Genomic DNA, 227,735 nt, shown 5'->3' with positions numbered 1-227,735 from the left:
CGAACCGGTGCAGCGGTCCGGTCGGCACCATCCCCATCGGGGTGACCAGCGGCGGCAGGTCGTGCCGGACCGCTCCGCGCCGGGCCGCCCGCAGCGCGCCGACCGCCAGTGCGGGGCCGGAGACGGCACCGAGCAGCAACCACTGCACGGCGCTCCCGGGCATCCGGGCGGCGACCAGCGCCAGCGACCCCGCACCCCACGCCGTACCGACGACGGCCGGCAGGATCGACCGGACGGCCAGCAGCCTGCGCCCCGGCAGGCCGAGCAGCCGGGCCAGTGCGGGCAGGTCACGGTCTCGGCGGGCGTTGTCGGTCACCGCACCCACCGCGAGAAGTCCGGACAGCAGCCAGGCTCCGGCCAGCAGCGGCCCGGGGCCGGTGACGCCGGCCAGCAGGGCGGGCGGCAGCGCGGCGACCACGACCAGGGCCAGTCGATCCGGCGACCGCCGCAGCGTCAGGACGTCGTGCGCGAGTACGGCGAGCCGGGCCGGCAACCGGGGTAGGCCGGTACGTCGCGGTGACCGCCGGGCCCATCGGCGTTCCTCGGTGACCCGGGCGGCGGTCCCGAGGTCGAGCGTGACGACACCGGAGGACAGGGTTCCGGCGAAGGCACCGCCGGGGGCGAGACCGGCCAGTCGTACCCGGTCGAGTCGGACCAGCGCGAGGCCGGCGACTGCGGCGGCCAGCACCCCGGCGGTGGCCAGCCGGGCGGGCGACGTGCCGTCGGCCACCGCCTGCGGCCAGGACCACGGCCCGAGCCAGCCCCCGACGACGATCCGGGCCGGCAGGTCGACGACGGTCAGTGCCGCCGCGGCCGCGCCGAGCAACAGGGCGGACCGGTCCAGCACCGCCGCCGACCCCTCGGTGAGGGTCTGTGCCAGGGTGGCGAGCCCACCGACGAAGAGACCGGCGATCCCGCCGGCCAGGACGACGAGCAGGCCCATCGGCGCGACCAGGGCCCAGGCCACGAACGCGCCGTGCAGCAGTCCAAGGACCGTGGCCAGGCCGAGCACCACTCCCGCGGTCGGCCAGAGCAGGCCGCGCCGGCTCGTCGGGCTGGAGAAGAGCCAGGACAGTCGAGCCGGTGCGGCGGCCAGCGGCCCGAACCGGGCGGCCCCGCCGAGGGCGGCGGCGTACCAGAGCAGCCCGAGCGCCAGTAGCGTGCCCGGCGTCGGCCGGACCGGCGGGCCGTCGGCGAGTGCCGTGGACATCCGGGGCAGGCTGCCGGCCAGGATCCCCCCGGCGACCAGCAGGGCCAGCAGCAGCATGTACGCCCGCTCGGCGTAGCCGCCGACGCGGGCCCGGCCGCGGGACCGCAGATAGCCGCGGGCCGGCCCGGCGGGGCTCGCGCCGGTGGGCCCGGGCCTAACCATGCCAGTCCGGTACGTCCAGCGGCTGCGCCCCGGCCGCGGCGATCAGCGTGGGGTCGTGGCTGGCCAGCACGACGGCTCCGGCCCGGCCGGCGTACTCGCGCAGCAGGGCGCCGACGGCCGTGCGACCGGCCTCGTCGAGGTGGCGTTCCGGCTCGTCGAGCAGCAGCAGCCGGCTGGGGCGGGCCAGTGCCAGGGCCAGGGCGAGCCGCTGCCGCTGTCCGCTGGAGAGCCGCCCCGGCAGCACGGAGGCGAACCGGGTGACACCGAGCCGGGCGGCCAGCGCAGCCGCCTCGAACCAGCCGGCCGGCACGGGCCGGTTGACGAGTTGGACGAACTCCAGGTGTTCTCCGGCGGTCAGGTTCGGATACCAGGCGGCGGTGTCCAGCAGGCTCGCCACCGTACGCCGGAACGCCGGGGACCGCTCGTCGACCGGTGCGCCCTGCACGAGGATCCGGCCGCCCAGTGGTCGGAGCAGTCCGGCGAGGCAGCGCAGCAGAGTGGATTTGCCGACGCCGTTCGGCCCGGTGACCGCGAAGACGTCTCCGGCGTCCACGGCCAGCCGCAGCCCCCGGATCAGTACGCGGTCGCGGTAGCCGACGTCCAGCCCCTCGGTCCGCAGGATCATCCTGTGCTCCCCGTTTCCTCGCTCGCGGCCCGCCGCAGAGTACCGCCATCAGTCTCTAGGTTGCTGCGCCATCTAGATGACTGTGCTAGCTTCTTCGCCGTGGATCAGGAACGCCGTGGCCAATGGCTACGCGGAGTGCTTGACCTGTGCGTACTCGCCCTGCTGCAACGCCGGGAGTCGTACGGGTACGAGCTGGCCCAGTCGCTGGACGCGACCGGTATCGGCCCGATCCAGGGCGGGACCCTCTACCCGGTGCTGCTGCGCCTGCAACGCACCGGCCTGGTCGCCGCGCAGTGGCGGGAAGGGGCCTCCGGGCCGGCGCGCAAGTACTACCAGATCACCCCGACCGGCAGCGAGACGCTACGCCGGACCGCCGTCGACTGGGACGCCTTCGCCAGCGGGGTGGGGACGGTCCTGCGGGAGGTGCAGACACGATGAATCACGACGGATGGCTTCACGCGCTCACCGGTGAACTGCACCGGCGCGGCCTCGATCCGGACCTGTCCCGGCACGTGGTCGCCGAGGCGGCGGCACACCTGCGGGACAGCGGCGAGGCGCCGTTGCGGGTCTTCGGTACGCCCGAGACGTACGCGGCGGCGGTCGCCGAGAGCGTCGGAGTGCCCCGGCCACAGTTCGGTACGGCCTGGTCGCACGCGTCCGCCGGGGCCGCCGAGAGCGCCGGTACGGGTCGGGCTCTCGGAACGGCCCGGCCACGCCAGCCCTCGCCCGGACCGGTCCGACTGGACGTACGCGGCATCAGCAAGCGCTACCGCCGTCGGCCGGTGCTGACCGGCGTGGACCTGACCGTCCGGGCCGGTGAGATCGCCGCGGTGGTGGGCGCGAACGGCGCCGGGAAGAGCACCTTCCTGCGGATCTGCGCCGGCCTGATCAGCCCGGACCAGGGGCAGGTACGGGTGCACGGAAGCCTCGGCTACTGCCCACAGTCCGGTGGCACCAACGACTACCTCTATCCGGACGAGCACTTCGTGCTGGTCGGGGCGGGACGCGGGCTGCCCCGCGCCACGGCTCGGGCGGCCGGCCGGGAACACGCGGCGGCGCTGGACTGGGATCCCGCCGGTCGTACCCAGGCCCGGCACCTCTCCGGCGGCACCCGGCAGAAGCTCAACCTGGTGATGGCCGCCCTCGGCGAGCCGGACGTGCTGCTGCTGGACGAGCCGTACCAGGGTTTCGACCGGGGCACCTATCTGGACTTCTGGCAGCAGCTCTGGCGGTGGCGTTCGGCCGGCAAGGCGATAGTCGTGGTGACCCACCTGCTCAACCAACTCGACCGGGTCGACAACGTACTCGACCTGACCCCGACCCGGGAGATGTCGGCATGACCAAGATCCTCACGGTGGCGGAGCTGGCCCTGCGGGAGATCCTGCGCCGCCGCTCCGTACTCGTGATTCTGACCCTGTTGCCGCTGGCCTTCTACTTCAGTCGGCGCGGGGACCATCTCGGCCAGTCGATCCGGTTCGTCTGCCTCGGCATCGGCTGGGCGCTGAGCACCGCCGCCCTGTTCGCTGGCAGCGCCGCCCGGGGCATCGAGCCGCGTCTGCGGTTGTCCGGCTACCGGCCCCACCATCTGCATCTCGGCCGGTTGGTCGCGCTCTGGACGGTCGGCGTGGGCCTCTCGGTGCCGTACTTCGCGCTGATCCGGTTCGACCAGCACGACGTCCGGTACGGCGCCATCGCGCTGATCATGGCGCTGACCGTCGCCGTCGCCGCGCCGTTCGGGCTGGCACTGAGCGCCGTACTGCCCCGCGAACTCGAAGGCACCCTGGTGCTGCTGACCGTGGTCGGACTACAGATGATCATGGACCCGGCGGGCACCGCGTCCCGACTCCTCCCGTTCTGGTTCAGCCGGGAGATCGGCACCTACGCGATCGACCACACCGACGACGGATACCTGACCCGGGGACTGGTACACGGCATCGTGCTGACCCTCGCCCTCACCGCCCTGGTGGCGGTGGCCTCCGGCATCCGCCTGCGCCAGCGCTCCCACCTGAGGTTCATGTAAGGAAGGGCCCCTTCTTATCGTTTTTTGTAGAAGAAGGGGCCCTTCCTAACACCCCTAGCCGGGGTCGTAGAGTCATTCGGGTGATTCCACTGGAGGCGACCGCGGTGAGGTACGCGCGGTGGATCACGCCCGATCTGCCGCTCTACGGCAACGACCACGAGCGCGCCGACTTCGCTCCCTGACCGGCCTGGCACTCCTCCGCCACTGGCCCGTCCATCCCACCCCTCGGGAGCGATCCGTCATGTCGTCGACCGTCGACACCTCCGCACTCGTCGTCCTGAAAACCCCACAGACCGCCCGGGTACTGGCGGCCAGCCTGCTCGGGCGGATTCCGCTCGGCGCGGCACCGCTGGCCCTGCTGGTCTTCGCCCGGGAGACCATGACGCTGACCATGGCCGGGCTGCTGGTCGGCGCGTACACCGCCGGAATGGCGGTCGGTCAGCCCATGCTGGCCCGCCTCGCCGACCGGTGGCGCCAGCCGCCGGTGCTGTGGATCGCCGTCGCCGTCTCCACCGCCGGGTTCGCGCTGGTCGCCGCGCCGCTGGCCGGTCCGCTGACCGTCTTCGCCGCCATGCTGGCCGGGATCGGTGCGCCGCCGTTCGAGGCCTGTCTCCGGGTGCTGTGGCGGGACCTGCTGCCCGAGCGCCAGGTCCACACGGCGTACACATTGGACACCACGACCCAGGAGATCATCTTCGTGGCCGGGCCGGTGCTCACCCTCGGCGCCGTCGCCCTGCTCGGCCCGGCCGGCGGCCTGGCCGCCGCCGCGCTGTGCCAGGCCGTCGGCACGGCCTGGTTCGGCACCGCGCCAGCTGTCCGCCGGTGGCGCGGTGTTCCGGCGGTACGGCACTGGGCCGGTCCGCTCCGCGCCGGTCCCCTGCGGGTGATCCTCGGCGCGCTGGTGCTGATCGGCGCGGGGGTCGGCAGCGTGGCGGTGGCCACGACCGGCTACGCCGAGGCGTCCGGCGGGCGGTCCTGGGCCGGCTGGCTGCTGGCCGCCCAGGCGGTCGGGGCGCTGACCGGCGGCCTGCTCTACGTCCGGTCCCGCACGCTGCGTCAGCACGGCACCCTGCCCCGCGCGGCCGCGGTGCTGGCAATCGGCTACCTACCGCTGCTGCTGACCCCGGACCCGCCGACGATGCTGGTGCTGATGGCGATCAGCGGGCTGGCCCTGCCGCCGCTGCTGACCATCACGTTCGTCGGCATCGACGGTGTCGCACCGAGTGGTACCGCCGCCGAGGCGTTCGCCTGGGCGGCCACCGCCTTCTCGGTGGGCAGCGCGCTCGGCGCGGCGCTCACCGGTCCCCTGCTGGACGGGACCGGCAGCGTCACCGCCGGATTCGTGATCGCGCCCGGTGCGATCGGGCTGGCCTACGGCATCCTCGCGCTGGCCGGCCGCCGTCCAAAGTAGGCGCCCGACGTAGGCAACCGGCTCCGGCACCAGGTCATTCGAGCGCCATGGCCAGCCGGTCGACGCTGAGCGCGCTGATCAGCAGCCGTTCCTTCCGGTTGCCGATCAGCCGTCGGGTCCAGTCGACGAAACCACCGTCACCGAACTCGACCCGCTCCCCGTGCAGCACCACGGAAATCTTGAAGCACCATCCGGTGTAGTAGCCCCGCCCGCCGGACCGGTCCGGATCGTCCCGCACCACCACCCTCGGCCGGTCGGCCAGGGCGGCCCGGGCCGCCTCGGCGATCGGGGCCGCCGCCGGGTCCAGCACGGTCTGCGCGACCTCGATCGTGGAGAATCCGGCGGCCTCCAACGCCGCGCAGAGGATGCCCAACTGCTCGCCGCAGTGCCGTCGCTCGAACGCCAGGCTGCCGGTGTCCCGGCCGGCGGTGACCAACGCGAGGAGGCTGAAGTGGGCGAACCGGCCGGGACCGGCGAACCGCTGCGCCCGGATCACCCGTTGCAACGTCGCCAGCCGGACCGTCGGCGCGGACCGACCGTCCCGGGCCAGCAACTCCCGTCGCCGGACCGCCGCCTCCAGCGCCAGCCCGTTGGTCGGATCGGCCGCCACCTCGCTGCCCCGGACCGTGGCGAGGACATTGTTCTGGTTCACCCCGGCGACGGCGGAGTGGGTGCCCAGCGGCGCGACCGGGGCCAGGGCCAGCAACTCGTACGCCTCCGGGATCGCCGACAGCAGCAGGTCCTCGGCCCGGCGCAGTCGGCGGAACCCGGCCTGGGCCGGCGCGACGAACCGGTCCTCCGTGTACCGGCGCAGCACGTCGGCCGGGGTCAGGAAGCCGGCCCGGGTCCGGAACGCGGCCAGCAGCAGCGTGACCAGATCCGAGCCGGACAGCCGTACGCCCAGAGTGTTGAGGATTTCGGCGCCGCCGGCCTGGCGCAGTACCCGGGCCAGAGCCGCACCCTCGACCATCTCAGGATCCGCCATCGCATATCGCTATCACGGCGGATCGCCGTCCACCACCCGCATTCCCGCCCCGGATCTCCGGGGCCGGGTTCAGCCGGGCCGAAGATGGTCCCGGCCCCGACCGAACGCGTCGGTACGGCCCCACCGCCCCGGGATGTCGATCAGCTCGATCCGGCCCAGTTCCTCCGGAATCGCCGGATCGATCGTCAGGTGCTCCTGGTGCGGTCGCAGGCCGAGCAGGCTACGCAGCAGCACCAACGGCGTCCCGGCGGACGAGCAGTACGGGCTGCACGCCCGGGGGTACTGCACCGGGTACCTGGTCCGGGCCCGGTCGTAGCCGGCGAACGCCTCCGGTAGCCGGCCACCGAAGTATCCCGACGCCTCGATCATCCTCGTCGCGAGCCGGGCCGCGTGCTCCTCGAAGCCGTACCGGCGCAGCCCCAGGGCGATGATCGAGTTGTCGAACGGCCAGATCGCCCCGGTGTGGTAGCCGATCGGGTTGTACCGGGCGTGGTCGCGGCTCAGCGTGCGTACCCCCCAGCCGGAGAACAGCCGGTCCCCGAGCAGATGCTCGGCCACCCGCTCGGCGTGGGACTCGTCCACGATGCCGCTCCACAGCAGATGCCCCATGTTCGAGGCGAGCGCGTCGACCTGGCCGCCCTCGGCGTCGAGCGCGAGCGCGTAGAACTCGCCGTCGTCGATCCAGAAGTCCCGGTTGAACCGGACCCGGAGGTCGGCGGCCTCCTGCTGCAACCGGTCCGCGTACACCGGGTCGTTCCAGAACGTCCGGGCCAGCCGGGCGCCACGCATCCTCGCGTCGTAGGCGTAACCCTGCAACTCACAGGTGGCCCGGGGGTTCCCGGGCAGCCGACCGTCGGCGTACGAGATCGCGTCCGAGGAGTCCTTCCAGCCCTGGTTGTCCAGCCCGCCCGAGCTGCGCCGCTCGTACCAGAGGTAGCCGTCCCCCACCAGGTCGCCGTACGTGTCCAGCCAGGCGAGCGCGGAACGGGCCTCGTACTCCAGCATCCGCACCGTGGCGGCATCCCCGGTCCACCGCTCGTACTCGTCGAGCAGGATCACGAACAGTGGGGTCGTGTCCGCCGCGCCGTAGTACGTCGTGTGCGGCCGTTCCTCGAACGCACCCAGCTCGCCGTAGCGGACCTCGTGCAGGATCTTGCCGGGCTCCTCGTCCCGGAAGTCGTCGATCCGGCCCCCCTGGAGCAGGGAGAGCACCCACAACGCGCTGCGCGCGATCTCCGGGAGGAACGGCACCGTCTGGAGTCCGGTGATCAGGCTGTGCCGCCCGAACAGCGTCATGTACCAGGGCAGCCCGGTCGCCGTCAGCTTCGCCTGGCTGGTCAGCCCGACGTACTGCAACGCGGCGAGGTCGATCAGGCTTCGCTCGTACGAGTCCTCCAGCGCCTCCGAGTCGCAGGTGAGCCGGGGTGCCCGGGCCAGCCACTCACCCAGCTCCCGCCGCTTCTCGGGCCGGTTCTGGTTGTAGCCGCGCAGGTTCTCCCGGACGTCGCGACCGCCCGCACCACGGACGACGCCGATCGCCTGGAGCGTGGTGGACCACTGGCCGTGCGCACCGAGTTCGATCCGGAAGGTGAGCCCGCCCTCGTCCACGTCGGCGGGCTCGCTGGAGGAGACGATGGTCTCGGCCACGTGCCGGTTCCGCTGGTAGCAGAGCCGCAGCCGGCCGCCCTCGACCGTCGTCACCGCTCGACCCCGCCTCGGCCGGGCCTCCCGGGCGTCGAACACGTCGGCGAAATCGCAGTCGATCTCCATCCGGAGCGTCAGCACCACCGACTCGTCTCGGTGGTTGAGTACGGTCAGCCGCTCCTCGAACGAGCCGCCGAGGGACCGGTGCCGGATCACGGACGTCTTCGCGTCCACGTAGTGGGTCGGCTCGCCGGGCACCAGGAAGAACCGCGACTCGAAGTACTGCAGGTCGTCGATGGAGAGTGCGTGCAGCCGCTCGCCGTCGATGGTGAGCACCCACTTGGACAGCAGGCGGGTGTCCCAGGCGAAGAGTCCGGCGGGATAGTCCGGCGACGGGTCGACGTCGCCGCGCGAGTCGCTGAGCATGAACGTGTTGCCGTCCAGGATGCTCACCATCTGCTTCACGGTCGGGACTCCCGATCTCCGGGCCGGACCCGGTTGTCGGGACGGACCCGGCTGGCGGGACGCAATCGGTCGTCGGGACGGACCCGGCTGGCGGGACGCAATCGGTCGTCGGGACGGATCCGGCCCTGGAGTTCATCGCGGCGGCGGAGTCGTTCCCGGACCCGGACGCGTGGATCGCGGGTGCCCGGCGGTGAGGGAAAGGCCCGCCGGAACATCAACAGCAACGGCAGGTTCCCCTGCACGGTCACGTCGTTGCGGTTGTAGGCCGCGACCACCTGCGCCTCGCCGATCGCCAACCGGTCGAACAACTCCTGCGTGGTGGCCACCACGCAGTCCGCCTGCCGGTTCTCGTGTGACACCAGGACGTTGCCGCGGTTGACCGAGACGAACCAGTGGTTCACCCCGCCGTCCACTCCCTTCAGGTCGAACCGGATGGTGCCTCTGGCCTTGACCGGAAGGAGGTCCGGTCCGCGCTCTTCGAGGCTGGAGAAGAACTCGGCCGTCGGATCCGCCATCGGGTCGTCCTCCGTTCCACTGCTATGCCGGCTGTTCCGGTCGGGATCACTTGCGCCGCTGGTTCGTCCAGCGATGTTTGGTTCGTCCAGCCACGTTTGGCTCGCCCAGCGACGTTGGTCCGCCCGCGACTCCGGATCGGCGCTACTAGTCCGTCCACCGCCGAACCGAGCCGGTGTGCTCGGCCCGGCCCCGGCCGAAGGCGTCGATCAGGCCCCACCGGCCGGGGATGTCCAGCAGTTCCATCCGGCCCATCCCCACCGGCATCGCCGGATCGACGACCAGATGCTCACCGTGCGGCTCCAGACCGAGCAGCGTCCGGATCAGCAGCATCGGGGTTCCGGTCGACCACGCCTGCGGGCTACAGGCCGTCGGGTACTGGACCGGGTACTTCGTCAACGCCCGGTCGTAGCCGGCGAACGCCTCCGGCAGCCGCCCGCCGAAGTACCGTCCCGCGTCGATCATCGCCTCGGCGATCCGTCCGGCCTCCTGCCGGAATCCGTACCGACGCAGCCCCCAGGCGATCAGCGAGTTGTCGAACGGCCAGACCGTGCCGACGTGGTAGCCGATCGGGTTGTAGCGGCCCTCCCCCTGGGCCAGGGTGCGTACCCCCCAGCCGGAGAAGAGCCGCGGTCCGAGCAGGTGCTCGGCCACCTTCGCCGCCTTGTCGTCGTCGACGATGCCGCTCCAGAGCAGGTGCCCCATGTTCGACGAGAGCGCGTCGACCTGGCCGCCCTCGGTGTCCAGGGCCAGCGCGTAGTACTCGCCGTCGGCCACCCAGAAATCCCGGTTGAACCGCTCCTTCAGCCCCGCCGCCTCCCGCTCCAACTGCTCGGCGTAGATCGGATCGTGCCACGCCAGTCGGGCCAGCCGGGCACCGCGCATCTTCGCGTCGTACGCGTAGCCCTGTAGCTCGCAGGTTGCCCGGGGGTACGACGGCAGCCGTCCGTCGGAGTACGAGATGGCGTCCCAGGAGTCCTTCCAGCACTGGTTCTCCAGGCCGTTGCGCAGGTTCCGCCGTTCGAACCAGACGTACCCGTTGCCCAGCAGGTCCCCGTACCGGTCGATCCAGGCCAGCGCGGCCCGTGCCTCGTGCTCCAGGTCGGCGACCAGTCCGACGTCCCCGGTCCAGCGCTCGTACTCGTCGAGCAGGATCACGAACAGCGCGGTGGAGTCGGCGGAGCCGTAGTACGGCGAGTGGGGCTGTTCCTCGAACGCCGTGGACTCGCCGTACCGGACCTCGTGCATGATCTTCCCCGGTTCACGGTCCCGGAAGTCGTCCAAAGTCACCCCCTGGCTCATCGCCAGATACCGCAGGGTCGGTCCGGTGAGTTCCGGGGTGAACGGCAGGGACTGCAGGCAGGTGATCAGGCTGTCCCGGCCGAACAGGGTCATGAACCAGGGCAGACCGGCGGCCGGTAGCCGGTCCAGGGTGGCCAGCGGCGAGTACCGCAACGCCGCCAGGTCGATCAGGCTGCGCTCGTACGTCTCGGTCAGCGGCTCGTTGTCGCTGGTGAGCTTCGGCGCGCGGGCCATCCAGTCGTTCAGGTCCTGGCGCATCTCCTCGCTCGTCCGGCTCCGGTGGCGCTGGATACTGAGCCGGATGTCCCGGCCACCGGCGCCCTCCACCAGGGTTTCCACCCGTAGCTTGGTCTCCCACTGCTGGTGCGCGTCGATCCGCAGTGCGAAGGTCAGCCCGGTCTCGTCGTACTGGGCCGGCGCGGTGGAGGTGATGATCGATTCGCGGCGGAAGGTCTCCCGCTGGTAGCAGAGCCGCAGCCGCCCCTCCTCCACCATCGCGGTGGTGGTACCCACCTTCTCCTTCACGTCCTTGATCTCGAACAGGTCGGCGAAGTCGCTCTCCACGTTCAGCCGGACCATCACCTCGACCTGCTTGTCCTCGTGGTTGAGGATGGTCAGCTCCTCCAGGAAGCTGCCGCCTACGGTGCGGTGCCGGATGATCGAGAGCTTCGCGTCGATGTAGTGCGTCGGCTCGCCCGGTACGAGGAAGAACTGTGACTCGAAGTACTGGAGGTCGTCGACGGACAGGGCGTTCAGCCGTTCCCCGTTGACGGTCAGCTCCCACTTCGAGAGGAACCGGGTGTCGAACGAGAACAGCCCGGTCGGAAAGGTCGGCGACGGGTCGATGTCTCCCCGGCTGTCGCTGACCACGAAGGTGTTTCCGTCGAGGATGCTGACCAGAGGCTTCATCGCCGCTCCCGTTCCCGCGCCCAGTGCCGGGGCTCGTGCGCGCCGGGCGGCCCCGGGACCAGGTGGTTCAGGTAGCTGTACAAGGTCAGCTTTCCCTCCACGGTGAGCCGGTTGCGCAGCAGCGAGGCGAACGGGTTCGCCCTGCCGCTGGCGATCTCGTTGAAGACGTCACGGGCGGTCCTGACCGTGCAGTCCCCCGCCCGGTCGGTCTGGGTCGCGCTGACACTCCCCGCGCTCAGCACCAGGAGCCAGGTCTCGATCTCGCGACCCTGCTCCAACTCGAACCGCACCGTTCCGCGGATCTTGCCCAGCAGCGGGTCCGGTGGACGGTGGTTGAGCCCCTCGAAGAACTCGGTGGTCGGATCCATTACCCCGCCCTCCCTCCCGCCGGCCCGGTCGGGCCTGGTCCTGCTGTCCGGAGCGTCCCTCACCACCAGGGGTCCGGGCCTCACCCTCGGCGGGTGAAACTGGCCGGATCGCGCCACGGGCGCGGTGGGGCGAGTGACGCGACAGGCCCGGGAACGCCGACGGCGTCGCCCGGGCCCGGGACCGAGTCAGTTGTTGGGTTCGTCGGCGCTGATGTCGGCGAGTACGGACTGCGGCTCCCGCTCCACCGCGAGGTCACCCAACGACACCAAACCGATCAACCTGCCGTCTTCGACCACCGGCAATCGCCGTACGCCGTACGTCCGCATCAGGTCGGCCGCCGCCACCGCGTCGTCGTACTGCGTCACGGTGACCACGTCCTGAGTGAGGATCTGGTTGAGGGTGGCGGTGGACCCGTCCATCTCCTCGGCCACCCCACGGACGGTGATGTCGCGGTCTGTGACGATTCCGATCACGCTGTCCCCATTGGTGACGATCACGTCGCCGATGGCGCTGTCCCGCATCACCCGAGCGGCGGCGGTGAGCGTATCGCCGCCGTCCATGGTCACCAGACGGGTCGTCATGAACTCTCCGACGGTCGTCATCCTGCTCCCCTCTCCTGTCGGCCGCCGCCGTCTACCCGGCTGACCTCGGGATAACCCGAACGAGAGGTGGTGACCGTCCGTGGGGCGCGCGGACTCAGTGTCGGGGTGGTGCCCCGTACAGCCGGTCGACCGGGAGCCGCAGCACCAGCCGGCGGTCGGCGACCATCGCCCGGCGGTAGTCGTCCCAGTCCGGGTGCTCGCCCTGGACCGCCCGGTAGACCTCGATGAGTTCCTCCACCGCCGCATCCTGGAGATCCTCGGCGGTGGGACCGAGGTCGGCGGTGCCCTCCGCGACCGCGTACGCCCAGCCGTCGGCGGTGCTGACCTGGAAGCTGGCCCGTGGGTCGCGGCGCAGGTTGGCGGTCTTCGCCCGACCGTCGGTGATGGATACCCGGATCAGCTGGCGGTCCGGATCGAAGGTGTAGTTGACGTTGGACAGTTGCGGCCGTCCGTCCCGCTTGATCGTCGCCAGGACGCCGAGCGATCCGTCGCGGATGATGCCGAGCAGCGCCTGTTCCGTCCGGTCGTCCACCATCTCCACCCTCCTGTGCGCGGTCGCCCCAACCTACTCCTGATCGGTCGTAGGGGGTGCCTGTTCCTGATCGGCAGCAGGGGATGCCGGCCTCCGGTCGGCAAGATCGGCGAGTACCCGTTCGGCCAGTTCGCAGAGGGTGACGATCTCGGCGGGGCGCAGTGCGCTGAACCAGTCCGCGACCGCCGCGTGATCGCCGTCGTTCCGGTTCCGCCAGTACTCCCCGTTCGCCTCGGTGGCGACGAGTCGACGGCGGCGCCGGTCGGCCGGATCGGCCTCCACTTGGAGCAGGCCCTTGCGGGTGAGCGCGGCGACGAGTTGGGCGACGTTCTGGTGGGTGCTGCCCAGTACGGCGGCGGCCTCGGTCAGGCTCGGTCGGCCGAGCGCGAGGACGGCGGTGAGCAGCGCGGCCTGTTGGGTGGTGAGCCCGTCGGGGCGGAGCCGCTCGTCCATCAGGTAGCGCAACCGCTGGCCGAGCAGCAGCACGAGCCGGAACGCCCGGACCTGCGGCTCCAGATCCGCGCTGTCGGCTCCGACGTCGAACAGGGGCTTCCCCGACGGTGACATGGGCAATATATTACTCAGGCAGAGAAGCCCAATATATTGCAGAATCGGGGGACGCCAGGATGATCTGCCTGCTTCCGCACTGTGCCTACCTGTCCCAGACCTCCCGGATGGTGGAGATCCACCGGGCGCTCACCGCCCGGGGCGTACCGGTCCGGGTGGCCACCCACGGCGGTACGCACGAACGCGTGCTCGCCCAGGCCGGAGTGGCGTACGACGTGATCGGTCCACCGATGACAGCCGAACGCTGTGCCCGCTTCGTACGCGAACAGCCCAGCTCCGGACCGGTGTGGCAGAGCGCGTACAGCGACGGGGAACTCCGGGCCTACGTCCGGGCCGAGGTCGACTACTTCCGGAAACACCGGATCTCGGTCGCGGTCACCGGCTTCACCCTCAGCACCGTGCTCTCCACCCGGGCGGCCGGGATCCGGCTGGTCACCGAGCACTCCGCCAGCTGGGTACCGCCGGTCTTCGAACGCGGCCTGCTCCCGGTCCCGACCCGGCCGGTCGTGCCGGCCCTCCGGTTCCTGCCCGGCCCGATCGTCCGGCGGCTGCTGAACGCCGCCCCGCCCCGGGTCAACTTCTACTGCTCCGGATTCAACCGGATCGCCGCCGAACGGGGCCTACCGCCGGTGCCGAGCCTCGCCGCGCTGCTACTCGGCGACCTCACCCTGGTCACCGAGGCGCCCGAGGTACTCGGCGTGCCGGCGGCGGAGATCGCCGACTGGTCGCCGGCGGGCCGCCGGGGCTACCGGCCGGAGACCCGGCTGCGCTGCACCGGCCCCCTCTTCGCCCACCTCGACATCCCGGTGCCGCCCCGGGTGGACCAGTTCCTGAACCGACCCGGGCCGGTGGTCTACCTGGCCATCACCTCCAGCCCGGCCGACCTGGTCCGCGCGGTGGTCCGCGCCCTCGTCGCACTGGACGCCCGGGTGCTGGTCGCCGCGACCGTGCACGACCTCGGCGACCTCGAGGGCCCCCGGGTCATGGTCGGCGGTGTACTGCCCAGCCACCTGATCATGCCCCGGGTCGATCTCGCGATCACCGCGGGTGGGCAGGGCAGCGTGCAGACCGCGATGGCCGGTGGCACCCCGCTGCTCGGCCTGCCGCTCCAACTCGAACAGGAACTCAACATCTCCCTGGTCGAGCGACTCGGCGCGGCACGCCGAGTCGCCCTCCGGCACGCCGGAACCGCCGAACTCGCCGACACCGCCCGCGCGATGCTGGCCGACCAGCGGTACCGCCGGGCCGCGGAACGGATCCGGGACCGCTACGCCGGCATCGACGGCCCGGCCAACGCCGCCGAGGCCATCGTCGAGTACGCCGAACAGCGCTGAGTACGCCGAACAGCGCTGAGTCCTTCGAACAACGCTGAGTCCCCGAACAGCGCTGAGTCCCCCGAACCGCGTCCCCCGATGAACCCGGCGGCACCACCGGACGGCGAACCCGACTAGCGCCGAAGCTCGCCAGCGACCAGTTCGGCGATCTGTACGGCGTTCAGCGCCGCCCCCTTGCGGAGATTGTCGTTGGAGCAGAAGAACGCCAGCCCGCGTTCCACCGTCTCGTCGGTGCGGATCCGGCCGACGTACGTCGGGTCCTGGCCGGCCGCCAGCAGCGGGGTCGGTACGTCCGCCAGCGCCACCCCCGGCGCCCCGGCCAACAGCTCACGGGCCCGTTCCGGGCTGACCGGCCGGGCGAACCTGGCGTTGACCTGCAACGAGTGGCCGGTGAACACCGGCACCCGGACACAGGTCCCGGACACCCGCAGGTCGGGGATCTCCAGGATCTTCCGGCTCTCGTTGCGGAGCTTCTGCTCCTCGTCGGTCTCTCCCGAGCCGTCGTCGACGATCGACCCGGCCAGCGGAAGCACGTTGAAGGCGATCGGTTCGGCGTACACCCGGGGGGCGGGGAACTCCACCGCCCGGCCGTCGAAGGCCAGCGCGCTGGCACCGTCGGCCACCTTGCGGACCTGCTCGTCCAGCTCGGCCACCCCGGCCAGGCCGGATCCGGACACCGCCTGATAGGTCGTCACCACCATGCCGACCAGCCCGGCCTCGGCGTGCAGCGGTCGCAGCACCGGCATCGCGGCCATCGTGGTGCAGTTGGGGTTGGCGATGATGCCCCGGGGTCGCGCGGCCGCGGCGTGCGGGTTGACCTCGGCGACGACCAGCGGCACCTCGGGATCCATCCGCCAGGCCGACGAGTTGTCGATCACCACGGCGCCGGCCTCGGCGACCCGGGGGGCGAGTTCCTTACTCGTGCCCTTTCCGGCCGAGAAGAGCGCGATGTCCAGGTCGCCGTAGTCGGCGGTCTCGGCGTCCTCCACCACGATCTCGCCGTTCCGCCACGGCAGCGTCCGACCCGCCGAGCGTGCCGAGGCGAACAGCCGGAGCCGCTCGACCGGAAACTGGCGTTCGGCAAGTATCTGCCGCATCACGCCACCGACCTGGCCGGTGGCCCCCACAATGCCGATCCTCATACCCGCGAGGCTACCCAGCCCGCCGGTCGGTCCGGCAACGAGATTCCCAGGCAGCGGTCAGGCCGAGCCGGTCGCGACGCCGACCGCGTCGACGACCTGGCCGAGGCCGCTGGCGGTCAACTCGTCCCGGATCACCGCCGCGTCGCCCTCGACCACCAGGGTCAGGCCCTGCGGATGCAGATGCGCGGCGGCCGCCGCCGACACCTCCGGCTCGGCGGCGGACAACAACTGCTCCCGCAACGTGGCGTGGTAGTCGTCCGGCAGGTCGTGCACCACCAGCGTGGTCAGGGCGGTGGCGATGGCCCGGGGAGTCTGCAACTCCACCGAGAGCTGGCCGGCCCGCCAGGCACGGGCGACCGCCAGCTCCGCCTCGGTCACCCCGCCGTCCCGGGTACGGGTGATCTCGCCGACCGCGTCCACCAGGGCCGGCGCGGTCACCGCGGTCTGCACCCCGGAGCTGACCACGAACCGCCCGAACCGCCGGGAGTGACCGAACTCCGACCTGATCCCGTACGTGTAGCCGCGTACCTCCCGGATCAGGTGGTTCAGCCGCGACGTGAACGCGCCGCCCAGAACCGTGGCGGCGAGCGTCATCGGTACGTAGTCGGGATGCGCCCGGTGCGGCGCTACGTGCCCGAGCCGCAGGGTGGACTGCACCGAGCCGGGCCGGTCGACCAGGATGATCCGCCGCTCGCCGGGTGCCTCCACGGCGAGGACGCCGCCCGCCGGCTCGACCACCCCGGAGGTGCCGGCAAACGCCGTCGTACCGAGCACGTCGAGGTCGATCCGGTCGAGGTCACCGACGACGAGCAGGGTGCCCGGTCGGGTCAGCCAGTCGGCCTGGAACCCGGTCACGTCGTCCACGGTGACCGCGGCGACCGACTCGGGATCGCCGTCCATCGGCCGACCGACCCGCTGATCGGCCCCGAACAGGTCGGCGCGGAGCGCCGCGTCGGCTCGTGGTCCCGGGTTGGCCCAGTACATCCGCAGCGCGGTGACCTCGTCGTCGCGTACCCGGGTGACGTCGGCCGGGTCGAGCCGTGGGGTCCGGACGGCCTCCGCCAGCAACTCCACCGCGGCCGGCAGCCGGTCGACGGTGACCTGCACGCTGACCTGGAACACGTCCCAGTCGGTGGAGATGCTGAGTTCGGTACCCAGCCCTTCCAGCGCCAGCGCGTAGGCCGTGGAGTCGCGTCGGGTCGTCCCCTCCTCCAGCGCCTTCGCCACCACACCGGACAGCCCCTCCCGGCCGACCGGCTCCCGGCCGGCGCCCGCTTCGAGCAGCAGCACCGCGACGGCGAGGTTCTGCCCGGGCAGGTGGGCGGCGACCACGTTCCCGCCGGCAACGGCCCGCCGGACGACCGGTGGGAAGGCGTACGGCCGGGCGATCCCGGTCGTCGGCCGCTCCGTGACCAGGACCGGACTTCCGTCGCGCTGCTCGCTCACGCCGTCACCTCTTTCTCCGGCAGGTAGGTCAGGGTCACCCGGTCCTCGGGGCGGAGCAGGTCGGCGGCCAACTGGGTCACCTGGTCGGCGGTGACCGCGAGCCAGCCCGGCAGCCGCTCTCCGGCCCGGCCCGGATCGCCGAGCTGGGTGGCGTGCCGGCCGAGTATGTCGGCCCGGTTGTCCACCGCGGCGAGCTGCCGCCACCAGCCGGTGGTGAGCAGGGCCCGGGCCCGGTCCAGCTCGGCGTCGGTCACTCCGTCGGCCACCTCGTCCAGCACCTCGGCCAGTCCCGCCTCCAACTGCTCGGCGGTGACGCCGTCCCGGGCGGTGGCGGTGATGATCAGCGGGGCGGGCCCGTACGCCAGGTCGACCCCGAACGCGCTGACGCTGTCCGGCTGGGCGAGCCGCGCGCCGTCGGCGAGCCGTTGGTAGAGCCGGCTTCCCCGCCCGCTGCCCAGCATCGTGGCGAGTACGGTCACCGTGTCGAAGCCGGAGCCGCCGAACGGATGGGTCCGGTGGGCCAGGTAGACCCTCGGCGCCGGTACGTCGGCGGTCACCGTCTCCCGGGCCGGTACGCCGGTCGCCGGCACCACCAGTCCGTCGGGTGCCGCCGGAATGTCCGGCCGGGGCGCCATACCGCCGAAGTACCGTTCGGCCAGCGCGAAGACCTCGCCGGGCGAGGCGTCCCCGACCACCGTGAGCACCGCGTTGTTCGGCGCGTAGTAGGTGGTGTGGAACGCCCGGAAGGTGGCCAGGTCGGCGGCGTTCAGATCGGCCATCGAACCGATGGTCGAGTGGTGGTACGGATGCCCCGGTGGATAGAGCAGCGGTAGCAGTCGGAGCCAGGCGTCGCCGTACGGGACGTTCTCGTACCGCTGGCGCCGCTCGTTCTTCACCACCTCGCGCTGGTTGTCCAGCGTCTCCTGGGTCAGCGCCGGCACCAGGCCGCCCATCCGGTCCGCCTCCAGCCACATGGCGAGGGCCAGGTGCTCGGACGGCAGCGTCTCGAAGTAGTTGGTCCGGTCCGGGTTGGTGGAGGCGTTCAGCGAACCGCCGGATCCCTGGACCAACTGCATGTGCTCGGTCTTCGCCACGTTGACCGAGCCCTCGAACATCAGGTGCTCGAACAGGTGGGCGAACCCCGTCTGGCCGTCGGGTTCGTGCCGCGAGCCGACGTCGTACCACAGGTTGACCGCGACGACAGGGGCACTGCGGTCCTCGCTGACCACCACGCGCAGGCCGTTGTCCAGCCGGGTGGTCTCGATCGGCCAGGGATAACCGGTCTCGGGCATGGCCACGACGCTATCCGATCGACCGTCCTCGCCGGGGGCAACCCCGCCGGTCGTGGCGCCAGTTGTCGCCCCAGGTGTGCCGATCACATCGACCGTCGTCCGGATCGGCAGGTCGACCGTCGTCCGGATCGGCCGGTGGCCCGCGTCCAGATCGGCCGGTGTTCGGGGGATTCGACACAGTGGCCGGTGTCAGATCCGCGATCACGACGCCACAGAGGCTATCCACACCCCCACCCGGGCGCATATCGTTCGCCAGACCCCCGCAATTGATCAATGGTTTGCCTGGGTGACAGACACGCGCCCGCGCGATCGGCGGGCGCGCACGAGCAGTCCCAAGGAGACAGAGTTGACCATTTCCTCGTTACCCGCCGCCGGTGGCGGCCGGGTGGCGCCGCGCCGCCGCCTGGCCGCCCTCGCGGTCGCCGCGCTGGCGGCCGGCGTACTGCCGGTGCTGACCACCCCCACACCCGTCGCCGCCGCGCCGCAACCCGGCAACTACTGGGAGAAGCTCGGCGAGGGCCCGGCCGCGGCCAGGGCCGGCGGTCCCACCGACATCCAGGCCAGCCGGTACACCGGTTACACCCTCGACCGGTCCGGCCTGGCCTCGGCGCTGGACCGGGCACCGCAGGAACGGAGCGCGGCGGCCACCACCGGCGCGCTCGTCGTGTCGCTGCCCACTCCGGACGGCGAATTCCAGCGCTTCGAGCTGGTGGACTCGCCGGTGATGGCACCCGGCCTCGCCGCCCGGCACCCGGAGATCCAGACGTACGCCGGTAAGGGACTGGACGATCCGACCGCGACGGTCCGGGCCGACCTCACCCCGCTCGGCTTCCACGCCTCGGTCCGCTCCGAACACGGCAACTGGTACGTCGACCCGTACAGCCGGCAGGACCAGAGCCGGTACGCCAGCTACTACGTCAAGGACACGGTCAACCCGGATCCCGCGTTCGCCGAGCGGGAGGACGTCGCCGGCGCCGCCGAAGAACTCGCCGACGATGTCGGCTCCGCCCCGTCCACCACGGCCGGCGGGGACGTCCAGCTGCGGACGTACCGGCTCGCCCTGGTGACCGACCCGTCCTACGCCACCTACTTCGGGCAGGAGTTCGTCACCGCGGCCAAGGTGACGCTGGTGAACCGGGTCACGCAGATCTACGAGGACGAGACGGCGATCCGGCTGGTCCTGGTCGACCAGACCGAGAAGACCAACCTCAACACCTCGGCCGAGGCCATCGGGGCGAACGGACCCTGCGGTGCCGCCCCCTGCTTCACGGCGGCGCAGATCGCCACCTGCGGCAGCGGCACGCTGAGCCGGAACCAGATCGTGCTGGGCCAGCTCGTCGGTGCCGGCAACTACGACGTCGGGCACATCGGCCTCGGCGTCAACGGCGGCGGGATCGCCGGCCTGGGCGTCGTCGGCGGGGCCAACAAGGCGCGCGGCTGCACCGGCCTGCCGACTCCGGTCGGTGACTTCTTCGCCGTCGACTACGTGTCGCACGAGATCGGGCACCAGTTCGCCGGCAACCACACCTTCAACGGCACCCAGTGGAACTGCTCCGGTGGCAACCGCAGCGCCGCCAACTCGTACGAGCCGGGCAGTGGTTCGTCGATCATGGCGTACGCCGGGATCTGCCAGCAGGACAACCTGCAACCGCACAGCGACCCGTACTGGTCGCAGCGCAGCTACACCGAGATCACCAGCTACATCACGTCGAGCCGTCCCGCGATCAACGAGGTGCAGAACGTCTCGCTGCGCGACTTCGACACCAACGGCGACTCGTTCACGATCAGCTACGCGGGCGGCGAGTCCGCGCCGATCGTCCGGGGCGCCAACTACAGCACGGCCGGGATCAGGGCCGCCATCGAGGCGATCCCGGGCTGGCCGGCCGGCGCGACGGTCGGGGTAACCGGATTCGGTGGCGCGGCGCTGGACGACACCGGTTTCCAGGTCACCTTCGCAGGCGGACCGGTCGCGGCCACCAACGTCGCGTCGCTCGCCGTCACCGGAGCCACGGGCGCGTCCGGCTTCGTCGGCGAGACGGCCAAGGGCGGCGCGGTGGACAACGGTGGCTGGAAGGTCGAGGAGACCGCCAACCACGCCCCGGTGGTCACCGTTCCGGCCGCGTACACCATCCCGGTCCGTACGCCGTTCGCGCTGACCGGCAGCGCCACCGACGCCGACGGCGACACGGTGACGTACCTGTGGGAGCAGAACGACCGGGGTGCCGCCGCCGGGACCGCGCTGGTCAGCAACACCAAGCCCAACGGACCGCTGTTCCGCCAGTTCGGTACGGCGGCGATCGTCAGCCCGACCGACACTCTGGAGTACCACTCCCCCGGGCTGAACGCGGTGACCACCAACCCGACCCGGGTCTTCCCGGACCTGGCGCAGATCGCGGTGAACAACACCAACGCCAAGACCGGCACCTGCCCGGCCGCGCCGCCGGTCCCGCCCACCGGCGGAGCCAGCAACGTGCCGCCGGAGACCGTCGACTGCTACTCGGAGTTCCTGCCCACCGCCGACTGGGTCGGCCTCGCCGGTGACCGGACCCTGCACTTCCGGCTCACCGCCCGGGACGCGCGCCCGGGTGGTGGCGGCGTCGGCAGCGCCGACACGGCGCTCACTCTCGCCCCGACCGCAGGCCCGTTCCTGGTCACCTCGCAGAGTTCCGGCGAGACCGTCACCGGCGGCACCGCGCTGCCGGTGAGCTGGGACGTGGCCGGCACCGACGCCGCACCGATCGGCGTCACCGAGGTGAAGATCTCGCTCTCCGTCGACGGCGGGAAAACCTTCCCGCACGTCCTGGCGGAGCGGACCGCCAACGACGGCACCGAGACGCTGACCCTGCCGAACGTCGGCGCGAAGGCGGCCCGGATCAAGGTGGAGGCGGTCGGCAACGTCTTCTTCGACCTGAACGACGCCGACTTCGCGCTCCGGGCCACCCCGGAGGTCACCCTCGACCCGCCGGCCCAGGTCGTGACGGTCCAGTACAGCGACCCCGTGCTGCCGGAGGTCCGGGTCCGGGTGACCGACCCGGACGGCACTGCGGCGGGGCTCAGCGCCACCGCCACCGGACTCCCCACCGGCCTGCTGCTCCGCGGCGGCAAGAGCCCGGACGAACCGGACACGATCCCCGGCACGGCCGTCTGGAGCATCGTCGGGAACAACCGGGCAACCCCCGGCGACTATCCGGTCACGGTGACGGTCTCCGACGCGGACGGCCTGACCGGAACCGTCTCGTTCCTGGTCCGGGTCGTTCCGGAGCAGGCCGAGGTGACGTACACCGGAGACAGCCTGGGTTCCGGCCGTGCTGCCGCCGGCACCTCGGTGCTGCTCCAGGCCACCCTCCGGGAGATCTCGCCGTACACCGGGGCGGAGCCGTGGCCGGGTGACGTCGGCACCGCGACGGTGACCTTCACGGCCGGTGGCCGCACGCTCTGCACGGACGTGCCGGCCCCGCTCGGCACGCCCGACTTCGCGGCCGTGGCGAGCTGTACGGCGACCCTGCCGACCGGCGGCCACGACGTCACCGTCAGCCTCGGCGGCAACTACGCGGGCAGCACCTCGGCCCGGGTCGAGGTGGCCCGCCCGGACACCCGGGTCGTGCTCGGCGGCGGCTCGGTGACCCCGACCCGGTCCGCCGGGGCGTACCCGGCCGACCCCAGGTCCCGGGTCGACCTCACGCTGCTGCTGGCGCAGACCAGGATCGGTGGCTCCGGGACGACGACGCTGTCCTTCAGGTCCGAGGGCCGGAAGTACGAGATCCGCGGCGTCGGCCTCGACTCGTTCGGCGTACGGTCCAGCGGCGGCACCGACAAGCTGGACCTTCGCACCCGCGCCGGTCTGTACGACGTCACCGATCCCCGCCGCCCGGTGACCGTGGCCACCAACCTCACCCTCCGGCTCACCGCCACCGACCGAGGCGGCCTACTCAACTCCAAGGACACCCTCGCAGTCACCCTCACTCAGGATGATCGACTCCTCTTCTCGTCCGACTGGACGGGCCTGAAGACCCAGGAACTCAACCTCACCACCGGCACCATCCTCATCCTCTGAAAAGTAAGGAAGGGCCCCTTCTTATCGTTTTCTGTAGAAGAAGGGGCCCTTCTTAACACCCCTCCCCCCGCCCGAGGCGCGATCGGGTATCGTTCTCGACGTGGTGCGCTCGTATCGATGGTTTAGTCAGCCGGCTCGGAGCCGGTGACTCAGCCATGACCTGAGGTCACCAGATCCAGCAGAGCCGGCTGAGCAGGGACATCGTCCCTGCTTTTTCCATCTGAGCAGCCGGCTCGGCTCCCGGGCGCCGGCCCCGGGTCGCGGCCGGCAGGAAGAGCGTCGAAATGACCACCACCGGTATGGGCCGGGTCAGCGACCAGCGGATCGACCGGGTCGTGCCACTCACCACCCCGGCGCTGCTCCATCACGAGCTGCCGTTGAACGAACCGATGGCCACGACGGTGCTCGACGGCCGACGATCGGTCGCCCGGGTACTGGACCGGGAGGACGACCGACTCCTCGTCGTCGTCGGCCCCTGCTCTGTCCATGATCCGGCGGCGGCGCTCGAGTACGCCGAGCGGCTGCGTGTGGCGGCGGCCACTCACGCCAAGGACCTGCTGGTGGTGATGCGGGTCTACTTCGAGAAGCCCCGCTCGACCGTCGGCTGGAAGGGTCTGATCAACGACCCTGGGCTGGACGGTTCGGGTGACGTGAACGCCGGGCTGCGGGCCGCCCGCGCGCTGCTGCTGGACGTGCTGCGGCTCGGGCTGCCGGTCGGCTGCGAGTTCCTGGACCCGATCACCCCGCAGTACATCGCCGACACGGTCGCCTGGGGTGCCATCGGCGCCCGTACGGTCGAGAGCCAGGTGCACCGCCAGCTCTCGTCCGGCCTCTCCATGCCGATCGGGATGAAGAACCGCCCGGACGGCAGCGTGGGCACGGCGGTCGACGCGATCCGGGCCTCCGGGGTGCCGCACGTGTTCCCCGGTATCGACTTCTCCGGGGCGCCGGCCATCATGCACACCCGGGGCAACGCGGACTGCCACCTGGTGCTCCGCGGCGGCCGGGGCGAACCCAACTACGACGCCGACTCGGTGGCGGCGTCGCTGGCCCTGCTCCGGGCGGCCAAGCTGCCCGAGCGGCTGGTGATCGACGCGAGCCACGACAACAGCGGCAAGGACCACCGCCGCCAGCCGGTGGTCGCCACCGAGGTCGGCCGGCAACTGGCGGACGGCCAGCGGGGCATCGTCGGGGTGATGCTGGAGTCGTTCCTGGTGCCCGGCCGGCAGGACCTCGACCCGACCCGACCCCTGGTGTACGGGCAGTCGGTCACCGACGCCTGCCTCGGCTGGCCGGAGACGGAGCAGGTGCTGGCGGACCTGGCCACTGCGGTCCAGGCCCGACGGGTGGCGACGGCGGCCGGTACGGCACTGGGCTGAGCGCCACTCTCCTCATCCGGCAGGGCGGACCTTTCGTCCAGGGCGGAACTTCGTCATCCGGCAGGAACTTCGTCATCCGGCAGGGCGGCACGGGAGCGGCACGGGAGCGGCACGGCAACGGCTGGCGACGGAAGGCGGCGGGGCGACGGTAATCGACTGCCGTCCCGCCCGCCGGTTCCGGATGACGCCGCCCGCCGGTCCGGATGACCGGCTCGGTGAGCTGGCGGGGCTGGTGGGGCTCGTGGGCGGGCGTCGAGTGTGACGTAACAGTCATCTGGATATCGGGCCGCGACGCAACCAGGCGGTCGTGCGCCGCGTCTGGATCAATAGGGTAAAAGACGCGCGTACGGTTGTGCTCGCGCCCGCCGCCCGCCGCGACCTGTCCGCCCCACCCTGAGGTTAGAACTGATCATGCCGAAGTCCCGTCCTGCTCGCCTGATCAAGGCCGCCACGCTGCTCACCTGTGCCCTGCTCGCCGGAGTGGTGGTCGCCGGGGCGGCCTTCCCGGCGGTGGCCATGTCCGGGCTGGCGGCCAAGGCGGGGGCAGATTCGTTCCAGGACCTGCCCACCGAACTCACGGTGCCGCAGGTACCGGAGGCGAGCCAGGTGTACGCGGCCGACAACAAGACGCTGATGGCGACGTTCTACGACGAGAACCGTCAGGACGTACCGCTCGCGGACATCTCGCCGGCGATGCGGAAGGCGATGGTGGCGGCCGAGGACCACGCGTTCTACCGGCACAACGGGGTGGATCTCAAGGGCTTCATGCGGGCGCTGGTCTCCAACTTCACCGGCAACTCCCGGCAGGGCGCCTCGACCCTCACCATGCAGCTGGTCCGGATGTCGATCACCTACGGGGCGACGGATCCGAACCAGGTGGTGGCGGCGAGCGAGGACACCAACGGGCGGAAGCTGCGCGAGATGCGCCTCGCGGCGTCGCTGGAGAACAAGCTCAGCAAGGACCAGATCCTGGAGCGCTACCTGAACATGGCGCCGTTCGGTCACGGCACCTACGGGGTGGCCGCGGCGAGTCGCTTCTACTTCGGCAAGGACCCCCGGAACCTGACCGTGCCGGAGGCCGCGATGATCGCCGGTCTGGTCAAGTCGCCGAGTTACTACGACGCGCTGGACAGCAAGGGTCCGGGGTTCGGCCTGACGTTGGACCGCCGCAACTGGGTGATCGGGCAGATGCAGGAGACCGGCGCGATCACCGCCGAGGAGAAGGCAGCGGCGGTGGCCACACCGCTCAAGGTCGTGGGCAAGCGGCCGACCAACGGCTGCACCAGCGCGGTGCACAACGACTGGGGCTTCTTCTGCGACTTCTTCTACCGCTGGTGGATGGACCAGCCGGCGTTCGGCGCCACGTCGTACGACCGGGAGCGGCGACTCAAGGGCGGCGGCTACCGGATCGTCACCACCCTCACCCCGAGCGTCCAGCAGGCGGCGCACAAGAACGTGGAGCAGTACCTGCCGACCGGGAAGAAGAACGCCCTGATGGTGGCCGCCGTCGAGCCCGGAACCGGACGGGTGCGCGCACTGGCCGCGAACCGGACGTTCGGGCTGGACGATCCGGCCCATCCGAAGAACCCGATCTCCAGTAACCCGAAGCAGGCGGACGCCGGGATGCGGGCGACCTATCCGCGTACCACCAACCCGCTGCTCACCGGTGGCGGCGACATCACCGGCTACCAGGCCGGCTCCACGTTCAAGATGTTCACGATGGTCGCCGCGCTGGAGCAGGGCTACCCGCTCAGCTACACGATCAACGCCCCGCAGCGGTACCAGTCGAAGTACACCGCGGAGGCCGGTACCGAGTCGGCCTGCGCCGGCACCGAACAGTGGTGCCCGAGCAACGACAACACCTCGATGGCTGGCCTGCACGACATGTGGAGCGGGTTCGGCCGGTCGGTGAACACCTACTTCGTGCCGCTGGAGGAACGGGTCGGCGCGGCCAAGGTCGTCGACGCCGCCGAGCGGCTCGGCATCCGGTTCCGGTCCGAGAACGACGCGAACACCGCTAAGAACCCGGCGGCTGCCGACCGATGGGGCTCGTTCACCCTCGGCGTCTCGGCGACGACCCCGCTCGACCTGGCCAACGCGTACGCCACGCTGGCGGCGGACGGCAAGCACTGCGAACCGATCCCCGTGCAGGAGGTCCGCGACCACGACGGCAAGGTGCTCGACGACGTGGTCAAGCCGAAGTGCGACCGGGCGGTGGAGCCCGAGGTCGCCAGGGCGGCGATCGACGCGGCGCGGTGCCCGGTCGGCGACCAGTCCGCGTACGGCAAGTGCCGTGGGGCCACGGAGTCGGACGCGTTCCGGGTGATCGACCACCCGGTGGCGGGCAAGACCGGCACGACGGACAGCGACCGGACGGCGTCGCTGGCCGTCACCACCACCTCGCTCTCGGTCGCCGGGATCATGGCCAACCCCGACTGGCCGGAGACCACCGCGAACATGGACCACGACCTCGTCAACCCCGCCGTCTACGAGACCCTGGCGGACGCGATGAAGTCGAAGCCGAAGCAGGACTTCCCGAAGCCGAGCGAGGCGCTGGTGTACGGCCAGCAGCGGTCGATCCCGTCGGTGACCTGCAAGTCCGTCGACGACGCCAGCGCCATCCTCCGGAACGCCGACTTCAAGGTCGAGGTCGACGCGAACCGGGTCGCCTCGAACTGCCCGACCGGTACGGTCGCCCGGACCGATCCGGATGGCAGGACCGTCGTGGGCGGTGTGGTGATGCTCCGGATCAGCAGCGGCCAGTCCTCCACCGGAACCACGAACAACGGACCGCCGTCGATCGGGGACGTCACCTCGGGACAGTCGGGAAGACGTCGCTGACGATCGGATCGGGCCCGCGTCGGATCGCTACGAGTCCGGCGCGGGCCGCTGTCCGCTCCGGTGCCGGGAGAACGGCCGCGGAAAGTTGTGCGCCGCCCATGGCTGAGCCATGGGCGGCGCGGGCGTCGGTGTGCAGGTCGCCTCTCGGCGAGTGGCACGACGCGGCTCCAGCCGAACGGTATTCCGCGAAGGCAATTGGGTGAGGCCCGGGGACACTGGACACACCGACAGTCGTTTCAACCTCGGACCCCGGTCCGGTGTTCCGGCCGCCGTCGTGACGCACATCACCCGGCCGGTCCGGAAACGGTGACGTCGAACCGGACACCGGTCCGGACATGGCGACGCCGGACCGCACGGCACACCGGGCGCCCTAGGTCGAACCGGACGGCAGGCCGGAGCACGCCGTGTTTGGCCGATTCGGCACCGGGTAGCCGATCGCCGTGAGCGATGCCCGTGACGACCAGGCCAGCCCGGAACTCGACGCGCTGCTCGACGACCTCTACTTCGGCCAGGAGCGGGTCACCCAGGCGGAGATCCAACGTCGGGCGGTAGCCGCAGAGGTGCCCGCCGAACTCTTGACCCGGATCACCGCGCTGCCACAGGGCGAGTACGCGGTGGACGAGGTCGCCGAGTTGCTCGGCGGCACGGCCGGTTGACCGCGAGACGGTGGGGAGGACCCATGACCGAGGACGACGAACGGGACCGGCCCAGGCTGGCGCCCCTCGGCCAGGCACCCGGGGACACCGAGCCGGAGGACGAGCCGAACTTCGCGGCCGAGCACGACAAGACGGCGGTGGCCGAGGACATCATCACGGGTACCGACACCGACCGGGAGCCGGAGTCCCCCCGGGGCTGGTCCGGCATGCAGCGCTGAACCCGGTAACCGGCCCGGACACCATCGGCCGACTACGGCTTGGCGGCGGCCCGTTGCGCGACGGCGTACCCCATCTGGAGGAAGTCCGACGCGGCCACGGCGGTGAACGCGGTCGCCACCAACCGGGTCAGCCGGGGAGCCAGCACGAGCCCGCCGGTCAACCCGGTGGCGATCCAGACAGCCAGACAGAACGGACAACTGAGCAGCTCACCGACGGCGTGTCGGGTGGAACTGCCCTGGTCGCGTACCTGTTCCATCACCTCGCCGCTGCCGATCGGCCGGTCGTACTGGGTGAACGGCGCCCGGAGCGGGCTGGTCACCGCGTCCTTGGAGAGGAGCCGGCTGAGCTTGTGGGTGGCGATCGACAGCAGCACGACGTCGGAGGCGGACGGTTTGTCCGGTGCCCGGCGCCCGGTCGTCTTCGCCGCCACCGCCAGGGCCGTCGCCACCCCCGCATAGGTGCCCATCGCCGCCAGGTAGCCACCGAGCGGCCGATGCTCGTCCGGCGCGTACGCCTGTCGAAGTCGCGCGACCCTGTCCCGTACCTTCATTCCGCCTCGCTCCGCCGCCGTCCACTGGTCCCGTTCCGTCGTCCCCGCCGATGCGCGGGGTTCCGCTTCCGCCTGCCGGGCGTCGCCTCCCGTCCGTGCCGCTCTGACGGCTCTTGCCGCTCCTGCTCGTACCCGGCTCAGCTCGCGCTGAGGTTGTCCGCGACCTCGCGGGCGAGGCTCGCCAACGACTCGTCGGCGATCTCGGGCAGCCGCCGGTCGGGCGGGTCCGCCTCCAGTTCCAGCCGTACGGTGGCGCCGCCGGCGTCGATCGCCGACACCTGCAACCGGGCCGACCAGTTGGGGCTGCCGGCGGTGCGCCACCGGGCCCGCAACTCGGCGGCGATCAGCTCCGCACCCTGGCCACCGTTCCGGTGCAGTGGCGCCGGTAGCCAGGCCGAGACCCGGTTCGGGTCGGTGGCGGTGTTGAACACCACCTCCGGCGGGGCGGAGATGCCCCGCTCGGCCCGGGCCATCACCAGTCGCCGTCCCGCAGCCGACTCGGGTCGACCTCCCGGCCCGGGTGCCGGGTGAGGTACTCGGTCTCAAGATCGGCGGTGCGCCGCAGGTGGTTGCCGAGTGCGGAGTCGGCGGCGTGCCGGAGCGTGTCCAGCCGGGTCCGGTGCAGGCTGTGCATCTCCCGGAGCAGGTCCTCGTCGCTCAGTTCGACCGGATCGATCCCGAGGACTTCGTCCTCGGCGACCGCGAAGTCGGCCGCGGTGCCGCCGTGCCGGACCGGATCACCGTCCCACTGTCCGACCCGCTGTTCGGGGCTGGCGTCGATTGGCACTCCGACACCGGCCGGGGAGAACTCGTCGTGGCGTACTGATTCGTTCATCGTCGCCCCCGATATCTCGTTTGGGTTGACGACTAGACGGTTGCCCAAACCCCGTACCGCCAAACCCCGGCGGGGAGCGCGACACTACGACGCCGCGTCGGAGATCCGCCGGGGGCTGACGGTACGCTCGTGGGCATGAAACGGCTGTGCACACCGACGTGGATCGTGCGTCACGTGCTCACCGTCGTACTCGTCGCCGGCTTTCTCGCGCTCGGCTGGTGGCAGACCAGCCGGGCGCTCGCGGGCAACGCACTGAGCTGGGCGTACGCCTTCGAGTGGCCGATCTTCGCCGGATTCACCATTTTCCTCTGGGTGCGCGAGGCCCGGTACACGCTGCGCGGTGGACCGGCACCGATCACCGAGCCGGATCCGTCGACGGACCGGCCGACCACCCCGGGGGTACGCCGACCGGTGCGCTCGGCCCGCCCACGGCTGGCGGCGGCGCAGGCCGGGGACGACCCCGCACTGACCGAGTACAACAACTACCTGGCGTGGCTGAACGCCAATCCGGGCGCTCGGCCCGCCGACTATCCCGGCTCGGCCGGCAGTAGGAAGGATTGAACGTGGGCGCAGCCCTGACCCGATACCGTGTGGTCGCCAACATCGTCGGTGCCGTGTTGATCGTGCTCGTCGTGGTGGGCATGCCGCTCAAGTACATCTGGCACAACCCGGTCATCGTCGAGACGATCGGCCCGGCGCACGGCTTCCTCTACATGGTCTTCCTGCTGACCGCGTTCGACCTGGGTCGCCGGGCACACTGGCCGCTGAGTCGGATGGTGCTGGTCATGCTGGCCGGAACGGTCCCGTTCGTCTCGTTCTACGCCGAGCGGATGGTCACCCGCCAGGTACGGCAGCCGGACCCCCAGCCGGTAGCCGGCTGACCCCGAGTTCCGAGCGCACGACGCCCGAGTTCCGGGCCGTACGACGCCCGAGATCGGGACGGCCGATAAATCTCCCGCGATTCGCCACGGACCCGGAACCGTGGTAGGGGACGTTCACCGGGTGAACGTCCCCCAATTGCAGCAGGTCGCGGCGGGTTGTCAGCGGGGGCGGAGCGTGTCGACAAATGACCGCCAGGCCGCGGCGTTGAAGGTCACGAACTGTTCTGGGTTGACCGAGTCACGGACGGCCACGCCAGCTCGGACCTGAGCCATCTCGACACAATGCTGCGATTCGCATCGAGTGCTCTTCCGCCAGATGAGCTCGGCGGAACCAGTCTGCGACATGCGCCCTCCTCGGCACTTATTCTCTCTGCGGCAGGTGCCGCGACAACGCCAAGAGGCTACCCGTCGACCCACATTCCGCACAGCCCGAAAAACCGGGAATTATGGTGTTCCGTTGTTAATGGACACATCCCGTGATCACGCCGTCGCCGGAAGCGGTGCCGCTGGTGGATCATCCTCGGTCCGTGTAGCCTGCACGAAGTTCTGGCAATCCGGCAGGTGGCCGGTAGCCAGGTGGCTTGTTGGCGGGATCAGAATCAGCCGAATTGACCCCTCGCGCGGGCGCTGCGGCGCCGTTTGAAGGGAGCGTTCCGGATGACCAGCGCGTACGGCCCCACCGTGGGCCGCCGCAAACTCCGCTCGGCGATCCGGCAGGCCCGTGAGGCTTCCGGGCTCACCCAGGAGCAGGTCGCCGTCGCAATGGACTGGTCGCTCTCCAAGTTGATTCGAATCGAGGCGGGATACGTCTCCATTTCCACCAACGACGTCAAGGCATTGCTCAATCATTATCAGGTGAGCGATCCGAAACGGATCGAGGAGCTCGTACAGCTTGCCCGGGTGTCCCGGCAGCGCACCTGGTGGTCGAAATATCGGGAGACGATTCGGCCCGCCTACTACTCGTACATCGGGCTGGAGGCGGAGGCGTCGGAACTGTACTTCTACCAGTCGGTCGGCATGCCCGGTCTATTCCAGACGGAGGCGTACGCGCAGGCGGTCCTGCGGGCGGTCATTCCGAAGCTGGAGGATTCGGCCGAAGTGCAGACCTCGGTCGCACTTCGTTTACGGCGCCAACGGGAAGTGCTCAACCGCGCTGATTCGCCGGGCATAGTCGTGGTGCTCGACGAGGCGGCGCTGCATCGGCAGACCGGTGGTCCGGCGGTCATCCGGGAGCAACTTCTGCACCTGGTGGCCCTGGCCGACTCGGGCCAGATCACCGTCCAGGTGCTGCCGTTCACCTCCACCGTCTACACCCCGCTCGGGCAGTTCGTGATCCTGCGCTTCGCCCGGGGGGAGGACGCCGACGTCGTCTACCTGGAGAGCACCGGGCTGGAGGACGTCATCGACGATTCGGAGGCGGTGACCGCCCACCTGCGGACCTTCACCGGCCTGCGGGAGGCCGCGTTGACCCCGACCGAGTCGCTCCGGCGGATCTCGGAGATCGCCGCCTCCCTCGCCTGACCATCGCCCCGACCGCCGCCTGGGACGGCCGGTCCGGCAGCGACAGCGCCGCCACCGGACCGGATCGGATCGGCCTAGGACATCGGCTCGTACGGGGTGTCCGAGGCCGGCGGATAGGCCAGTCCCCCCAGCCGGGCCGCCTCCCGGGCCCGGATCAACGCACGGGTCACCTGACCGAACTGCCGCTCGTGGTCGGAACTGAACAGCAGGACCATGGACCCCTTGTACCGCCCCCACAGCTCGTACGCCGGGGGCCGCCACCGGTGCCCGACCACCGCGAGGCCCACCGGCACGAACGCCGCGAGGCCGAGCCCCGCGTACGTGGCAGCGGGCAGCCGGTAGAGGTCGCCGGTGTAGCCCAGGGCGATCCCGATGCCGATCAGCACCGCCGCCGTGACCGCCACCGCACGCAGCGTCAGCCGGTCGTGCGGCCCCCGAGCCGTGTTCAACTGGGTCAGTTCGGCGATGGTGAAGCGCCGACCGGCGACGATGAACGCCTCACTGGTGACCCGGACGCCGGGTTGCCGATACAGATCGACCGGAGGACGCGCTCGGGCCGCTTCGGATACCTCGAATGACACATCTGGCAGGTGGACGGTGGGGCGAGTAGGCTCCATTCTTGCCTCCAACGGCTCCTGAGGCGGGCTGTCGTGGAAGGTTCGTAGAGACCGGCATCTGGTGGCAGCCGGATGCCGGTCGTCTTGCACACGGTCTCGGCGTGCTGATCGCTCGCGACTACGGCCCGTTCGTTTGCACGCGGCCTCGCCCCCCTGTTGGCAACTACGCCCCGTTTCCTGCGTCGCTCCCCCCGGGAGCCTTCCGGCTCTGCACCCATTGTGCGAAGCGCATGCCAGCAAGTGGAAGGGGCGCAGACAGCCACCTGGCAGATTTCCAGGCGGCAGCTAGACCATTGACGGGCTTCTGTCCGGTCTCATGGCGGTTTGCCCACTGTCGACTCAGGCAGCTATCCGCCAAGACCGACCAAAGGGGCGAAGCGCCAGACATGATCTCGATCATGCCCATCCGGTCAGCGAAGATCACGCTTCGATCCATCCTCGACACACGCTGTGATCTCGACATTAGGGCTATCGCTCGCTACTGACGCACATCGCCCCCCGGCCACTGTCGGTAATCCCCGCTCCGGGCTACGTTGAATCCGCCGGCTTGGTCGTCAGTCATCCCCTCCGGGTGGCGCCGGTCGGTGTCGTCGTGGGCTGCGCGGTACGCGGCGGCGTTACGAAAGAAGGGCTCTGCACACGTTGTCTTCGGTGCGGATCCTGCTGCGGACCCTCGTCGTGGCCGGCCTCTCGGCGGCGCTCGTCGCCCCGATGTCGGCGGCTCGGGCCGAGCCTTCGGCCAGCGAACTCACGCAGCAGATCAACAAGGCCTCGACCGAGTTGGAAAAGGTCGTCGAGTCGTACAACAAGCTCAACGAGGAGATCAAAGACAGCAAGGCCGCCGTCGCCACCCTCAGTGCCCGGCTCGGGCCGCTGGAACAGCAGGCAGGGCAGGCCCGCGCGGAGGCGGCCGAACTCGCCAGCCGGGCGTACAAGACCGGTGGTGGGTTGACCGCGGCGAACGTGCTGCTCGGCCGGGGCGACAGCAGCAGTCTGGTCAACCGGCTCAGCGCACTCGAACAGTTGGCCCGCGATCGTGATCGGCAGATCGCCGGGTTCGACGCGACACAGCGTCAGTACCTCGACGAAAAGGCCCGACTCGACGCCACGCTGGCCCGGCAGACCGCCCAGGCGAAGCAGGTGGCCGCCGGAAAGAAGCGGATCGAGGGCGAACTGGCCAAGCTCTACCAGATGCGCCGTGCGGCGTACGGCTCGGAGACCTCGACGGGCAGCAAGTACAGCGGCAACATCCCGGCAGTGTCCGGAAAGGCCGGTGTCGCCGTCCGGTACGCGTACAACGCGATCGGCAAGCCGTACGTGTACGCGGCCGAGGGACCGAACGGTTACGACTGCTCCGGCCTCACCCTGGCCGCGTGGGCAGCAGCCGGCAAGTCACTGCCACACAACGCCGCCATGCAGTGGGACAAGGTCGCGCACATCAGCCGGGGTTCGCTGAAACCCGGCGACCTCGTCTTCTACCGGAGCCTCGGCCATGTCGGCCTCTTCGTGGGTGGTGGCAAGATAATCCACGCCTCACGGGCCGGCGAACCCGTCAAGATTGTCAGTGTGGACGTGATGACCCCGTACGGGTACGGCCGGGTCCGCTAGTCGCCCAGCCTGGCCTACCGGGTCGTCGCGCCGACACCCGCCCCTCGCCCGCCGGACCACTCGGTCCGGCGGGCGAGTGCGTTGGCCACCAGGACGTCCAGCAGTTCCGGATAGTCCAACCCGGCGACCTGCCAGATCCGTGGGTACTGCGAGACCGGGGTGAAGCCCGGAAACGTGTTGATCTCGTTGAGCACCGGCGTCACGCCGTCCCGGAGGAAGAAGTCGATCCGGGCCAGCCCGGCACAGCCGAGCGCCCGGAACGCCCGTACCGCGAGATCGGCCAACTCGGCCGCGACGGCCCGGTCCAGCCGGGCCGGGATCTCGAAGACCGTGTCGGGATCGTCGTACTTGGCGTCGAAGTCGAAAAACGAGCGTTCACCGGCGACCTTGATCTCCAGCGGCGGGCCGACGCTGAGCCGGCCGTCGGGATGTTCGAGCACCGCCAGGTCGATCTCCCGGCCGGGCACCGCCTCCTCGACCAGCACCTTCGGGTCGCTCGCCCGAGCCCACTCCAGCGCGGCCGGCAGGTCCTCCCAGCGCGTCACCCGGGTGACGCCGAGGCTGGAGCCGGCCCGCGCGGGCTTCACGAACACCGGCAGGCCCAGCCGGTGCAGATCCGCCTCGGCCGGTACGCCGTCCGGGTCGGTCGGCCGCGACACCACGGCGTCGGCCACCGGTACGCCCTCGGCGGCGAGCAGCTTCTTGGTGAACTCCTTGTCCATCCCGGCGGCACTGGCCAGTACGCCGTTGCCGACGTACGGCACGCCGGTCAGTTCCAGTACGGACTGGAGCGTCCCGTCCTCGCCGTACGGGCCGTGCAGGGTCGGAAAGATCACGTCCACCGTACGGAGCCGGTCCACCGCCTCGAAGACACTGACCGGCGCGTCGGTGCCGAAGACCCACTGCCCCGTCCTGGTGATGAGAACCGGCTCCGGCCGGTAGCGGGCCGGATCCAGGTTCGCCAGCACGCTCGACGCGGACCGGCGGGACACCTGGTGCTCGCCGCTGCGACCGCCGGAGATCACCGCCACCCTGATCGGTGAATCAGACATTTACCCGCTCCCGTCCGCTGTGCCGCTCGGATCGCACCGGCAGGTACCGCCGGGCCACCCGGGCGCCGATGCCGGTGAAGATCTCGTGGGGGTTCGTTCCGGCCCACCGCGCCCAGTCGGCGACGGTCGGCTCGCCCCGGTCACCGCAGCCGAACAGCAGCACCTCGTCGCCGGTCCGTACCGGCAGGTCACCGACGTCGACGACGATCTGGTCCATGGTCACCCGACCGGCGACCGGGCACCGCCGACCGCCGATCCAGACCTCCGCCTGCCCCGCGGTGGCCCGGGGAATCCCGTCGGCGTACCCGATCGGCACCAGCGCCAGCGTGGTCCGGGTGGCGGCCGTGTAGTCATGGCCGTAGGAGATTCCGGTGCCGGCCGGCACCTGCTTGGTCAGGATGACCCGGGACCGTAGGGTCATCGCCGGCCGGAGTCCGGCGACGCGGTCCGGCAGCGGCTCCGACCCGTACAGGGCGATGCCGACCCGGACCAGGTCGAAGTGCGTCTGGGGCAGGCCGACCAGCCCGGCCGAGTTCGCCAGGTGCACCACGTCGGGGCTCAGCCCGGCGGCCCGGGCCGACGCCAGCGCCCGGCCGAACCGTCGCAGCGCGGCCGTGTCCCGAGGATCGCCGGCCAGTTCCCCGCCGGCCAGGTGGGACCAGATGCCCCGGACCCGGATCCGCCCGGCGGCCTCGAAGCGCCGGGCCAGGTGTACCAGCTCGGGCCAGTCATCGTCGGTCGCGCCGTTGCGGGACAGCCCGGTGTCCACCTTGAGGTGTACGTCGGCCCGCGCTCCGGCCCGGCCGGCCCCGGTGGCGATCCCCCGCAGATGTCCGGTGGAGGCCGCCGAGAGGTCGATCCCGGCCGCGACGACCGGCGCGAAGTCCTCGTCCTCGGCGTGCAGCCAGCTCAGTACCGGCGCGCTGATCCCGGCGGCGCGCAGCGCCAGCGCCTCGGTCCGGGAGGTCACTCCCAGCCAACGGGCCCCTGCGGTCAGCGCGGTACGCGCCACCGGCAGGAACCCGTGCCCGAACGCGTCCGCCTTGACCACCGCCAGCAGATCCGCGCCGGTCAAACCGCTGAGTACCCGGATGTTGTGCGCGACCGCATCAAGATCGACAACCGCCTCGGCCAACGGCGGCGGGTCCGTTCCTCCCCCGAGATCGATCACGTTGGGTGAGCCTAGAAGGAACCTGTGCGGATTCCGTGAAGCTGGGGTGCGGGAACGATGGAACCACCGGGAACGGCTAACCTGCCGGGATGACCCCGTCGGAGTCCAGGGAACTGGCCGCTGTGGTGCTCGACCGCCTCACCCCACGGTTGCCCGAGGTGGCCGCGTCGGACGACGCGGCACCGGGTACGCCGATCCGGCGGCTCTACGAGCTGGTGGCGGACCGGCTGCTTACGCTCGGCGAACAGGACGCGCTGGCCGAACTGGTCCGGAACCCCCGGAACGACTCACTGGTGAGACGCCTGCTCGCCACCGCGGCGACCGAGGACCCGAGGTACGCCGAGGAACTGTCCGCCGCGCTCGGGGTGCTGCCCGCCGGGACCCCGGTGACCGCTCCGGCCGCCGAAGTGACCCCGCCGACCGCCGCACCGTCGCCACCGACCGCCGCCCCGCAGAGTCCCGACGCGGCGCCGTCGCGGGCCGGCGAGGCCGCTCGGGCCGGTGCCGACCGGTCGGACGGCAGACGGCCGCGCCGGTACGGCCCCTGGGTCGGGGTCGCCGCGGTGGTCGTCCTCCTGCTGCTCGGCGCCATCGTCGCCTGGACCGTCGTCGACGGCCTGGACGGTGCCGGCGGGCTGACCGCCGACTCCGGTTGCGAGGAGTACCGGCAGGCGCCACCGGAGGAGCGGGTGGCGGCGATCCGGCAGATCGGGCTGGCCAAGGGGATCTCCGGGGTGGACAGCCCGCTGGTGATGACGGCGGTGGACCAGCTCTGCGAGACCCAGCCGTCGGCGAAACTGGGCGATCTGGTCGCCCGGTTCGACGGCTGAGCCTCGACTCGCGCAGAGCCCCGTGCCACCGTCCCGCCAGCGGCAGGACGGGCCGGTTCAGGTGACGTCGCGGCGCATCGGTACGGCGATCGCGAGCACCGCGGCGACAGCGGCGTAGCCGGTGAGCAGCAGCCCTCCGCCCACCGGTGACATCAGTTGGACCGGTGTGGTGCCGAGTCCCTCGGCCGCCGCGTCGACGACGTAACTGAATCCGGTCAGCGAGGCGGTCGCTCCGGCGGGCAGGAACGGGTAGAGCCGACTCACTCCGGGGATGATCGCCAGCAGCGGTTCGAGCAGGTAGAAGTAGCCGCCGACCACGGCGAGCGCCGCCACCTGGTTACGGATCAACGCACCGATCCCGACACCGATCAGGGTGTACACCGCCATGTTGACGGCCAGCCTGGCGAACAGTTCCAGGATCAGCCCGGTCGACAGGCCGGGAGTGATGCCCTGGGCCGCCGCACCGAGGAAGAACGCCACCGCGCCGGATCCGGTGAGCGCCAGGCCGTACACCACGCCAGCGAGGCCGTAGGTGACCAGTTTCGACAGCAGCACCTGCCAGCGCCGGGGCGCGAACAGGAAGGTGAAGTTGATCGTCCGGTGCCGGTACTCGGCGGTGACCGCCAGCGTGCCGAGCACCGCCGGGATGAACATGGTGTACCCGACCATGCCGAGGATGGCCCGTACCCCGGCCTCGGTGTCGAGTCCCGGCATGGGCGGATCGAAGTTCTCCGGGCCGAGCAGGGTCAGCAGGCCGATCAGGCCGCCCCCGCACGCCACGGCGATCAACAACGCCACCGGCCAGAGCCGGGCGGTCAGCAGCCGACGGAACTCGGCCCTGATCAAGCGGATCATCGCGCACCCTCCGTACGGTCGGCGGTCGGCCTGTCAGCGGTCGGCCTGTCGGTGGTGAGCCGGAGGAAGAGTTGTTCCAGACTCGCGGCCTCGCCGACCAGTTCGGTGAGCCGACCGGCGATCACCTTCCGGCCGTCCCGGATCACCACAACGTCGTCCACGATCTGCTGTACCTCGCTGAGCACGTGACTGGAGATGAGGATGGTGCGCCCCTGTCGGGCCAGTTCCCGCAGGAAGTCACGCAGCCAGGCGATGCCCTCCGGGTCGAGACCGTTGCCCGGCTCGTCGAGCAGCAGCACCCGGGGATCGCCGAGCAGCGCGGTGGCGAGATTGAGTCGCTGGCGCATCCCGGTCGAGAACGTCCTCGTCCTGCGGTGCGCCACGCGGCTCAGGTCGAGCAGCTGGAGCACCTGCTCGACCCGGCCGTCCGGATAGCCACCCATGGCGGCGTACGTCCGCAGGTGGTTCCGGGCCGTGTGGCCGGGGTGGAAGGCGGAGGCGTCGAAGACGGCGCCGACCGTACCGGAGGGCCGGGCAAGGTCACGATAGCGCCGGCCGCCGATCCTCGCGCTGCCCGAGGTCGGGGTGACCAGCCCGAGGATCATCCGCATCGTGGTCGTCTTGCCCGCCCCGTTGGGCCCGAGAAAGCCGGTGATGGCACCCGGCCGGATGGTGAAGCTCAGATCCTGGACGGCGGTGACCGTGTCGAACCGCTTGGTCAGGTGGGACACCTCGATCGACAACCGCTCGCCGGTCATGCCCGCTCTCCCGCCTTCGGTCCCGACCCGGTGTCGCTCTGCCCGGTCGCGCCGATGCTCTGCGCGATGACCCGGGCCAGGCCCGCCGCATCGGGGGTCGAGAAGACGACCTCGTCGAACCTGCCGTCCACGGCGGCGCGGTCCAGCCGCAGGTGCAGTCCGGGAACGCCGCGCCGGGCGTACACCAACTGGCGGGGGCGGGCCAGCAGACCCCAGACACCGATCTTGGCAATCCCGCTGACCACGTACCCCCGGCGCGGGCCACGGGCCAGTCGCAGCGGTCGGTCCGCGTACGCGACCTGGCGCACGGACCGCAACGGCACGGTCAGCGCCCGACGGCCGAGCCAGAGCCGTTCCATGCCCTGGAAGTCGAAGGTCAGTGCCTCGTTGGAGATCCTCATCGTTGCCATCAGCTTCCCTACGTCCGCCTCGGTGGTGCGCGGTCGCGCTCCCCGACGTCCCGCGTCCGGGTCGCGAATCCGCGCCCGGCCATCTGTTCTATAAGTTGTATAGCAGATGGCCGAACCGATGGCGAGCCGATCAAGCGCCAGCTTGCCGAATCAGCCCCATCTGTTCTATAACTTGTGGAACAGGCGGAGGAGCGGCCGACGTGATAATCGAGGTGGACCCGAACAGCGAGGTCCCGATCTACCAGCAGCTTCGGGATCGCGTGGTGGAGGCGATCGCCACCGGAGTGCTACGCGAGGGCAGTCCGCTGCCCTCCACCCGTGCCCTGGCCACCGACTTCGGCATCAACTTCCACACCGTCAACAAGGGCTACGACCTGCTACGCCAACAGCGACTGCTCCGGATCAACCGCAAGTCCGGCGCGGTCGTGCTTCGGGACGGCAACTCGGGACCACCGGCTCCGGAGTTCGTCGAGGAGTGGACCGGCCGGGCCACGACACTGCTCGCCGAGGCCACCGCCCACGGCCTGAGCCGGGAAGAAGTGCTCGACATCTGCCGCAAGGTCCTCGAGACGTTCGGCGAGAGGCAGGAGGACTCGTGATGGTGGCAGCCGCTGGACCGATCATGGGTCTGCTGATGGTCGCCGTCTCCGCCTGGGTGATGCCCTCGATCCAGCGACCGACGTTGCCGTTCGGCGTTCGGGTGCCCGCCCAGCGGGCCGGAGACGCCGCGATCCTCGGACGGACCCGCGCCTTCCGGGCCCAGATCACGGTGAGCGGACTGCTCGGCCTGCTCGCCGCTCTCGTCCTCGCCACCACCGTGGGCACCGGCGACGAAACCACCGTGGCGCTCGTCAGCTCCGCACCGACGGGGGCGCTGCTGCTCCTGATCGCGGCGTTCTACCTGCGGGCCCGCCGGGCGATCCTGCGGGTGAAGGCCGACGACGGCTGGTACAGCGGCGTCGCCCAGCGGGTCGCCGTGGACACCTCGCTGCGTACCGGACCCGAACGGCTGCCCTGGAGGTGGGCGGTGCCGGCCATGCTGACCCCACTCGTCACGCTCGCCGTCGGAATCGCCCTCTACCCGGACATGCCGGCGAAGGTGCCGATGCGGACGAACGGATCGACCGTGGAGGCGTGGCAGGCGAAGTCGCCGTGGGTGATCGCGCTACCGGTCGGGATCGAACTCTTCACCACGGCGCTGCTGATCGGTCTGCTCGCCTGGTCGTTCCGGTCCCGGGCCGAGCTGGAACCCTCGGCGCCGAAGCGGTCGGCGACACAGCACCGGCTCTTCCTCCGCCGCATCTCCCGCGCCCTGCTGGTGCTGGCCGCCTGCATGAACGCCACGGTCCTGTTCGCCGTGGTGCCGGCCTGGCAGGGCCGGGTGCCGGGGCCCTGGGCGACCGCCGGCCTGATCCTGTTCTCCCTGCTCGGCGCGGCCTACGTGGTCGTCGTGTCGGTGCGTACCGGCCAGGGTGGCAGCCGGATCGCGGCCGACCGGGACCAGACGGCGGAACGGCCGGGCACCGCGCACACCGACGACGACCGGCACTGGCGGGTCGCCGGCTTCTGCTACGTCAACCGCGACGACCCGGCGATCCTGGTCCAGAAGCGCGTCGGCATCGGCTGGACGCTGAACCTCGGTAACCCCCGGAGCATCGCCATCGTGGCGGGCGTGTTGGCCCTGGTGGCCGTCGGCGCGGTCCTCTCCCCCTGACGGCGCCGGCATCCGGCCGGTCAGATCCGCTGCCGGGCATCGGGTCCGAGGTCCGCGAGAAAGGTCGCCCAGGCGTTCGGGACGAACCGGAGCACGGCCCCGGCCTCGTCCTTCGAGTCGCGTACCCCGACTCCGGAGGCGAGCCGGGCCACCTCGACGCAGTTGCCTCCCTCGCCACCGGAGTGACTGCTCTTCCGCCAGATCGGCGCACTTTCTTCCGGCAACATCCCGCCCGGTCCCTCACTTCCAGGAGGCCGCCGTCTCTCTGAGCAGCCGCGCCGATTCTTTCCGCGACAACGCTGCCGCAACCAGGTGGTCGAAAGCAAGCGCGAAGGAGGCGATCTGGGCCGGCTCGTCGATGTAGAGCGCGCCGGTGCGGTGTTCGGTGTACACCAGCCCCGGGTCGGTGGGCTCGGTGAAGCCGAGCAGCACGAACGGCCGCCCGAAAGCCGTGTACGCCGGGCTGGTGAACCGCACCACCCGCAGCTCGACGTTCGACCGCTCGGCCAGCGTCGCGAGGTAGCCGAGTTGCTCCCGCATCGTGCTGCCATCACCGACCCGGCAACGCAGCACGGCCTCGCCGAGGACCACCCGCAGGCGTACCGGGCCGTGTTCGGTGAGCCGGCGTTGCCGGGCCAGCCGGAGTTCGACCTGCCGGGTCAGTTCCTCGGCCGGGGCGAGCGGCTGGGTGGCCCGGATCAACGCGGCGGCGTACGCCTCCGTCTGCAACAGGCCCGGCACCAGATGGGTCTCGGCGGTACGGATCTCGGTCGCCTCGGACTCCAGTCCGACGTAGACCTCGAACCAGTCCGGAATCGCACCACCGTAGGTGACCCACCAGCCGCGCTGGGTCGACTGCTTGGCCAGCGTCGCCAGCACCTCGCGGGTGCGCTCGTCGGCCACGCCGTAGATGTCGAGCAACCCGAGCACGTCCCGGGGTTGGGTCGAGTGCTTGCCAGCCTCGATCCGGGAGATCTTGGCATCGGAGCACTTCATCCGCTGCGCCACCTGGAGGAGGGTGAGCTGCTCCCGCTCCCGCAGCCGGCGCAGCTCGATGCCGAGCCGGCGACGCCGGGCGGTCGGACTGATCGGCACAGAACCCTCCCCAGGGCCGCTCGCGCACGGGTGAACCCGTGCCACCGGGTCGACGGTCCCGGCGACCGGCCCACCATAGCCAGCGTCACCGCAGGAGGAGCCAGCGGAAGACGGTAGTGGCCGGCGTCCCCGTTCGGGGGGCGCCGGCCACTACCGGGTCGATCAGAAAGCTCGTGGCCCCCTACGCCCCTTCCAAGGGGGGCAGGAGGCCACGAGGCGCGGCTGTCAGGCTGCCGCCAGTCCTTCGGCTCGGGCGAGCTCACGCAGCCGGCCCAGGGCCTGGATCTCCAACTGTCGGATCCGCTCCCGGGAGAGCGAGAACCGGGACGCCACCTCGGTCAGCGAGTGCTCCCGACCGTCCTCCAGGCCGTACCGGGCCCGCATGATCCCGGCCGACCGGTCGTCGAGGTGGTTGAGCAGCCCCTCGATGCGCTGCCGCTCCAGGCCGGTCAGCACGATCTCCTCGGGCGACGGCGCGTCGCTGTCGGCAACCAGGTCGCCGAGCTTGGTGTCCCCGTCGTCCCCGACCGGGGTGTCCAGCGACACCGTGTCCTGCGACCAGCGGACCAGTTCGTGGACCCGCTCCACCGGTACGCCCAACGCCGCCGCGATCTGCTCCGGCTCCGGGTCGGAACCCAGTTCCCGGGTGAGCTGGCGGGCCACGTTGCGCATCCGGTTGACGTCTTCGACCAGGTGCACCGGCAGCCGTACGGTCCGCTCCTGCTGGGCGATCGCCCGGCTGATCGCCTGCCGGATCCACCAGGTGGCGTACGTCGAGAACTTGTAGCCGCGCTCGTAGTCGAACTTCTCGACCGCCCGGACCAGGCCGGTGTTGCCCTCCTGGATCAGGTCGAGCATCGGCATGCCGGACCGGACGTACCGGCGGGCGATCGATACCACCAGCCGGAGGTTCGCCCGGATGAACAGGTCCTTGGCCCGCTCGCCCTCGACCACCAGCCGCTCAAGCTCCGCGTGGCTGACGCCCACCGGCAGCTTGTCCTCGTCGATGAGATGTTCGGCGTAGAGGCCTGCCTCGATGGCTTTGGAGAGGTCGACCTCCGCGGCGGCGTCGAGCAGCGGCGTGCGGGAGATCTCGTGCAGGTATACGCCGACCAGGTCGCGCTCCTCGGCGACCTCGTCGGTTCGCATCACGATCTTCTTCTCCACGTTCCCCACGGTCCCCTCGTCGTTCCTCCCGGTGGCCCGGGTTCCTGCTCTTGCCATCCCCACGTTCATCAGCCCTCCCCGTAACTTCCGCTGTGCGCCGCGGTGCTGACACCTACACAACAGTTGAGACGCGTTGGGGATTCCATCTCGTGGGTCGAAAGTGTCACGAATGCCTGAGTAGTTGCTGAAAGCACGATCGACGTTTGCTGTCAGTCGTCCGTATCGGGGCGTCTGCGAGCCGGCGGCGCCGCAGCTACTGGGCCTGCGTCGGCTGTCCACCGGCTATCGCACCATCACGACAGAACGACACACAGCGATCCAGGTCACTGGGTTGCTGCGATTCTCGTCACGCTGCGATACACGCACGACACGCCGAGTCGGTTCATCCCGTCGCCACTTGCGGGATACCCCGTCCGCCTGGGTAACAATCCGCAGCCGACATAAAGTCCCCGCACCCGGAAAGGGCGAAACGATCTCCGTCGGGACGCTCCGGACGGGTGTTGGCGGCAGTGGCCGAACCTGAGCCGGCTCTCAGCTGGCGAGCAGCGCGATCGCGCCCCGGACCTGGTTGGCCGAGCGGTCCAGCGCCGCCCTGGCGTCCGCGACGGCCGCACCGGACAGCAACGACACCAGGGCTGCCTTCAGGTCGCCGTCGGCCTCGGTCAACGCCCGCTGGGCGACGTCCTCGGCGCAACCGGTCGCTTCCATCAGAATCGAGATCATTCGGCCCCGCAACTTCGCATTGGTGGCCACCATGTCGATCATCAGGTTTGAGTAGACCCGCCCGAGCCGCACCATCACGGCCGTGGAAAACCCGTTGAGCACCAGTTTCTGGGCCGTCGCGGCCTTCATCCGCGTGGAGCCGGTAACCACCTCGGGTCCGGTGTCCACCCCGATGAAGACGGTGACCGACCGGCCCGCCGCGGCGTCCGGATCGGCGCAGAACAGCACGGTATCCGCGCCCACGTCGGTTGCGGCTCGGAGCGCGCCCAGCACGTACGGCGTCCGCCCGCTGGCGGCCAGTCCGACCACCAGGTCCCCGGCCCGTACGCACTCGCGTGCCTCCGCGGCACCGCCGGCCTCGTCGTCCTCGGCGTCCTCGACGGCCCGCCACATCGCCTCCGGCCCACCGGCGATGTGGGCGCAGAACCAGCGGTCCGGCGCGTTGAAGGTGGGGGCCAGTTCGGCGGCGTCGAGCACGCCCAGTCGTCCCGAGGTGCCCGCGCCGAAGTAGTGCACCCGACCTCCGGCGCGCAACGCCGTCACCGCCAACTCGACCGCGACGGCGATCTCGTCGAGCACCGTGGCGACGGCGGCGGGAACCCGTCGGTCATCGTCGTTGATCGCCTTCAGGACGTCCCGGGTGGACATTAGGTCCAGGTCCGAACTGCGCGGGTTACGCCGCTCGGTCGGCGAACTGACCCGTACCACGGCACGCGTGCCCTGGTCACGGCCGCCCGGATAGCCGGTCGCCGGCACCGGCTGCTGGCCTGCGTCGTCCGGCCGGTAGGCCGGCTCGGCACCCGGGTAAGGCGACCCCGCGTCGACATCCGGACGCGGGGTGGCGGGTGGCGCACCGGGCTCGACCCGTCCGGCCGTCATGTCCGCCCCCCACCGCGTCGACAACCGCCGAGCCACTCGTTCATGCCCCCGCCCCACTCCGCCTGCTCATGCACCCGTGGCTCCGCTCGGCCACCGCTTGCGGCATCGCCGCGCCGAGCCGGCCGGTCCGCCCGCTCATTCCCCTGCTCCGCTCCGTCCGGTCATGACCGCCGCCCCTTGACCCGGTGCGGCTGCACCGCCTCGGCGGTGACTTCGAGTGCCTTCTTCGCCCTGGCCCGGTTGCGGGCCGCGACCCCGACGAAGAGGCAGTCGACCACCGTCAACTGGGCGAGGCGGCTGGCCATCGCCCCGGACCGGTACGTCGTCTCCCGGGCCGCCGTGGTGAGCACGAAGTCCGCGACCTCGGTGATCGGGGAACGTGGGAAGTTGGTCAGCGCGACCGTGGTCGCCCCGCGCGCCCGCGCCTGCTCCAGCACCTCCACGGCGTCCAGCGTCGTGCCGGTGTGCGAGATGCCCACCGCGACGTCGCCCTTGCCGAGCAGGGCGGCCGAGGTCAGCGCGACGTGCACGTCCGGGAAGTAGAACGCGGTCCGGCCGATCCGGTGGAGTTTCTGCTGGAAGTCGGAGGCGACGAAGCCACTCGCCGCGGCACCGTAGATGTCGATCCGGCTGGCTCCGTTGATCGCCTCGACCACCTGCTCGCAGACGGCGGGGTCGAGCTGCTCGGCCGTCTCCTCGACCGCGCGCGCGTCGCTGAACGCGATGGTCGCGATGATCTGTGCCAGGTCGGCGCCGGGCGGGATGTCACCGCCGACGACCCGGGCGTCCGGTGGCTCGACCCGGCGGGCGGCCTCGGCCGCGAGCCGGATACGCAGTTGGGGGTAGCCGTCCATGCCGACCGAACGGCAGAACCGGATGACGGTGGCCTCGGACGTCTCGGCCGCCGTCGCCAGATCGGTGATCGTACGGCGAGCGGCATCGGCGGGATCCGCCACGACGAGTCTCGCCACCCGTTGTTCGGCGGGCGACAACGACGGCAGCAGGCCGCTGATATGGACAATCAGCCCAGCCGTCTCGTGACTCGCAGAAACCTTCGCAGTCTTCACCACGGATGAAACTTACTTTCACGGAGGCGGGAGCGTCAACCGTGACGCGCTACACCTGCGAAAGTACGCCCAACCGGTGGGATATTGCGGCCGGTCAGCCCAGCCAAGCGTGTCATTCCCGCGACACGTTCGTCTCGGCGGGGACGCCGAGACGCCGGACCGGACGGCGAGCGGGTGAATCGTCATCCATCGATAGGTCTGCCCAAGCCGACTCTACCACCGTCACCCACTGTCCCGAGCCGGTCACCCGGCGCCCCGCGACGTCAGGCCCGGCCACCCCGCGAAGCGCTGACCGTCCACGTTGGCCCCGGCGGAGGCACCCGTCGCGGCTGCCTCCGGCACGGCGGGTGGCGTTGCCGCCCGGCGGAGCCGCCGGTGCCGATAGCGTGTGAGCCATGGCGGATCGCAGTGTGCTCATCACCGGCGGCCTCGGCGGCCTGGGCGGCGCGGTGACCGCCGCGTTCGTCGCCGCCGGCTGGCGGGTGGTCCTACCCGTCCGGCCCGGCGGTGCCGACCTCGGCTCGACGTCCGGCGGGACGCCGGCCGGCGACGCGGTGCTCCGGGTGGCGGCGGATATCACCGATCCGGAGCAGGTGGCCAGGGTGGTCGACGTCGCCGGGCAGGACGCCGACGCCCCGCTGCGGGCCGTGGTCAACCTGGCCGGCGGGTACGCGGCCGGCGGCCGGGTACACGAGACCCCGGTCGCCGACTTCGAGAACATGCTCGCCGTCAATCTGCGCCCGACGTACCTGGTCACCCGGAACGCGTTGCCGTACCTGGTCGAGGCGGACGGCGGTGCGGTGGTCTGCGTCTCGTCCCGGGCGGCACTCGCGCCGTTCCCGGGTGCCGCCGGCTACGTCACGGCAAAGGCGGCGGTCCTCGCCTTCGCCTCGGCGGTCGCCGTCGAGTACCGGCAGTCGGGGGTCCGGTGCAACACGGTCGTTCCGAGCGTCATCGACACGCCGGCCAACCGGGCGGCACAGCCCAACGCGGATCACTCGCGTTGGGTGGCACCGGCGGAGATTGCCGCGGTGGTCCGCTTTCTGGCCAGCGACGAGTCGGCGCCGACGAGCGGCGCGACCATACCGGTGTACGGGCGGGCCTGACCGTCACCGCGTCTCGTGTCCGGGCCTCGGCCCGCTCGGACGAGCCGGTGACCGGGTCCGGGGTGCCGACCGGGTCCGGAGTGCCGACCGGGTCCGGGGTGCCGACCGGGTCCGACGGGCCCGCCTGGTCCTGCTGGGGCGGGCCGGCGGGGTCGCTCTGGGCCTCGTCCGGCCGGCCGGAGGTGGGACACCGGGCCGGCGCCGGAACCGGCGGGGTGCCCCCGGACGGGATCCAGTCCCGCAATCCGGCCTGGATCGCCCGGGTGACCTCGTCCGGGCTGCGGTTGGCGTCGACGACCACGAACCCGGCGAACTCCGGCAACGAGCGGTACGCCGCCACCCCGGCGGCCAGGAAGTCGATGTTCTCGTGGTCGGTGCCCCGGGCCTCGATCCGCCGGTACGCCTCACCCGGCTCCACCGCGAGCAGAAACGTGACATCTGGCGGAGGAAAGAGCCGGTAGAGCACCCGGGCCAGCCCTTCCCAGCGCCGCCCGCCGCCGTGCGCCCGGATGCTGGCGTACTGGCAGACGGCGTACCGGTCCATCACGGCGACCCGCGAACGCAGCCGGGAGCGGAGCAGGGCCCGCGCGATGGCCAGCCAGCGCAGCGCCGACTCGGCGAAGAGCATCCCGTCGCGTCCCAACAGCCGCTGCGCGTCCCGTCGGCCCAGCTTGCGCGCCAACCGGCTGAACCAGCGTCGCCCGCCGGCATTCTGCCAGTACGTGGCCGGCACGCCGGCCGAGGTCAGCGCGTCCGCCAACCGGTGCGCCTGAGTGGTCTTGCCCGAACCGTCGATCCCGACCAGGGCCACGGACCGCAGCCGTCCCCCGCCATGCCGCTCCTGCAGAGTTGGGGCCACGCTCAGCAACGGTACCTGGCGGGCGCAGCCCTCCGGCCCGACAAAGCCGTCCGCACGCCCCTTTCCGCCGCGATGCCGAGCCTTTCGCCCAGGTCAGACCGTCGAGCGGGAACGGCCAGGATGTCCGGTTCCGCCCCGTGCCCCCACCTCCGGGCCCCGGCCAGGTGTGAACGAACGAAGTGCCGGGTACCGGTAAATCTCCACCCCACCGACCAGATGCCCGATAACCACCGACACGGGAGACCCGATGGATCACCGAGGCGACGAGACCCTCCTTGCCACCCTCAAACGGGTCGCCGCCGTCCTCAAGCAGTCCGAGATTCCGTTCGCGCTGGGCGGCAGCTTCGCCGTCTACGCCCACGGCGGCCACTCCAGCGACCACGACGTGGACTTCCTCATCCGGGAGCAGGACACCGAGCGCGCCCTGGAGGCGTTGGTCGAGGCCGGCTTCACCGCCGAGCGCCCGCCGGAGGACTGGCTCGTCAAGGTCTGGGACCACGACCGGTTGGTGGACCTGATCCACCGGCCGATCGAGACGCCGGTGACCGACGAGACCTTCCGGGACACGGTTGTCCGGCCGGTCGACGCCATCCACATGCCGGTGCTCTCCGCCACCCACCTGATGGTGCACAAGCTGCTGAGCTTCTCGCAGCACTACTGCGACTTCGCCCGGGGGCTGCCACTCGCCCGGTCGCTGCGCGAGCAGATCGACTGGGACCGGGTACGCAAGGAGACGGCGCACTCCCCCTATGCCGAGGCCTTCCTGGTGCTGCTCGACCGGCTCGACGTCGTGCCCTACGGCCCGGCCGGCGCGGAGAAGGAGGTAACGACCATGACGACGGCGAGTGCGGCGAGGAGGCAAGATGGCCAGGCGTGATGCCGAGGCGGGCGCCGAGCCGCCGGACGACTATCTGGAGGCGGCGATCCAGCGCCTGCTCACCGAGAACACCGAGATCGCCGAGCAGGGCATCACGGTGACCCGCCGGGACCATTCGGTGGTGCTCTGCGGCGAGGTGGAGAGCGCACAACGACGCGAGGAGATCCTCCGGTTGGTCCTGGAGCGCTTCCCGCAGGTGCCGGTGACGGTCGACATCGGACTGATCCGTACCCAGGCACCGACCGAGGTGGAGGAGTTGCGGTGAGGGAGGCGACATGGTGATCCGGATCGCGGCGGTCGGCGACGTCCACCTGGACCAGGATGTGGTCGGGCGATTCCGGCCGGCCCTGGAACAGCTGCCGGACAGCGCCGACGTGCTGCTGCTGGCCGGTGACCTGACCCGGCACGGTACCGAGTCCGAGGCCCGGTGCGTGGCGACCGAGTTCGGTGGCCTGGGTGTGCCGGTGGTGGCGGTGCTGGGCAACCACGACTATCACTGCGACGAGGTGCCGGCGGTGATCCGGGTCCTGGAGGACGCCGGGATCCTGGTGCTGGAGGGTACGAACGTGGTGCTGGACTGCACCGGCGTACGGCTGGGAATCGCCGGTGCGAAGGGATTCGGCGGGGGCTTCGCCGGACGCTGCGCCAGCGAGTTCGGCGAGCCGGAGATGAAGGATTTCGTCCGGACCACCAGCGCCATCTCCGAACAGCTCGGCGTGGCGCTACGGGAGATGGACTGTGACGTGCGGGTCGCGCTGACCCACTACGCGCCGGTGCCGGACACCCTGGCCGGCGAGCCGCCGGAGATCTATCCGTTCCTCGGGTCGTACCTGCTCGGTCAGGCCATCGACTCGGCGCCTACCGAGCTGGCCCTGCACGGGCACGCGCACGCGGGCAGCGAGCGGGGCACCACTCCGGGCGGGGTCCGGGTACGCAACGTCGCCCACCCGGTGATCAAGCAGGCATACAGCGTGTTTCACCTGCATGCGCCCTACGCGGGGGCCACCGCCGGGAAGGTTTCCGCCGTCAGCGGCTCGGGTAGTTCCTGAGACATGGACTTTTTGCTCTGGATTCTCGCAGTAGTACTCGTGGTCGCCGGCGTGCTCGCACTGTTCCGGCGGCAGATCCTCTGGGGCGTCGTGCTCATCGTCGTAGGACTGATCGTCGGCCCGTTCGGCGTCAGCATCTTCTAGCGGGCAATCCGCACCAGCGCTCAGAGAAAACTCAACCTCTCCCAACAGCCCGCCGGGGTCGTCAGACCCGGGTCTTCGTCCTCCCCCTAGAAGACCCGGGTCCGACGACCCCGGTTTCGTCTGTCCGGTGGGCCTACCGGCCGTGCCCGGTCAGCAGCGCGGTACGCCGGGGATGAATCCGTCGTAGCCGGTCAGGACGTACGCGTCGGAGATGAACCGCCCGGTGCCGATCCGGTCCCAGATGTTGCTGGTGCCGTAGGTGCCGGTCACGGTCGTACCGGTGGTCTGGCAGTAGATCGTGACGCCGGCCCCGTCGGCCACCGTGCCGACCGAGGCGTAGCTGGTGCCGGGGCCGGACCGGACGGTCAGCGCGGTCCCCGCGGTGTTCACCGTGCCCGAGCCGGTGCTGCCGCCGGAGCAGGCGTTGTCGCTGGTGTAGGTGCGGGTGCCCCAGTAGAGCGCCAGGGTGCCGTTGAACCGGATCTGCACCGCGCTGCCGCCCGACCGCTGCTCGTAGTGCAGGTGTGGGCCGGTGGAGCCGCCGGTGGTGCCGACGTAGCCGATGACGGTGCCGTAGCCGACGGTCCGGCCGACCGCGGTGTTGAAGCTGTTCAGGTGGGCGTAGTAGGTCGTGAAGCCGCCGCCGTGGTCGATCCGGACGTACTTGCCGTAGCTGGTGCCGCCGAGGTCGGCGACCACGTCGACGGTGCCGGGCGCGCTGGCCACCACCGGGTCGCCCTGGTCGTCGGTCCGGTTGAAGTCGATGGCGTTCGCCGGGCTGTGGTTGGTCCGGGTCTGGCCGGACCAGGACTGGCCGCAGGGGAACGGAACCTTGAAGGTCGGGGCGGCGGCGGCCGGCGAGGCCGGCACCAGCACCGTGGCGGCCAGCAGCAGGCCGCTTCCGACGAGGGCGAACAGGCGTGAGCGCATTCAGGGACCTCCATGGCGAAAGTTTTCCATGTTTCGATCAATCGTGGCAGAAAACTTCAAACATGGGAAGGGCGCGTCCGGGCGGCGCGGAGCCCGGCGGTTGGGGCGATCCGGTATACCTGGACGTCATGGCCTCGCCGACGTACCTGATGACCATGCCGTTGCACGCCGTGACCGAGGTGTACGGCGAAGCCGGCCTCCGAGACCGGTTCGGGCTGGAGACGGCGCGCTTCGATCCGGCGGACCGGGCCCGCCTGACGGCGGCGCTGGACCTGGCCGGCACGCTGCACCGCGACGACCGCCGGGTACGCGAGCCCTACGTCAACCACCTGCTCCGGGTCGCGATCCGGATCATCTGCTACTACCACGTCACCGACGTGGACGTGATCGTCGCGGCACTGCTGCACGACGCGGTGGAGGACCACCCGGCGGAACTGGCCGAACTGCCCGCCGACACGCCCGGCCCGGTCGCCACCCCGGCGGCGCTGGCCGCCGTCGCGCAGCGGTTCAACCCTCGGGTCGCCGGGCTCGTCGCGGCGGTCACCAATCCGGAGTACGACCCCGACCGCGACCGGAACGAGCAGTACCGGGCGCATCTCGCGGAGAGCCTCGACCGGGAGCCGTGGGCTCGGGTGATCAAGGTCTCCGACTTCACCGACAACGGTGTCGGGGTCATCCACACCACCGGCGACAAGGTGCACCGCTCGGCACGGAAGTACCGGCCCCTGGTGCCGCTCTTCCGCGACCTGGTCAGCCGGCCGGACACGCCGCTGTCGGCCGAGGTGCGGACGCACATCCTCGGCCAACTGGACCTCGCCGAGCAGCGCTTCGCGGCCATCCTCGACGACCCGCAGGACGTCCCGGCAGGCCGTCCGGCCGGGTAGCCCACCGCCCCCGTCGTCAGATCCCGGCGGGCCACCCGTCCTGGTCCCGGCGACCTCCACACCTGGATGCTGGCGTGCCCCGCCCAACGGCCCGCCACTGCCAGGTTTCCGAATCGTTACGGCCTCGTGGCTCTGCGGGTCTGGACGACGATCGTTGCAAGCGCTTACATGTGGTGACGCCCACAGTCCGGCACGGGAGCCCCCTCAGGCGACCGGCACGCCGGCTCGAAAGGAGGACGGCATGGCGGTCAAGTCCAGACCACGCCAGGCCCTCGTTATCGCCAGCGTGTTGACCCTGGCACTCGGCGCCACCGCCTGTTCCGGCGATAGCGACAGCGGGCTCGACCCGGATTCTGCGGAGTGTGCCCCGTACACGAACTACCAGGGCCACGACGGTGAGTCGGTCTCCATCTACGCGTCGATCCGGGACAAGGAGGCGGACCTGCTCCGGGAGTCCTGGAAGCAGTTCGAGGACTGCACCGGCATCGAGATCGACTACGACGGCAGCGGCGAGTTCGAGGCGCAACTCCAGGTCCAGGTGGACGGCGGCAACCCGCCCGACCTGGCCTTCATCCCCCAGCCCGGCCTGCTGACCCGGTTCGCCCAGGCGAACAAGCTCAAGCCGATGACTCCTGAGCTGAAGACCATCGCCGACGGCAACTACCCGGCGGACTGGCTCAAGTACGCCACGGTCGGCGGTCAGCTCTACGGCACCCCGCTCGGCGCCAACGTGAAGTCCTTCGTCTGGTACTCGCCGAAGGCGTTCACCGAGAAGGGCTACCAGGTGCCCACCACCTGGCAGGACCTGATGGCGCTCAGCGACAAGATCGCCGCCACCAACCAGAAGCCCTGGTGCGTCGGACTCGAGTCGGGTGAGGCCACCGGTTGGCCGGCGACCGACTGGGTCGAGGACCTGATGCTGCGTACGCAGTCGCCGGAGGTCTACGACCAGTGGACCACCCACGGCATCCCGTTCAACGACCCCCGGGTCGCCCAGGCCTTCGACCAGGTCGGCTCGGTGCTCAAGAACCCCAAGTACGTCAACGGCGGCTACGGCGACGTGAAGAGCCTGACCACCACCCCGTTCCAGGAGGGTGGCCTACCGATCCTCCAGGGCCAGTGCACGCTGCACCGGCAGGCGAACATCTACGGCAACTACCTGCCGGAGGGCACCAAGGTCAGCCCGGACGGCGACATGTACGCCTTCTACCTGCCGACGATCGACCCGAGCAAGGGTAAGCCGGTGCTGGTTGCCGGCGAGTTCACGGTGGCGTTCACCGACACGGAGGCCACCAACGCGGTCCGTGCCTACCTCGCCTCCGGTGAGTACGCCAACTCGCGGGCCAAGCTCGGCAACTGGATCACGCCGAACAACAAGCTGGACGTCAGCAACGTGACCCAGGAGGTCGACAAGCTCTCGATGGAGCTCCTGCTCGACAAGAGCGCGGTCTTCCGGTTCGACGGCTCCGACCTGATGCCCGCCGCCGTCGGCTCGGGCACCATGTGGAAGGGCATGGTCGACTGGATCAGCGGTAAGGACACCAAGAGCACCCTCGACTTCATCGAAGGCTCCTGGCCGAAGTAGTACGTTTCCGGCGGTCCGGCCCGTACCAGGGCCGGGCCGCCGGCTTCCGCCCTGACGGCGTAGGAGGCCTGATGGAGTTCGCCGACGAGGCACCGAAGCTACTGATGCTGCTGTACGGCCTGATCGCCTTCGCGGTCGTGGTCGGCGGCCTGCTGGTGCTGCTGGACGTCGTACCCGCGTGGTTCGCCCGACGCCGCGAGGCCGCCGTGCTCGCGGCGGCCCCGGCCGGTGGGGTGAAGACCGCCGCGCCGCCGCCGGCGCGCCGCCGCTCTGTGGTCAACCGCCGGGAGGGTGGCCTCGGGCTGTTCTTCCTGCTGCCCACCCTCGTGTTGCTGGCCGTCGGACTGATCGTCCCGGCTGTCCGGACCATCCTGCTGTCCTTCATGGACGGAAACAGCCGGAACTGGGTCGGGCTGAGCAACTACACCTGGATGTTCGCCCAGGACGAGATCTTCAGCGTGCTGACCAACACCCTCATCTGGGTGATCCTGGTCCCGCTGGTGGCCACCGCGATCGGCCTGATCTACGCGGTCCTGGTCGACCGGGCCCGGTTCGAGTCGGCGGCCAAGGCCCTGATCTTCATGCCGATGGCGATCTCGTTCGTCGGTGCCAGCATCATCTGGAAGTTCGTCTACGCCTACCGGTCCGGCGAGTACGACCAGATCGGCCTGCTCAACCACGTCTGGAAGATGTTCGGCGGCGAGCCCCAGCAGTGGCTCTCCAATCCGCCGCTGAACACCCTGCTGCTGATCGTCATCATGATCTGGATCCAGGCCGGCTTCGCCATGGTGGTGCTCTCGGCCGCGATCAAGGCCATCCCGGCCGACATCATCGAGGCGGCCCGGCTCGACGGGGTCAACCCCTGGCAGATGTTCTGGCAGATCACGATGCCGAGCATCCGGCCGGCCCTGATCGTCGTCGTGGTCACCGTCTCGATCGCCACGCTCAAGGTCTTCGACATCGTCCGGACCACGACCAACGGCAACTACGACACCGGCGTGATCGCGAACGAGATGTACAACCAGGCGTTCCGGTTCGGCCAGACCGGACAGGGTTCGGCGCTGGCCGTGTTCCTCTTCGTGCTGGTGATCCCGATCGTGATCTATCAGGTCCGCAACCTGCGCAAGCAGCGGGAGGTATGAGATGACCACCACGACCCCGCCCGCGCTGGTCAGTCCGCCCGTCAAGCCGACCGGACCGGAGACCCGGGCCGCCCGGGTACGCCGACGCCTCAACAACCCGGTGGCGACCGGCATCTCGATCGTCATCGCGGTGATCTGGACGATCCCCACCTTCGGCCTCTTCGTCTCCTCGTTCCGACCCGAGGACGAGATCAAGACCACCGGCTGGTGGACGGCGTTCACCGACCCGCAGTTCACCCTTCAGAACTACCAGGAGGTGCTGTTCGGCCGGTCGGCGTCGTCGGGGCAGCTCGCCGGCTACTTCATCAACTCGATGGTGATCACGATCCCGTCGGTACTGTTCCCGCTGGCCTTCGCCGCGCTCGCCGCGTACGCGCTGTCCTGGATCAACTTCCGGGGCCGGGACTGGATCTACATCGGCATCTTCGCGTTGCAGATCGTGCCGCTACAGATGGCCCTGGTGCCGCTGCTCAGCTTCTTCTCCGAGGGGGCGAGCGTGTTCGGCATCCCGCTCACCCCGGCGTGGAACCTGGAGGACGAGGGGAAGTTCGTCCAGGTCTGGTTCGCGCACACCTGCTTCGCGCTGCCGTGTGCCGTCTTCCTGCTGCACAACTTCGTGTCCCAGCTGCCGAAGGACCTGATGGAGGCGGCCCGGGTCGACGGGGCCACCCACCCGAAGATCTTCCGCTCCATCGTGCTGCCGCTGATCGTGCCGGCCCTGGCCGCGTTCGGCATCTTCCAGTTCCTCTGGGTCTGGAACGACCTGCTGGTGGCACTGATCTTCGCCGGTGGCGGCAACGAGACGGCCCCGCTGACCGTACGGCTCGCCGAGCTGGCCGGTACCCGGGCCAACGAGTGGCAGCGGCTGACCTCCGGCGCGTTCATCTCCATCGTCGTACCGCTGATCGTGTTCCTGTCCCTGCAGCGTTACTTCGTGCGTGGCCTGCTGGCCGGTGGCATCAAGGGCTGACCCGGCACCAGGTCCCGCCCCCGCGCCCGGCACCCACGGCCGGTGGGTACGCCCGGAACAGGATGGCACCGTGACCAGAATCGAGGACGTCGCCCGGTTGGCGGGGGTCTCCACCGCCACCGTCTCCCGGGCGCTGCGGGGGCTCCCGACGGTGTCCGAGACGACCAGGAGCCGGGTGCTGCTCGCCGCCGAGCAACTCGACTACAGCGCATCGCCGAGCGCGTCCCGGCTGGCCGGCGGCAAGACCGGCACGGTCGCGGTGATCGTTCCCCGGATCACGCCCTGGTTCGTCGGCGCCGTCGTCGAGGCCGCCGAGGAGGTGCTGCACCGCGCCGGGTACGAGCTGCTGCTCTACAACATCGGCGGCCGGGAGCACGCCCGGCACCGCCTGCTGCACCGGGCCAACCTGCCCAAGCGGGTCGACGCGGTGATGCTGGTCGCCACGCCGATGGGGGCCGACGACCTGGCGACCATCGCCAGCCTGGCGCTGCCGGGCGTCACCGTCAGCTCGGGCACGGTGGTACCGGGCTGGCCGAGCATCCGGATCGACGACCGGGCCGCCGGCCGGACCGCCACCGAACACCTGCTGGGCCTCGGCCACCGCCGGATCGCCTGTATCTGGGGCGATCCCGCCGACGAGTACGCGCACCCCGCCCATCTGGAGCGGCGACGTGGCTACCAGGAGGCGCTGAACGCCCTCGGAATGCTCCCCGAGCCACGGCTCAGCGTCGAGAACAGGGCGGACGCCGAGGGTGGACGCCTGGCGACCGAGGAACTGCTCTCCCGGGGTGACCCGCCGACCGCGATCTTCGCCAGTTGCGACGAGATGGCCATGGGCGCGGTGAACGCGCTGCGGACCGCTGGCGTACGGGTGCCGCAGGAGGTCAGCGTGGTCGGCATCGACAACCACGACCTGGCCGGCGCGTTCGGGCTGAGCACCGTGGCCCAGCCCGCCGCCGAGCAGGGCCAGCTCGCCGCCGGTACGTTGCTGGGGCCACTGGCCGGCCGGTCCCGGACCGACGGCGAGCTGACCCCGGTGATTCTGCCCACCTGGCTCGTCGCGCGTGACTCGACCGGTCCGCCCAGGGAAGACTGAAGGTCAACCGGTCCGAGCCCGACGGGAGAGCATCCTGAACACGCCCGACACGATGTCCGAGTCCCCCTTGCCCGCCACCACGTCCACCGGCGCCGAACCGGGCGTCGCCCGCCGGGTCGACGCGCCGGGCCCGTGGTGGCGGCACGCGGTCATCTACCAGATCTATCCCCGCTCGTTCGCGGACTCCGACGGCGACGGCATCGGCGACCTGCCCGGGATCATCGCCCGGCTGGACCATCTGGTCGAACTCGGGGTCGACGCGGTCTGGCTGTCGCCGTTCTATCCGTCGCCGCAGGCGGACGCCGGCTACGACGTGGCCGACTACCGCGACGTGGACCCGATCTTCGGCCGGCTGGCGGACGCCGACCAGCTCCTGGCCGCGGCCCGGTCGCGCGGGCTGCGGGTCATCGTCGACCTGGTGCCCAACCACACCTCCTCGGCCCATCCGTGGTTCGGTGCGGCGCTGGCCGCCGGTCCCGGCGGCCGGGAGCGGTCCCGCTACGTCTTCCGGGACGGCCGTGGCCCGGACGGCGCCGAACCGCCGAACGACTGGCAGAGCGTCTTCGGCGGGCCGGCGTGGACCCGGGTGACCGAACCGGACGGCCGTCCGGGGCAGTGGTACCTGCACCTGTTCGACACCGGCCAGCCGGACCTCAACTGGGACCATCCCGAGGTACGCGCCGAGTTCGTCGACATCCTGCGGTACTGGCTCGACCGGGGCGTGGACGGCTTCCGGGTCGACGTCGCGCACGGCCTGGTCAAGCAGGCCGACCTGGCCGACTGGAAGCCACAGGACGAACCCGTCTCCGGCCCCGGCACCGAGGGGCCCCGCCCACCGATGTGGGACCAGGACGGCGTACACGAGATCTACCAGGACTGGCGGCGGGTGCTCGACTCCTATCCGGGCGAGCGGATCCTGGTCGCCGAGGCGTGGGTGCAGCCGGCCGAGCGGCTGGCCGCGTACGTCCGCCCGGACGAGATGCACCAGGCGTTCAACTTCGAGTACCTGGAGGCGTCCTGGAGCGCCCCGGCCCAGTACGCGGTGATCACCCGCTCGTTGGCCGCCTCCGCGGCGGTCGGCGCCCCCACCACGTGGGTGCTGTCCAACCACGACGTCATCCGGCACGCGACCCGGCTGGCGCTGCCGATCGGCACTCCCCGGCCGCGTGGCATCGGCGTCGACGATCCGCAGCCGGACCCCGTACTGGGGCTGCGCCGGGCCCGCGCCGCCACCCTGCTGATGCTCTCGCTGCCCGGGTCCGCCTATCTCTACCAGGGCGAGGAACTGGGCCTGCCGGAGCACACCACGCTGCCCGACGAGTCCCGGCAGGACCCGACCTGGGAGCGCAGCGGTCACGCCGAGCGGGGTCGCGACGGTTGCCGGGTGCCGATCCCGTGGGAGGCGGACGCGCCGTCGTACGGCTTCGGCCCGGCCGACGCGAGCTGGCTGCCCCAGCCGACCCTCTGGGCCGAGTACGCCCTGGACCGGCAGCGCGGGGTGCCCGGCTCGACGTACGAGGTGTACCGGACCAGCCTGCGACTGCGTCGCGAGCGGGGACTCGGCACCGGCACCGTGTACTGGTTGGAGAGCCCGGACGGGGTGCTGTACTTCCGCAACGGCGCGCTGCGGGTGCTGACCAACTTCGGCGCCGACCCGGTGGAGCTGCCGGAGGGTGCCGAACTGGTGCACGCCAGCGGGCCGCTGGACCCGGACGGCCGGGTACCGACCGATGTCACCGTGTGGCTGCGACTCGACGAGGCCGGCGAGGACTGATCCGGCAGCCGGTCAGGGGGTGGTCGGGCGGTCCGGCGCGGCCACCTCCTCGACCACCTCCTCGACCACCTCCTCGACCACCTCCTCGGCCCGTTCGGTGAGCAGTTCGTGGACCTCGCGGATGTCCCGGGGAGCGGTCCGGGAGGCGAGCCAGTACATGATGCCGGTGGGGATGAAGAAGAGCTGGAAGGCGGCCAGCCCGACGGCGAAGTTCAGCGGCGGCGGGAAGGCCGACCGCAGCGCCTGGGCGGCCACCCCGATCAGTCCGTTGCCGGTCGCCCGGCCCACACCGTTGACCAGGTTGCCGAGGCTGTAGACCGTGCCCCGGTGCTCGGGCGGGTTGACGTCGGCGATCAGCGCGAACCAGTTCGGCGAGTTCGCCGACGTCAGGCCGAGCGCGAGCAACGCGGTCAGCAGGCTGAGCCCGACCGTCGGCTCGGAGAACACGCTGCCCAGGACGGCGGTGGCCACCGCACCGGCGCCGGCGCCGTCCGGCACGTCGATCCGGATCGGCACGAAGAACAGCACCGCGTAGAACGGCACCGCGGCGAGGATCCCGATCGCCGCGACCAGGGCCCGGCCCCGGGGCGTACGTCGTTGTGCCGCGTCGCCGACCAGTCCGCCGACGATGGAGAGCACCCCACCGAGCTGGAACAGGACCGCGAAGATGCTGCCCACGACGGTGGCGGTGGCCGACGAGTACCCCTGGGCCTCGGCGCGCTCCCGGAACAGCGCCGGCAGCCAGACCAGCGATCCGAACGCCACCTGCGCGGTGAGTCCCTGGAGGACGAGCCACCGGTTCGTCCGGCGGCGCAGGATCGCCGGCAGGTCGTCCCGGCTGATCCGGTAGTCGTAGTCCCCGCCGGCCGCGATGGCGCCCTTCAGCTCGGGCTCGCTCTGGCCCCGCCGGATGTCGTAGGTCAGCAGGTACGCCAGGGTCGCGACCAGGCCGACGACGCTGAGCAGCAGGAACGGGCGGCGCCAGTCGTCCGCGCCGAGAACTCCGCCGACCAGGGTGCCGGCGAGGGTGCCGATTCCCTGGGAGAGGCCCCAGAAACTCAGCACCACCCCACGACGGCGGGGCGTGACGAGGTCGGTGACCACCGAGAAGCCGACCGAGCCCACCGCACCCAGCCCGATCGCGGCCAGCAGTTGCGCGCCGAAGAACGCCAGGTACGTCGAGGCGAACGCGCTGCCGGCGGTGCCGGCGGCCCAGAGCAGCGTGCCGATCATGAGCAGCGGTTTGCGGTTGGTCCGGTCCCCGAAGTACGCCCAGCCGACCGCGGCGACCGCGCTGATCAGGAAGCTGGTCGCGGTGACCGCGCCGATCGCACCCCGGCCCACGTTGAGAGCCGGTGCGATGGAGTCGTAGAGCGGCGGCACCAGCCCGATCGCCACGTTGTCGAGCGAGGCGAGGACGACGAAGACCGCGACGCTGTAGAACCGGTGGACCGGTCCCCCACCTCGGGCGACTCGCGGACCACCGATCGTCATGTCCGGCACTCAACCAGGATCAGGTAACGCTGGGATGACGGTTTGTCCGGGTCCCGTGCCGGCCCGCGTCTCGCTTGATGGGATACGACCGTTTGGGGTTGTCAGTGCGGAACCGTAGTGTGCACGCAACCGTCCGTAACGGTGGTGGGCCGGACGGGACTGTCGAAGCCGATTCGGACTCGGTGGAGGTGCGGTGCGGTGGAGCCGACACGAACAGGCGTACGGCAACGGGCGGCCGGTGCGGCAGAAGACTCCGACGAGCCGGTCCGGGGCGACGACCCCGCCGGCGAGCAGCCCGACCGGCCGACAACCGCCGAGCAGGACGACCCGACGGCACTGCCGGAGTTGGCCGAGCCCGGTTGGTTCCACCACGGCGCCACGTTCGCCGAGACGAGCTTCTGGTCGGTGGCGCGGCAACTGCCGGCGATCATCCGGGAGGCGGTGGTCCTGGCCTGGCGGGTGAGCCGGACCGACACCCTGGCCGCGATCGGGCTCAACATCCTCGCCGGCATCATGATCACGTTTGGCCTGCTGGCGACCAGCACGGTGCTGCGCGAACTCTTCGCCTCCGGCCCGACCCCCGACCGGGTACGGTCGGCCGCGCCCGGCCTGGCCGTGGCCGCGCTGGCGGTGATGGCCAAGGGCGGCCTGACCATCGCCGCCGGCTGGGCGCAGGCCCGGCTGGCCCCACAGATCAACTACCGGGTCGAGTTGCGGCTGTTCGAGGCGACGACCTCGGTGGACCTGGCGGCGTTCGACGACGCCGGCTTCGCCGAGGAGATGGACCGGGCCCGGGACCGGGGCATGACCGAGGCGGCGTCGATCGTCGACGACACGGTCAACCTGATCACCGGTGTGGTCGGGGTGGTCGCCACCGCCGCCGCCGTGACGGTCATCCAACCGCTGCTGCTGCCGTGCCTGCTCGTCGCGGCGGTCCCGTCGGCGGTGACCGCGGTCCGGATCGCCCGCCGGGAGTACATCGCGCTGCTGGCCCGGATCACCCGCCGACGTCGGATGTGGATGCTGGCCACCCTGATGGCGAACCGGCACACCGCGGTCGAGGTGCGGACGTACCAGATGCGCGGGTTCCTGCTCGGGGAGTACCGCCGGGTGATGACCATGGAGACCGCCGCACAACTGCGGCTGGTGCGGTCCCAGACGTCGACCCGGGTCGGCGGCGGCTCCATCGCCGGGCTGGCGACGTTCGCCGTCTACGCCGTACTCGGTTGGTTGCTGCTGGCCGGCGTGGTGCCGCTGGCGGCGGCCGCGACGGCGATGCTCGCCCTCCAGGCGGCCCGGACCAGCCTGGGCAACACCATCCACGCCACCAACTCGCTGTACGAGGACGCGCTCTACTACCGCGACTTCCTGACCTTTCTCGACCGGGCCGACTCGCGCACCCGCCGTAGCGGTGGCGACCCGGTGTCCGGCTTCGAGGAGATCCGGGTCGAGGAGGTCAGCCTGAGCTACCCGGACACCGAGAAACCGGCCGTGGACCGGGTCAGCCTGACCGTACGCCGGGGTGAGGTCATCGCGCTGGTCGGCGAGAACGGCTCGGGGAAGACCACTTTGGCCAAGCTCCTCGCCGGGCTGTACCAACCTACCGGCGGCACGATCCGTTGGGACGGGGTCGACGTCGCGACGCTGGACGCCGCCAGCCTCGGCTCGAACGTCGCCGTGCTGAGCCAGGACTGGTGGCGCTTTCCGTTCACGGCCCGGCAGAACATCACCATCGGCCGGTACGACCGGACCGACGGGGCCGGGCCGACGATCGTGGACGCCGCGAAGGCCGCCTCCGCACACGAGATGGTCACCGGACTGCCGCACGGCTACGACACCCTGCTCGACCGGAGTTTCAAGGACGGCCACGACCTGTCCGGCGGCCAGTGGCAGCGCCTGGTGGCCGCGCGCGGCCTCTACCGCGAGGGGCGGCTGCTGATCTGCGACGAGCCGTCCGCCGCGCTCGACGCCCGAGCCGAACACGCGCTCTTCCAACGACTACGGCGGCAACCCGACCGGGCGATCGTGCTCATCACGCACCGGCTGGCCAACGTCCGGCACGCGGACCGGATTTACGTGATGCGGGACGGAAAACTCCTCGAGGAGGGCAACCACGACCAACTCATCGCGGCCGGTGGGCTCTACCGGGAACTCTTCGAACTCCAGGCCAGCGGCTACACGGAATGACGACCGGACGCCGACGTACGGCGCGGCGCGTTTCGCCCCCGACCATTGGGGACAGACCCGGTTGCGGATGTTGACTATTCTGGTGGCCTCGGTCACTGCGGGCGTCGGCGGCTGCCCGCGAACGAACGTCTCGTGCCGAGTCAACGCCGTCAGGCGCTGGCCACCAGCCAAGCTCCACCGCAACCGGTGCCCGGTCGAAGGAGGGACAGTGTCCTACCAGTCGCAATCGGTCGGCGACGAGGACAGCAGGCTTCGCGACACCAAGACCTTCGTCCAGAATTTGGACGAACTCGCTGCCAACAGCTGGCCAGGCCGACCCATCCCGGGCACCGAGCGGATCGAGGGGATGGATCGTAGCGGCAACGTCTACTGCATCGTCGACCCGCTCGGCAACGTCCTCGACGTCCAGATCGAGTCCGGCTGGTGGAACGCACTGGGGCCGGCTCATGTCGGCGCCGCGATCCTCGACGCGCTGGAGCAGGCGAGGTCGAAGGCGGCGATGGCCGTGATGATCCTGACCCGCTACGGACACAAGCCGGATGTGCCGGAGGAGCCGGACTTCGCCACGCAGGTCGCCGGCCCGAGGATCCCACTGCCGGACCCCGACGACCCCGACCTCCTCGACGCGCTGAACGCCAAGATCGAACGCGCCTTCACCGTCCTCGATGCGGCGGATCGCATCCGGCAGGCCGTGGACAACCAGGAGCGGCGGGTCGTCGCGGGGCCACAGGGCCTGTTCCGACTCGTCCTGGTCGGGCTGGCGGTGCAGGGCGCCGAGGTCGACCACCAGAACCTGGGCCCGTACGACGGCAACCGGCTCGCGGCGGATGCCCGCGCCGCACTAAGGGCGGTTGGCCGGAACGGGGCGAACGTTTACCAGTCCTACGGGAGGGCGTGATGGGCGACTACAACTACTACTCCGAGAAGAGCATCCAGGTCGCCACCGAGGCCATCCGGGTGGAGGCGAAAAAGTGGCACGGCCTGTCCGACAAGATGGCCACCATTTCCCGGGAAACCAGCAACCTGGACCTGGAGATCACGGCGTTCCTGGTCACGGATGCCACCGGTGCGGTGACCGCGTACGACCTGAAGCACGCCTACGACCAGATGCACGGTCTGCTGGACAAGGTCCTCAAGCAGGCGGTCACCGAACTGGACCAGTTCGGCAACGCGCTCTACAAGATCGCGGACTGGTACGAGGACTCTGACCAGAACTCCGTGGCGCGGATGGAAAAGTTCTGGACGGCGTAATCCAGCTACGAGCATTCGATTAGGGGAGGCAATGGCACCGCAGAGTGGCAGCACGGAGTTCTCGCCAGCCATCATGGGCACCTTCAAGAAGGCCATGGCGTTGGTCGAGAAGGTCCTGGCGGACATCAAAGAGGCGTGGACCAAGCTGATAAACGCCATCAACAGTCTGTTGCAGAAGGCTCACAACCATCTCAACAACGACAGCGTGCTGTCCAGCATCGTGGAGTGGGCCACCGACACGATCAAGGACGCCATCGAGGCCATCCAGGGGCTGCTCGTGAAGCTCCGGGACGGCGTCAACAAGATCATCACCATGCTCCAGGAGGTCGTGAGCAAGTCCGTCCCGGTGCTGTCCCTGTTCAACGCCGGACTGGCCTGGCCGACCAAGGTGAACGCGCCGCTCTCGACGATCGGCAACGACATGGGTGGCTCGGGAAACACCGCGTACTGGCAGGGTCCGACCAAGGAGGTCTACGAGAAGGAGGTGAAGACCCAGACCGACGCGGTGACGGCGTCGGTCGACAAGGTGAAGTTCACCAGCAACTGGCTGGCCGATGTCGCCACGGCCAACACCACCTACATGACAGAGTTGGGGGATCGGGTGGCGGAGGTCGTCGGCCCGATGACCGCACTCGCCGGTGAGGTCGCCGCGACGGCGGCCGGCGCGATCACCCAGGCGATGTTCGCCATCGACAAGATGGCGGAGACGATCGCCGCGGCGGTCACCCAGGCCCTGCAGTACCAGATCAATATCGCCAAGCGCCTCGCCGAGGTGGTCAAGCAGGTCACGGCGCTGGCGAACGAGGTGAGCGACCGGACGGGCATCTCCGACGGGAACTGGCCCCAGTCCGTAGTGGACGCGTAGCTACCAGCGCCACGGCTGGTGGAAGGAGATCAGGTGACGACCGGGACCAGAAGGGGCGATACGTTCCGGGCGGGTCGGATCGGGCTGCTCACAGCGCTGTTCCTGGTGCCGTCGCTACTCGCCGGCTGCGCCGGACAGGACGCCGGCCCCGCGACCGGCGCGTCGCCGTCCGGATCGACCGAGAGCGGGTCGCCGGCTCCGGGACGCTGGACCGGACTCAAGGCGAAGTGCCCGGTCCTGCAGACCCCGGTGGCCGACGTTCCGGCCGCGACCGGCGAGGGCCAGCCCACCGTCACCTACCAGGAAACCCAGCTTGTGTTGGGCGCGGCCTGCACCTGGGGCCCGGGTGCCGGACAGCGGCCGCGAGTCGACGCGTCCGCGATCGTCTTCAAGACTCCCACCGGGGACAAGACGGTCGACCAGGACGCGGTCGCGCACATCCAGGGCGTCGAGGAGCGGGCGCGGCAAAGGGCGGACGGCGCCGGGGACGACGCCACGGCGCCGGAGGCCGAGCCGGGCCTGGGCGACGAGGCGTTCGTCGTCCTGGAGCCGAAGTCCGAGCGGCTCAGCCTGACCGTGCGGTCGGCCAACGCCGTCGTCTCCGTGGTCGTACACCTGAAGCAGAGCACGGAGACCGATCCCGGCAAGCTCGCCGACCGCCTGCGCCAGCAGCGGCCGACCGTCGCCACGCTCGCCAGGGACGTGCTGGACGACCTCAAGTAGCTTCGTCAAGGACCCGTCGACCGGCGGTTCCGGACCCGTTGGAACGGGCCCGGAACCGCCGTCACGGTGCTGCGGCGTCTACGGTGCGCAGCTCGTGTCGCGGTCGCCGAAGTCGGCGCACCGGAACAGTGACGGGTTCACCTGCGACGGCGGCCGCCACTTCAGCGAAGCCTGCTCGTAGTCGTACGCCAGGGCCAGCAGTTGGGCCTCGGTGTAGGCGGTGCCGAGGAAGGACATCCCGACCGGGCGGCCGTTCGCCGGGTCGTACCCGATCGGCACCGCGACCGACGGGTACTGGGCGCGGGCGCCGATCCCGGCGGACCCGCTGCCGACGAAGACGATCGCGTCCAGGTTCTCGGCGGTCAGCACCGAGTCGATCCGCTCCCGAGCCCCGGCGATCCCGGTGTCCCGGTTGGTCTCGTACTCCGCCTTGGCGGCCGGATCGGTCAGGTCGACGTCGTTCGAGGCGACGAGCTGGGTCTGGCCGAACTTGATCGTGCCCTCGTCGACGTGCACGAGGTTGTAGCGCACCACGTCGTCGAGGGTGTCCATCGGCGCGCTGCGCGGCAGCCGGGCCAGGTACGCGTTCAGGTCCCGCTTGAACTCGTACGTCAGGATGCTCGGCGGCAGGCCGCCGGTGTTCACCGTGACCGGGACGACCGTGGCGCCCTGGGCCCGGAGCACGTCCAGCGCCTCGGTGAACAGCACTCCCTGGTTGCCGGTCGGGGTGCTGGCCACCCCGATCCGCTTGCCCTGCAACGCGGTGCTGGACAGCGCCCTGGTGTAGTCGGTGCCGACCACACCCGAGCTGGTGTCGGTGATCGGATCCTCGGGGTCGATCCCGGTCAGCGCGGTGAGCAGCGCGGCGGCGTCGTAGACGGTCCGGGTCATCGGGCCGGCGGTGTCCTGGCTGGCCGCGATCGGCACCACCCCGGTCCGGCTGACCAGCCCGACCGTCGGCTTCACCCCGACCAGGGAATTCGCCGCCGAGGGGCTGAGGATCGAGCCGGACGTCTCGGTGCCGATGGTGACCGTGGCGAGCGCCGCGGCGGCGGCCGATCCGGAACCGGAGCTGGACCCGCTGGGGGTCTGGCTGACGTCGTACGGGTTGAGCACCTGACCGCCGAGTCCGCTGTAGCCCGACGGCATTCCGTTGGTGGTGAAGTTGGCGAACTCGGTCAGGTTGGTCTTGCCGAGGATGATCGCGCCGGCCGCCTTCAGCCGGGTGACCAGGAAGGCGTCCTTCGCCGGGTACGAGTTCTCCAATGCCAGCGCCCCAGCGGTGGTGGGCAGGCCCTTGAGGTCGATGTTGTCCTTGATCAGCACCGGGATGCCGTGCATCGGCCCCCGGGCGCGGCCCTTGCGGCGGTCCTGGTCGGCCTGCTTGGCCTGCGCGACGGCGTCCCGGGTGACCACCCGGACGGCGTTCAGCCCCGGCCCGTTGGTGTTCAGCGTCCGGATCCGCTCCAGGTACGCCTCGACGAGTTCCTCCGAGGTGATCCGGCGGGCGACCAGCGCCTCTCGGATCTGGGGGATGCTGGCGCGCTCCAGGTCGAGCGGGAACGGCCGGTGCCGCCCGGTCGCCTCGGAGGGGGCGCCGAGGGTGGTGAAGGCGAGCGCGGCGACGCTGACCAGGACGGTGGCGAGTACGACGATCCGGAACGCGGAACGCGGCCGGGGTGGCACAACGGATTGATGCACCTGTACGCCCTTCCAGAAGGCCACGTCCGGACGCACGGACACCCGGACGTGGAGGGGGATTTCGGAAGCACACGGCTCGGGTGTTGAGATTACGATACGGATCGATTTCAGCCGGGTAAAACGATCTTCGTGGGCGACGTGTCGTCCCGTCGGTTCGGCTTCCGGGTGACCGCGCCGACAAGAACTCAGCCGGTGTGCTCCACCCACCGCTGGGCGGAGGTGTCGTAGCGGGCGAGCGTGTCCGGCCGGACGGCCTCGAACGGCACCCACTCCTCGTCCTGCTCCGGAGTCCGGTCCTCGACCCACTGGGCGGAGATCGGGCTGAACCGCCAGCCCACCAGCACCCGCCCGTCCGTGACGTCCAGAACCCAGCCGAGGAACGTCCGATCATCCACGAAGGTGAACCTGATCTCGTCGTCGTTGTCCATGCAGTGCACAAGAAACGCGCGCAGCTCAACCGGGGCGGACACCGCCCCAGGTTGTGTGACCGATCGACTGGTCGGTGTGATGCCAACCGAAGGCCGCCACGGCCTACGCCTCACCGGTCGTGACCGGCGCCGGTGTACCCGATCGGGTGACCGTAGCTCTCCGGTATGACCGTGCATTTGGCGCCCCGGTGTGACGACGTCCGACGTGGACCGGTGGTTGCCTTCCGGGCCATGGGATCCAAGGGTGTGCTCAGCTATCTCCTCATCGCCTTCGGACTGGCATGGGCGGCCGTCTTCGTCGCACACGCGGTGCTCGGCTGGTCGATGGCCGACCCCGTGACCCAGCTGACCGTGGCGCTTCCGATGGCGCTCGGGCCGGCGATCGCGGCCATCGTCGTACGCCGCTGGGTCACCAGAGAAGGATTCGCCGACGCCGGCCTGGCGCCACGCCTGCGGGCCGCGAAACGCTACTACCTGATCGCCTGGATCGGCCCCGTGCTGGTGCTGGCCGTGACCGTCGGCTTGGCCACCGCCCTCGGGCTGTACGAGCCCGACCTGGCCGACCTCCCCGGCCCCGCCACGCTGCTGGTGCTCGTGGCCCCCGTCGTCCTGACTCCGCTGTTCTGGGGTGAGGAGTTCGGCTGGCGGAGCTACCTCCAACAGCGGGTGGGTCGCAGCCCCGCCCACGCCGCGCTCATCACCGGTCTCGTCTGGGCCGCATGGCACTACCCGTTGGTCCTCACCGACTACGCCGGCTACGCGAGCCCGCTGCGCGGGATCGTCACCTGGACTCTCCTGATCGTCGCCCAGGCCGTGATCCTGGCCTGGCTGTTCCTGCGCTCCGGCAGCGTCTGGGTCGCCTGCCTCGCCCACGCCGGCAACAACATAGTCATCGGGACGCTCTCCGCCGCCCTGCTGATCGACGCCGGCGGCCTCGACCCGGCATCCGCCGACCTGCTGAGCCTGGTCCCGCTCGCAGCCATCTGCGCCTGGATCCTGCTCACCGGCCGGTTGACACCGTCGTTGAACCCGTGAACCTTGCCTGGGGCTTCCACATCGTTCTGCCGGAAGTTGTTAGTCGTCTGACCGATCCGACGGTGCCGTCGCCGGTGAACCGGTTCACCGGTTCACCGGTTGAGGGTACGGGTCAGTCCGGCGACGACCGCCGTGGTCAGCACCCAGCCGACGACCACCAGCAGCGCGGCCACGTACTCCGTCCACCCCGAGGGTTTCCAGGCGTTGTCGTGGCCCAGGTTGACGATCGGGAGCAGCAGATCGAGGGCCTGGAGCGTCGCGTTCCGGGCCGGCGCCTCGGCCGGGTTCCGGGGTACGGAGGGTTCCAGGAGGAAGCTGACCGTCCCCAGTGCCCAGAACGCCACCAACCAGATCCCGGCCAGCCAGGCGCGGTAGCCGTACCCGACCAGACCGTCCACCAGGTATCCCAGCAGTCGTCCCGGCAGACGGAGCGTCGCCCGCCGCCGACGCTGTCGCTCCAGCAGCACCCGGCGGGCCTCCACGTCCTGCCCGCCGCGCCGGTACTGCTCGGCGAGCTGCTCGTACGGCTGCGGGGTGTAGCCCTCGGGGCTGCGGCGCAACCAGTCCAGGCGCTGCCGGACGGTGACCGGTGCCGGCGGGGACGGCTGGTGCGGATCGGCCGGTCCCCGGGCGAGCAGCAGCCGGTACGTGCAGCCGATCAGTTCGAGTTCCGATGGCCAGGTCTGCGGATTGTCGAAGATCGAATCCGCGTGCAAACCGGAGAGGCGGACGCCGCCGGTCGGCCGGGTGGCGAACGTCATCCACAGGCTGCCGACCCGCGCCCCGCCGAGATGCAGGGCAAAGGACTTCGTCCCACGGAGATCGGAGTTGTTGAAGTTGAGTTGGCTACCGATCTGCGCGTGGATGAGGAGCACTCCGCCGTCGGCAACGAACCCGTACCGCGCGGTCAGATTGCCGGCCACCACCAGCCGGTCGGCACTCAACGCCGCCCCGCCCGTGTGGCGCATTCGGGCGCCGTCGAGGTCCACACTGCCGCCGATCGTCGTGCCGCCGAGCCAGACCTGACCCTCGGCGGTGAATCCCTTCCGGGCGTGCAGGTTTCCCGTCACCGTCATCCGGGCCGCCGCCAACGCCGTACCCGGTTCCAACGCCGTACCCGGTTCCGGCGGCGCGGCGGCGGGTTTGCCCGTCGCCTCGATCGGGTTGACGATGTGAGAACCGTCCAGAGTGACCGTGCCGCCGACCCGGGCGTCGCACAGGTCGACCGACCCGGCGACCTCGCATCTGACGAGGGCCAGATCGCCACGGAGTTCCAGCAACCGCGCCCGCAGCCCCGGCAGGGTGCAGTCGGTGAGCAGCAGGTTGACCACCCGGGCCTCGGTCAGATCCGGTACGTCGGTGAAGGTCGACGCGCTGATCTCCACCGGAGCGGTGACCTCGACGTGCCGCAGGTCGAGCCGGCCGACGATCTCCGCGGACCGTAGCCGCAGTGCGGCGCGCGGAGCCGTACCCCGGTCGACCGGGCCGGCGAGCAGTTCCGCCAGCACCGACGCGCGGACCGGATGCGACGTACCACTCAGGTCGACTTCGGTGCCTCGGTGGAACGCCGCCTGTACGTGCCGTTCGGCGGCGTTCCACCGGGAAGAGGTTTTCCACACGACAGGGAGGATCGCAGAGGATCACCCGTCGTGGGTAACACGCCGCTTCGGCGACTGACCGGGCGTACTGGGCGCGCACGGGCGCTTGCTGGATCGTCGGGTGCCAGATCCGCGATCGTCAGAAGCTGCCGGTGTGGAGCAGGCGGTTCGGCATACCCAGACCCGGCCTACGGACCGCCGCGGCCGTCGCGTTCTTCACGATGGCCGCCTGCACCTGGGCCGCGGTCGGATGGCCGGCCAGGTAGAGGACTGCCGCCCCGGCCACGTGCGGCGACGCCATCGACGTACCGCTGATCGTGCTCGTCGCGGTGTTGCTGGTCGACCAGGCCGAGGTGGTGTCGATCCCAGGGCGAAGACGTCGACGCAGGCAGCCGACGAGGCCCGGTGGTCTGGGTGTCGCCGATGATGGCGGCGCCGGGCTCGCGCATCGCCCCTGGCCCAGCGGATCGCGGCGCCGGCCTCGATGGCAACTTCGATCTGGTCCTGGTGCACGCGCAGGTACCGGTACGCGGCGATCGCCTCGCGTACCTCCTGGACGATCGGGCGCCGGCGACCCGCGGGTTGCCCATGTCTGTCTACGCCTTCGCGGCCAGGGGTGTGGGACCCGATCGTACCGAGGCAGGACCGTCGGCGGGCTACGCGACCTCGGTCGCCGGAACCCGCAGGGTGTAGCGTCGGGTGACCTTCCACATCGAGGGTGGGGCACGCTGTGTTCTCCGCGTCGCCAGCCAGCGGTGGATTTCATGCTCCGCGGGGTCGAGGGACGCAGCGGTGAATGTCGAGGGCAGCGGGGTGTGGGAGATGTCTAGGGATCCGGATCACTGGGACTGGGTGGCCGGCAGCGCCCGCCGGGTGCTCGACCACCTGGCCGGTACGCGGGTCGTCGGGCGGGCCGAGTCGTGACCGTGGCGCGGGTGGCCCGTTGGCTGGTCCTGGTCATGGCCGTGCCGCTCGGCGCGGTCGCGGGGATCGTGACCCTGCTGGTGACGGTCGCGGTGACCGAACATCGGATCCTCGCGACTGTCGCCGGCGCGCTCGCCCTGGTTCTGGGGACGGGCGCGTTGGCCTGGTGGGCCGCCCGAGGTGTTCGCTGGCGGGCCGGCTTCGCCATCGGCGTCACCGGGTTGACGTTCGGGCTCGTGGCGGCCGCGGTAGGGACGCTCCTCTATGCGCCCGCTCCGCCGTACACCGCATATCCCGTCCCGCCGGGCGTCCAGTATTGGGACCTGCCAACGGGCTCGCGGATCGCGTACACGAAGACCGAAGCTCCGGCGACGGCCCGACCCACGCCCGTCATCCTGGTCCATGGTGGACCTGGCGCGCCCGACGCTCCGGAGCCGGAGCCGGCGGCCTCGCTCGCGTGGGCCGGTTTCGACGTGTACGCCTACCACCAGCTTGGCGCCGGCCTCTCCGGGCGGCTGGCCGATGCCTCCGGTTACACGGTCGCCCGACACGTGGAAGATCTCGAGGCCATCCGCGTCACGCTCGGTGCCGAACGGGTGGTGCTGATCGGCGCCTCCTGGGGAGGCCAGCTCATCGCGAACTACCTTGCCGCCCACCCGACCCGGGTGGCAAAGGCCGTCGTTTCCTCGCCCTCGGGCATCTGGGCGCCCGCGTTCACCGACGACGAACGGCTGACCGAGGCGGGACGCCGCGACCAGGAGCCGATCGCCGCTAGCCAGCCACGGCTGTTGCTCGCGTACGCGGTGTTGCAACTGGTCGGCCCTCGGGAAGCACGGGCGCTGCTCCCCGACAGCACAATGGACGGCGTGTACGAGTCGATCGTCGCCGGCATCGACCTGAGGCCCGGCTGTGCCACCCCGGCATCATCCACCTCAGACCCGGTCAGTCACGGGCCAACTGGGCTCGGGTTCTGGGCCAACGCCGCCACTGTCTACGACAGCCAGCGCATTCCCGACCCTCGCCCACGATTGCGCAACGTGACCGCACCCGTCCTCGTCCTGCGCGGCGAGTGCGACTACATCGCGTGGGCCGTCACCCGGGAATACCGAGATCTGCTGCCCGGCGCCGTTCTTCTGCCGATCGACGGAGCCGGCCACAACATCGCGCTGGACCAGCCTCAGCGTTATCTGCAGGCGCTACTCGCCTTCCTTCTGGACAAACCGCTGCCGAGTGCGCCGTACACGGGCGCCGAACCGCCCTGGTGACCCAGGGACGTCGGCGCCCGTCCGACCGCGACCTCGGCCTAGGCGACCGCACCTACTCGACCGCCACGCGCGGCGTCCATGGTCAGGGTGCTGCCGGCGGTCGCCCAGCTCGTACTCGCCGTCCGGCAGCCCGGCGGCGGCCATCGCGTCCGTGATCGGCGCGGCCCGGTCCGGTCCGGCCACCCCGGCGGCGTACGCCAGCATCCCCCTGGTGCAGGTGCACGCCGTCGGCGACCAGTTCGGACCCGAGGGCCAGTTCTACTGGGCGCACCGCCTCCTGGGCTGAGGAGATCCGATCCGCAATCAGCCCCGCCCCCTCACTCGGAGTTGCGGATGGTCGGCCACTCCGTCGGGATGAAGTCGTCGGGCGCGTTCAGGACGTTGATCATCCGTTGGCGGATGCTCTCGTGCATCAACGGTCCCCAGGGGAACTTCGTCGGGTACTGCACGATGTTGGCGAAGACGTTCGCCGGCCCGTCGTTCTGCTCCAGGTATTGGATGGCGGCCTGGGTGCAGACGTAGTCGGCGTAGGCCAGCGCCTGGTGGGCGGTGGTCATCAGGGCTTCGGTGCCGGGCTGGTGCCGGAGGTACGGCTCGAACCACGGCAGATCGACTCCGGGCATCGGAGTGGGTTGGAACTGTAGGTCGTTGGAGAGCACGATGGGCAGCGGGTCGTCCTTGATCCCGTTCGCCTGGGCGAGCATCTGAGCACCGGCGAGAACACCGCCGGGTTCGGCCAGGTCGAGCAACCTCTGCCGGCCGATGACCACGTGCTGGTTCTTCTGCATGTACCTGTCGAGACCCAGTGGATCGTCCGGGAAGTCGAACGCGATCTCGGCCAGCGCCTCGACCCGATCCTTCCGGCCACGGTTGTTGTAGTAGGTGATCATCCAGCTCATCGCCTTCGGGGCGTACTGCGGGTCGCTGGTCGCCCTCGCCTGGGCCATGGCGTCGCGAGCCTTGTCGTGGTCGCCCGCCCGCTCATGGTTCAGGGCGATGTGGAACCAGGCGACCGCGCTGTAGCCGAGCCGGTACGGCTCCAGAAGGGCGTACCACAGCGGCATCGCCATTTCGTAGTTTTCCATCCGGGTCCAGTGGCCCGCGAGGAGCAACTTCGCCGCAGGCGTGTAGATCGGATGGGCACCGTCGGCGGCGATCCGTAGCGCGTCCACACCGCCCGCGAGTTGTCGGTGCGTGTACGGCACCGCCTTCGCCAACGCGAGAAGGAATGCCGCCTCGATCCGGTAGGGAGTGCCCGGGGCAGCCTCCGTGAGCCCTTGGAGCTGGACGGCGGCCGACTCCGGCTCCCCGGTCAACAACAGCTCGAATGCGTCGCGGCACACCGCCGCGCGGCGGACACGTTCGGCATCGATCTCGTCCATCGGTACCTCCTCGGCAGTCAGAGCAGCCGTAAGGAAGCTACACCGTGCCGCGACCCGACTACCTAACGTGTCCTCCATTGTTGTGCGCGCCAAGGACGCCGTGACGTCGCGGAACTCGCCGCATCCCGGCCCGACCACGCCCCGGTACCGCCTTTCGGCCAGGGTCATACATCCACGGGATGACATCTATGGGGCGATGCCCAATCGGTGGCGCCCCGCCTAGCTTCCTAGCCATGACAGATGAAGACAGCGCAGGGCACGTCGTCGTGCGGCGGGGCGACGTACACCGGAGACAGCTCATCCGCGTCGGCGCCGCCACGGTTGCCGCCGTCCTGCTCACTGTCGGTCTCGTGCCGGGCGTCGCGCCGGCCGACGACACGACGACCAGGAAGACTCAGGGGTACGCGGCGGAGATCCGGCGCGCGTCGTACGGTGTGCCGCACATTACCGCCGCCAACTTCGCCAGCCTGGGCTTCGGCGTGGGCAACGTACAGGCCGAGGACAATATCTGCCTGATCGCCGAGCGGGTGGCCACCGTCGACGCCAGCCGGTCTCGGCACTTCGGTGCCGACGAGGCGAACGTGCGAAGCGACCTGTTCTTCCAGAAGGCGAAGGAGGACAGGGTCGTCGAGCGGATGCTCGCCGGCACCCCCGACGGGGTGGACGCACCGTCGCGGCAGGCCCGCGACCTCGTTCGTGGCTTCGCCGCGGGCTACAACAACCACCTCCGCAAGACCGGAGTGGCGAACCTGACGGATCCGCAGTGTCGCGCGAGGCCATGGGTCCGTCAGATCAGCGCCCTCGACCTCTGGCGGACCACCTGGGCCAACATGATCCGGTCCGGCTCCCTCGGCGCGCTCGACTGGATCATCGACGCGATGCCACCGGGAGCGAACACGGTTCGAAGCACGGCGCCGAGCACAACGGACATCGCCGCAGCGTTGTCGCGGGTGATCCGTCCGGCGGGCGCGGGCGGTGACGACGCCGGCGATCTCGGACCGGGCGGCACCGGTTCCCCGCTCGGCAGCAACGCCTACGGGCTGGGTGGCGAGGCGACGACGAGCGGTGCCGGGATGCTCCTTGCCAACCCACACTTCCCGTGGGACGGGCCCGACCGGTTCTACCGGATGCACCTGAAGATCCCAGGCGGGTACGACGTGGAAGGGGCGGCGCTGATCGGCGATCCGATGGTCCAGATCGGCCACAACGCCACGATGGGCTGGACCCACACGGTCTCCACCGCCGCGCGGTCCGTGCTACACGAGCTGACGCTCGTACCCGGCGACCCGACGTCGTACCTCTATGACGGCCGCCCCCGAAAGATGACCCGGCGCACCGTGACGGTCCAGGTGCCGACGCCGGGCGGCGGCACCGAGCCGGTGACCCGGACCCTGTACGACACGCTGTTCGGCCCGGTGATCGCCTTCGCCGACGTCCTGCCGTGGACGACCACGACGGCGTACGCGATGACCGACGTCAACGTCGACAACGGCCGCGCGGTGGACGGCTGGCTTCAGATGGGCCGGGCCCGGACGGTGCGCGAGCTGAAGAAGGTCCTCGACCGGTACCAGTTTCTGCCCTGGGTCAACGTCGTCGCCGCCGACGCCACCGGCGAGGCGCTGTACGGCGACCACTCGGTCATCCCGCGGGTCACCGACGATCTCGCCGCCACGTGCGTTCCGGACCGGTTCAAAGAGATGTACGCGTCCAGCGGTGACGCGGTGCTCGACGGATCGACCTCGGGGTGCGGGCTGGGCACCGACCCCGACGCCGCCGTGCCCGGGATCCTCGGTCCGGCACACCTGCCGGTGCTGCTCCGGACCGACTATGTCACGAACTCCAACGACAGCTACTGGCTGACCAACCCGGAACAACCGTTGACCGGTTACCCGCGCATCATCGGCGCCGAGCAGACGCCACGCAGCCTGCGTACCCGGCTCGGCCTGCTCCAGGTGCAACAGCGGCTCGCCGGTACCGACGGGCTGCCCGGTACCAGGTTCACCGTCGAGAAACTCTGGCAGGTCCAGTTCGGCAACCGGGTCTACGGCGGCGAACTGTTCAGGGACGATCTCGTCGCGCTCTGTACGGCGAAGCCGCGCGCCACGGCGTCGAACGGTGCCACCGTCGACCTCACCGCCGCCTGCGCGGCACTGCGCGCCTGGGACCTGCGCGTCGACCTGGACAGCCGGGGCAGCCACCTGTTCACCGAGTTCACGCGGAGCGGCCCCCTCCTGTTCCGGGACAGGTTCGTGGCGACCGACCCGGTCAACACGCCTCGGATCCTCGCCACCGATGATCCGAGGGTCCTGACCACCCTGGCCAACGCCGTGCAGAAACTGGCCGGCATCCCACTGGACGCCCCGCTCGGCGCGGTGCAGACCGAACCGCGCGGCACCGAACAGCTTCCGATCCATGGTGGCCCCGGTGGCGCCGGAATCTTCAACGCCATCAGCGCCTCGTTCACGCCCGGTGTCGGCTACCCGAAAATCGTGCACGGCTCGTCGTTCGTCATGGCCGTCGAGTTCGGCAGGAACGGACCGTCGGGGCGACAGATCCTCTCGTACTCACAGTCGGCGAACCCGAACTCGCCGTACTACGCCGACCAGACCCGGCTCTACTCCCGCAAGGGCTGGGACACCATCAGGTACACCGACGCGCAGATCGCGGCCGACCCGAATCTGCGCACCTACCGGATCCGGGAGGACCAACGCGACTGCGTGAACGGCGGATGGCGAACATTCGCGCAGCCAGCGTTCCCATCACAGGGGACGTGCGTCGCGTACTTCCGGCGGGCATAGTCCACGAGGACGACAACCACCCGACCACCTGACCGCCCGGCCACGCCACACGGAGCCGGGCGGTCAGGAGGCTCGCCGATCGTGACACTCAGCCGATCGGACGGTCCAGGATCAGGTCACGGGCTCCGGCGTACTGCTCGCGGATCTGCGGGACGGCCGTGCCGGCGTACTCCTGGGGCTGGCTGGCGGACCACGTGGGTGGCTGCGCCCCACCCTGGACGACCCAGGCGGCCTGGCGGGCGGCCCCGTCCGCGACGTACTCACCCGGCTCGGGCACCAGCACCGGACAGCCGAAGACCTCCGGCGCGATCCGGCGTACCGCCTCGGACCTGGCCCCGCCGCCGACCAGGATGACCCGGTTCGCGGTCGCGCCCTGGGCCAGCAGAGCATCCAACCCGTCGGCGAGCGCGCAGAGCATCCCCTCCACCGCCGCCCGAGCGAAATGAGCCGGCGTCGAAGTCCGCAGCGTCAGCCCGTGAACCGCGCCCGTCGCCTGCGGACGATTAGGAGTCCGCTCCCCCTCCAGGTAGGGGACCATCACCAGTCCACCAGCCCCGGCCGGCGCCGACAACGCCAGCTTCGCCAACTCGTCGAGCCCGACGCCCAACATCGACGCCGCAGCGTCCAACACCCGAGCCGCATTCAACGTCGCCACCAACGGCAGAAACCGCCCGGTCGCATCCGCGAAACCGGCCACCGCACCCGAAGAGTCGGCCGCCGGAGCATCAGCCACGCTGAACACGGTCCCCGAGGTCCCGATGGAGACGATCACGTCCCCCGGCAGCGCCCCGACCCCCAGGGCCGCGGCGGCGTTGTCGCCGGTCCCCGGCCCCAACGGTGCCCCATTCGGCAGCTGTCCGGCCCGCTCCGCCGGCCCCACCACGACCGGCACCACCAGGGACCGCCCGAACGCCCGCTCCAGAAGATCCGGCCGGTATTCACCCGTCGCCGGTGACCAGTATCCGGTCCCGCTCGCGTCCCCCCGGTCGGTACGCAGCGCGTCCAGCCCCGTCGCCCCGCCCAGCCGCCAGGTCAGCCAGTCGTGCGGCAAACACACCGCCGCCACCCGCTCGCCATTCTCCGGCTCGTTCCGAGCCAACCACCGCAGCTTGGTAACCGTGAAGCTGGCCACCGGCACGCTGCCCACAGCTTCCGCCCAAGCCTGCCGCCCGACCTCACCCCCACCAAGCTCCTCGATCAACTCCAGAGCAGCCCCGGCCGACCGGGTGTCATTCCACAACAACGCGGGCCGGACAACCTGCCCGCCCTCGTCGAGACACACCATCCCGTGCTGCTGCCCGCCCACCGAAGCCGCCGCCACGTCGTCCAGCCCACCCGCCTGAGCGATCGCCGCCTGCAACGCATTCCACCACGCCTGCGGATCGACCTCGGTCCCGTCAGGGTGCCCCGCCCGGCCACTGCGGACCAGCGTGCCAGTCTCCGCATCCCGGATCACCACCTTGCACGACTGGGTCGACGAGTCGACTCCGGCGACGAGCGTCATGTCTGCGGTCTCCTTCTCCAGCGCAGCGACGGAACGTTAAGAAGGGGCCCTTCTTCTACAGAAAGCGATAAGAAGGGGCCCTTCCTTACATCAGCGAGCGCCGAGGAGGTGCTCCAGGGCGAGCTGGTTCAGCTGGACGAAGCCAAAGCCACGGCCAGCAACGGCGTCCACGTCCAACTCTTCGAACGCGCTCCGGTCCGCCAACAGATCCGCGTACGTCTCACCCGAGCTCAGCGTCGGGGCGGACAGCTCGCCGACCTTGCTGGCGGCCAACGCCTCCTGCACCTCAGGATCGGCCCGGAACGCCGCCGCCCGCTCCTTCAGCAGCAGGTACGTCCGCATGTTCGCCGCGGCCGACGCCCACACCCCGGCGTAGTCCTCGGTACGGGACGGCTTGTAGTCGAAGTGCCGGGGCCCGTCGTACGCCGGTCCGCCCTGCGGGCCACCGTTCTCCAGCAGGTCGACCAGGGCGAACGCGTTCATCACGTCGCCGTGCCCGAACACGAGATCCTGGTCGTACTTGATGCCCCGCTGACCGTTCAGGTCGAGGTGGAACAGTTTCCCGGACCAGAGCGCCTGGGCGATCCCGTGCGCGTAGTTGAGCCCGGCCATCTGCTCGTGCCCGACCTCCGGGTTGAGGCCGACCATCTCCGGGTGCTCCAGCTCGTTGATGAACGCGAGCGCGTGCCCGACCGTCGGCAGCAGGATGTCGCCGCGCGGCTCGTTCGGCTTCGGCTCGATCGCGAACCGCAGCCCGTAGCCCCGGTCGAGAACGTACTGGGAGAGCAGGTTGACCGCCTCACGGTAGCGGTCGAGCGCGGCCCGGATGTCCTTGGCGACGTCGTACTCCGAGCCTTCCCGGCCGCCCCACATCACGAACGTGCTCGCGCCCAGCTCAGCGGCGAGGTCGATGTTGCGGAGCACCTTGCGGAGCGCGAACCGGCGTACGTCCCGGTCGTTGCTGGTGAAGCCGCCGTCCTTGAAGATCGGGTGGGTGAAGAGGTTGGTGGTGACCATCGGTACGACGAGACCGGTGGAGTCCAGTGCCTTGCGGAACCGGGCGATGTGCTGGTCCCGGGCGGCGGTGTCGGAGCCGAACGGGACCAGGTCGTCGTCGTGGAAGGTGATGCCGTACGCGCCCAGCTCGGCGAGCCGGTTGACCGCCTCGACCGGGTCCAGGTCGGCCCGGGTGGCCTCACCGAACGGGTCACGGGCGGTCCAGCCCACGGTCCACAGACCGAAGGAGAACTTGTCGGCAGGGGTTGGTTGGGCTGCCACGGTGACCTCCAGGAAACCGACTCGACGTTAAGAACATCCCGGGTTACATGCCGGCAACCCGGCCGATTTGTTTATCGGTTGAATTATTTGAGCCTGGTATGGCATTGTCAATACCGTGGCGCAACCCGCGGCGATGCCGGTCGGCACGGCGGGCATCGCCGTCCGCCAGGCGAGTCTGCGCGAGCACAACCTGGCGCTGGTGCTCCGACACATCGCCACCGCTGCCGGGCCGCCGTCCCGCGCCGACCTGGCCACCATCACCGGGCTGACCCGGGCGACCGTCTCCGCGCTGGTCGACGACCTCATCACCGGACGCCTGCTCAGCGAGGTCGTCCGGACCCCACGGTCCGGCGCCGGCCGCCCCGCGCTGGGCCTGGCGCTGGCCGGTCACGGCCCGGCCGGCCTCGGTCTGGAGATCAACGTCGACTATCTCGCGGCCGTCCTGGTCGACCTTCCCGGAGTGGTACGGCACCGCGTGGTGCGCCGGATAGACCTCCGACCGGTACCGCCCGCCGACGCACTCGCACTCGTCGCCGAGCTGATCACCGAGGCCGGCGCCGAGGCCGATCGCCAGGACCTGGTGCTCGCCGGCACGGCACTCGCGGTACCGGGGCTGGTCAGTGCCACCGGAGTCGTCCGGCTCGCCCCGAACCTCGGTTGGCGCGACGTGGACATCCCGGCCCTGCTCGGCGGGCATCCGTTGCTGGGCGGACATGGGCTGAGCGTGGACAACGAGGCGAACCTCGCCGCCCTCGGCGAGCTGCACGCCGGTCCGCCGGGATCGGCCAACTTCATCTACATCTCCGGCGAGGTCGGGATCGGTGCCGGGATCGTGCTGCACGGCAGCCTGTTCCGGGGTGCCCGAGGGTGGAGCGGCGAACTCGGCCATGTTCCCGTCCATCCGCAGGGTCGGCCCTGCCGGTGCGGCGGTCTCGGCTGCCTGGAGCAGTACGCCGGCCAGGAAGCGATTCTGGCCGGCGCCGGACTGACCGACGAGCCCACCCAGATCGCCCGGCTGATCGAGGCCGCCGGCCGCGACGAACCGGCTGCCCGTCGTGCACTGGTCGAGGCGGCCACCGCGCTCGGGGTCGCAATCGCCGGAGTGATCAACCTGCTGGACGTGGACACCGTGGTCCTCGGCGGCGTCTACGCACCACTCGCCGGTTGGCTGGGCCCGCCGGTCGAGGCGGAGATCCGTCGTCGGGTGCTGACCGCCGCCTGGTCGCCGGTGACCGTACGCCCCGCACTGCTCGGCGGGGACGCCGCAGCGGTCGGTGCCGCCGGCTCGGTCGTCCGTACGGTGCTGGAGCATCCGGCCCGATGGCTCACCCGCACGCCCGGCTAGCCCACGTCCGGGCCGTCCCGCAGCTACCTTCGTCAGCCGGGCCAGCCGTGACGACGCGACCGAAGCCGGCTCGCTATTGTTGCCGACGGACAACTATCTCGATGAGCAATCATCTTCGGGCGACAGGAGTGCCAGCGCCGATGCGCACAGCGCGACGACACGGAGAACGGGTCGTGGACCCCGCCCCCGGCCGGCACCCGGACGGCACCGCAGTACCGGCGACGCCGAGGCCAGGCCGACGAGCGGACCGGCGCGGCAGGTCAGGCCGTCTTCTCGGTGGTCTCGACGTTGGCCCGGAACGCCTCGTCGAATTCGGCGAGCCCGCGCAGCAGCGCCTGTCGTCCGGCCGGAGTCATCCCGGCGAGCGTGGCGGCCAGCCGCTCCCGGCGGTCGGCGCGGATTTCGTCGAGCAGTCGCTCGCCAACCGTGGTGAGATGCAGAGATATCTCCCGGCGGTCGGCGCGACCCGGTTCCCGTTCCAGGAGCCCCGCCGCGACCAGCCGGTCACAGAGCCGACTCGCCGAGGAGAGCAGCATGCCGAGGATGCCGGCCAGGCCCCGGAGGTTGATTCCGTCGAACTGCTCGACCACCATCAGCGCCCGCAGTTGGGAACTGGACAGCCGTCCGGTCGAACGCTCCCGAGCCGCATCCCAGACCGACAGCAGTGCCGCCGCAGCGGTGTCCACCGCCGTGGCGAGCGTCGCATCCGGTCCGCCAGGACCGCCGGAATCAGCCATGGTGATCCCGACACTACCGCCGCCGGCCGAACGGCCGCATCGGTGAGCGGGCGGATCGGACGACCGGAACGCCCGACCCGCACCGGCGGATCGGCGGCTCGGGCGGCGGCACGCGGATGAGCGACCGGTTGCTCGCGATACGTCGCTGCCTGGCCGACGCCCCCGCGGATCTCCTCCTGGAACGTCTCGCTACCGAGTTGGGCAGGGCGTACGGGACGACGGAGACGGAACTCCTCCAGGTGGACTACCGGCTGGCCGCCCTGGTGCCGTTGGACGGCGCCGAGCCGGTGATCGGTGCCGGCACCCCGGCCTGGCGGTGCTTCGACCACCAGTCGGAGGTGATCCAGGACGGCGCCCTGCACCTTCCGGTCACCATGCGCGGGGACCGGATCGGCGTACTCCGGCTGGCTCCCGTACCCGACGACCCGGACCGGCGGGGCGAGCTGGCGGAGGTGGCCACGGCACTGGCGCACGAACTGGTCGCGGTGCGCCCCGGGACCGACCGGTACGCGGTGGGGGCCCGGACCCGCCGACTGACCCTGGCCGCGGAGATGCAGTGGGAGCTGCTGCCCGGCCGGAGCCGGATCCGCCCGTCGTTCAGCCTGGCGGGCCAGCTCGAACCGGCGTACGCGGTTCGCGGCGACACCTTCGACTGGGCGGACGACGGTCAACGGGTGTGGCTGTCGACGGTCAACGGCATGGGCGAGGGCGTGACCGCCTCGATGCTCACCTGCCTCGGCACCAACGCCCTGCGCAACGCCCGGCGGGCCGGGCTCGAACTGGCCGACCAGGCGGCCCTGGCCGACCAGGCGATCTACTCCTACCACCAGGGCGTCCAGCACCTGTCCGCGCTGCTGTTGGAGCTGGACCTGCGTACCGGGGTGGTGACCGCGGTGGACGCCGGTTCGCCCCGGCTGCTCGTACTCCGGGGGTCAGAGGTCATCGAGCAGCCGCTGGACGACCAGTTTCCGCTCGGCATGTTCGACGGCACCCTCTACCAGTCGCAGCGGTTCGAGCTGTCGCTCGGCGACCGCTTGTTCGTGGTCAGCGACGGCGTCTTCGACGCGGCCTCCCGCACCGCCCGGTACGGCGAGGCGGCACTGCACCGGTCCGTCCGGCGGACCAGGTCGATGGCGCCACTGGAGGCGGTACGGTCGCTGCTGGGCGACCTGCGGGCGTTCGTCGGCAGCGATCTGGTGGACGACGCGGTGGTGGTGTCCCTGGACTGGACCGGCAGCAGCGGACCCGGTCAGGGTGCTCCGGCGAGCTGAGTACGCACGACCCCGGTACGGGCGACCCCGGTACGCACGATCTCCGTACGCACGATCTCCGTACGCACGATCTCAGTACGCGCCCCGGGTGCGGACCACCGCGCCGACCGTCTTCCACAGGATGGTCAGGTCGGCGGCCAGCGACCAGTTCTCCACGTAGTAGAGATCGAGCCGGATGCCGTCCTCCCAGCTCAGGTCCGATCGGCCGCTGATCTGCCAGAGCCCGGTGATGCCCGGCTTCACCAGCAGCCGGCGGGCGACGTCGCCGTCGTACCGGGCGACCTCGGAGGGCAGCGGTGGGCGCGGCCCGACCAGGCTCATGTGCCCGAACAGCACGTTGGCGAGCTGCGGCAACTCGTCGAGGGACCACTTGCGGAGCACGCGACCGACCCGGGTGACCCGGGGATCGTTACGGATCTTGAACATCAGCCCGTCGGTCTCGTTCTTCGCGGCCAGTTCGGCGAGCAGCGCGTCGGCGTTGACCACCATGGTCCGGAACTTGTAGACGCCGAACTCCTGACCGCCCTGACCGACCCGGATCTGCCGGAAGATCACCGGCCCCTTGCTGTTCAGCTTGATGGCCAGCGCGATGACGGCCAGCAACGGCAGCGCCGCCGTCAGCGCCGTGAACGACAGGGTGCGGTCCACGAAACTCTTGATGATCTTCCGGGCACCTCGGAATTCGGGCGCCTCGACGTGGATGAGCGGCAGCCCGGCGACCGGCTGAGTGTGGATGCGTGGGCCGGCGACGTCGGTCAGCGCCGGGGCCAGCACCAGGTCGATACCGGTTCCCTCCAGTTGCCAGCCGAGTCGGCGCAGCCGGGTGGCGGTCAGCTCGTTGCTGGCGGTCACCGCCACCGTGTCGGCGTTGATCGCGGCGGCGGCGTCCAGGATCGCCCGGAACGACCCCAGCACCGGCACGTCGCCGAGCCGCTGCGGCACCGGGGCGAGCAGGGCGTCCGGAATGCACGCCCCCACCACCTGGTATCCGGCGTACGGCTCGCGGCGCAGCGTGTGCACCAGCTCCAGCACGTGCGCGGTGTCGCCGATCACCAGCACCCGCCGGGACCAGCCGGCACCCCGCGAGCGGGACCAGTGCAGGCGCTTGCGGGCCGCGAAGCGGGCGATCACCAATCCGACCGTGCCGACCGCGAACGAGATGCCGAGGAAGCCACGGGAAACCCCGACGTCGGCGAGGTAGCCGGCGATCGCCACCGCGCCGGCGAGCCGGAGGCTGGCCGCGCTGACCCGGCGGTACTCGTCGGCGCCGTAGCCGAGCACCCGGTGGTCGTAGCAGCGTAGTGCCTTGAGCGAGACCAGCCAGGCGACTACCAGGGCCGGGCCGACGATCACGTACGGGATGTCGGAGCCGCGGGGCTCGTCGCCGCCGAACCGGGCGAAGTAGCCACCGATCACCGCCAGCACCAGGATGACCGCGTCGAGGATCAGGATGGCCCGGATGTAGCCCCGCTGACGCGTCCGGGACGAGGGCGCAGATGCCCCCGAGGTGGGCTCCGGAGGCATCGTGGTAGGGCTCAGCAGAGTCGCCGACGTCACCGGCCCTCCCTCGCTCCAGGGGGTAACCCGATCAGCCGCTCGATCTGCTGATCAAGCGGCCCGGGGGCACTTCGACATCCTCGCGTATCGGTGAGACTACCGAGCGCTTCCGACGGATTACCGTCATTTGTTTGCGTCGCCGGTCGTCGAGCTGCTCACGGCGAACCCCCCCGACGCGGGTCGGAGGGGTTCGATCAGAGGGCTGGAGTCAGCGAGGAGCAGTCGACGGCCGGAGCGCGATCGCCCGGAGGAAGATGTCACCGATCTTCGCCGGGTCCTCGGTGACGAAGACGCCGCCGCCGGTCACCTTGGTGATCGAGTCCAGTTCGGCCTTGTTGACCTCGTTGCCGATACCGATGATCACGACCTGGATGGGGCGATCCGCATCCTCGATCCGCTTCAACTCGGCGAGCAGCGCGGCCTGGCTGATGCCGTTGTCGTCGTCGTTCTTGCCGTCGGTGAGCATCACGATCGAGTTGACCCGGCCGGGCTCCCAGTCCTCCTGGACCGCCTTGTAGCCGGCGAGAATCGTGTCGAACAGACCGGTGTCGCCGCCGCGTTTGGGCGCGATGCCGGCCAGCCCGCTCTCCAACTTGCCGCGCGAACTGGACAGTGGCCCGATCGGCACCAGGGAACGGTAGTCCCGGGTGCCGACCAGCTCCGTGGAGAAGACCCACAGGCCGAGAGCCCACGAGTCGTCGAAGAGCCCGAGCCCGCGCCTGGCCGCCTCCAGGGTGACCTTCATCCGGGTGGCGTTGTTCGCGGTCGGCACCTTCGCGTTCATCGAGCCGGAGACGTCGATGATCGCGAGCATCCGGCCGGACTGGGTGGCGACCGACCAACTGGACAGGACCTGCTCGATCGCCGCCGCGTTCGCGCTACCGGCCGCCGTACCCCCGGGGTTCGGCCCGGTGCTCGGCGTCGGCGAGCTGCCCGCCGGGCTCGGCGCGCCGCGCGGGGCGACGAAGCCCTCCCCCCAGGTCCCGTCCGGAGCCCGCAGTCCCTGCCCGGCCAGCCGGCTACGGAAGCCCGAACTGTCCAGCGCGGCGAACAACTGCTCGGCGGCGGCGACCTTGTCCGGCTCGGTACCCGGCATCACGGCGAACGGGTAGTCGAGCGACAACGGCGCGGGTTGGAGATAGAGCGCGGCGAGCGGGATCGGCGGCTTCTTCTTGTTGAACTCGATGACGTCCTCTTCGGAGAGCGCCGCGGCGCCGAGGCTGGACGCGATGGACGCCGGATCGGTCGCCCGGGGGAACCGCGCGATCAACTCCTCGCGGACGGCCGACCGGCCGGTGGCCAGTGCCCGCAGCGCGGCCGTGGTCGCCTGTGTCGCCTGGGCTCCCGACGACTGCGCGGCGATGGCCAGCGAGAGCAGGCCGGACAGACCCGCCGCGTCCCGGCTCGGCTCGACGATGCCGGTACGGAGCCGGGTCCCGGTGGTGATGGTCTTGAGCAGGTCGGCCCAGCCGAGCTGCTTCTGCGGCCAGCCGACGGTGGCGGCGACCGGCTCCGGCATGGCCACCACGACCGGGCTGCGCGCCACCGAGGTCCCGTTCTGCGGTTGGAACGCGGGCGCCTGCTGACGCAGTCGGAGCAGCCAGCTGGACGAGTCCGGCAGCCACACGTTGGGCAGCGTCGCGCCGCCGCTGGCCTGGCCGACTCCGGACAGCGACACGCCGTGCTGGCCGGCGATCGCGGCGGCGACGTCCACGGACTCCGCCGCGGTGACGTCGACCGCGACGCAGAGACCGTCGACCGCCGCACCGTCGGCCACCAACTGGGCGGCGCTGGCCTGGACCGCCGGAGCGATCTCGGGTGCCGCGGCGAGCGACAGCTTCAGCTCGCCCGTGCAGTCTGGACCGGCCCACCGCTGATAGCCGAACCACCCGCCGACGGAGACGACAAGAACGAGCGCCATCGCAACGACGATGGCGCCGGTCCCACGGATACTGCTACGCATGCGATGGCGGCCAGGCACCTGACCATCTTGCGGGGTTCTGCGAAGTCGTGCCAGAGGCGAGTGGCGGAATGTTACCCAGCCGTCTAAGTCTTTATGAAGAAACTTTACCGGTGGTAACCGGACGACGTCTTACTGTCGAGTAGATCGCCCAGGAAGGCCGGATCAGCCCACCAACCGCGTAAAAAGATCTTATCCATATTTATGCAAGAATTAAGGACCTGTCCCCGAGTACACACGTCGGGCTGGCCACCTCGACCCGGATGGTCGCCGCCGACGGCACCCCGGTCCCCCGGTCGAGCGGAAACACCGCGACCACATCGGTCCGCTCCTCCGCAACGTAGAGGTACCCGCCGAGCAACGCCAGATGCCGTGGCCAGTCACCGGCACCGGAGATCTCCGCCACGTAGCGCGGCAGGTCGTCGTCGAGGGCGTACACCGCGACGGTGCCGACTCCCCGGTTGGCCAGATACAGGAAACGTCCGTCCGGGCCAACCGCGATCTCGGACGGTTGGACGAGTCCGGACCGCCGGCTCGCCTCGATCCGACCACGCTCGGTCAGCCCGTCGGCGCCGTCCCAGCCGTACGCCGTCACGGAGGCGTCCAGCTCGCCGGCCACAAAGCACCGCCGACCGTCGGGGTGCCGGGCCAGGTGCCGGGGGCCGGTCCCGGGCTGGGTGCGTACCCGGGCGGTCTGCCGCAACCGGCCGGCTGGATCCCGCTCGTACCGGTAGATCGAGTCGGTGCCGAGGTCGACCGCGAGCAGGCCCGCACCGACCGGATCGGGCGAGACCATGTGCGCGTGCGGTCCGTCCTGCCGATCCGGTACGACACCGCTCCCGTCGTGCGTGACCAGGTCCGTACGCTCCTGCGGCGTCCCCGTCGCGTCCAGCGGGTGTACGGAGACGCTGCCGCTGCCGTAGTTGGCCACGAACAGGAACTCCCCGCCCGGGTCGACCGCGACGTGACAGGGGCTGTCGCCGCCGGTGGACCGGACCGAGAGCGGTGTCAGCGCACCGTCGGAGTGGATCGTCCAGGCGCTCACGGTGCCGGCGGTCAGCTCGTTGACCGCGTACAGCACGGGCAGCCGGGGATGCCGGGCCAGAAACGACGGTGACGGCGTGGTGGCGACCACGCCGAGAACGTCGAGCCCACCGCTCACCGCGTCCCGGCGGGCCGCGACGATGCCCGTCCCGCGCCCCCCGCTCTCCGCCGTGTAGCAGCCGATATGAACGATCCCGGTGCCGTCGGACATCCGTCGCTCCCATCCCCGGCCCCACCCCACGGTCGGGCCGCTCCGCTCACGATCAAACCAGAGAGCGCCGGAGGTTGCCGGCGGTCGCCGGTCCCGTCGCGGAAAGGTGGCACCGGTGGAAGGCATTTCCGGCGGAAGGCATTTCCGGCCGGCCGGCTGGCCGTAAGGGATCTTTTCCGCTCGTCCGCCTTTCCTATAGGATCTTCGATCGTGAACGGTCTGCTGCGCCCCGCCCGCCGGACCACGCTCGCCGACGACGTCTACGAGTCGGTACGGACGCTGGTGATGGACCACGCCGTAGCGCCGGGCGAACGGATCAACATCGACGCGCTGGCCCGTCGCCTGGAGGTCTCACCCACCCCGGTCCGTGAGGCGCTCGCCCGGCTGGAGTCCGACGGCCTGGTCCGGAAACGGCCCCTGGCCGGCTACACCGCGGCGCCGCTGCTCACCCGGGTGGAGTTCGACGAGTTGGTGGAGATGCGGCTGATCCTGGAAACGGCGGCGGCACGCCGGGTCGCCGAACGGGTCGCCGAACGAGGCGCAGGACGAGGCGCCGAACGAGGCGCTGACGCAGCTCAGCAGTCCGACGGGCTGGCCGACGAGTTGGCCCAACTCCGTCGGGAGGCCGAGTTGCCCGACCCCGTACCCGGAACCGAAGGCTTCGCCGCGATCACCGCGTTCACCGCCCAGGACGCGCGCTTCCACCATCTGCTCGCCGAGCGGTCCGGCAACCGGATGCTGCACGGGGCGGTGGTCCGGCTCCGCGCCCACCTGCACCTCTTCCGGCTGCACTTCCCGGCCGCCCACTACGGGACCAGCGGCCGGGAACACCTGCGGATCGTCGACGCGGTGGCCACCGGGGAGCCGGATGCCGCCGGCTCGGCGATGCGCGGTCACCTGCTCGCCGCCGCCGACCGGCACCTGCCGTTCTTCGAAAGGTCCTGACCCGTGCGCATAGCCCTCTTCGTGACCTGCGTCAACGACCTGGTGTTCCCGGGCACCGGACGGGCCGTGGTACGCATCCTGGAACGGCTCGGACACAGCGTCGAATTTCCCCTCGAGCAGTCCTGCTGTGGGCAGATGCACGCCAACAGCGGATACCGGGCCGAGTCGCTACCGCTGGTCCGTGGCTTCGTCGACACCTTCACGGGGTACGACGCCGTGGTCGCCCCGTCCGGCTCGTGCGTGGCGATGGTGCGCGACTCGTACCCCCGGTTGGCCAAGCCGGATCCGGGTCTCGCGGCGGCGGTCACCGACCTCGGACCCCGGGTCTACGAACTCTCCGAACTGCTGGTGGACGTGCTCGGGGTGACCGACCTCGGCGCCTCCTTCCCGCACCGGGTCACCTACCACCCGACCTGTCACGGCCTGCGGATGCTGCGACTGGGCGACCGGCCGCTGCGACTGCTGCGCGCGGTACGCGGGCTGGACCTGGTCGACCTGCCCGGCGCCGAGGAATGCTGCGGCTTCGGCGGAACCTTCGCGGTGAAGAACGCCGACGTCTCCGCCGCGATGCTCGCCGACAAGTGCAGCGCCGTCTGCGACACCGGCGCGGCGTACGTGGCGGCGGCCGACAACTCCTGCCTGGCGCACATCGGCGGCGGCCTGTCCCGCCGCAGCCGGTCGAGCACGGGCCCGGGCGTACGCGCCATCCACTACGCGGAGATCCTCGCCAGCACGGAGGAGGAGCGGTCATGACCGAGCGGAGCGAGGAGAAGCCATGACCGGTGGTACGGGGAACATCGTCGCGCCGCTGCCGTTCCCGACGGCGGCCCGACGCGAGTTGGCCGACGGGCAACTCCGGGCCAACCTGCGCCGGGCCACTCACACCATCCGGGACAAGCGGCTCCGGGTGGTCGGCGAGGTACCCGACTGGGAGGCGCTGCGCCGCTCCGGTGCGGCGATCAAGGACGACGTGCTGGCCCGGTTGCCGGAGCTGCTGGAACAGTTCGAGGCGGCCGCCACCGCAGCGGGTGCGACGGTGCACTGGGCCCGGGACGCGACCGAGGCGTGCGCGGTGGTCACCGGACTGGTCCAGCAGACCGGCAGCACCGAGGTGGTCAAGGTCAAGTCGATGGCCACCCAGGAGATCGGACTCAACGAGGCACTCGCCGAGGCCGGCATCGCGGCGGTGGAGACCGACCTGGCCGAACTGATCGTGCAGCTCGCCGACGACACCCCGTCGCACATCCTGGTGCCGGCGATCCACTACAACCGCCGGCAGATCCGGGACATCTTCGCCAGCCGGATGCCGGGAGTGGACGTCGGTTCGCTCACCGACGAGCCGGCCGCGCTCGCCGAGGCGGCCCGCCGGCACCTGCGGGCGAAGTTCCTCAGCGCCCGGGTGGCGATCTCCGGCGCCAACTTCGCGATCGCCGAGACCGGCACCCTGGCGGTCGTCGAGTCCGAGGGTAACGGGCGGATGTGCCTCACCCTGCCGGAGACGCTGATCTCCGTGGTCGGGGTGGAGAAGTTGTTGCCGACCTTCCGCGACCTGGAGGTCTTCCTGCAACTGCTGCCCCGTTCCTCCACCGGCGAGCGGATGAACCCGTACACGTCGCTGTGGACCGGGGTGACGCCGGGGGACGGGCCGGGCACCGTACACATCGTGCTGGTGGACAACGGCCGTACCGAGACGCTCGCCGATCCGGTCGGTCGGCAGGCGCTGCGCTGCATCCGCTGCTCGGCCTGCCTGAACGTGTGCCCGGTCTACGAACGGGTGGGCGGGCACGCGTACGGGTCGGTCTACCCGGGACCCATCGGCGCGATCCTGTCGCCCCAGATGACCGGGCCGGACGCTGGCGCGAACCGCACCCTGCCGTACGCCTCGACGCTCTGCGGCGCCTGCTTCGACGCCTGCCCGGTGCGGATCGACATTCCGGAGGTACTGGTCCACCTGCGCCAGCGCGGGGTGGATGCCCGCCGGGGCCGACCGTCGGCGGAACGGACCGCGATGCGGACGCTCTCCTGGGTGATGCGGGACCGTCGGCGGTACGCGGCGGCGCTGCGGGCTGCCCGACGTGGCTCGGCGCCGCTCCGGTGGACCGCCGGGCGACGGGGTCAGGTGCGCCGGCTGCCGTGGCCACTGTCGGCCTGGACCGCGAGTCGGGACGCCCCACTGCCGGCCGCCGAGACGTTCCGGGACTGGTGGGCCGGTCGGGACCCCACGGCTGGTCGGGACCACACCGCTGGTCGGGATCGCGCCGCCGGTCGGGATCCCGTTACGGATGGGGAGGGCGATCGTGACCAAGGCTAGCCACGGCTCCGCCCGGGACGAGGTCCTCGCCCGGATCCGGGCCGCCCGGCCCACCGAGCCGGTACCAGTCCCCCGGGAGTACCGCACCGCCCCGGTCACCGGCACGCGCGACGACGCGCAGTCCGGTCGGGACCGGGTGGAACTGCTGATCGACCGCCTGGTCGACTATCGGGCAACGGTACGACGCTGCGAACCGGACGGGGTGGCCGACGCACTGGCCGAACTGCTGGGCGAGGTGCCGACGGTCGTCGTACCCGAAGGGGTGCCGGCGGGTTGGCTGTCGACGTACCCGGGCGGGATCCGTCGGGACGGTGACCCGGACCCGCTGACCGTGGCCGACCTCGACGCGCCGGGGCTGGCCGTGCTCACCGGATGTGCGGTGGCGATCGCGGAGACCGGGACGCTGATCCTGGACGGCGGCCCGGATCAGGGTCGCCGGCTGCTGACCCTGGTCCCCGATCACCACGTGTGCGTGGTACGCACCGACCAGGTGGCCGGCGGGCTGCCGGAGGCACTCGCCCGGCTCGCCGACCCGACCCGACCGCTCACCCTGGTCTCCGGGCCGTCGGCGACCAGCGACATCGAACTCGACCGGGTGGAGGGCGTGCACGGCCCTCGGCGGCTGGAGGTGCTGATCGTCGGCGGCTGACGTCGCCCCGGTGCCGGCGCCGAGGTCTCCGTCAGCCGGCCGGTACCCGCTCGCCGCGTCGCTGCGCGACATGCTCGACGAGGGCGACCAGCACCACCTTGCCCGACTGCCGCTCGCGGGCGTCGAAGAGTACGACGGGCACGTCCGGGTCCAGGTCGAGCGCGGTACGTACCGCGTCGATGCCGAACCGTTTGGCGCCGTCGAAGCAGTTGACCGCGACCACGAACGGGATTCCCCGCCGTTCGAAGTAGTCCACCGACGGGAAGCAGTCGGCGAGCCGACGGGTGTCGGCGAGCACCACCGCACCGAGTGCCCCGAACGCCAGCTCGTCCCAGAGGAACCAGAAGCGGTCCTGCCCCGGGGTACCGAACAGGTAGACCTGGAGGTCCTCGTTGATGGTGATCCGACCGAAGTCCATCGCTACCGTGGTGGTCTGCTTGCCCTCCACGCCGTACAGGTCGTCGGTGCCGATCCCGGCGTCGGTCAGCACCTCCTCGGTCTGCAACGGACGGATCTCGCTGACCGAACCGACCAGGGTCGTCTTGCCGACCCCGAACCCACCGGCGATGAGGATCTTCAGCGCGATCGGAATCCGTCGCCTCGCCGTCTCCTGGTCAGAGCGCCCGGAGTCCATTGACCACCGCCTTGAGAATGTCGTCGTCTGGGAACTGGCGCGACGCGGGCGGCTCGTACATCGAGATCCGGTCGCTGGCGAGCAGATCACCGAGCAGCACGCGTATCACGCCCACCGGCAGATTGAGGTCGGCGGCCAGGTCAGCCACGGAGATCGGCCGCTGCGCCATCGAGACGATGGCCTCATGCTCCGGCTGTGGCGGCGACTGCTCGCCGCCACTCGCGGGTGGAGCGGCCACCACGAAGGCCATCAGGTCGAATCCACCGGCGGCCGGCTGGACCCGCCCTCCGGTCATCGTGTACGGACGCACCACCGGCCCGGCGTCGTCGTCCAGCCAGTCGTGGTGTGGTCCCGGCGCCTCACTCCGCATCTGCCGGCGCCCTCGGTGATCGGCTCGGCGCCGTCAGGTTCTGCCCGACCCGGGTCACCAGCATCGCCATCTCGTACGCGATGACCCCGATGTCGGAGGCGGCGCTGGCCAGTACCGCCAGGCAGGCGCCCTGTCCGGCGGCGGTGACGAAGAGGAAGGCCGACTCCATCTCGATGACGGTCTGGCGTACCGGCCCGGCCTGGAAGTGTCGACTCGCTCCCTTCGCCAGGCTCTGGAAGCCGGCAGCCATGGCCGCCATGTGCTCCGCACCCTCCTGGCTCAGGTCCTGCGACGCGGCCATCAGCAGCCCGTCCGAGGAGAGCAGCACGGCCTGCTGCGCGGACGGTACGCGCTCCACGAGATCGTCGAGCAGCCAATTGAGATCCGCGCCCGGCCTCGTCGTGTGCACCACTCACCCGTCCCCTTCAGAATTTGTGGAACCCGGATCGGTGACCCGGGCGGAGGTATCAGAGGTTTCGCCGGATGGCGGCGGGCCGGCGTCGCGGCGCCCCCGCGCCGTACCCGCCTGTAGCGCCGACATCACGGCCCGGACCTGCTCCGGGGTGCGCGGCGGCGGCTCGTCCAGCGACTCGTCGGCGACCGGCCCCACCCCGTCGCCCGCCATACCCCCGGCGGTCCGGTCGCGAACGATCCGGTCGCGACCGGCACGGTCCGGCGCGGCACCCGGACGGTTCCGCAACTGCGGCGCGAGGTTGGTCTGCCGGATTCGCCGGGGCAGGCCGTCCTCGCCGATCGGCGCGGCCGCCGGGCGCACCGGTCCGCCCGCCGTGACGACCGGGATTACCACGGTGTCGTCGGTCATCCCGGTCGTCACGGCGCCGCCATCCCCGGTCCTGGCACCGCCCGCCGGCTGTTCAAGACCGCTGCCCGCCGGCTGCTCGACAGCACTGCCCGCCGGCTTCGTGACCGCCTTGGCCGACGGCTGCGTGGCGGCGCCACCCTCGGCACCGGTACCGGCGGCTCCGGCCCCCGTGGCACCGGCCCCGGTGGCACCGGACGTCCCGAGCCGGGAATCGGCGGCATCCGGCCGCACGGCGGCGGGATCGGTGGCACCGGGCCGCACGGCACCGGCTCCGGCCTTCGCGCTGGCAGCGACCAGGGCCTCCAGGGCGGCGCCTGCCTTGCGCCGGGGCCCGAGCCCGGACCCGGAGCCGGACCCGGAACGCGGGGTCGGCGCTGCGGAACTCGACGCGGCCGAACTCGGCGCTGTCGAACTCGACGCGGCCGAAGTCGGCGCTGTCGAAGTCGGCGGTGCCGGCCGGTTCGGCGACGGACTCGCCGTCCCGGTGTCCGTCGCGTCGGACCGGTCGCCGGGCAGGGCCGATGTGCCGGCGTCGGGCTCCACCAGCTCACCGGGGATCAGGACGACCGCGGTCACCCCGCCGTACGGGGATGCCCGCAGCTCCACCTGGACACCGTGCCGGGCACCGAGCAGCGCCACCACGAACAGGCCGAGTCGGGCGCTGTTCGCCGGATCGAAGTCCGGCGGGTCGACCAGCCGGCGGTTGGCCTGCTCGATGGCCTCGGCGGTCATGCCCAGGCCACGGTCCTCGATCTCGATCGCATAGCCGCTCGACACCTCGTGACCCGTGATCTGTACCCGGGTGTGTGGCGGCGAGAACGACGTCGCATTCTCGATCAGCTCGGCCAGCAGGTGGATGACGTCACCGACCGCCCGGCCGGCGGTGGCGGCCGGCGGTATGTTGACCAGGTCGACCCGCGCGTAGTCCTCGACCTCCGAGATCGCTCCCCGGATGACGTCCACCATGGACACCGGGTTGCGCCAGCCACGCCCGGGTGCCGCACCGGCGAGTACGACCAGGTCCTCGGCGTGTCGCCGCATCCGGGTGGCCATGTGGTCGAGCCGGAAGAGGTCGGCCAGCTCGTTCGGTTGGGCCGCCCGCCGCTCCATCCGGTCCAGCAGCGCGAGTTGGCGATGGAGCAGGGTCTGGCTACGCCGGGCGATGTTGAGGAAGACGTCCCGGAGACCACGCCGCAGGGCGGCCTCGTCGATCGCCGAGGCGATGGCGGTCTGCTGCACCTCGCTGAACGCCTGGCCGACCTGACCGATCTCGTCCTGGCCGTAGTCGAGCGGTGGCGCCTCGCGCGCGACGTCCACCTCCTCGCCCTTACGCAGGCGCCCGACGACGTCGGGTAGCCGGTCGTTCGCCATCGCCAGCGCCTCGGCCCGCAGGCTGGTCAGCCGCCGGACCAGTGACCGGCCGATCCGCAGCGCGATGACTCCCGAGACCAGTACGGCAGCGAATCCGAGCAGGCCGGCCAGCCCCAGCCGGACCAGAATGCCCAGCGCGACCGGCCGGCTGCGTTCGGTCAGCGCCTGGGCTCCGTCGAGTTCGAACTCCCGCAGTTCCCGCTGGACCTGTTCGTAGCTGCTCTGCCAGGCCCGGCCGGCGACCGGCAGGGCGGAACCCGTGCCACCCCGGCCGATCAGATCGTCCTCCATCCGACGTAGCCGGGTGAACGAGTCGCCCTCGGTGAGTCGCTGGTATGCGGCCCTGTCGGCGTCGGGAAGGTCCGCGATCACCTCGGCGTAGAGGAACCGGTGGGTACCGATGATCTGCACGATCTGGGCGTGCTCCCCCGGGCCGAATCGCCCGGCGCTGAAAACTCCGGCGAGCAGCGCATCGGCCTGGGCGAGGACCTCGCGGGCCCGGCCGAGTTCGGTGAGGCTGCGGGCCTCCCGGTTCAACGTCTCGTCGGGCAGCGTGTTCAGGGCGGTGAACGTCCGGAACGCCGCGTCGATCATGCCGCTGTAGAGCCCCAACGCCCCGCTGGCGTCGACGGAGCGTCGGTCGATGAACACCCGTCCGGACGGCAGTGAGTCAACGGCGGTGAGGAGTTGGTCGACCCGGGCGTCGAGCAGGTCACCCGTGGAGTCCCGGAGGTCGTCGCTCGACACACGGCGACGGAATTCGGCGATGGCCCGGTCGGTGCGTGCGCGCTGGTCGGTCAGGGCCGGGGTGGCGTTCCGGTCGGCCAGTTGGACCACCGAGAGTCGTCGTTCCTGCTGCAACTCCACCACGAGGGCCTCGCCCGGCCGCCCTATCTCGTCGAGGAGGGTCCGGGTGGCGAGCAGGCTCGACGCGGGTCCCACGGTGAGCGTTGTCGCAAAGATCCAGAGCGCCAACAGCGCGACGATCGGCACGGCGACCAGCGCGACGATCTTCGAGCGGATCGGCCAGTTCTGGGTTTCCATCAGACCTCGCCGGAATGGATGCGTCAGGGGCGACACCCGAACCGGCCACCCGCGGCTCCGGCCAGGATCCGAGGGTCACGGGCGCGCGTGCCTTCGGCAGGATACGTAATCGAGGGCTCGCGCACTACTGGACGACGGGTTGTCGAGTTGATCGTATCGGTCAGATAAATTGATAACTGTCTTTTTTAATAGCGCGCTCCGACTCCCCCGGATGCATCTTCGCCGATCCAATGTGCCGGGTGACCACCCCGAATCCGGCGCCTAACGAAGACCGCGGCCGGGCTCGCATTGCCGGCGGAGCCCACACGTCGGCGAACGGGCCGCGGCGGGTGGGCCGGCAACGACGCCGCTCCCACCCGCCCCGATACTCCCGACCGCTACGACACGGTCACGGTGGGTTCGGCCCGCTCCGGAACCGGCCGGTCCGGACCGGTACGGCCGATCCGGCGCACCCCGAACGCGATCACCAGATACGGCACGGTGAACAACGCGAAGATCACACCGTGGCCGGCGACCACCGAGGCGACGGCGTAGCCGCCGTACACACCGATCGTCACCACATCCGTGCCCAGCCCGGCCAGCGAGGTGACCGTCGCCCGGGTCGGCCCGGTGATGCTCTCCTGGAGCCGTACGTCGGCGACCAGGCTCGCCATCTGCAGGGCGCAGAACGCCACGGCGATCAGCACGAATCCTCCGGCCCGACCGCTGAGCGCGCCGGCGGCCAGTACGACGGCGGCGAAGGCGATCGTGGCGGCGAACCGGCCGGTCGACAGCCGCTGTCCGATCGGGGTCAGCAGACCGCCGAGCATGACTCCGATCCAGACCAGCAGCACCAGCAGCGGTACGGTCGACGGCGCGGCGACGTCCCCGGCCAGCAGTGACACGTACTCCTCCAGCGCGCCCCAGATCGCGGCCATCGCCGGCAGGAACAACAGCGCCCGCCGTACGGATCTGTCGGTCCTGGCCTCGGCGAGCCCGGCCCGCAGGATCGACAGGTAGCCCGACGGCCCGGACCGGTCGTCGTCCCCGGACCGGTCGTCGTCGCCGGTCTGCTCGGCCGGCACGGTACCGGCCTCCCGGATCCGTTGTTCCGGCAGCGCCAGGCCCACCGCCGCGCAGAGCAGCGAGCCGAGCACACTCGCCACGCCCACCGCCGGATAGCCGCCGGTGGCGAACACCGGGGCCGCGACCGCGGTGGCCAGCAACGCGCCGAGCAGGCCGAGCGTGCTGGCCCGGCCGATGACCCGCCCGTACCGGTCGGCCAGGCCGAGTCGGTCGAGTTCTTCGTAGACCAGCGCTTCGGAGGCGCCGGACTGGAGCGAGCTGCGCGCTCCCCACAGCACGAACCCGAGCGCGAACACCCAGTACGAGGGTGCCGCGACCCACAGTCCGAACCCGACGGCCCCGAGCAGTGGCGCTCCGGCGAGCAGCAGCCGTCGGGAGACCATGTCGGCCCAGACGCCGGAGGGGACCTCCAGCAGGATTCCGGTCAGCGACCAGATGACGAAGAGCGAGGAGATCTCGGCGACGGAGAGTCCGGTGTCGGTGAAGAGCAACGCGTACACCGGGTAGAGCAGGACGAAGTCGTCCAGGAACGCGTACAGGTAGAAGGTGACGGTCAGGCGCCGCGCGGCGCTCGCCGCCGCGCGTGGTGCGGAGATGAGCATGAGGCCTTCCCACGGGGACGATTCGGACATGGGTCACGAAGGTCCCGGCGGTGCCCGGCAGCGCGTGCCGTGGCGGCCTCTGGTCGAGAACTAATGTCGATGTCTCATGCGGGTCAGTCTAGGCGCTCGGCCGGCGCCACAGGGGGCGGCGCGGAGCCGGTCCGGCCGGTGCGGATACGGCCCGACACCGACGCGGAACCGGCCTGGCGCCGGTATGGATACGGCCCGACGCCGCCCCCTCGACGGAAACCGGGCGTCGGTCAGGCGCTGACCGAGAGCCCAAGTCCCTCGGCCACCCGGCGCCCGTACGACTCGTCGCACTGGCCGAGGTGCCAGATCATCTTTTCCTGGATGTGCTTGTCGCACTGGCCCAGCAGGTTGACCAGGTTCTTCACCAGGTCGTCCCGCTCCCACTGGGGCATGGTGCGGAACCGCTCGCCAGCCTGGGCGTAGTCGTTCTGCCGTTCGATCGGTGCCCGCATGATCTGCCCGGAGACGTACGGCCGGTACTCCCGGTACGACTCGTCGGCCTGGCCGAGGCCGGCGACCGAGGACGGCTCGAAGTTGATGTGCGGGTTGCCGCCCCGGTTGTCCACCCCGTACGACATCTGGCCGCCGGACTGGTTGGTGCTGACCGGTACGTCCTCCCGGGGCGCGTTGACCGGCAACTGGAGGTAGTTCGAACCGACCCGGTAACGCTGGGTGTCGGAGTACGAGAAGGTCCGGCCGACCAGCATCTTGTCGTCACTGAAGTCCAGCCCGTCGACCAGCACGCCGGTGCCGAACGCGATCTGCTCGTTCTCGTTGTGGTGGTCGGTGACGTTGCGGTTCAGCGTCATCACACCGACCGGGCGCAGCGAGAAGACGTCCTCCGGCCAGGTCTTGGTGTCGTCCAGCGGGTCGAAGTCCAGTTCCGGGTGCTCGTCGTCGCTCATGATCTGGACGTTGAGCTCCCACTTCGGGTACTCGCCGCGCTCGATCGCCTCGTAGAGGTCCTTGGAGGCGTGGCCCAGGTCCTGGCCCTGGATCACCGCCGCCTGCTCCTCGGTCAGCGACTCGATGCCCTGCTGCGACTTCCAGTGGTATTTGACCAGCACACCCTCACCGGCGGCATTGACCATCCGGTAGGTGTTCACCCCGAACCCGTCCTGGGTCCGGTAGTTGGCCGGGATGCCACGCGGGCTGAACAGCCAGCTCAGCATGTGCATCGACTCGGGCGTGTTCGACATGAAGTCGAAGATCCGGTTCGGTTCCTGTCGGAACGTCACCGGGTCCGGCTTCAGCGAGTGGATCACGTCCGGGAACTTGATCGCGTCCCGGATGAAGAAGACCGGCAGGTTGTTGCCGACCAGGTCCCAGTTGCCGTCATCGGTGCGGAACTTGACCGCGAAGCCGCGCGGGTCGCGGGTGGCCTCGGAGGAGTCCCGACCGCCGATGACGGTGGAGAACCGTACCGAGACCGGGGTCTTCTTGCCCTTGGACTGGAACAGCTTGGCCCGGGTGTACGTCGCCGCCGGCTCGTCACCGATGGTCCCGTACGCCTCGAACTCGCCGTGCGCGACGAAGCCGCGGGCGTGCACCACCCGCTCCGGGATCCGCTCCCGGTCGAAGTGGCTGATCTTCTCCAGGAAGTGGTAGTTCTCCAGCGTCGCGGGCCCTCGCGGCCCCACGGTGCGCTGCTGCTGGTTGTTGTGCACGGGATGACCCTGGCGGGTCGTGAGCGTCGGCTTGGTGGCCTCGGGATCGCTCATCGGTCTCCTCCTGTCGGTGCATCTTCCTGGCAGTCGGGGCAATGGCCCCCGAATGTGATCTCGATGTGGTCCGCCCGGGAAGCAGACGTTTTCGTCGGGTTCAACTTTTTCGTCGCGTTCGACTTTTCGTCGCGTTCAACGCGGGGTCCGGACTCCGCGGTCCGCGCCACCTCGACGATCCGCCGCAGCCCCGCCACACCAGGTGGTGGTGCTCGTCGCCGGACCACAGTTCATACCGGGCGGGGTCTCCGGCGGGTTGAAACCGGCGTATCGGATCGGTTCCGGCCAAGGCACGCAGGACGCCGCAGACCGCTCAGGTGGGAAGCGGTCCCACCCGTCACGCCCAACCCCGCCTCCTGCGGGCGCTGGACGTCAGTTCCGACCGGCACCACCCAGCCAAGCGCCTTTTCTGGAATGAGTCAAGTTTTATCACGAGATCAACCCGTCCAGACTGAGCCGTTTCCTGGTAGTTACCGCATCTTCCGACTGGTTACCACCGGTTCCCGCCAACGGACACGAAAGTGCGCCGGATCGGGATTGCTGATCAGGGCCGAACGGGAATAGCAGTTGACGAAGGAGGAGCCATGTCGCCCATAGAAGTCGTCCTGATCGTCCTTGTGGTCCTCGCCGTCGCGGCCGCCGTTCCCGCCATCTGGGTAGCCAGCCGCCGACGGGCCCTGCGCACCCGGTTCGGTCCGGAGTACGACCGGGTGGTCGCCGAGCAGCAGAACCGCTCGGCAGCCGAACGCGAACTGCGGGAGCGCGAACGCCGCCACGCGGAGCTGACCCTGACTCCGCTGTCGGCCGACTCCCGCAGCCGGTACGCGGTCGCCTGGGAGGAGATCCAGGCCCGTTTCGTCGACTCCCCGGCCGAGGCGGTCGGTGCGGCGGACGAACTGGTCACCCGGCTGATCGCCGAGCGCGGTTACCCCACCGGGGAGTACGACGACCAACTCGCCCACCTGTCCGTCGAGCACGCCCGCACGCTGACCCACTACCGAGACGCCCACGACATCCACCTGCGCAACGAGCGTGGCGAGGCCAGCACCGAGCAGCTCCGCCAGGCCGTCGTGCACTACCGGGAACTCTTCGCCGATCTCCTCGGCGAGGACCCGGTGCGCCAGCAGACCTCGGACGAGCCTCGTCCGGACACCCCGCAGGACGTATCGAGTCGGTAAGGAGAGACTTGCCATGCGCCAGCAGGACCGCCAGATCAACGACGACACCCCCGATGTGATCAAGTCCGAGCCGGTGCCCGTACCCGGGCCGGGTAGCGTCGAGTCCCCGTCAGCGGACGACCCCGACGGCCGACACCGGACCGGGTACCCGAGCAGCGACACCGCCGACCACGGTCCGGAGGACGCGCTGGACGAGCGGGGCTCCTACGACAACGACCTCGCCACGTCCCGGCCGGGACCGTGGTCCGGCGACCCGGCGGCGGACGCACGTACCCGGGACGAGCGGCGCGGTGACGACCGCCTGCCCGAGGAACGGGCCGAGGACGCCGCGCTGGACGACGACGCGCTCACCGAGCGCCCGCCCGCCGATCGGACGGCGGATCCCGACGGCGACGACGACCGCGGCACGAGCGACCGGGGAGACCTGGCCGATGCCAGCCAGGCCGACGTCGGCGACCCGCAGGCGGATGCCGACAGGTCACGGGCCGACACCGATCAGACCGACACCGATCAGACCGAGGCCGATCGCACCGACGCCGATCAGACCGACGCCGATCGCACCGACGTTGACGCCCGGAACCGGCCGGAGTTCCACGAGCCCGCACCGCTGCCGACCTCCTTCGGCGCCCCGACGGTCGGCGGCGCGGTAGCGGCGGCCGCGTTGGCCGGAAGTCACCGCGACGCCCGGGAGGAGGACACCGTCCGATCCGGCGACGGTCCGGCCGACGACCGGATCGACGGTGTCGGCGACGAACCGACGCGTGACCATGACGCCAGCCGGGGCGGCGACGAGGACCGGAGTCTGGGTGCGGCCGATGCGGCGGTCGGTCAGCGGACCGATGGTCCGGACGTGGACCGGGATTCGTTCGACGGCGTCGGTACGGCGGATCCGGTGGAGGTCGGCACCCACCATCCGGTCAACCCCGACATCCTCAGCGCGGGTAACCCCGACGCGATCGTCGGCGCAGGTCGCGGACCCGCAACCGGCAGCACGACGGACGCCGGCAGCACGACGGAAACCGGCAGTACGCCGGAGACCGACAGCACGCCGGAGACCGACAGCACGCCGGACGCCGGGACGACGCCGGACGGCGAGCTGCTGCCCGGCGCGGCACCGGCCGAGCCCATCGTCGCCATCCTCAGCCCGGACACCGTCCAGGGCCTCCGCGACCGGTGGCGGGAGGTCCAACTGCGCTTCGTGGACGATCCGCCCGGCGCCACCGCCGACGCCCACCGCCTGGTCGAGGAGTCCGTCGAGGCGGTAACCACCGCCCTGGCGCAACAGCGCGAGGAACTCGGCGGCTGGCAGCGGGACGGCGCGACCGACACCGAGCAGTTGCGCATGGTGGTCCGCCGCCACCGGGACTTCCTGGACCGCCTGCTCGGCAGGTAGGAGTCCGTACCAGCGCTCAGACGATCTTCGACGGCTCCCCGACGCGCCCGTCCGCATGTCGGGGAGCCGCCGCCGTTCCGGCCCGGATCACCAGAGCCGGGCCGCTACCGACACAGGCGTGAAAACTCTTCGCCTCGGGTAGTAGGGCCTCGCCCGGCGGCGGGTCCGCCGGAAGCGGACCGATCGAGGCGTACGGACGAAGGTGGACGCTGTGGACGGTGGCCTGCGACTGGACATGGACGCGCTGGACTACGTGATCCTGGCGCTGTACTTCGTCACCGTTCTCGGGGTCGGCATCGCGGCCCGCCGCGCCATCCGGACCAGTGTCGACTTCTTCCTCTCCGGCCGGTCGCTGCCCGCCTGGGTGACCGGACTCGCCTTCGTCTCGGCCAACCTCGGGGCGTTGGAAATCATCGGCATGGCGGCCAACGGCGCCCAGTACGGCCTGATGACCCTGCACTACTACTGGATCGGCGCCGTCCCGGCGATGGTCTTCCTCGGCATCGTGATGATGCCCTTCTACTACGGCTCCAAGGTACGCAGCGTGCCGGAGTACCTACGACTGCGGTTCAACCGGCCCGCCCACCTGCTCAACGCGCTCAGCTTCGCGGTCGCCCAGGTGCTGATCGCCGGAGTGAACCTCTACGCGCTGGCACTGATCATGCAGGCCCTGCTCGGCTGGCCGCTCTGGGTGTCCATCGTGGTCGGCGCGCTGATCGTGCTGGCGTACATCACGGTCGGCGGGCTCTCCTCGGCGATCTACAACGAGGTGTTGCAGTTCTTCGTGATCCTCGCCGGCCTGATCCCGATCACCATCATCGGACTGGCCAAGGTCGGTGGGGTGGACGGGCTCTGGGACAAGGTCCGGGGCTCCGATCTGGGCGAGGCGGGCCTGCACACCTGGGCCGACACCGGCAGCACCGCGAACCCGCTGGGCGCCAGTTGGATCGGCATCGTCTTCGGCCTCGGCTTCGTCCTCTCCTTCGGCTACTGGACGACCAACTTCGCCGAGGTCCAGCGGGCGATCTCGGCGAAGAACATGAGCGCGGCGCGCCGTACGCCGATCATCGCCGCGTACCCGAAGATGTTCATCCCGTTGGTCACCGTCATCCCCGGCCTGATCGCGGTGGTGACCGTCAACGGCCTGGGCGCCGAGACCGGCGACCTGACCTACAACAACGCGATTCCCCTGCTCATGCGCGACCTGCTGCCGACCGGGGTGCTCGGGGTGGCGGTGACCGGCCTGCTGGCGTCGTTCATGGCCGGCATGGCGGCCAACGTCAGCGGCTTCAACACCGTCTTCACCTACGACATCTGGCAGGCGTACGTCCGGCGCGACCGGCCGGACGGCTACTACCTGAAGGTCGGTCGGATCGCCACCATCGCCGGGGTGCTCGTCGGGATCGGCACGGCGTTCATCGCCGCCGGTTTCAACAACATCATGAACTACATCCAGGTGCTCTTCTCCCTGTTCAACGCGCCGCTGTTCGCCACCTTCATCATCGGGATGTTCTGGAAGCGGATGACCGCCTGGGCCGGTTTCTGGTCGCTGTTGACCGGCACCGCCGGAGCACTCGCCACCTACCTGCTGTACGAGGCCGGGGTGCTGCCGTTCGACTCCGACCTGGAGGAGAGCTTCTGGGGCGCCGGGATCGCGTTCGTGCTGGTCGCGGTGGTCGCGGCGATCCTCACCCCGCTCACCCCGGGCAAGCCCGAGAACGAGCTGCGCGGCCTGGTCTACGGGCTGGGCGGCCCCGACGCCCAGGGCGACATGCTGGCCGGCGACGCCCGCTGGTACCGCTCACCGATCCTGCTCGGCGTGATCGCGGTGGTCCTGGCCGCGCTGTTCTACCTGCCGGTGCTCTGAGGTCCATGGTCGCGCCGGCCCGCGCGCCGGCGCTCCGGCACCGAGCATGACGGCACCTCGGATCGCCGACGCCGATAGCGAGAAGGGACAACCTCGATGGAAGACCACAACCGAGCCCCGGGCGAGTCACCGATGGACGAGGCGCCGGTGGACGAGGCCGAGCAGGAGCAGCGGTCGGCGGCCGCCCGGCTGTTCGACATCCGCCGGGTCATCGGGGGTCTCTTCGTCGTGTACGGCGTGATCGTCGGCCTGGTCGGGCTCTTCGACGGTCCGGCGGCGATCGAGAAGGCCCAGGGAATCCGGATCAACCTCTGGGCCGGTCTGGCCATGCTCGCCCTCGGCCTCGTTTTCCTGATCTGGCAGTGGCTCCGCCCGGTCGATCGCGACTGAGCACCGGGTGGCTCGGGCCGGGGAGCGCGCCCAAAGTGACCGGTTCCGGCGGCTCGGGGTCACGTCCCGCTCCGGCCACGCTCCGGTGGGCAGGCATGGCGTCGGTGGTCCGGGGTACTCGGTCCGGAAGACCGACACCCGCCGAGACCGACAGCCGGATGGCGTACCCGGACAGGAGGGCAGCAAGATGACGGACCGCGATCCGCTACCGAACCGGCCGCTCGAGGAGAGTCCCGAGGTGGCCTCGGCCGTTGACGACGACACGGCCGTACCTCAGTTGGCCTCTGATGGTGGACGGGGCGTCGAGGGCCCGGACTTCATCGACGCCGAGGATGTTCCCGGCGAGTTTCCGGCAACCGACGACCTGCTCGGCGACCCGTACGGCGCTGGCGCCGGCAGCGCGGGCGATACCCGTACCGGGGTCGAGCAGCCGTGGGAACCGGCAGATCTCGCGATGGCGCAGGGGCGCGATCCGACACCGGAGAACGTCGAACGGGCCCGCGAGGAGCTCGACCGGGAGGGTACCGCCGCGACGGTGGAGAAAACCGTTCCCTGACCGGCCGTCGCCGGTGCGGCCGAGGTACCGCACCGGACCGGGACGGGACCGACGACCGGACCGACGACCGACGGTCCCCGGTCGGCGCCTGTGCGCGCCGGCCGGGGACCGCCTGGTGGTGTAGCCGTGATGGTGCCGGTTCAGCCGATCAGAGAGCCGGGTAGGCGTTCTGCATCAGCTGGGTGAGCTGGGCGGGGAACCAGGCACCGGAGATCGGAGCACCGGACAACGCGCCACTCATGTTGTTGTTGTTACGCGGGTTGCCACTGTAGGTCGGGTCACACATCCGGTCGAAGCCCTTGCCCTCGTCGTTGTCGATGAGGGTGCTGGAGCCGTCCGACTCGCCCGGAGGCTTGATCCAGACGTACGCGTCGATACCGGTGGCGGGCGCCGCACGGGGCCGCTCGCCGAGGCCGGCACCGCTCTGGTTGCACCAGTTGCCGAGGTGGATCCGGCGGTCGATGCGGGAGCCGTTCACCTGCGCGTTGACGTCGCCCGAGGTGACCGGACCGGTCGGCCGGGCCGAGCCGCCCCAGCCGTTACGGGAGGTGTCGATCAGCATGCCGATGTTGGAGTCGAAGCCCTGCCCGACCAGCTCCGTACGGAGTGCCTGGGCGAACCGCTGCTCGTCCACGTACCGGTTGTAGTCGATCCAGGTCGACAGCCGGTTCGCCTCGGTCACGTTGAGGTAGGGCTCCACAGTGGCCGAGTAGTTGGCGGTGTTGGCGATGAAGCCGTGCACGTTCGCCTGGGTGCTGCCCTCAGCCCGGGACGCCTCGGCGAAGATCTGCGCCGACGCCCGGAAGTTGTCGTCCCACCCGATCCAGCCGTGGTGGCCGGCGTCGATGTAGTTGTAGACGTTCGGGATCGCACCGAGCTTGTTCAGGGCGTAACCCACACCCTTGACGTAGTTGCCGTTGGCCTTCATCGTGTCGCAGGCCGCGGTCGCCGTCTCGCGCGGGGCGACGTTGGTGACCAGGTTCGGCAGCGAGTCGATCTCGATGATCGTGATGATCCGCAGGCTGCTGTACGCGGCGTCGTCCAGGATCGCGGCGATCGGGTCGATGTACTGCGTCTTGTACTCGGGCAGTTGGGTCGCCGTGAGTTCGCCGTTGGAGGCCAGCGCGGCGCAGTCCCGGCCGGGCAGGTTGTAGATGACGAACTGGATGTAGCCGGCACCCTGTGCGAGGGCCTCGTCCAGGTGGTCCCGAACGCCCATCGGGCCGTTCGAGCTGCTGTCCGGGTCACCCTCGATCGCGGCGATCCGGTCGATCCAGACGCCGGTCGGGTTGTTGGAGATCCGGTTGCCGCCGGAGACGCTCTCCGCCTTGGCCTTCCACTCCGGGTTCACGTAGCCCCGGGCACCCTGGTACGGGTTGTTCACCCGGGCGCTCGGGCCGGGTCCACCGGTCGGCGGGGTCGTCGGGCCAGTGGTCGGGCCCGTGGTCGGCCCAGTGGTCGGGCCGGTGGTGGGTGTGGTGGTCCCGTTGCAGTTCACCCCGTTGATGCTGAAGGAGCTCGGCGCCGGGTTGCTGCCACTCCACGAGCCGTTGAAGCCGATGCCGGTGGAGGCACCGGTGGCCAGGTTGCCGTTGTACGACAGGTTCGTCGCGGTCACCTGGCTGCCGGACTGGGTCCAGTTGGCCGACCAGCCCTGGCCCACCCGCTGACCGCTGTCCGGGAAGGTGAAGCGGAGGGTCCAGCCGTTGATCGCGTCGCCAACGTTCCGGATGGTGATGTTGGCGGTGAAGCCACCCTGCCACTGGTTGCTGCTGTACGTGACGCTACACCCGGGGGCGGCGTACGCCGATGTCGCCGGGAGGGTGACCAGGCCGGCAGCCACGAGGGTACTCGCGCTGGCCAACGCCACGACCTTCTGCCGGGCGGACAATCTAGTCCGTAAATTCATGCCAGTGATCTCCTTGGGCCAGCCGGTCACGACAGGCGGAACCGGCGCGGCGATCGCGCGGACGTCGCGCTTGGTGGGTACGTCCGTGGACGCCATGGGGGACTGCGGTATTGCCCGACCCGGACGGGCGGAAGCGGTGGTGGTGCCGGCCCCAGGTAGGCGGCCGTCTTGACGCCGTCCGGTAAACCGGCTGCCCTCGGCGTCTGCTGCGCGGTGTGGCTCCCCCAGCACAGTGGATGAATTCTTGCATGGGAGCGCTTCCACCACAACACCCCCGCACTGATGGATGACGATACCTGGCCCCGGACCCACATCGGTCGGCCGGTCGCCCCGGGCCGGATGCCCGCCACGCACATTGGACACGTCAGCACTGGTGGGCGCGGAGATTTCCCACTTCCACCACGCGTGGCCATCAGACCGGCGATCTCCACCGGCCCGCACACCAGTAGGGCCACGCCGCGCGACGCACGTGGCCGACGAGGAGTGTTCACTGTGGACTCCTGCCCGGCCACGGCGGCCGGATGACGCAGGCACAAACCGGACGAGCGGGACCCACCCCCTGAGCTGAGCACCATCCGGAGAAACTGCGGCGCACCACCCGGAACCGGCGGGCACCCCCAGAAAGTGGGATCCCGTACGGGAAGCGCTCCGCGAGCGCAATGGGTGCGGTAGGGCCGGTTCCCGCCACGTTCCCAGTTAGCACGTAGGGCTGCCGAGTCGGCCCGTTTGGGGAAAAGCCGAAAAAATCCGATGAAACCTCACAAATTCGCTAATCTCGGTCATGGCTCGTCTCCCGGCGAGCCGAGACAAGAGGGAAGGATGACGAAAGTCATGTCCAAGAAGTTCCTCGGCAAGGTGATCGCTGGAGCCGCTCTGGGCGGCGCGTCCCTACTGGTCTGGGCCCCCTCGACCGCCTTGGCGGACGGCGGGTACCACCCGGACGGATACCAGAAGCACGACTCGGGACATGTCTTCGCGAAGCCAGAAGTGGCGAAGCCAGGACAGGAGATCAAATTCATCGAGGTGTGCCAGGAGCCGCAGAAGCACGCATGGCTGTGGTCCAAGGTCACCGGCAAGGTGGATCTGGCTCCCAAGGACCACAAGGAAGACTACGAAGCCGGCAAGAAGAACGAAGACTACGGCAAGAAGGCCGAAGACTACGGAGCCGGCAAGAAGGCCGAAGAGCGCAAGGGCGGCTGGGACGACGGCAGCAAGAAGCCCGGGGAGAGCGCGGAGGACGCCGCGAAGCCCGGGGACGCCGGAGACCACGAAAGCAGCGGGGAAGACTACAAGAAAGAGCGCGAGTACCAGGAGTTCCTGAAGTACAAGGAGCAACAGGAGTACCTCGAGTACCGCCGCTACAAGGAGAAGTCGGCCCCGGCCGAGAACGGGGCGCCGGGGGCCGAGGGCGCTCCGTCGGCCAGGGAAGGGGCGCCGGCCGCGCCTGGCCCGACCGCCGACGCGGTTCCGGCTCCGACGCCGACGACGACCGGGCAGCTCCCACAGCCCGCCGAGGGCTACCAGCCGCCGGCCGGCGGTACCGGGGGCGGCATGGCGGACGACGGCGGGGCGTACGAAGAGGGCAAGCAGGGTTGGGACGACAAGAAGGCCGAGGAAGACAAGCACGGCTGGACCGACAAGAAGGCCGAGGAGAACAAGCCCGGCTGGAACGACAAGAAAGCCGAAGAAGACAAGCACGGCTGGACCGACAAGAAGGCCGAGGAGAACAAGCCCGGCTGGAACGACAAGAAAGCCGAAGAAGACAAGCACGGCTGGACCGACAAGAAGGCCGAGGAAGACAAGCACGGCTGGAACGACAAGAAAGCCGAAGAAGACAAGCACGGCTGGACCGACAAGAAGGCCGAGGAAGACAAGCACGGCTGGACCGACAAGAAAGCCGAAGAAGACAAGCACGGCTGGGACGACGAGAAGGCCGGCTACGAGTACTGGGCCAGTGTCACCATCCCGTGGGACGCCAAGCCGGGGACGTACGAGCTGAAGGGCTCGTGTGGCGAGGGCGAACTGGCCGTCACGCCCAAGGGTTGGGTCGACGGTGGTGACGGTGGAGCCACCTCCGGCAGCAGCGACAACCTCGCGGTGGCGGGTGTGGGCATGCTCGGCATGGCCGCGCTCGGCGGGCTGGTACTGATGCGGCAGCGCCGTACCGATGAATCGCACGCCTGACGCGGCGGTGCGCGGGGCCGGCGGCCGTCACGGGGCACCGTGGCGCGCCGCCGGCATCAGCCTGGTCGCCCTGTTGGCGCTGGTCGGTGCCGGCCTGATCGGCGCCGGCCTGAACGCTCCGGATCCGACGGCGCCGCCACAGCCGAGTGCCGCTGCCGCACCGCAGAACCACGACGACGAGTCCACGACCGCCACATCGCCGACCGGAGCGTCTCTTCCGCCGACGGCCACGCCGCCGCCCGGATCGGATCTCCCCGACGTCGCCACGGCGACACCCGGGCCGGCACCGACCAAGAAATCCCTCGACCGGTCCGAACCGATCAGGATCGCCATTCCGAAGATCGACGTCGGTGCGACGATCATGCCGCTCGGAATCACCGCCGACGGCATGGTGCAGGTGCCGCCGTTGGCGAAGGCGCAACTCGCCGGGTGGTACCAACTCGGCCCGACGCCCGGGGAGGTCGGCAACGCCGTGATCGTCGGCCACGTCGACTCGAAGGAGATCGGACCGGCGGTGTTCTTCCGACTGGGAGCCCTGCTTCCCGGAGACACGATCGAGGTCATCCGGAAGGACGGCACGGTCGCCAACTTCGTCGTCGAGGGCGTGAAGTCGTACCCGAAGACGGCGTTTCCGACCGACCTCGTCTACGGCCCGACCGACGTACCGGGGCTGCGGCTCATTACCTGCGGCGGCGACTTCGACGAGCGGATCGGCTCTTATCCCGACAACATCATCGCCTTTGCCAGGCTTGCCACCTGAGCAGGTTGGCACCGCACGGTAAGGCACCGGTTCCGGGGGACGGCGAGCACTCGTCGTCCCCCGGACGTGTTGTCCGTGGGGCCCCGAACAGGGCGTTCGACGTCGACCGGCCCCGGAGAGACGGCAACGGCCCGGTGGCGGCGATAGCCGTTCTATCACCTCAATACGAGCTTTCGGAAGAAATACTCGTAATCACGACATCCACCCCCAAAGTAGCTAGCGTCGGTCATAGCTCGACTGGCCGTCGGGCGAACCAACGGGGAAGGAGTACCTCGAGTTATGAGTAGCAAGTTGCTGGGAAAGGTGCTGGCCGGCGCCGGCCTGGGCGCCGCCTCCTTATTGATCTGCACGCCCGGAACCGCCCTGGCGGATGGCGGCGGGCCCGGACACGAGTACGACAAGGGCCACATCTACACCGAGCCGAAGGGGGTGAAGCCGGGACACAAGTTCAAGATCTACCTGGAGTGCGAGCACCCGGTGCGGAAGCCCTGGGTGTCATCGAAGATCACCGGCAAGATCTGGCTCAAGCCCGTGGAAGAGAACGGCGAGCGGGAGCCGGGACGCCCCGAGGAACCGGACGACAACGGCCAGCCCGAGGACCCCGGCCAGCCCTCGCAGCCCCCGGGGAACGGCCAACCGACGCCGCCCCCGAACGACGAGCAGCCGGGGCAGCCGGGACTGCCGGAGGACGGGCAGCCGGCGCTGCCGGAGGACGAGCAGCCGCAGGCCGGAGACGAGGAGGGTCAGGGCGGCGAGGGCGGCCAGGCCGCGTACGGCAACGAGCACGAGTACTGGGCCTGGGCCAAGGTGCCGTCGAAGACCAAGCCCGGCCACTACGCGGCCAAGGGTTCGTGTGACGGCAAGGGCAAGATCGTGGTCCTGCCCAACGGCTCCGTCTCCGGTGGTGACGGTGGAGTCAGCACCGACACGAGCCGTACCGCCGCTGGTGCGAGCTTGTTGGGGGCGGCCGCGCTCGGCGGCTTCCTGATGGTTCGTCGGCGTCGTACCGATGGCTCACTCGCCTGAGGTGCCGATCAGGGCTGCCGGCGGCCGGCACGGGCAACCGTGGCGTGCCGCCGGCGTCGTCCTGGTCGCCCTGCTGGCCCTCAGCGGAACCGCGCTGGTCGCCACCGGCCTCAATCCGGCCCCGGCGCAGCCACCTCAACCGGCGGACAGCGAGCCCGAGTTGGCCCCCGAGCCGGACTGGGCCTCCGGGTCGGAGCTCGGACCGGAACTCGGGTCGGAACCAGGACCGGAGCTCGGCCCGGAGCTGGAGTCGGCGACACCGACCCCGTCGACGACCACCGGACCGGCCCGTACGCGTCCGCCCGCCCGCGCCTCGGTCACACCGGCACCGGCGGCCCTGCCCCGGTCCGAACCGACGAAGATCGCAATACCGAAGATCAAGGTGAACGCCAAGATCATATCGGTCGGACTGAACGGCGACGGCACCGTGCAGGTGCCCTCGCTGAAGCAGGCCCAGCTCGCCGGCTGGTACAAGGTCGGCGCGAGCCCCGGCGAGATCGGTAACGCCGTCGTCGTCGGACACGTCGACTCGGCGGCGATGGGACCGGCGGTCTTCTTCAAGCTCGGCGCGCTCAAGCGGGGCGACGAACTGCGGGTGACCCGGAAGGACGGCAAGGTCGTCCGATTCAGCGTGGACACCGTCAAGTCGTATCCGAAGACGGCGTTCCCGGCCGAACTTGTCTACGGAGCCGCCGACACCGCCCGACTCCAGGTGGTCACCTGCGGCGGCAGGTTCGATCGTAAGAAGGGCAGCTATCCCAACAACATCGTGGTGTCCGCGACCCGGATCCCATGAGCGGCGGAGCCTGGCCGGCGCGACCTCGTCGGGCTGGCCAGGCTCCCCAGGTACGTCTCAGCTGGCCGCCGACGTACGCACCAGCGTGCGGATCTGTCGCAGCAGCACGGAGAGCGCCGCCAGATCGGCCCGGGACTCGTCGAACTCCCCCATCGCCTTGCGGGTCCGGGTGATCGAGATGGAGTTCGACCGTTCCCACTGCTCGACCCGCTCGTCCGGCGCCAGCTCGGCCGAGGTCCCGCTGAGCACCTCGGCGGTGAGCGCGGCCAGTGCGGCGTAGAGGTCGTACCGCAACGCCATCCGGGCCAGCGTCTGCCAGCGGTCCTCCCTCGGCAGCAGCGAGATCTTCGACAACAGGGAGTCGACCCGGAAGCGGTCGGAGAGTACGAAGTAGACCGCCGCGACCTCGCTGACGTCCCGACCGGTCGTGGTGGCCGTCTCGACCACGTCGAGCAGCCCGAAGCTGTACATCAGCCGGGTTGCCTGCTCGGCCAGTTCCCGGGGCAGCCCCCGCCCGATCGACGCCTCGACGTGCGCCTCCAGCGCCTGCCGCTCGCTGCCGTAGAACAGGTTGCCCAGCTCCGGCAGGAGTCGGGACACCCCGTCGCGCAGCCGGGCGATCTCGGCCGGTACGTCGATCGGGGAGCGGCGGTTGGTCACCAGCCACCGGACCGCGCGGTCGAGCAACCGGCGGGTGTCGAGGTAGATCGCGGTCTGCACCTCGGTCGGCACCCGGTTGTCCAGCGCCTCGATGTCGGCCCAGACCTCGCGCAGCCCGAACACCTCGCGGACCACCACGTACGCCCGGATCACGTCCGCCGGGGTCGCGCCGGTCTCCTCCACCACCCGGTAGATGAACGAGATGCCGCCCCGGTTGACCGCCTCGTTGACCAGCATCGTGGTGACGATGTCCCGGTGCAGGCGGTGGTCCGACATCCGGTCGGCGTACCGCTCGCGCAGCGGGGTCGGGAAGTAGCCGGCCAGCACCTCGAAGGTCCACTCCTCGTCGGGGAGGCCGTCGGCCAGGATCTCCCGCTCCAGCACGATCTTGACGTACGCGAGCAGCACCGCGAACTCCGGCGCGGTCAGTCCCGAGTCGGTCCGGGTCGCCAGTTCCTCGTCCGGCGGCAGCGCCTCCAACTCCCGGTTGAGGTGACCGGCACGCTCGAAGTCGGAGATCATCCGCCGGTGCACCGGCAGCAGGGACGCCGCCTGGGCCATCGCGTTTCCGATCGCCCGTGCCTGGTCGTAGTTGTCCCGGAGCACCAGGTGGGTGACCTCGTCGGTCATCTCCGCCAGCAGCGCGTCCCGGTCCGGGACGCTCAACTCGCCGTCGGCCACCGCCGCGCCGAGCAGAATCTTGATGTTGACCTCGTGGTCCGAGGTGTCCACCCCGGCCGCGTTGTCGATGAAGTCGGTGAAGATCCGGCCGCCCGCGAGGGCGTACTCGATCCGGCCGACCTGGGTGAAGCCCAGGTTGCCACCCTCGCCGACGACCTTGCAGCGCAGGTCCTTGCCGTCCACCCGGATGGCGTCGTTGGACTTGTCGCCGACCTCGGAGTTGGACTCCGACGACGCCTTGACGTAGGTGCCGATCCCACCGTTCCAGAACAGGTCGACCGGGGCGCTCAGGATCGCCTTCATCAACTCCTGCGGGGACATCGACTCGGCACCCGCGTCGAGGTCGAGCGCCGCACGGACCTGCGGGCTGATCGGGATCGACTTCGCGGTACGCGGGTAGATCCCGCCTCCTTCGGAGATCAGCTCCGGGTTGTAGTCCGCCCAGGAGGATCGCGGCTGGTCGAACAGCCGCCGCCGCTCCACATAGGAGGACGCGGCGTCGGGATCCGGATCCAGGATGATGTGTCGGTGGTCGAAGGCGGCCACCAGCCGGATGTGCTCGGAGAGCAGCATGCCGTTTCCGAACACGTCGCCGGACATGTCGCCGACGCCGGCCACGGTGAAGTCCTGGGTCTGGGTGTCGATCCCCATGTCCCGGAAGTGCCGCTTCACCGACTCCCAGGCACCCCGGGCCGTGATCCCCATCTTCTTGTGGTCGTAGCCGGCGGAGCCGCCGGAGGCGAACGCGTCGGCCAGCCAGAAGCCCTGGGACACCGAGATCTCGTTGGCGATGTCGGAGAAGCTGGCGGTGCCCTTGTCCGCCGCCACCACCAGGTACGGGTCGTCGGCGTCGTGCCGGACCACGTCGTGCGGCGGCACGATCTGCCCGCCGACCAGGTTGTCCGTCACGTCCAGCAGGGCCGAGATGAAACCCTGGTAGCAGGCCACGGCCTCGTCCCGGTCGCCCGGCTTCTGCTTGAGCACGAAGCCACCCTTGGCGCCCACCGGCACGATCACCGCGTTCTTCACCATCTGCGCCTTGACCAGGCCCAGCACCTCGGTGCGGAAGTCCTCCCGCCGGTCCGACCAGCGGATGCCGCCCCGGGCCACCGGCCCGAACCGCAGGTGTACGCCCTCGAAACGGGGCGAGTAGACGAAGATCTCGTACTTCGGCCGGGGCGCCGGCAGGTCCGGGATCGCCTGCGGGTCCAGCTTGAACGCCACGTACGACTTGGGCCGCCCGTCCATCCGGCGCTGGTAGAAGCTGGTCCGCAGGGTCGCCTGGATCAGCGTCAGGTACGACCGCAGGATCCGGTCCTGGTCGAGGCTGCTCACCTCGTCGAGCTGCTGCCCGATGCTGGTCACCAGCTCCTTGCTGCGCAGCACGCGCTCCTCGGCGCTACGCCCCGGCGACGGCGAGAACCGCACCTCGAAGAGTTCCACCAGCGAGGCGGCGATCCCGGGGTAGGCGATGAAGGTGGACTCCATGTAGTCCTGCGAGAAGACCGTGCCGGCCTGGCGCAGGTACTTCGCGTACGCCCGCAGCACCACCACCTGCCGCCAGGTGAGGCCGCCGCGCAGCACCAGTTCGTTGAAGCCGTCGACCTCGGCCTCGCCGCGCCAGGTGGCGGAGAAGGCGTTCTCCACGTGCGGGCGGACCTCGGCCAGGTCCCGGGCGCCGTCCGGCAGCTCCAGGCCGAAGTCGTAGAGGTAGATCCGCCCGTCGATCCGGTCCACCTCGTACGGGTGCTCGTCGACGACCCGTACGCCGAGGGAGTGCAGCACCGGCAGCACCGCGGAGAGCACCATCGGCTCGCCGTACCGGTAGACCTTGAACCGGACGTCCTCGACGGTGGTGGCCGGTGCGGCCGCGCCCGGCCGGACGGCCTGCTGCTTGCGGAACATGTGCATCTCGAGCTGGCCCGGCTCTTCGAGCAGTTCGAGCTTGGCGAGGTCCTTCATCGCCTCGTACGGGGTGTGTCCGTCCTTGTAGCCCTCCGGGAACGCGTCGGCGTACCGGGTGAACAGCCGCTTCGCCTGCTCGTCGCCGAGCTTGCGCTCCAGCACCAGCCGGTAGTCGTCGTCCCAGAGCCGGGTGGCGTCGGCGAGTTCCTCGGCGAGCAGGTCCGCGTCGACCTCGCTCGGCGGGTTGGCCGGGTCGGTCCGGACGATGAAGTGCACCCGGGCGAGCATCGACTCGGTGACCCGGGTGGTGTAGTCGACCCCGATCCCGTTCAGCTCACGGAGCAGGATCTCCTGCATGCGTAGCCGGTTCTGGGTGGTGAACCGGTCCCGGGGCAGGTAGATCAGGCAGGAGATGAACCGGCCGTACCCGTCACGGCGCAGGAAGACCCGCAACTGGCGGCGGCCCGCCATCCGGAGCACGCCGACGACCGCGTGGTAGAGGTCGTCGGTCTTGATCTGGAACAGCTCGTCGCGCGGATAGGTCTCCAGGATCTGCAACAGGTCCTTGCCGGAGTGGCTGCGCGGGCTCAGTCCGGACCGGTCCAGCACCTCGGCGACCTTCCGGCGGACCACCGGCAGCTCGCGGACGCTGGTCCGGTACGCCGCCGTGGCGAGCAGGCCGAGAAAGCGTCGCTCCCCCACCACCTCGCCGGCCTCGTTGAAGACCTTGAAACCGATGTAGTCCAGGTACGCAGAGCGGTGCACGGTGGCTCGGGAGTTCGCCTTGGTGATGATGAGCAGGCGCTTCTCCGTCACCTTCTGGTGCGCCTCCGGCGTCATCGAGGAGAGTGCCCTCGGCACCGTCGAGTCCTGGCGCAGGATGCCGAGTCCGGTGCCGAGGACCGCCTCCAGCGCCTTCTCACCGTCCTGGACCTCGACCAGGCGGTACTCGCGGTAGCCGAGGAAGGTGAAGTGTTCGTGCGCGAGCCAGCGCAGCAGTTCCACCGAGTCCGTAATGTCCTTCTCCGGCACCGGTGGGCGGTTGTCCGAGGTGCGGGCGGCGGCCAACTCGTCGGCGAGCGCCAGGGCCCGTTGCCGCATTTTCGGCCAGTCTTCCACCGCCTCGCGTACGTCGGTGAGCACCCGCTGCAACTCGGCCCGCAATCGGTCCCGGTCCACCGCACCGCGTACCGGATCGATCTCTATTCGCATCCAACTCTCGACGATGTCGCCGTCGATCGCGTCGTCCGGTTCGACGTCGGCGGCGACCTCGGTCAACCTGCCGAGCGGCTCGCGGCGGACCACCACGAGCGGATGCACCAGCATGTGTACGTCGAGGTGGTGGCCGGTGAGCAGGGCGGTTATCGAATCGACCAAAAAGGGCATATCGTCCGTGACGATTTCGATCACGGTGTGCTGCTGGTCCGGGACCGGCTCGTGGATCCGCAGCTTCAACTCGCCCGGCACCCGCTGCTCGGCCAGCTCCCGATGGGCCCGCGCGGCGGTCAGCATCTCCTCGGCGGTGAAACCGATCAGCTCCTCGTCCGGCGCGAACCGCCAGAACCGGTCGACCAGCGTGGCCGCGTCGTGGTCGTCGCCGGCCAGCGTGACCGCCTGGGCGACCAGCCGTTCCGCGTTCGGCACCGGCTCGTCGAGGTCCGCGTCCTCCACGTCGTCCGCCAGCGCCTCCGGCGGCAGCCCCAGGTCATAGAGGGTGTCGATGCTGGCTCCCGGTACGCCGGTCACGCCGGAGGCGAGTCGAGACCCGACCCCGTCGTCATCGACCGCCGTGTCGTAGCTGTCATCTCGGTCGGCATGCGCCGACCGGAGATCGGGTTCCGGTTTGATCGCCGGACGCCGGTCCATCGTGCAACTCCCCTCGACCCACCACGCCGTGGGTCACTCTCCGCCAGACTAGGCCCTGCCGATGCACCCCTCTATCGGCGGACGGTCAGCCGGACGTCGGATCCGGACTCTGTCCTTTCACCTGTTGCGGGTACCCGACATGCCCGCCTGGGAGTACCCACGCTTCCCCTGCCTTCACCCGATCCATCGCATCCCCTCACCGAACCACCACATCCGGTACCGGCCGCCACGTTCCGCCGTACCCTCCACGACAACACCGTGACCAGCATCGGAGGGCGCCGAAAGGGACGTACGGGCCGGAGGTTCATCCCCGGCACCAGGGCACCCGCCGAACGGACACGCGTACTACCGTCATGCTGCCGCCGGAGGAGTTCACGGCGGTGCGCCGAACTGGAAGGTAACCGCAGCATGGGCTCTCCGTATCCATCCCGCCGCTTCCATGGCCGGCGGATCGCCCCGCGCCGGATCGTCGGGGCGGTCGTCGGGCTACTGCTCGTCACCGGAACCCTGGTCGGCTGTTCCGACTCGGACGGCCCGGACCGGGCCGTGGACGCCTTTCTCGCCGGCTGGCGGGGCGCCGACCTCAACAAGGTCGGCTTCCGCAACCCGGCCGGCGAGCGCGTACCGGCGAACGACGTGGCCGCCGAACTCAAGGAACTCACCGGCGAGCTGGCCAAGACGCCGCCGGCGCTCCGCCGGGAGGGCGAGGCGAAGATCACAGAAGACGCCGCGACCGTGACCGTACGGGTGGACTGGACGCTGCCTGGTGACACGCACTGGACGTACCCCTCGGAGATCCACCTCAAGCGTGGCAAAGATGACGATTGGCAGGTCATCTGGGAGCCGAAGGTGGTCGAGCCGAAGCTCACCAGTGGCGATCAGCTGGCCCTGCGCCGGCTCCCCGCCAAGCGGGCCCTGGTGACCGACGGCGCGGGCAACGGCATCGTGCTGCCCCGGCCGGTGGTCGTGGTGGGCGTACAGCCCGGCGAGGTGACCGACGTACCTGACCTGGTGCGGGACCTGGACCGGGCGTTCAAGGCCATCCGTCCGGCGATCGTCCCGGCGATCGACCTCTCCGACCTGCCGAAACGGTTGAGCGAGGCGAAACCGGACGCCTTCGTCGACGTGGTCAGCCTGCGCCGGGACGCGTACCTCCAGATCAAGTCCCGGATCTACGACCTGCCCGGAACGAAGTTCCGGGACGAGCAGCGTGAGCTGGCCCCGTACCGGGGCTTCGCCGCCGCCCTGCTCGGCTCGGTCGATCCGGTGCAGGCCGCCGACATGGAGGCCAACCCCGGATTGTTCGAGAACGGTGACATGGTCGGCCACGGTGGACTCCAGGGCCGCTACGACAAGCAACTGCGGGGTGGGATCGGGATAAGCGTGATCATCACCAGCAAGCGGCCGGACGGTTCCGTGACACCGAGCGGCACCGAGGCGTTCCGCCACGACCCGGCCGCCGGGACCCCGCTGAAGACCACCCTCGACGTGCCGGTGCAGAGCGCCGCCGACCGCGCCGTGGAGCCGGAGAAGCGCCGGAGCGCCCTGGTCGCGGTGCGGATCAGCGACGGTGCGGTGCTCGCGGCGGCCAACGGCGCCACCCCGGAGAACCTCGCCTTCAACGCCCAGGTACCGCCCGGCTCGACCTTCAAGATGGTCAGCACGCTCGGCCTGCTCGACGCGGGCGCTGTCACCCTCGACGGTCCGGTCGCCTGTCCGAAGACGTTCACCGTGGAGGGACGTTCGTTCAAGAACTCCGACTCCTTCGAACTCGGCACGGTGCCGTTCCGGACCGACTTCGCCAAGTCCTGCAACACGGCCTTTGCCGCGCTCGCTCCCAGGCTGGGCCCGGACGGGCTGGCGAACGCGGGCCGGAGCCTCGGTCTGGAGGGCACCTGGCAGCTCGGGATGGACGCGTTCACCGGCAAGGTCTCGGCCGGCGGCTCGGCCGCCGAACGGGCCGCCGCCGCCTTCGGTCAGGGCACCACGCTGGTCAGCCCGCTGAGCATGGCGGCGGCCACCGCCGCGGTGGCCCGAGGCCAGTGGCAGCAACCGAAACTGGTCATCGAGCCGAACCCGGGCCAGGCCGCGTCACCCGGTCCGCAACTGAAGGCCGGCTCGGTCGAACCGCTGCGCACGATGATGCGCGAGGTGGTCACCTCGGGGACCGGTTCGGCGCTGAAGGACGTTCCCGGCAAGCCGGTGTACGGCAAGACCGGCACGGCGGAGTACGACGACAACCCGGCGCACACCCATGCCTGGTTCGTGGGCTGGCAGGGGGACATCGCGTTCGCGGTCTTCGTCGAGAAGGGCGGATCGAGTGCGGCCACCGCCGTGCCGATCGCCGAGCGCTTCCTGCGCAATCTGGCCGCCCGGTAACCCCGTTCGGTCTCCAGAGCGGGCTCGGGGCGGCCGACGGGGAAGTCACCCGTCGGCCGCCCCGATGTCAGGCCTTCACCAGCAGTGGACCGGCGGTCAGCGAGCCAGCGCCAGACCTTCCTTGTCGGTGAACTTGCCGATCAGGATCATGATGAAGTCGATCAGCACCCAGATGCCGAGCCCACCGAAGGTGAGGATCATGAGAACGCCAGTACCGATCTTGCCGACGTAGAATCGGTGCACCCCGAACCCGCCGAGGAAGAAGCAGAGCAGCACCGCGACGAGCCAGGACCGGTGCCCGACGCCGGGACCGGCAGTGGTTGTGGACATGTTTATTCCCTTCAGGACACACAGGCTGATTGCGCGCGCCGGAAGACGGCGCGACTCGTCCACGCCAAGGGGGTTGTCCGGCGTGAACGGCGATCGCGCACATTACCGCAATAGTCGGGGTGGTGCTGTCCCCCGTACCGGGGGTCGATCAGGCACGTTGCGGAGCATCGGGCCGAGGCAGGCTCGCGACGAACATCGCGATCAATTGCTCGTATGTCTCGTCCAGGTCCTCCGGTAGGCCGAAGCCGCCACTGGCCTCGATCGAGGCGAACCCGTGCGCGATCGACCGGGCGCACCTGGTGGCGTGGATCGCCGCCGAATCCGTGAGCCCGTATCCGCGCAGCGTGGCGAGGAAGACCTGCAACAGCCGGGTGCCGGCAGCGACCATCGCCGGGTTGTGCAACGGGTCGGGGGGCAGCGCCGCGTAGCGGGCGGGATGTTCCCGGACGTAGTCGCGGTAGCCGCGCATCAGCACCGCCACCGCCTCGTCGCCACTGCGGCCCATCGCCGCCGCCGCGAACCGCTCGGTCATCTCGTCCATCACCCGCGCACCGACCAGCATCCGCAGCTCGGCAAGGCCCGCGACGTGCTTGTAGAGCGAGGGTGGCGCGACTCCGGTACGCCCGGCGACGGCCGCCAGGGTCAGCGCCTCCGGGCCCTGCTCGTCGATGACGGCCAACGCGACGTCGACGACCGCGGTGGTGGATAATCCGGCCCTAGGCACCGCGTCGCCCGGCGCGGACTGGACCACGGCGGATCACCCGGCTATTCCTCATAGCCGCAAAGCTATTCACCGTAGCGCCGTCTGTCAAACGGCTGCCGCTTCCGGGGGCGGGCGTCAGGCAAGCTCCATGGACCTGCTCAGCTTCTCCCAGCGGTCCAGATCGACCCGGAGCCGCTCGTGGTGGGCCCGGATGTTGTCGACCGCGTCGTTACCCAGCGCCAGCCGCAGCGGCGGATCGGCGGCGTCGAGGACCTCCAGGATGGCCTGCGCGGCCTTCGCCGGGTCACCGGGTTGGGTTCCGTGCATGCCGTCCACCGCCGCCCTGGTCGCCCCGGTCGACACCCGGTACGCCTCGATCTGCTCCGAGCGGTGCATCCGGGTTCCGCCGAACTCCGTACGGAACGCGCCCGGCTCCACGATCAGCACCCGGACGCCGAAGGGCTCGACCTCGGCAGCCAGGGCTTCGGAGAGCCCTTCCAGGGCGAACTTCGCCGCGCAGTAGGCACCGAACCCCGGCATGCTCAGTTGCCCGCCCATCGAACTCATCTGCACGATCGCGCCACCACCCTGCCGGCGCAGGTGTGGCAGCACCGCCTTGGTGACCGCGACCGCCCCGAAGAACATGACGTCCAGCAGTGCGCGCAGGTCTGACATCGCCAGTTCCTCGACGGCTCCGACGGACCCGTGCCCGGCGTTGTTCACCACCACGTCGATCCGGCCGAACGCGGCGAGGGTGTCCGCCACCGCCCGGTCAATCGAGGCCGCGTCGGTGACGTCGAGGGTGCCGGCACGTACCCGGTCACCTCCGATCGGGACGAGGTCGGCGAGCTGTTCGGCGCTCCGGGCCGTCGCCATGACCCGATCTCCGGCGGCCAGCGCCGCCAGGGCGAGGTGCCGGCCGAATCCGGCGGAGCAGCCGGTGATCAGCCATACCCGGTCTCGTGATGACACTGCTGACAAAGTGAAACTCCCTGATCGACTGGTCGGCGCGGCGCCCTCCGCCGCCCGCGTCCCACTCTGCGCAGCGCTCGCGCGCACCGCCAACAGACAATTCCAGCAGCGGTTACAGTTGGGACCTGTGACCCCTGAGCTGCGCCAGCTGCGGTACTTCGTCGCGGTGGCCGAGCACCTGAGTTTCAGCCGGGCCGCCGTCGCCCTGCGCATCGCCCAGCAGTCCCTGTCCCAGCAGATCGCCGTGCTGGAGCGCACCCTTGGCGTACGACTGTTCGATCGCGACACCCGGGGCACCCGACTGACCGAGCTGGGCCAGGTGTTCCTGCCGGAGGCGCGCGCCGTCGTCGCCCGCGCCGAGCAGGCCGTGGCCACCGTCGGCCGGGCGGCCCGGGGCGAGACGGGCCGCCTCGATCTCGCCTTCCTGATCTCCACCGCCAACTACATGCTGCCGCCCGTCGCCCGGGCCTTCCAACAGCGGTTTCCCGAGGTGGAACTGCACACCGAGGACGTCAGCATCGGCCAACTCGTGGCCGGACTACGCGAGGGGCGCTACAACGCCGGGTTCACGAGGCCGCCCCTGGTGCCCGACCTCGCCACCCGGATCCTCGCCACCGAACCGGTCTGCGCCGTCCTACCGACCGGGCATCCACTCGCGGACCGGCCCGAGCTGCACCTGCGTGACCTGGCCGAGGAGCCCTGGGTGCTCACCTCACGCGCCTCCTGGCCACCCTGGCACCGCAAGTACGACCACGACTTCCAGCAGGCCGGATTCGCGCCGAACGTGGTGCGGCGGGCCACCGGCGTACCGAACCTGCTCGGGCTGGTCGCCGCCGGGATCGGGGTCACCCGGCTCGCCAGGTCGGCACAGAGCCTGCGTCGCACCGGCGTCGTGTTCATCCCTCTCGTCGGCGACGAGGCGAAGACGGTGGTCGCGTGGAATCCCGGTACGGACAAGCCGGTGCTGCGGAACCTGCTCGACGTGGCCACCGAACTGGCCACGGCAACCGACCTGACGCACGCCGGGTAGCCGGCGCCGGAGACGCCGAAAGGACCCCGCCGGACAGCTCCGGGCCGCGCCGGACGCGAGCCGGGGGCCGCCGTGGCCGCACCCGACGGGCCGGACGGGCCGGTCAGGCGATCTCGGCCGCCGAGCCCGTCTCCGGGCCCGGGGTCGGCGCGTCCCGATCCGACCCACCATTGCCCAGCGCGGCGCCATCGCTCGGCAGCACACCGGCCGGCGGAGCCTCGGCGGGCCGGAGGTCGGCGGCCGGGGACGCGCTACGCCGCAGCCGTCCCGGGCCCGCCGACGCGGGCGGTCCGACCGCCTCGGACCAGCGGGCGGACAGCTCCCGGGGCTCGGGCCGCCGGGAGCCGACACTGGTCGGCCCGTTGAGCGCGTACGGGTCCAGGGCGGCTCGGGCCACCGGCACGTCCGTACCGGCCCGGGATTCCGGCGTCGGCGCCCCAGCGTCCGGCTCCGCCGACCCGACCCGGTCGACCGACCCGACCCGGTCATCCGACTCAGCCCGGTCGACCGACCCGACCCCGCCATCCGACTCAGCCCGATCAACCGACCCGACCCCGCCATCCGACTCAGCCCGATCAACCGACCCGACCCCGCCATCCGACTCAGCCCGATCAACCGACCCGACCCCGCCATCCGACTCGACCCACCCCGTCGACTCCGACCGGTCATCCGACTCGGCCGAGTCGTTCGACTCCACGCCGCCGAACGACTCAGCGAGGTCGGCGTCGACCGGGGCGCGTCGGTCAGGCTCCGGTCCGAGCCTCGGCTCCGAGGGCTCATCCGACACCGGAATCGGGACCGGGACCGCGCCCAGGGCGGCCGCCGCCGACGACGGCTGGGCGAAGGCAGGCAACCCGAGTGGCGGGACTCCCCGCGGCGCGACCGTGGGCACGACGGGCAGCCTGGCCGGCGGGACCGCCCGGGGCCCGGGCACCGCCGCCGGACCGCGCTCGGCTCCGGCCGACCGGCTCGGCACGAACCGGGGCGGGACCGCTTCCGGGGCGGCGACCGGAGCCAGGCCGGCGACCAGCGTGCCGACGATCTCGGCGGCGTACGAGCCGGCCGGGTCGTAGTCGGGGTCGAAGACGGTGACCTCCACCCCCAGGCAGTGCGGGGTGTCGACCAGGCCCGCCAACAGCAGCTCCAACTCGGCGAACGCGATCCCGCCCGGGTCCGGCGCGTCGACCGCCGGCATCACCGCCGGGTCGAGTACGTCGACGTCGACGTGCACCCAGTAGCCGGCGCAGTCGGTCAACTGGTCATGGGCCCACTGGGCGGTCCGGGCCGCCCCCTCGACCCGCAACGCCGGCACCGGCCGGGTCACGATTCCGGCCGCCTGCAGGTCGAGTCGGTACTCGTCGTGGGCGCGGATGCCGAGCACCACCACGTCGATGTCCCGGAAGTACGGCCGGCGCCCCTCGATCGCGGCCAGGTCGGCCTGTCCCCGCCCGGTGACCAGCGCCAGGTCCTCGCCGGCCGCCGCGCCGACGTACGAGGCGTTGCCCGGGTGCCGGAAGTCGGAGTGGCCGTCCACGAAGACGAGGCCGATCCGACCGCCGACCGACTCGCCGAGCCGGTGCATGGCGAGCGCCGAACCGAGCAGGATGGAGCAGTCCCCGCCGAGCACCAGCGGGAACTCGCCCTGGTCGATGATCCCGCCGATCCGGTCGGCCAACTCCATCGAGTAGTCCGCGATCGCGCCGGCATGGCACACCCCGTCCCCGGGACGCCAGTCGCCCGGGTCGTACCGGGGCGGGGTGAGACAGCCGGCGTCCCGGGCGCCCAGCCGGGCGATCAGCTCGTGGTCACGCAGCGCGCCCGGTGCCTTGGCACAGCCCGGCACCGACGTGGAGGTCGGCGGACGCAGGCCCAGGTTGGACGGGGCGTCCAGGACGGCGATCCGGCGCATAGTGTGCTCCCGTCCGGTATCGCGGCTGCCAGGCCGGCATGCGCGCTGCTCGTACTCACATTGTCAGAAGAGCGCGCGCGAGAGCGCCCGCCGGGCGCTGGCCACCGCGGGATCGTCCGGACCGGCGATGCTGAACAGGGACACCAGGTGCTGCCGGGTCGCCTCCCGGTCATCGCCGGCGGTCCGGCGGACCAGTTCGACCAGCCGGGCGTACGCCTGCTCCGCCTGGCCGCTGAGCACCTCGATGTCGGCGGCCAGTAGCTGTGCCGCGACGTCGTCTGGCGCCGAGTCGGCCGCAGCGAGCGCCGCCACCGGATCCGCGCCGCTCACCCGGCGGGCCAGCGCGACGTGCGCCAGACCGGCCTCGGCCGCGGCGTCCGCCGGGGCATCCGAGAGGATCTTCTTGTACGCCCGCTCGGCGGCGTCCAGGTCGCCGCTGATCAGCGCCTCGTCGGCCTCGGTGAGCCGGGGGTCCTCCGGAGCCTCCACCGACACGCCGCCGGCCTTGAGTACCGCGCCGATCCACTGCCGCAGCTGTGCCTCGGGCACCACTCCGGAGAAGGCGTCGACCGGCTGGCCACCCACCACCGCGTAGACCATCGGGATGCCCTGCACCCGGAACATCTGGGCGAGGCGTGGGTTGGCGTCGACATCGACCTTGGCGAGCACCCAGGCGCCGTCGCCCTCGACGGCCAGCCGCTCCAGTACCGGGGAGAGCTGTTTGCAGGGCTCACACCACTCGGCCCAGAAGTCGATCACCACAGGGGTGGTCAGGGAACGTTCCAGCACCTCGGACTGGAAAGTGGCCTCGGTGACGTCGATCACCGAGACTCCACCCGCGCCCGCGGGAGGTGTGCTGGCCGGGGCCGCGCCCGGCGTGGCACGGCTGGCCGGCTGGGCGGAGGGTGCCGGCGTGGCGGGCGTCTGGGCGGCGCGCAGCGCGCCGAGGTCTACCGCGCCGCGGGTGAAGATCGACGAGGTGATCCGTGGGTCGCTCATGGTTGTCTAGTCTCGCACGCGACGCTGGCATCCCAGCCCAACCGCCACCGGCCGAGAGTATCGACCGGGTCACCCCGCCCGGTGCCCGCCGGCGCCGGGCCCGCCACCGGGTCAGAACCGGGCCGGCTCCCGCCGTCAGAACCGGGCCGGCTCCCGGTAGACGCCCCATTCGGCGCGCAGTGCGTCACAGATCTCCCCCAGGGTCGCTTCGGCGCGTACCGCGTCCAGCATCGGCGGGATGAGGTTCTCCCCGGTCCGCGCGACGTCGACCATCCGGGCCAGGGCGGCCGTCACGGCGTCGGCGTTCCGGCCGGTCTTGCGATCGGCCAGCAGCCGGCGCTGCTCCACCTCGACCTCGTGCGAGACCCGCATGATCTCCAGTTCCTTGGCGATCGTGCCGGTGTGGCAGTTCACTCCGACGATCCGCTTGTCGCCCTTCTCCAGCGCCTGCTGGTAGACGAAGGCCGACTCGGCGATCTGGCCGGTGAACCAGCCGTCCTCGATCCCGCGCAGGATGCCGGAGGTCATCGGACCGATCGGGTGCGGCCCTTCCCCGCCGAGCTGCCGGATCCGGCTGAAGATCTCCTCCGCCTCGGCTTCGAGTTTGTCCGTGAGCGCCTCGACGTACCAGGAGCCACCGAGCGGGTCGGCCACATTGGTGACCCCGGTCTCCTCCATCAGTACCTGCTGGGTCCGCAGCGCGATCTCGGCGGACGAGTCGCTGGGCAGCGCCAGGGTTTCGTCCAGCGCGTTGGTGTGCAGCGAGTTGGTGCCGCCGAGCACCGCGGCGAGCGCCTCGACCGCGGTGCGTACGACGTTGTTGACCGGCTGTTGGGCGGTCAGCGACACCCCGGCGGTCTGGGTGTGGAAGCGCAGCCAGAGCGCCCGCTCGTCGGTGGCGCCGTATACCTCGCGCAGCCAACGGGCCCAGATCCGGCGGGCGGCCCGGAACTTGGCGATCTCCTCGAAGAAGTCGACGTGCGAGTCGAAGAAGAAGCTCAGGCCGGGCGCGAAGCGGTTCACGTCCAGGCCCCGGGACAGTCCCAGCTCGACGTAGCCGAACCCGTCCGCGAGGGTGTACGCCAACTCCTGCGCGGCGGTCGACCCGGCCTCCCGGATGTGGTACCCGGAGACAGACAGCGGCTTGTACCGGGGGATCTCCCGTGCGCAGTACTCCATCAGGTCGCCGATCAGGCGCAGGTGCGGCTCGGGATCGAAGAGCCACTCCTTCTGCGCGATGTACTCCTTGAAGATGTCCGTCTGGAGCGTGCCGTCCAGTGTGGAGATGTCCGCGCCCTGCCGCTCGGCCGCCACCAGGTACATGCAGAAGACCGGCACCGCCGGGCCCGAGATGGTCATCGAGGTGGTCACCCCGGCGAGGTCGATGCCGTCGAACAGCGTCTCCATGTCGGCGGCCGAGTCGACCGCCACGCCGCAGTGCCCGACCTCGCCGAGCGCCTGCGGATCGTCGGAGTCCCGGCCCATCAGGGTCGGCATGTCGAAGGCGACGGACAACCCGCCGCCGCCCGCGCCGAGGATCATCTTGTAGCGCTCGTTGGTCTGCCGGGCGTTGCCGAACCCGGCGAACTGCCGGATCGTCCAGGTCCGCCCCCGGTAACCGGTCGGGTACAACCCCCGGGTGTACGGGTACTCGCCCGGCCAGCCGATCCGCTCGAAGCCGGGATGGGCGGTGCCGGGTTCGGGGCCGTACACCGGTTCGACGGGCAGGCCGGAGAGCGTGGTGAAGTCCGCGTCCCGCTTGCGTGCCGCGTCGTACCGCGCCTGCCAGCGGGCTCGACCAGCGGCGATTTCGTCGGCGTCCATCGGGAAGGCCTCCTTGCGATCCTCGACTGCGCATCGAGTGTAGAGGTCCTGCCTGAACGATCGCTAAGGAGAGCCGCGATCAAGGGATCTTCCGGGTTCGAACCGGCGCGATTCCGGACGAAAGATCCCCGATCACGGTGATTGGCGGCCGCCCCGCCCTCGGCCGCGGGGCCGGACGGTCAGGCTCCGGCGGCCGGTGGCGCGTTCAGCTCGATGTCGTCGACCTTCACGTTCACCTCGGCGACCTGGAGTCCGTACGCTTCGACCGCCTCGATCACCTTGGCCCGGACCGCCTCGGTCACCTCGTGCACGACGTGGCCCGCCTCGATCACCAGGACGACCTTGATGGTCGCGCTGGTCCCCTTCACCTCGGCCGAGACGCCTCGCCCGGCGTCTCCCACCTCGTCCAGCCCGACCTTGTCCAGCACGCTGTTGAAGAACCGCGCCACGTCGCCACCCAGATCGGCGACACCCGGCACCGAACGGGCCGCCGTACCCGCGATCTTCTCCACGACCTCTTCGGACACCTCGGTGGCGCCCCTCGGCGCGGCGGCCGGCGCGGTCGGCGCGGGCTGGGCCGCCGGCGCGGTGCTCTCCGGAGCCTGGCCGGAATCGTTAACGTCGGTCATTCTTCGTCTCTCCCCTGGTCTCGACGGCCTGGCACGGCGCCGTCAGCGTTGACGGAGCCTACTCGCCGCGGGCAAACCAACGACGGAACTGACACATTCTCGCTATCCCGCCGGCCACATTTTCGCCCCGGCCGGCGGGTCGGAGTCCACCGTGCCGACGACGGATTGCTCCGATGTGGGCACCGACCGGTCCCGTCCGGCGAACCGGGCCGGGCCGACCCCGAGCTGTCGCCGGAAGTGCCGGGTGAAATGGGACTGGTCGTAGAACCCGGCCGCCACCGCCACGTCGACCGGTGGCATCCCGGCCAGCAGCAGCCCCCGGGCCAGCTCGATCCGGCGACCGGTCAGATACCGGTGCGGCGGCAACCCGTACCGCCGGGTGAAGGACCGGACGAGATGGGCCGGATGCGCCCGCAACAGCTCGGCCGCCTCCCGCAGCGCGACACCGGGGACCGTCCGCTCGTCCAGCAGCGCCCGGAGCTGGTCGGCGAGGATCGCGGGCCGCCGGGCCGCCGGCTCGGCGTCACCCCGACGCCGCAGATGCCCGTACAGCCGCTCCCGGACGAACGCCAGCCGGCTCTCCGCCTCGAACGCGTCCCCCGGATGCACCAGCGCCCGGTGCAGCCGGTGCACCCGGTCCCGCAGCTCCGGATCACGCAGGCTCGGCCCGTCCACCGCCGAACCGGTCAGCTCGATACCCAGCACGGACGTGTCGAGGTAGAGAACCCGCTTCCGAAAACCGTGCCGGGTCGCCGCCCGACCGTCGTGCGCCACGTACGGCGGCAACACCGTCACCGCCCCACCCAGCGCACCATGCTCGGTCCGCCCCAGGTCGTACCGAATGGCCCCGTCGTCGACGATCAGCACTGCCCAAGCCTCGTGCGTATGCACCGGATAGACATGGTCGATGAAGTCCGCGTGGAAGACCTCCTCGATCCCCGCCACCGCCGGTCGCCAGGCCACCACCCGGGTACGCACGCAAAGAACGTACAAGACCCGCCCCCGGCACCCCCCGCATGCTCCCAAGTGCAAGGAAGGGCCCCCTGTTATCGCTTTCTGTAGAAGAAGGGCCCCTTCTTAACCGCTGAGAGCGCGAGGAGTTCGAGGAGTTCGAGATGAGCGTTTCTGTTTCCACCGGTGAGCCGGAGGTGGCGCGGGTGCGGTTCGACAGCAAGATCGCCGTACTGCTCCGCGCCGACCTGGCCGGCTGGCAACGGCTCAACGTCACCGCGTTCCTGACCAGCGGCGTCGCCGGAGCCGAACCGGACCTGCTGGGTGCCGAGTACCTGGACGCCGACGGGACCCGTTACCTGCCGATGTTCCGCCAACCCGTGCTGGTCTTCGCGGGTGACCGGGACACCGTCATCGGCGCACACCGGCGTGCCGTCGAGCGCGGGATGCGGATCGCCATCTTCACCGAGGAACTCTTCCGGACCGGCAACGACCGGGACAACCGCGCGGCGGTACGGGCCGTCGGGCGGGACCGGCTCGAGGTGGTGGGACTGGCCGTACACGGACCGAAGAACGCGGTCGACAAGCTCATGAAGGGAGCCGTGCTGCACCCCTGAGCCGGATCGGTCAGCCGGCGTGGTGACCGAGTTGGTCGAGCAGTTCGGCGGCGGCGGCGTACGGGTCCAGCACGCCGTCGGCCACCCGCGCGGCGAGCCCCGCCAGCGGCGTACCCGCGCGTAGCGAGCCCATCCGGTCCCGGAGGGTGCCGAGCGCGATCGCCTCGACCTCGGCGGCGGCCCGCGCCTCGCGGCGGTGCCGCAGTTCGCCGTGTTCGACCAGCCAGCCGCGGTGCTTCTCGATCGCCGTGACGAGCTCGTCGATCCCCTCGCCCCGGGTGGCCACCGCGCGTACCACCCGTGGTCGCCACGCCCCCGGACCACGCTCGCCCAGCGCGATCATGCCCTGGATGTCCCGGACGGTGGCGTCCGCGCCGTCCCGGTCGGCCTTGTTGACGAGGAACACGTCGGCGATCTCCAGGATGCCGGCCTTCACCGCCTGGATCGCGTCGCCCATTCCCGGCGCGAGCAGCACCAGCGTGGTGTCGGCCAGCGAGGCGACCTCCACCTCGGCCTGGCCGACCCCCACGGTCTCCACCAGTACGACGTCGCAGCCGGCACCCTCCAGCACCCGGACCGCCTGTGGGGTCGCCGCCGCCAGCCCGCCCAGGTGGCCCCGGCTGGACATGGACCTGATGTAGACGCCGGGATCGGTGGCGTGGTCCTGCATCCGGACCCGGTCACCGAGGATCGCCCCGCCGGTGAACGGGCTGGACGGGTCCACGGCGAGCACCCCGACCCGGTGGTCGCGGGCCCGCAACGCCCGGACGAGTTCGTTGGTGGTGGTCGACTTGCCCACCCCGGGCGATCCGGTCAGGCCGATCACCTGGGCTCGGCCGGTGTGCGGCGCGAGGGCCGCCGCGACCTGTGGCAGCAGTTCGTCGCCGGACTCGACCAGGGTGATCAACCGGGCCACCGCGCGTGGATCACCGTCCCGGGCCCGCGCGACCAGCGCCGGCACGTCCCGGCTGCGCCGCACCGACCCTGCCGGAGTGGCCGGCTGCGAACCGTCGCGCGCCCGCGCCGTCGAGGCATCGCCCGCCCGCGAAGCGTCGCCCGCCTCCGCCGTCGAAGCGTCAGCCGCCCGCGAAGCGTCGCCCGCCTCCGCCGTCGAAGCGTCAGCCGCCCGCGAAGCGTCGCCCGCCTCCGCCGTCGAAGCGTCGGTGGCCCGCGCCGTCGCGGCCGGGCCTGCGGAACGCGGTGCCGTCACTCCTGCCCGCCACCCTGCCGGGGTACGTGGATGATCAGCGCATCACCCTGGCCGCCGCCACCGCAGAGGGCCGCCGCGCCGGTGCCGCCGCCCCGGCGACGCAGTTCCATCGCCAGGGTGAGCACCAGCCGGGCCCCGGACATCCCGATCGGGTGCCCGAGCGCGATCGCTCCGCCGTTGACGTTCACGATCTCGGGGCTCACTCCGAGGTCACGGGTCGACTTGACGCCGACCTGGGCGAACGCCTCGTTGATCTCGATCAGGTCCAGGTCCGCGACGGAGAGCCCGCCCTTGCGCAGCGCGTGGTCGATGGCGTTGGACGGCTGCGAGTGCAGCGAGTTGTCCGGGCCGGCGACGTTGCCGTGCGCGCCGATCTCGGCGAGCCAGGTCAGGCCGAGTTGCCTGGCCTTGGCCTCGCTCATCACCACCACCGCGCAGGCGCCGTCGGAGATCGGCGACGAACTGCCCGCGGTGATCGTCCCGTCCGGGGTGAACGCGGGGCGCAGCCGGGCCAGCGACTCGGCGGTGGTGTCCGGCCGGATCCCCTCGTCCTCGCTGATCACCAGCGGGTCGCCCTTACGCTGCGGGACCGTCACCGGAACGATCTCCTCGGCGAAGGCGCCGTTCTTCTGCGCGGCGGCGGCCCGCTGGTGGCTGGCCGCCGCGAAGGCGTCCTGCTCGGTACGGCTGATCTCGTGCCGGGCGTTGTGCCGCTCCGTGGACTCGCCCATCGCGCAGCAGTCCCACGGGTCGGTCAGGCCGTCCAGCGCCATGTGGTCGGCGATCACCACGTCGCCGTACTTGTAGCCGGCCCGCTGGCCCCGGAGCAGGTGCGGGGCGTTGGTCATCGACTCCATCCCGCCGGCCACCACGATGTCGAACTCGCCGGCCCGGATGAGCTGGTCGGCCAGGGCGATCGCGTCGAGGCCGGAGAGGCAGACCTTGTTGATGGTCAGCGCCGGTACGGACATCGGAATGCCCGCCTCGACGGCCGCCTGCCGCGCCGGGATCTGGCCGGCGCCGGCCTGGAGCACCTGCCCCATGATCACGTACTGCACCTGGTCGGCGGGGACGCCGGACCGCTCCAGGGCGGCCCGGATGGCGATCCCACCGAGCTTCGTCGCCGGGAAGTCCTTGAGGTTGCCCAGCAGCCGCCCCATCGGGGTACGGGCGCCGCTGACGATCACGGATGCCATCGAAACTCTCGCCTCCGGGGGACCTGGCGAAACGCCTTAACGTCGGTTAGGTCAGACTAGCGTGGTGGACGACGACGCCTCGGTCAGGCCCGCTGCCGACAATGTCACAGGCACCGACGATGGCACACGGATCGACGATGGCACAGGCACCGACGATGGCACAGGGATCGGCGATCTCACGGGGATCGGCCTGCTCGGCATCGATCATGTCGGGGTGGCCGTTTCCGACCTCGACGCCGCGATCGAGTTCTACCAGCGGGTCTTCGGGATGCGCTGTGTGCACACCGAGACGAACACCGAGCAGGGCGTCCGCGAGGCGATGCTGAGCGTCGGCCCGACACCGGCCGGCGGCTGCGTACAACTGCTGGCACCGCTGACCCCGGAGTCCGCGATCGCCAAGTTCCTGGACCGGTTCGGGCCGGGCGTCCAGCAGGTGGCGTACACGGTGGCGGACGTCGACGCCGCCTGTGCCGCACTACGCGACCGGGGCGTACGCCTGCTCTACGAGACGCCGAGACGCGGCACCGCCGGGTCCCGGATCAACTTCGTACATCCCCGGGACGCCGGCGGGGTGCTGGTGGAACTGGTCGAACCCGCGAAGGGACCTGCGAACGGACCCGTGAAGGGACCAGCGGAGGGATGAGCCCGGCGGGGTGGACGAGGTCGCCGGTCAGGCCGGCACGGTGTCGTACGCCTCGATCAGCTCGGCCGGCAGCGGTGCCAGGTCGGTCGCCCGCAGGAAGTCGCCGAGGGTGGTGCCGGTGCATTCCGAGTCGACGTTGCGGGCGCCGGCCCGAGCCTGGACGTCCCCGAGGTTGACGGCCCGGAAGTCGATGGAGAACCGGGTCCGGCCCGAGGTGTTCGGCACGGTGCTGTGCAACTGGGCGCCGGAGAAGAGCAGGACGCCGCCGGGCGGCGTGACCACCCGCAGGTCCGGCTCCGGTTCGAGGTCCCGCAGGGCCGCGGGCTGCTTGCGGGTCTCGGTGTGCACCTGCTGGGCCGCGCTGGTCCGCCCGTGCGCCACCCACTCGGCGTAGTTGTAGTCCCGGGAGCTGTTCGGGATCCCGGTGTCGAAGTACCTCGGGTGGAAGGCCATCACGTTGGACTCCACCACGTCGTACACCGGCATCCAGAAGTTCAGCTGGGACATCGGCGCGGAGAACCAGGTGTCCCGGTGGGAGTCGAACTGAAGGGTCAGGCCGGCGTTGAGGTACTCGCTGGTCATCGTGCGGAGCCGGGGGACGTCGAAGTACGTCTGCGCCGGATCCGCCCCGAGGTCGGAGAGCATGCCCCGGACGAGTTCGGCGCTGCGCGGATGGTTGATGAAGCTCGGCTTGAGGTCGGCCAGCACCCGTACGTAGTCCGGACCGGCCAGGTGGTGCTGGGCGTCCGGTGGGAAGTGTGGTGCGAACGCCGTCTCGACCATCTCCCGGGCGAAGGCGACCAGCGCCATCGAGTGCGGCGTCGGTGAGTAGACGAACAGGTCTCCGGCGAAGAGCCGCTCCCGGCGCTCGTCGTCGGACATCGGCGAGTCGAAGTGCAGCACCGTCACTGCGGCCTCCTGCGGTAGCTCCCGGTAGGTCTGCGCAGCGGTCACGGTAGGCCGCGTCCGACGGCCCCGGAAGCGGCCGTGCGGTCCGGCCGGCACCCGTGTCGCGAATCCGACTTCACAAAGCGCGACGAGCCGGTCACGGAAGGCCGCCCCCGAGATCCGGGCCACATAGGGTCGGACGATGTCCCCCGAGCAGTCCGCCGCGCGGTCCGTGCCGGTACGGCCGTTCCGGTTCACCACGTCCATGCCCGCGCTCGACGGACCGGTCTCCCGCTGGCGCGACGAGATCCGCCGGATCGAGGACCTCGGCTTCAGCTCGGTCTCGATCTCCGACCACTTCACCGGCGGCTGGGCGATGGACGCGCTCGTGGCGATGACCGTCGCCGCCGAGGCCACCACCCGGCTCCGGGTGTCGGCGATGGTCTTCTGCAACGACTTCCGGCATCCGGTGCTGCTGCACAAGTCACTGGCCAACCTCGACGTCTTCTCCGGCGGCCGGGTCGAGGTCGGGCTCGGTGCCGGCTGGCTGCGCGCCGACCACGACGCGGCCGGTCTGCCGTTCGACCCGCCAGGGGTACGCGTCGAGCGGCTGGCCGAGTCGATCGAGGTGCTCCTCGGCCTGTTCGGGGACAAGCCGGTCAGTTTCGCCGGGCGGCACTATCAGGTCGCCGAGCTGGACGGGCTGCCGAAGCCGGTGCAGCGGCCCCATCCGCCGCTACTCGTGGGGGGCGGCAGCCGCCGGATCCTCGAACTGGCCGGCCGGCGTGCCGACATCGTCGGCGTCAATCCGCGGCTCGCCCCGGACGTCGACCCGCTCGCCGCGGTCGACGAGATGAGCCCGGAGCGCTTCGCCCGGAAGGTTGCCTGGGCCCGGGACGCCGCGGTCGCCGCCGGGCGCGACCCGGCCACGTTGGAGTTCCAGTTGCGGATGTTCGACGTACGGGTGGTGCACCGTGGCGTCGAGCACCGGGCCAGTTCCAGTCACGCCCGGCTCGCCGACCCGGCCGCGCTGGCCTCCTCGCCGTCGGTGCTGCACGGCAGCGTCGACGAGTGCGTCGACCGGCTCCTCGCGATCCGGGAGCGGTACGGCGTCAACTACCTGCACCTGGGCGGCAACCTGGACGCGGCCGCGCCGATAGTGGCCCGGCTGGCCGGACGATGAACCGACCGTCACACCGTGGCGACGGCGGGTCGTGACCGGCCGACACCGCGATCGCGGCCGGCGGCGACATCGGAAAAGGTACGGCCGTCCGGCGAGTTGAGTTGACCTTGTGAACGGCACGCGATAGAACGGGCCGGCTCTTGCGAAGGACCCCGGGGAGTCTGCAAGTATGTCCCAATGCCCCAGCAGCAGTCCTCCCCTCTCGCGTTCTTCGACAACGCGAACTCGCAGCCAGACTTCACAGTCGCTCTGCGCGGCTACGACCGTGAGCAGGTCAACAGTCATCTCGGCCGGCTGACAGCGGCACTGAACCAGTCCGAACAGGGCCGTGCAGAGGCCGAACAACGGATGAACGACGCCCAGCGTCGGCTCCGCCAGGCCGAGCAGCGACTCGCGTCGGTGGAGCAGAAACTCACCGACACCAACAAGCAACTCGAGGAGAACAACCGCCCCACCCTGTCCGGCCTGGGCACCCGGGTCGAGCAGATCCTCCGGCTCGCCGAGGAGCAGGCCAACGACCACCGCAGCGAGGCCAAGCGCGAGTCGGAGGGCATCCTCTCGGCCGCCCGGCTGGAAGCTCGGGAGATCACCGACAAGGCCCGCGCCGAGGCCGCCGCGATGAAGGCCTCGGCCGAGCGGGAGGCGGGCAGCGTCCGTACCGCCGCCGAGCGCGAGGCCGCCGAGGTACGGGTGCAGGCCCGCCGCGAGGCGGACACCCTGCGCGCCGACGCCGAGCGCGAGACCAAGCAGCTCCGTACGGTGACCGCGCACGAGGTCGCCGAGTTGAAGTCCACGGTCGAGCGGGAGGTCGCCACCCTGCGGGCCACCGCCGAGCGGGAGATCACCCAGCAGCGCGCCAAGGCTGCCCGGGAGGCCGAGGAGAAGCGCGCCGAGGCCACCAAGCTCCTCACCGACGCCCGGGACAAGCGGGACAAGGACCTCCAGGCGTTGGAACTCCAGTTGGCGGAGCGCCGGGAGAAGGCCGAGCGCGAGGAGTCGGAGCGGCACGCCGCCCAGGTGGCCCAGACCCAGAAGCTGGTCGGCGAGGCCGAGCAGCGTGCCCGGGCCGCACAGGACCGTGCCAAGGAGATCGAGCAGCGCGCCGAGGCCCGCCGGGTGGAGTCGGAGCGGTCCGCCGCCGAGACCATCGACAAGGCCAAGAACCTGGCCGACAAGACCCTGAACGAGGCCCGCGCGGAGTCGCACCGGGTGCTCAGCGAGGCACGTACCGAGGCGGACCTGACCACGCAGGCGGCTCGCCGGGAGGTCGAGGACCTCACCCGACAGAAGGACGCCGTCACCTCGCAGCTCGGTCAGATGCTCTCGGGCCTGGCCGGCATCGTTCCCGGTGTGGGTGCGGCGGCCAAGGCCGAGCCCGCCAAGCCGGCCGCCGACAAGGACGACTCAGAGGAGCGGGTCACCGCCGACGCAGCCGGCTGAGCCGTCCAGGGTCACGGGTCGGACTGCGGGGCAGCAGCACGGCCGGGGCCGTACCGGGTTTCCGGTACGGCCCTGAGTGCTGTCCACCGGTAGGTCCGGTAGGTTGGGCATTGTCATTACCCGTGAGCTTCGTCCCATCAGCGGCGCCGGGTATCGCCGCAGAACCGGGCGGCCCGTGTGAGGATGGGAGCATGTCGCACGGCGAGGAACTGTTTGCCCTGAACGGGGACGTGGCTACGGAGCCGAGCTTCGAGCCGGCCTTTCGGGGCTACGATAAGGGGCAGGTGGACCGGTACGTCGCTCGCGCCGAGAACGATATCGCCACCCTGGCAGCCCAGCGGGAGCACGCGTACAGCCAGATTCACAACCTGGCGGGCCAGGTCGAGGTGTTGCAGCGCGACCTCATGGCGGTACGTCGGCAGGTCGGCGTGGTGGACCGGGCCTCCTTCCGGCACCTGGGTCCGGTGGTCGAACAGATCCTGACCCTGGCCGAGGAGCAGGCCGAGTCCATCGCGCGGGACGCGTCGCACGAGATCGAGGCGCGTAAGGCCGAGGCCGACCAGGTCCTCGAGGACGCCCGCCAGCAGGCCGCCGACGCGCTCCGCGACTTCGAACTGGCCCTCACCGCCCGGCGGGCGGAGGAGGAGAAGGTCAACACGGCCCGGCGGGCCGAGGCGGACGCCGCCGTCGCCGCCGCCGCGCAGGAGGCGACCCGGCTCCGCGAGGCCGCACAGGCCGCCTTCGTAAAGGCCCAGCAGGAGAGTTCCGAACTCCGCAACCGTGCCGCCGAGGAGGCGAACCGGCTGCGCGACGCCAGCCAGGCGGCACACGCCAAGGCCCTGCAGGAGGCGAAGCAGCTCCGGGACACCGCCGAGCAGGAGGCGACCCGGCTCACCGAGCAGACCGCCCGGGAGACCCAGGAGCTGACCGAGCGGACCGACCGGGAGACCCAGCAGGTCGTCGAGCGGGCCCGGCAGGAGTCGGCGCGGCTCCGCCACGCCGCCCAGCACGAGGCCAACCGGTTGCGCGACGCCGCCCAGCAGGAGGCCACCCGGCTCCGCGAGGCCGGGCAGGCGGCACACGTCAAGGCCCAGCAGGAGGCCCAGCGGCTCACCGACGCGGCCGCGCAGGAGGCCGACCGGGTGGTCGAGCTCGCCAAGCAGGAGGCCACCCGACTCCGCGAGGCCGGCGAGGGCCTGCACGCGAAGGCCAAGCACGAGGCGACCCAGCTACGCGAGGCCGGGCAGGCCGCACACGCCAAGGCCCAGCAGGAGGCGAAGCGGATCAACGAGGAGACCGCCGAGTTCGTCCGGCGCTCCCGGGCCGACGTGGAGGACTATGCCCAGAAGATCCGCGCGGAGACGCAGCAGGAACTGGGCGCCTGGCGGGCCGGGGTCGAGCAGGAGGTGAACCGGCGTACCACCGCCGCCGAGCAGGAGATCGCCGCCCAGCGAACCGCCGCCGAGGAGGAGCTCAGCGCCGGTCGGGCCGCGCTGGAGGAGGAGCTGGCCGCCTACCGGGCCGGAGCCGACCGCGAGTACGCCCAACGGCAATCCGAACTGGAGCAGCAGTTCCAGCAGCGGCAGGCGGAGTTGGAGCAGTCGTACGAGGAACGGCGCGCGGAGATCGAGGGTGGCGCGGACGAGGTGCGCCGGCAGGCCGACGAGTACGCCGCCGAGGTCCGGGCGAAGGCGGAGGAAAAGGCCGCCGAGATCCGTCGGGAGGCCGAGGAGCGCCTCGCCGAGTTGCACCGGGAGGCGGAGGAGCAGGCCGCCACGTCCCGCCGCCAGTTCGAGGAGTACATGGCGACCGCGCAGCAGCACCTGGCCACCACCCAGCAGCACCTGGCCAGCACCCAGCAGGAGGCGGTCGCCGGACGGCAGCAGTTGGCCGAGGTCATGCAGGAGATCGCGGCGGCGCAGCAGGCGCTCGCCGACATCCGGCAGGAGACGGTGGCCTCCCGGCACGAGTCCGACCGGATCCAGCGGCAGTTGGCCACGGCACGCGAGCAACTGGCCGGCGAGCAGGACCGGCTGACCGGTACGGAGCAGTCGGCCCAGCACGCCGAGCAGGAGTTGGCCCAGGCCGAGGCCGACATGCAGCAGCTCGTCGAGGCGGCCGCCGAACAGACCGTCACGGACACCCGGGCCGACGATGGCCGGTCCGGGTCGACCCGGGTGACCGAGCCGGTGACCGGCGGTGTGGACGGCGGGCTGGACGGCGAACCGACGGTGGCCGCGGTGCCGGGTACCGGTGGCCGCGAGCCGATGCCCACCAAGATCACAAGCACCGGCGACTCCGGCAAGCGGAGCGGCAAGCCGACCGTCGAGGACCAGGGCACGAAGTCGAACAAGGTCAGCGTCGACTCGGACTGATCCGGACCCGGCCCGGCCCCCGAGACGTGCTCTCGCGAGGCGTTGCGACCGCCCGCTAACCTCTGCCGAGGCGATCGGTCGGGAGGTTCGGGGTGGACGGCGAGCAGCGGGCGGTGCACGGCGAGCAGGCGGCTGCCGGGAACGGCGGATCGGCTGCCGGACCGGCGGCGGCCGGCACCGCGACGGACCCCGGCGGGGAGAAGTCGGCGTCGACCGACGACGCGACCGAGCTGGGCCCCACCCCGGGACATCCGCTGGCCGGCGGCGCCGGTCAGTTCGGCCAGCCCGGGCGACCCCTGCGGCTCAGCCCCTTCCTGGTCGGGCTCACCGGCGGGCTGGGCGTGCTGGTGGCGTACGCGCTGTTTCTCGCGGTCCGCAACGCGGGCTCGGTGCTGGTCCTGGTCTTCATCGCCCTCTTCCTGGCGATCGGGCTGCACCCGGCGGTCGTGAGGCTGCGCTCCTGGGGGATGCCCCGGGGGGTCGCCGTGGCCGCGGTGACACTGACCCTGCTCGCGATCATCACCGGCGCGGTGTACGCGCTGGTCCCGCCGATAGTCAGCCAGACCGGCGAGTTGATCGAACAGGTACCCGACTACGTCACGCAACTGCGTCGCAACGGCACCGTCAACGACCTGATCGTCCAGTACGACCTCGCGGGTCGGATCAATTCGGCCGCCACCACGGAGAACATCACCCGGGCCCTGGGTGGGGTGTTCGGGGCCGCCGGGTTCATCTTCGGCACGGTCTTCAACATCGTGACCGTGATCGTGCTGACCATCTACTTCATGGCCACCTTCGACCGGCTCCGCGACCTCGGGTACGGACTGGTCCCCGCCACCCGACGGGACCGGGTACGGCGCATCGGGGACGCGATCCTCGCCAAGGTCGGCGCGTACATGGTGGGGGCGCTGGCCATCGCGCTGCTGGCCGGGGTGAGCACGTTCGTCTTCGCGATCGTCGTCGGCCTGGCGTACCCGTTCGCGCTCGCCGTGGTGGTGGCCATCTGCGACCTCATTCCGCAGATCGGCGCGACCATCGGGGCGGTGGTGATCAGTCTGGTGGGCTTCGCCGCCGACGTGCCGACCGGGATCGCCTGCGCGGTCTTCTTCCTGATCTACCAGCAGGTGGAGAACTATCTGATCTACCCCCGGGTGATGCGGAGGTCCGTCCAGGTCAACGACGTGGCGGCGATCGTCGCGGCACTGCTCGGGGTGGCGTTGTTCGGGGTGATCGGCGCACTGGTGGCCATCCCGGCGGTGGCCGCGATCCAACTGGTGCTGCGTGAGGTGGTACTGCCCCGGCAGCAGCTCCGCTGAGCCTGACCAGCAACTTCTGTCCACAATCCGTCTGAATCGAGAATAGTAACCCCTTCGATACGGCTTGTAGTATTCGTTCACGGCCAACAGATCGGAACGATCCGAATCGCACCCCTCCTGACCAGGGAAGTGTTCGAATCGTAGCGATCAAGCCGACCGGAGCGGGTCGGCGCGATACGGCCGAATCGGCGGTGGGCAGACCTCGTTGCGCTCGAGCTGCGGCCCATGCCCGTGTGTAACGCGCCCGTGGGGGGTAGCCGTGACCGACACCAACGTCGCACCGCCGATCGAGCAGCCGGAATTCGCCCGCCAGCGAGGCCGCAACCGACGTCGCGCCCTGCTCGCCGGAGCCTTCACCCTCACCCTCATCGTCCTCGCCACCAGCGGCTACCTGGTGGTCACCCTCGCGGGCTCACCGGTCCGGGCCGCGCCGCTGGTCCTGGACCAGCCCGCCGGAGTCCTCTGGGGCCAGACCGTCAACCGGCCGATCGAGGTGGCGGCCGACAACGTCACCATCCGACGGGTGAAGGTACGCACCGGCGGTGGCGGTGCGGCGATAACGATCAGGTCCGGCGTCATCGGCACCCTGATCGAGGACACAGTGATCCAGTGCACCTCGGCCGGAACCGACGGGGTGGGGCCGGGCGGCTATTCGGCGTTGCGGGTCCGGGTGAACGGCTGCCGCCAGGCGTTCCGGCAGACCGAACGGAACACCGCCACGATCGTGGAGTCCGAACAGGACGGGAAGCCGTACCCGGGCGGCGAGCTGCGCAGCCCGATCGGTCCGGTTCCGACACCCGACCCTGACGCCGACAAGATGCGGGACGAGCCCCCGTACGCGCCCGCGGCGGCGCCACCGACGCCGATCACGTACTGGCCCAGCGCGGTCAACACCGGGGTGCCGGCCGGTACCGCGCTGCGCAACTCGGGCTCGCTGAGCCTGCGTACCGCCGGGCAGATCGTGACCGGGCTGAACATCGTCGGCTGCATCACCGTGGCCGCCGCCAACGTGCAGATCCTCCGGTCGAAGATCACCTGTAGCAGCACCACGTACGCGATCCGGACGTTGCCCGGGACGACCAACCTGCTGGTCCAGGACGTCGAGATCAACGGAATGGCGAAGAACTCGGCCTCGATCTGTTGCAGCGACTACACGCTGCGGCGGGGAAACGTCTACAACATGATCGACGGGCCCCGGCTCGCCACCAACACCCGGATCTTCGACTCGTACCTCCACAGCCTGGCCCGGGTCGCCGGTTCACACAACGACATCCTGCAGAGCACCGGGGGCACCAACATCATCGTCCGGCACAACACGTTGCTGTCGTACAACCCGGTGACGAGGGATCCGTTCAACTCCTGCGTCACGATCGGCTCGGAGACCAGCCCCACGCTGACCAACATGACGGTCGAGGACAACTACTGCAACGGCGGGAACTATTCGATCGGGATCAGCCCGCGGCTGATCGGCTCCAACATCATCTTCCGCCGGAACAAGTACGGCCGCGACTTCCGGTTCGGAGTGGTGTCCGGCTGGAACCGCCCCGGCGTGATTTGGGAACGGGCCACCAATGTCTACTTCGACACCGGGCTGCCGGTGGTCTAGTGCGGATCCGCCGACCCGGCCTGGGCCGGCGGCCGGTACGGAACCCCTGGTCCCGCCTGCTCCGGAGGCTGGTACGCGACCTCCGGAGGCTGGTACGCGACCAGGTTCGCCGGCTCCCGCAGCCGCTTGCGCCCGATCCGGCGCAGCGTGCCGACGGTCGACCGCAGTTTCTCCCCGATCGACAGGTGCCGCCACCAGATGCCCGCCATCGGCAGGTGCCGGAGCCGGGGCGCCATCAGACCGGCCAGCCGCAGCGTGGTCAGCCGGCCCCAGACCGCTCCCCGGGCCCGGAGCAGGTTCGGCTGCGACGCGGGCAGGATCCCGGTGGCCACCGGGGTCAGCACCAGCGCACCGGCCGCGATGGCGGCCTCGACCAGCCGTACGCCCCGCTCGGTGCGGGCCAGCACCAGGGACTGCCCCGGGTCGTCGCCGGTCGGCCGGTACCACGGGTCGCCGACCGCGACGTCGGCGAACTCGCCGGTGTGGTCGGCGCAGAGGTAGCAGCGCCACTGCCGGTGCTTCTGGAGGATGTCGCCCCAGGACTCGGCATAGCTCAACTCCCGCTGCCGACCCGGTGGGTCGTCGGTCAGCCGGGCCCGCGCCTGGCCGGGCCAGCCGGCCCCGCGGTAGTGCACCGACTCCAGCCGCGCCGGGTCGGGCACCCCGAGCCGGGTCAGCATCTCCAGCGTGCCCCGGGTGGTCGGGGTGCCGGCGCAGAAGATCGCGATGGTGAGGCCGAGCCGGCGGTCGAGTTCCGGCCGGACCTGCCGGGCCATCCGTACCGCCGCGACGTCGCAGGGCTTGCCGACGAAGACGCACGGCGCCTCGGCCGTCTCGATCAGGTCCAGCCGGTCGCAGGGGCTGGCCGGCGCGTACCGGGAGCCGGCGTTCGCCAGCAACTCGGCCGGCGTCCGGGACAGCCGGGTCTCGTTCAGGTACGGCACGTCGGCCCGCGCGCCGATGTGCAGCACCCCTGCCATTCCGGCGCCGGTCAGGCAGTAGCCGGCCAGTGCGGTCGCGACGCCGCCGCTGGAGCCGGCGTACCGGATCTCCGGGTCGGCGGCGTACCCCTCCCAGATCGCCCGGACCGGTCCCCAGGCACCCCGCAGCTCGGCGATCTCGCCGGGTCCCGGTCGGGCGCTCTCGTGCTCCAGCCGTACCCCGGGACAGCAGGCCAGCGCCGCCGCCGCGCCACCGCTGGCCGCCGCACCCGAGTCGCCGGCCCGGGTCGGGGTGCGCAGTGGCGTGATCGGCAGGGGACGCCGGCCGTGGTCGAGTACGTCGACCATCCGCACCTCGTCCGGGGCCAGGTAGGCGCAGACCCCGCAACCGGTGCAGAGCTTGCCGGACGCGACGTCGTGCACGGTCCGGGGCCGGAGCATCACCGCGCCCCGACTGCGCCGCGCCGGACCCGTTCGGCCCGGGCCACCGCGACGAACTCGTCCATCTGGGCGGCGGCGCGATCGACCGCGACCGGCGTACGCACCGCCAACTCGGCGGCAGCGGACGCCCGATCGGTCCAGGACTCCCAGAGCGCGGCGAGCAGGTCGTCGTCCGGCAGTCGACGGGCGTCGGCGACGTGCCGGCGCTGCCCCACACTCGTGAACACCCCGCGTGCCTTGTCGCTGTACGCGACCACCGCCGCCGGAACCCCGGAGGAGAGCGCCGCGATGGTGGCGTGCATCCGCATTCCGCACAACCAGCTGGTCCGGGAGATCACCCACTTCGTCTGGTGCGGATCCAGGCCGGAGGGCGAGAGGGCGACCCGGTCGCCGTACCGCGCGGCGAGTGCGGCGTACAACCGCTCGCTGGCCACCCGGTCGTCGTCGGTCCCGTTCGGGGTGAGCACGTGCGGCACGATGATCACTCGGGTGTCCGGCTGGTCGAGCAGCCGTTCGCAGAGCCGGGCGGCGACCCGATGGGTGTCACCGGCCAGCCCGAACTGGGATCGACCCTGCGGTCGGGTGATCAGCCCGCTCACGTTGATTCCGGCGACCGGCCCCGGCGCGGCCTCGAACCACCCGGTCAACCGCTGGTACGCCGGCTCGTCCGGCACCCTCGGCTCCAGCCCGAAGGCCACGTCCACGCCCTGCCGGTGGCGTGCCGGATCGAGGTCGGGGCCGAGCAGGTCGGCGAGGGCGGCAAAGCTCTCCGGATCCCGCGCCCAGGCCATCGTGGCGCCCCGGACCAGCGCCGCCGCCTCGGCCCGGAGCCGGGCCGACCGGAACGGCCCGTACGTCTGCGGCAGCAGCACCAGTGGGCGGCGGCGCAGCAGCGCCAACCGCTTCGGCCAGGCCACGGTCCGGAACCGGTGCTCGCCGTAGATGTCGCTGAAGCTGTCCCCGCCGCTGACGTCGAGCACCACGTCGGCCGCGTCGATCCGGGCCAGGCCGGCGTTGCCGAGCCCACCCAGCGCCGCGCTGATCCGCATGTTCAGGTACGACTCCGGGCGGTGGTACCGGCGCGAGTGGCGGGCACCGGCCAACGAGATCGGCACCGCTGAGCCGGCCACGAAGGCGTGCCCCCGGCGTTGCCCCCAGCCGTCGTCGAAGACCGTGACGTCGGCGCCCGGCTCCCGGGCCAGCAGCCCGCTCAGGGTCGCCGCCCGCAGCGCGCCGACGCCCAGGTTCAGGTTCGCCCCGGGCACCCCGAACAGACAGGCCGACAGCGCGGGCCGGCCGGAAGTCTCGGTCATGACTGGATCATGGCTCGATCACCGCTTTCTCGCACCGGAACGCCTCGGCGTACCGGGACCGACACTCCACTCCCCGCAGCCGGGCCAGCCCGAGGAACACCTCGTCGTCCCACCAGTCCCGCGCCTTCTGGGACGGATAGTTCGCGTGTAGCAACTCGACCTTCCGGCGGGCCCGCTCCTCGGTCAGCGGCAGATAGACGTTGCGCCGACCCAGGTCCCCGTCCCATTTGGGGATCTCGTAGTACAACACCGTCGCGTCCCGGAACGACGTGGGCACCAACGCGGCGAGTGTGTGGTGGTCCTGGTGGGCGTCGTCCGGGCTGGGCGCCAGCACCAGGTCGGCGGCGAGCGCCGAGGCGGCCGCGTCGACGATCTGCTTCGCCTCCGCCCACCTGGCCGGTACCCGGCCGTCCGGCAGGTCGTGCAGGGCGAAGCTGAGCCGTGCGTCGGGCAGGAAGGCGGTGGCCGCGGCCCGCGCCTCGGCCTGCCGGGCCGGTGAACCGGTGAGCAGCACGTAGTGCACCCGCAGCCCGGGTACGTCGCCGAGGGCGAGCAGCAGCCCGCCGGCACCGATCTCGATATCGTCTGGATGCGCCCCCAGCAGCACCACCGAACCGACCGCCGACAGGCGCAACGGCACCATCAGCCGATCCACACACAGGAGTTGCCGAAGAGGTCGGCATTCTCGGTCACCGCCGCACGCAGCCGACATACGGCATCGGTCATGCCCCACCTACCCCGATACGATCGGAATACCGGCGCGGCAGCCCGCCCGCCTGCGCGTCACGTTAGCCAGCGGTCGGCGCAGCGCGGCAGCTTCAGTAAACAGTCCGACAACGAGGCGACATGCCGGCCTTCATCCGCCGAAGTGCAGTCGCCGCACCGTGCCACCGGTGAGGTCCACGTAGTAGACCTCGTTGCCGGGACCGACGACGAGATCGACCGGCCCACCGGCATTAGCGGTGATCAGGTCGATTGCCGCCGGGTTCGGCAGACCGTTGGCCCTCGCCCGCATCGCCCAGATGCAGCCCCGCTCGTAGTCGGCGAAGAACAGCGCCCGCCGGTATCTGGTCGGATAACCACCGGCCGCAGGGTAGAAGGCCAGCGCGGTGATCGCCCCGTCCGGGACGTGGCAGCCGTCGCCGGGGACGACCGCCTGGCTGTGCTGGTAGGCGTAGTAGGGGGCGGTGACGGTGCCGGGCGGTGCCGCGTAGAGGGTACGGCAGAGGTCGAGCCCGGCGGCCCGGTAGTTGGGCTGCTGTCCGGCGCCCTCGTAGCACGGCCAGCCGTAGTTGCGGACCGGGCTGGCCAGCGGGTTGGGCAGTCGATCGATCTCCTCCCAGGTACGGAAGCCGACGTCGCCGAGCCAGACCTCGCCGGTGCCGGGCCGGAGGACGAATCGGAAGGGGTTACGCAACCCGTACGCGACGATCCGCCGGGTGTTGGGATCACGGCTGGACGCCAACGGGTTGTCCCCCGGAGCCCGGCCGGTGGTCGGATGTACCCGGATCAACGTGCCGGACAGCCCGGTCGGGTCGGCCGGGGTGCGGACGTCCTGGGCGCGCAGAGCCCCGCCCTCGGCGGTCGGTGGGGTCATCACCCCGCCGACCGGTGCGGGCGGATCCCCGCACGGATTGGTCGGGTTGCCGAGCTGGCCGTAGTCGACGGCGTTGCCGGAGGCGCCGTCCCCGCCGGCCACCAGCAGCGTGCCGTCCCGGGCGAACACGATGTCGCCGATCGAATGGGTGTTGCTCTGCTGACACCAGTCGTTCAGCAGCACCCGCTCCACCAGTTGCCCGTTGCTGATCACGAGCCGGGAGACCCGGGCGCTGGCCAGGCAGCGGTTCGCTGCCGGGCAGGTGTCGTGGTATCTCGGTGCGGTGCCGCCGATCGGGGCGTCGTAGGTGTAGCTGACATAGACCCAGGGATTCCGGGTCGGAAAGCCGGGCGGCAGGGCCAGGCCGACCATGCCCAGGTCGGAGTAGTCGTAGACCTGCCGGCGCAGGTCGGCGAAGACGATCGGGGTGGAGTCGGTGAGGCTGTCGAAGACCTTGATGATCCCGCTCTTCTCCGCGACGAACACCCGGCCGTCCGGCGAGAAGGCGACCTTGGTGGGCTGGGTCAGGCCGCTGAAGACCACGACGTCGGTGAAGCCCGGAGGCAGGGCCGCCCGCGCGGGATCGCCTCCCACCGTCCCGGTGGCGACGAGAAACGCCGCCAGGACGTACGCGGTCGCGCGGAGTCTCGTTCTGGACATGGCTACCCCCCTGCTCCGGTCGCCATGCTCATCTGCCGGACATGGCCGACATCGCCAGGTTCGGCCGAACCGCCGAAGCCGGCAGTCGACTGGCCGACCGACCTGCTGACGGTTAGCCGATCCACGGCCCGGGGCCGGGTCCGGCGAGCGGCTCAGTCAGGGAATCGACAGCTCACGCGGGGTCGTCGTCGCCGAGCGCGACGGACTTACCGGTTCCAGCGTCGCCGCCCGACGGGCCCGGTTGCGGTTGGCGTCCCAGAGCATCCACGGGCAGCGGGCCGAATGGTAGAGCTGCTCCAGCTCGGCCCGGTCCTTGAAGGTGTCGGCGGCCCGCCAGAAGCCGGTGTAGCGCTGGGCGATCAGCCGCTGGTCCGGCAGCAGTCGGTCGAAACCGTGCGGGACCAGGTCCTCACCGTCGCGCAGCACGGAGAAGATCTCCGGACGCAGGATGAAGTAGCCGCCGTTCTCCCACTGCATCAGCTCGCGGATCGGGCGTACCCGGGTGACCTGGTCGCCGGAGCCGATGTCGATCACGTGGTGGGTCGACTGCACCGGTACGGCGAGCAGGCTGGCCACCGCGTTCGTGTACCGGAACCGGTCGATCATCTCCGGCAGCGGCGCGTCGGTGAGGGTGTCCGCGTAGTTGGCCAGGAACATCGGCTCGTCCTCGACGTACTTGCGGACCCGCATCAGCCGCTCGCCGATGCTGGCGCCGAGGCCGGTGTCGATGAAGGTGATGTTCCAGTCGGTGATGTCGGCGGAGAACAGCCGGACGTCCCGGCCGTCCATCGAGAGGCTGAAGTCGTTGGAGAGCGTCTCGTCGTACCGCAGGAAGTAGTCCTTGACCGCGACGGCGCCGTAGCCGAGGCAGAGGATGAAGTCGGTGTGCCCGAAGTGCGCGTAGTACCGCATCACGTGCCAGAGCAGGGGCCGGTCTCCGATCATCGCCATCGGCTTCGGCGCGGAGGCGGCGTCCTCGCGCATCCGCATGCCGAGGCCGCCGCAGAACAGCACCACCTTCATCAGACCACCTCGAGGGCCGGGATCGGGAAGACCAGCCGGCCACCCCAGTGCCGGATGTAGGCCAACTGGGCGGAGATCTCGGTGCGCAGGTTCCACGGCAGCACGAGGACGTAGTCCGGACGGTCCTCCGCGATCCGCTCGGGAGGATGGATCGGGATGTGCGTACCGGGCAGGAAGAGGCCCTGCTTGTGCGGGCTGCGGTCGACCGTGTACTCCAGCAGGTCGGACCGGATCGCACAGTGGTTGAGCAGGGTGTTCCCCTTGCCCGGGGCGCCGTAGCCGACCACCCGCCGGCCCTGGGCCCGGGCGGTCAGCAGGAAGTCGAGCAGTTCCCGCTTGATGTCGAAGACCGCGGCGGCGAAGCCGAGGTGGCCGGCCAGGCTGTGCAGGCCGGCCTCGGTCTCGGCGTCCAGTACGGACTTGACGTTGCCGGACGGCTCGCCCGCCGCGGCGGCCGGTCGGGCGTGCACCCGCAGCGATCCGCCGTGCGAGGAGAGTTCGTCCACGTCGGTCACGATCAGGCCGGCGGTGGCCAGCGCCCGCTGCGCGGTACGCAGGGTGAGGTACTGGTAGTGCTCGTGGTAGATGGTGTCGTACTGCCGGCGTTCGATCAGCCGCAGCAGGTGCGGGACCTCGCAGGTGACCAGGCCGGTCGGCTTGACCAGCGCGGCCAGTCCGGCGGTGAAGTCGACGATGTCGGGTACGTGCGCGTACACGTTGTTGGCCGCGACCAGGTCGGCCCGGCCGTACCGGTCGGCCAGCTCGGCCCCGGTCTCCGCGCCCAGGAACCGGGTCTCGGTCCGGATCCCCCGGCGCCGGGCCACCTCGGCGATGTTGCCGGCCGGTTCGACCCCGAGCACCGGAACGCCCCGGGCGACGAAATGCTGCAACAGGTACCCGTCGTTGCTCGCCACCTCGGTCACCAGGCTGTCCGGCCCCAGGTCGAGCGCCTCGGACATGGCGTCGGCGTACCGCTTTGCGTGCGCCACCCAGGAGTCGGAATAGGACGAGAAATAGGCGTAGTCGGAAAATATCTCCTCACCGGACACGTAGGCTGGAAGTTGCACGAGCAGACAGTTCGAACAGATCCGTACGTGCAACGGATAGAAGGTTTCGGCCGAATCAAGTCGATCTGCGGGCAGATAGCTCTCACAGAGTGGAGACATCCCCAGGTCGACAAACGTTTCGGTCAATGCCGCGGCACACAGCCGGCATTTGGCAACGGTCATGCCCCACCCACCCCGATATGATCGGAATACCGGCGCGGCGCCCGCCCGCCTGCGCGCCACGCTAACCAGGGCTCCGGTACGCCCGGAGTGGTTCAGTAAAAAGTCCGACAATAGCCCGCCCGGCCGATGGGCCACCCATAAACTCGCCTTCTCACCCGGCGACGACGGGAGCTTTGCCGTGCGTGTTCTCGTAACCGGCCATCATGGTTACCTCGGCGGCGTACTCACCCCGATGCTGCGCGCGGCCGGACACGACGTGACCGGCCTGGACACCGATTACTACCTGGACTGTCTACTCGGTCCGCCGCCACCGGCCGTACCCACGATCCGACTCGACCTGCGGGATGTCGAACCCGAACACCTCGCCGGATTCGACGCGGTGTGCCACCTCGCCGCCCTGTGCAACGACCCGATCGGCAACCTCAACCCCGAGCTGACCTACGAGATCAACCACCGGGCGACGCTGCGACTGGCTCGGGCCGCCAGGGCCGCCGGGGTGTCCCGGTTCCTCTTCTCCTCCTCGTGCAGCCTCTACGGGGCGGGCACCGACGACCGGCCGCTGGACGAGAACGCCGGCTTCGCGCCGGTCACCCCGTACGGCGAGTCGAAGATCCGCGCCGAACAGGACCTCGCCGGGCTCGCCGACGACGACTTCTCCCCGGTGTTCCTGCGCAACGCCACCGCGTACGGCTTCTCGCCCCGGCTCCGGGGCGACCTGGTGGTCAACGACCTCACCGCACACGCACTGCTCACCGGCGAGGTCCGGCTGCTCTCCGACGGCTCCGCCTGGCGCCCGCTGGTGCACGCCGAGGACATCTGCGCGGCCTTCCTCGCGCTGCTGGAGGCGCCCCGGGAGCAGATGCACGGCCGGGCGTACAACATCGGGGTCAGCACCGAGAACTACCTGATCCGCGACGTCGCAGAACTGGTCGCCGAGGTGGTGCCGGGTTCGAGGGTCACCTTCGCCGGTGGCGCGTCGCCGGACGCCCGCAACTACCGGGTGAGCTGTGACCTGGTGGCGGCCGAGGTGCCCGGGTTCCGTCCCCGGTGGACGGTGCGCAAGGGCATCGAGGAACTGGTCGAGGCGTACCAGCGGTACGGGCTGACCATCGAGGCGTTCCGGAGCGCGCGCCACCAGCGGCTGCGGCAGATCCGCGCGCTCACGGACGCCGGTCGACTCGACACCGAGCTGCGCTGGAGGGCGCGGTGACCGATGCCGGCACACCGGCCGGGGTGCAGCGGTCGGTCCACCGCTGTGCCGCCTGCGGGCGACACGACCTCGTCCCGTTCGCCGACCTCGGTGAGATTCCGGTGTTCTGCGGCGTGCACTGGGCGAGCCGGGCCGAGGCGCTGGCCAGCCCGCTCGGCCGGATGTGGCTGGCCTACTGCCCAGAATGCGGATACGTGCGCAACCTGGCGTTCGATCCGGCCGTTCTGGTCTACGACACCACCATGGACACCAACCTGCACCACTCGCCCGCGTTCGGAGCCTTCTCGGCGGAACTGGTCAAGCACCTCGCCGAGCGGTACCCGCTGCGCGGCGGCACGGTCCTCGACGTCGGCTGCGGCCAGGGCGAATTCCTCCGGGAGTTGTGCTCCGTGGCGAACTGCCGGGGTGTCGGCTACGACGCGATGTACGCCGGTACGGTCGGCCCCGACTCCTCCGGCGCGGTCTTCCACCGCGGGCACGCACCACTGGGCGACGACACCCCGGCGTTCGATCTCGTCACCTCCCGGCACTGGTTCGAGCACCTCGACGACCCGTACGGCTTCCTCGTCCGGCTGCGTGAGCTGGCCGGAGACAGACCTGTGTACGGCTACCTGGAGGTGCCGGACGCGGGCTACGACCTGGCCACCGCCGGGTGGGAGGTCATCTATCCACACGTCTCCTACTTCGACGGGTACTCGCTGTGCCGGATCGCCGAACGGGCCGGTTGGCGGGTGACGGCCACCGGGCGGCTCTTCTCCGGCATGTTCCGGTTCGTGGAGATCTCGGTCAACGCGCCCGGGCCGGTACCCGGGACCGGGCTCTCCGGTGCGGCGCTGCCGGGGCCGGCGGACCGGGACCGGCAGTTGGCCTCGATCGCCGGCTTCGCCCGGCGGCACGCCGCCGAACGGGAGCGCTGGCGCGGCACGATCGACCGGCTGATCGCCGACGGCGACCGGCCGGTGCTCTGGGGTGCCGGATCGCGCGGGGTGCAGTTCCTGCACCTGGCCGACCCGGATCGCCGGCTCACCGCGGTGGTGGACGTCAACCCGCGCAAGTGGGGCCGGTACCTGCCGGTGACCGGGCACGAGGTGAGCGCTCCGGAGACGCTCGCCGGATCCGGCACCCGTTCGGTGATCATCACGAATCCCGCCTACCACGACGAGATCGACGCCGCGCTTCGCCAGCTCGGCGTGCATGCCGCGCTGCTGGTCGCCTGAGCGGAGGGAACTGATGGAGCCAGCACCGCGGGTGACCCTGGGCGTACCCCTCTACAACGCCGAGCGCTATCTCGAAGGCTGCCTCGACGCGCTGCTCGCCCAGGACTACCCCGACTTCGAGATCATCATCAGCGACAACGCCTCGACCGACCGGACCTGGGAGATCTGCCAGACGTACGCGGCGAAGGACGCCCGGATCCGGCTCTACCGCAACCCACGCAACTTCGGCGGCCACGTCAACTACACCCGGGTGGTCGAACTGGCCCGGGGCGAGCTGTTCAAGTGGGTGGCGTACGACGACGTCTGCCTGCCGGCGTACCTGCGCACCTGCGTGGCGGCCCTGGACGCCGCCGGCCCGCAGGCGGTGCTGGCCTATCCGCGTACCGTGCTGATCGACGAGGCCGGCGAGGTGATCGGCCCGTACGCCGACCGGCTGGATCTGCGTGATCGGCGACCGTGGCGCCGGGTGGCCGGGGTGGCGAGGAACATCAACCTCTGCCACGCGCACTTCGGCGTGTTCCGGATGTCCGCGCTGCGCCGGACCGGCATGATCCGCCCCTTCCTCTCCTCGGACTACACCCTGATCGCCGAGGTGGCCCGGCTCGGCGAGATCCACGAGGTCGACGAGCCGCTGTTCCTGCGCCGCATGCACGGCGGCTCCACCCGACAGGCCAAGGGCGCGACCCCGGCCTCGGCGCTGGCCTGGTACGGGCAGGCGGGGCGGCGGGTACGGGCGCCCCGGCTGCGGATGCTCGCCGAGACGCTCCGGATGCTCTCTACCGGCTCCGAACCGCTGGGCACCCGGATCAGCTCCGCCGCGGCCTTCCTCGCCACCTGGTGGGCCCGCCGGGTCCGGGTCCGGCTCGGCCGACTGCGCCGCAGCGTGGTCCGGCGGATCCGGGCCAGTACGGCAAAGGGCAACGCCTGAATGGCTGATCCGCGAACGGGTCCGGGGAAGATGGTGGTCGAGCGTGATGACTCTGCGGCACAAATATGACTGAGCGGAATATCGCCTCGGGAGCATATGAGTCACCGGCCGTCGGCACGGTCGCGACGGACCCGGCGCCGGTGTCGACGGATGCGGAGCAGGTCCGGTCGGGCGGCGCCGGGCGACTGCGCTCGGCGATCGGCTGGTCGTACGTCCTCACCGCCGGTCGGATCGGCTCGTCGATCCTGGTCACCTTCCTGCTCGCCCGGCTGCTCGGGCCGAGCGAGTTCGGGCTGGTGGCGATGGCCACCGTCTTCATCACCGTGGCGCAGACGCTGATCCAGCAGGGGCTGGTCTCCGCGATCGTGCAGCGGGACAAGCTGACTCCGGAGCACCTGGACGGCGCCTTCGTCGTACTGGTGCTCGCCGGTGTGGTGATCGGCGGGCTCACCGCCGCCGCGAGCCCGCTCTGGGCGTTGGCCAACCGGGCGCCGGAGCTGACCACGATCTGCGTGGCGCTCTCCCCACTGGTGCTGCTCCAGGGGCTGTCCATCGTGCCCGAGGCGGTGCTGCGCCGGGAGTTGCGGTTCCGCGCGGTCGCCATCCGTACCCTGCTCGCCTCGCTGCTCAGCGGCGCCGTCGGGGTGGGACTGGCGCTGGCCGGAGCCGGCATCTGGGCCCTGGTCGCGCAGCAGTTGGTCAACGCCGCGGTCGGCCTGGTGGTGCTCTGGGCGGTGTGCCCGTGGCGACCGAGTCGGCGGCCCCGGCTGTCCGGGATCCGGGACCTGCTGGTCTTCTCCGCCCACTCGGCGAACGCCGGCCTGGGCCTGATGCTCAGCTCCAAGGCGGACGTCATCTTCACCGGCCTGTTCTTCGGACCGGTGGCGACCGGCATCTACCGGCTGGCCGCCCGGCTGCCCGACATGCTGGTCGACGTGACGGTCCGCTCGCTGCAACAGGTGGCGCTCCCCTCGCTGTCCCGGTTGCAGCGGGACCGGGCCGCGCTCGCCGCGCACCTAAACCAGCTCCAGCACCTCGGCGCGCTGGCCGGGCTGCCGGTGCTGGGCGTGCTGGCGGCGACCGCGCATCCGCTGGTCACCCTGCTGGGTCCGCAGTGGGCCGGCACCGAGGTTCCGTTGCGGCTGCTCTGCCTCTTCGGCGCCGTCAACGTGTACGGCGTACTCCTCGGCCCGGCGTTGCAGGCGATCGGCCAGCCGGGCAAGCTCGCCGCGATCCTGTGGACCCGGGGGGTGCTCGGAGTGGCGACGCTGGCCGCCGTCGGCACCCTGCTGACCGGGTACAGCGACGTGGCCGAGGCGACGGCGGTGGCCCTGGCCGGGATCGGCATGCAGGTCATCGTGACCGCGCTCGCGGTCTGGGTCACGGTACGCCGGGCCGCGCAGGCGTCGATCGCCCGCTTCCTCGCTCCGACGCTGCCGGCGGTGCTGGCCGCGACCGCCGCCGCGCTGGTACCGCTGGCGTACGACTGGATCGGTCTCTCCGTCGGGCCGGCGGTCGGCCTGCTGGTGCTGGGCGGCACGGCGGGGCTGGTCGCCGGGGTGCTGCTCTGGGTCACCGACGCCCAGCTACGGCGGCTGGTGCTGGCCCGGCTCCCCGACCGCCTGCGCAAGTAGCGGCCGCGGTCGGGGCGTCAGCGGCTGTCGTACTCGGCGACCAGGCGCTTCGGCGCCCGGTTGCGCCAGGCGTGCTCGACCAACTCCTGCATGCGCTTCTCGGTGACCTTGGCCAGGTCGACGCGGAGGCCGACGAAGATCCGGCCGTTCCGCCACACCTCCGCGTAGACGTCCGGCTGCTCGGCGGCCGCCGTCTCGGCCTCCGCCTGCCCGACACACACGATCGCGTGCGCGTCGCCCTTCTCCAGGTGGGCGAGGAGCTTGTCCGCGACCCGGAAGCCGGGCAGCCGGAAGTGTGGCTTCTCCACGACGTCGGGTAGCGCCATCGCGTAGCTACGGATATCGGCCAGCCTGATCATGGACGGGCTCCCTGTCGTCGTCTTCTCCGGCTCGAACCCGTGTCGACGTTAGCCAACCTCGTCGCCTGCCGAAGGCCCGACCGACCACCTCGGCCATTTCAACACCCCTGGCGCCGACGGGTCGTTGTTGTCGAGCACCACGTCCGCCTGCCGAACCGGTGCCGCCTCGTCGCGATAGAGCTGCTGTCCCGGCAGGTAGCGCGCAAGGTAGCGCTCTCGTACCGCCTCCACCCCACCGAACAGTTCGACGTCCCGTACCAGTGCCCGTCGGATCGATTCCGCCGGGGCGACCTCCAGGTAGATGCGGAGATCCCAATGTTCGCGCAGCTCCGGACGGAGCAGGAAGACGCCGTCGACCAGCAGAACCGCGTCCTCCGGCGCCACCTGAACCTGCCGCTGTTTGGCCCTGTCCGCCCGATGGTCGTAGCTGGCCGTCCGGTAGCGCCGGTTACCGCCGGGACCGAGCGGGTCGAGCAACGAGTCGCGCAGTGCGACATAGTCGAAGGAGTCGTGGTAGTAGCCCTCCGGCGACAGTTCGCCTCGGCGGCGGCGTACGGCTCTGGGCCGATGGAAGCCGTCCACACTGGCCTGGATCGTGGCCCGGGTCCCGGACAACCGTCGCCCGAGTTCCGCCACCAACGTGCTCTTGCCAGCCGCGTCCGGACCGTCCACCGCTACCCGGAGCACGTGTCCCGGCCGCATCGGCAGGATCAGCCCGACCATCCGCTCGACCAGTGCCGCCCGTTCCACCGACAACCTCCATCGACTGCTGCGGGGGGGAAGCGCCTCGCTCAGTATCGCCTCGGAGCGCGAGCTGTGACGCGTCAACCCGCCGCCGGTGGGGTGAAGATGATCGCCTTGTTGTTCGCCAGCACGAGCTGGTTGTAGGCGTACTGCACCGCGCCGGTACCGGTCGCGTTCTCGATGCCGACGGTCGCCGAGTTACCCAGTTCCCGTCCGGAGTTCAGTGCGGCGTAGTTGAAGATGATCTGCCCCCACTCGGAGATGACCACCTCGAAACTGATCCGGGCGGCCGGCGCACCGGACAGACCCATGTCGCGCCACTCGACCACGAACTGGCGGTCCGGGGCGGTACCCACGACGGCGGTCCGGATCCGCGACTCCGGATGCATCACCAGGTCGTCCCAGAACGGGTAGAGCGCGGCGTTCGGTGTCGCCGCGTTCGGCAGCGGCCGGTTCGTCGGCCAGGATCCGCGCGGATCCACGAACGACATCGCACCGTTGGTGTCCACCCACGCCCTGGAGTAGTTCTGCCCGTAGAACGGGACCGGGAACGGCAGCGACACCGAGGCGCCGTCGTTGTCGCCGGTCAGCGGCAGCTCGCTCGGACCGGCCGGCACGAAGGGCATGGCGGCCTGGGCCCGACAGGTGTAGCCGAAGGTGTCCGCACAGCTGCCGGGCGCGCCGTCGTACGTCGCGGTATAGGTCCGCGCGGCGGTGGGTGCCGTGACCACGTGGGTCGCCGCGCCCCCGTCCGACCAGCCCTCGAAGGTGTACGTCGCCGGGCCGAGCGTCTGTGGTCCCGGCGCACTGATCGTGTTCGTCGACCCGACGATCACCTGGGTGCTGTTCGGCGTGGTGAAGTTCCGGCCGTTCATGTTGAGCCGCAGCCCGGCGGGCTTGGTCGCCAGCGCGATGTTCACGGTCTTCGGATCGAGCCGGAGCGTGGTGCTGCCGGTCAGCCCGCCACTGTCCCGGGCGGTCAGGGTCAGCTCCAGATAGGACGGATACTCGTGGTCCGGGGCCAGGAACGACCCGGCGGCCGTCCCGGTCAACTCCCGCACCGGATGGCTGTGACAGTTGTCCGGCGTGCTGCAGTGCTGCTGGACCAGTTGCCAGGAGAGCGCGGACGCCGGCAGCGCGCCCTGCTGCGGATCGGCGGCCCGGCCGCTGAAGGTGACGGTATCGCCGACCGACCAGCGCAGCGCCGCCGTCGGCGTATCGATGACCGGCACCGGCGCGGCGGTGCCCACCCTGATCTGCACCGTCGCGGTGGCACTCAGGCCGGCGAAGTCGACCACCCGCAGCCGCGCGGTGTAGGTACCCACCGCCGGATAGCGGTGACTGGCGGTCAGCCCGGTGGCATCGATGGTGCCGTCGTTGGTGAAGTCCCACTGGTACTCCAGGATGTCGCCCGGGTCGGGGTCGGACGACCCGACGGCATCGAAGGAGACCGTCAGCGGCGCGTTCCCGCTGGTCGGGGTCGCGTCTAGCACGGCGTTCGGCACCCGGTTGCCGGAGTAGTAGTGGAACCGCCGCACGGTCCCGCCGGTCAGGTCCACGTAGTACAGATCGTTGTCCGGCCCGATCCGCAGGTCCGCCACGCCGCTGGCGGCCGCGAACGGCACGATCCTGGCCGGGTCCGGCAGCCCGTTCGCGCCCGTCCGCATCGCCCAGATGCAGCCCCGGGAGTAGTCGGCGAAGAACAGCGCGCCCGCGTACGTCGCCGGATAGCTGCCGCCGCTGCTCGGATAGAACGCGACGCCGGACGGGGCCGAACCGCCGGTCCGGCAGCCGTCTCCGGGCGCGACGACCTGACTGTGCTGGTACGTGTAGTACGGCGGCGTCACCGTGCCGGCAGGTGAGGTGTAGAGGCTCTCGCAGGAGGTCAGGTTCGCCGCGTTGTAGCCACTCTGCGGGGCGTTCCCCTCGTAGCAGGGCCAGCCGTAGTTCCGGACCGGCCCCACCGCCGGGTCGACGATCCGGTTTATCTCCTCCCAGGTACGCCATCCGACGTCGCCGACCCAGACCTCGTTGGTGCCCGGCCGGAACGTCCAGCGGAACGGGTTGCGCAGCCCGTACGCCAGGATCCGTCGGTTGTTGGGGTCGGCGCTCGCGGCCAGCGGGTTGTCCGGCAGGGCTGCTCCGGTGGTGGGCGAGACCCGGATCAGGGTGCCGGAGAGGCCGGTCGGGTCGGCCGGGGTACGGATGTCCTGGGACCGCAGTGCGCCGCCCTGGGCGGCCGGCGGCGTCACCGTGGTACCGGCCGGGCTGGGCGGGTCACCGCACGGGTTGGCCGGACTGCCGGCCTGGCCGTAGTCGGTGAAGGTGGCGGAGGCGCCCTCGCCACCGGCGACGTACAGCGCGCCGTCCGCACCGAACGCGAGGTCACCGATCGAGTGGCTGTCGATCTGGTGGCACCAGTCGTGCAGCAGCACCTGCTCCGGGCCGGTCATCACGTTGCCGCTGGCCCGCAGCCGGGAGACCCGGGCGCTGGCCCGGCAGTTCCCGATCACCGGGCACGCGTCGCCGTACGCGGGGGCACTGCCGCCGATCACCCCGTCGTAGGTGTAGCTGACGTAGACGTACGGGTCGGTGGGAAAGTTCGGCGCCAGGGCCAGGCCGATCAGGCCGAGGTCGGTGAAGTCGTAGACGTTGGTCCGCAGGTCGGCGAAGACCGTGGGGGTGTTGTCGGAGAGGCTGTCGAAGACCTTGACGAGTCCGCTCTTCTCCGCCACGAAGACCCGCCCGTCGGAGGCGAACACCAGTTTGGTCGGCCGGGTCAGTCCGGTGAACACCACCTGCTGGGTGAAGCCTGCCGGTACGGCCGAGGCGGGCCGGGGTCCGAGCGTCGGTAACCCGACCACGACCGGCACGCCCAGCACGAATGCCAGGATGAATGCCCAGACACGTTCCACAGCGCGCGACATGGTGGTCTCCCTCCGGGGGCGGAGCGACCGGGTCCGGCGCCTGCTGCCCGCACCCAGGATCACCACTGGCGCCGTGACTGACTGTCACGAGGTTGACCAACGGCGCTGGCCGACCGGATCGTATTAACGACCGATCAGCATCCCTGGTCAGCCGTTTGCACAGGTCGTGACGCGGGCTGGATTACCGCCTTCGGAGGACGCGTGGACAGTCTCGTAATGCCGAACTCGGCCACGTTGTGCAACTTCCAACCGAACCGGTCGCGCAGCTCGACAGCGGCGACTGCCGTCGCCCGACCGCCTCGGGCGTATCCAGATTGGACATCACGCCGCCACGGCCGGGGCAGAGGCGCCTGGCGGACCGCGACGGGTACCTTGGCGACGTGGGTCGGTCAGGTCGGATACGCGCGCGGTCGGGGACCGGACGACGAGGCTTAGCCCTCGCCGGTTCGGGTGGCCTCGCCGCCGTCCTGCTCATCGCCGGCTGCGCCAGCGGAGAGGACAGCCCCCGGGAGACACCCACCGGTTCGGTGCCGTCCGTCAGCACGGGCACGTCGCCGGCCGGATCCGGTCCGTTGTACAACGCAGTGGGGCTCGACCTCTGTGCCGGCACCGACCTCGCACCGCTGGCCGACCTCTCGCTGACGGTCGAGAAGAGGAACGCCCGGGAGCCACGGTCGGCGCCGGGCTCGGCCTGCCAGTTCGACCTGCGTACCCGCAGCGGGCACGAGGCGACACTGCTGGTCGAGGCGTCGACGCTGACGTCGGCCGACGAGGCGGGCCGCCTCTACAAGGCGACCCGCGACGTCACGGTGATGCGCCCGGACGGCGCCGTCAGCGGCATCGGCGACGAGGCGGAAGGGTTCACCGAGGAATCGGAGCCCGGGTTCAAGTACTCCGAATACATGATCCACGCGCGCAGCGGAAACCTGGTCCTCAAGGTGTGGCTGGCGGTGGGCGGCACGGCGTTCACCCCGAAGGACGTCCTGGCCGACAAGGCGACGACGATCGCGAAGGCGACCCTGCCACAGGTACCCCGGTAACAGGGCCGGGTCAGCCGGTCACGGCCTCGGGCCAACGCCCGTTGGGCAGCTTCGAATGGTCGCCGACCTGGCCGTTGATGTCCCGGACGTTGCCGAGCGCCTCGACGAACCGCGAGCCGATTTCGACAAGTCTGTTCAGCCCCGTCTCGACCAGCCCACCCACCGCGTCCGACAGCGTCTCGACGACCAGCGGAATGGTGATGACCCCGGCCGCCTCGCCGGCCGCCTCGATGATCTTCTTGGCAAGCCCGGTCACGATCTTCGCCAGTTCGAGGGCGAAGTCGACGTTGCTCTGGGCGATCTTGAACAGCCACTGGCTGATGAACTCGGCCTTGACGACCATGTCGTCGATGGCGCCCTTCTGCTGCCCGGCCTTGCGCTCGTAGGCGATGGCCGCGTCGCCGGTCCACTTGGGCAGATCCTGGTCCGCAGGCTCGGTGCTGGCCAGAGACAGGTCGGAGACGGGCGTCTTCACCGCGCCGACCCAGCGGAAGCTGTTGACGATGAGCGACAGCACCGGGGCCTGGTGTTCGACGGCGTACTTAGCCCTCTCGACCACCTTGGCGAGGGCCTCCCGCACGCGATCGAGGTTGCGCTTGATCCACAGCAGCGCGGGCGCGCCGAGCAGCCAGGACCACTTGTTCACCTTCTCGACGAGCGCGTTGAACCCGTCGACGGCCTTCTTGATGCCCTCCTGGATCTGCTGGAACGCCTCGTTGAAAGGGCCGGTGAGTTCGGGCTCGGTGAGCGTCGTCGGCGCCATGGGTGAATCCTTCCCCGTTCCTACGCTGCGTAGATCTTGTTGAGATCGAGGCTGACAACCCTGTCTGCCCGGTCGTACGCCTCCGCGACGGTGTCGAGCGCGGCGCCGAGCTGGTCGAACTCCTTCGCCGCGCCCGCGAGGGCCTGCTCGCAGAAGTTCTGGAAGCCGTTGTACGCCTCGGAGTGCACGAAGGTGTTGGCGTCACCGATGTAGAACGCCGAAGCGCTGAGGTCGAGGTCCCGGACCGCCGAGAGAATGGGCTCCACCTTGTCGGAGAGCTGCTTCCATTTCTTCGCCTCGTTGTACACGGCCCGCGTGATGACGGTTACTTCCGACATGTGCCAGCTCTCCCTTGAGAAGGCTCGGATCAGCGTGAGCCTGTTTCGGACTGGACGGCGCGGAACATGCCCATCGCCTCCAGGCGCAACTGTTCGCTACCGGCCCCACGGATCCGCTGGGAGTCACCGGTGATCCCGGCGATCACCCGCCCCTGGATCCGTGCGGTGAGGTGGCCGTGCGGGCTGCGTACCGTCCTCTCCCGATCGTCCGTCGCGGCGGAGCCGATGTCGATGCGGTCCAGCCGACGTAGCTGGTCGTCGAGGTCCGCCAGGGTGCTCCGGGTCATCGCGAGCCAGTCCCGGTCGCCCGGATCCGGGCCGGGTGACGACGGCACTGGTCGGCCGTCGGGTTCCGCCGGGCGCCGCCCGGGGCCGAACGGGTCGCCGCCGGCCGCCACCTCCTCGGCGAAGGCGGCGAGCGCGCCAGCGGTGATCAGCTTCTGCACCCCCGCGCCGTACGCCTCGAACAGCGCGGCCGGAAAGCCGTCCGGGTCCAGCCGCTCCTGCCAGCGGCCGCTGATCCCGACGCTCTCCACCCGGCCCTCCGGGTCGACGGCCACCCGGATCGAGTCCGTCCGGTCCGCGCCCTCGTGCCGGGCCGATGGCCGAACCTGGCCGCCGGCCGCATCCAGCATCTTCCGGACCTGCGCGCGGAGTGCGTCGGTGTCTCCGAGGAAGTCCAGGTTCGCCAGTTCCAGGTCGTCGTCGCGGTCGTATCGCTGTGACACACTGCGCCCCATGATCATGTTCCACGAGGTCGTGCCCCCGTGGTGGTCGGTCAGGGAGTAAATCAGACGACTGCTGCGCGCCGCGCCCCCTGCGCCCCGTACCACCGCGTCAAACCACCGTGTTTATCCAATCGAAATGCGGCGACCCCGACGACCGGGCCCGCCGCACTCCTCGAATCAGCAGGTCATGGACGGAAGACTATCGATGTGCCGTTGACCAGCGCAGGTTGGTTGACCGAGAACGGCAACGCGAGCGTGCCGTCGGCGTTCTCGATGCCGACCGTGGCCGAGTCGCCCCGCTCCCGACCGCTGGTGTTCAAGTCCCGGTAGGTGAAGACGATCTCCCCATTCTCCCCGAGCACCACCGCGAAACTGATTCGCGCGGACGTGGAGCCGTACAGGCCGATGTTGCGCCACTCGACCACGAACCGCCGCTGCGGCGCCGTACCGCTGACCGCGATCCGGACGCTCGAATCCGCCCGCACGTACAGGTCGTCCCAGAACGGGTACACCGCGGCGTTCGGCGGTGCGGCGGCCGGCAGCGCCCCGTTGACCGGCTGCGCGCCGCCCGGGTCCACGAACGACACGAACCCGTTGGTCGAGACCCAGGCCCGGGAGTACGCCTGGCCGTACAGCCGGACCGGGAACGGCAGCGCCACGTCGGTGACCGCGTCGTCCCCGGCCAGTGGCAGCACCCCGTCGTCCGCCGCCGGCCAGGGCCGACCGGTCTCGGTCGTACAGGTGTAGCCCGGCGTCGTCCCGCAGCCGGAGGTGCCGGCGTACGTGGCCGTGTAGCCGGTGGCGGTGGCCGGCGCCGTGACGACGTGCGTCGCCGCACCCCCGTCGGACCAGCCGACGAACGAGTACGGCACGCCGCCGACCTGCTGCGGCCCCGGCGCGCTGACCGTGTTCGTCGACCCGACGATCACCGTACGGGTGAACGGGGCGGTCCCGGTGGCGGCACCGACGCTGAGCTGCAACCCGGGTGGGTTGGTGGCGAAGGTCAGGTCGACGGTGTACGGGTCGAGCCGCCGGACCACGGTGTTCGCCAGGCCCTGCGCATCGGTCGCGGTCAGCTCCAGCTCCAGATACGACGGATACTCGTGATCCGGCGCCACGAACGAGCCCGAGGCCACACCCGACCACTCGCGGACCGGATGGGTGTGGCAGTTGTTCACCGACTCGCAGTGCCGCATCCGCAACCGCCAGGACAGCGCGGACGCCGGCAGGGTGCCCTGCTGCGGGTCGGTGGCGTGCCCGCTGAAGGTCAACGTCTCGCCCACCCGCCACTGCGTACCCGATCCGGGCGTGTCCAGCACGGCGGTCGGGGCGCTGTTGCCGGGCTGGATGGTGACCGTGCTGCTCGCCGAGACGTTCAGGGTGTCGGTGACCACCAGCGTCGCGGTGTAACTGCCGTTCGCCGGGTAGCGGAAGCTGGCCGTCGGCGTGGTGGCGTCGACCGTACCGTCGCTGGTGAAATCCCACCTGTAGGTCAACCGGCCCGCGTCGGCCGGGTCCGGGTCGGTCGATCCGGTGCCGTCGAACGCGACCGTGAGCGGTGCGGGTCCGCTGGTCGGCGTCGCGCTGATCACCGCGGTCGGCGGCTGGTTGCCGGGGAAGTACCGGATCCGCCGGACGGTGCCGCCGGCCATGTCGACGTAGTAGAGCTCGTCACCCGGACCGACGGCCAGGTCCACCGGCCCGGCGGCGGCCTGGCCGAACGCCTGGAGGTTGGCCGGGTTCGGCAGCCCCCCGGCCGTGCTCGGGCGCATCGCCCAGATGCAACCGCGCGAGTAGTCGGCGAAGAACAGCGCCCCGGCGTACGCCGCCGGATAGCTGCCACCGCTGCCGGGGTAGAACGCCAGTCCGGAGACGGCGTCCCCGCCCGAGCCGCAGTTCTCCCCCGGCACCACCGCCGCGCTGTGGTTGTAGGTGTAGTAGGGCGCGGTCTGCCCGGCGCCGGTGTAGAGGGTCTCGCAGAGGTTCAGGTTGGCGTTGTCGTAGCTGGCCATCCGGCCGGCGCCCTCGTAGCAGGGCCAGCCGAGGTTGGTCACCGCGGCGGTCGGGTCGACCACCCGGTCGATCTCCTCCCAGGTGTTCCAGCCGACGTCGCCCAGCCACACCTCGTTGGTGCCCGGCCGGGTCGTGAACCGGAACGGGTTACGGGTTCCGTGCGCGACGATCCGGCGGGCGTTGAGGTCCGCCGAGCCGATCAGCGGGTTGCCGGCGGCCGCCGCCCCGGTCGCCGGGTCGAGCCGCAGCACCGCGCCGTCCAGACTGGTCGGGTCGGCGGTGCTCCGGACGTCCTGGGAGCGCAGCGCGCCGCCCTCGGCGCCCGGTGGCGTCATGGTGCCGCCCGGCGGGTCACCGCACGGATTCGCCGGGTTGCCGAGCTGGCCGTAGTCGGTGGCGCTGAAACTGGCACCGTCGCCAGCGGTGGCGTAGAGCATGCCGTCGGCGCCGAACCGCAGGTCGCCGACGGAGTGGCTCGGATACTGCTGACACCAGTCCTGGATGAGCACCTGCTCGGTGCCGGTCATCACGTCGCCGCTGGCCCGCAGCCGGGAGAGCCGGCCGGTGACCAGGCAGCGGCCGTTGTTGGCATCGCCGCAGGTGTCGTTCCACACCGGAGCGGTCTGCCCCGGCGGCGCATCGTAGGTGTAGAGCACGTAGACCCACGGGTTGGCCGGGAAGCCGGGCGGCAGTGCCAGCCCGAGCAGGCCACGGTCCCACTGGTTGTGCACGTTCCTGGACAGGTCGGCGAAGACCGTCGGGGTCGGGTCCGCCAGGTCGGCGAAGACCTTCACCCGGCCGCCCTTCTCGGCCACGAACACCCGGCCGTCCGGGGCGAACTCGATGTTCGTCGGCTCGGTCAGGCCGTTGAAGACGACCTGCTCCTGGAACCCCGTCGGCAGGGTCACGGCCGCCGCCGGGGCACCCCGGAGTGGACTCACGACGCTGGCCAGAAGTGTCAGCACCAGGCTCAGCCGTATGCCACGACGCAGACGCATGACGCACCCTCCCCCACTGTCCCGGATGCCGCGGTTCCCGACCGTGCGGCCGGCCTCCCCGTCGGCACAGAGTAGATTTCCGGGCGGCCGTTGCCGGGGTCGCCGCGTCAAATCGCGTTTCCGGGCGAAGATCGATAAACCGGCTCGCTCCCGACACCTATGGCAACGGATCTTCGTCGATATAAGCGAATTAGAGCCGATCGGACTGTCGACACACCGATGAATGAGTGACGGATCAATCGTCCGATCGGTCGCGACCTTGTAAGTAAGTCGACAGATCCGCCATTCGGCGGTCCTTGCCCCCGCCCGGCTGGTAGAGCAATGTCTTTGTAGGACACCGGCCTGTAGCGGGATACCCCGGTGTGTGAGTTTTGCTTCCTTTGGGTCGCGGCGGAATTCCAATTCGCCGCGACCTTCCATCGAAAACGTCGTCCGAGCTGCGCGGATGGGAGTTAGAGATGGCCGATCGACGCCCTCATGTGGTCATCGTGGTGGTCAATCTGCCGGCCGAGCGGGATCGCCGGGTGATCCGGGAGTGCCAGGGCCTGGAGGCCGCCGGCTACCGGGCCTCGGTGATCTGTCCGCGTGGCCCACGGCCGCTGACGGTGCTGCCGGGCACCGCGGCCACCACGATCCTCTCGTTCCCCCAGCCACTGGCCGGGAAGGGCGTACTCTCCTTCGCCGCCGAGTTCGCCTGGGCGCTGATCGCCGTCACCGCCCGGCTGCTCGGCCTGATGCTCCGTACCCGGGTGGACGCCGTACAGGCGTGCAATCCCCCGGACGTCTTCTGGGTCGTCGGGCTGCTGATGCGTGCCCTGGGTCGGCCGTTCGTCTTCGACCACCACGACCTGAGCCCGGAACTGTACGAGTGCAAGGCCGGGCAACCCCGAACGAGCGTGCTGTGGATGCTCCGGCTGTTCGAACGGCTCTCCTGGCGGTGCGCCACGGCCGTGGTCTCGACCAACGAGTCGTTCCGCGAACTGGCGATGAACCGGGGCGGATGTCATCCGGACAAGGTGGTGGTGGTCCGCAACGGCCCGGCACTGGCCGAGGTCCACCGGGACCGGGCCACCCGGGCGGAGACGACGGCCGGCACCGCGGATCGGTCCACGGCCGTCGAGGGCCGCGACTCGGGCTCCGGCGACGGCCAGGGTTCCGGCGACGGCCCGGGCTCCGGCGATCCGCGGCAGAAGGTCGTCTACGTCGGCGTGATCAACCCGCAGGACAACGTCGAGGCCGCCGTGCTGGCCGCCGAGCGGTTGGTGGGACTGCGCGGCACCGACGACTGGGAGCTGGTGGTCGCCGGGGACGGGGAGAGCATGCCGGAGCTGCGCCGGCTGGCCGTCCAGCGGGGCATCGAAGACGTCGTGCGCTTCACCGGCTGGCTGGAGGCCGACGAGGTCGACGAGCTGCTCTGCTCGGCGTCGATCGCGATCCAGCCGGACCGGCCGAGCCGGATGGCCGAGATGTACACCATGGCCAAGACCGTGGAGTACGTGGCCCGGGGCGTACCGGTCGTCGCCGTGGACCTGCTGGAGACCCGACGTACCGCCGACTCGGCCGCGAGCTACGTGCCGACCGGCAGTCCGGACGAGTTCGCCAAGGCCATCGACCAGCTGCTCAGCGACGAGCACGCCCGAGCCGCGATGAGTGTCACCGGACGGCAGCGGTTCATCGATGAACTCGCCTGGGACCACCAGGTGAAGTCGTACATCCGACTGTGGGATCGATTGCTCCGCCCGTCGCCGAACGGCTACAACCAAGTTTCATCCGGTAACGGGGCCGATGCCGCGCGTCTTCCAATCTGACGAATTTCCTCAGCACTTCCGCGCATCCGAAGGGGCCGTCCGATGGACCTTCTCGACCTGCTGAAGCTCATGTTTCGGCGGTGGTACGTCTCGGCCCCGATCGTCGTCGTGACGCTCGGTGCGGCCCTCGCCTTCGGCCTGGCGATCCAGCCGGAGTACAAGACCGAGGTGGCGATCCTGCTCGTGCCGCCGACCACCTCGACCGCGGCGCCGGAGCCCAACGCGACCCCGCGCCCGGGAAATCCCTGGCTGCGGATCGGCGAGAACGCGATGGCCCAGGCGGTACAGATCTCGATCTCGGCGCACGGCGCCCGGACGAAGGTCGCCACGGCCGGCGGCGACCCCGACTACGAGGTCGGGCTGGTGACCCGCAGCTCGATCCTGACCGTCGCCGTCGTGGCGGCGGACGAGGACAGCGCCCGGAAGACCGTGCAGGCGGTGACCCAGCTCATCCACGACGAGGTCGAGGGGCAGCAGGCCCAGTACGAGCCGAATCCGGGCGAACAGATCACCACCGAGGTGCTCGACCCCGGCCTGAACATCGTGCAGTCCCGGTCCAACGTGCTGCGGGCGCAGGTCGTGATCGCGGCCATCGGCGCGCTGCTGGCCGCCGTGTCGGCCGTCGTCTACGACGCGGTGGCCCGGCGCCGCGCCACCGCCCGGCTCGGACAGCGGCGGGACGGCCGCGCCCCGGTGGCCTGGAACGGGAACGCCGGCCAGGCGATCGTCGGGTCGCCACGTCCGGCGGCGACACCCACCGTGACCCCGGCGCCCGCGGCCCGGTCGGCACCATCGGCCGGGGCAACCGCCCGGGAGGCGACCCAGCCCCTGTCGATGAGCGCCGCCCGCGCCACCGCCGGATTCGGCCCGCCGGATCGGCTCGGCGCACACTCCGCCGGCGAGGGCATCGGGTCCGACCCGGAGCAGCGCGGCGGCGGGCGCCCGACCAACGACCGGAACGCCGGCTACACCGCCAACGGACGCGGCGCGACCCACACCGCCGACGATCGGGGCACCGGCCCCGACCGGACCGGCGAGCGGGCGGATCCCGGCGGTCCGGCCCGGACGGACGCCCGGCACGGCCCACCGTCCGACGAGACCATCCTGCTGAGCGGTGTCCGCAACCCCGCCGACGATTCGTCCCAATGATCATCGGGAACCCCACGAGCGCCGGCTGACGGCGCACGGACGAGACGAGCGACGTGCCGACCTATCTATCCGCGCGGCGGTCCGACACGGTGTACGACGGCATCGCCCCCGCCGTACGCCACTTCCCGGACGCGACGGCCGCGGTCATCGCGTCGATCATGCTGGCCTACCTGCTCCCCTTCCGGCTGGTCTTTCCGCCGCTGAGCGACCTGGGCAAGCCGGGACTGATGGTGGGGTTCGGCCTGCTGGTCTGGTGGGCGCTGAGCCGGCTGCATCCCACCCTGCTCACCCGGGGCCAGCAGCCGATGCGCTGGGCGATGGCCATCTACCTGGTCAGCCTCTTCCTGTCCTACGTCGCCGGGCAGGGCCGGGGCATGCCGCCGCTGGAGGCGAACGGCGCCGAACGGACCCTGCTGATGGCGCTGGCCGGTGCCGGAATTCTGCTCGCCGCGGCCGACGGGGTGCTGACCCGGGAACGGGTCGACAAGGTACTGCGGTGGTTCTGCTGGGGCTGCTCGTTCATGGCCTTCGTGGCGCTGACCCAGTTCATGATCCGGATCGACCTGACGACGTACATGAAGCTGCCTCCGTTGCTGACCTTCCACAAGGAGGTCGTCGGGTTCCGCGACCGGGGCGGCGACGGACTGGTCCGGGTCGCCGGCACCGCCGGGCACTACATCGAGTTCAGCGTGCTGATGGTGATCGGCCTGGTGGTGGCGATCCACTTCGCCCGGTTCTCGACGACCCGGCGGGACCGACAGATCTACGGGGCGCTGGCGATGTTCCAGGCCGGGGTCATCCCGATCTCGCTGTCCCGGACCGGCGTACTCGCCCTGGGCGCCGCCATCCTGCTGTTCATCCTGGTCTGGCCGCTGCGGACCACCTTCAACGTCCTGGTGGTCGGCTGTTTTCTCGCCGCGTTGATCCAGGTCGTCCGCCCCGGTCTGCTGGCCGCGATCAAGTCGTTGCTGCTGGCCGGGGAGAACGACCCCAGTGTGCAGGCCCGGGTGGAGGACTACGACTACGTCACGCCGTTCATCCGGGAACGTCCCTGGCTCGGGCGCGGCATCGGCACCTTCCTGCCCGAGCTGTACCAACTCCTCGACAACCAGTGGCTGACCACCCTCGTCCAGGGCGGCATCATCGGGGTGGTCGGGCTCGCCGTCTTATTCCTGTCCGGTGTCGTGGTCGCGGGTCGGGTCCGCCGGTTCGCCCGGACGGAACGGGACCGTGACCTCGCGTCGGTGCTCGCGGTGGCGATCGGGGTCGCCGGGGTCTCCGGCTTCACCTTCGACTCGATGTACTTCACGACCTTCTTCATCACGGTGCACGTACTCCTCGGCCTGACCGGGGCACTGTGGCGGCTCACCAGGGCGGAACGCGCCAACCGGATCGAGTCGGGCCGGCCGGGTCGCCCGGCCGACGACGCGGAGCGGAGCGGAGCGAGGGTATGACCGGAGACGGCGGCATCGACATCCTGATGATCACGTACGACCGACCGGAGTACGTCCGGTTGTCGCTGCCCCACCTGCTCCGCAGCTGCCCGGCGGACGCCCGGGTCTGGCTCTGGCACAACGGCACCGACCAGCCGACCCTGGACGCGGTCGAGGAACTTCGGCACCACCCACGGGTGCACCGGTTCCGGCACAGCCCGGCCAACGCGGGGCTGACCGAGCCCACCAACTGGCTGTGGCAGTCCGCGACCGGGACGTACCTGAGCAAGGTGGACGACGACTGCCTGCCCGATCCGGACTGGCTGAGGATCCTGCGCCGGGCACACCGGGACGTACCGGAGTTCGGCGTGATCGGCACCTGGCGCTTCCCCGACGAGGACGTCGAGGAGGACCTGGTCGCGGCCAAGCTGGCCGACTATCCCGGCGGACACCGCCTGTTCCGTAACCACTGGGTGCAGGGCAGCGGTTACCTGCTCCGGCGCGAGACCCTGGACCAGGTCGGTCCGCTCAGCGGCGGGGAGACCTTCACCGCCTGGTGCCTGCGCGCGGCCCGGCTCGGCTGGGTGAACGGCTGGTACCACCCGTTCCTGCCCGAGGACCACATGGACGACCCGCGCAGCCCGCACACCATCTACCGCACCGATGCGGACTTCATGGCCCGCCGGCCGCTCTCGGCCCGCCGTACCGGGGTGACCACCGTCGCGGAGTGGACGGCCCAGATGCGGCACTCGGCCCGGGTGGTCCAGGCGGCACCATTGGACCTGCGGGAGTACCAGGGTTGGCGACTGCGCCGCCGCAACGCCACCCGCCGGATCCGGCTCGCGTTGACCGGACGGGCACCGTGGTGACCAGCGTGGTCATTGCCGCGCACAACGAGGCGGCGGTGCTCGGCCGGACCCTGCGGACGCTGTTGGCGGACGCCGATCCGGGCGAGTTCGAGGTGGTCGTGGTGGCCAACGGCTGCACGGACACGACCGCGGAGGTGGCCGGCTCGGTGCCCGGGGTCACCGTGCGGGAACTGGCCGCGCCGTCGAAGCCGGCCGCGCTGAACGCGGGTGACCGGGCGGCGCGGGGCTTTCCCCGGATCTACCTCGACGCCGACATCGAGCTGACCACGACCGGCGCCCGCGCCCTCGCCGCCGCGGTCGCCGGGCCGGGTGTGCTGGCCGCCGCGCCGCGCCGCCGGCTGGACACCACCGGTCGTCCACTGCTGGTACGCGCCTACTACGCGATCAACGGCCGGCACCCGGCCTACCGCGGCGCCCTGTTCGGTCGGGGTGCGATCGCGCTCGCCGAGGCTGGCCGGGGACGGTTCGGGCCGTTCCCGGACGTCATCGCCGACGATCTCTTCCTCGACTCGCTCTTCGGTAACGCCGAGAAACGGGAGGTGACCGAGGTGTCGACGCTGGTGGCCACGCCACGGCGGACGGCCGACCTGCTGCGCCGGCTCGGCCGGGTCCGGGCCGGCAACGCCACCCTGCGCGCCACCGACGAGCAGGTCCGGCGGGCCCGCCGGGCGTCCTGGCTGGTCGACGTCGTGCTGCCCCGGCCGTGGCTGATCCCGGCCGGGATCTGTTACGCCGGGCTGACCGTGCTGGCCGCGACGGCGGCCCGGCGACCGGCCGCCCGTGGCCAGTGGGGACGGGACGAGTCCAGCCGGACGACGGGAACGGCGTCGTGAACCCGGCGGTGAGCGTGGTCGTGGTGTCGTACGAGACCCGCGAGTTGATCCTGACCGCCCTGGCCACCCTGCGGGCGGCCTGCCCGAGCGAGCCGTACGAGGTGATCGTGGTCGACAACGCCTCGACGGACGGCTCGGCGGCTGCGGTGGCGGCGGAGTTCCCGGAGGCCCGGGTCGTCCGGCTGGCCGAGAACGTCGGCTTCGGTCGGGCCGTCAACGTCGGCGCGGCCCGGGCCCGGGGCGACTGGCTGCTGTTGCTGAACCCGGACACCGAGCCGGTCGGCAACGTCATCGGGGAGTTGCTGGAGTTCACCCGTGCCCATCCGGGGCACGGCATCTACGCCGGTCGTACCCTCGGGGTCGACGGCACCGACGACGGCCACTCGGTGTTCGGGCCACCCTCGCTGTGGACGTTCACCTGCTTCGCCACCGGCCTGTCCAAGCTGTTTCCGCGGTCCCGGCTGTTCAACCGGGAGGCGCTGCCCTGGCTGGACCGGGCGACCCCGGTCCCGGTGCCGGCCGCGTCCGGCTGCCTGCTGCTGGTCCGGCGCTCGCTCTTCGCCCAGCTCGACGGCTTCACCCCGGACTACTTCATGTACAACGAGGACATCGACCTCTGCCTGCGGGCGACGGCGATCGGCGCCAGTCCGATGCTGGTGCCGACGGCCCGGGTGGTGCACGTGGGCGGTGCCGCGTCGACCAGCGCCGGCAAGCGGGTCATGCTGCTGCGGGGCCAGGTCACGTTCCTCCGGCTGCGCTGGTCCCCCACCCGGGCCGCGGCGGGCCGGGCGCTGCTGCTGGTCGGCATCGCGGTCCGGGCGGTGGGCTCCCGACTGACCGGCCGGGCCGGCTACTGGCGCGAGGTGTGGCGGCAGCGGCACGCCTGGCTGACCGGGTGGCCACCGGCCGGCGGCCTGCCCCCGATCGAGGTCACCGAGCCGGTTCCGCCCAGCCCGAGGGGCACCCCGCAACCCTCGGCCGACAACCACTGACCCGACGGTCTACGTCAGCTCGGGTCGCCCGGCATCGGCTGGTCGGCGAACGCCGCGACGGTCCGGTCGGCGTACGCGCTGGCGTCGCCGGTCTCCATCGGACCGTCCCAGGTTGACGGCAGCGGGACCGGCACCTCGGGGTTGACCCGCCGGACCACCTCGTCCAGTACGGTCTCGGCGTCGCCGACCCAGAGGTGCTTGGCACCCGGTACGCCGACCACCTCGGCCTGGGGCACGACCGCGAACCGGCGGCGGGCCTCGTCCGGTCGGAGGTAGTCGTCGAACTCGGGTACCAGTGCGGTCAACGGCCTGCCGGACTCGGCCCACCGGGCCAGATCGTCCTCGGTGGTGGTGCGCAGCGGCGGGGAGAGCAGGATCGCGCCGACGATCGCGGGGTCGCAGCCGTGTCGCAGGGTCAGGTCGGTGCCGAAGGACCAGCCGAGCAGCCAGATGTTCGGCAGTTCGGCGAACTCGGCGTACTCGATCGCCGCCGCCACGTCGAACCGTTCGGCGTTCCCGGCGTCGAACGTCCCCTCGCTGGTGCCGCGCACGCTGGTGGTGCCCCGGGTGTTGAACCGCAGCACCGCCAGGTCGGCCAGGGCGGGCAGCCGCCAGGCGGCCTTGCGGAACACGTGGCTGTCCATCATCCCGCCGTGGGTGGGCAGCGGATGCAGGCAGACCAGGGTGGCGACCGGGTCCCGATCGACGGGGAGCGCCAGCTCGCCGACCAGGCGCAGGCCGTCGGCGGTGTGCAGCTCGATGTCCTCGCGGCGGGCGGGCAGGATGCTGGCGGCGCGGATGGCTGAACTCACAGGGATCAGTCTTACCCGCCCGCGCCGGGCGGGGCAGCCGTCCCGGGACACCGTGACGAAGATCCCTCGGATCGTCCGGGGATCAGCCGTACCTGGGGGCGCTGCGCGAGCGTTCCACGCCGGGGCCGCGCCGGTCCCGTGCCCGCCAGCAGCCGGTGTGCCAGTGCCGGCGGTCTGTCAGGTCGCCCTGTCCGTCGGCCGGCCAGGCGACCAGGTGGGCGACGCCGGGGCGAATCTCCTGGGAGCACCCGGGACAGCGGTAGGTCTTGGTCGCCGCGCTGCCCGGAATGTTGCGGACCTGCCACTGTCCGTCCCGCCAGGTCTGCACCGAGCCGACCCCCCGTTCCAGCCGCTCACGGTCCAGCGGCGGGGCGTCCTCCGGGCGCGGACGGTTGCGACGCGGGCTCACCTTTCCAGCGTACGTCTCCGGCCTCCCCTCGCCGATCAAGGCACCTGACCTGCGGTTTTGTCGCTCTTTGTGGTTGTCGGATCACGGTCAGCGGTGGGCATGAACGGATCAAACGGGGCTAACGTCCACGAATAGTCCCTCGTCCGACGATGCGGACTTGAGCACAAGGAGGGCGCCATGTGGAGCAGACGTACCTCGACAGCAATCCTGCTGGCAGCACTGGTCGTCGTGATGGAAACCCCGAAACCGACCCTCGCGGGTGGGCCCGGTGAACCGATCCTTGCGGACTTCAACGACGACGGCATCATCGACCGGGCGGTCCTCGGGGCGATCCATCCCAACCTCTGCTCGCTGATCATCCAGTACGGCTCGGCCCCCGGGGTGTTCCTGCCGCCGATCGCCTACACCTACCAGCGGCCCGGCGTCGACGTCGGCACCAACTGCCCGGACATCGGCACCGCCTTCGACGCTGACAACGACCGCTTCGACGAGCTCTGGCTCGCCTGGAGCGACACCGTCCCGCCCGGCATCACCTACAACCGGATCGCGATCGACCAGGACTTCACCACGATCACCACGTTCACCTCGCCGCTACCGAACCCGACCTACCTCGGCACCCAGGACTTCACCGGCACCGGCGTCGTCTCGCCCTTCGCCGTCGGCCCGGGCGGCTACTACACGAGCATGATCGTGGACGGTGTCGCCGTACCCGGCCTCGCGCAGTGGTGCTCGGCCAATGCGCCGGCCTTCCAGCACGCCGACTTCGACCGGGACCGGCGGGTGGACGTGGTGCTGTCGTACACGGACGGCTGCACCGACCACGGCAACGGCGTGGTCGTGCTGCTCGCCACCGGCGAAAGACGGCAACTGGAACTCGACCTCACCGCCCAGGACACCTGGCGGGCCCAGGTGGCCAGCTTCGGCAGCGACCGGTTCCTGGATGTCCGCACCCAGAACCTGCGCACCGGTGAAGTCAACTTCTTCCACGGCGTCGGCAACGGCGACTTCGTCAGGGGACCGAGGGCGCAGTCCGACCGCGTCCAGCTCGCCAGGGTCAGGCCGGTGGCGATCGACGTGCTGGCGAACGACTACGCGACGTCCACCGCCCAAATCGTGATCACCGTGCCGCCCCGGTACGGCACGGCACGGGTGCTGTCCGACAAGCGGATCCTGTACAGCCCCCGGCAGCAGCACGGCCTGACCGACCGGTTCACCTACCAGATCCGGAGCGAGGGCCGCCGGAGCAGTGCGGTGGTCCGCATCAGCTTCCCTGAGAGCCCGCCCGGTCCCCCGGACACCCGAGGGCGAGCGGCATAGGGCCACGGTCACCATCCAGTTTCCCGAGTGAACGCGGCCAACACCGCGCTGAGCTGCGCTTATGTCGTGCCGAACCGGTGTCGGATCACGGTCAGCATCGGTCGGTATCGAAAGAATCGGTCTACCGTCCCAAACATGGGCCGGTCCGACCTGGCCTATCAAAGCACCACATAGGGGGTAGGCGATGCGGAGCGTTCGCCTCACCACTGCGGCCGTGCTGGCCGTGATCATCGCCGGCCTGACCTGGCCGGCGCCCACCGCCCGGGCCGGCGGCCCCGGCGAGACCGTCTACGGCGACTTCAACGGCGACGACATCCTCGACGCCGTACAGCTCGGTGCGGTGAGCCCCAACTACTGCTCGAGCATCGTGCAGTACGGCACGGTGTCCGGCACTCTGCTGCCGCCCATCGCCTTCATCTACCTGCAGCCGGGCGGCGACCCCAGCGAGAACTGCCCGGACATGGGAGTCGCGGCCGACTTCAACGAGGACGGTACCGACGATCTCGGCGTCGGCTGGAGCAACCCACCGGCCGGCCTCGACTACAACCGCCTGATCCTCTATCCACCGAACTTCCAGCCCTCGTTCCGCTACCTGTCGGTAATCACCCATCCCACCTACTTCGGTACAGGTGTGTTCAGTCCCGGTGCCCCGCCCACGCCGTACGCGATCGGGCCGGGTGGGATCGCCAACTCCATCATCCAGGGCAACACCGTCGTTACCGGGCCGATCCGGTACTGCTCGCTCGACACCCCGACGGCACAGCTCGCCGACTGGACGCAGACCGGCGTCGACGGCGTGCTGCTCGCCTACACCAGGGGCTGCGCCGACGCCAGCAACGGCGTCGTACGCATCCGCCCGGACGGCTCCGTCCAACAAATCGAGATCGACCCGGCCGGGCGGACCCGGTGGACCGCCCGGGTCGTCAACGCCAACGGAGACCGCTTCCCCGACGCACGCACCGTCAACCAGACCACCGGCCAGGTCAGCTACTTCATCAACACCGGCAGCGACGGAATGTTCCTGCTGGTCCGCTCACCACGCGCGAACACCGACCGGGTCACCCTCGGCACCGTCAGGCCGCTCGCCATCGACGTGCTCGGCAACGACTATGTCAGCCGCTACGGCACCGTGACGATCACCAGCCCACCCCGGTACGGCACCGTCCAGGTCCTCTCCGACCGCCGCATCCTCTACCGGCCGAACCCCCGGCACGGCCGCACCGACCGGTTCACCTACCAGCTCACCGACGAGGGCAGGCGCTCCAACGCCACCGTCACCATCGGATTCCCGGCCTAGCCGGGCCACACGTCGAGGTACCAGGAGGGGCCATGTGGCGCAGACGTACCGCACTCGCGATCGTGATCGTGGTGGTGGCCGCCACGGGCGGTGCGGTCGCCTGGGCACCACCCCGCGCCTGGGCCGGCGCCCGGGGGGAGCAGGTGCTGGGCGACGTCAACGGCGACGGTTTCGCCGATCGGATCACCCTCGGCCTGGTCCAGCCCGACTTCTGCTCGGTGATCGTCGAGTACGGCACCGCGTCCGGCGACTTCCGGCTGCCCGTCGCGTTCGTCTACCTCCGGCCCGGTGGTACCGGCCTCGGCACCCGCTGTCCCGAATTGGGCGTGGCCGTCGACCTGACCGGCGACGGGCGTGAGGAACTGGTGGTGGCCTGGTTCCCGGGCCCACCGCCGACGGTGCCGTACAACCTGATGGTGCTGAACAACGCGTTCCAGCCGTCGTTCGGCCTGCTCTCGGCGATCTTCGCGCCGTATTACGTCGGCTCCGCCGACTTCAACGGGGACGGGCGGGAGGACGTCTACTCGCTGACCGACCAGGGTCAGGGCATCGAGACGTACCTGAACCAGGGCAACGGCACCGTGACACCGGGGCCGGCGGAGTGGTGCGCCCGCCCGATCGACGTCGACCTGCGCGACTTCGACCAGAACGGCGCCACCGACATTCTGAACAGCTACTTCGAGCGCTGTCTCTCGCTCTTCGCCAGCGGTGTCGTGGTGGTACTCGACGACGGCACGGCCCAGGAACTGCAACACGACCCGATCGGCCTGGATACCTGGACCGCCACGGTGGTCAACGCCAACGGGGACCGGATCCCGGACGTCCGCACCGTATCCCGGCTGACCGGCGTGGTCGAGTACTTCATCGGCACCCCGACGGGCCAGTTCGTGCGGTCGCCGAGGGCGAACACCGACTCGGTCACGCTCACCGGCACCAGGCCGGTGACCATCAACGTACGGGCCAACGACCAGGCCACTACGCAGGCCCAGGTCACCGTCGTCGTCCCACCGAGGTACGGCACCACCCGGGTCATCAGCGGTGGCCGGATCATCTACACGCCCAGGGCGAGCCACGGTGCGACCGACCGGTTCACCTACGAGCTCACCGAGGGCGCCCGCCGGAGCCGCGCAGTCGTCTACATCCGGTGGACCGGATAGCCCAACCCGGCGGGTTGGCGAGCCTGAGGAGGCATGCCATGAGGGGTAGGCGGATCGCCGCCGTCACCATGGCGGTAACCATCACGACAGCCGGCTGGGTGGGCTCGGGGATGTCCAGCGCCATTGCGGGAGGCCCGGGTGAGCCCATCATCGCCGACGTGAACGGGGACGGCCGGGCCGACCGGGTGGTGCTCGACTTCGTCATCGTCGGCACCTCGACAGCCTGTCGGACGGTGGTCAGCCTGGGAGTGGTGGGCGGTGGGCTCGGTCCGGCGCAGCCGTACACGTACCTGTCCCTGCCGCGGGACGAGCCGAACTGCGCGGACATGGGGGTGGGGCTCAACCTCGACGCCGACCCGGCGGCCGAGCTGGCGGTGGGCTGGTTCGCCGGTCCGCCGACCACCGTGCCGTACACCCTGCTGGTACTCGACAACTTCCGGGTCACGCGCGGCTTCCACACCATCTTCCAGCCCAGCTTCATGGGCACCGCGGACTTCGACGGTGACCGGCGGCTGGACATGTACGAGTGGACCGACCAGGGCGCCGGGTTCGCCAGCTACCTGGCCACGGGTACCGGCCTGCTGGTGCCCGGACCGGTCAAGCACTGTTCCGGCCCGCTGACCAACCGGCTCGCCGACTTCAACCGGAACGGTGCGACCGACGTGGTGATCGCGTACATCGAGGGCTGCGCGGCGTACTTCAGCGGAGTGGTGGTGGTTCTCGACGACGGCCGCCAGGTTCACCTGAGGACCGACGTCGAGGGGTTGGCGAGCTGGACCGTCGAGGTGGCCGACGCCAACCGGGACGGCGTGCCCGACGTGATCACCTACAACCAGCTCACCAATGCGATCGACACCTTCATCGGCGTCGGCAACGGCACCTTCGTCCTGTCGCCCCTCGCGGTGCGCGACTATCCGACGGTCAGTGGAAGCAGGGCCACCGGCATCGTGGTGCTGGCCAACGACTTCGCCAGCGACCGGGCCAGGGTCACCATCTGGACGCCCCCTCGGCACGGCACGGTGAAGGTCACCACCAACCGCACCATCATCTACACCCCGAATCGGGTCCACGGCAAGACCGACACGTTCGTCTACCGGCTCACCCAGGACGGTAAGACCAGCAACGCCTCGGTCAGCATCAAGATCATCGGCTGAAACCGGCCGGCGCCCGTTCGGCCCGGCGGCCCCACCACGAAGGAGCGCCATGTGGAGAAAAGCGATCGCGGTGCTGGCCGTCTCGACGACGATCATCGCCATCAGCGTGGTGCCGTCGGCTGCGCAGGCCGCCGGACCGAACGAGCCGTTCCTCGGTGACCTGAACGGAGACCGGCTGCTCGACTGGATCAGCCTGAGAAACCTGCCCGACGCGTGCGCGGTCGTGGTGCAGTTCGGCCGGCCGGGCGGTGGCTTCCTGTTGCCGCGGCAGTACGTCTACCAGGTGCCCGGGAGTCCCGGGACGCTCTCCTGCCCACAACTCGGCGTGGCCGTCGACCTGGACGCCGCCCCACCGTTCCAGCCCGGCCCGGCCGAACTGGTGCTGGGCTGGTACGAGGGTCCGCCCAGCCGCTCCGGCCTCGACCTGCTGGTCCTGCGGAACTTCGTCGCCTCGGCGTGGATCCCGTCGATCGACCGGCCCAACTACATCGGACTGGCCGACTTCAACGGCGACCGGCGGTTGGACGTCTATCTCTGGACCGATCAGGGCGAGGGGTTCGCCAGCTATCTCAACCCCGGCACCGGAGGGCTGGTTCCCGGTCCGGTCCGATACTGCGCCGGCCGGGTCCAGTACCGGCTCGCCGACTTCGACCGGAACGGCGCGGTGGACCTCGCGGTCGCGTACGCCGACCGGTGCGACGACGGTGCGAACGGAGTCGCCGTGGTGCTCGCCAACGGTAGCGTGGTCAACCTCCTGGGGGGATACGACAGCACGCCGAGCTGGACGATCCACGTGCTGAACGCGGACCGCAACAACCTCCCCGACGTCCTCACCTACCAACAGCCGAGCGGGCGACGCTGGACCTTCCTCGGCATCGGAAACGGCGGGTTCGTCATGTCGCCGGTGGCGAGACAGGACGTCGTCACGGTCGGCGCCGACGGCTCCGTCCGGATCCCGGTGCTGGTCAACGACTGGGCCAGCCGACGGGCCGTCGTCAGCATCAGCACACCGCCGACCGACGGCACCGCCGTCGTCAGAGACCGACGGACCGTCGTCTACCGTCCGGGCCCGACAGCCGGCTCCGTCGACCAGTTCAGCTACCGGATCACGCAGGACGGTCGGACCAGCGGGGCCACGGTCCTGGTCAGAATCACGCCCTGAGCTGGCCGCCCTACCCCGGATCCGGTTCGGTAAACCATCCTGTCAAATCACTGTCAGCACAGGACATATCACGTTAAGTACAATCTAATCTCCTGCTAAGAGCCAGCCCGTCGACGAGGCTGACCGGGCAGAGGAGGCACCATGTGGGGACGGCGCATCGCGATGGTCGTCGTCGCGGCGACAGCGGCCACCGTCGGTCTGACCGCGTCGCCCGCCCGGGCCGGCTGGCAGGACGAACCGATCATCGCGGACGTGAACGGGGACGCCCGCCCGGACCGGAACACCCTCGGCGCGCTGCCCGGCAACTCCTCCTGTGCGGTACGGGTCGAACTCGGCCTGCCCGGCGGAGGCTACGGCCCGGCGCAGTCCTATCCGTACCTGCCGTCGACGGAGTACTGCCCGGACATGGGGGTGGGACTCAACCTCGACAGCGACGCCCCGGCGGAGCTGGCGCTCACCTGGTTCTCCGGTCCACCTCCCTCGATCAGCAGCACCCTGCTGGTGTTGGACGGCTTCGCCGTCTCGGGCGGCTTCGACACCATCTTCCAGCCCAGCTACATCGGCACCGCCGACTTCAACGGAGACGGACGCCAGGACATCTACGAGTGGACCGACCAGGGCAGCGGCTTCGCCACCTACCTCAACACCGGCACCGGGGCGCTCACCCCCGGCCCGGTCCGGTACTGCTCCGGCCGACCGCAGTACCAACTCGCCGACTTCGACCGCGACGGCGCGATGGACGTGACGATCGCGTACGCCGAGGGTTGTGGCACCTACTTCACCGGTGTGGTCGTGGTGCTCGACGACGGCACGGTGGTGAACCTCCAGGGCGATCCCACCGGCGAGCAGTCCTGGACCGTGGCCGCGACGGACGTGAACGGCGACGGGATCCTGGACGTGGTCACCACCAGCGGGGCCGGCGCGCAGAGCGTCTTCATCGGCACCGGCACCGGCGGCTTCGTCCCAGCCCCGACGGCGATCCGGGACAACCCGAAGGTCAGCGGGGCCAAGGCCACCGGTATCCGGGTGCTGGCCAACGACTTCGCCACCGAGGGCACCAAACTCAGCATCGTCGCCGCGCCGGCGCACGGCACCGTGCAGGTCACCACGGGCCGGACCGTCATCTACCGGCCGCACCGCAACGACAAGGCCCGGTCCGACCGGTTCGTCTACCGGCTGACCCAGGACGGCCGGACCAGCAACGCCACGGTCAGCCTCCGGATCGCCCGCTGAACGGGAGGGCCGCCGTCTCCCGGAACCCGCGACCGGTCCCGCGCCCCAGGAAGCCGGCGGTCACCAACTTCTCCAGCAGCGGCGCCGGGGCGAGTCCCGGCTCCCGAAGCTCCCGGTAGAGACCCCGCTGGACCGCCAGGGCAACGTCCAGGCCGACCAGATCCAACATCTCGAACGGGCCCGCCGGATATCCGCAGCCCAACTTCATCGCGTGGTCGATGTCGTCCACCGTCGAGTACGACGCCTCCAGCATCCGCACGGCGTCGTTCAGGTACGGAAAGAGCAGCGCGTTGACCACGAACCCGGCCCGGTCCCGGCAGACCACCCCGGTCCCGCCCAGCGCGGCGCAGACCGCCCGCGCGGTGGCGATGGCCTCCGTCGAGGAACGGACGGTCTGGACGATCTCCACCACCGGCCCGACCTGCGCCGACAATCCGGCGGGCCCGGCGGGTCCGGCGAAATGCAGCCCGAGTACGTCCGCCGGCCGGCGGGTGGCCATCGCGATGTCGATGACGGGCAGCGTGGCGGTCGTGGTGGCGAGCAGTGCGCCCGGCCGGCAGACCTCGTCCAACGCGGCGAAGAGGGCCCGCCGCACGCCCGGGTCCAACCCGTCCACCGCTTCCACCACCAGGTCGACGTCGGCCAGTTCATCGAGCCTGGCGGACGTCTCCGACACCTCGGAACTGGCGGACTCTTCCGGCACGTCGGAACGGACAGCCCCCTCCGGCGCCTCGGAGCTGGCGGACTCCTCCGGCTCCCAGGACAGCACGACGACGTCGTACCCGGCTCCGGCGAAGACCTCGCCGAGCCCGGCGGCCGCGGCGCCGGACCCGATCACCCCGACCCGCGCGACCGGACGAGCGCCGTCGACCGGTGCCGACGACGGGGTCTGGTCGTCGGGTACGACGGTCGACGAGCCCGGCCCGGCGTACTGGTAGAAGCCCTGGCCGGACTTGCGGCCGAGCAGTCCCGCCGTGACCATCTGCCGGAGCAGCGGCGCCGGAGCGTGCCGGCGGTCCCGGCCACCCCGCCGGTACATGGTGTCCAGGATCTCGTACGCCGTGTCCAGGCCGATCAGGTCCAGCAGTGCCAGTGGCCCCATCGGCAGCCCACAGCCCAGCTTCATCGCCGCGTCGAGGTCCTCGCGGCCGACGTACCGCGACTCCACCATCGCGACGGCCTGGTTGAGGTAGCCGAACAGCAGCGCGTTGGCGATGAACCCGGCCCGATCGGTGATGGTCACGTCGACCTTGCCGAGCCGGGCGCAGAGCGCCTCGACCGCCTCGACCACCTCGGTCGAGGTCGTCACCGTCCGGATCACCTCGACCAGCTTCATCACCGGGGCGGGATTGAAGAAGTGCATCCCGATCACCTGACTCGGCCGCTCGGTGGCAACGGCGATCTCGGTGACGCTCAACGAGGAGGTGTTGGTGGCCAGGATGGCGCCCGGCTTGCAGATCCGGTCCAGCTCACCGAAGAGCCGCCGTTTGAGGTCGAGCTGTTCGGGCACCGCCTCGATCACCAGGTCCACCTCGCCGAGCGCCGCCAGCCCGACGGCGAAGGTGACCCGACCGAGCAACGCGTCCCGGTCGGCGGCGGTCAGCCGGCCCCGGGCCACGGCCCGATCGGTGGAGCGGGTGAGCGTCGCCTGACCACGTTCCAGGGCGGCCGGAGTGATCTCGACGGCGACCACGTCCACCCCACCGCGGGCGAACACCTCGACGATCCCCGCCCCCATCGTGCCCAGCCCGACGACGCCAACCTGCCGTACGCCGCCCCCGCCGGTGAACTCGCCCACCACTGCTGACCTCCGACTTCGTCGCGGACGGCCGCCTGAACGACCGCTGAGGAAACTGCGGCGAGTCTGCCACTCGGCGCTGGCCCGGTTAGGAAGGGGCCCTTCTTATACGGAAAACGATAAGAAGGGGCCCTTCCTTACAGCAATTCCAGCAGGGCGGCGACGAACTCGGCGGGGCGCTCGATGTTCGGCGAGTGACCGCAGCCGGGGAGGACGATCTCCCGGTAGCTGCCGCCGGCCGCCGCGTACCGGTCCAGGACCTCGCGGGTCTGTCCGATCATCGGCTGCGGGGGGCACACCTCGGCGCCCGGCCAGCCAGGCACGACGCCGAGCTGGCCGAGGTACGCCAGGTCGAAGAGCGAGGTGTCCGAGACGATCACGTCGGCGTCGCCGCGTACCCAGGTGACCGGCGGCTTGGTCGGGACGGCGACCAGCTCGTCGGCGATCCGGAAGTGCTTCGGTGCCATGGTGTTGAGCACGCCCCGGTCTCCCGGTGCCATGCCCGGCCAGCTGTCGGTCTGTTCCATGGTGCCCGGGTAGTTGTCGTCGCCGGTCGTGGTGGAGAGCACGGAGTCGAGGAGCAGTTCCTCGTCGTCGCCGAGCGAAGCCGGATCGGCCACGTAGGCGGTCCGGAGCACGTTGCGCGGGCTGGTCCGCGCGTCGCTGCTCCGGTCGGCGGCGGCGAGCCGTTGGACGAATTCCGCGCTCGCCGTTCCACCGCCGGTGCCGGCGAAGTCGGGCGTGGTCGGGGTGCCGGCCAGGTCCCGGGTGCCACCGAACCCGTACGGCGAGACCGGCGCCGCCAGCAGCAGACCCGCCACCCGATCGGGCCGGTTGACGAGCAGGCACATCGCCACTCCCCCGCCCAGCGAATGCCCGACCACCACCGGCCGGGCGTCCGCCCCACCGAACAGCGCCGGCTCGTCGAGCAGCGCGGCGACGTCGTCGGCGAAGGCACGCAGGCCCCGGGTGGCGTCCACCGGCGCGGCCTCGGTGCCGCCGTACCCGCGCAGGTCGGGGGCGACCAGGCGCAGGGTCGCCGGCAGCCGGCGGATCAGCGGTCGCCAGAAGTCGGCGGACGAGCAGTTACCGTGGATCAACAGCACCGGAACGCCGTCCTCGGGGCCGGCAACCAGCACCCGCTGCTTGATGCCGTTGGCCAGAATTTCGTGTCGCTGGATCTCCATCCAGGCGATCATGCCAGCCGGGCCGGGTCTGCCCCATGTGGCGACCCGCCATATTTCCGGGCCGCTCGTCGGGCCGTTGCACCACCGGGAGGCCGGATCACCGGCAGCGGGCGTCGAAGGGGTGTCCGGGTTACTGGAGGACGAGATAGGCCCAGGTCATCGAGCCGGCGAGGGCCACAAAACCGCCGATCATCAGCAGCATCCGGCGGGACCGCCGGGGCGTACCCATCAACTGGGTCGGTGCGGTCAGCGCGCCGGCCGCCGCCTCCGCTGGCACCGGGGCCCCGGCAACGGCCGGACCCGCAGCCGGAACCGAACCCGGAACCGGAAACGAACCCGGAGCCAGAGCCGGAGTCTGCGGCGGCGGGAGCAGCGCCCGGTGGCGCAGCGGGGTCAACTGGTCGGTCGCGGCGGCGCCGGGATCGAAGAAACGCAGCTCGACCTGCCCCAGCCGGAGCCGGTCCCCGTCCCGCAGCTCGGTGAGGCCGGACAGCCGCCGGTTGTTCAGCCAGGTCCCGTTGGTCGACCCGGCATCGGTCAGCAGTACCCGGCCGTCGACGAGTTCGACGGTGGCATGTCGGCGGCTGACCTTGGGATCGTCCAACAGCACGTCGACGCCGTCCTCCCGGCCGATCCGGCGCACTCCCGGTCGGAGCCGGAAGCTCGCGCCCTGCAACGGTCCGCTGGTCACGGTCAGCACCGGTAACAGATCCAGCTCGTCGGACATGGATCGCCCCCATCGGCCTTGCCCCGAGCCGACGCGGCAACGCCGGCCCCAGCCGGCACGACAACGCCAGCTCCGAGCCGACGCGGCAACGCCGGCCCCGAGTCGGCACGGCAACGCCGGCTCCCCGCAGGTCAGCTTCCCATCCGGTGCCGGCTGTGCTCCACGTCCTGCCGGACCGTGTCGGCGTACCCGGGGAGGGGATCCAGCCTCGCCGATTCGGCGGATGAACCGCGCCGATCATGCTCATTCACGCGTCTACCCGCGAGTAACGTTCGGGCCTAGACTCGCGTCATGACGACCGTGAGCGTTCCCGGCGTGCCCGCGATCGAGGACGGCGAACTGATCTCCACGAATCCGGCGACCGGGGAGTTGGCTGGCCGGTTCCCGGTCGCGGACGCCGACGACGTCGCCCGGGCGGTCGGGCAGGCCCGGGTGGCGGCGAAATGGTGGGCCGGGCTCGGCTTCGCCGGCCGTCGGACCCGGTTGCTGCGCTGGCGGTCCGTGCTCGCCAACCGGATCCCCGAACTCGCCGCGCTGTCCCGGCTGGAAACCGGCAAGCCGATCGCCGACGGTGTCGTCGAGGCCGTGAGCGCGATCGACCACCTCGACTGGGCGGCCCGGAACGCGAAACGGGTGCTCGGCCCCCGCCGGGTACGTGGCCGGCTCGTCATCGCCGAGTTCTCCGCCCACCTCGAATACCAGCCCTACGGCGTCGTCGCGATGATCGCGCCCTGGAACTATCCCGTGCTGACCCCGATCGGCGCGTTCGGGTACGCCCTGGCCGCCGGGAACGCGGTGATCCTCAAGCCCAGCGAGTACACCCCGGCGATCGGGCAGTGGCTGGTCGACACCTTCGCCGAGGTGGTACCCGAACATCCGGTGCTACAGGCCGTCCACGGCCTCGGCGACGTCGGCGCCACACTGTGCCGCTCCGGCGTCGACAAGGTCGCCTTCACCGGCTCCACCACCACGGCGAAGAAGGTGATGGCCGCCTGCGCCGAGACGCTCACCCCGGTCGTCCTGGAGGCCGGCGGCAAGGACGCGATGATCGTCGACTCCGACGCCGACCTGGACGCCGCCGCCGAGGCCTGCGTCTGGGGCGCCCTCACCAACGCCGGCCAGACCTGCATCGGCATCGAACGGGCGTACGTGGTCGAGCCCGTCTACGACGCCTTCGTGGCGAAGGTGGTCGCGAAGGCATCCCGGCTGACCGTCGGGCCCGAGGACACCGACCTCGGCCCGATCACCATGCCCGGCCAGATCGAGGTGATCCGACGGCACATCGACGACGCGATCTCGCGCGGCGGACGGGCCGTACTCGGTGGACCCGACGCCGTGGCGCCGCCGTACGTCCGGCCGACCATCCTGGTGGACGTACCCGAGGAGGCCGCCGCCGTACGCGAGGAGACCTTCGGGCCCACCCTCACGATCGCCCGGGTCGCCGACGCGGACGAGGCCGTCGCCCGGACCAACGCGGTGTCGTACGGCCTGGGCGCATCCGTCTTCGGCCGGCGCCGCGCCGTCGAGATCGCCGGCCGGATCCGGTCCGGAATGGCCGCTGTCAACTCCAGCCTCACCTTCGTCGGAATGTCGACACTCCCGTTCGGCGGGGTCGGCGACTCCGGCTTCGGCCGCATCCACGGCGCGGACGGACTGCGCGAGTTCGGGCGGAGCAAGGCGGTGACCAGACGGCGTGGCCCCTCGGTGTTGCCCTCGATGACGTTCGAACGGACGTCCGCGCAGGTCGAGCGCATCATCAAGGCAGCCAAAATAATGTACGGGCGGTGAGCGCGAACTGACCGATCGTAGGGACAAAAGGACGACTAAGACATCCCTGGTCGCCTCCCGCATCGGTAGCGTTCGCCAAATGGGGCTGCACGCGTTGCGATTCCGCCTGGTTGACAGCGAAAACTCCTGGGGCGCCAAGCGGCGGCAGCGCCGAGCCGGCTGGCTCGCCGAAACATTTCCAGATTTGGCGCAGATGTCCGTGATCGACCTTGGCGGCCGGGTGAGTACCTGGGCGCAGAGCGCGGTACGGCCGAAGCACGTACACGTGGTGAACCTGGAGGACGCCCCGGCCGACGTACCGGGGTGGGCGGAGGTCGATCGCGGCGATGCCTGCGCACTGCCCCCGCACATCGCCAGCCGCCGCTACGACCTGGTCTTCTCCAACTCGGTGCTGGAACACGTCGGTGGGCACGAGCGCCGGCTACGGTTCGCCGAGACCGTCCACGCGCTCGCCGACGCGCACTGGGTGCAGACGCCGTACCGCTACTTTCCGATCGAGCCACACTGGATCGCCCCCGGGATGCAGTTCACCCCGGTCCGGCTGCGGGTAGCGGTGGCCCGCCGATGGCCGCTCGCGCACACCCGCCCCGACTGCCGCGAAACGGCGATGCAACAGGTGCTCTGGACCGAACTGGTCGACCGGTCCCAGATGCGGCACTACTTTCCACACTCGCAGATCCGGGCCGAGCGGCTGGCCGGACTGATCAAGTCCCTGATCGCGGTCCAGACCGGCCGCGCCTGACAGAGATGTAAGGAAGGGCCCCTTCTTATCGTTTTCTGTTGTAGCGGGGGCCCTTCCTAACACCTCACAGGTTCGGGGTCGTCAGCCGGCGTATGCCGGATCTGGCCGGCTTGCCGGGTCTGCCAGGCTCAGCAGGGTGGTGCCGGTCGAGTCGTCCACCAGGGCGACCCGGACCTGCTCCGGTGCCGCCTCGGCCGCCGGCACGGCGAAGATCGCGGTCGCCGGTCGGCCCTGGTAGCGGGCCGAGTAGCAGACCATCCGCCAGGACTGCTCCAGCCAGTGCTCCCGGACGTCCGAGGTGAGCAACGCGGCAACCTGCCGGTACGCGCCGCTGAGCTGGAGTTGTTGGACGCTGGCCAGCAACGGGACGCCGGACCCGCCCCGCAGCGGATGGGTGAGCCGGGCCCGGAGCCGGCGCAGCGGCAGCAACCAGGCCGCGTCGAACTCGGGCGACAGGGCGACCAGCACCGCCACCTCGGCGAGCAGCAGCGCGACCGAGGCGGCCGGATGGTCGGCCAGGACCGACAGCCAGTGCCCGCCGCCGGCGGCGACGGCACCGAGCAGACCCGCCAGGGCCAGCCCTCCGGCGCGGGAGATGCTCCGCCCGGTGACCGGGGTGGCCTTGGCACTCAGGCAGCCGCACGACGATCCGGGCGCGGTGCGGCGGGCGTACCAGAGGTAGCCGACGAAGCCGGCGGCGAGCGTGGTGGCCGCGATCGGCTCGGCCACCGGAGCCGGCGGGACCACCAGCAGAATGCCGAGTGCCAGCTCCACGCCGCCGAGAAGCCGGTACGCCGGCACCGCCCGGTCGGTGCCGAGCAGCGTGCCGAGCGCCGACGTGCCGACCTGCGCGGCCGCGCGCCGGTCGAACAGCTTGATCCGGGCGGACCAGATCAGCACGGCGCCGATCAGCAGGGACTGGAGTGCCGCCATCGACTGGAGCATTGTGCCCTCCTCTCTTCCCGGAGAGGTGTTAGGAAGGGCCCCCGCTACAACAGAAAACGATAAGAAGGGGCCCTTCCTTACACCTCAGTTGGCGGCGTAGACCGTGGCGATGCTGATCTCGTTGGTGTCGGGGTGCCAGGCACCGATGATCTGTACGTGCCCGCCGACCCGGAGCAGCGAGACGTCGGAGATGGCGGGGGTGCCGTTGTAGACGGCGGCGGTGGTGCCGGGTACGACGTGCCCGATCAGGCGCTTGCCGTGGTGGTCGAGGTGCAGCACGTTGCGACCGACCGAGGCGACGTGCGCGGTCAGGTTGACGATGTTGGCCCAGAGGGAGTCGGCGGCGAGGGTGCCGTCGGGGAGCCGTACGCCCCGGACGTACATGCCGTCGCCCTTTTCGAGCCGGTCGAACGTGGTCGGCTGGAACTTCCAGATGCTCGTACCGTTGGTGACCTGGATGCGGTGCAGTGCGCCGTCGGAGCCGGCGAGCAGCACCACGCTGCCGTTGATCGTGGTGACCCGGCCCTCGGCGAAGTTCGGGTCGGGTTGCCCGGGTACGACCTTGACCGGTTCGGCGGCGAAGGCGGCCTCCGGGGCGAGCGAGCCGAGTGCGGTGGCGCCGGCGATGCCGGCCCCACCGAGTACGGCGGTGCTGAGCAGTCGGCGGCGGTCCATGGTGTTCGCCATCAGAGCCTCCCTACACGACGTCGACGGAGCAGGGCCGGAGCCCCGTGGACAGGCTGGCGATCGCGCTGTACGCCGCCGGGGTCAGGTCGATGATCCGGTTCGTTCCGCAGGACGAGCCGCAGCAGGCGCGCTCGCCGCAGAAGAGGTCGGTCTGCGGTCCACAGTCGGCGATCGAGGTGCCGACCCGTGCGCCGTTGCACAGGTTCGTGGTGTAGTGCACGAACCCGCAGGTCCGCCGGCTGAGGCTGGTGCCACAGGTGTCCGGTCGGGTGATCGCGAGACAGGCTGCCGAGGCGTTCGGCCAGGCGTGCTGGTAGTTGCCGGAGGTGCAGGTTCCGCAGGCGCCTCTGCCGGTCGACGCGCAGGGGCCCCAGGCGCTGCCGCAACAGAACCAGGACACCTCTCCGGTCACAGCTGCCATGATCGGTCCTCCCTTCGGGGGTTAAGGGAAACGACGTTGATCAATATTGACGACAATTATTGCGACAGAAAACCACGGCGTCAATCATGACTCTGAAAGTTTTCTTCAACTGTCCGGCTCGTCGCCGATGACCCCGGAGGTCACGATGAGCTGGTATCGGTGGCCCGGGTGACCCGGGCTCCCAACGCCCGGAGGTAGTCGATCAGCTCCGGCGGCTCGTGCACCTCTAACTCGCAACCGAGGGTGGTACGTCGGGGTGAACGCGTAAGAGCTTCCGGGTGACGAAGTCGGCGGCGTCCGCGACGCCCGGCTGGTCGCCACCAACCGGCGCGTCCTCGGCCGGCAGTTCGCGGGGCGGCACCCGGACGCCGGTACGGCGCACGATCCTGCGCTGGCCGGAGGGCAACTCCGCCAGCCACCATTTCGTCGCCATGGAGCGGCCGGACGCGTTCGCCGCCGACCTCCGTACCTTCTTCGCTAAGGTCCGCTGATGCGGCAACTGTCGTTCGCGCAGGTGTGCGCCCGGCGTCTGGAGCGGCAGGGGCTGGTCTCCCCGCTGCCCGGGGCCGGGCCCGGAGCCAGGCCCGACGCCAGGTCCGAAGCCAGGTCCGAAGCCGGGCCCAGGCCTGCTGACGTGGCGGCCCGGCTCGGCGGGGTGCACGCCCAGGTGCTGTCCGCCGCCGAGCTCTCGATCGGGCTCCGCACCCGCGACACCACCCGGGTCGACGTACGGGAGGCGCTGTGGACCGAGCGCAGCCTGGTCAAGACGCGCGGCCCCCGCTTCACCGTGCACCTGCTGGCCACCGAGGACCTGCCGATGTGGACCGGTGCGCTGTCGGCCCTGCCGATCCAGACGCACAAGCTGCTCAGCGACGAGCAGGCCGAGCAGGTCGTCGCGGCGATCGCGGACGCGCTCCGGGACGCCGAGCTGACCACCGACGAGTTGACCGAGGCGGTCGTGGCGCGTACCGGGCCGTGGGCGGGTGACCGGGTGATGGACGCGTTCCAGGACAAGTGGCCGCGCTGGATCGAGGCGATGTCGCTCGCCACCCGGCGCGGTGCGATGTGCTTCGGTCCGAACCGGGGCCGCCAGATCACGTACACGAACCCGGCCCGCTGGCTGCCGGGTTTCCAGCCCGCCGAGGCCGGAACGGCGCTCGCCGAGGTGGTCCGGCGTTACCTCTACGCGTACGGCCCGGCCACGCCGACACACTTCGCCCAGTGGCTGGCGGCGCCGAAGCGCTGGGCGACGGAATTGTTCGACTCGCTCGGGGCAGAGTTGGAGCAGGTCTCGGTCGCCGGCACTGCCGCCTGGGTGGTGGCGGGCGACACCGCCGCCCCGACCGGGTTGCCGGACGGGGTACGGCTGTTGCCGTACTTCGACGCGTACCCGGTCGGGTGCTTTCCGCGCGAGCACGTCTTCCCCGGCCGAGCCGCCGAACGGGCGTTGGCGGGTGGCCAGGCCGGCAACTATCCGGTCCTGCTCGTCGACGGGGTGGTGGCCGGCGTCTGGCACCAACGCCGCTCTGGCCGCCGCCTCGACGTCACGGTCGAGCCCCTGACCCGGCTCACCGCCGCGCACCGACACGACCTCGACGACCAGGTGCAACGGATCGGCGAAATCCTCGAAGCCACCCCCCGGCTAACCATCGGCGAGGTAGCTGTCGGCCCACACGCCTAACCCCCGAGCAGTGTAAGGAGGGGGCCCTTCTTATCGCTTTTTGTAGATGCGGGGGCCCTTCCTAACACTCCTGGCCTGCCGGGTCAGGGAGCGGCCGGCGGCGGGCCGAGCGGTACCGCCGGGTACGAGGGCTCGGTTTTCGGCAGTGGCGGGCGACCGAAGCGGTGGCCGAGCCAACCGGCGGCGGCGATGCCGACCAGCACGCAGGCCGAGCCGAGGAGTGCCGCGTTCCGGTAGCCGATCGCACCGTTCGCCCAACCGACGAAGGGTGCGAGCCAGCCGACGCCGGCCGACAGTCCGATCAGGATGATCAGCAGTAGCCAGCGGACCGGCAGCACCCGTCCCGCGAAGACCAGGATTCCGACGACACCGGTCAGCGCCATCAGCGGCCCCAGCACGACCAGGAGTCGGCCGAGGAGGGCGATGACCTCGTCGCTTGCCATCCCGGGGATGCCGAGGAGTCCACCCACGCAACCCAGGACCAGCGGGACCACGAACCAGACGACGGTGACCCTCCCCCGCCGGGCCGCCAGCCAGCCACCCAGGCCCATCGCCGCCAGTGCGACCAGCAGCGCGAGCACGATCTCCTGGGCGAGCGCGCCGGGATCGATCCCCGACGGGTCGGCCCGGCGGGCCGTTCCGCCGTAGCCGTCGAACTCGACCCGGGTCCACCGACCGTCCGGCTCGCGGACGGCGACACCGTCCCGGCCGTTGGCCACCACGACGACGTGTCCGGCGCTCGTCGGCTGCACGACGAGCGCCACGGAGGAGAGGTAGATTGCCGGATCGCCGAGGTCGTCGTAGGACCGGCTCAGATAGCGGCGTGCCTCGTCCGACACCTCCCAGCTCGTTCGCCAGGTGGTACCGGAGTCGGTGGTCTCCTGAATCCGCAGTTTCCCCGGCACCACGCGGTAGCAGTGCGCCGGCTCCCCCGGTACGCAGCCCTGGCCGGTTCCGGCCGGTAGCCCGGACCGCTCGGCCTCGAAGGCCGTCTCCTCGGCCGAATCCAACGCCCGCCAGCCACGCCCGTCGCGCTCGCTGAGCCACCAGATCTCGGGCTGCCGGTCACCGGCGTGGTAGGCGTTGGCCTGGCCCACCACGATCTGGTTCCGCCAGACCGTCACCGCGACCGCGTCCGGATAGAACGGCGCGCTGGTGGCCACCACCGCGAGTACGGCGCCCGGCAGCAGCACGAGCGCGCCGAACCGACGTACCGCCCGGCGCGTCGCCGGATGTCGCCGGGCCCGGGTCCACACCCAGCCGCCGACGGCGAGCATCGGCAGGGCGGCGAGGTCGGTACGGTCGGCCAGGATCACCGACGGCCCGGTGAACCCGCTCCAGACCGCGGAGGCGGCGGCCGCCCCTCCGGCGGTCGCCTTGACCGCGGTGAAGGCGAGCCCGGTGACGCCGATGCTGGCGAGCGCCACCGGGGTTCCGGGCAGCCTCGGGGCGAGCCCGGCGACCACGGTGGCGAGCAACGGCGCCGCGACGAGCAGGCCGGCGAAGTCACTGAGCTTCCCCGTGACCAGCCCCGGGTACTCCGCCTTGAGGAGATGGTCGTTGACCACGAGCGCGACGATCGCCAGCACGGTCACCGGATGTCCGAGCCAGGCGAGCATCACCGGTGGGGTGTCCCGGGTGCGGCTGTCGTCGTCCATGTTGACGACGATTCCGCCCTGGCATCACGATCCCGGCACCACCGCGTCGCGATCTTGTGCCGATCCGGACACCGCCCGGTCGCGGAAAGGCGGCAATCCGGTACGACGTCCCGGCCCGACAACCATCCACGCCCGCCAGGGCGTCAGCCGTACCGCGTGATAACCATCAGACGTCAGCCGTATCGCCTCATCACCGACCGTCAGAAGAGGGTCATCTCGTCCCGCACGATGCCACGCAGCCGGTCGTAGTTCACCGCCACGCACCGGATCCCCCGGTCGGCGGCGAGCACCCTGGCCTGCGGCTTGATCTCCTGCGCGGCGAAGACGCCGTGGACCGGCGCGAGCAGCGGATCGCGGTTGAGCAACTCCAGGTAGCGGGTGAGCTGTTCCACCCCGTCGATCTCGCCGCGCCGCTTGATCTCCACGGCCACCGCCGCCCCGGCACCGTCCCGGCAGAGCAGGTCGACCGGCCCGATCGCGGTGGGGTACTCCCGACGGACCAGCGTGAAGCCGGTACCCAGCTCGGTGGGGTTGGCGGCCAGCAACTCCTGGAGATGCGCCTCCACACCGTCCTTACGCAGCCCGGGATCGACACCCAACTCGTACGACGAGTCCTGGAAGATCTCCTCCAGGGTGATCCGCAGTTCCTCACCGGCCTTGTTGACCACCCGCCACACGCCGGGAGCCTCCTCCAGCCGGCACGGCGGGCTCATCCAGTTGAGTGGCTTGTAGGCCCGGTCGTCGGCATGGATCGAGACCGATCCGTCGGCCTTGACCATCAGCAGCCGGGTCGCCAGCGGCAGGTGTGCCGAAAGCCGTCCGACGTAGTCCACGGAGCACCGCGCTATCACCAACCGCACCCGACGAGGGTAGCGGAGCGACCGGACCGCGCCCGACGGGCCATGCTGGCGAGTCGGTGCCATCCTGGAGCCGTGCTGGAAGCCCTCACCGGAACCGGTCTCGCCGCATCGGCCGGACTGAACGCGTACATTCCCCTGCTCACCATGGCTCTGCTCGCCCGGTTCACCGATCTCGTCAACCTGCCGAGCGGTTGGCAGTGGCTCTCCAACGGCTGGACGATCGCGATCCTGGCGGTGCTGCTGGCCGTCGAGGTGGTCGCCGACAAGGTGCCGGTGGTCGACCACGTCAACGACGTGGTGCAGACCGTCGTCCGGCCGACGGCGGGCGGACTCGCATTCGGTGCGGGGTCCGGCTCGGAGACGGTGACGGTCAGTGACCCGGGGCAGTTCTTCGGATCCCACCAGTGGGTGCCGGTCGCCATCGGAGTGATCATCGCGCTCGGCGTACACGGGGTGAAGGCCGCCGCCCGGCCGGTGATCAACGCCGGTACGGCCGGATTCGGTGCCCCGGTGGCGAGCACCGCCGAGGACGCGACGAGCGTGTTCGTCTCGCTGGCCGCGCTCCTGCTTCCGGTGCTGGTACTGGTGTTCCTCCTCGGGGTGCCGTTCCTCGTGATGTGGGTGGTCCGTCGGCGTCGGCGCCGCCGGCAGCAGCGGCGGGCCGCCCGGCTGGCCCGCACCGAGACCATGGTGGACCACTACTGACCGTCGACCGCCACTCTCCGGAACGCCTGGCGAGGGCGATGCCATCCGCTGACCCGGACGCGTTCCGGCTCGTCGGGGACCACGCCGGTGGACCGCGACTGGCATGCTCGGCCGGGTGTTCGCGAAGGTTCTTCGAATTGGCCTGATCTCCGTCTCTGCCGCCGCGCTCGTCGGCGCCCTCGTCCTGGTGGTCGCCGTGGTGCGCGGCGGCGCCACCCCGGCCACCCCGGCCAGGCCGGAGGCGGGGATCGAGCCGTCCTGGGCCGGCGGCCCGGCCGGACCGGCGGATGGCACCCCACCGGCCGGTACGGCGACGGCCACGGCGCCGCACGCGACCGGACCGGCGACACCCTCGACCCCCTCGACCCGGACACCCCGGCCGACGGCGGCCGATCGACCCGGTGCGACCCGGCCCGGCACCCGTCCACCGGTCGTCGGGCACGGCCCCCGCTCCGGCAACCTGGTCGCGCTCACCTTCGACGCCGACATGACCGACGCGATGCTCGCCAACCTGCGCCGTGGGCGGGTGCGGTCGTACGCCAACCTACGGATCATCGAACTGCTGGAGCGGGAACAGATCCCGGCGACGTTCTTCCTGACCGGCAAGTGGGTGGAACGCTATCCGGACCTGACCAGACGACTGGCCGGCAATTCGCGCTTCGAACTGGCCAACCACACGTACGGGCACCTGGCGTTCACCCCGAACTGCTACGGCCTGCCCCGGGTGCCGACCAGCCGGATGACCGAGGACGTGGCCCGGACCTTCCGGCTGATCGAGCCGTACGGGGGCCGGCAGACCCGCTACTTCCGCTTCCCGGGACTGTGCCACGACGGCGCCGCGCTGGCCGCCCTCGCGCCACTCGGAGTGACAGTTGTCGACGGCGACGTGGTCAGCGGGGACCCGTTCGCCACCGCCTGGCGGCCGATCGTGAACGCGGTGCTGTCGAAGGTCAGGCCCGGCTCGGTCGTCGTGCTGCACGTCACCGAGGCGAACGCGGCAATGACCGACGAGGCGCTGCCACACATCCTGCGCGGGCTGCGCGAGCGCAGACTGTCCCCGGCACCCCTCTCCGAGGTGTTGGCCGGCGGCAACTGATCTTCCGGTGCCCGCCACGCCCGATCCACCCGACCCGGCGACCGTTGCCGCCGGACCGTCACGCATAGTGGTCTCATGGATGACCAGCTCGCGATCTCCGTTCGGGGGTTGCGCAAGGCGTACGGCGACACCACCGCCGTGGACGGCGTCGACCTGACGGTGTCCCGGGGCGAGGTCTTCGCCCTGCTCGGCCCGAACGGGGCCGGGAAGACCACCACCGTGGAGATCCTGGAGGGCTACCGCCGCCGGGACGCGGGCGAGGTCAGCGTGCTCGGCATCGACCCGGACCACGCGGACGACCAGTGGCGGACCAGGGTCGGCATCGTGCTCCAGGGCACCGGCGAGTTCGACGATCTCACCGTGGCCGAGGTGGTGCATCACTTCGCCGGCTTCTATCCGGCGCCGGACGATCCGGACAAGGTCATCGACCGGGTCGGCCTGGCCGACAAGGCGAAGGCCCGGACCCATGCCCTGTCCGGCGGGCAGAAGCGGCGGCTGGACGTGGCGCTGGGCATCATCGGCCGACCCGAGCTGCTGTTCCTGGACGAGCCGACCACCGGCTTCGACCCGGAGGCCCGCCGCGAGTTCTGGGAACTGATCCGCGACCTGGCCGCCGCCGGCACCACCATCGTGCTGACCACGCACTACCTGGACGAGGCCGAGGCGCTCGCCGACCGGGTCGGCGTGATCACCGGCGGCCGGCTGGTCGAGGTGGCCGCCCCGGCCCGACTCGGCAACCGGGAAAACGCGCTGACCACGGTCTCCTGGCGTACCCCGACCGGCGGGGTGGAACGCGCGGAGAGCGCGACGCCGACGGCGCTGGTCGGCGAGCTGGCCGCGCGGTTCGGCGGAGAGGTGCCGGGACTGACCGTGACCCGGCCCACCCTGGAAGACATCTACCTGGGGATGATCGGGCACCGATGACCACAACATCGCGCACTCTCGACACCCCGGCGACGACGGTCACCGGTCGCCGCATCGGCCCGGCCACCCTCGCGTTCCGTCAGGGCCGCCTCGAACTCCGGCAGTTCCTCCGCAGCCGCGAGTCGGTCGTCTTCACCATGGCGTTCCCGGTCGTCCTGCTCCTGATCTTCGCCTCGGTCTTCCGGGACGAGATCGGCGGCGGCGTACGGTTCACCCAGTATTTCGTGACCGGGATGATCGCCTCCGGGCTGGTGGCGGTGGGCTTCCAGAACCTGGCGATCCAGATCCCCGGCGAGCGGGACCGGGGCATCCTCAAGCGGCTGCGCGGCACCCCGATGCCGCAGTGGGTCTACTTCGCCGGCAAAGTGATCATGGTCGGGGTGATCGCCCTGGTCGAGACGGCCCTGCTACTCGGCACCGCGACCCTCTTCTTCGATCTCCAACTGCCGGCGACCGCCGCCAAGTGGTTCACCTTCGGCTGGGTCTCGCTGCTCGGCATCACCGCCTGCACACTCCTCGGCATCGCCTTCTCGTCCCTGGCCCAGACCGGCCGAGGCGCCTCGGCCACCGCCACCCCGGTCGCCCTGGTCCTCCAGTTCATCTCCGGCGTCTTCATCGTCTTCACCCAACTCCCGAGCTGGATGCAGCAGGTGGCGGCACTCTTCCCCCTCAAGTGGATGTGCCAGGGCCTCCGCTCCGTCTTCCTCCCCTCCTCCTTCGCCGCCCAGGAACCAGCCGGCTCCTTCGAACTGGGCCGCGTCGCCCTCGTCCTGTCCATCTGGTGCGTCCTCGGCCTCGTCCTCTGCCTGACCACCTTCCGCTGGACCACCCGCCGCGACGGCTGAAGTGAAAGGAAGGGCCCCCTATTATCGTTTTCTGTAGATAAAGGGCCCCTTCTTAACACCTCAGCGCGGGGCGGTGGCGGTGATCGTCGACTCGCCGGCCGTCGTGGTCGACCTGGCGTCGGGGATGTCGCTCCATCGGGCGGTCCACTCCGACAGGACGTCGGCGAAGGCGGCGTCATCCAGGCCGTACGTCGTGACGGTGAGCGAGATCGGGCCCTCGACGTCACCGGCCAACGGCGCCTGGCCGGCGACCACCAACAGGTGCCCGCTCGGATGCACAGCAATCCGCTGGTAGCGGCTGGTGTGCCGGAGTTCCCCGTCGCTCCCCGCGATCGCCAGCACATCGGCGGCGGTGGCCGTACCCGTGAGGTAGACGGTGCGGCGGCGGCCCTGCGGGCGGGTCTCCAGCAGGAACCGGAGCTGCTCGAAGAAGGATCGCCAGCCCTCCTCCATGCCGTCGTAGACCTCGTCCCAGTCCGTTCCGTCGAGCGAACCGGGCAGTACGGCCCGAATCGTGGTCCGGTGGCCGTCCGGCACCAGTTCGAGATACGAGCCGTCGTCGAAGAGCATTCGCTCCGGCGGCTCCTGCTTCACGTGGTCGACGAAGATGTACTGGATCTCGCCGTCGAGGTCGCCGTGGTCCCAGCCGAACCATTCCCGGAGTTGTACGGCATCCGTCATCGCCCGCCACACCGTCTCACGGTCAGCGCCGATGGTGGTCTCGACCCGGTACGGCTTGGGTTGCTCGCTCATCTCGCCCGCTCCATTCGATCTGCTTCGCCGTCGTCGTCTCGATCTGGTCCGCCGTCGTCTCGATCTGGTCCGCCGTCGCCTCGATCTGGTCCGCCGTCGCCTCGATCTGGCCCAGCCGACTCGGCTGGCCCCTTGCCCGATGGGGGCCGAGCGGGATGACCGCCGACGAGCAGGTGGTATCGCCTGGGGGCGGTGGGCGAGTCGAACTCGGCCGCCAATTCGGCCACCCGGGTGGCGAGCTGCTCGGCGAACCGGGTGATGTCGGCGGGCTGGTCGAAGCCGATCTCCGCCTCGATGGTGAAGGTGACCAGCCGCTTGCCGGCCTGGGCGGCGCCCTCGCGCATCCGGGCTACGTCGTCGAAGGTCCGCGCGGTGGCCGCCAGCAGGGTGTCTGCGGCGAACCGGTCCTGATCGGCGGCGTCCAACTCGCCGACTAATGCCGGCGCGACGATGACCGCGTGCGCGGCGGTCCGCATCACCCGTTCGGTACGGCCGCGCCGCTGGCGCAGCTCGACCAGCTCGACCAGGCCACCCTTCTCCAGTTCCCGCAGGTGGTAGTTGACTCGCTGGCGGCTCTCGCCGATCCGCGCGGCGAGCCCGGCCGCCGAGGCGGGCTCGCGCAGCTCTTCGAGCAGACGTTGCCGCAGCGGCGTGAGGACCCCCCTGAGCCGATCTCCGTCCCGGAGCACGTCGACACCCGTCGTCACGGACACATTCTGTGATTTGACAAATGCGTTTGTCAAATTACACAGCGCCACCCTGGCGTCGGGACCGCACGGCCAACTCGACCATCCGGCGGATCACCTCGACCCGGATGAGCAGCCCCACCTCCCGCCCGTTCTGCTCGACGGTCGCCCCCAGCCAGTCGAGGCCGCTCTCCGTACCGTGGTGCAGTTCCTCGACCGTGACCACCACATCGCCGCCGGGCGGCAGGTAGTCGCCGCGTCGCAGCTTGACGACCCGGGGCAACACACCCCGGGGTACGCCCGGCGGCAGCACCGACAGGATGTTGCGAACGCGGCGCCAGTCCTGCGGCGTCAGCGGTTCGGCGGACTCGGGTAACGCGCCATCGGCCACCACGACCTCCTCGGTGTTGGAGAGATCCCGGCCGGCGGGCGTTTGCCGACGACCGCCGGCCGGGTTACCACGCGGGTTCCGCCCCGGAGTCGGGTGTCACGGAGCGGAACCGCCTCTGCCGTCCACCCTGGACGGCCCGCGACCGCAGTGGTAGATGTATTGCCGATACCAAGAGTGACCAATTACTCGCTTACCGTTGGAGTACGTGAAATGAACCTCGATGTATGGATCCGCGCCCTGAAGGCAGCCCGCGCCGCAGCCGGGGTCTCGCAGGAACAGTTGGCGACGATGATCCGGTGGAGCGCGTCGACCATCGCCGGGATCGAGACCGGCCGACGGCGGCCCACCAAGGAGTTCGCCGGCGCGGCGGACGAGGCGTTGCAGACCGGCGGCCTGCTCGCCGAGCTGTTGCGCATCGCCGATCAGCAACGCACCCCGGTCTGGTTCGCCGCCTGGCGCGGCTATGAAGCCGAAGCGACTCGCCTGTGTGCCTTCGAACCAACCGTGATCCCGGGGCTATTACAAACCGAGGAGTACGCCCGAGCGGTGCTCTCGGCCGGCGGACTGCACGGCCCCGACGACGTGGCGGAGCTGCTGAGCGCCCGACTCGAACGACAGGAACTGCTGTCCAAAGAAGACCCGCCGGAGTTCCTGGCCATCATCGACGAGTTGGCCCTCCGTCGCCCGGTCGGTGGTCCCGCCGTGCTGGACGCACAGCTCGGACATCTTATCGAGCTGGCCGAGCTTCCGCACGTCCACCTCTACGCACTGCCGGCCAACGTCGGTGCGCACGTCGGGCTCGGCGGCGGCTTCGTCCTGGCCGACCTGCCCGACGACGACCGGGTCGCCTACCTGGAGAACGTCGCAAGTGGACAGCTGGTCGACGACCCGAAAATCACCCGCTATCTCCGTCGGGTCTGGGATAGCCTGCTGGGAGAGAGCCTCTCGGAGAGCGCCACGCTCGAACTACTCAAAGCGCTGAAGGTGACCTGATGACCACTGGCCCCACCTGGCGGACCTCCTCCCGCTCCACCAACACCGGCGGCAACTGCGTCGAGGTGGCGGACAACCTGGCTGGCCGCGTACTGGTCCGGGACTCGAAGGACCGGCCGGGACCGGTGCTTACGTTCGGGCCGGCGGCCTGGACGGCGTTCGTGACCGACGTGTCGCGCGTACGGCCGTAGCAGTCAGGAGAGCGGACCCGTCTCGCGTAGCCGGTCCGTCAGGAACTCCTGTTCGGCGGTGTTGTCGCTGAGCGCCAGCGCCGCCCGGTACGCCTCGGCGGCCTCCGCGTGCCGGCCCAGCCGACGCAGCAGATCTGCCCTGGTCGCCGGCAGGTAGCGGTAACCGGCCAGCCGGCCGTCGCGTTCGATCGCCTCGACCTCGGCCAGCGCCGCCGCCGGTCCGTCCACCATGGACAGCGCTACCGCCCGGTTGAGCGCGACCACGGGCGACGGCCAGATCCGCAGCAGTTCGTCGTAGAGGGTACGGATCTGCGGCCAGTCGGTCTCCGGATAGCTCGGTGCCTGCGCGTGCAGCGCGGCGATCGCCGCCTGGAGGGTGAACCGACCGGGCGGACCGGCCCGGAGCGCGCCCACCACCAGCCGGTCCGCCTCGGCGATCAGTTCGCGGTCCCATGCCGACCGGTCCTGCTCCTCGATCCGCAGCAGCCGACCATCGGCATCGGTGCGGCCGGCCCGCCGCGCCTGGTGCACCAGCAGCAGGGCAAGCAGCCCGGCGACCTCACGGTCGGCTGGCAACAACAGTCGGAGCATCCGGGCCAGGTCGAGGGCCCGGTCGGTGAGTTCGTCGCGTACCAGGTTCTCGCCGGACCGGGCGGTGTGCCCGGCGGTGTAGAGCAGGTGGACCACGGTGAGCGCCGCGCCGACCCGCCCCGGCAGTTCGGCGGCCGACGGTACCCGGTACGGAATCCTGGCCGCGCTGATCTTCTTCTTGGCCCGGGTCAGCCGGGCGGCCATGGTCGGCTCGGAGACCAGGAACGCGTGCGCGATGTCCGGTGTGGCCAGCCCGCACACGAGCCGCAGGGTCAGCGCCACCCGTGCCTCCAGGGCCAGTGCCGGATGGCAGCAGGTGAAGACCAGGCGGAGTCGGTCGTCGGGAATGGTGTCCGGCTGAGCCATCTCGGCCTCCTCCTCCGGCCCGAGCAGCAGCGGCAGTTTGGCGTCGAGCGTCTGGCGTCGGCGCATCGCGTTCAGCGCGGTACGCCGGGCCGCCGTGGTCAGCCAGGCGCCGGGCCGATCGGGTACGCCGTCGCGTGGCCAGGTCCGCAACGCCTGGACGTACGCCTCCTGCACCGCCTCCTCGGCGGCGTCGAGATCGCGGGTCACCCGCACCGTCGCGGCGAGCACCCAGGCCCACTCGCGACGGTGCGCGTCGGCGACGCTCTGCGCGACCGTGTGTTCGCTCCTGCGTCCGGCCGTGCTCAGCTCGGCTCCAGGATCTGGAAGCCGATCAGCGGTCGGACCTCCACGCCGCCGCTGACGATCGGGGTCAGCCGGGCCAGCGCCAGCGCGTGGTCGAGATCCCGCGCCTCGATCACGAAGACGCCGGCCAGCGCCTCCTTGGTCTCGATGAACGGGCCGTCGGTCAACAGGTCGCCCCGGATCGCGGTCGCGGTGGTCGACGGTTCCAGCGCCAACCCGGCGACGACCCGGCCACCGAGTTCGGCGATCCGCCCCGGCAACTCCTCGTGGGCCCGCATGACCTCCGGCGGGATGTCGGCCACGCCACCGGGGGTCTCCCGCTCGAAGATCAGCACCGCGTACTGGGGCATCAGGCCACCGCCCCGGACGGAGCCAGTGCGGCGGTCAGCCACGCCTGCCAGGCGGACGTCTCCGCCGCCTCGTCCACACCCTCGGCGAACAGGTGGTGCGCCACCCCGACCGGCCAACCCCAGGCGTCCCGGCCGTAGAACCGGTAGAGCGCGTCGGCACCGCGTACCCCGAGAAAGGCGTGCGTGGCGTAGTCGACCGTGCCCTCGATCGGCGCCAGACCGGCCGGCGTCAGCCGGACCCGGTCACCGACGGCGACGTCCGGACCGACGCCCAGGGCCCGGCGCAGCGCGGCGAAACCGCCCCGCGCGGAGCTCCCGGGCCCGTCCGCCGAGATGTAGGCCGCGTCGCGGCCGGCGAAGTGCCGCAGGTACTCCCCGAACGTGTGCTGGTAGAACGCCGTGTGCTGCCGGCAGGCGTCCAGCTCACGCTCGTAGTCCCCGGCGATCACCCCACGGTGTACGTAGCGCAGGTAGGACCCCGTGCCACGCGGCTCGACCCGGTAGTCGAGTTCGTTGACGCCGTCGCCGTCGACCGCCCGGGTCACGAACCGGTTCGGCGGATCCCAGACCGTCACCGTGCCGCCGGAGCCGCTCAGCCCCCGCTCGGCCCCGCCGACCCGTGGCTCGTAGTCGATTTTCCACAGCCAGCCGGAGGTGTGCGCGGTGAACCCCGCCCACACCTCCGACGGGCTGGCGGACAAATCGCCCTCCCAGCGCACCTCGAACTGCCTGCCCATGCCGACCGCCTCCATCGCTGTCGTCGTAGCCGAGCCTCGCGGCTCCCTCTACCTCACCGACAAACGACATCCGACGGAATCGACAACGGCCCGGAATTTTTCCGGGCCGGGTGGCGAATCAGTACGAGTAGAAGCCCTTGCCGGTCTTCCGGCCCAGGTCACCGGCGGCGGCCATCCGTTGCAGTAGCTCCGGTGGGAAGAACTTCTCGTCGGCGGTGTCGGCGTAGATGTTCTTCGTGGCGTTCAGCAGCACGTCGATGCCGGTCAGGTCGGTGGTGGCCAGCGGGCCCATCGCGTGTCCGAAGCCCAGCTTGCAGGCGGTGTCCAGGTCCTCCGGCGAGATCACCCCGGACTCGACGAGCCTGATGGCCTCCATCACCAGTGCGGTGATCAGCCGGGTGGTGACGAAGCCGGCGATGTCGCGGTTGACCACCACACAGGTCTTGCCGATCTCCTCGGCGAAGGCCCGCGCGGTCGCCAGCGTCTCGTCGCTGGTCTTGTAGCCGCGCACCAGCTCACAGAGCTTCATCATCGGTACGGGCGAGAAGAAGTGCGTACCCACGACCGACTCCGGCCGATCGGTCACCGCCGCGATCTGGGTGATCGGGATGGCCGAGGTGTTGGTGGCCAGCACGGCACCGGGGGCGCAGATCTTGTCCAACGCCCGGAACACCTCGTGCTTGAGTTCCAGCTTCTCGAAGACCGCCTCGACCACGATGTCGGCGTCCCCGGCCGCCTCCAGGTCGGTGGTCGGAGTGATCCGGGTGAGCGTCGCCTCGACGTCCCCGGCCTCGATGGTGCCCTTGGCCGCGAACCTCTCCAACGAGGTGCGGATGCCGGACAGGCCACGCCGGGTCGCGGCGTCGTCGATGTCGCGGAGCGTCACCTCCCAGCCCGCCAGTGCGGCGACCTGGGCGATGCCCGAACCCATCAGACCGGCCCCGACGACCGCGAGTCGACCCGCCATGTGCTCACTCCCTCGGCTGGATTGTGTCCGTCCCGAGCACCATAACGGTCGTCCTCCGGACCAACCGACGCCGGCCGCGAGGGCATGTTCGCGGCCGGCGTCGGTGTCCAGGGTTGGTGGGCTACCAGGCAGGATCAGCTCGCGGCACGCAGCGGAGCGAGCGCCTTGCTCCAGGCCACCGTCTGGTCCAGCGTGGTGGTCAGGGCCTCGCGGTGGAAGTCGTTCGGCTTGAAGACGCTGAAGTTCTCGAAGTCGGTGTAGAGCGAGAGCGCCACCTGGGACCGTACGTCGGCCATCTGGAGCTCACCGGCGATCAGGCGCAGGTGCTCCACGGCGCGGGCGCCGCCGACCGAGCCGTAGCTGACGAAGCCGACGGCCTTGTTGTTCCACTCCCCGTAGAGGAAGTCGATGGCGTTCTTCAGGGCGCCGGAGGTGGAGTGGTTGTATTCCGGGGTCACGATCACGAAGCCGTCGAACGAGGCGATCTTGGCGGCCCACTCCAGCGTGTGCGGCTGGGAGTACTGCCCCATCGACGGCGGCATGGCCTCGTCGAGGTGCGGGAGCTTGTAGTCGAGCAGGTCGATCAGCTCGTAGTCCGCGTCATCGCGCTGCGAGGCGACCTCGTGCACCCAGCGGGCCACCTGCTCGCCGTTGCGGCCGGGGCGAGTGCTGCCAAGGATGATGCCAATCCTGGTCATTTCTGTAAATTTCCCCTCTGAAGTTCGCAGCACTCACGTGCTTGCTCGGTCAAGCAAATATTCGAATTGTTGCTTTGTCAAGCAACTGCCGTGTTAGTGTGTTCTCCATGACAGCCGCGTCACCGCCGTTGAGCAGCGACGAGGAGGCGTTCGTCCGGGCCCTGGCCCGGGTGATCATCGTCGTTCCCCGGGCGTTGGACGCCGATCTGATGCGCGAACAGCGCCTCTCGATGAACGAGTACGCGGCCCTGATGCACCTCTCCGAGGCACCCGACCGGCGGATGCGGATGAGCGAACTCGCGAACGCCTGTGACCTGTCGCTGAGCGGGATGACCCGGATCGTCACCCGGCTGGAGCAGCAGACCTTCGTCGAACGGGTCAGATGCCCCAACGACGCACGCGGCTGGAACGCGGTCCTCACCGACGCCGGACTGGCCCGGCTGGAACAGGCGTACCCGGCGAACCTCGCCAGCGTGCGGCGGCACATCGTCGATCACGTCGCCGGCCTGGACCTCCCCCGGATCACCGAGGCCCTGCAACGCTTCGCCACCACCGGAACGTGCGCGGAGAAGACGACCGACGAGTCGACCGCCTGAGCCGGCCAGCCGTCCGCCGGTCATAGCGTGAAAGCCGGCTCTTCCGGGGCGGTCGCCCGCTCCACCTCGACGCCCAGGGTCCGCAGGTCCGCGATGAAGTCCGGATAGCCGCGGTCCACGTGGTGCACGTGCGAGACCTCGGTGACCCCGTCGGCGCAGAGACCGGCGATCACCAGGCCGGCGCCGGCCCGGATGTCGGTGGCCCGGACCGGCGCACTGGACAGCCGCTCCCGACCCCGGACCACCGCGTGGTGCCCGTCCGTCTTGATGTCCGCACCCAGCCGGGCCATCTCGTTCACGAACATGAACCGGCCGTCGAAGATGTTCTCGGTGACCAGCGAGGCGCCCTCGCTCACCGAGGCCAACGCGATCGCCATCGGCAACAGGTCGGTGGCGAACCCGGGAAACGGCAGCGTCACCACGTCGACCGCCGACGGCCGCCGGTCGAGCTGCACCCGGAACGCGTCGGCCCGGGTCTCCACCAGACAGCCGGCGGAGACCAACTTGTCGAGCGCGATCTCCAGGAAGGCCGGACTCGCACCGGTGACCGTCACGTCGCCCTGGGTCATCGCCGCCGCGAACGCCCAGGTGCCGGCGACGATCCGGTCCCCCACCGTGGCATGGCGTACCGGATGCAGCTCGGCGACGCCCTCGATCCGCAGCGTGGAGGTGCCGGCGCCCTCGATCCGGGCCCCCATCTGGGACAGCATCGTGCAGATGTCCACGATCTCCGGTTCCCGGGCGGCGTTGTCGATCTCGGTAACCCCCCTGGCCAGCACCGCCGCCATCACCAGGTTCTCGGTGGCACCGACGCTCGGGAAGTCGAGCCAGATCGTCGCGCCGTGCAGGCCGTCCGGTGCCGAGGCGATGACGAAGCCGTGCTCGCCGGAGATCTCCGCACCCATCCGGGCCAGCCCGGCCACGTGCATGTCCAGCCCCCGGGAGCCGATGGCATCACCGCCAGGATGGGCGACCCGGACGTACCCGCGCCGGGCCAGCAGCGGCCCCAGCACGCAGATCGATGCCCGGAGCCGGCGTACCAGGTCGTAGTCCGCCTCCGTACCGGGCGCCTCCGGCACCTCGATCGTCACCGAACAGGACCGGGCCGCTCCGGCGGGACCGCCCGCCGCCGCACTCCCGCCGCCACCACTCCCGCCGCCATCACTCCCGCCGTTGTCGGCGAACGAGACCGGCTCGTCGTCGGCGAACGAGACCTGGCAGCCGAGTCGGCGCAGCACCTCGGCCATGATCGCGATATCGGTGATCCGGGGAACGTTGGTGATCACGCTCCGCCCGGGCGCGAGCAGGGCCGCGGCCATCAGCTTGAGCGCGGAGTTCTTGGCACCCACGACGTGCACCTGACCGGCCAGCCGGGCACCGCCGCTCACCCTGATCACATCCACGTCGCACATCGTAGAGTCGTCGGCTCCGGCCGGCCCGGAGCCGCTGGCCCACCCTCCGGCCGTATCCGCCGCCGTCCCCGGGTCCGATGTCGTTCCCGCCACCGTCCCCGGCTCCGATCCCGCCACCGTCCCCGACCGTGCGGGCGCGATCTGCGTCGACATCCGTACGCTGTGCGTCATGGCCGTCCACCTCACCCGCATCTACACCAGGGCCGGCGACGCCGGCACGACCAGGCTCAGCAACAACGAGAAGGTCGCCAAGACGGACCCGCGGATCGCCGCGTACGCCGACGTCGACGAGTGCAACGCGGCCATCGGAGTGGCGCTGGCGCTCGGCCAACTCGACGAGGGCCTCCGCTCGGTGCTGGGCACCATCCAGAACGACCTGTTCGACGTCGGCGCCGACCTGTCCAACCCGGTCGAGCCGGAGCCGGCGTACCCGCCGTTGCGGGTCACCGAGGAGTACGTGCTCCGCCTGGAGGGCTGGTGCGACGAGTACAACGCGGAGCTGGCCAAACTCGACTCCTTCGTTCTTCCGGGCGGTACCCCCGGAGCGGCGCTGCTGCACGTGGCGCGCACGATCGCCCGGCGCGCGGAGCGCTCGGCGTGGGCACTGCTCAACGCCGAACCCGACCGAACCAGTACTCTTCCGGCAAAGTATCTCAACCGCCTCTCCGATCTGTTGTTCATCCTCGGAAGAACGGCGAATCCGGACGGCGATGTGCTATGGGTCCCGGGCGGCAACCGGTAGCCGCCGATGGGCGGGTTGCACCATGTCGAGGTATGGGTACCCGACCTCGGCCGCGCCGAACGTAGTTGGGGCTGGCTGCTCGGCGAGCTGGGCTGGACGCCGGAGCAGAGCTGGCCGGCCGGGCGCTCCTGGCGACTCGGTCCGACGTACCTGGTCCTGGAGGAGTCCGCCGCGCTGTCGTCCCGGCGGCACGACCGGCTCGCCCCGGGCCTCAATCACCTGGCCTTCCACGCCGGCCCGCCGCCCGTGGTGGACCGGCTGGTCACCGAGGCGCCGACGTACGGCTGGTCGCTGCTCTTCGCCGACCGTCACCCGTACGCGGGTGGGCCCGACAACTACGCCGGTTACCTGACCGACGAGTCCGGTTTCGAGGTGGAACTCTGCGCCTCACTCCTCGCCGTCGGGGACTGACCGTCCGGGAGTTCCCCGGCCGACCGGAAAGGGTCGCCGGGTTCTCGGACCGGCCGGTCGGCGCGGTTGTCCCAGCGGTGAGCCACTCCTGAGCCGGAGTCGCCGCCGGGGTGCGGGCGCGGGCGGGGGCACGGGCACGCTGGTCGGCGGGCCGCTGGCGCCGTACCCGATGGCGCCGGAGCGGGGAAGGAGCCGGCGCCGGAGCCACAGCCCGGCCCCGACCACCACGGCGGCCACCAGCGCCAGCGCGCCGGCCGGGCCGACCGACCCGGCGAGCCGCGGATAGGAGGCCCCGGCGGCGTAGCCGACCAGGATCGTGCCGGGCACCCAGACCGCGACCCCGAACGCGTTGAAGACCATGAACCGCCGGTACGGCATTCCGGCGCCTCCGGCGATCCGGGGCACCAGGGTACGGACGAACGGCGTCCAACGGCCGAGGACGATCGCCGGACCACCCCGGTCGATGATCGCCGCCTCGGTACGTCGCCAGCGGTCCGCGCCGATCCACCGACCGATCCGGCCGCCCCGGATCCGGGTGCCGACGAACCGGCCCTCCAGGTAGCCGAGCTGGTCACCTGCGAACGCGGCGAGCGTGCAGACCACCAGTGTGACGATCAGATCGAGGTACCCGGTCCGGGCCAGGAACCCCACGGTGAGCATCGTGCTGGCGGCCGGGACCGCGAGGCCCGCCAACAGCCCCACCTCGCCGGTCAGCAGCGCCCCGGCAGCCAGGTACAGCCACCCGGGCGGCAGTCCGGTGAGGCGGTCGACGAGTGCGGCGGCGAGGTCCACCCGTCAACCGTGCCTCGCGCGGCGGGCACTCAGCCTCGTACCGATGGTCACCCCGGCTCCGCCAACTGGCCGGCCGGCACCCTAGGGGCCGGGCGGACCGGCTTCAGGGTCGCCCTTCGCTGACCTGGGGGTCGATCGGCCGGAAGGCGTCGTCGACCAGGCCGAGGCGATGCGCGACCACCGCGGCCTGGACCCGGTTGCGGAGCCCGAGCTTGTCCATCGCGGCCGAGACGTGCGTCTTGACCGTGGTGACCCCCAGGTGCATCCGCGCGGCGATCTCGGCGTTGGAGAGCCCGGCACCGACCAGCGCCAGCACCTCAAGCTCCCGGCCGCTGAGCAGGCGCCGCCCCGAGGGTCGCAGGTTGTCGACCTCCCGCTCGGCGTCCCGGGTGTGCGCCAGCAACGCGCGGTTGACGATCCGGGCCAGTACGGGCGGCGCCAGCAGCGGCTCGCCCCGGGCCGCCCGGCCCACGGCCTCCACCAGGTCCTCCGGGGCACCGTCCTTGACCAGGTAACCGATCGCACCAGCGCCGAGCGCCCCGTAGATGTTGGCGTCGTCGGCGAAGGTGGTGAGCACCAGCACCCGGGTCGCCGGGTGCTGGTCGAGGATCCTCCGGGTCGCCTCGATGCCGTCCATCCTGGGCATCCGCAGGTCCATCAGCACGACGTCCGGGCGCAGCCGTTCGGCCAGCCGGACCGCCTCGCGGCCGTCGCCCGCCTCGCCGACGATGTCGAACCCGCCCGCGGTGCGCAGCAGCAGCGTCACGCCGGCCCGGACCAGGGCCTGGTCGTCCACCACGAGTACCCGGATCACCGCCCGGACCGCCCGGCACGTTCCGGCTCGACCGGCCGGGCGACGACCTTCTCACAGATCGGGCCGGCTGCCTTCTCCCTGATCGGGCCGGCTGCCTTCTCCCTGATCGGGCCCGTGGTGCCCTTCTCCCTGATCGGCAGGTGCGCGGCCAGGCGCCAGCCGCCGCTGCTGGTGGGGCCGGCGAGCAGTGTCCCGCCGAGCAGTCGGACCCGCTCCCGCATTCCCGCCAGCCCGTGCCCGGACGGCGGCAGCAGCGACGGCCGGGGATGTTCCGGCCCGGTGTCCAGCACCTCGACCAGCAGCCCCGTTCCGTCGGGCCGGATGTCCACCGAGGCGGTCGCGCCGGGTCCCGCGTGCTTGAGGGTGTTGGTCAGGCCCTCCTGGACCACCCGGGCGGCGGTGGTCCGCACCACCAGCGGGGCGTCGCCGACATCAGGGGCCAGGCTCATCCGGACCGCCACGCCGGCCGATCGGACCCGCTGTTCCGCGTCCGTGATCAACTGCTCCGGCTCGATCGGCGGTCCGCCCGCCGTCACCGCGTCCGGATCCCGCAGCACCTCCAGCAGCGCCCGCAGCTCGTCGAGCACCTGGCCGGCGGTCACCCGCAGGTCACCGAGGGCGTGCACGGCATCGTCCACCCGGCCGGTACGGCGGGCGGCGTACTGGGCCGCGCCCGCCTGTAGCGCGATGGCCCCCACGTGGTGCGCGACGATGTCGTGCAGGTCCCGGGCGATGGCGGCGCGCTCGGCCAGCCGCGCGGCGCGGGTCTGGATCTCCTGCTGCGCCTCCACGTCGCGGGCCCGCTCCTCGGCCAACTGGGCCACCCGGCGCACCCCGCTCAGGTAGCGGGCAAGGGCGACCGGTGCGATGACGAACCCGGCGAACCCGGCGAGCTGGATGAACCCCTGCTGTCCGGGCAGCAGCCCGTCGCTGCCGGGGCCGACCAGATGGACCAGCGAGGCGGCGTACGCCAGCCCGAGCGCCACGCTGATGGACGGCCACCTGGCGGTGAAGGCGACGAGGCCCACCGCGACCAGGGCGCCGAACTGGGCGACGTCCCCGGCCCAGGGCGCGGTCCAGTTGGCGAGCGCCAGCAGCAGGCACTCGACCACCAGCACCGGCCAGGGCCATCGGCGGGCGCCGAGCAGGATCAGCCCGGCCGTCACCGTGACCGCCAGCGCGAGCGGGCGGGTCTGTACCACCGGCCAGCCGAGCTTGATCAGTCCCAAGCCACCGCCGACCAGCCCGAGCAGCACATCCGGCCACCATCTTCGCTGATCCCGCACGTTGGCAACGATACGGAGCGGAACCGCGAGCGGCGACTCCTGCCATCAGCCGCGCCGCCTCCTCCAACTGGCCGATATACCGACCGGCCGGACGACATCGAAAGAAGATCAGCTCGCCTAGCTTCGGTCCGTGCCTACCGAAATGATCTCGTTTCTGGCCCAGTTGGCCCGCAGCCCACGGGCGGTCGGCGCGATCGCGCCCAGCGGAGTCCCACTTGCCGAACGGATCACCGCGACGATTCCCCGGACCGGCGAGCCGCTGGTGGTCGAGCTCGGTCCCGGCACCGGAGCCTTCACCCGGGTGATCCAGCGCCGCCTCGGGGGCCAGGGCAGGCACCTCGCCCTGGAGATCAACGCGACCTTCGCCGACCGTCTGGCCCGGGAGCATCCCGGAGTCGACGTGCTCCAGGCCGACGCCGGGAACCTGGCGAGCCTGCTCACCGAGCGGAATCTCCCCCGCGCCGAGGCGATCGTCAGTGGGCTGCCCTGGGCGGTGTTCACCGCGCAACGACAGCGGGAGATCCTCAGCGCCGTCGTCGCGGCCCTCGCCGACGACGGCGCGTTCACCACCTTCGCGTACCAGCACGCCCGGTGGGCGCCTCCGGCACGACGGCTGCACCGGACCCTGCGTGAGCTGTTCGAAGAGGTCGTCGTCGGCGGAACGGTGTGGGCGAACCTACCCCCGGCGGTGGTCTACCACTGTCGCCGGCCGGTCCGGCAACCTCTCGTCGAGCAGCCCGGTACGTCGAGGCCCGCCCGTCACCCATCGCCGGTCCGGCCGCTGAACGTGCCCCAGCCCGCCCAGTCCTGACGCCGGTCCGGGCCTGATGCCGGTCCGGGCAGGGGGCAGGATCGCTCAGTCCCGGAGCACCAAATGCGAAACCGCCCCCGGAGGGGCGGATTCAAGCCAGGAGAGGAAGCCGGTGACCGTGGACTTCGCCATCGCGATCTCCACGGGAGCCTGGTGGCTGACACATCGCAGGATCACCCAGTCCGCCGGCATGATGAGCCGTTCCTGACCCTCGGGCAGCCGTCGACGCTCCACCGCGAGCCCGCGCCGGGCCAGCACCCGTTTCGGCCGGAGCGCGAAGCTGAACATCCGGTACCACCGGAGTTCGGTCTCGGCGAACCGCGCAAAGCCCGGCGACCAGCCCCGACCGTCAAGCATGGTGGAGACCCGCACGCTGAGCCGGATGATGCCACCCGACCGGGCGACCAGGGCCCGGCGGAGAAAGAGCGCCGCGACCGCGAGGAGGAATACCAGTACGCCGATCCCGATCCAACGCAGAACCAGCATCGACGTCTCGGTCAGCGCGTCGCGGATTCGGTTACCGGGCTGGCGCTCTCGGCCAGGACCGTGACGCCGTCGCCGGTCACCGACAGGAACCCGCCGGTCACCTCGTAGGTGAGCTGCTCGCCACCGGCCAACTTGATGCGTACCTGGCCGGGCTCGGCGAGCTGCCCGAGCAGCGGCGCGTGTCCCGGCAGCACCCCGAGCTCGCCTTCGGTCGTCCGCGCGACGACCATCTCGGCGTCACCCGTCCAGATCTTCTCCTCGACGGATACGAGCTCGACCTGAAGCTGTGCCACGCTGTCTCCTTGCTGCGGCGGCGGGATTGGGGAAAGTCTAATCCGGCTCCCGCCGCCGCACCCAGCCGGGTGGCCCAGATCGCGATCAGATCACTTGACCTTGTTCAGCAGCTCCGGGTTGGAGATCACGAAGGTGTCGACGGTGCCGGCCTTCAACGCGGCGAAGAACTCGGCGGCGATCGGCTTGAACCTCTCACCCTTGTAGTTGCTGCCGGTGCCGACACCACCGCCCGGAAGCTTGATCATCTGAATCGAGTCCGACCGCAGGTTGCGCAGCGCGAAGCCGAAGTCGATCAGCTTGTGCCCCCGCCCACTGAAGATCAGCGACTTTCCCGCCGCCCGGAGAACGGAGTCCAACTTGATCGGGTTGGTCACCACGTCCTTGCTCAACGCCTGGTCGGCCATTGCCCGGACGAACTGCTGCTGGTGCCGCTGGCGGCCGTAGTCGCCGTCGACGACCCCGCTGCTCGGGTACCGCTGCCGGACGTAGTCCAGCGCCTGCCAGCCGTTCAGGTGCCGGGTGCCCTTCTTGTACTGGGCCTGGGGGCCGACGTAGCCCTCGCCGACGGCCTTGTGCGCCCGGTGTGAGCCGTCGGGCCGGCGGTGCTCCGACTTCACGTTCTGGTCGATGTACATCGTGACGCCGCCCATGGCGTCGACGATCTTCAGGAAGCCGCCGAAGTTGATGATCCCACCGGCGTCGAACCGCTTGATCCCGGTCACCTTGGAGACCGTCAGGGAGAGCAGTTCGAAGCCCTGCGCCGCGTCCGGCAGCTTCTTGCCGGGCACCCGGCTGCCGTACGCCATCGCGGCGTTCAGCTTCGTCGTGTCGCCCGGGAAGTTGGCCTTGTCGAAGCGGGGGATGTCGACCAGCAGGTCCCGGGGCAGCGAGAAGAGGTACGCCGAGTCGAGCGTCTCGTTCACGTGCAGCACCATGATCGAGTCAGCCAGTGGCGGCGTCTCCGGCTGCCGTGGATCGATGCCGACCAGCAGGATGTTCAGCGGCCCCTTGATGTCGGACTTCTTCTCCGGGGCCGCCCCGGCGGCCTCGTCACCGAAGAGGTCCTCCTGGGCCACCGCGCCCTCGTAGCGGGCGAGCATCGCCTCGAAGCCGACCAGCACCGCCCCGCTGAGCACCACCAGCACGGCGCCGAAGATGGTGCAGAGCCGGGCCCAGACCGGCACGCGGGACTTCCGGCGGCGCCCCTCCTTGACCGGCCGTCCGCCTCCGCTGCCCAGATAACCGATCTCCGAGTCGCCGCCGGCCGCGCCGGCACCACCGGACCGGCCCTTCCTGGCCCCGGCCGCACGCTTGTTGGACCGGCCAGAACCCTCGCCGTCCTCGATCACCAGCATCTCCATCCGTAGCGCCCATCCGAGCGTCGCGTCCGTGAATAAGGACGGATGCGCAGTGGCGGAACGTTGCAGAGATCATCGACGAGTTCCGTGAACGTTGGCTGACCGGGCGGTGAACTTCGTGCTCTCCCGTCGACGGGTGTCGGCGGTTCCCGGAGGGATGCCAGGTCAGCCCTGCCCGGCGCGGGAGGGGTCCGCGACCGGCTCACTTGACCTTGTTCAGCAACTCCGGATGGGAGATCACGAAGGTGTCGATGGTCCCGCCCTGCAACGCGTCGAAGAAGTCCGCCGCGATCGGCTTGAACTGCTCCCCCTTGTAGTCGCCACCCTCGATCACGCCACCACCCGGCAGCTTGATCATTTGGATGGAGTCCGACCGGAGCCCACGCATCGCGAAGCCGAAGTCGATGAGGTCGTGCCCCCGACCGTTGAAGATCAGCGCTTTACCGGCCGCCCGCAGGACGGCGTCGAGCTTGATCGGGTTGGTCACCACGTCCTTGCTCAACGCCTGGTCGGCCATTGCCCGGACGAACTGCTGCTGGTGCCGCTGCCGGTCATAGTCGCTGTTGGGCAGGCCGTACCGCTGCCGGACGTAGTCCAGCGCCTGCCAACCCTTCAGGTGGGCGTTGCCCTTCTTGTACTGCGCCTGCGGGCCGAGGTAGCCGCCGCCGCCGGGCTTGAGCGTCCGGGCGTTGCCGTTCGGCTGCTTGTGCTCCGACTTCACGTTCTGGTCGATGTACATGTCGACACCACCCATCGCGTCGACGATTTTCTGGAAACCGCTGAAGTTGATGATCGCCCCGGCGTCGAACCGCTTGATCCCGGTCACCTTGCTGACGGTGAGCGAGAGCAGCTCGAACCCGCGGTTGGCGTCCGGAAGCTTGGCCCCCGGCACCTTGCTGCCGTGCGACATGGCGGCGTTCAGCTTCTCGGTCCCGCCCGAGTAGTTGGCCTTGGGGAAGGCCGGGATCTGCACCAGCAGGTCCCGGGGCAGTGAGAACAGGTACGCCGAGTCCAGCGTCTCGTTGACGTGCAGCACCATGATCGAGTCGGCCAGCGGCGACCACTCCGGCGTACGCGGGTCGATGCCCACCAGCAGGATGTTCAGTGGGCCCTTGATGTCCGACTTCTTCTCCGGCAGCACCCCGGCGGCCTCGTCGCCGAAGAGGTCACCCTCCTGCACCGCACCGGAGTACCGGGCGAGAACCGCCTCGAACCCGACCAGGGCAGTTCCGCTGACGAAGACCAGCATCGCGCCGAGCACGGTGCAGATCCGGGCCCAGCGTGGCACCCGTGACCTGCGTCGCTTTTTCCGGCCGGGACCGGTCTGGTCCGCCCCCGGGCTATCCGAGCCCGGCAGTTCGCCGTCCGGACGACTCGGGTCCGCGTGCTTCCGACCCGACCGGCCGGCCCTCCTGCTCGACCGACCAGCGCCCTTGCCGCCTTCACCCACCAGACTCTCCGTTCGTAGCGTCCCGTGATGAAGGACGGGTCCGCGAGGCACAGACGTTGCAGTACTCAACGCTGGATTTGCGGGCCGCCAACGACGGTACCTGGCCAAACCGGGTTGCCAAAGCATCGGAACCCACTGAAAATCGGTGAAATCGCTTCGATCATCCCGCGCCCGTGACGCCCGAGGAGAAACGACAGAACCGCACCGGCCGATGCCGGTGCGGTTCTGTGCTGTCGTATGCGAACGAACTAGTCCTTCATCAGCTCGCGGGCGTTGCGCTCCAGGTCGTCCAGGCCACCGCACATGAAGAAGGCCTGCTCGGGGAAGTGATCGTACTCACCCTCGGCGATCTTCTTGAACGCCTCGACGGTGTCCTTCACCGGCACGTACGAGCCCTTGATCCCGGTGAAGACCTCGGCCGCGTACGTATTCTGCGACAGGAACCGCTCGATCCGGCGGGCCCGGCCGACGGTGAGCTTGTCCTCTTCCGAGAGCTCCTCGATACCGAGGATGGCGATGATGTCCTGCAGGTCCTTGTAGCGCTGCAGAATCCGCTTCACCTCGGAGGCGACCGCGAAGTGCTCGGCGCCGACGTACTCCGGGGCGAGGATCCGCGACGAGGACGCCAGCGGGTCCACCGCCGGGTAGATGCCCTTGTCGGAGATCGACCGCTCCAGGTTGGTGGTCGCGTCGAGGTGGGCGAACGTGGTGGCCGGCGCCGGGTCGGTGTAGTCGTCCGCCGGCACGTAGATCGCCTGCATCGAGGTGATCGCCTGGCCCTTGACCGAGGTGATCCGCTCCTGCAACTCGCCCATCTCGTCGGCCAGGGTCGGCTGGTAACCCACCGCGCTCGGCATCCGACCGAGCAGGGTGGAGACCTCAGAACCGGCCTGGGTGAACCGGAAGATGTTGTCGATGAACAGCAGCACTTCCTGCTTGTTCACGTCCCGGAAGTACTCCGCCATCGTCAGCGCCGAGAGCGCGACCCGCAGCCGGGTGCCCGGCGGCTCGTCCATCTGGCCGTAGACCAGCGCCGTCTTGTCGATGACGCCTGACTCTGTCATCTCGTGGATCAGGTCGTTGCCCTCGCGGGTCCGCTCGCCCACTCCGGCGAACACCGAGGTGCCACCGAAGTTGTTCGCGACCCGGGTGATCATCTCCTGGATCAGCACCGTCTTGCCCACACCGGCACCGCCGAAGAGGCCGATCTTGCCGCCCTTGACGTACGGGGCCAGCAGGTCGAGCACCTTGATGCCGGTCTCCAGCATCTCGGTCTTCGGCTCCAGGTCCGCGAAGGCGGGCGCCTTGCGGTGGATTCCCCAGTGGTCGGAGAACTCGAGCTTCTCGCCCTCCTTGAGGTTGAGCACCTCGCCGATGGCGTTGAAGACGTGGCCCTTGGTGGCGTCACCGACCGGCACCGTGATCGGCGCGCCGGTGTCGCGTACCTCGGTGCCGCGGACCAGGCCGTCGGTCGGCTGCATCGAGATCGTCCGGACCATGTTGTCGCCCAGGTGCTGGGCCACCTCCAGGGTCAGGGTCTTCTGGCCACCGGAGAGGTTCACGTCGACCTTGAGGGCGTTGAAGATCTCCGGCATGGCGTCGCGCGGGAACTCGGCGTCGACGACCGGGCCGATGACCCGGACCACGCGGCCCGTCGCGGTCTTGGTCTCTACTGGAGCAGTCATCACACTTCACTTCCCGACGCGGCCAGCGCGTTCGCGCCGCCGACGATCTCACTGATCTCCTGGGTGATCCCGGCCTGACGGGCCGAGTTCATCTCGCGCGTGTAGGTCTCGATCATCTCTTCGGCGTTGTCCGTCGCGCTCTTCATCGCCCGACGGCGGGATGCCGACTCGCTGGCCGCCGACTCGATCAACGCCGCGTAGATCCGCGTGTTGATGTACTTCGGCAGCAGCGCGTCGAGCAGTGCGTCCGCCTCCGGCTCGAACTCGTACGACGGAAGCAGCCCCTCGGAGCGCGGCCGGTCCTCGACCTCCATCGGGCCGATGATCCGGGCCACCGGGGTCTGCGACATCAGCGACTTGAACTGCGTGAAGACGATGTGCAGTTCGTCGACGCCGAGCACGCCGTCGATCCCCGGATCGCCGCCGTCGACGTCGTCCGCGCCGGAGGTGAACGCCTTGATCAGCGTCTCACCCACCTCCTTGGCGTCGGCGAACGACGGCTGCTCGGAGAAACCGGTCCAGCTCGCCTCGATCTTCCGCTGCCGGAACCGGTAGAACGTCACGCCCTTGCGGCCGATGACGTACAGCACCGGCTCCTTGCCGTCGGCCTTGAGCCGCGCGATCAGCGACTCCGCGGCCTTGATCGCGTTGGAGCTGTAGCCGCCGGCCAGGCCGCGGTCACTGGTGACCACGACCACGCCGGCCCGGCGGACCCTCGGCCGCGCGGTGAGCAGCGGGTGGTCGATGGCCGCGTTGGACGCCAGCGCCGTGAGCACGCCGGTGATGGCCTGGGCGTACGGCTGTGACGCCGCGACCCGGGACTGGGCCTTGGCGAGTCGGCTCGTCGCGACGAGCTCCATCGCCTTGGTGATCTTCTTCATCGACTTCGCCGAGCGGATCCGTTGACGAAGAACGCGTACCTGGGCAGCCACCGGTCAGCCCTACTGCTTCTCGGCCGGGGCGGACTCGCCGCCCTCTCGGTACCGGGTGACCGTCTCGCGGTCCTGCTCGCCCTCCATCGGCGCTGCGGCCGCGTCGTTGACCCGCACCTCGTCTTCCTTGCCGAGGAACATCTGCTTAAACCGCGTGACGGCCTCGTTCAGGGCGTTGGTGATGTCGTCGTCCCAGTTGTTGTCCGCGATCGACTGCAACGTCGGCTTGTACTGGTGCCGGAGGAACTCCAGGAGCTCGCTCTCGAACCGGCGGACCTCACCGATCGCGATGTCGTCGAGCTTGCCCTCGGTGCCGATCCAGACCGAGACGACCTGCTCGTGCACCGGCAGCGGCGAGTAGTTCGTCTGCTTCAGCAGCTCGACCAGCCGGGCACCCCGGCTGAGCTGGTCCTGGGAGGCCTTGTCCAGGTCCGAGGCCAGCGCGGCGAACGCCTCCAACTCCCGGTACTGGGCCAGGTCCAGCCGGAGCCGGCCGGCCACCTTCTTCATCGGCTTCACCTGGGCGGCGCCGCCGACCCGGGAGACCGAGGTACCGACGTTGATCGCCGGCCGGACACCCTGGTTGAACAGGTCGGTTTCCAGGAAGATCTGGCCGTCGGTGATCGAGATGACGTTCGTCGGGATGAACGCCGAGATGTCGTTGCCCTTGGTCTCGATGATCGGCAGACCGGTCATCGAACCGCCGCCCATCTCGTCCGACAGCTTCGCGCAGCGCTCCAGCAGCCGGGAGTGCAGGTAGAAGACGTCACCGGGGTACGCCTCACGGCCCGGCGGGCGGCGCAGCAGCAGCGAGACCGCCCGGTACGCCTCCGCCTGCTTGGTCAGGTCGTCGAAGACGATCAGGACGTGCTTGCCGGCGTACATCCAGTGCTGGCCGATTGCCGAGCCGGCGTACGGGGCGATGTACTTGAAGCCGGCCGGGTCCGAGGCGGGCGAGGCGACGATGGTGGTGTACTCCATCGCGCCGTGCTCCTCCAGCAGCCCCTTCACCGAAGCGATGGTGGAGCCCTTCTGGCCGATCGCGACGTAGATGCAGCGGACCTGCCGGGCCGGGTCGCCGGAGCGCCAGTTGTCCCGCTGGTTCAGGATCGTGTCCAGCGCGACGGTGGTCTTGCCGGTCCGGCGGTCACCGATGATCAGCTGCCGCTGACCCCGGCCGATCGCGGTCATCGCGTCGATGGCCTTGATGCCGGTCTGCATCGCCTCGCTGACGCTCTGCCGGGCCATCACGTTCGGGGCCTGGAGCTCCAGCTCCCGGTAGCCCTCGTTGGCCAGGTCGCCCAGGCCGTCGATCGGCTTGCCGAGCGCGTCGACGACCCGGCCGAGGAACGCGTCACCGACCGGCACCGAGAGCACCCGGCCGGTCCGCTTGACCCGCTGGCCCTCCTCGATGCCGGCGTAGTCGCCGAGCACCACGACGCCGATGTCCCGGACGTCGAGGTTCAGCGCCACCCCGAGGGTGCCGTCCTCGAACTCCAGCAGCTCGTTGGTCATCGTCGAGGGCAGGCCCTCGACGTGGGCGATGCCGTCACCGGCGTCGGCGACGGTGCCGACCTCCTCACGGGAGACGTCGGGCGAATAGGAGGAGACGTAGCGCTCCAGCGCGCCGCGGATCTCCTCCGACGAGATGGTCAGCTCGGCCATCCTCTTCTTCCTCTATTCAGGGCCCGGTTAACCGGAACGGCGGTGAATGTCTGCTCGGCGCTCGGCGCGGGCGTCAGGATGTGCTCAACGCTTCGCGAGCGCGTTTCGGGTATCGGTGAGGCGGCGCAGGATCGTGCCGTCGTAGAGATCGGATCCGATCTGGACACTGAGCCCGCCGAGTACCGTCGGATCCACCGTCTGCTTGACGGTGACCTCTCGACCGTATAGCTCGGTGAGCTTGCTCCCCAACCGTCGCTCTTCCTCGTCGGTGAGCGGGGCCGCGACGGTGACGTAGGCCACCTGACGGTCCCGCCGGTCGGCGGCCAGCTCCACCAGCCGGGTCAGTGACCCGGTGAAGGAGCGCCCGCCGAACCCGGCGAGGGCAACCTCGACCAGCCGGATGGTCACCGCACTGGCCTTGCCGGACAGCAGCGATCCGGTCAGCTCGGCCCGCTGCGCGACCGGAGCGATCGGGTCGGAGAGCACGTTGCTCAGCTCCGGGTCCGCGGCGACGACCTGCCCGAAGCGGAACAGCTCGTCCTCCACCTCGCCCAGGTCCCCGGCGCGGTCGGCGCTGGCCAGCAGCGCCTCCACACCCAGCCGCTCGGTGGCTTCGAGCAGCTCGGACGGCGCCGACCAGCGGCCGGTCGCCAGCACGCCGAGCAGTTCCTTGGCGTCCGCACCGATCTTGTCCCCGAGCAGGGCGTCGAGCAGGGCGGCCCGATCCTCACCGCTCCGGGCCGGGTCGGACAGGGCGCGGCGCAACCGCGGCTCGCGCCGCAGCACCCCGGCCACCGTGCCGATCTCGTCACCGGTGGCGGCGATCCGGGACGCCTCGGCGTCCCGGGCGTACGCGTCGAGACGCTGCCCGGCGGCGGCGTACGACTCCCGGCTGGCGGCCTGCATCAGCTCGCCCGCACGGCGGAGCCGTTGGCCGAACCGTTGCCGGCCCCGACGGTCTCCAGATCGGCCAGGAACCGCTCGACCGTGCCCTTGCGACGGGCCTCGTCGGCCAGCGACTCACCGACGATCCGGCTGGCCAGGTCGACCGCGATGGTGCCGACCTCGGTACGCAGCTCGCGCACGATGGTCGCCCGTTCCGCGGCGAGCTGGTCCTTGCCGGCCGCGATGATCCGGTCCGACTCCTCCCGGGCCTTGGCGAGGACGTCCGAACGGATGCCCTCGGCGTCGGCCCGCGCGTCGTCGCGGATCTTCGCCGCGTCGGTACGTGCCTCGGCGAGCTGCGCGCGGTACTGCTCAAGCAACTGGTTGGCCTCGGCCTGGGCGGCCTCGGCGCGCTTGATACCGCCCTCGATCGCGTCGACCCGGGCCTGGAAGGTCTGCTCCATGCGGGGGAAGACGAACTTCATCAGCATGAAGCAGAGGATGGCGAAGGCCACCGAGCCAACCACGATCTCCTGCCACAGCGGGATGATCGGGTTGTGCTCTTTGGCGCCCTCCGCGGCGAGAATGGCGGCGAACATCGGAACCTCCCGTTCGAGGGGTACGGCTAGTTACCGAAGGCGTAGCCGAAGGCGATGCCCAGCAGGGCCAGCAGCTCGATGACGGCGAAGCCGATCCAGACGTACGGCAGGGTCAGGCGGGACGACTCCGGCTGACGCGCCGTCGAGTTGATGTAGGCGGCGAAGACCAGGCCGACACCGATACCCGGGCCGATGGCGGCGAGGCCGTAGCCGATGGCGCTGAGGCTGCCGGTGATTTCGACGGCGGCAAGGGACGTCATCATTGGTTGGTTCCTCCTGAAATCACGCGTGACGGTTCACGCGGGACGACAACGGTGTGCGGTTGTGGGTCAGTGTTCGTCGGCGAGCGCGCCCTGCACGTAGCTCGCGCTCAGCACGGTGAAGATGTAGGCCTGCAGGACGATCACCAGAGCCTCGAGGAAGGTGATCGCGATCGACACCGCCCAGGAGAGCAACGAGATCGGCTTGAGGAAGAACGAGTCGGCGTTCAGCAGGACGAAGCCGCCCAGCGTGAAGACCAGCAGGATGATGTGCCCGGCGAACAGGTTGGCGAACAACCGCAGCGCCAGCGACACCGGCCGGGCGATGAACGTCGAGAAGAGTTCGATCGGGATCAGCAGCGGCTGCATGAACCACGGCGCCGGCGGCATCAGTGAATGCTTGAAGAACTTTGCGAAACCGTGGTGCCGGATGCCCACCCAGATGAACATCACGTAGCTGATGATCGCCAGGATCGCCGGGAAGGCGATGTGCGCCATCGGCGAGATCTGCACGAACGGAATGATCTGCCACAGGTTGTTCACGAAGATGAACACGAAGAGCGTGGTGAGGTACGGCGCGAAGGCGACACCCCGGTGACCGATCATGTCGACCGCGATGTTGTTCCGGACGAAGCCGTAGATCGACTCGGCGATCCACTGCTTCTTCGTCGGCACCAACTTCGGGTTCCGGTAGGTCACCAGGAAGAAGATGATCGTCGCCGCGACGCCCAACCAGACCAGCACCGTGAACTTCGTGATCCAGTAGGAGTTGTGCTCCCCCCACGGATAGATGCTCGGTAGGAAGAAGTCCTCCACGCTGGGTGGAAACGGTACTTCGCCCTCCGCGAGGACGACCGACTGTCCGATCACCGCGTCCCTTCCCTAGCTAGGGGTGCCGAGCCGGCGGATGACCAGGTAGACGCCCCCGGCCCCGCCGAGCAGGAACCCGATTCCGGTGGCGAGGCCATCGGTTTCGAGCCACTGGTCGACCAACCAACCGATGAAACCCCACACCGCCAGACCTCCAATGAGGTATGCCAGCGCAGTCCAGCCCTCGCCGGCCTCGGGCGTGCCCGAGTCACCTGCGGGTTGGGGGGTTTGGTCACCGGTCATGACGGCCGAACGATATCAGCCGGGGATACGAGGCTGTGCCTCACCCCCCGCACAACGTGGTTGTGTGGGCCTCTTGGCGGGCGCGTCGTCTGTGGGCACGCTACTCCGGTTCCGCCAATGGGAAAATGACCGATCACTGACAGTTTTCTGTGTAGTCCCGTGTACGGGACTTACCGCAGGTCTGCGCGGTCAGGAAGTGAGCCGCGTCACGGTTGGGCGGCGCGGCGCAGCCGGGCCTGGTGCACGGTGGTGACCCACCAGATGTTCGCCCCGGTCCAGGCGATCACCCCGACCACCACTCCCCAGCCGAACGGGGCCAGACCGGCCCAGCCGCTGTCGGCGACACCGGCCATCACCACACCGATCACACCGAACTTGGCGACGTACATCGCCACGCCGAAGGGCAGGACGAGACTCGAGTGGACCGAGTCGGCCCAGGCGATCACCAGGGTCGACGACAGGTAGCTCACGGTGACCAGGCCCACCCCGGCCGCCGCGCCGGCCGCGCCGGCACCACCTCGGACCAGTCCGCCGATCAGGGTGGCGAGGACGAGCAGGCCCAGCGACGCGCCGAGGACCACCGGCAGGTGCGCCAGCCGCCAGTGCCGGTCCGACTCCGCCGCCCCGGCCTTCCCGGTCTCCGGCGTCGATACCGCCCGCACCGTCTCCGGGCGCTCGGCCACCGGGGCCGGCCGGTCCGCCGACTCAGCCACGGGGGTACGCCGGGAAGGCGGCCACCAGGTCGGCGACGTCGACGGCGAGGCCGGCGAGGATGTCCGCGCCCCCCGGAGCGGTCGGGTCGGTCCGCACCGCGCGGGAGATCAGGCCGGCGATCCGCCGCATCTCCTCCGCACCCATGCCCTGGGTGGTGACGCTCGGGGTGCCGACCCGGATACCCGAGGCGGTCATCGGCTTCTGCGGGTCGTACGGGATCGCGTTCTTGTTCAGGGTGATCGCGGCGGCGTCGCAGCGCGCCTCGGCGTCCCGGCCGGTCACTCCGACCTCGCGCAGGTCGATCAGGGCGAGGTGGGTGTCGGTACCGCCGGAGACGGGGCGCATTCCCTCCGCCGCGAGTGCGGTGGCGAGCGCCTGCGCGTTGTGAACCACCTGGGCAGCGTACGCCTGGTACGCGGGCGTCGCCGCTTCGCGCAGCGCCACCGCCTTGGCCGCGACCGCGTGCATCAACGGCCCGCCCTGGGTGAACGGGAAGACCGCCTTGTCGATCCGGTCGGCGAGTGACTCGCGGCACAGGATCATGCCGCCGCGCGGCCCACGCAGCACCTTGTGGGTGGTGGCGCAGACCACGTCGGCGTACGGCACCGGTGACGGGACCGCCCGGCCGGCGACCAGCCCGATGAAGTGCGCCGCGTCCACCATCAGGTACGCGTCGACCTCGTTCGCGATCTCGCGGAACCGGGCGAAGTCGATCAGTCGGGGGTAGGCGGTCGCACCACAGATGATCATCTTGGGCCGGTGCGCCAGGGCCAGCTCGCGTACCTCGTCGTAGTCGATCAGTTCGGTGTCCCGGCGGACCTGGTAACCGACGGTGGCGAACCACTTGCCGGAGAAGTTGACCCGGCTGCCGTGGGTCAGGTGTCCGCCGTGCGGAAGGTCCATCGCCAGCACCGTGTCGCCGGGCTGCACCAGCGCGGCGTACGCGGCCAGGTTGGCACTCGCCCCGGAGTGTGGTTGGAGGTTGGCGTGCTCGGCGCCGAACAGTTCCTTCGCCCGGTCGATGCCGATCTGCTCGGCCCGGTCCACCTCGGCACACCCGCCGTAGTAGCGGCGCCCCGGATAGCCCTCGGCGTACTTGTTGGTCAGCGTCGAGCCGAGCGCCGCCAGCACCGCCGGCGAGGTCAGGTTCTCGCTGGCGATCAACTGCAACCCGCCGCGCACCCGGTCGAGTTCGCCGAGCACCACCGCCGCGATCTCCGGGTCGGTCTCGGCCAACTCGCCGAAGTCCGGCCCCCAGAAGGGCGTCGACGTTCCGCTGCGCTCGCTCATCCGGACACGTCCCCTCGTCGCCTTCGCCGTCGGGCCGGGTCCGAGTTTAGGGGCGTACCCGGGTGGAGACCGGCCGACCTGCCGGCGACCGGCACCGACCGGGCGGAGCGGTCCGCCCGAGGACTCAGGGCCGCAGGACGAGGCCCGGCAGGGTCGGCTCCGGCAGGTTGGGGCGGGGAGCCGCCGGGCCCGGCGGGGTCCGGACCGGCGGCCTCACCGGCGGTTTCGTCGGGACCGGCGGGGTGGGGCGGGGAACGACGAAGACCGGCGGGGTGGGGACCGGCGTGGCGCCGGGGACCGGACCGGTCGGAGCCGGCGGGACCGGAGCCGGAGCGGTAGGGCCGGGAGTCGGCACGGGTGGGACCGGGACCGGAACGACCGGACGGGGGCCGAGGTCGTCCGCGCTGTCACCGAAGGCGATCTCCCGGCCGGGCGGGGTGAAGTCCCGCCGTGGCTTGCCCTTCAGGGCCGACGCCATGGTGGTGGCCACCGCGGCGATGACCTTCCGCTGCACCGGCGCACCGACCGCGTCGCTCGGGTCGTCCGGGTTCGCGGCGATGGCCGCCGCCGCGAGCTGCGGGGTGAAGGCGACGAACGTCTCGCTGGTGTACCCCTCCGCGCTGCCGGTCTTGCCGGCCACCGGCTGCGCGCCGAGGATCCCGGTCACCTCGGGCGCGCTGCCACCGTCACACTGCCGGTACGCCGACTGGTTGCCCACCGGGCAGCGGGCCGCGTCCGTCGCCGCCCGGGCCACCTCGGGTCGGAGCATCCGGCCACAGGTCGGCGCGGCGGCCGGCACCGGCCGGCCGGCGGCGTCGACGACGGAGAGCACCGGCAACGGCTTGCAGTACGTCCCGTCGGCGGCCAGCGTCGCGTACGCGTTGGCCAGGTCGAGCGGGGTGGTGGCGGCGACGCCGAGGGTGAACGCGCCCCAGCCGCGCGCCCCGTACGTGGCCAGCCGGGCGTCGCCGTCGGCCCGGAACACGATGCCCAGCCGCTCGGCCATCCGCACCGCCTCGTCCGCGCCGACCCGCTGCTCCAACGCCACGAAGTAGGTGTTCACCGAGCGTCCGAAGCCCGTCCACATGTTGCGGTAGCCGTCCATCCAGCCCGGGTTGGCGTTGGCCGGACACCAGTAACCGGCACAGCTGTTCGGCCCACTGACCGGATAACTGGTCAACAGCCGGGACGGCGCGACGTAACCCGCGCTGAGCGGCATCCCGGACTCCAGCGCGGCGAGCATGGTGAAGAGCTTGAACGTCGAGCCGGCCTGGTAGCCGTCGATGTCCCCGCCCCCGGCGATCAACTGGTTGACCGTGTTCGGATAGTTCTCCTGCCCCGGCGGATTGGGGTCGAGCCGGTAGTGCCGGTTCACCGCGAACGCCAGGACCCGGCCGCTGCCGGGCTGCACCACTGCCATCGGCATGGCCCGGCGGTCGGAGTAGCCGTACACCTTGAGGGTCTGTTGCAGCGCGCTGGCCTGGATGGCCGGGTCGAGCGAGGTGACGATGCGGTAACCGCCCCGGCGCAGCGTCTGTTGCCGCTGGTCGACCGTGTGTCCGAAGGCCGGGTTCGCGGTCCACCAGCGGCGGAAGTAGTCGCAGAAGAAGCCCCAGTCGGAGTGCCCGTCGGCGATTCCCGCGCAGTCGTTGGGTTCGGCGCCGGGTCGCAGCAGCAACCGGCCCGCCTGGGCCCGGGTCGCCGTCTCCGTCGAGATCACCCCGGTGTCGGCCATCTGGCGCAGTACGTACCAGCGGCGGGCCAGCGCCGCCCCGGCGTCACCGCCGATCGGGCTGTCCGTCTCCGGCGAGCGCACCAGGCCGGCGAGCATGGCGGCCTCGGCCAGGTTCAGTTGGCGGGCCGGCTTCGAGAAGTACCGCTGGCTGGCGGCGGCGATGCCGTACGCCCCGGCACCGAAGTAGGCGATGTTCAGGTAGCGGCTCAGGATCTCGTCCTTGGACAGCCGCCGTTCCAGCGCCAGCGCGTACCGCATCTCCTGGAGCTTGCGGCCCGGCGTGGTGGCGGTCGCCTCGGCACGCTGCTCCTCGGTCAGGCTGGGATCGCTCTTGAGCACGTTGCGGACGTACTGCATGGTCAGCGTCGAGGCGCCCTGCCGTACCTCCCCGCCCACCTTGTTGGCGACGAACGCGCGGAGCACGCCGCGTACGTCGACACCGCCGTGCTCGTAGAACCGGGCGTCCTCGGCCGCCACCGTGGCCTGCCGCATCACCAGGGACACCTCGGTCAGCGGCACGTTCGTCCGGTTCTCGTCGTAGAACGAGGTGATCAGCGTCCGGCCGTCGCCGGCGTAGAGGTAGGAGCGCTGGGCGGTCGGCGGGGTCCGCAGGTCCTGAGGTAGGTCCTCGTACCGCGCCCCGGCCGACTTCAGCCCCACCGCCAGCAGCACGTACGCCGGCAGCGCCGCCGCCGCCAGGATGGTGCCGGAGAGCACCCCGGCCAGAAAGAGGGTCCAGAGTTGATTCAGCCGCAGCCGGAGCATGCGGTACCTCCCGGGCGGAACGGCGAACGGCGCAACCCGAACAAGCGCGTCAGGTTTGGGACCCCGTCAGCCTGCCGTCATATTTCGCCCGGTGCACCCTTTTTGCCCTAAACCCGCACCACATTCACGAATCAGAGTGACGAGAGAGGTGTTAGGCGGGGGCCCTTCTTCTACCGAAAGCGATAAGAAGGGGCCCTTCCTTACATCCTTACGGCAGTAGGACGGCCGCGAGGGGCCGTACGGCCTCCTCGATCTCGTCGGCGACGCGGCTGAAGCACTGGTCGCCGCGGCCCCACGGGTCGTCGAGGTCGTCGGTGGGGAGGGGGGAGGTGGTGGAGGAGGAGCCGCGGCGGGTTTTCTCCACGGCGGCCACCAGGGCGACGCCCCGGGCGTAGAGGGTGTCCGGGTCGGGGTGGTCGGTGGCCGGGGGCAGGGTCGAGGTGTCCAGGCCGGCCAGGAGGCGGGCGAACTCGCCGAGGACGAAGGTGCGGGCGGCGGCGTCGGGGCGCAGCGCCACCACGTACTCCTGCTGGTCGGCCGTTGCCGTCAACACCAGATCGGCCGCGTCGATGTGCTCGGACCGGAGCTTGCGGGCGCCGAAGTCGTCGGCGTCACCGCCCCGGGACCGCACCTGCCGGGCGGCCGGCGGGTTCATCTCCTCACCGGCGTGCCAGGCACCGGTGCCGGCGCTGTGGCTGTGCACCAGGTGGTCCGCCGCCCCGGCGTCGACCGCCGCACCGGCCGAGCGCCGCGCCAGCCGTTCCCGTACCGCCAGCGAGAGCAGCCGTTCCGCCATCGGGGACCGGCAGATGTTGCCCATGCAGACGTGCAGCACCGTGAACGGCGGCACGTCAGAACACCTCGCCCTGGATCTCCGGCACCACGTCGCGCAGCTTCTCCAGCGGGATCGCGCCCTGCCGCAGCACCCGGGGCACCTCGCCGGTCACGTCGACGATGGTGCTCGGCACCGGCTCGGGGCAGACCCCCGCCTCCAGGTACGCCCGCACCGCGTAACCCAGGTGCTCCCGGGCCTCCTCGGCGGTGACCGCCGGAGGCTGCCCGGTCTTGTTCGCCGAGGAGACGGCCATCGGCCCGGTCTCGCGGAGCACCTCCAGGGCGACCGGATGCAGCGGCATCCGTACCGCCACGGTGCCGGCGGTCTCGCCGATGTCCCATTGGAGGCTGGGCGAGTGCTCGACCACGATGGTCAGCGCGCCGGGCCAGAACGCGTCGGCCAGCTCGCGGGCGGCGGTCGGCAGCATGAAGACGAGCCCGTCGAGGGTGCGCCGGGAGCCGACCAGCACCGGCGGAGGGTGCTGCCGGTCCCGCCCCTTGGCATTGAGCAGTGCCTTGACGGCGTACGGCGTGAAGGCGTCCGCGCCGACCCCGTAGACCGTGTCGGTCGGCATGACGACCAGTTCGCCGTTCTTGACCGCCTCGATTGCCGCGGCAATGCCTCGGTCACGGTCCGCGAGGGACCGGCAGTCGTAGAGCATCACGAGGAGCCAGTCTGCCACGCCGGAGCGCCCATCGTGGCACGGGTACTACGCCGCGTTCCCGGCCGTCCCGCCGGGCGGCCCCACCGGCCGACGTCGGGGCGGGTCAGGCCGCCGCGCCGGCCCGGCGGGCGGTGGCGAACCGGGGCCGGCCGACCAGGTCCGGGTGGTCGACGATGTCGACGAACCGGCCGCCCGCGCGCAACAGGTCGGGAACCGCCGTCCCATGCGTGTCGTCGTGCTCGATGCCCAGGGCGCCACCCGGACGCAGCAGCCGGGCCGCCCGGTCCAGCACGAGCCGGATCACCGCGAGCCCGTCCGGGCCGCCGAAGACCGCGTCCGCCGGATCGTGGGCGGCGACCTCCGGGGGTACGCCGGTGCCGTCCGGCACGTACGGGGGGTTGCAGAGCAGCACGTCCACCCGGCCGGCGAGGTCGTCGAGCAGACTCGGGTCCGCGACGTCACCGGCGACGACCTCGATCGGCGGGTCGCCAGCCCCGGCCCGCGCGGCGGCGTTGCGGCGCAACCAGGCCAGCGCCGGAGCGGCCCGCTCGACCGCGAACACCCGTACCCCCGGCACCTCGTCGGCGACCGAGAGCGCGATCGCGCCGGTGCCGCTGCACAGGTCGACCACGATCGCCGGACGCGGGTGCCGGTCGACGGCCGGGACCGCCGGGCCGGTCTCTCCGGCGAGTTCCGCCCCGCCCGGCTCGGCCCGACCGACCCGGCGGGCCTGCGCGATGCCCCAACCGGCCAGCAGTTCGGTTTCCGGGCGGGGCACGAAGACTCCGGGCCCGACCGCCAGTTCCAGGTGCCGGAACGCCGCCGTGCCGAGCAGGTGCTGCAACGGCTCGTGCCGGGACCGCCGGTCGACGAGGTTCCGGAGCCGGGCGAGTTGCCCGGGGGTGAGCGGGTCGGCCAGGGCCAGCGCACCGCGCCGCACCCCGAGGACGTACGCCACCAGCAGCTCCGCCTCGGTCCTGGCCGGATCGACCCCGGCCGCCGCCAGTTCGGTCGCCGCGAGCGCGGCCGCGACCGACGGCCGGGTCCGTTCTGTCCCTTCGTCGGGATGCTGGGGAATACGCGTCACGACATAATCATGAAACGTCGGCCGGGGATCATCGTGTTGCGGGTGCGTTTCCGCTCCGGATCGGCGGGTTGCACCGGCCGGTCGCGGGACCGGACGGGACGTCCCGCCGGGTCGACGGGACCGCTGTAGGGACCGACGGGGCCGCTGGCGAGGCGATGGAGGTTGTGCGTGAGTTGGCTCGACCGGGTCGGAGACCGGGCCGAGGAGTTGATGCGCGCCCACGCCCTCATGGAGAGCAGCCGGTCCGCCGAGGCGTGTCTGATCTTCGAGCAGGTCATCAACACCACCGACGACCCCTACTCGCGGGCGGACGCGCTGTTGCAGCGGCTCTCCGCGATCCTCAACCTGGGTCGTACGGCCGAGTACACCAGGGCGGTCGAGCAGGCGTTCGACGCGGCCCGGGACCTGCCGGACCCGTACCTGCACGGGCACCTGCACGCCCTCGCCGCGCTGGCGGCGCACAACCAGGGCGCCCTGGACCGCTGCGTCACCCATCTGGTGCGGGGCGCCCGGGCGCTGGGCTCGGTGGAGGATCCGGACCGGGAGACCGCCTGGGGCTGGCACGACCTGGCGATGGCCTACTCCTACCTCAGCTTCCACGGCTACGCCCTCGGGGCCATCGAGCGGGCCCGCCGGTTGGGGCTCGCCGCCGGGATTCCGGAGGAGACCTTCGCCGCCCCCGGCATCCGGCTGCGCAACGCCGTCGCGCTGGACCATCACGGGGACAGCGACGGCTGCCTGCGGGTACTCCGGGACGTCGGCGGTGACCTGGAACGGTTCGTCCGGGCCGGTACGGCCGGACAGCTGCGCCCGAGCAGCCGGGCGGCGTACGGGTACGCGCTGGCCCGGCGGGCCGCCCTCGGCGCGGCGGTCGACCGGCCGGAGTTGGCGGAACTCGATCCCGCCTGGCTGCTCGGCAACGGCGGGGACAGCACCCGGACCCGGGACATGAGCCAACTCGGCGGGGCGTGCCTCGCCATCGCCGCCGGGCGGCCGGCGGAGGCGATAACCCGGCTGGAGTCGATCCAGGTCTCCGCCGAGACGCTGGGCGCGGCGGAACACGCCCGGCTCTCCAGCCTGGCGTACGCGGGAATCGGCGACCACGCCGCCGCGCACCGCGCCGACCGGTACGCGTTCCGGTTGGCGACCCAGCGCAACGACCGGCTCCGGGACGTCTACGTGGACGGCATCGCGGCGCGGATCGAGCACGAGGAGATGCGCCGGGAGGCGGCCCGGTACGAGGGCGAGGCGTTGACCGACCCGCTCACCGGGCTGCCGAACCGGCGCCGGCTGGAGCGGTACGTGGCCGGGATGGTCAGCCGGGGCGAGCCGGCGGTGATCGGCGTGGTCGACCTGGACGGCTTCAAGGCGGTGAACACGACCCACGGGCACCACTCCGGTGACCTGGTGTTGCAGCGGGTCGCCGGGGTGATCAACCGGGTGATGCGCCGGGGTGACTTCGTCGCCCGGTACGGCGGTGACGAGTTCGTGGTGGTGCTGCCCGGTGCCGGGATGGCCGAGGCCGGCGAGGTGGGCCGGCGGATCGGTGCGGCGGTCACGGCCGAGGACTGGGAGTCGGTGGTGCCGGGCATCCCGGTCGGGGTGAGCGTGGGCTTCGCCGAGGTACGGGGTTCGGGTGCCGGCCTGCGGGACGCGCTGGGCACCGCGTTCGAACTCGCCGACCGGGAGATGCTGCGCGTCAAGGCCCGGAGCCACGCGGCGCCGACCCACGCGGCACCCTGACGCCCCGCCCTCCCGCCCCGGTCAGCGGTCGACCGGTCAGCGCCGGGACAGCTCGGTCTCGCCGGCCAGCCGTGCCGACCGGTCCGCCTCGGCCAGCGCGTCGAGTACCCCGTCGAGGTCGCCGGCCAGCGCCAGGTCCAGGTTGTACGCCGTGTACCCGATCCGGTGGTCGGTGATCCGGTTCTGCGGGAAGTTGTACGTACGGATCCGCTCGGACCGGTCCACGGTACGGACCTGCGACCGCCGGGCATCCGACGCGGCCGCGTCGGCCTGCTCCTGCGCGTTGGCGAGCAGCCGGGCCCGCAGGATCCGCATGGCCTGCTCCCGGTTCTGCAACTGGGACTTCTCGTTCTGGCAGGAGACCACGATCCCGGTCGGCAGGTGGGTGATCCGGACCGCCGAGTCGGTGGTGTTGACCGACTGGCCACCCGGCCCGGACGACCGGAAGACGTCGATCCGCAGCTCGTTCGGGTCGATCGTGACGTCGACGTCCTCGGCTTCGGGCAGTACGAGCACGCCGGCGGCACTGGTGTGGATCCGGCCCTGGGACTCGGTGACGGGCACCCGCTGCACCCGGTGCACCCCGCCCTCCCACTTCAGCCGGGACCAGACCCCGTTTCCGCCCTCCGGCACGCCCCTGGCCTTGACCGCGAGCGAGACGTCCTTGACCCCGCCGAGGTCGGAGTCCTGCGCGTCGAGCACCTCGGTCGCCCAGCCGTGCCGCTCGGCGTACCGGAGGTACATCCGGAGCAGGTCTCCGGCGAACAGTGCGGACTCCTCGCCGCCCTCGCCCGCCTTGATCTCCAGGATCACGTCCTTGGCGTCGTGCGGGTCGCGCGGGATCAGCAGTTCGGCCAGCCGGGCTTCGAGCGCCGGCAGGACCGCGGCGATGGACTCCGCCTCGGCCGCGAACGACGGATCCTCGGCGGCCAACTCGCGGGCCGCGGTCAGGTCGGCGCGGGCCTGCTCCAGCTCGTCGGCGGCCTTGTGCAGCGGGGTCAGCTCGGCGAACCGTCGGCCCACCCGCCGGGCGGTGTTCTGGTCACCGTGGATCGCCGGATCGGCGAGCCGTCGTTCCAGCTCCGCGTACTCGTCGAGGAGGCTGGCCAGCCGGTCGCCGCTCATGCTCGTACTCCTTCTGCCGGAACTCCTGCGGGTAGGGCTGGAAATG

At 70.6% G+C, this 227,735-nt stretch carries 204 protein-coding genes and 7 pseudogenes (1 of these 211 only partly in view); 92 read left to right on the top strand and 119 right to left on the bottom strand.

Annotated elements, in window-relative coordinates; all coding sequences use genetic code 11:
• The 3 genes and pseudogenes from ACFP2T_RS40660 to ACFP2T_RS48145 form a co-directional block, all read right to left on the bottom strand.
• Window positions 1-1,372 carry the 5' portion of a DUF6297 family protein gene (locus ACFP2T_RS40660; protein ID WP_377432045.1) on the bottom strand. 170 nt of this gene lie to the left of the window's left edge, so 1,372 of the gene's 1,542 nt are visible here — the first part of the coding sequence; the start codon lies at window positions 1,370-1,372; the stop codon falls past the left edge of the window.
• Window positions 1,365-1,559: a hypothetical protein gene (locus ACFP2T_RS48150; protein WP_417629220.1), complete on the bottom strand. Its 195-nt coding sequence runs from the start codon at window positions 1,557-1,559 to the stop codon at window positions 1,365-1,367. Before ACFP2T_RS48150 ends, ACFP2T_RS40660 begins: the two co-directional genes overlap by 8 nt.
• 21 nt (window positions 1,560-1,580) lie before the next feature.
• Window positions 1,581-1,934 (bottom strand): annotated as a pseudogene (locus tag ACFP2T_RS48145) (ABC transporter ATP-binding protein); the annotation flags it as partial.
• Window positions 1,935-2,096: 162 nt separating this feature from the next.
• Between ACFP2T_RS48145 and ACFP2T_RS40650 the strand changes: the two are divergent.
• From ACFP2T_RS40650 to ACFP2T_RS40635, 4 genes are all read left to right on the top strand, one after another.
• Window positions 2,097-2,435, top strand: a complete 339-nt coding sequence (locus ACFP2T_RS40650) for a PadR family transcriptional regulator (RefSeq protein WP_377432042.1) — start codon at window positions 2,097-2,099, stop codon at window positions 2,433-2,435.
• Window positions 2,432-3,337, top strand: coding sequence for an ATP-binding cassette domain-containing protein (locus ACFP2T_RS40645; RefSeq protein ID WP_377432040.1), 906 nt, complete (start codon window positions 2,432-2,434; stop codon window positions 3,335-3,337). Before ACFP2T_RS40650 ends, ACFP2T_RS40645 begins: the two co-directional genes overlap by 4 nt.
• Window positions 3,334-4,017: an ABC-2 transporter permease gene (locus ACFP2T_RS40640; protein WP_377432038.1), complete on the top strand. Its 684-nt coding sequence runs from the start codon at window positions 3,334-3,336 to the stop codon at window positions 4,015-4,017. Before ACFP2T_RS40645 ends, ACFP2T_RS40640 begins: the two co-directional genes overlap by 4 nt.
• Window positions 4,018-4,258: 241 nt before the next feature.
• Window positions 4,259-5,428: an MFS transporter gene (locus ACFP2T_RS40635; protein ID WP_377432036.1), complete on the top strand. Its 1,170-nt coding sequence runs from the start codon at window positions 4,259-4,261 to the stop codon at window positions 5,426-5,428.
• 34 nt (window positions 5,429-5,462) lie between these two features.
• Here ACFP2T_RS40635 and ACFP2T_RS40630 read toward each other — a convergent pair whose 3' ends face one another.
• The 8 genes from ACFP2T_RS40630 to ACFP2T_RS40595 all read right to left on the bottom strand — a co-directional run bounded on the left by ACFP2T_RS40630 (window position 5,463) and on the right by ACFP2T_RS40595 (window position 13,316).
• Window positions 5,463-6,413 carry a hypothetical protein gene (locus ACFP2T_RS40630; RefSeq protein WP_377432035.1) on the bottom strand — a complete coding sequence of 317 codons (951 nt, stop codon included), beginning with the start codon at window positions 6,411-6,413 and terminating at the stop codon, window positions 5,463-5,465.
• A 69-nt stretch (window positions 6,414-6,482) separates the two neighbouring features.
• Window positions 6,483-8,513, bottom strand: a complete 2,031-nt coding sequence (locus ACFP2T_RS40625; RefSeq protein WP_377432392.1) for an amylo-alpha-1,6-glucosidase — start codon at window positions 8,511-8,513, stop codon at window positions 6,483-6,485.
• A 5-nt stretch (window positions 8,514-8,518) separates the two neighbouring features.
• Entirely contained in the window at window positions 8,519-9,037 is a 519-nt protein-coding gene (locus ACFP2T_RS40620) for an SCP2 sterol-binding domain-containing protein (protein ID WP_377432033.1), read from the bottom strand.
• Window positions 9,038-9,182: 145 nt separating this feature from the next.
• Window positions 9,183-11,246 (bottom strand): amylo-alpha-1,6-glucosidase, encoded by a 2,064-nt coding sequence (locus ACFP2T_RS40615; RefSeq protein WP_377432031.1) that lies wholly within the window; start codon window positions 11,244-11,246, stop codon window positions 9,183-9,185.
• The gene (locus ACFP2T_RS40610; protein WP_377432030.1) at window positions 11,243-11,614 is read right to left on the bottom strand and encodes an SCP2 sterol-binding domain-containing protein; all 372 of its coding nucleotides are present in this window, start codon (window positions 11,612-11,614) and stop codon (window positions 11,243-11,245) included. The genes ACFP2T_RS40615 and ACFP2T_RS40610 overlap by 4 nt, the downstream gene beginning before the upstream one ends.
• 186 nt (window positions 11,615-11,800) lie before the next feature.
• Window positions 11,801-12,217, bottom strand: a complete 417-nt coding sequence (locus ACFP2T_RS40605) for a CBS domain-containing protein (protein ID WP_377432029.1) — start codon at window positions 12,215-12,217, stop codon at window positions 11,801-11,803.
• Between the two features lie 94 nt (window positions 12,218-12,311).
• The gene (locus ACFP2T_RS40600; RefSeq protein ID WP_377432027.1) at window positions 12,312-12,752 is read right to left on the bottom strand and encodes a PPOX class F420-dependent oxidoreductase; all 441 of its coding nucleotides are present in this window, start codon (window positions 12,750-12,752) and stop codon (window positions 12,312-12,314) included.
• Window positions 12,753-12,782: 30 nt separating this feature from the next.
• A complete protein-coding gene (locus ACFP2T_RS40595) occupies window positions 12,783-13,316 on the bottom strand; it encodes a MarR family winged helix-turn-helix transcriptional regulator (protein WP_377432026.1) in 534 nt (177 codons plus the stop codon).
• 59 nt (window positions 13,317-13,375) lie between these two features.
• Here ACFP2T_RS40595 and ACFP2T_RS40590 point away from each other — a divergent pair, with 59 nt between their 5' ends.
• On the top strand, window positions 13,376-14,650 hold the full coding sequence (locus ACFP2T_RS40590; RefSeq protein WP_377432025.1) for a glycosyltransferase: 1,275 nt from the start codon (window positions 13,376-13,378) through the stop codon (window positions 14,648-14,650).
• Window positions 14,651-14,763: 113 nt separating this feature from the next.
• On the opposite strand, the gene ACFP2T_RS40585 is transcribed toward ACFP2T_RS40590, so the two are convergent.
• Genes ACFP2T_RS40585 through ACFP2T_RS40575 form a run of 3 tightly spaced genes read right to left on the bottom strand, consistent with a single transcriptional unit; the run spans window position 14,764 to window position 18,530 of the window.
• Entirely contained in the window at window positions 14,764-15,792 is a 1,029-nt protein-coding gene (locus ACFP2T_RS40585; protein WP_377432023.1) for an aspartate-semialdehyde dehydrogenase, read from the bottom strand.
• A gap of 57 nt (window positions 15,793-15,849) precedes the next feature.
• Window positions 15,850-17,208, bottom strand: coding sequence for a M16 family metallopeptidase (locus ACFP2T_RS40580; protein WP_377432390.1), 1,359 nt, complete (start codon window positions 17,206-17,208; stop codon window positions 15,850-15,852).
• 26 nt (window positions 17,209-17,234) lie between these two features.
• A complete protein-coding gene (locus ACFP2T_RS40575) occupies window positions 17,235-18,530 on the bottom strand; it encodes a M16 family metallopeptidase (protein ID WP_377432021.1) in 1,296 nt (431 codons plus the stop codon).
• 346 nt (window positions 18,531-18,876) lie between these two features.
• On the opposite strand from ACFP2T_RS40575, the gene ACFP2T_RS40570 reads away from it, so the two are divergent.
• The 5 genes from ACFP2T_RS40570 to ACFP2T_RS40550 all read left to right on the top strand — a co-directional run bounded on the left by ACFP2T_RS40570 (window position 18,877) and on the right by ACFP2T_RS40550 (window position 27,678).
• Entirely contained in the window at window positions 18,877-22,584 is a 3,708-nt protein-coding gene (locus ACFP2T_RS40570) for a reprolysin-like metallopeptidase (protein ID WP_377432020.1), read from the top strand.
• Between the two features lie 284 nt (window positions 22,585-22,868).
• Window positions 22,869-23,963, top strand: coding sequence for a 3-deoxy-7-phosphoheptulonate synthase (locus ACFP2T_RS40565; RefSeq protein ID WP_377432018.1), 1,095 nt, complete (start codon window positions 22,869-22,871; stop codon window positions 23,961-23,963).
• A gap of 411 nt (window positions 23,964-24,374) precedes the next feature.
• Window positions 24,375-26,804, top strand: coding sequence for a penicillin-binding protein (locus ACFP2T_RS40560; protein ID WP_377432017.1), 2,430 nt, complete (start codon window positions 24,375-24,377; stop codon window positions 26,802-26,804).
• Window positions 26,805-27,238: 434 nt separating this feature from the next.
• Window positions 27,239-27,460 (top strand): hypothetical protein, encoded by a 222-nt coding sequence (locus ACFP2T_RS40555; RefSeq protein WP_377432389.1) that lies wholly within the window; start codon window positions 27,239-27,241, stop codon window positions 27,458-27,460.
• 23 nt (window positions 27,461-27,483) lie between these two features.
• Window positions 27,484-27,678, top strand: coding sequence for a hypothetical protein (locus tag ACFP2T_RS40550; protein ID WP_377432015.1), 195 nt, complete (start codon window positions 27,484-27,486; stop codon window positions 27,676-27,678).
• A gap of 32 nt (window positions 27,679-27,710) precedes the next feature.
• Here ACFP2T_RS40550 and ACFP2T_RS40545 read toward each other — a convergent pair whose 3' ends face one another.
• The 3 genes from ACFP2T_RS40545 to ACFP2T_RS40535 all read right to left on the bottom strand — a co-directional run bounded on the left by ACFP2T_RS40545 (window position 27,711) and on the right by ACFP2T_RS40535 (window position 29,064).
• Window positions 27,711-28,229, bottom strand: coding sequence for a DUF1360 domain-containing protein (locus ACFP2T_RS40545; protein WP_377432014.1), 519 nt, complete (start codon window positions 28,227-28,229; stop codon window positions 27,711-27,713).
• Window positions 28,230-28,366: 137 nt separating this feature from the next.
• The gene (locus ACFP2T_RS40540; RefSeq protein ID WP_377432012.1) at window positions 28,367-28,702 is read right to left on the bottom strand and encodes an SRPBCC family protein; all 336 of its coding nucleotides are present in this window, start codon (window positions 28,700-28,702) and stop codon (window positions 28,367-28,369) included.
• Window positions 28,702-29,064, bottom strand: coding sequence for a DUF6158 family protein (locus ACFP2T_RS40535; RefSeq protein WP_377432010.1), 363 nt, complete (start codon window positions 29,062-29,064; stop codon window positions 28,702-28,704). The genes ACFP2T_RS40540 and ACFP2T_RS40535 overlap by 1 nt, the downstream gene beginning before the upstream one ends.
• A gap of 135 nt (window positions 29,065-29,199) precedes the next feature.
• Here ACFP2T_RS40535 and ACFP2T_RS40530 point away from each other — a divergent pair, with 135 nt between their 5' ends.
• Window positions 29,200-29,625: a hypothetical protein gene (locus ACFP2T_RS40530; RefSeq protein ID WP_377432008.1), complete on the top strand. Its 426-nt coding sequence runs from the start codon at window positions 29,200-29,202 to the stop codon at window positions 29,623-29,625.
• A 2-nt stretch (window positions 29,626-29,627) separates the two neighbouring features.
• Window positions 29,628-29,945, top strand: coding sequence for a DUF3817 domain-containing protein (locus tag ACFP2T_RS40525; protein WP_377432007.1), 318 nt, complete (start codon window positions 29,628-29,630; stop codon window positions 29,943-29,945).
• Between the two features lie 159 nt (window positions 29,946-30,104).
• Here the strand turns inward: ACFP2T_RS40525 and ACFP2T_RS40520 are convergent, their stop codons facing one another.
• Entirely contained in the window at window positions 30,105-30,290 is a 186-nt protein-coding gene (locus ACFP2T_RS40520) for a DUF397 domain-containing protein (protein ID WP_377432006.1), read from the bottom strand.
• Between the two features lie 312 nt (window positions 30,291-30,602).
• Between ACFP2T_RS40520 and ACFP2T_RS40515 the strand changes: the two genes are divergently transcribed.
• Window positions 30,603-31,466: a helix-turn-helix domain-containing protein gene (locus tag ACFP2T_RS40515; protein WP_377432004.1), complete on the top strand. Its 864-nt coding sequence runs from the start codon at window positions 30,603-30,605 to the stop codon at window positions 31,464-31,466.
• Window positions 31,467-31,540: 74 nt separating this feature from the next.
• Here ACFP2T_RS40515 and ACFP2T_RS40510 read toward each other — a convergent pair whose 3' ends face one another.
• Window positions 31,541-32,047, bottom strand: coding sequence for a DUF6232 family protein (locus ACFP2T_RS40510; RefSeq protein WP_377432003.1), 507 nt, complete (start codon window positions 32,045-32,047; stop codon window positions 31,541-31,543).
• A 678-nt stretch (window positions 32,048-32,725) separates the two neighbouring features.
• Between ACFP2T_RS40510 and ACFP2T_RS40505 the strand changes: the two genes are divergently transcribed.
• Complete coding sequence (locus ACFP2T_RS40505) at window positions 32,726-33,691, top strand: C40 family peptidase (RefSeq protein WP_377432001.1); 966 nt, start codon at window positions 32,726-32,728, stop codon at window positions 33,689-33,691.
• Window positions 33,692-33,705: 14 nt separating this feature from the next.
• Here ACFP2T_RS40505 and ACFP2T_RS40500 read toward each other — a convergent pair whose 3' ends face one another.
• The gene (locus ACFP2T_RS40500; protein WP_377432000.1) at window positions 33,706-34,743 is read right to left on the bottom strand and encodes a D-alanine--D-alanine ligase family protein; all 1,038 of its coding nucleotides are present in this window, start codon (window positions 34,741-34,743) and stop codon (window positions 33,706-33,708) included.
• Window positions 34,736-35,914, bottom strand: coding sequence for an alanine racemase (gene alr, locus ACFP2T_RS40495; protein WP_377431998.1), 1,179 nt, complete (start codon window positions 35,912-35,914; stop codon window positions 34,736-34,738). Before alr ends, ACFP2T_RS40500 begins: the two co-directional genes overlap by 8 nt.
• A gap of 89 nt (window positions 35,915-36,003) precedes the next feature.
• On the opposite strand from alr, the gene ACFP2T_RS40490 reads away from it, so the two are divergent.
• On the top strand, window positions 36,004-36,744 hold the full coding sequence (locus tag ACFP2T_RS40490; RefSeq protein ID WP_377431997.1) for a hypothetical protein: 741 nt from the start codon (window positions 36,004-36,006) through the stop codon (window positions 36,742-36,744).
• Window positions 36,745-36,801: 57 nt separating this feature from the next.
• Here the strand turns inward: ACFP2T_RS40490 and ACFP2T_RS40485 are convergent, their stop codons facing one another.
• The 3 genes from ACFP2T_RS40485 to ACFP2T_RS40475 are packed head-to-tail and all read right to left on the bottom strand — an operon-like array spanning window position 36,802 to window position 38,767.
• Window positions 36,802-37,599, bottom strand: a complete 798-nt coding sequence (locus ACFP2T_RS40485; RefSeq protein WP_377431996.1) for an ABC transporter permease — start codon at window positions 37,597-37,599, stop codon at window positions 36,802-36,804.
• Window positions 37,596-38,357 carry an ABC transporter ATP-binding protein gene (locus ACFP2T_RS40480; protein WP_377431995.1) on the bottom strand — a complete coding sequence of 254 codons (762 nt, stop codon included), beginning with the start codon at window positions 38,355-38,357 and terminating at the stop codon, window positions 37,596-37,598. Before ACFP2T_RS40480 ends, ACFP2T_RS40485 begins: the two co-directional genes overlap by 4 nt.
• Window positions 38,354-38,767, bottom strand: coding sequence for a hypothetical protein (locus ACFP2T_RS40475; RefSeq protein ID WP_377431994.1), 414 nt, complete (start codon window positions 38,765-38,767; stop codon window positions 38,354-38,356). Before ACFP2T_RS40475 ends, ACFP2T_RS40480 begins: the two co-directional genes overlap by 4 nt.
• Before the next feature lie 200 nt (window positions 38,768-38,967).
• Here ACFP2T_RS40475 and ACFP2T_RS40470 point away from each other — a divergent pair, with 200 nt between their 5' ends.
• Window positions 38,968-39,366, top strand: coding sequence for a GntR family transcriptional regulator (locus tag ACFP2T_RS40470; RefSeq protein WP_377431992.1), 399 nt, complete (start codon window positions 38,968-38,970; stop codon window positions 39,364-39,366).
• Window positions 39,366-40,481: a DUF1648 domain-containing protein gene (locus ACFP2T_RS40465; protein WP_377431991.1), complete on the top strand. Its 1,116-nt coding sequence runs from the start codon at window positions 39,366-39,368 to the stop codon at window positions 40,479-40,481. The genes ACFP2T_RS40470 and ACFP2T_RS40465 overlap by 1 nt, the downstream gene beginning before the upstream one ends.
• A gap of 20 nt (window positions 40,482-40,501) precedes the next feature.
• Here ACFP2T_RS40465 and ACFP2T_RS40460 read toward each other — a convergent pair whose 3' ends face one another.
• The 5 genes from ACFP2T_RS40460 to ACFP2T_RS40440 all read right to left on the bottom strand — a co-directional run bounded on the left by ACFP2T_RS40460 (window position 40,502) and on the right by ACFP2T_RS40440 (window position 45,415).
• Window positions 40,502-40,708, bottom strand: coding sequence for a DUF397 domain-containing protein (locus ACFP2T_RS40460; protein WP_377431990.1), 207 nt, complete (start codon window positions 40,706-40,708; stop codon window positions 40,502-40,504).
• Window positions 40,709-40,721: 13 nt separating this feature from the next.
• Complete coding sequence (locus ACFP2T_RS40455) at window positions 40,722-41,576, bottom strand: helix-turn-helix domain-containing protein (protein ID WP_377431989.1); 855 nt, start codon at window positions 41,574-41,576, stop codon at window positions 40,722-40,724.
• A 225-nt stretch (window positions 41,577-41,801) separates the two neighbouring features.
• On the bottom strand, window positions 41,802-42,812 hold the full coding sequence (locus tag ACFP2T_RS40450) for a sigma-70 family RNA polymerase sigma factor (RefSeq protein ID WP_377431988.1): 1,011 nt from the start codon (window positions 42,810-42,812) through the stop codon (window positions 41,802-41,804).
• 462 nt (window positions 42,813-43,274) lie between these two features.
• Window positions 43,275-44,345, bottom strand: a complete 1,071-nt coding sequence (gene murQ, locus ACFP2T_RS40445; RefSeq protein ID WP_377431987.1) for an N-acetylmuramic acid 6-phosphate etherase — start codon at window positions 44,343-44,345, stop codon at window positions 43,275-43,277.
• A gap of 161 nt (window positions 44,346-44,506) precedes the next feature.
• Window positions 44,507-45,415 (bottom strand): MurR/RpiR family transcriptional regulator, encoded by a 909-nt coding sequence (locus ACFP2T_RS40440; protein ID WP_377431986.1) that lies wholly within the window; start codon window positions 45,413-45,415, stop codon window positions 44,507-44,509.
• A gap of 392 nt (window positions 45,416-45,807) precedes the next feature.
• Here ACFP2T_RS40440 and ACFP2T_RS40435 point away from each other — a divergent pair, with 392 nt between their 5' ends.
• Entirely contained in the window at window positions 45,808-46,518 is a 711-nt protein-coding gene (locus ACFP2T_RS40435) for an SDR family NAD(P)-dependent oxidoreductase (RefSeq protein WP_377431985.1), read from the top strand.
• A gap of 196 nt (window positions 46,519-46,714) precedes the next feature.
• On the opposite strand, the pseudogene ACFP2T_RS40430 reads toward ACFP2T_RS40435, so the two are convergent.
• Window positions 46,715-47,386 (bottom strand): annotated as a pseudogene (locus tag ACFP2T_RS40430) (dTMP kinase); the annotation flags it as partial.
• 238 nt (window positions 47,387-47,624) lie between these two features.
• Here ACFP2T_RS40430 and ACFP2T_RS40425 point away from each other — a divergent pair.
• From ACFP2T_RS40425 to ACFP2T_RS40410, 4 genes are read left to right on the top strand one after another with little or no spacing between them, the layout of a single operon-like run.
• Window positions 47,625-48,254, top strand: coding sequence for a nucleotidyltransferase family protein (locus ACFP2T_RS40425; protein ID WP_377431983.1), 630 nt, complete (start codon window positions 47,625-47,627; stop codon window positions 48,252-48,254).
• Complete coding sequence (locus ACFP2T_RS40420) at window positions 48,241-48,519, top strand: hypothetical protein (protein ID WP_377431981.1); 279 nt, start codon at window positions 48,241-48,243, stop codon at window positions 48,517-48,519. The genes ACFP2T_RS40425 and ACFP2T_RS40420 overlap by 14 nt, the downstream gene beginning before the upstream one ends.
• A 10-nt stretch (window positions 48,520-48,529) precedes the next feature.
• Window positions 48,530-49,303, top strand: a complete 774-nt coding sequence (locus ACFP2T_RS40415) for a metallophosphoesterase family protein (RefSeq protein WP_377431979.1) — start codon at window positions 48,530-48,532, stop codon at window positions 49,301-49,303.
• A gap of 3 nt (window positions 49,304-49,306) precedes the next feature.
• Complete coding sequence (locus ACFP2T_RS40410; protein WP_377431978.1) at window positions 49,307-49,447, top strand: GPGG-motif small membrane protein; 141 nt, start codon at window positions 49,307-49,309, stop codon at window positions 49,445-49,447.
• 150 nt (window positions 49,448-49,597) lie between these two features.
• Here ACFP2T_RS40410 and ACFP2T_RS40405 read toward each other — a convergent pair whose 3' ends face one another.
• Window positions 49,598-50,377: a peptidoglycan DD-metalloendopeptidase family protein gene (locus ACFP2T_RS40405; RefSeq protein ID WP_377431977.1), complete on the bottom strand. Its 780-nt coding sequence runs from the start codon at window positions 50,375-50,377 to the stop codon at window positions 49,598-49,600.
• A 128-nt stretch (window positions 50,378-50,505) separates the two neighbouring features.
• On the opposite strand from ACFP2T_RS40405, the gene ACFP2T_RS40400 reads away from it, so the two are divergent.
• The 6 genes from ACFP2T_RS40400 (at window position 50,506) to ACFP2T_RS40375 (ending at window position 57,828) form a co-directional block, all read left to right on the top strand.
• The gene (locus ACFP2T_RS40400) at window positions 50,506-51,261 is read left to right on the top strand and encodes an HD domain-containing protein (protein ID WP_377432388.1); all 756 of its coding nucleotides are present in this window, start codon (window positions 50,506-50,508) and stop codon (window positions 51,259-51,261) included.
• Window positions 51,262-51,502: 241 nt separating this feature from the next.
• Window positions 51,503-52,846 (top strand): ABC transporter substrate-binding protein, encoded by a 1,344-nt coding sequence (locus ACFP2T_RS40395; RefSeq protein ID WP_377431976.1) that lies wholly within the window; start codon window positions 51,503-51,505, stop codon window positions 52,844-52,846.
• A gap of 71 nt (window positions 52,847-52,917) precedes the next feature.
• Window positions 52,918-53,988: a carbohydrate ABC transporter permease gene (locus ACFP2T_RS40390; RefSeq protein ID WP_377431975.1), complete on the top strand. Its 1,071-nt coding sequence runs from the start codon at window positions 52,918-52,920 to the stop codon at window positions 53,986-53,988.
• A 1-nt stretch (window position 53,989) separates the two neighbouring features.
• Entirely contained in the window at window positions 53,990-54,958 is a 969-nt protein-coding gene (locus ACFP2T_RS40385) for a carbohydrate ABC transporter permease (protein WP_377431973.1), read from the top strand.
• Window positions 54,959-55,028: 70 nt separating this feature from the next.
• Window positions 55,029-56,054, top strand: coding sequence for a LacI family DNA-binding transcriptional regulator (locus ACFP2T_RS40380; protein WP_377431971.1), 1,026 nt, complete (start codon window positions 55,029-55,031; stop codon window positions 56,052-56,054).
• Window positions 56,055-56,106: 52 nt separating this feature from the next.
• Window positions 56,107-57,828, top strand: coding sequence for a glycoside hydrolase family 13 protein (locus tag ACFP2T_RS40375; protein ID WP_377431970.1), 1,722 nt, complete (start codon window positions 56,107-56,109; stop codon window positions 57,826-57,828).
• A 12-nt stretch (window positions 57,829-57,840) separates the two neighbouring features.
• Here the strand turns inward: ACFP2T_RS40375 and ACFP2T_RS40370 are convergent, their stop codons facing one another.
• The gene (locus ACFP2T_RS40370; RefSeq protein ID WP_377431968.1) at window positions 57,841-59,322 is read right to left on the bottom strand and encodes an MFS transporter; all 1,482 of its coding nucleotides are present in this window, start codon (window positions 59,320-59,322) and stop codon (window positions 57,841-57,843) included.
• Window positions 59,323-59,520: 198 nt separating this feature from the next.
• Here ACFP2T_RS40370 and ACFP2T_RS40365 point away from each other — a divergent pair, with 198 nt between their 5' ends.
• The 5 genes from ACFP2T_RS40365 to ACFP2T_RS40345 all read left to right on the top strand — a co-directional run bounded on the left by ACFP2T_RS40365 (window position 59,521) and on the right by ACFP2T_RS40345 (window position 64,348).
• A complete protein-coding gene (locus ACFP2T_RS40365) occupies window positions 59,521-61,509 on the top strand; it encodes an ABC transporter ATP-binding protein (RefSeq protein ID WP_377431966.1) in 1,989 nt (662 codons plus the stop codon).
• 208 nt (window positions 61,510-61,717) lie between these two features.
• The gene (locus ACFP2T_RS40360; RefSeq protein ID WP_377431965.1) at window positions 61,718-62,407 is read left to right on the top strand and encodes a hypothetical protein; all 690 of its coding nucleotides are present in this window, start codon (window positions 61,718-61,720) and stop codon (window positions 62,405-62,407) included.
• Complete coding sequence (locus ACFP2T_RS40355; protein ID WP_377431963.1) at window positions 62,407-62,760, top strand: hypothetical protein; 354 nt, start codon at window positions 62,407-62,409, stop codon at window positions 62,758-62,760. Before ACFP2T_RS40360 ends, ACFP2T_RS40355 begins: the two co-directional genes overlap by 1 nt.
• Before the next feature lie 31 nt (window positions 62,761-62,791).
• A complete protein-coding gene (locus ACFP2T_RS40350; RefSeq protein WP_377431961.1) occupies window positions 62,792-63,625 on the top strand; it encodes a hypothetical protein in 834 nt (277 codons plus the stop codon).
• 33 nt (window positions 63,626-63,658) lie between these two features.
• On the top strand, window positions 63,659-64,348 hold the full coding sequence (locus ACFP2T_RS40345) for a hypothetical protein (protein WP_377431959.1): 690 nt from the start codon (window positions 63,659-63,661) through the stop codon (window positions 64,346-64,348).
• Between the two features lie 78 nt (window positions 64,349-64,426).
• Here ACFP2T_RS40345 and ACFP2T_RS40340 read toward each other — a convergent pair whose 3' ends face one another.
• Together ACFP2T_RS40340 and ACFP2T_RS40335 are read right to left on the bottom strand one after the other, a co-directional pair.
• On the bottom strand, window positions 64,427-66,049 hold the full coding sequence (locus ACFP2T_RS40340; protein ID WP_377431958.1) for an amidase family protein: 1,623 nt from the start codon (window positions 66,047-66,049) through the stop codon (window positions 64,427-64,429).
• Window positions 66,050-66,234: 185 nt separating this feature from the next.
• Entirely contained in the window at window positions 66,235-66,519 is a 285-nt protein-coding gene (locus ACFP2T_RS40335; RefSeq protein WP_377431956.1) for a hypothetical protein, read from the bottom strand.
• Window positions 66,520-66,708: 189 nt separating this feature from the next.
• Here ACFP2T_RS40335 and ACFP2T_RS40330 point away from each other — a divergent pair, with 189 nt between their 5' ends.
• Complete coding sequence (locus tag ACFP2T_RS40330; RefSeq protein WP_377431953.1) at window positions 66,709-67,512, top strand: CPBP family intramembrane glutamic endopeptidase; 804 nt, start codon at window positions 66,709-66,711, stop codon at window positions 67,510-67,512.
• 92 nt (window positions 67,513-67,604) lie between these two features.
• On the opposite strand, the gene ACFP2T_RS40325 is transcribed toward ACFP2T_RS40330, so the two are convergent.
• Window positions 67,605-69,131: a hypothetical protein gene (locus tag ACFP2T_RS40325; RefSeq protein ID WP_377431951.1), complete on the bottom strand. Its 1,527-nt coding sequence runs from the start codon at window positions 69,129-69,131 to the stop codon at window positions 67,605-67,607.
• Between the two features lie 118 nt (window positions 69,132-69,249).
• Complete coding sequence (locus tag ACFP2T_RS40320; RefSeq protein ID WP_377431948.1) at window positions 69,250-69,411, bottom strand: hypothetical protein; 162 nt, start codon at window positions 69,409-69,411, stop codon at window positions 69,250-69,252.
• Between the two features lie 634 nt (window positions 69,412-70,045).
• Between ACFP2T_RS40320 and ACFP2T_RS40315 the strand changes: the two genes are divergently transcribed.
• Window positions 70,046-71,299, top strand: a complete 1,254-nt coding sequence (locus ACFP2T_RS40315; RefSeq protein WP_377431946.1) for an alpha/beta fold hydrolase — start codon at window positions 70,046-70,048, stop codon at window positions 71,297-71,299.
• Between the two features lie 41 nt (window positions 71,300-71,340).
• Here ACFP2T_RS40315 and ACFP2T_RS40310 read toward each other — a convergent pair.
• A pseudogene (locus tag ACFP2T_RS40310) lies at window positions 71,341-71,540 on the bottom strand (N-acetylglucosamine-6-phosphate deacetylase); the annotation flags it as partial.
• Window positions 71,541-71,616: 76 nt separating this feature from the next.
• Window positions 71,617-72,681 (bottom strand): hypothetical protein, encoded by a 1,065-nt coding sequence (locus ACFP2T_RS40305; protein WP_377431943.1) that lies wholly within the window; start codon window positions 72,679-72,681, stop codon window positions 71,617-71,619.
• A gap of 233 nt (window positions 72,682-72,914) precedes the next feature.
• On the opposite strand from ACFP2T_RS40305, the pseudogene ACFP2T_RS40300 reads away from it, so the two are divergent.
• Window positions 72,915-75,383, top strand: a pseudogene (locus ACFP2T_RS40300) (acylase); the annotation flags it as partial.
• A 184-nt stretch (window positions 75,384-75,567) separates the two neighbouring features.
• Here the strand turns inward: ACFP2T_RS40300 and xylB are convergent.
• Window positions 75,568-76,983, bottom strand: a complete 1,416-nt coding sequence (gene xylB, locus ACFP2T_RS40295; RefSeq protein WP_377431941.1) for a xylulokinase — start codon at window positions 76,981-76,983, stop codon at window positions 75,568-75,570.
• 90 nt (window positions 76,984-77,073) lie between these two features.
• On the bottom strand, window positions 77,074-78,261 hold the full coding sequence (gene xylA, locus ACFP2T_RS40290; RefSeq protein WP_377431938.1) for a xylose isomerase: 1,188 nt from the start codon (window positions 78,259-78,261) through the stop codon (window positions 77,074-77,076).
• Between the two features lie 133 nt (window positions 78,262-78,394).
• On the opposite strand from xylA, the gene ACFP2T_RS40285 reads away from it, so the two are divergent.
• Window positions 78,395-79,606: an ROK family transcriptional regulator gene (locus ACFP2T_RS40285; RefSeq protein ID WP_377432386.1), complete on the top strand. Its 1,212-nt coding sequence runs from the start codon at window positions 78,395-78,397 to the stop codon at window positions 79,604-79,606.
• Between the two features lie 260 nt (window positions 79,607-79,866).
• Here the strand turns inward: ACFP2T_RS40285 and ACFP2T_RS40280 are convergent, their stop codons facing one another.
• Window positions 79,867-80,343: a MarR family winged helix-turn-helix transcriptional regulator gene (locus tag ACFP2T_RS40280; protein ID WP_377431936.1), complete on the bottom strand. Its 477-nt coding sequence runs from the start codon at window positions 80,341-80,343 to the stop codon at window positions 79,867-79,869.
• A gap of 116 nt (window positions 80,344-80,459) precedes the next feature.
• Here ACFP2T_RS40280 and ACFP2T_RS40275 point away from each other — a divergent pair, with 116 nt between their 5' ends.
• Window positions 80,460-81,614, top strand: coding sequence for a PP2C family protein-serine/threonine phosphatase (locus tag ACFP2T_RS40275; RefSeq protein ID WP_377431934.1), 1,155 nt, complete (start codon window positions 80,460-80,462; stop codon window positions 81,612-81,614).
• A 72-nt stretch (window positions 81,615-81,686) separates the two neighbouring features.
• Here ACFP2T_RS40275 and ACFP2T_RS40270 read toward each other — a convergent pair whose 3' ends face one another.
• The 3 genes from ACFP2T_RS40270 to ACFP2T_RS40260 form a co-directional block, all read right to left on the bottom strand.
• Window positions 81,687-83,171 (bottom strand): sugar transferase, encoded by a 1,485-nt coding sequence (locus ACFP2T_RS40270; RefSeq protein ID WP_377431931.1) that lies wholly within the window; start codon window positions 83,169-83,171, stop codon window positions 81,687-81,689.
• A 208-nt stretch (window positions 83,172-83,379) separates the two neighbouring features.
• Window positions 83,380-85,092, bottom strand: a complete 1,713-nt coding sequence (locus ACFP2T_RS40265) for a VWA domain-containing protein (protein ID WP_377431929.1) — start codon at window positions 85,090-85,092, stop codon at window positions 83,380-83,382.
• 241 nt (window positions 85,093-85,333) lie between these two features.
• On the bottom strand, window positions 85,334-86,386 hold the full coding sequence (locus ACFP2T_RS40260; RefSeq protein WP_377431926.1) for a lactonase family protein: 1,053 nt from the start codon (window positions 86,384-86,386) through the stop codon (window positions 85,334-85,336).
• A 210-nt stretch (window positions 86,387-86,596) separates the two neighbouring features.
• Between ACFP2T_RS40260 and ACFP2T_RS40255 the strand changes: the two genes are divergently transcribed.
• The 4 genes from ACFP2T_RS40255 to ACFP2T_RS40240 are packed head-to-tail and all read left to right on the top strand — an operon-like array spanning window position 86,597 to window position 90,291.
• Window positions 86,597-87,331 (top strand): GntR family transcriptional regulator, encoded by a 735-nt coding sequence (locus tag ACFP2T_RS40255; protein WP_377431923.1) that lies wholly within the window; start codon window positions 86,597-86,599, stop codon window positions 87,329-87,331.
• A 3-nt stretch (window positions 87,332-87,334) separates the two neighbouring features.
• On the top strand, window positions 87,335-88,084 hold the full coding sequence (locus ACFP2T_RS40250; protein WP_377431920.1) for a (Fe-S)-binding protein: 750 nt from the start codon (window positions 87,335-87,337) through the stop codon (window positions 88,082-88,084).
• Window positions 88,085-88,106: 22 nt separating this feature from the next.
• On the top strand, window positions 88,107-89,642 hold the full coding sequence (locus ACFP2T_RS40245) for a lactate utilization protein B (RefSeq protein ID WP_377431917.1): 1,536 nt from the start codon (window positions 88,107-88,109) through the stop codon (window positions 89,640-89,642).
• On the top strand, window positions 89,629-90,291 hold the full coding sequence (locus ACFP2T_RS40240) for a LutC/YkgG family protein (RefSeq protein WP_377431914.1): 663 nt from the start codon (window positions 89,629-89,631) through the stop codon (window positions 90,289-90,291). The genes ACFP2T_RS40245 and ACFP2T_RS40240 overlap by 14 nt, the downstream gene beginning before the upstream one ends.
• A gap of 31 nt (window positions 90,292-90,322) precedes the next feature.
• On the opposite strand, the gene ACFP2T_RS40235 is transcribed toward ACFP2T_RS40240, so the two are convergent.
• The 6 genes from ACFP2T_RS40235 to ACFP2T_RS40210 form a co-directional block, all read right to left on the bottom strand.
• The gene (locus tag ACFP2T_RS40235) at window positions 90,323-90,925 is read right to left on the bottom strand and encodes a GTP-binding protein (RefSeq protein WP_377431911.1); all 603 of its coding nucleotides are present in this window, start codon (window positions 90,923-90,925) and stop codon (window positions 90,323-90,325) included.
• The gene (locus tag ACFP2T_RS40230) at window positions 90,906-91,295 is read right to left on the bottom strand and encodes a DUF742 domain-containing protein (RefSeq protein WP_377431909.1); all 390 of its coding nucleotides are present in this window, start codon (window positions 91,293-91,295) and stop codon (window positions 90,906-90,908) included. The genes ACFP2T_RS40235 and ACFP2T_RS40230 overlap by 20 nt, the downstream gene beginning before the upstream one ends.
• On the bottom strand, window positions 91,285-91,707 hold the full coding sequence (locus tag ACFP2T_RS40225; protein WP_377431906.1) for a roadblock/LC7 domain-containing protein: 423 nt from the start codon (window positions 91,705-91,707) through the stop codon (window positions 91,285-91,287). Before ACFP2T_RS40225 ends, ACFP2T_RS40230 begins: the two co-directional genes overlap by 11 nt.
• Window positions 91,708-94,533 carry a sensor histidine kinase gene (locus ACFP2T_RS40220; protein WP_377431903.1) on the bottom strand — a complete coding sequence of 942 codons (2,826 nt, stop codon included), beginning with the start codon at window positions 94,531-94,533 and terminating at the stop codon, window positions 91,708-91,710.
• A gap of 377 nt (window positions 94,534-94,910) precedes the next feature.
• Complete coding sequence (locus ACFP2T_RS40215; RefSeq protein ID WP_377431901.1) at window positions 94,911-96,200, bottom strand: MFS transporter; 1,290 nt, start codon at window positions 96,198-96,200, stop codon at window positions 94,911-94,913.
• A gap of 260 nt (window positions 96,201-96,460) precedes the next feature.
• Window positions 96,461-97,951: a catalase gene (locus ACFP2T_RS40210; RefSeq protein WP_377431898.1), complete on the bottom strand. Its 1,491-nt coding sequence runs from the start codon at window positions 97,949-97,951 to the stop codon at window positions 96,461-96,463.
• A gap of 584 nt (window positions 97,952-98,535) precedes the next feature.
• Here ACFP2T_RS40210 and ACFP2T_RS40205 point away from each other — a divergent pair.
• The 5 genes from ACFP2T_RS40205 (at window position 98,536) to ACFP2T_RS40185 (ending at window position 103,335) form a co-directional block, all read left to right on the top strand.
• Window positions 98,536-99,129, top strand: a complete 594-nt coding sequence (locus ACFP2T_RS40205; RefSeq protein WP_377431896.1) for a hypothetical protein — start codon at window positions 98,536-98,538, stop codon at window positions 99,127-99,129.
• A 13-nt stretch (window positions 99,130-99,142) separates the two neighbouring features.
• Complete coding sequence (locus ACFP2T_RS40200; protein WP_377431893.1) at window positions 99,143-100,522, top strand: hypothetical protein; 1,380 nt, start codon at window positions 99,143-99,145, stop codon at window positions 100,520-100,522.
• A gap of 235 nt (window positions 100,523-100,757) precedes the next feature.
• On the top strand, window positions 100,758-102,389 hold the full coding sequence (locus tag ACFP2T_RS40195; protein ID WP_377432384.1) for a sodium:solute symporter family protein: 1,632 nt from the start codon (window positions 100,758-100,760) through the stop codon (window positions 102,387-102,389).
• 96 nt (window positions 102,390-102,485) lie between these two features.
• Window positions 102,486-102,779: a hypothetical protein gene (locus tag ACFP2T_RS40190; protein ID WP_377431891.1), complete on the top strand. Its 294-nt coding sequence runs from the start codon at window positions 102,486-102,488 to the stop codon at window positions 102,777-102,779.
• A gap of 187 nt (window positions 102,780-102,966) precedes the next feature.
• The gene (locus ACFP2T_RS40185; protein WP_377431889.1) at window positions 102,967-103,335 is read left to right on the top strand and encodes a hypothetical protein; all 369 of its coding nucleotides are present in this window, start codon (window positions 102,967-102,969) and stop codon (window positions 103,333-103,335) included.
• 148 nt (window positions 103,336-103,483) lie between these two features.
• On the opposite strand, the gene ACFP2T_RS40180 is transcribed toward ACFP2T_RS40185, so the two are convergent.
• A complete protein-coding gene (locus ACFP2T_RS40180; protein WP_377431886.1) occupies window positions 103,484-105,244 on the bottom strand; it encodes a glycoside hydrolase family 6 protein in 1,761 nt (586 codons plus the stop codon).
• A gap of 831 nt (window positions 105,245-106,075) precedes the next feature.
• Here ACFP2T_RS40180 and ACFP2T_RS40175 point away from each other — a divergent pair.
• From ACFP2T_RS40175 to ACFP2T_RS40160, 4 genes are all read left to right on the top strand, one after another.
• Window positions 106,076-107,428, top strand: a complete 1,353-nt coding sequence (locus ACFP2T_RS40175; protein ID WP_377431884.1) for a hypothetical protein — start codon at window positions 106,076-106,078, stop codon at window positions 107,426-107,428.
• Complete coding sequence (locus ACFP2T_RS40170) at window positions 107,412-108,188, top strand: class F sortase (RefSeq protein WP_377431882.1); 777 nt, start codon at window positions 107,412-107,414, stop codon at window positions 108,186-108,188. Before ACFP2T_RS40175 ends, ACFP2T_RS40170 begins: the two co-directional genes overlap by 17 nt.
• 279 nt (window positions 108,189-108,467) lie before the next feature.
• The gene (locus ACFP2T_RS40165) at window positions 108,468-109,214 is read left to right on the top strand and encodes a hypothetical protein (RefSeq protein ID WP_377431880.1); all 747 of its coding nucleotides are present in this window, start codon (window positions 108,468-108,470) and stop codon (window positions 109,212-109,214) included.
• Window positions 109,198-110,010, top strand: a complete 813-nt coding sequence (locus ACFP2T_RS40160; protein ID WP_377431877.1) for a class F sortase — start codon at window positions 109,198-109,200, stop codon at window positions 110,008-110,010. The genes ACFP2T_RS40165 and ACFP2T_RS40160 overlap by 17 nt, the downstream gene beginning before the upstream one ends.
• Window positions 110,011-110,067: 57 nt before the next feature.
• On the opposite strand, the gene ACFP2T_RS40155 is transcribed toward ACFP2T_RS40160, so the two are convergent.
• Window positions 110,068-115,122 carry an NAD-glutamate dehydrogenase gene (locus tag ACFP2T_RS40155; RefSeq protein WP_377431875.1) on the bottom strand — a complete coding sequence of 1,685 codons (5,055 nt, stop codon included), beginning with the start codon at window positions 115,120-115,122 and terminating at the stop codon, window positions 110,068-110,070.
• A gap of 408 nt (window positions 115,123-115,530) precedes the next feature.
• Here ACFP2T_RS40155 and ACFP2T_RS40150 point away from each other — a divergent pair, with 408 nt between their 5' ends.
• Window positions 115,531-117,501, top strand: a complete 1,971-nt coding sequence (locus ACFP2T_RS40150; RefSeq protein WP_377431872.1) for a penicillin-binding transpeptidase domain-containing protein — start codon at window positions 115,531-115,533, stop codon at window positions 117,499-117,501.
• A 96-nt stretch (window positions 117,502-117,597) separates the two neighbouring features.
• Here ACFP2T_RS40150 and ACFP2T_RS40145 read toward each other — a convergent pair whose 3' ends face one another.
• From ACFP2T_RS40145 to ACFP2T_RS40135, 3 genes are all read right to left on the bottom strand, one after another.
• The gene (locus tag ACFP2T_RS40145; protein WP_377431870.1) at window positions 117,598-117,831 is read right to left on the bottom strand and encodes a TM2 domain-containing protein; all 234 of its coding nucleotides are present in this window, start codon (window positions 117,829-117,831) and stop codon (window positions 117,598-117,600) included.
• Window positions 117,832-117,979: 148 nt separating this feature from the next.
• A complete protein-coding gene (locus ACFP2T_RS40140) occupies window positions 117,980-118,582 on the bottom strand; it encodes a TetR/AcrR family transcriptional regulator (protein WP_377431867.1) in 603 nt (200 codons plus the stop codon).
• 87 nt (window positions 118,583-118,669) lie between these two features.
• A complete protein-coding gene (locus tag ACFP2T_RS40135; protein ID WP_377431865.1) occupies window positions 118,670-119,506 on the bottom strand; it encodes an oxidoreductase in 837 nt (278 codons plus the stop codon).
• Between the two features lie 127 nt (window positions 119,507-119,633).
• Here ACFP2T_RS40135 and ACFP2T_RS40130 point away from each other — a divergent pair, with 127 nt between their 5' ends.
• Window positions 119,634-120,536 (top strand): LysR family transcriptional regulator, encoded by a 903-nt coding sequence (locus ACFP2T_RS40130; RefSeq protein WP_377431862.1) that lies wholly within the window; start codon window positions 119,634-119,636, stop codon window positions 120,534-120,536.
• A gap of 874 nt (window positions 120,537-121,410) precedes the next feature.
• On the opposite strand, the pseudogene ACFP2T_RS40125 reads toward ACFP2T_RS40130, so the two are convergent.
• The 5 genes and pseudogenes from ACFP2T_RS40125 to ACFP2T_RS40105 form a co-directional block, all read right to left on the bottom strand.
• A pseudogene (locus tag ACFP2T_RS40125) lies at window positions 121,411-122,445 on the bottom strand (arginase family protein); the annotation flags it as partial.
• A gap of 63 nt (window positions 122,446-122,508) precedes the next feature.
• The gene (locus tag ACFP2T_RS40120) at window positions 122,509-123,444 is read right to left on the bottom strand and encodes a tetratricopeptide repeat protein (protein ID WP_377431860.1); all 936 of its coding nucleotides are present in this window, start codon (window positions 123,442-123,444) and stop codon (window positions 122,509-122,511) included.
• 135 nt (window positions 123,445-123,579) lie between these two features.
• Window positions 123,580-125,268: an acyl-CoA mutase large subunit family protein gene (locus ACFP2T_RS40115; protein ID WP_377431858.1), complete on the bottom strand. Its 1,689-nt coding sequence runs from the start codon at window positions 125,266-125,268 to the stop codon at window positions 123,580-123,582.
• A 179-nt stretch (window positions 125,269-125,447) separates the two neighbouring features.
• The gene (locus tag ACFP2T_RS40110; RefSeq protein ID WP_377431856.1) at window positions 125,448-125,897 is read right to left on the bottom strand and encodes an Asp23/Gls24 family envelope stress response protein; all 450 of its coding nucleotides are present in this window, start codon (window positions 125,895-125,897) and stop codon (window positions 125,448-125,450) included.
• Window positions 125,898-125,999: 102 nt separating this feature from the next.
• Window positions 126,000-126,875: a helix-turn-helix transcriptional regulator gene (locus ACFP2T_RS40105; protein WP_377431854.1), complete on the bottom strand. Its 876-nt coding sequence runs from the start codon at window positions 126,873-126,875 to the stop codon at window positions 126,000-126,002.
• Window positions 126,876-127,012: 137 nt separating this feature from the next.
• Here ACFP2T_RS40105 and ACFP2T_RS40100 point away from each other — a divergent pair, with 137 nt between their 5' ends.
• Entirely contained in the window at window positions 127,013-127,465 is a 453-nt protein-coding gene (locus tag ACFP2T_RS40100) for a DUF2000 family protein (RefSeq protein WP_377431851.1), read from the top strand.
• A gap of 10 nt (window positions 127,466-127,475) precedes the next feature.
• Here ACFP2T_RS40100 and meaB read toward each other — a convergent pair whose 3' ends face one another.
• A complete protein-coding gene (gene meaB / locus ACFP2T_RS40095; RefSeq protein ID WP_377431849.1) occupies window positions 127,476-128,444 on the bottom strand; it encodes a methylmalonyl Co-A mutase-associated GTPase MeaB in 969 nt (322 codons plus the stop codon).
• Window positions 128,445-128,671: 227 nt separating this feature from the next.
• Window positions 128,672-129,871 carry an acetyl-CoA C-acetyltransferase gene (locus ACFP2T_RS40090; RefSeq protein WP_377431847.1) on the bottom strand — a complete coding sequence of 400 codons (1,200 nt, stop codon included), beginning with the start codon at window positions 129,869-129,871 and terminating at the stop codon, window positions 128,672-128,674.
• A gap of 166 nt (window positions 129,872-130,037) precedes the next feature.
• On the opposite strand from ACFP2T_RS40090, the gene mce reads away from it, so the two are divergent.
• Window positions 130,038-130,514, top strand: a complete 477-nt coding sequence (gene mce / locus ACFP2T_RS40085; RefSeq protein WP_377432383.1) for a methylmalonyl-CoA epimerase — start codon at window positions 130,038-130,040, stop codon at window positions 130,512-130,514.
• A gap of 27 nt (window positions 130,515-130,541) precedes the next feature.
• Here the strand turns inward: mce and ACFP2T_RS40080 are convergent, their stop codons facing one another.
• Complete coding sequence (locus tag ACFP2T_RS40080) at window positions 130,542-131,468, bottom strand: phytanoyl-CoA dioxygenase family protein (protein WP_377431846.1); 927 nt, start codon at window positions 131,466-131,468, stop codon at window positions 130,542-130,544.
• A gap of 136 nt (window positions 131,469-131,604) precedes the next feature.
• Here ACFP2T_RS40080 and ACFP2T_RS40075 point away from each other — a divergent pair, with 136 nt between their 5' ends.
• From ACFP2T_RS40075 to ACFP2T_RS40055, 5 genes are all read left to right on the top strand, one after another.
• Window positions 131,605-132,585, top strand: coding sequence for a TIGR03621 family F420-dependent LLM class oxidoreductase (locus tag ACFP2T_RS40075; protein WP_377431843.1), 981 nt, complete (start codon window positions 131,605-131,607; stop codon window positions 132,583-132,585).
• Window positions 132,586-132,762: 177 nt separating this feature from the next.
• Window positions 132,763-134,025, top strand: coding sequence for a coiled-coil domain-containing protein (locus ACFP2T_RS40070; RefSeq protein ID WP_377431841.1), 1,263 nt, complete (start codon window positions 132,763-132,765; stop codon window positions 134,023-134,025).
• A 191-nt stretch (window positions 134,026-134,216) separates the two neighbouring features.
• Window positions 134,217-136,400 (top strand): hypothetical protein, encoded by a 2,184-nt coding sequence (locus tag ACFP2T_RS40065; RefSeq protein WP_377431838.1) that lies wholly within the window; start codon window positions 134,217-134,219, stop codon window positions 136,398-136,400.
• Window positions 136,401-136,630: 230 nt separating this feature from the next.
• On the top strand, window positions 136,631-137,716 hold the full coding sequence (locus ACFP2T_RS40060; RefSeq protein ID WP_377432381.1) for an AI-2E family transporter: 1,086 nt from the start codon (window positions 136,631-136,633) through the stop codon (window positions 137,714-137,716).
• Between the two features lie 259 nt (window positions 137,717-137,975).
• On the top strand, window positions 137,976-139,322 hold the full coding sequence (locus ACFP2T_RS40055; protein ID WP_377431836.1) for a glycoside hydrolase family protein: 1,347 nt from the start codon (window positions 137,976-137,978) through the stop codon (window positions 139,320-139,322).
• Here ACFP2T_RS40055 and ACFP2T_RS40050 read toward each other — a convergent pair.
• The 6 genes from ACFP2T_RS40050 to ACFP2T_RS40025 form a co-directional block, all read right to left on the bottom strand.
• A complete protein-coding gene (locus ACFP2T_RS40050) occupies window positions 139,319-140,704 on the bottom strand; it encodes a Coenzyme F420 hydrogenase/dehydrogenase, beta subunit C-terminal domain (RefSeq protein WP_377431834.1) in 1,386 nt (461 codons plus the stop codon). The two genes, ACFP2T_RS40055 and ACFP2T_RS40050, sit on opposite strands and share 4 nt — an antisense overlap.
• Window positions 140,704-142,017: a polysaccharide pyruvyl transferase family protein gene (locus ACFP2T_RS40045; RefSeq protein WP_377431831.1), complete on the bottom strand. Its 1,314-nt coding sequence runs from the start codon at window positions 142,015-142,017 to the stop codon at window positions 140,704-140,706. Before ACFP2T_RS40045 ends, ACFP2T_RS40050 begins: the two co-directional genes overlap by 1 nt.
• 7 nt (window positions 142,018-142,024) lie before the next feature.
• Window positions 142,025-142,660, bottom strand: coding sequence for a PIG-L deacetylase family protein (locus ACFP2T_RS40040; RefSeq protein WP_377431829.1), 636 nt, complete (start codon window positions 142,658-142,660; stop codon window positions 142,025-142,027).
• A gap of 213 nt (window positions 142,661-142,873) precedes the next feature.
• Complete coding sequence (locus tag ACFP2T_RS40035) at window positions 142,874-144,274, bottom strand: PQQ-dependent sugar dehydrogenase (protein ID WP_377431827.1); 1,401 nt, start codon at window positions 144,272-144,274, stop codon at window positions 142,874-142,876.
• Window positions 144,275-144,430: 156 nt separating this feature from the next.
• Window positions 144,431-145,297: a glycosyltransferase family protein gene (locus ACFP2T_RS40030; protein ID WP_377431825.1), complete on the bottom strand. Its 867-nt coding sequence runs from the start codon at window positions 145,295-145,297 to the stop codon at window positions 144,431-144,433.
• Window positions 145,297-146,526: a methyltransferase domain-containing protein gene (locus tag ACFP2T_RS40025; RefSeq protein ID WP_377431823.1), complete on the bottom strand. Its 1,230-nt coding sequence runs from the start codon at window positions 146,524-146,526 to the stop codon at window positions 145,297-145,299. Before ACFP2T_RS40025 ends, ACFP2T_RS40030 begins: the two co-directional genes overlap by 1 nt.
• Window positions 146,527-146,704: 178 nt before the next feature.
• On the opposite strand from ACFP2T_RS40025, the gene ACFP2T_RS40020 reads away from it, so the two are divergent.
• The 4 genes from ACFP2T_RS40020 to ACFP2T_RS40005 all read left to right on the top strand — a co-directional run bounded on the left by ACFP2T_RS40020 (window position 146,705) and on the right by ACFP2T_RS40005 (window position 151,515).
• Window positions 146,705-147,736 carry an NAD-dependent epimerase/dehydratase family protein gene (locus ACFP2T_RS40020; RefSeq protein ID WP_377431821.1) on the top strand — a complete coding sequence of 344 codons (1,032 nt, stop codon included), beginning with the start codon at window positions 146,705-146,707 and terminating at the stop codon, window positions 147,734-147,736.
• On the top strand, window positions 147,733-148,953 hold the full coding sequence (locus ACFP2T_RS40015) for a class I SAM-dependent methyltransferase (RefSeq protein WP_377431818.1): 1,221 nt from the start codon (window positions 147,733-147,735) through the stop codon (window positions 148,951-148,953). The genes ACFP2T_RS40020 and ACFP2T_RS40015 overlap by 4 nt, the downstream gene beginning before the upstream one ends.
• Before the next feature lie 13 nt (window positions 148,954-148,966).
• Window positions 148,967-149,881 carry a glycosyltransferase family 2 protein gene (locus tag ACFP2T_RS40010; protein WP_377431816.1) on the top strand — a complete coding sequence of 305 codons (915 nt, stop codon included), beginning with the start codon at window positions 148,967-148,969 and terminating at the stop codon, window positions 149,879-149,881.
• Window positions 149,882-150,021: 140 nt separating this feature from the next.
• Window positions 150,022-151,515, top strand: a complete 1,494-nt coding sequence (locus ACFP2T_RS40005; RefSeq protein ID WP_377431813.1) for a lipopolysaccharide biosynthesis protein — start codon at window positions 150,022-150,024, stop codon at window positions 151,513-151,515.
• A 17-nt stretch (window positions 151,516-151,532) separates the two neighbouring features.
• Here ACFP2T_RS40005 and ACFP2T_RS40000 read toward each other — a convergent pair whose 3' ends face one another.
• From ACFP2T_RS40000 to ACFP2T_RS39980, 5 genes and pseudogenes are all read right to left on the bottom strand, one after another.
• A complete protein-coding gene (locus tag ACFP2T_RS40000) occupies window positions 151,533-151,874 on the bottom strand; it encodes an MmcQ/YjbR family DNA-binding protein (protein ID WP_377431810.1) in 342 nt (113 codons plus the stop codon).
• Between the two features lie 48 nt (window positions 151,875-151,922).
• Entirely contained in the window at window positions 151,923-152,624 is a 702-nt protein-coding gene (locus tag ACFP2T_RS39995) for a nucleoside/nucleotide kinase family protein (protein WP_377431808.1), read from the bottom strand.
• A gap of 74 nt (window positions 152,625-152,698) precedes the next feature.
• The gene (locus ACFP2T_RS39990; protein ID WP_377432380.1) at window positions 152,699-154,111 is read right to left on the bottom strand and encodes a PKD domain-containing protein; all 1,413 of its coding nucleotides are present in this window, start codon (window positions 154,109-154,111) and stop codon (window positions 152,699-152,701) included.
• 75 nt (window positions 154,112-154,186) lie between these two features.
• Window positions 154,187-154,810: pseudogene (locus ACFP2T_RS39985) on the bottom strand (PQQ-dependent sugar dehydrogenase); the annotation flags it as partial.
• Window positions 154,811-154,960: 150 nt separating this feature from the next.
• Window positions 154,961-155,545: pseudogene (locus ACFP2T_RS39980) on the bottom strand (PQQ-dependent sugar dehydrogenase); the annotation flags it as partial.
• Window positions 155,546-155,925: 380 nt separating this feature from the next.
• On the opposite strand from ACFP2T_RS39980, the gene ACFP2T_RS39975 reads away from it, so the two are divergent.
• Window positions 155,926-156,585 carry a hypothetical protein gene (locus ACFP2T_RS39975; protein ID WP_377431805.1) on the top strand — a complete coding sequence of 220 codons (660 nt, stop codon included), beginning with the start codon at window positions 155,926-155,928 and terminating at the stop codon, window positions 156,583-156,585.
• 10 nt (window positions 156,586-156,595) lie between these two features.
• Here ACFP2T_RS39975 and ACFP2T_RS39970 read toward each other — a convergent pair whose 3' ends face one another.
• From ACFP2T_RS39970 to ACFP2T_RS39955, 4 genes are all read right to left on the bottom strand, one after another.
• Window positions 156,596-157,348 (bottom strand): hypothetical protein, encoded by a 753-nt coding sequence (locus tag ACFP2T_RS39970; RefSeq protein ID WP_377431803.1) that lies wholly within the window; start codon window positions 157,346-157,348, stop codon window positions 156,596-156,598.
• 20 nt (window positions 157,349-157,368) lie between these two features.
• Entirely contained in the window at window positions 157,369-157,686 is a 318-nt protein-coding gene (locus ACFP2T_RS39965; protein ID WP_377431800.1) for a hypothetical protein, read from the bottom strand.
• Between the two features lie 29 nt (window positions 157,687-157,715).
• Window positions 157,716-158,414: a hypothetical protein gene (locus ACFP2T_RS39960; RefSeq protein ID WP_377431797.1), complete on the bottom strand. Its 699-nt coding sequence runs from the start codon at window positions 158,412-158,414 to the stop codon at window positions 157,716-157,718.
• Window positions 158,415-158,599: 185 nt separating this feature from the next.
• Window positions 158,600-161,425 (bottom strand): PQQ-dependent sugar dehydrogenase, encoded by a 2,826-nt coding sequence (locus tag ACFP2T_RS39955; RefSeq protein ID WP_377431794.1) that lies wholly within the window; start codon window positions 161,423-161,425, stop codon window positions 158,600-158,602.
• A 458-nt stretch (window positions 161,426-161,883) separates the two neighbouring features.
• Here ACFP2T_RS39955 and ACFP2T_RS39950 point away from each other — a divergent pair, with 458 nt between their 5' ends.
• The 6 genes from ACFP2T_RS39950 to ACFP2T_RS39925 are packed head-to-tail and all read left to right on the top strand — an operon-like array spanning window position 161,884 to window position 168,509.
• Entirely contained in the window at window positions 161,884-163,233 is a 1,350-nt protein-coding gene (locus tag ACFP2T_RS39950; RefSeq protein WP_377431791.1) for a glycosyltransferase family 4 protein, read from the top strand.
• A 42-nt stretch (window positions 163,234-163,275) separates the two neighbouring features.
• Window positions 163,276-164,382 (top strand): hypothetical protein, encoded by a 1,107-nt coding sequence (locus ACFP2T_RS39945; protein WP_377431789.1) that lies wholly within the window; start codon window positions 163,276-163,278, stop codon window positions 164,380-164,382.
• Window positions 164,383-164,435: 53 nt separating this feature from the next.
• Complete coding sequence (locus ACFP2T_RS39940; RefSeq protein WP_377431786.1) at window positions 164,436-165,836, top strand: O-antigen ligase family protein; 1,401 nt, start codon at window positions 164,436-164,438, stop codon at window positions 165,834-165,836.
• Window positions 165,833-166,684, top strand: a complete 852-nt coding sequence (locus tag ACFP2T_RS39935; protein ID WP_377431783.1) for a glycosyltransferase family 2 protein — start codon at window positions 165,833-165,835, stop codon at window positions 166,682-166,684. Before ACFP2T_RS39940 ends, ACFP2T_RS39935 begins: the two co-directional genes overlap by 4 nt.
• A complete protein-coding gene (locus ACFP2T_RS39930) occupies window positions 166,681-167,517 on the top strand; it encodes a glycosyltransferase (RefSeq protein WP_377431781.1) in 837 nt (278 codons plus the stop codon). The genes ACFP2T_RS39935 and ACFP2T_RS39930 overlap by 4 nt, the downstream gene beginning before the upstream one ends.
• On the top strand, window positions 167,514-168,509 hold the full coding sequence (locus ACFP2T_RS39925; RefSeq protein WP_377431778.1) for a glycosyltransferase family 2 protein: 996 nt from the start codon (window positions 167,514-167,516) through the stop codon (window positions 168,507-168,509). Before ACFP2T_RS39930 ends, ACFP2T_RS39925 begins: the two co-directional genes overlap by 4 nt.
• Window positions 168,510-168,523: 14 nt before the next feature.
• Here ACFP2T_RS39925 and ACFP2T_RS39920 read toward each other — a convergent pair whose 3' ends face one another.
• Both ACFP2T_RS39920 and ACFP2T_RS39915 read right to left on the bottom strand, forming a co-directional pair.
• Entirely contained in the window at window positions 168,524-169,321 is a 798-nt protein-coding gene (locus tag ACFP2T_RS39920) for an alpha/beta hydrolase (protein WP_377431776.1), read from the bottom strand.
• A gap of 82 nt (window positions 169,322-169,403) precedes the next feature.
• On the bottom strand, window positions 169,404-169,685 hold the full coding sequence (locus tag ACFP2T_RS39915; RefSeq protein ID WP_377432379.1) for a ligand-gated ion channel: 282 nt from the start codon (window positions 169,683-169,685) through the stop codon (window positions 169,404-169,406).
• A gap of 222 nt (window positions 169,686-169,907) precedes the next feature.
• Between ACFP2T_RS39915 and ACFP2T_RS39910 the strand changes: the two genes are divergently transcribed.
• The 6 genes from ACFP2T_RS39910 to ACFP2T_RS39885 all read left to right on the top strand — a co-directional run bounded on the left by ACFP2T_RS39910 (window position 169,908) and on the right by ACFP2T_RS39885 (window position 177,050).
• Entirely contained in the window at window positions 169,908-171,047 is a 1,140-nt protein-coding gene (locus tag ACFP2T_RS39910; RefSeq protein ID WP_377431773.1) for an Ig-like domain-containing protein, read from the top strand.
• 184 nt (window positions 171,048-171,231) lie between these two features.
• Entirely contained in the window at window positions 171,232-172,344 is a 1,113-nt protein-coding gene (locus ACFP2T_RS39905; protein WP_377431770.1) for an Ig-like domain-containing protein, read from the top strand.
• Between the two features lie 32 nt (window positions 172,345-172,376).
• Window positions 172,377-173,501, top strand: coding sequence for an FG-GAP-like repeat-containing protein (locus tag ACFP2T_RS39900; RefSeq protein WP_377431767.1), 1,125 nt, complete (start codon window positions 172,377-172,379; stop codon window positions 173,499-173,501).
• 38 nt (window positions 173,502-173,539) lie between these two features.
• Entirely contained in the window at window positions 173,540-174,655 is a 1,116-nt protein-coding gene (locus ACFP2T_RS39895) for an Ig-like domain-containing protein (RefSeq protein WP_377431765.1), read from the top strand.
• A 49-nt stretch (window positions 174,656-174,704) separates the two neighbouring features.
• The gene (locus ACFP2T_RS39890; RefSeq protein ID WP_377431762.1) at window positions 174,705-175,817 is read left to right on the top strand and encodes an Ig-like domain-containing protein; all 1,113 of its coding nucleotides are present in this window, start codon (window positions 174,705-174,707) and stop codon (window positions 175,815-175,817) included.
• 141 nt (window positions 175,818-175,958) lie between these two features.
• Entirely contained in the window at window positions 175,959-177,050 is a 1,092-nt protein-coding gene (locus tag ACFP2T_RS39885) for an FG-GAP repeat domain-containing protein (protein ID WP_377431760.1), read from the top strand.
• Here ACFP2T_RS39885 and ACFP2T_RS39880 read toward each other — a convergent pair.
• The 3 genes from ACFP2T_RS39880 to ACFP2T_RS39870 all read right to left on the bottom strand — a co-directional run bounded on the left by ACFP2T_RS39880 (window position 177,028) and on the right by ACFP2T_RS39870 (window position 180,762).
• The gene (locus ACFP2T_RS39880; RefSeq protein ID WP_377432377.1) at window positions 177,028-178,788 is read right to left on the bottom strand and encodes a 3-hydroxyacyl-CoA dehydrogenase family protein; all 1,761 of its coding nucleotides are present in this window, start codon (window positions 178,786-178,788) and stop codon (window positions 177,028-177,030) included. The two genes, ACFP2T_RS39885 and ACFP2T_RS39880, sit on opposite strands and share 23 nt — an antisense overlap.
• Window positions 178,789-178,985: 197 nt before the next feature.
• Window positions 178,986-180,035, bottom strand: coding sequence for an alpha/beta hydrolase (locus ACFP2T_RS39875; protein WP_377431758.1), 1,050 nt, complete (start codon window positions 180,033-180,035; stop codon window positions 178,986-178,988).
• Between the two features lie 130 nt (window positions 180,036-180,165).
• Window positions 180,166-180,762 carry an FHA domain-containing protein gene (locus ACFP2T_RS39870; protein ID WP_377431755.1) on the bottom strand — a complete coding sequence of 199 codons (597 nt, stop codon included), beginning with the start codon at window positions 180,760-180,762 and terminating at the stop codon, window positions 180,166-180,168.
• 291 nt (window positions 180,763-181,053) lie between these two features.
• On the opposite strand from ACFP2T_RS39870, the gene ACFP2T_RS39865 reads away from it, so the two are divergent.
• Both ACFP2T_RS39865 and ACFP2T_RS39860 read left to right on the top strand, forming a co-directional pair.
• Window positions 181,054-182,550 (top strand): aldehyde dehydrogenase family protein, encoded by a 1,497-nt coding sequence (locus tag ACFP2T_RS39865; protein ID WP_377431753.1) that lies wholly within the window; start codon window positions 181,054-181,056, stop codon window positions 182,548-182,550.
• A gap of 79 nt (window positions 182,551-182,629) precedes the next feature.
• Window positions 182,630-183,292 (top strand): class I SAM-dependent methyltransferase, encoded by a 663-nt coding sequence (locus ACFP2T_RS39860; protein WP_377431750.1) that lies wholly within the window; start codon window positions 182,630-182,632, stop codon window positions 183,290-183,292.
• An 81-nt stretch (window positions 183,293-183,373) separates the two neighbouring features.
• On the opposite strand, the gene ACFP2T_RS39855 is transcribed toward ACFP2T_RS39860, so the two are convergent.
• The 3 genes from ACFP2T_RS39855 to ACFP2T_RS39845 all read right to left on the bottom strand — a co-directional run bounded on the left by ACFP2T_RS39855 (window position 183,374) and on the right by ACFP2T_RS39845 (window position 185,345).
• Window positions 183,374-184,237: a MauE/DoxX family redox-associated membrane protein gene (locus ACFP2T_RS39855; protein WP_377431747.1), complete on the bottom strand. Its 864-nt coding sequence runs from the start codon at window positions 184,235-184,237 to the stop codon at window positions 183,374-183,376.
• Between the two features lie 84 nt (window positions 184,238-184,321).
• Window positions 184,322-184,924 carry a cell wall protein gene (locus ACFP2T_RS39850; RefSeq protein WP_377431745.1) on the bottom strand — a complete coding sequence of 201 codons (603 nt, stop codon included), beginning with the start codon at window positions 184,922-184,924 and terminating at the stop codon, window positions 184,322-184,324.
• Window positions 184,925-184,934: 10 nt separating this feature from the next.
• Window positions 184,935-185,345 carry an RlpA-like double-psi beta-barrel domain-containing protein gene (locus ACFP2T_RS39845; protein WP_377431743.1) on the bottom strand — a complete coding sequence of 137 codons (411 nt, stop codon included), beginning with the start codon at window positions 185,343-185,345 and terminating at the stop codon, window positions 184,935-184,937.
• A gap of 278 nt (window positions 185,346-185,623) precedes the next feature.
• Here ACFP2T_RS39845 and ACFP2T_RS39840 point away from each other — a divergent pair, with 278 nt between their 5' ends.
• Both ACFP2T_RS39840 and ACFP2T_RS39835 read left to right on the top strand, forming a co-directional pair.
• The gene (locus tag ACFP2T_RS39840) at window positions 185,624-185,836 is read left to right on the top strand and encodes a hypothetical protein (RefSeq protein WP_377431740.1); all 213 of its coding nucleotides are present in this window, start codon (window positions 185,624-185,626) and stop codon (window positions 185,834-185,836) included.
• Window positions 185,836-187,026, top strand: coding sequence for a winged helix DNA-binding domain-containing protein (locus ACFP2T_RS39835; RefSeq protein ID WP_377431738.1), 1,191 nt, complete (start codon window positions 185,836-185,838; stop codon window positions 187,024-187,026). The genes ACFP2T_RS39840 and ACFP2T_RS39835 overlap by 1 nt, the downstream gene beginning before the upstream one ends.
• Before the next feature lie 83 nt (window positions 187,027-187,109).
• Here ACFP2T_RS39835 and ACFP2T_RS39830 read toward each other — a convergent pair whose 3' ends face one another.
• The gene (locus ACFP2T_RS39830) at window positions 187,110-188,684 is read right to left on the bottom strand and encodes a hypothetical protein (protein ID WP_377431735.1); all 1,575 of its coding nucleotides are present in this window, start codon (window positions 188,682-188,684) and stop codon (window positions 187,110-187,112) included.
• A gap of 200 nt (window positions 188,685-188,884) precedes the next feature.
• Window positions 188,885-189,544, bottom strand: a complete 660-nt coding sequence (nucS, locus tag ACFP2T_RS39825; RefSeq protein ID WP_377431732.1) for an endonuclease NucS — start codon at window positions 189,542-189,544, stop codon at window positions 188,885-188,887.
• A 72-nt stretch (window positions 189,545-189,616) separates the two neighbouring features.
• Here nucS and ACFP2T_RS39820 point away from each other — a divergent pair, with 72 nt between their 5' ends.
• The 4 genes from ACFP2T_RS39820 (at window position 189,617) to ACFP2T_RS39805 (ending at window position 193,114) form a co-directional block, all read left to right on the top strand.
• A complete protein-coding gene (locus tag ACFP2T_RS39820; protein WP_377431730.1) occupies window positions 189,617-190,249 on the top strand; it encodes a DUF4126 domain-containing protein in 633 nt (210 codons plus the stop codon).
• Window positions 190,250-190,364: 115 nt separating this feature from the next.
• A complete protein-coding gene (locus ACFP2T_RS39815) occupies window positions 190,365-191,345 on the top strand; it encodes a polysaccharide deacetylase family protein (RefSeq protein WP_377431727.1) in 981 nt (326 codons plus the stop codon).
• 75 nt (window positions 191,346-191,420) lie between these two features.
• Window positions 191,421-192,269, top strand: coding sequence for an ABC transporter ATP-binding protein (locus tag ACFP2T_RS39810; protein ID WP_377431724.1), 849 nt, complete (start codon window positions 191,421-191,423; stop codon window positions 192,267-192,269).
• On the top strand, window positions 192,266-193,114 hold the full coding sequence (locus tag ACFP2T_RS39805) for an ABC transporter permease (protein WP_377431721.1): 849 nt from the start codon (window positions 192,266-192,268) through the stop codon (window positions 193,112-193,114). The genes ACFP2T_RS39810 and ACFP2T_RS39805 overlap by 4 nt, the downstream gene beginning before the upstream one ends.
• 60 nt (window positions 193,115-193,174) lie before the next feature.
• Here ACFP2T_RS39805 and ACFP2T_RS39800 read toward each other — a convergent pair whose 3' ends face one another.
• From ACFP2T_RS39800 to ACFP2T_RS39790, 3 genes are read right to left on the bottom strand one after another with little or no spacing between them, the layout of a single operon-like run.
• Window positions 193,175-193,867, bottom strand: a complete 693-nt coding sequence (locus ACFP2T_RS39800) for an SRPBCC family protein (RefSeq protein WP_377431719.1) — start codon at window positions 193,865-193,867, stop codon at window positions 193,175-193,177.
• The gene (locus ACFP2T_RS39795) at window positions 193,864-194,574 is read right to left on the bottom strand and encodes a helix-turn-helix domain-containing protein (protein WP_377431716.1); all 711 of its coding nucleotides are present in this window, start codon (window positions 194,572-194,574) and stop codon (window positions 193,864-193,866) included. Before ACFP2T_RS39795 ends, ACFP2T_RS39800 begins: the two co-directional genes overlap by 4 nt.
• Before the next feature lie 37 nt (window positions 194,575-194,611).
• Window positions 194,612-194,944, bottom strand: coding sequence for a hypothetical protein (locus ACFP2T_RS39790; protein WP_377431713.1), 333 nt, complete (start codon window positions 194,942-194,944; stop codon window positions 194,612-194,614).
• A 210-nt stretch (window positions 194,945-195,154) separates the two neighbouring features.
• On the opposite strand from ACFP2T_RS39790, the gene ACFP2T_RS39785 reads away from it, so the two are divergent.
• Both ACFP2T_RS39785 and ACFP2T_RS39780 read left to right on the top strand, forming a co-directional pair.
• The gene (locus tag ACFP2T_RS39785; protein WP_377431711.1) at window positions 195,155-195,937 is read left to right on the top strand and encodes a helix-turn-helix domain-containing protein; all 783 of its coding nucleotides are present in this window, start codon (window positions 195,155-195,157) and stop codon (window positions 195,935-195,937) included.
• Window positions 195,937-196,128: a DUF397 domain-containing protein gene (locus ACFP2T_RS39780; protein ID WP_377431708.1), complete on the top strand. Its 192-nt coding sequence runs from the start codon at window positions 195,937-195,939 to the stop codon at window positions 196,126-196,128. The genes ACFP2T_RS39785 and ACFP2T_RS39780 overlap by 1 nt, the downstream gene beginning before the upstream one ends.
• A gap of 3 nt (window positions 196,129-196,131) precedes the next feature.
• Here the strand turns inward: ACFP2T_RS39780 and ACFP2T_RS39775 are convergent, their stop codons facing one another.
• From ACFP2T_RS39775 to ACFP2T_RS39755, 5 genes are all read right to left on the bottom strand, one after another.
• Complete coding sequence (locus ACFP2T_RS39775; protein WP_377431706.1) at window positions 196,132-197,313, bottom strand: RNA polymerase sigma factor; 1,182 nt, start codon at window positions 197,311-197,313, stop codon at window positions 196,132-196,134.
• Window positions 197,314-197,387: 74 nt separating this feature from the next.
• Window positions 197,388-197,738, bottom strand: coding sequence for a YciI family protein (locus ACFP2T_RS39770; protein ID WP_377431703.1), 351 nt, complete (start codon window positions 197,736-197,738; stop codon window positions 197,388-197,390).
• Window positions 197,738-198,475, bottom strand: a complete 738-nt coding sequence (locus ACFP2T_RS39765; RefSeq protein WP_377431700.1) for an SRPBCC family protein — start codon at window positions 198,473-198,475, stop codon at window positions 197,738-197,740. The genes ACFP2T_RS39770 and ACFP2T_RS39765 overlap by 1 nt, the downstream gene beginning before the upstream one ends.
• 118 nt (window positions 198,476-198,593) lie before the next feature.
• Window positions 198,594-199,442 (bottom strand): 3-hydroxyacyl-CoA dehydrogenase family protein, encoded by an 849-nt coding sequence (locus tag ACFP2T_RS39760; protein WP_377431698.1) that lies wholly within the window; start codon window positions 199,440-199,442, stop codon window positions 198,594-198,596.
• Window positions 199,443-199,576: 134 nt separating this feature from the next.
• Window positions 199,577-200,140 (bottom strand): NADPH-dependent FMN reductase, encoded by a 564-nt coding sequence (locus tag ACFP2T_RS39755; protein ID WP_377431695.1) that lies wholly within the window; start codon window positions 200,138-200,140, stop codon window positions 199,577-199,579.
• A 107-nt stretch (window positions 200,141-200,247) separates the two neighbouring features.
• Here ACFP2T_RS39755 and ACFP2T_RS39750 point away from each other — a divergent pair, with 107 nt between their 5' ends.
• The gene (locus tag ACFP2T_RS39750; RefSeq protein WP_377431693.1) at window positions 200,248-200,736 is read left to right on the top strand and encodes a MarR family winged helix-turn-helix transcriptional regulator; all 489 of its coding nucleotides are present in this window, start codon (window positions 200,248-200,250) and stop codon (window positions 200,734-200,736) included.
• A gap of 20 nt (window positions 200,737-200,756) precedes the next feature.
• On the opposite strand, the gene murA is transcribed toward ACFP2T_RS39750, so the two are convergent.
• Complete coding sequence (gene murA / locus ACFP2T_RS39745) at window positions 200,757-202,319, bottom strand: UDP-N-acetylglucosamine 1-carboxyvinyltransferase (protein ID WP_377431690.1); 1,563 nt, start codon at window positions 202,317-202,319, stop codon at window positions 200,757-200,759.
• Between murA and ACFP2T_RS39740 the strand changes: the two genes are divergently transcribed.
• Both ACFP2T_RS39740 and ACFP2T_RS39735 read left to right on the top strand, forming a co-directional pair.
• Window positions 202,318-202,890, top strand: a complete 573-nt coding sequence (locus tag ACFP2T_RS39740; protein WP_377431687.1) for a cob(I)yrinic acid a,c-diamide adenosyltransferase — start codon at window positions 202,318-202,320, stop codon at window positions 202,888-202,890. The two genes, murA and ACFP2T_RS39740, sit on opposite strands and share 2 nt — an antisense overlap.
• Before the next feature lie 6 nt (window positions 202,891-202,896).
• Entirely contained in the window at window positions 202,897-203,301 is a 405-nt protein-coding gene (locus ACFP2T_RS39735; protein ID WP_377431684.1) for a VOC family protein, read from the top strand.
• On the opposite strand, the gene ACFP2T_RS39730 is transcribed toward ACFP2T_RS39735, so the two are convergent.
• The 3 genes from ACFP2T_RS39730 to ACFP2T_RS39720 form a co-directional block, all read right to left on the bottom strand.
• Window positions 203,278-204,093 carry a DedA family protein gene (locus ACFP2T_RS39730; protein WP_377431681.1) on the bottom strand — a complete coding sequence of 272 codons (816 nt, stop codon included), beginning with the start codon at window positions 204,091-204,093 and terminating at the stop codon, window positions 203,278-203,280. The two genes, ACFP2T_RS39735 and ACFP2T_RS39730, sit on opposite strands and share 24 nt — an antisense overlap.
• A 103-nt stretch (window positions 204,094-204,196) precedes the next feature.
• Window positions 204,197-204,907, bottom strand: a complete 711-nt coding sequence (locus ACFP2T_RS39725) for a response regulator (protein WP_377431679.1) — start codon at window positions 204,905-204,907, stop codon at window positions 204,197-204,199.
• Window positions 204,904-206,193 carry a sensor histidine kinase gene (locus ACFP2T_RS39720; RefSeq protein ID WP_377431676.1) on the bottom strand — a complete coding sequence of 430 codons (1,290 nt, stop codon included), beginning with the start codon at window positions 206,191-206,193 and terminating at the stop codon, window positions 204,904-204,906. The genes ACFP2T_RS39725 and ACFP2T_RS39720 overlap by 4 nt, the downstream gene beginning before the upstream one ends.
• A gap of 130 nt (window positions 206,194-206,323) precedes the next feature.
• Between ACFP2T_RS39720 and ACFP2T_RS39715 the strand changes: the two genes are divergently transcribed.
• The gene (locus tag ACFP2T_RS39715) at window positions 206,324-207,004 is read left to right on the top strand and encodes a class I SAM-dependent methyltransferase (RefSeq protein WP_377431673.1); all 681 of its coding nucleotides are present in this window, start codon (window positions 206,324-206,326) and stop codon (window positions 207,002-207,004) included.
• A gap of 45 nt (window positions 207,005-207,049) precedes the next feature.
• Here ACFP2T_RS39715 and ACFP2T_RS39710 read toward each other — a convergent pair whose 3' ends face one another.
• The 18 genes from ACFP2T_RS39710 to prmC all read right to left on the bottom strand — a co-directional run bounded on the left by ACFP2T_RS39710 (window position 207,050) and on the right by prmC (window position 224,821).
• Entirely contained in the window at window positions 207,050-207,490 is a 441-nt protein-coding gene (locus ACFP2T_RS39710; protein ID WP_377431670.1) for a DUF2550 domain-containing protein, read from the bottom strand.
• Between the two features lie 11 nt (window positions 207,491-207,501).
• Window positions 207,502-207,783 (bottom strand): F0F1 ATP synthase subunit epsilon, encoded by a 282-nt coding sequence (locus tag ACFP2T_RS39705; protein ID WP_192765091.1) that lies wholly within the window; start codon window positions 207,781-207,783, stop codon window positions 207,502-207,504.
• A 90-nt stretch (window positions 207,784-207,873) separates the two neighbouring features.
• Window positions 207,874-209,145, bottom strand: coding sequence for an LCP family protein (locus tag ACFP2T_RS39700; RefSeq protein ID WP_377431668.1), 1,272 nt, complete (start codon window positions 209,143-209,145; stop codon window positions 207,874-207,876).
• 199 nt (window positions 209,146-209,344) lie between these two features.
• Window positions 209,345-210,499, bottom strand: a complete 1,155-nt coding sequence (locus tag ACFP2T_RS39695) for an LCP family protein (RefSeq protein WP_377432375.1) — start codon at window positions 210,497-210,499, stop codon at window positions 209,345-209,347.
• Window positions 210,500-210,840: 341 nt separating this feature from the next.
• On the bottom strand, window positions 210,841-212,277 hold the full coding sequence (atpD, locus tag ACFP2T_RS39690) for a F0F1 ATP synthase subunit beta (RefSeq protein ID WP_377431665.1): 1,437 nt from the start codon (window positions 212,275-212,277) through the stop codon (window positions 210,841-210,843).
• Window positions 212,277-213,209, bottom strand: coding sequence for a F0F1 ATP synthase subunit gamma (locus tag ACFP2T_RS39685; protein WP_377431663.1), 933 nt, complete (start codon window positions 213,207-213,209; stop codon window positions 212,277-212,279). Before ACFP2T_RS39685 ends, atpD begins: the two co-directional genes overlap by 1 nt.
• 9 nt (window positions 213,210-213,218) lie before the next feature.
• Window positions 213,219-214,874 (bottom strand): F0F1 ATP synthase subunit alpha, encoded by a 1,656-nt coding sequence (gene atpA, locus ACFP2T_RS39680; RefSeq protein ID WP_377431660.1) that lies wholly within the window; start codon window positions 214,872-214,874, stop codon window positions 213,219-213,221.
• 84 nt (window positions 214,875-214,958) lie between these two features.
• Window positions 214,959-215,780, bottom strand: a complete 822-nt coding sequence (locus ACFP2T_RS39675) for a F0F1 ATP synthase subunit delta (protein ID WP_377431658.1) — start codon at window positions 215,778-215,780, stop codon at window positions 214,959-214,961.
• Window positions 215,780-216,358, bottom strand: a complete 579-nt coding sequence (locus tag ACFP2T_RS39670) for a F0F1 ATP synthase subunit B (protein ID WP_377431655.1) — start codon at window positions 216,356-216,358, stop codon at window positions 215,780-215,782. Before ACFP2T_RS39670 ends, ACFP2T_RS39675 begins: the two co-directional genes overlap by 1 nt.
• 26 nt (window positions 216,359-216,384) lie before the next feature.
• Window positions 216,385-216,618 (bottom strand): ATP synthase subunit c family protein, encoded by a 234-nt coding sequence (locus ACFP2T_RS39665; RefSeq protein ID WP_192771784.1) that lies wholly within the window; start codon window positions 216,616-216,618, stop codon window positions 216,385-216,387.
• 69 nt (window positions 216,619-216,687) lie between these two features.
• On the bottom strand, window positions 216,688-217,488 hold the full coding sequence (atpB, locus tag ACFP2T_RS39660; RefSeq protein ID WP_377431652.1) for a F0F1 ATP synthase subunit A: 801 nt from the start codon (window positions 217,486-217,488) through the stop codon (window positions 216,688-216,690).
• A 12-nt stretch (window positions 217,489-217,500) separates the two neighbouring features.
• On the bottom strand, window positions 217,501-217,731 hold the full coding sequence (locus ACFP2T_RS39655) for an AtpZ/AtpI family protein (RefSeq protein WP_377431650.1): 231 nt from the start codon (window positions 217,729-217,731) through the stop codon (window positions 217,501-217,503).
• A 206-nt stretch (window positions 217,732-217,937) separates the two neighbouring features.
• On the bottom strand, window positions 217,938-218,444 hold the full coding sequence (locus ACFP2T_RS39650; protein ID WP_377431647.1) for a hypothetical protein: 507 nt from the start codon (window positions 218,442-218,444) through the stop codon (window positions 217,938-217,940).
• Entirely contained in the window at window positions 218,437-219,735 is a 1,299-nt protein-coding gene (locus ACFP2T_RS39645) for a serine hydroxymethyltransferase (RefSeq protein ID WP_377431644.1), read from the bottom strand. The genes ACFP2T_RS39650 and ACFP2T_RS39645 overlap by 8 nt, the downstream gene beginning before the upstream one ends.
• A 124-nt stretch (window positions 219,736-219,859) precedes the next feature.
• Window positions 219,860-222,235 carry a transglycosylase domain-containing protein gene (locus ACFP2T_RS39640; RefSeq protein ID WP_377431642.1) on the bottom strand — a complete coding sequence of 792 codons (2,376 nt, stop codon included), beginning with the start codon at window positions 222,233-222,235 and terminating at the stop codon, window positions 219,860-219,862.
• Between the two features lie 208 nt (window positions 222,236-222,443).
• A complete protein-coding gene (locus ACFP2T_RS39635) occupies window positions 222,444-223,085 on the bottom strand; it encodes an arsenate reductase/protein-tyrosine-phosphatase family protein (protein WP_377431640.1) in 642 nt (213 codons plus the stop codon).
• Between the two features lies 1 nt (window position 223,086).
• Window positions 223,087-223,731 carry an L-threonylcarbamoyladenylate synthase gene (locus ACFP2T_RS39630; protein WP_377432374.1) on the bottom strand — a complete coding sequence of 215 codons (645 nt, stop codon included), beginning with the start codon at window positions 223,729-223,731 and terminating at the stop codon, window positions 223,087-223,089.
• 106 nt (window positions 223,732-223,837) lie between these two features.
• Entirely contained in the window at window positions 223,838-224,821 is a 984-nt protein-coding gene (gene prmC / locus ACFP2T_RS39625) for a peptide chain release factor N(5)-glutamine methyltransferase (RefSeq protein WP_377431637.1), read from the bottom strand.
• Window positions 224,822-224,989: 168 nt separating this feature from the next.
• On the opposite strand from prmC, the gene ACFP2T_RS39620 reads away from it, so the two are divergent.
• Window positions 224,990-226,564, top strand: coding sequence for a GGDEF domain-containing protein (locus ACFP2T_RS39620; RefSeq protein WP_377431634.1), 1,575 nt, complete (start codon window positions 224,990-224,992; stop codon window positions 226,562-226,564).
• Between the two features lie 36 nt (window positions 226,565-226,600).
• Here ACFP2T_RS39620 and prfA read toward each other — a convergent pair whose 3' ends face one another.
• Window positions 226,601-227,689 (bottom strand): peptide chain release factor 1, encoded by a 1,089-nt coding sequence (gene prfA, locus ACFP2T_RS39615; RefSeq protein WP_377431631.1) that lies wholly within the window; start codon window positions 227,687-227,689, stop codon window positions 226,601-226,603.
• Window positions 227,690-227,735: the final 46 nt, after the last annotated feature.

The sequence above is a fragment of the Plantactinospora solaniradicis genome, assembly GCF_042658085.1.
GTDB lineage: Bacteria > Actinomycetota > Actinomycetes > Mycobacteriales > Micromonosporaceae > Plantactinospora > Plantactinospora solaniradicis.
This window is presented reverse-complemented; position numbering and strand designations above follow the sequence as displayed.

What these genes read in the sequence shown, in the direction of transcription:
- ACFP2T_RS40605 (WP_377432029.1), bottom strand. Translation starts at nt 12,217, where the DNA reads ATGACGACCGTCGGAGAGTTCATGACGACCCGTCTGGTGACCATGGAC.
- prfA (WP_377431631.1), bottom strand. Translation starts at nt 227,689, where the DNA reads ATGAGCGGCGACCGGCTGGCCAGCCTCCTCGACGAGTACGCGGAGCTG.
- ACFP2T_RS40200 (WP_377431893.1), top strand. Translation starts at nt 99,143, where the DNA reads ATGCGCCAGCAGGACCGCCAGATCAACGACGACACCCCCGATGTGATC.
- ACFP2T_RS40375 (WP_377431970.1), top strand. Translation starts at nt 56,107, where the DNA reads ATGTCCGAGTCCCCCTTGCCCGCCACCACGTCCACCGGCGCCGAACCG.
- ACFP2T_RS40490 (WP_377431997.1), top strand. Translation starts at nt 36,004, where the DNA reads ATGACCCCGTCGGAGTCCAGGGAACTGGCCGCTGTGGTGCTCGACCGC.
- ACFP2T_RS40385 (WP_377431973.1), top strand. Translation starts at nt 53,990, where the DNA reads ATGACCACCACGACCCCGCCCGCGCTGGTCAGTCCGCCCGTCAAGCCG.
- xylB (WP_377431941.1), bottom strand. Translation starts at nt 76,983, where the DNA reads ATGACGCTCGTCGCCGGAGTCGACTCGTCGACCCAGTCGTGCAAGGTG.
- ACFP2T_RS39700 (WP_377431668.1), bottom strand. Translation starts at nt 209,145, where the DNA reads ATGGAGATGCTGGTGATCGAGGACGGCGAGGGTTCTGGCCGGTCCAAC.
- ACFP2T_RS39950 (WP_377431791.1), top strand. Translation starts at nt 161,884, where the DNA reads ATGGCCGATCGACGCCCTCATGTGGTCATCGTGGTGGTCAATCTGCCG.
- ACFP2T_RS40285 (WP_377432386.1), top strand. Translation starts at nt 78,395, where the DNA reads ATGCCGGTCGGCACGGCGGGCATCGCCGTCCGCCAGGCGAGTCTGCGC.
- ACFP2T_RS40000 (WP_377431810.1), bottom strand. Translation starts at nt 151,874, where the DNA reads ATGATCAGGCTGGCCGATATCCGTAGCTACGCGATGGCGCTACCCGAC.
- ACFP2T_RS40150 (WP_377431872.1), top strand. Translation starts at nt 115,531, where the DNA reads ATGGGCTCTCCGTATCCATCCCGCCGCTTCCATGGCCGGCGGATCGCC.
- ACFP2T_RS40260 (WP_377431926.1), bottom strand. Translation starts at nt 86,386, where the DNA reads ATGTCCGACGGCACCGGGATCGTTCATATCGGCTGCTACACGGCGGAG.
- ACFP2T_RS39765 (WP_377431700.1), bottom strand. Translation starts at nt 198,475, where the DNA reads ATGGGCAGGCAGTTCGAGGTGCGCTGGGAGGGCGATTTGTCCGCCAGC.
- ACFP2T_RS39780 (WP_377431708.1), top strand. Translation starts at nt 195,937, where the DNA reads ATGACCACTGGCCCCACCTGGCGGACCTCCTCCCGCTCCACCAACACC.
- ACFP2T_RS40215 (WP_377431901.1), bottom strand. Translation starts at nt 96,200, where the DNA reads ATGCTCATCTCCGCACCACGCGCGGCGGCGAGCGCCGCGCGGCGCCTG.
- ACFP2T_RS40620 (WP_377432033.1), bottom strand. Translation starts at nt 9,037, where the DNA reads ATGGCGGATCCGACGGCCGAGTTCTTCTCCAGCCTCGAAGAGCGCGGA.
- ACFP2T_RS39735 (WP_377431684.1), top strand. Translation starts at nt 202,897, where the DNA reads ATGGGCGGGTTGCACCATGTCGAGGTATGGGTACCCGACCTCGGCCGC.
- ACFP2T_RS40110 (WP_377431856.1), bottom strand. Translation starts at nt 125,897, where the DNA reads ATGACCGACGTTAACGATTCCGGCCAGGCTCCGGAGAGCACCGCGCCG.
- ACFP2T_RS39670 (WP_377431655.1), bottom strand. Translation starts at nt 216,358, where the DNA reads ATGTTCGCCGCCATTCTCGCCGCGGAGGGCGCCAAAGAGCACAACCCG.
- ACFP2T_RS40450 (WP_377431988.1), bottom strand. Translation starts at nt 42,812, where the DNA reads ATGAACGTGGGGATGGCAAGAGCAGGAACCCGGGCCACCGGGAGGAAC.
- ACFP2T_RS40545 (WP_377432014.1), bottom strand. Translation starts at nt 28,229, where the DNA reads ATGAAGGTACGGGACAGGGTCGCGCGACTTCGACAGGCGTACGCGCCG.
- ACFP2T_RS40120 (WP_377431860.1), bottom strand. Translation starts at nt 123,444, where the DNA reads ATGAGCGACCCACGGATCACCTCGTCGATCTTCACCCGCGGCGCGGTA.
- ACFP2T_RS40045 (WP_377431831.1), bottom strand. Translation starts at nt 142,017, where the DNA reads ATGACCGAGACTTCCGGCCGGCCCGCGCTGTCGGCCTGTCTGTTCGGG.
- ACFP2T_RS39900 (WP_377431767.1), top strand. Translation starts at nt 172,377, where the DNA reads ATGTGGCGCAGACGTACCGCACTCGCGATCGTGATCGTGGTGGTGGCC.
- ACFP2T_RS40475 (WP_377431994.1), bottom strand. Translation starts at nt 38,767, where the DNA reads ATGGCAACGATGAGGATCTCCAACGAGGCACTGACCTTCGACTTCCAG.
- ACFP2T_RS40185 (WP_377431889.1), top strand. Translation starts at nt 102,967, where the DNA reads ATGACGGACCGCGATCCGCTACCGAACCGGCCGCTCGAGGAGAGTCCC.
- ACFP2T_RS40145 (WP_377431870.1), bottom strand. Translation starts at nt 117,831, where the DNA reads ATGTCCACAACCACTGCCGGTCCCGGCGTCGGGCACCGGTCCTGGCTC.
- ACFP2T_RS40280 (WP_377431936.1), bottom strand. Translation starts at nt 80,343, where the DNA reads ATGGCTGATTCCGGCGGTCCTGGCGGACCGGATGCGACGCTCGCCACG.
- ACFP2T_RS39875 (WP_377431758.1), bottom strand. Translation starts at nt 180,035, where the DNA reads ATGGAGATCCAGCGACACGAAATTCTGGCCAACGGCATCAAGCAGCGG.
- ACFP2T_RS40415 (WP_377431979.1), top strand. Translation starts at nt 48,530, where the DNA reads ATGGTGATCCGGATCGCGGCGGTCGGCGACGTCCACCTGGACCAGGAT.
- ACFP2T_RS39760 (WP_377431698.1), bottom strand. Translation starts at nt 199,442, where the DNA reads ATGGCGGGTCGACTCGCGGTCGTCGGGGCCGGTCTGATGGGTTCGGGC.
- ACFP2T_RS39710 (WP_377431670.1), bottom strand. Translation starts at nt 207,490, where the DNA reads ATGCTGGTTCTGCGTTGGATCGGGATCGGCGTACTGGTATTCCTCCTC.
- ACFP2T_RS40410 (WP_377431978.1), top strand. Translation starts at nt 49,307, where the DNA reads ATGGACTTTTTGCTCTGGATTCTCGCAGTAGTACTCGTGGTCGCCGGC.
- ACFP2T_RS40635 (WP_377432036.1), top strand. Translation starts at nt 4,259, where the DNA reads ATGTCGTCGACCGTCGACACCTCCGCACTCGTCGTCCTGAAAACCCCA.
- ACFP2T_RS40370 (WP_377431968.1), bottom strand. Translation starts at nt 59,322, where the DNA reads ATGACGATCGGTGGTCCGCGAGTCGCCCGAGGTGGGGGACCGGTCCAC.
- ACFP2T_RS40160 (WP_377431877.1), top strand. Translation starts at nt 109,198, where the DNA reads ATGGCTCACTCGCCTGAGGTGCCGATCAGGGCTGCCGGCGGCCGGCAC.
- ACFP2T_RS39910 (WP_377431773.1), top strand. Translation starts at nt 169,908, where the DNA reads ATGTGGAGCAGACGTACCTCGACAGCAATCCTGCTGGCAGCACTGGTC.
- ACFP2T_RS39640 (WP_377431642.1), bottom strand. Translation starts at nt 222,235, where the DNA reads ATGCTCCGGCTGCGGCTGAATCAACTCTGGACCCTCTTTCTGGCCGGG.
- ACFP2T_RS40420 (WP_377431981.1), top strand. Translation starts at nt 48,241, where the DNA reads ATGGCCAGGCGTGATGCCGAGGCGGGCGCCGAGCCGCCGGACGACTAT.
- ACFP2T_RS40155 (WP_377431875.1), bottom strand. Translation starts at nt 115,122, where the DNA reads ATGGACCGGCGTCCGGCGATCAAACCGGAACCCGATCTCCGGTCGGCG.
- ACFP2T_RS39885 (WP_377431760.1), top strand. Translation starts at nt 175,959, where the DNA reads ATGTGGGGACGGCGCATCGCGATGGTCGTCGTCGCGGCGACAGCGGCC.
- ACFP2T_RS40390 (WP_377431975.1), top strand. Translation starts at nt 52,918, where the DNA reads ATGGAGTTCGCCGACGAGGCACCGAAGCTACTGATGCTGCTGTACGGC.
- ACFP2T_RS40460 (WP_377431990.1), bottom strand. Translation starts at nt 40,708, where the DNA reads ATGTTGCCGGAAGAAAGTGCGCCGATCTGGCGGAAGAGCAGTCACTCC.
- ACFP2T_RS39750 (WP_377431693.1), top strand. Translation starts at nt 200,248, where the DNA reads ATGACAGCCGCGTCACCGCCGTTGAGCAGCGACGAGGAGGCGTTCGTC.
- ACFP2T_RS39830 (WP_377431735.1), bottom strand. Translation starts at nt 188,684, where the DNA reads ATGGACGACGACAGCCGCACCCGGGACACCCCACCGGTGATGCTCGCC.
- ACFP2T_RS40500 (WP_377432000.1), bottom strand. Translation starts at nt 34,743, where the DNA reads ATGTCTGATTCACCGATCAGGGTGGCGGTGATCTCCGGCGGTCGCAGC.
- ACFP2T_RS40515 (WP_377432004.1), top strand. Translation starts at nt 30,603, where the DNA reads ATGACCAGCGCGTACGGCCCCACCGTGGGCCGCCGCAAACTCCGCTCG.
- ACFP2T_RS40530 (WP_377432008.1), top strand. Translation starts at nt 29,200, where the DNA reads ATGAAACGGCTGTGCACACCGACGTGGATCGTGCGTCACGTGCTCACC.
- ACFP2T_RS40305 (WP_377431943.1), bottom strand. Translation starts at nt 72,681, where the DNA reads ATGGACGAGATCGATGCCGAACGTGTCCGCCGCGCGGCGGTGTGCCGC.
- ACFP2T_RS39965 (WP_377431800.1), bottom strand. Translation starts at nt 157,686, where the DNA reads ATGTCGGAAGTAACCGTCATCACGCGGGCCGTGTACAACGAGGCGAAG.
- ACFP2T_RS40355 (WP_377431963.1), top strand. Translation starts at nt 62,407, where the DNA reads ATGGGCGACTACAACTACTACTCCGAGAAGAGCATCCAGGTCGCCACC.
- ACFP2T_RS39865 (WP_377431753.1), top strand. Translation starts at nt 181,054, where the DNA reads ATGACGACCGTGAGCGTTCCCGGCGTGCCCGCGATCGAGGACGGCGAA.
- ACFP2T_RS40195 (WP_377432384.1), top strand. Translation starts at nt 100,758, where the DNA reads ATGGACGCGCTGGACTACGTGATCCTGGCGCTGTACTTCGTCACCGTT.
- atpD (WP_377431665.1), bottom strand. Translation starts at nt 212,277, where the DNA reads ATGACTGCTCCAGTAGAGACCAAGACCGCGACGGGCCGCGTGGTCCGG.
- ACFP2T_RS40550 (WP_377432015.1), top strand. Translation starts at nt 27,484, where the DNA reads ATGACCGAGGACGACGAACGGGACCGGCCCAGGCTGGCGCCCCTCGGC.
- ACFP2T_RS39935 (WP_377431783.1), top strand. Translation starts at nt 165,833, where the DNA reads ATGACCGGAGACGGCGGCATCGACATCCTGATGATCACGTACGACCGA.
- ACFP2T_RS40030 (WP_377431825.1), bottom strand. Translation starts at nt 145,297, where the DNA reads ATGAAGGTGGTGCTGTTCTGCGGCGGCCTCGGCATGCGGATGCGCGAG.
- ACFP2T_RS39890 (WP_377431762.1), top strand. Translation starts at nt 174,705, where the DNA reads ATGTGGAGAAAAGCGATCGCGGTGCTGGCCGTCTCGACGACGATCATC.
- ACFP2T_RS39645 (WP_377431644.1), bottom strand. Translation starts at nt 219,735, where the DNA reads ATGAGCGAGCGCAGCGGAACGTCGACGCCCTTCTGGGGGCCGGACTTC.
- ACFP2T_RS40090 (WP_377431847.1), bottom strand. Translation starts at nt 129,871, where the DNA reads ATGGCATCCGTGATCGTCAGCGGCGCCCGTACCCCGATGGGGCGGCTG.
- ACFP2T_RS40535 (WP_377432010.1), bottom strand. Translation starts at nt 29,064, where the DNA reads ATGAACGAATCAGTACGCCACGACGAGTTCTCCCCGGCCGGTGTCGGA.
- ACFP2T_RS39785 (WP_377431711.1), top strand. Translation starts at nt 195,155, where the DNA reads ATGAACCTCGATGTATGGATCCGCGCCCTGAAGGCAGCCCGCGCCGCA.
- ACFP2T_RS39655 (WP_377431650.1), bottom strand. Translation starts at nt 217,731, where the DNA reads ATGACCGGTGACCAAACCCCCCAACCCGCAGGTGACTCGGGCACGCCC.
- ACFP2T_RS39845 (WP_377431743.1), bottom strand. Translation starts at nt 185,345, where the DNA reads ATGGCAGCTGTGACCGGAGAGGTGTCCTGGTTCTGTTGCGGCAGCGCC.
- ACFP2T_RS40425 (WP_377431983.1), top strand. Translation starts at nt 47,625, where the DNA reads ATGGATCACCGAGGCGACGAGACCCTCCTTGCCACCCTCAAACGGGTC.
- ACFP2T_RS40585 (WP_377432023.1), bottom strand. Translation starts at nt 15,792, where the DNA reads ATGAGGATCGGCATTGTGGGGGCCACCGGCCAGGTCGGTGGCGTGATG.
- ACFP2T_RS39895 (WP_377431765.1), top strand. Translation starts at nt 173,540, where the DNA reads ATGAGGGGTAGGCGGATCGCCGCCGTCACCATGGCGGTAACCATCACG.
- ACFP2T_RS39905 (WP_377431770.1), top strand. Translation starts at nt 171,232, where the DNA reads ATGCGGAGCGTTCGCCTCACCACTGCGGCCGTGCTGGCCGTGATCATC.
- ACFP2T_RS40610 (WP_377432030.1), bottom strand. Translation starts at nt 11,614, where the DNA reads ATGGATCCGACCACCGAGTTCTTCGAGGGGCTCAACCACCGTCCACCG.
- ACFP2T_RS40115 (WP_377431858.1), bottom strand. Translation starts at nt 125,268, where the DNA reads ATGGACGCCGACGAAATCGCCGCTGGTCGAGCCCGCTGGCAGGCGCGG.
- ACFP2T_RS40100 (WP_377431851.1), top strand. Translation starts at nt 127,013, where the DNA reads ATGAGCGTTTCTGTTTCCACCGGTGAGCCGGAGGTGGCGCGGGTGCGG.
- ACFP2T_RS39860 (WP_377431750.1), top strand. Translation starts at nt 182,630, where the DNA reads ATGGGGCTGCACGCGTTGCGATTCCGCCTGGTTGACAGCGAAAACTCC.
- ACFP2T_RS40520 (WP_377432006.1), bottom strand. Translation starts at nt 30,290, where the DNA reads ATGTCGCAGACTGGTTCCGCCGAGCTCATCTGGCGGAAGAGCACTCGA.
- ACFP2T_RS40395 (WP_377431976.1), top strand. Translation starts at nt 51,503, where the DNA reads ATGGCGGTCAAGTCCAGACCACGCCAGGCCCTCGTTATCGCCAGCGTG.
- ACFP2T_RS39740 (WP_377431687.1), top strand. Translation starts at nt 202,318, where the DNA reads ATGGCCGTCCACCTCACCCGCATCTACACCAGGGCCGGCGACGCCGGC.
- ACFP2T_RS40165 (WP_377431880.1), top strand. Translation starts at nt 108,468, where the DNA reads ATGAGTAGCAAGTTGCTGGGAAAGGTGCTGGCCGGCGCCGGCCTGGGC.
- ACFP2T_RS40560 (WP_377432017.1), top strand. Translation starts at nt 24,375, where the DNA reads ATGCCGAAGTCCCGTCCTGCTCGCCTGATCAAGGCCGCCACGCTGCTC.
- ACFP2T_RS40180 (WP_377431886.1), bottom strand. Translation starts at nt 105,244, where the DNA reads ATGAATTTACGGACTAGATTGTCCGCCCGGCAGAAGGTCGTGGCGTTG.
- ACFP2T_RS40050 (WP_377431834.1), bottom strand. Translation starts at nt 140,704, where the DNA reads ATGCTCCGGCCCCGGACCGTGCACGACGTCGCGTCCGGCAAGCTCTGC.
- ACFP2T_RS40275 (WP_377431934.1), top strand. Translation starts at nt 80,460, where the DNA reads ATGAGCGACCGGTTGCTCGCGATACGTCGCTGCCTGGCCGACGCCCCC.
- ACFP2T_RS39850 (WP_377431745.1), bottom strand. Translation starts at nt 184,924, where the DNA reads ATGGCGAACACCATGGACCGCCGCCGACTGCTCAGCACCGCCGTACTC.
- ACFP2T_RS40210 (WP_377431898.1), bottom strand. Translation starts at nt 97,951, where the DNA reads ATGAGCGATCCCGAGGCCACCAAGCCGACGCTCACGACCCGCCAGGGT.
- ACFP2T_RS39630 (WP_377432374.1), bottom strand. Translation starts at nt 223,731, where the DNA reads ATGCTCTACGACTGCCGGTCCCTCGCGGACCGTGACCGAGGCATTGCC.
- ACFP2T_RS39770 (WP_377431703.1), bottom strand. Translation starts at nt 197,738, where the DNA reads ATGCCCCAGTACGCGGTGCTGATCTTCGAGCGGGAGACCCCCGGTGGC.
- ACFP2T_RS40405 (WP_377431977.1), bottom strand. Translation starts at nt 50,377, where the DNA reads ATGCGCTCACGCCTGTTCGCCCTCGTCGGAAGCGGCCTGCTGCTGGCC.
- ACFP2T_RS39665 (WP_192771784.1), bottom strand. Translation starts at nt 216,618, where the DNA reads ATGACGTCCCTTGCCGCCGTCGAAATCACCGGCAGCCTCAGCGCCATC.
- ACFP2T_RS39805 (WP_377431721.1), top strand. Translation starts at nt 192,266, where the DNA reads ATGACCACAACATCGCGCACTCTCGACACCCCGGCGACGACGGTCACC.
- ACFP2T_RS39955 (WP_377431794.1), bottom strand. Translation starts at nt 161,425, where the DNA reads ATGCGTCTGCGTCGTGGCATACGGCTGAGCCTGGTGCTGACACTTCTG.
- ACFP2T_RS40595 (WP_377432026.1), bottom strand. Translation starts at nt 13,316, where the DNA reads ATGTCACCGTCGGGGAAGCCCCTGTTCGACGTCGGAGCCGACAGCGCG.
- ACFP2T_RS40040 (WP_377431829.1), bottom strand. Translation starts at nt 142,660, where the DNA reads ATGGTGCCGTTGCGCCTGTCGGCGGTCGGTTCGGTGGTGCTGCTGGGG.
- atpA (WP_377431660.1), bottom strand. Translation starts at nt 214,874, where the DNA reads ATGGCCGAGCTGACCATCTCGTCGGAGGAGATCCGCGGCGCGCTGGAG.
- ACFP2T_RS40075 (WP_377431843.1), top strand. Translation starts at nt 131,605, where the DNA reads ATGTCCCCCGAGCAGTCCGCCGCGCGGTCCGTGCCGGTACGGCCGTTC.
- ACFP2T_RS39810 (WP_377431724.1), top strand. Translation starts at nt 191,421, where the DNA reads ATGGATGACCAGCTCGCGATCTCCGTTCGGGGGTTGCGCAAGGCGTAC.
- ACFP2T_RS40190 (WP_377431891.1), top strand. Translation starts at nt 102,486, where the DNA reads ATGGAAGACCACAACCGAGCCCCGGGCGAGTCACCGATGGACGAGGCG.
- ACFP2T_RS39835 (WP_377431738.1), top strand. Translation starts at nt 185,836, where the DNA reads ATGCGGCAACTGTCGTTCGCGCAGGTGTGCGCCCGGCGTCTGGAGCGG.
- ACFP2T_RS40480 (WP_377431995.1), bottom strand. Translation starts at nt 38,357, where the DNA reads ATGACCGGCGAGCGGTTGTCGATCGAGGTGTCCCACCTGACCAAGCGG.
- ACFP2T_RS40010 (WP_377431816.1), top strand. Translation starts at nt 148,967, where the DNA reads ATGGAGCCAGCACCGCGGGTGACCCTGGGCGTACCCCTCTACAACGCC.
- ACFP2T_RS40035 (WP_377431827.1), bottom strand. Translation starts at nt 144,274, where the DNA reads ATGTCCAGAACGAGACTCCGCGCGACCGCGTACGTCCTGGCGGCGTTT.
- ACFP2T_RS39800 (WP_377431719.1), bottom strand. Translation starts at nt 193,867, where the DNA reads ATGAGCGAGCAACCCAAGCCGTACCGGGTCGAGACCACCATCGGCGCT.
- ACFP2T_RS40235 (WP_377431911.1), bottom strand. Translation starts at nt 90,925, where the DNA reads ATGGACTCCGGGCGCTCTGACCAGGAGACGGCGAGGCGACGGATTCCG.
- ACFP2T_RS40630 (WP_377432035.1), bottom strand. Translation starts at nt 6,413, where the DNA reads ATGGCGGATCCTGAGATGGTCGAGGGTGCGGCTCTGGCCCGGGTACTG.
- ACFP2T_RS40205 (WP_377431896.1), top strand. Translation starts at nt 98,536, where the DNA reads ATGTCGCCCATAGAAGTCGTCCTGATCGTCCTTGTGGTCCTCGCCGTC.
- ACFP2T_RS40645 (WP_377432040.1), top strand. Translation starts at nt 2,432, where the DNA reads ATGAATCACGACGGATGGCTTCACGCGCTCACCGGTGAACTGCACCGG.
- ACFP2T_RS40640 (WP_377432038.1), top strand. Translation starts at nt 3,334, where the DNA reads ATGACCAAGATCCTCACGGTGGCGGAGCTGGCCCTGCGGGAGATCCTG.
- ACFP2T_RS40350 (WP_377431961.1), top strand. Translation starts at nt 62,792, where the DNA reads ATGGCACCGCAGAGTGGCAGCACGGAGTTCTCGCCAGCCATCATGGGC.
- ACFP2T_RS40220 (WP_377431903.1), bottom strand. Translation starts at nt 94,533, where the DNA reads ATGGAAACCCAGAACTGGCCGATCCGCTCGAAGATCGTCGCGCTGGTC.
- ACFP2T_RS40245 (WP_377431917.1), top strand. Translation starts at nt 88,107, where the DNA reads ATGACCGGTGGTACGGGGAACATCGTCGCGCCGCTGCCGTTCCCGACG.
- ACFP2T_RS39675 (WP_377431658.1), bottom strand. Translation starts at nt 215,780, where the DNA reads ATGCAGGCCGCCAGCCGGGAGTCGTACGCCGCCGCCGGGCAGCGTCTC.
- ACFP2T_RS40485 (WP_377431996.1), bottom strand. Translation starts at nt 37,599, where the DNA reads ATGATCCGCTTGATCAGGGCCGAGTTCCGTCGGCTGCTGACCGCCCGG.
- ACFP2T_RS40070 (WP_377431841.1), top strand. Translation starts at nt 132,763, where the DNA reads ATGCCCCAGCAGCAGTCCTCCCCTCTCGCGTTCTTCGACAACGCGAAC.
- ACFP2T_RS39880 (WP_377432377.1), bottom strand. Translation starts at nt 178,788, where the DNA reads ATGGGGGCGGGGATCGTCGAGGTGTTCGCCCGCGGTGGGGTGGACGTG.
- ACFP2T_RS40540 (WP_377432012.1), bottom strand. Translation starts at nt 28,702, where the DNA reads ATGGCCCGGGCCGAGCGGGGCATCTCCGCCCCGCCGGAGGTGGTGTTC.
- ACFP2T_RS39970 (WP_377431803.1), bottom strand. Translation starts at nt 157,348, where the DNA reads ATGGCGCCGACGACGCTCACCGAGCCCGAACTCACCGGCCCTTTCAAC.
- murQ (WP_377431987.1), bottom strand. Translation starts at nt 44,345, where the DNA reads ATGACGGCCGGACGGGTCGAGCCCGGTGCGCCACCCGCCACCCCGCGT.
- ACFP2T_RS40170 (WP_377431882.1), top strand. Translation starts at nt 107,412, where the DNA reads ATGAATCGCACGCCTGACGCGGCGGTGCGCGGGGCCGGCGGCCGTCAC.
- ACFP2T_RS40575 (WP_377432021.1), bottom strand. Translation starts at nt 18,530, where the DNA reads ATGCCCGAGACCGGTTATCCCTGGCCGATCGAGACCACCCGGCTGGAC.
- ACFP2T_RS40265 (WP_377431929.1), bottom strand. Translation starts at nt 85,092, where the DNA reads ATGGCGCTCGTTCTTGTCGTCTCCGTCGGCGGGTGGTTCGGCTATCAG.
- ACFP2T_RS40065 (WP_377431838.1), top strand. Translation starts at nt 134,217, where the DNA reads ATGTCGCACGGCGAGGAACTGTTTGCCCTGAACGGGGACGTGGCTACG.
- ACFP2T_RS40565 (WP_377432018.1), top strand. Translation starts at nt 22,869, where the DNA reads ATGACCACCACCGGTATGGGCCGGGTCAGCGACCAGCGGATCGACCGG.
- ACFP2T_RS40025 (WP_377431823.1), bottom strand. Translation starts at nt 146,526, where the DNA reads ATGACCGTTGCCAAATGCCGGCTGTGTGCCGCGGCATTGACCGAAACG.
- murA (WP_377431690.1), bottom strand. Translation starts at nt 202,319, where the DNA reads ATGACGCACAGCGTACGGATGTCGACGCAGATCGCGCCCGCACGGTCG.
- ACFP2T_RS40400 (WP_377432388.1), top strand. Translation starts at nt 50,506, where the DNA reads ATGGCCTCGCCGACGTACCTGATGACCATGCCGTTGCACGCCGTGACC.
- ACFP2T_RS40600 (WP_377432027.1), bottom strand. Translation starts at nt 12,752, where the DNA reads ATGGTGGACGACCGGACGGAACAGGCGCTGCTCGGCATCATCCGCGAC.
- ACFP2T_RS39855 (WP_377431747.1), bottom strand. Translation starts at nt 184,237, where the DNA reads ATGCTCCAGTCGATGGCGGCACTCCAGTCCCTGCTGATCGGCGCCGTG.
- ACFP2T_RS40435 (WP_377431985.1), top strand. Translation starts at nt 45,808, where the DNA reads ATGGCGGATCGCAGTGTGCTCATCACCGGCGGCCTCGGCGGCCTGGGC.
- ACFP2T_RS39870 (WP_377431755.1), bottom strand. Translation starts at nt 180,762, where the DNA reads ATGTCCGACGAGCTGGATCTGTTACCGGTGCTGACCGTGACCAGCGGA.
- ACFP2T_RS39945 (WP_377431789.1), top strand. Translation starts at nt 163,276, where the DNA reads ATGGACCTTCTCGACCTGCTGAAGCTCATGTTTCGGCGGTGGTACGTC.
- ACFP2T_RS40590 (WP_377432025.1), top strand. Translation starts at nt 13,376, where the DNA reads ATGATCTGCCTGCTTCCGCACTGTGCCTACCTGTCCCAGACCTCCCGG.
- ACFP2T_RS40615 (WP_377432031.1), bottom strand. Translation starts at nt 11,246, where the DNA reads ATGAAGCCTCTGGTCAGCATCCTCGACGGAAACACCTTCGTGGTCAGC.
- ACFP2T_RS40230 (WP_377431909.1), bottom strand. Translation starts at nt 91,295, where the DNA reads ATGCGGAGTGAGGCGCCGGGACCACACCACGACTGGCTGGACGACGAC.
- ACFP2T_RS40175 (WP_377431884.1), top strand. Translation starts at nt 106,076, where the DNA reads ATGTCCAAGAAGTTCCTCGGCAAGGTGATCGCTGGAGCCGCTCTGGGC.
- ACFP2T_RS40330 (WP_377431953.1), top strand. Translation starts at nt 66,709, where the DNA reads ATGGGATCCAAGGGTGTGCTCAGCTATCTCCTCATCGCCTTCGGACTG.
- ACFP2T_RS40465 (WP_377431991.1), top strand. Translation starts at nt 39,366, where the DNA reads ATGGTGGCAGCCGCTGGACCGATCATGGGTCTGCTGATGGTCGCCGTC.
- ACFP2T_RS39755 (WP_377431695.1), bottom strand. Translation starts at nt 200,140, where the DNA reads ATGACCAGGATTGGCATCATCCTTGGCAGCACTCGCCCCGGCCGCAAC.
- ACFP2T_RS40625 (WP_377432392.1), bottom strand. Translation starts at nt 8,513, where the DNA reads ATGGTGAGCATCCTGGACGGCAACACGTTCATGCTCAGCGACTCGCGC.
- ACFP2T_RS40320 (WP_377431948.1), bottom strand. Translation starts at nt 69,411, where the DNA reads ATGGCGTCGCCGCACGTGGCCGGGGCGGCAGTCCTCTACCTGGCCGGC.